169 protein-coding genes and 1 tRNA gene (2 of these 170 cut by a window edge) are annotated in these 230,686 nt (G+C 54.1%); 91 read left to right on the top strand and 79 right to left on the bottom strand.

Features of this window, described 5'->3' with window-relative positions; translation table 11 throughout:
• From HG66A1_RS02495 to HG66A1_RS02575, 17 genes are all read left to right on the top strand, one after another.
• A protein-coding gene (locus HG66A1_RS02495) for a CBS domain-containing protein (protein WP_145036263.1) crosses the window boundary here: on the top strand, positions 1–453 show its 3' portion. The gene continues 27 nt to the left of window position 1, outside the view; 453 of the gene's 480 nt are visible here — the last part of the coding sequence; its start codon lies off the left edge, out of view; the stop codon is at positions 451–453.
• Between the two features lie 236 nt (positions 454–689).
• Positions 690–1,250, top strand: a complete 561-nt coding sequence (gene frr / locus HG66A1_RS02500) for a ribosome recycling factor (protein ID WP_145036265.1) — start codon at positions 690–692, stop codon at positions 1,248–1,250.
• Between the two features lie 142 nt (positions 1,251–1,392).
• Positions 1,393–2,580: a phosphoglycerate kinase gene (locus HG66A1_RS02505; RefSeq protein WP_145180533.1), complete on the top strand. Its 1,188-nt coding sequence runs from the start codon at positions 1,393–1,395 to the stop codon at positions 2,578–2,580.
• Between the two features lie 204 nt (positions 2,581–2,784).
• Entirely contained in the window at positions 2,785–3,582 is a 798-nt protein-coding gene (locus HG66A1_RS02510; protein WP_145180535.1) for a phytanoyl-CoA dioxygenase family protein, read from the top strand.
• Between the two features lie 27 nt (positions 3,583–3,609).
• Positions 3,610–4,770, top strand: coding sequence for a tRNA epoxyqueuosine(34) reductase QueG (gene queG, locus HG66A1_RS02515; protein ID WP_145180537.1), 1,161 nt, complete (start codon positions 3,610–3,612; stop codon positions 4,768–4,770).
• Positions 4,771–4,916: 146 nt separating this feature from the next.
• A complete protein-coding gene (dapB, locus tag HG66A1_RS02520) occupies positions 4,917–5,720 on the top strand; it encodes a 4-hydroxy-tetrahydrodipicolinate reductase (RefSeq protein WP_145180539.1) in 804 nt (267 codons plus the stop codon).
• Positions 5,721–6,022: 302 nt separating this feature from the next.
• On the top strand, positions 6,023–6,625 hold the full coding sequence (locus tag HG66A1_RS02525; protein WP_145180540.1) for a hypothetical protein: 603 nt from the start codon (positions 6,023–6,025) through the stop codon (positions 6,623–6,625).
• A gap of 56 nt (positions 6,626–6,681) precedes the next feature.
• On the top strand, positions 6,682–7,509 hold the full coding sequence (locus HG66A1_RS02530) for an ExeA family protein (protein ID WP_145180542.1): 828 nt from the start codon (positions 6,682–6,684) through the stop codon (positions 7,507–7,509).
• A 471-nt stretch (positions 7,510–7,980) separates the two neighbouring features.
• Entirely contained in the window at positions 7,981–9,162 is a 1,182-nt protein-coding gene (gene tuf / locus HG66A1_RS02535) for an elongation factor Tu (RefSeq protein ID WP_145180544.1), read from the top strand.
• A gap of 256 nt (positions 9,163–9,418) precedes the next feature.
• Positions 9,419–11,197, top strand: a complete 1,779-nt coding sequence (gene pnpS / locus HG66A1_RS02540; protein ID WP_145180546.1) for a two-component system histidine kinase PnpS — start codon at positions 9,419–9,421, stop codon at positions 11,195–11,197.
• Positions 11,198–11,446: 249 nt separating this feature from the next.
• On the top strand, positions 11,447–12,451 hold the full coding sequence (locus tag HG66A1_RS02545) for a PstS family phosphate ABC transporter substrate-binding protein (RefSeq protein WP_145180548.1): 1,005 nt from the start codon (positions 11,447–11,449) through the stop codon (positions 12,449–12,451).
• Positions 12,452–12,552: 101 nt separating this feature from the next.
• Positions 12,553–13,443, top strand: coding sequence for a phosphate ABC transporter permease subunit PstC (gene pstC / locus HG66A1_RS02550; RefSeq protein WP_409999436.1), 891 nt, complete (start codon positions 12,553–12,555; stop codon positions 13,441–13,443).
• Positions 13,440–14,318, top strand: coding sequence for a phosphate ABC transporter permease PstA (gene pstA / locus HG66A1_RS02555; RefSeq protein WP_145180550.1), 879 nt, complete (start codon positions 13,440–13,442; stop codon positions 14,316–14,318). The genes pstC and pstA overlap by 4 nt, the downstream gene beginning before the upstream one ends.
• Positions 14,319–14,412: 94 nt before the next feature.
• Positions 14,413–15,303 carry a phosphate ABC transporter ATP-binding protein PstB gene (gene pstB / locus HG66A1_RS02560; protein ID WP_315851626.1) on the top strand — a complete coding sequence of 297 codons (891 nt, stop codon included), beginning with the start codon at positions 14,413–14,415 and terminating at the stop codon, positions 15,301–15,303.
• 4 nt (positions 15,304–15,307) lie between these two features.
• On the top strand, positions 15,308–15,979 hold the full coding sequence (phoU, locus tag HG66A1_RS02565; RefSeq protein ID WP_145180552.1) for a phosphate signaling complex protein PhoU: 672 nt from the start codon (positions 15,308–15,310) through the stop codon (positions 15,977–15,979).
• 33 nt (positions 15,980–16,012) lie between these two features.
• Complete coding sequence (locus HG66A1_RS02570; RefSeq protein ID WP_145036290.1) at positions 16,013–16,726, top strand: response regulator; 714 nt, start codon at positions 16,013–16,015, stop codon at positions 16,724–16,726.
• Between the two features lie 396 nt (positions 16,727–17,122).
• Positions 17,123–17,410, top strand: coding sequence for a (2Fe-2S)-binding protein (locus HG66A1_RS02575; RefSeq protein ID WP_187781996.1), 288 nt, complete (start codon positions 17,123–17,125; stop codon positions 17,408–17,410).
• Positions 17,411–17,415: 5 nt separating this feature from the next.
• Here the strand turns inward: HG66A1_RS02575 and bfr are convergent, their stop codons facing one another.
• The 3 genes from bfr to HG66A1_RS02590 form a co-directional block, all read right to left on the bottom strand.
• Positions 17,416–17,886 (bottom strand): bacterioferritin, encoded by a 471-nt coding sequence (bfr, locus tag HG66A1_RS02580; RefSeq protein WP_145180556.1) that lies wholly within the window; start codon positions 17,884–17,886, stop codon positions 17,416–17,418.
• Positions 17,887–18,093: 207 nt separating this feature from the next.
• The gene (locus HG66A1_RS02585; protein WP_145180558.1) at positions 18,094–18,909 is read right to left on the bottom strand and encodes a DUF1080 domain-containing protein; all 816 of its coding nucleotides are present in this window, start codon (positions 18,907–18,909) and stop codon (positions 18,094–18,096) included.
• Between the two features lie 257 nt (positions 18,910–19,166).
• A complete protein-coding gene (locus tag HG66A1_RS02590; protein ID WP_145180560.1) occupies positions 19,167–19,409 on the bottom strand; it encodes a hypothetical protein in 243 nt (80 codons plus the stop codon).
• 637 nt (positions 19,410–20,046) lie between these two features.
• On the opposite strand from HG66A1_RS02590, the gene HG66A1_RS02595 reads away from it, so the two are divergent.
• Positions 20,047–20,244, top strand: coding sequence for a cold-shock protein (locus HG66A1_RS02595; protein ID WP_145036301.1), 198 nt, complete (start codon positions 20,047–20,049; stop codon positions 20,242–20,244).
• Positions 20,245–20,252: 8 nt separating this feature from the next.
• Here the strand turns inward: HG66A1_RS02595 and HG66A1_RS02600 are convergent, their stop codons facing one another.
• The gene (locus HG66A1_RS02600; protein WP_145180562.1) at positions 20,253–21,125 is read right to left on the bottom strand and encodes a fumarylacetoacetate hydrolase family protein; all 873 of its coding nucleotides are present in this window, start codon (positions 21,123–21,125) and stop codon (positions 20,253–20,255) included.
• 298 nt (positions 21,126–21,423) lie between these two features.
• Here HG66A1_RS02600 and purM point away from each other — a divergent pair, with 298 nt between their 5' ends.
• The 3 genes from purM (at position 21,424) to HG66A1_RS02615 (ending at position 24,727) form a co-directional block, all read left to right on the top strand.
• A complete protein-coding gene (gene purM, locus HG66A1_RS02605; RefSeq protein ID WP_145180564.1) occupies positions 21,424–22,500 on the top strand; it encodes a phosphoribosylformylglycinamidine cyclo-ligase in 1,077 nt (358 codons plus the stop codon).
• Positions 22,501–22,926: 426 nt separating this feature from the next.
• A complete protein-coding gene (locus HG66A1_RS02610; protein WP_145180566.1) occupies positions 22,927–23,445 on the top strand; it encodes a PAS domain-containing protein in 519 nt (172 codons plus the stop codon).
• A gap of 37 nt (positions 23,446–23,482) precedes the next feature.
• A complete protein-coding gene (locus HG66A1_RS02615; protein WP_145180568.1) occupies positions 23,483–24,727 on the top strand; it encodes a methyl-accepting chemotaxis protein in 1,245 nt (414 codons plus the stop codon).
• 7 nt (positions 24,728–24,734) lie between these two features.
• Here the strand turns inward: HG66A1_RS02615 and HG66A1_RS02620 are convergent, their stop codons facing one another.
• The 3 genes from HG66A1_RS02620 to HG66A1_RS02630 all read right to left on the bottom strand — a co-directional run bounded on the left by HG66A1_RS02620 (position 24,735) and on the right by HG66A1_RS02630 (position 27,722).
• On the bottom strand, positions 24,735–25,964 hold the full coding sequence (locus HG66A1_RS02620; RefSeq protein WP_145180570.1) for an acyltransferase family protein: 1,230 nt from the start codon (positions 25,962–25,964) through the stop codon (positions 24,735–24,737).
• A 117-nt stretch (positions 25,965–26,081) separates the two neighbouring features.
• On the bottom strand, positions 26,082–26,432 hold the full coding sequence (locus HG66A1_RS02625; protein WP_145180572.1) for a hypothetical protein: 351 nt from the start codon (positions 26,430–26,432) through the stop codon (positions 26,082–26,084).
• Positions 26,433–26,561: 129 nt separating this feature from the next.
• Positions 26,562–27,722 carry a XylR family transcriptional regulator gene (locus HG66A1_RS02630; RefSeq protein ID WP_145180574.1) on the bottom strand — a complete coding sequence of 387 codons (1,161 nt, stop codon included), beginning with the start codon at positions 27,720–27,722 and terminating at the stop codon, positions 26,562–26,564.
• A gap of 267 nt (positions 27,723–27,989) precedes the next feature.
• Here HG66A1_RS02630 and HG66A1_RS02635 point away from each other — a divergent pair, with 267 nt between their 5' ends.
• Both HG66A1_RS02635 and HG66A1_RS02640 read left to right on the top strand, forming a co-directional pair.
• On the top strand, positions 27,990–29,105 hold the full coding sequence (locus tag HG66A1_RS02635) for a Gfo/Idh/MocA family protein (protein WP_145180576.1): 1,116 nt from the start codon (positions 27,990–27,992) through the stop codon (positions 29,103–29,105).
• Positions 29,106–29,173: 68 nt separating this feature from the next.
• Positions 29,174–34,399: a PVC-type heme-binding CxxCH protein gene (locus HG66A1_RS02640; RefSeq protein ID WP_145180578.1), complete on the top strand. Its 5,226-nt coding sequence runs from the start codon at positions 29,174–29,176 to the stop codon at positions 34,397–34,399.
• A gap of 50 nt (positions 34,400–34,449) precedes the next feature.
• On the opposite strand, the gene HG66A1_RS02645 is transcribed toward HG66A1_RS02640, so the two are convergent.
• Positions 34,450–35,286 (bottom strand): sugar phosphate isomerase/epimerase family protein, encoded by an 837-nt coding sequence (locus tag HG66A1_RS02645; protein WP_145180579.1) that lies wholly within the window; start codon positions 35,284–35,286, stop codon positions 34,450–34,452.
• A 148-nt stretch (positions 35,287–35,434) separates the two neighbouring features.
• Here HG66A1_RS02645 and HG66A1_RS02650 point away from each other — a divergent pair, with 148 nt between their 5' ends.
• Entirely contained in the window at positions 35,435–37,213 is a 1,779-nt protein-coding gene (locus tag HG66A1_RS02650; protein ID WP_145180581.1) for a tetratricopeptide repeat protein, read from the top strand.
• A 362-nt stretch (positions 37,214–37,575) separates the two neighbouring features.
• The gene (locus HG66A1_RS02655) at positions 37,576–38,094 is read left to right on the top strand and encodes a hypothetical protein (protein WP_145180583.1); all 519 of its coding nucleotides are present in this window, start codon (positions 37,576–37,578) and stop codon (positions 38,092–38,094) included.
• A 3-nt stretch (positions 38,095–38,097) separates the two neighbouring features.
• Here HG66A1_RS02655 and HG66A1_RS02660 read toward each other — a convergent pair whose 3' ends face one another.
• A complete protein-coding gene (locus HG66A1_RS02660) occupies positions 38,098–38,943 on the bottom strand; it encodes a SirB1 family protein (RefSeq protein ID WP_145180585.1) in 846 nt (281 codons plus the stop codon).
• Between the two features lie 316 nt (positions 38,944–39,259).
• Here HG66A1_RS02660 and tyrS point away from each other — a divergent pair, with 316 nt between their 5' ends.
• The 3 genes from tyrS to HG66A1_RS02675 all read left to right on the top strand — a co-directional run bounded on the left by tyrS (position 39,260) and on the right by HG66A1_RS02675 (position 43,097).
• Positions 39,260–40,483, top strand: coding sequence for a tyrosine--tRNA ligase (tyrS, locus tag HG66A1_RS02665; protein WP_145180587.1), 1,224 nt, complete (start codon positions 39,260–39,262; stop codon positions 40,481–40,483).
• Positions 40,484–40,665: 182 nt separating this feature from the next.
• Entirely contained in the window at positions 40,666–41,742 is a 1,077-nt protein-coding gene (locus HG66A1_RS02670) for a Gfo/Idh/MocA family protein (RefSeq protein WP_145036334.1), read from the top strand.
• Positions 41,743–41,924: 182 nt separating this feature from the next.
• Positions 41,925–43,097, top strand: a complete 1,173-nt coding sequence (locus HG66A1_RS02675) for a TlpA family protein disulfide reductase (RefSeq protein ID WP_145180589.1) — start codon at positions 41,925–41,927, stop codon at positions 43,095–43,097.
• Positions 43,098–43,166: 69 nt separating this feature from the next.
• Here HG66A1_RS02675 and HG66A1_RS02680 read toward each other — a convergent pair whose 3' ends face one another.
• The gene (locus HG66A1_RS02680) at positions 43,167–43,799 is read right to left on the bottom strand and encodes a CPBP family intramembrane glutamic endopeptidase (RefSeq protein WP_145180592.1); all 633 of its coding nucleotides are present in this window, start codon (positions 43,797–43,799) and stop codon (positions 43,167–43,169) included.
• Positions 43,800–44,084: 285 nt separating this feature from the next.
• On the opposite strand from HG66A1_RS02680, the gene HG66A1_RS02685 reads away from it, so the two are divergent.
• The 4 genes from HG66A1_RS02685 to HG66A1_RS02700 are packed head-to-tail and all read left to right on the top strand — an operon-like array spanning position 44,085 to position 48,965.
• Positions 44,085–45,134 (top strand): rod shape-determining protein, encoded by a 1,050-nt coding sequence (locus tag HG66A1_RS02685; protein WP_145180594.1) that lies wholly within the window; start codon positions 44,085–44,087, stop codon positions 45,132–45,134.
• 18 nt (positions 45,135–45,152) lie between these two features.
• Positions 45,153–46,118 carry a rod shape-determining protein MreC gene (locus HG66A1_RS02690; protein WP_145180596.1) on the top strand — a complete coding sequence of 322 codons (966 nt, stop codon included), beginning with the start codon at positions 45,153–45,155 and terminating at the stop codon, positions 46,116–46,118.
• Between the two features lie 14 nt (positions 46,119–46,132).
• Complete coding sequence (locus HG66A1_RS02695; protein WP_145180598.1) at positions 46,133–46,672, top strand: hypothetical protein; 540 nt, start codon at positions 46,133–46,135, stop codon at positions 46,670–46,672.
• Between the two features lie 40 nt (positions 46,673–46,712).
• Positions 46,713–48,965, top strand: coding sequence for a peptidoglycan D,D-transpeptidase FtsI family protein (locus tag HG66A1_RS02700; protein ID WP_145180600.1), 2,253 nt, complete (start codon positions 46,713–46,715; stop codon positions 48,963–48,965).
• A gap of 12 nt (positions 48,966–48,977) precedes the next feature.
• On the opposite strand, the gene HG66A1_RS02705 is transcribed toward HG66A1_RS02700, so the two are convergent.
• The 5 genes from HG66A1_RS02705 to HG66A1_RS02725 form a co-directional block, all read right to left on the bottom strand.
• Positions 48,978–50,654 carry an alkaline phosphatase gene (locus HG66A1_RS02705; protein WP_145180602.1) on the bottom strand — a complete coding sequence of 559 codons (1,677 nt, stop codon included), beginning with the start codon at positions 50,652–50,654 and terminating at the stop codon, positions 48,978–48,980.
• Between the two features lie 180 nt (positions 50,655–50,834).
• Positions 50,835–51,710 carry an STM4011 family radical SAM protein gene (locus HG66A1_RS02710; protein WP_197996952.1) on the bottom strand — a complete coding sequence of 292 codons (876 nt, stop codon included), beginning with the start codon at positions 51,708–51,710 and terminating at the stop codon, positions 50,835–50,837.
• Complete coding sequence (locus tag HG66A1_RS02715) at positions 51,701–53,020, bottom strand: STM4012 family radical SAM protein (RefSeq protein WP_145180604.1); 1,320 nt, start codon at positions 53,018–53,020, stop codon at positions 51,701–51,703. Before HG66A1_RS02715 ends, HG66A1_RS02710 begins: the two co-directional genes overlap by 10 nt.
• The gene (locus HG66A1_RS02720) at positions 53,017–53,832 is read right to left on the bottom strand and encodes an STM4013/SEN3800 family hydrolase (protein ID WP_145193665.1); all 816 of its coding nucleotides are present in this window, start codon (positions 53,830–53,832) and stop codon (positions 53,017–53,019) included. The genes HG66A1_RS02715 and HG66A1_RS02720 overlap by 4 nt, the downstream gene beginning before the upstream one ends.
• The gene (locus HG66A1_RS02725; RefSeq protein ID WP_145180606.1) at positions 53,829–54,500 is read right to left on the bottom strand and encodes an HAD family hydrolase; all 672 of its coding nucleotides are present in this window, start codon (positions 54,498–54,500) and stop codon (positions 53,829–53,831) included. The genes HG66A1_RS02720 and HG66A1_RS02725 overlap by 4 nt, the downstream gene beginning before the upstream one ends.
• Positions 54,501–54,678: 178 nt before the next feature.
• On the opposite strand from HG66A1_RS02725, the gene HG66A1_RS02730 reads away from it, so the two are divergent.
• From HG66A1_RS02730 to glnA, 3 genes are all read left to right on the top strand, one after another.
• A complete protein-coding gene (locus HG66A1_RS02730) occupies positions 54,679–55,617 on the top strand; it encodes an STM4015 family protein (RefSeq protein WP_145180608.1) in 939 nt (312 codons plus the stop codon).
• 19 nt (positions 55,618–55,636) lie between these two features.
• Positions 55,637–56,797, top strand: coding sequence for an STM4014 family protein (locus HG66A1_RS02735; RefSeq protein ID WP_145180610.1), 1,161 nt, complete (start codon positions 55,637–55,639; stop codon positions 56,795–56,797).
• A gap of 154 nt (positions 56,798–56,951) precedes the next feature.
• Complete coding sequence (gene glnA / locus HG66A1_RS02740; RefSeq protein ID WP_145180613.1) at positions 56,952–58,364, top strand: type I glutamate--ammonia ligase; 1,413 nt, start codon at positions 56,952–56,954, stop codon at positions 58,362–58,364.
• A gap of 26 nt (positions 58,365–58,390) precedes the next feature.
• Here glnA and HG66A1_RS02745 read toward each other — a convergent pair whose 3' ends face one another.
• The 5 genes from HG66A1_RS02745 to HG66A1_RS02765 form a co-directional block, all read right to left on the bottom strand.
• The gene (locus tag HG66A1_RS02745) at positions 58,391–60,778 is read right to left on the bottom strand and encodes a right-handed parallel beta-helix repeat-containing protein (RefSeq protein WP_145180616.1); all 2,388 of its coding nucleotides are present in this window, start codon (positions 60,776–60,778) and stop codon (positions 58,391–58,393) included.
• Positions 60,779–61,028: 250 nt separating this feature from the next.
• Positions 61,029–63,935, bottom strand: coding sequence for a beta strand repeat-containing protein (locus HG66A1_RS02750; RefSeq protein ID WP_197996953.1), 2,907 nt, complete (start codon positions 63,933–63,935; stop codon positions 61,029–61,031).
• Positions 63,936–64,149: 214 nt separating this feature from the next.
• Positions 64,150–67,512 carry a right-handed parallel beta-helix repeat-containing protein gene (locus HG66A1_RS02755; protein WP_145180621.1) on the bottom strand — a complete coding sequence of 1,121 codons (3,363 nt, stop codon included), beginning with the start codon at positions 67,510–67,512 and terminating at the stop codon, positions 64,150–64,152.
• 377 nt (positions 67,513–67,889) lie between these two features.
• The gene (ccsA, locus tag HG66A1_RS32715; protein ID WP_145180623.1) at positions 67,890–71,504 is read right to left on the bottom strand and encodes a cytochrome c biogenesis protein; all 3,615 of its coding nucleotides are present in this window, start codon (positions 71,502–71,504) and stop codon (positions 67,890–67,892) included.
• A gap of 63 nt (positions 71,505–71,567) precedes the next feature.
• Positions 71,568–72,695 carry a hypothetical protein gene (locus HG66A1_RS02765; protein WP_145180625.1) on the bottom strand — a complete coding sequence of 376 codons (1,128 nt, stop codon included), beginning with the start codon at positions 72,693–72,695 and terminating at the stop codon, positions 71,568–71,570.
• A gap of 1,022 nt (positions 72,696–73,717) precedes the next feature.
• Between HG66A1_RS02765 and HG66A1_RS02770 the strand changes: the two genes are divergently transcribed.
• On the top strand, positions 73,718–75,499 hold the full coding sequence (locus HG66A1_RS02770; protein WP_145180627.1) for a thioredoxin domain-containing protein: 1,782 nt from the start codon (positions 73,718–73,720) through the stop codon (positions 75,497–75,499).
• 190 nt (positions 75,500–75,689) lie between these two features.
• Entirely contained in the window at positions 75,690–77,750 is a 2,061-nt protein-coding gene (locus tag HG66A1_RS02775) for an isochorismatase family protein (protein WP_145180629.1), read from the top strand.
• Between the two features lie 268 nt (positions 77,751–78,018).
• On the opposite strand, the gene HG66A1_RS02780 is transcribed toward HG66A1_RS02775, so the two are convergent.
• The gene (locus HG66A1_RS02780) at positions 78,019–78,933 is read right to left on the bottom strand and encodes a radical SAM/SPASM domain-containing protein (protein ID WP_145180631.1); all 915 of its coding nucleotides are present in this window, start codon (positions 78,931–78,933) and stop codon (positions 78,019–78,021) included.
• A gap of 275 nt (positions 78,934–79,208) precedes the next feature.
• On the opposite strand from HG66A1_RS02780, the gene pyrF reads away from it, so the two are divergent.
• The 3 genes from pyrF to HG66A1_RS02795 are packed head-to-tail and all read left to right on the top strand — an operon-like array spanning position 79,209 to position 81,818.
• Positions 79,209–80,150: an orotidine-5'-phosphate decarboxylase gene (pyrF, locus tag HG66A1_RS02785; RefSeq protein ID WP_145180633.1), complete on the top strand. Its 942-nt coding sequence runs from the start codon at positions 79,209–79,211 to the stop codon at positions 80,148–80,150.
• The gene (locus HG66A1_RS02790; protein WP_145036378.1) at positions 80,147–80,782 is read left to right on the top strand and encodes a DNA-3-methyladenine glycosylase family protein; all 636 of its coding nucleotides are present in this window, start codon (positions 80,147–80,149) and stop codon (positions 80,780–80,782) included. The genes pyrF and HG66A1_RS02790 overlap by 4 nt, the downstream gene beginning before the upstream one ends.
• Before the next feature lie 34 nt (positions 80,783–80,816).
• Positions 80,817–81,818 carry a YhdH/YhfP family quinone oxidoreductase gene (locus HG66A1_RS02795; protein WP_145180635.1) on the top strand — a complete coding sequence of 334 codons (1,002 nt, stop codon included), beginning with the start codon at positions 80,817–80,819 and terminating at the stop codon, positions 81,816–81,818.
• Positions 81,819–81,901: 83 nt separating this feature from the next.
• Here the strand turns inward: HG66A1_RS02795 and HG66A1_RS02800 are convergent, their stop codons facing one another.
• Positions 81,902–82,699 carry an HpcH/HpaI aldolase family protein gene (locus tag HG66A1_RS02800; RefSeq protein ID WP_145180637.1) on the bottom strand — a complete coding sequence of 266 codons (798 nt, stop codon included), beginning with the start codon at positions 82,697–82,699 and terminating at the stop codon, positions 81,902–81,904.
• A gap of 62 nt (positions 82,700–82,761) precedes the next feature.
• Positions 82,762–83,106 (bottom strand): cupin, encoded by a 345-nt coding sequence (locus HG66A1_RS02805; RefSeq protein WP_145180639.1) that lies wholly within the window; start codon positions 83,104–83,106, stop codon positions 82,762–82,764.
• Positions 83,107–83,718: 612 nt separating this feature from the next.
• Between HG66A1_RS02805 and HG66A1_RS02810 the strand changes: the two genes are divergently transcribed.
• Together HG66A1_RS02810 and HG66A1_RS02815 are read left to right on the top strand one after the other, a co-directional pair.
• Complete coding sequence (locus HG66A1_RS02810; RefSeq protein WP_145180641.1) at positions 83,719–84,825, top strand: mandelate racemase/muconate lactonizing enzyme family protein; 1,107 nt, start codon at positions 83,719–83,721, stop codon at positions 84,823–84,825.
• 582 nt (positions 84,826–85,407) lie between these two features.
• Positions 85,408–86,250 (top strand): hypothetical protein, encoded by an 843-nt coding sequence (locus tag HG66A1_RS02815; protein ID WP_145180643.1) that lies wholly within the window; start codon positions 85,408–85,410, stop codon positions 86,248–86,250.
• A 191-nt stretch (positions 86,251–86,441) separates the two neighbouring features.
• Here the strand turns inward: HG66A1_RS02815 and HG66A1_RS02820 are convergent, their stop codons facing one another.
• Both HG66A1_RS02820 and HG66A1_RS02825 read right to left on the bottom strand, forming a co-directional pair.
• Positions 86,442–87,035, bottom strand: coding sequence for a hypothetical protein (locus HG66A1_RS02820; protein ID WP_145180645.1), 594 nt, complete (start codon positions 87,033–87,035; stop codon positions 86,442–86,444).
• A gap of 274 nt (positions 87,036–87,309) precedes the next feature.
• Positions 87,310–87,957 carry an RNA ligase family protein gene (locus HG66A1_RS02825; RefSeq protein WP_145180647.1) on the bottom strand — a complete coding sequence of 216 codons (648 nt, stop codon included), beginning with the start codon at positions 87,955–87,957 and terminating at the stop codon, positions 87,310–87,312.
• Between the two features lie 1,247 nt (positions 87,958–89,204).
• Here HG66A1_RS02825 and HG66A1_RS02830 point away from each other — a divergent pair.
• Entirely contained in the window at positions 89,205–91,106 is a 1,902-nt protein-coding gene (locus HG66A1_RS02830) for a CocE/NonD family hydrolase (protein ID WP_145180649.1), read from the top strand.
• Between the two features lie 92 nt (positions 91,107–91,198).
• Here the strand turns inward: HG66A1_RS02830 and HG66A1_RS02835 are convergent, their stop codons facing one another.
• The 12 genes from HG66A1_RS02835 to HG66A1_RS02890 all read right to left on the bottom strand — a co-directional run bounded on the left by HG66A1_RS02835 (position 91,199) and on the right by HG66A1_RS02890 (position 101,135).
• Complete coding sequence (locus HG66A1_RS02835) at positions 91,199–92,131, bottom strand: DUF1559 domain-containing protein (RefSeq protein ID WP_145180651.1); 933 nt, start codon at positions 92,129–92,131, stop codon at positions 91,199–91,201.
• A gap of 76 nt (positions 92,132–92,207) precedes the next feature.
• Positions 92,208–92,654: a hypothetical protein gene (locus HG66A1_RS02840; protein ID WP_145180653.1), complete on the bottom strand. Its 447-nt coding sequence runs from the start codon at positions 92,652–92,654 to the stop codon at positions 92,208–92,210.
• Positions 92,655–92,899: 245 nt separating this feature from the next.
• Positions 92,900–93,601, bottom strand: a complete 702-nt coding sequence (locus HG66A1_RS02845; RefSeq protein WP_145180655.1) for an ion transporter — start codon at positions 93,599–93,601, stop codon at positions 92,900–92,902.
• An 82-nt stretch (positions 93,602–93,683) separates the two neighbouring features.
• Complete coding sequence (locus HG66A1_RS02850) at positions 93,684–94,040, bottom strand: hypothetical protein (RefSeq protein WP_145180658.1); 357 nt, start codon at positions 94,038–94,040, stop codon at positions 93,684–93,686.
• Positions 94,041–94,236: 196 nt separating this feature from the next.
• Positions 94,237–94,653 (bottom strand): carboxypeptidase-like regulatory domain-containing protein, encoded by a 417-nt coding sequence (locus HG66A1_RS02855; RefSeq protein ID WP_145180660.1) that lies wholly within the window; start codon positions 94,651–94,653, stop codon positions 94,237–94,239.
• Positions 94,654–94,767: 114 nt separating this feature from the next.
• The gene (locus tag HG66A1_RS02860) at positions 94,768–95,751 is read right to left on the bottom strand and encodes a DUF1559 domain-containing protein (RefSeq protein ID WP_145180663.1); all 984 of its coding nucleotides are present in this window, start codon (positions 95,749–95,751) and stop codon (positions 94,768–94,770) included.
• 435 nt (positions 95,752–96,186) lie between these two features.
• Entirely contained in the window at positions 96,187–96,672 is a 486-nt protein-coding gene (locus HG66A1_RS02865) for a hypothetical protein (RefSeq protein WP_145180665.1), read from the bottom strand.
• Between the two features lie 100 nt (positions 96,673–96,772).
• Positions 96,773–97,696 (bottom strand): TIGR01777 family oxidoreductase, encoded by a 924-nt coding sequence (locus tag HG66A1_RS02870; RefSeq protein ID WP_145180667.1) that lies wholly within the window; start codon positions 97,694–97,696, stop codon positions 96,773–96,775.
• A gap of 53 nt (positions 97,697–97,749) precedes the next feature.
• Complete coding sequence (locus HG66A1_RS02875; RefSeq protein WP_145180669.1) at positions 97,750–98,775, bottom strand: DUF2332 domain-containing protein; 1,026 nt, start codon at positions 98,773–98,775, stop codon at positions 97,750–97,752.
• 27 nt (positions 98,776–98,802) lie between these two features.
• Positions 98,803–99,483: a DUF4190 domain-containing protein gene (locus tag HG66A1_RS02880; RefSeq protein WP_145180671.1), complete on the bottom strand. Its 681-nt coding sequence runs from the start codon at positions 99,481–99,483 to the stop codon at positions 98,803–98,805.
• Positions 99,484–99,504: 21 nt separating this feature from the next.
• Complete coding sequence (locus HG66A1_RS02885; protein WP_197996954.1) at positions 99,505–100,485, bottom strand: alpha/beta hydrolase; 981 nt, start codon at positions 100,483–100,485, stop codon at positions 99,505–99,507.
• 80 nt (positions 100,486–100,565) lie between these two features.
• A complete protein-coding gene (locus tag HG66A1_RS02890) occupies positions 100,566–101,135 on the bottom strand; it encodes a hypothetical protein (protein ID WP_145180675.1) in 570 nt (189 codons plus the stop codon).
• A 122-nt stretch (positions 101,136–101,257) separates the two neighbouring features.
• Between HG66A1_RS02890 and HG66A1_RS02895 the strand changes: the two genes are divergently transcribed.
• Positions 101,258–102,919, top strand: a complete 1,662-nt coding sequence (locus HG66A1_RS02895) for a hypothetical protein (protein WP_145180677.1) — start codon at positions 101,258–101,260, stop codon at positions 102,917–102,919.
• Positions 102,920–103,093: 174 nt separating this feature from the next.
• The gene (locus HG66A1_RS02900; RefSeq protein ID WP_145180678.1) at positions 103,094–106,960 is read left to right on the top strand and encodes a PVC-type heme-binding CxxCH protein; all 3,867 of its coding nucleotides are present in this window, start codon (positions 103,094–103,096) and stop codon (positions 106,958–106,960) included.
• Between the two features lie 63 nt (positions 106,961–107,023).
• Here the strand turns inward: HG66A1_RS02900 and HG66A1_RS02905 are convergent, their stop codons facing one another.
• From HG66A1_RS02905 to HG66A1_RS02925, 5 genes are all read right to left on the bottom strand, one after another.
• Positions 107,024–107,920 (bottom strand): STN domain-containing protein, encoded by an 897-nt coding sequence (locus HG66A1_RS02905; RefSeq protein WP_145180680.1) that lies wholly within the window; start codon positions 107,918–107,920, stop codon positions 107,024–107,026.
• Between the two features lie 82 nt (positions 107,921–108,002).
• Positions 108,003–108,890 (bottom strand): hypothetical protein, encoded by an 888-nt coding sequence (locus tag HG66A1_RS02910; RefSeq protein ID WP_145180682.1) that lies wholly within the window; start codon positions 108,888–108,890, stop codon positions 108,003–108,005.
• A gap of 44 nt (positions 108,891–108,934) precedes the next feature.
• Complete coding sequence (locus HG66A1_RS02915) at positions 108,935–109,762, bottom strand: hypothetical protein (protein WP_145180683.1); 828 nt, start codon at positions 109,760–109,762, stop codon at positions 108,935–108,937.
• A gap of 302 nt (positions 109,763–110,064) precedes the next feature.
• A complete protein-coding gene (locus HG66A1_RS02920) occupies positions 110,065–111,489 on the bottom strand; it encodes a hypothetical protein (protein ID WP_145180684.1) in 1,425 nt (474 codons plus the stop codon).
• 37 nt (positions 111,490–111,526) lie between these two features.
• The gene (locus HG66A1_RS02925; protein ID WP_145180685.1) at positions 111,527–112,738 is read right to left on the bottom strand and encodes a hypothetical protein; all 1,212 of its coding nucleotides are present in this window, start codon (positions 112,736–112,738) and stop codon (positions 111,527–111,529) included.
• 145 nt (positions 112,739–112,883) lie between these two features.
• On the opposite strand from HG66A1_RS02925, the gene HG66A1_RS02930 reads away from it, so the two are divergent.
• Positions 112,884–114,293 carry a hypothetical protein gene (locus HG66A1_RS02930; RefSeq protein ID WP_145180686.1) on the top strand — a complete coding sequence of 470 codons (1,410 nt, stop codon included), beginning with the start codon at positions 112,884–112,886 and terminating at the stop codon, positions 114,291–114,293.
• A 21-nt stretch (positions 114,294–114,314) separates the two neighbouring features.
• On the opposite strand, the gene HG66A1_RS02935 is transcribed toward HG66A1_RS02930, so the two are convergent.
• Positions 114,315–115,526: a sialidase family protein gene (locus HG66A1_RS02935; RefSeq protein ID WP_145180688.1), complete on the bottom strand. Its 1,212-nt coding sequence runs from the start codon at positions 115,524–115,526 to the stop codon at positions 114,315–114,317.
• 176 nt (positions 115,527–115,702) lie between these two features.
• On the opposite strand from HG66A1_RS02935, the gene HG66A1_RS02940 reads away from it, so the two are divergent.
• On the top strand, positions 115,703–116,800 hold the full coding sequence (locus tag HG66A1_RS02940; protein WP_145180690.1) for a cellulase family glycosylhydrolase: 1,098 nt from the start codon (positions 115,703–115,705) through the stop codon (positions 116,798–116,800).
• A gap of 33 nt (positions 116,801–116,833) precedes the next feature.
• Here HG66A1_RS02940 and HG66A1_RS02945 read toward each other — a convergent pair whose 3' ends face one another.
• Positions 116,834–117,574, bottom strand: a complete 741-nt coding sequence (locus HG66A1_RS02945) for a rhamnogalacturonan acetylesterase (RefSeq protein ID WP_145180692.1) — start codon at positions 117,572–117,574, stop codon at positions 116,834–116,836.
• Positions 117,575–117,809: 235 nt separating this feature from the next.
• Between HG66A1_RS02945 and HG66A1_RS02950 the strand changes: the two genes are divergently transcribed.
• The 3 genes from HG66A1_RS02950 to HG66A1_RS02960 all read left to right on the top strand — a co-directional run bounded on the left by HG66A1_RS02950 (position 117,810) and on the right by HG66A1_RS02960 (position 123,644).
• Positions 117,810–119,156 (top strand): hypothetical protein, encoded by a 1,347-nt coding sequence (locus HG66A1_RS02950; protein WP_197996955.1) that lies wholly within the window; start codon positions 117,810–117,812, stop codon positions 119,154–119,156.
• Positions 119,157–119,411: 255 nt separating this feature from the next.
• Positions 119,412–120,212, top strand: coding sequence for an MBL fold metallo-hydrolase (locus HG66A1_RS02955; protein ID WP_145180694.1), 801 nt, complete (start codon positions 119,412–119,414; stop codon positions 120,210–120,212).
• 525 nt (positions 120,213–120,737) lie between these two features.
• Entirely contained in the window at positions 120,738–123,644 is a 2,907-nt protein-coding gene (locus tag HG66A1_RS02960; protein ID WP_145180696.1) for an efflux RND transporter permease subunit, read from the top strand.
• An 80-nt stretch (positions 123,645–123,724) separates the two neighbouring features.
• On the opposite strand, the gene rsmD is transcribed toward HG66A1_RS02960, so the two are convergent.
• The 3 genes from rsmD to HG66A1_RS02975 all read right to left on the bottom strand — a co-directional run bounded on the left by rsmD (position 123,725) and on the right by HG66A1_RS02975 (position 125,727).
• The gene (gene rsmD / locus HG66A1_RS02965; protein WP_145180698.1) at positions 123,725–124,312 is read right to left on the bottom strand and encodes a 16S rRNA (guanine(966)-N(2))-methyltransferase RsmD; all 588 of its coding nucleotides are present in this window, start codon (positions 124,310–124,312) and stop codon (positions 123,725–123,727) included.
• Between the two features lie 104 nt (positions 124,313–124,416).
• Positions 124,417–124,980, bottom strand: coding sequence for an FHA domain-containing protein (locus HG66A1_RS02970; protein WP_145180700.1), 564 nt, complete (start codon positions 124,978–124,980; stop codon positions 124,417–124,419).
• 183 nt (positions 124,981–125,163) lie between these two features.
• A complete protein-coding gene (locus tag HG66A1_RS02975) occupies positions 125,164–125,727 on the bottom strand; it encodes a response regulator transcription factor (protein WP_145180702.1) in 564 nt (187 codons plus the stop codon).
• A gap of 424 nt (positions 125,728–126,151) precedes the next feature.
• Between HG66A1_RS02975 and HG66A1_RS02980 the strand changes: the two genes are divergently transcribed.
• The 3 genes from HG66A1_RS02980 (at position 126,152) to HG66A1_RS02990 (ending at position 127,470) form a co-directional block, all read left to right on the top strand.
• Positions 126,152–126,478: an HU family DNA-binding protein gene (locus HG66A1_RS02980; protein WP_145036452.1), complete on the top strand. Its 327-nt coding sequence runs from the start codon at positions 126,152–126,154 to the stop codon at positions 126,476–126,478.
• Between the two features lie 528 nt (positions 126,479–127,006).
• Complete coding sequence (gene csrA, locus HG66A1_RS02985) at positions 127,007–127,219, top strand: carbon storage regulator CsrA (protein WP_145180704.1); 213 nt, start codon at positions 127,007–127,009, stop codon at positions 127,217–127,219.
• A 176-nt stretch (positions 127,220–127,395) separates the two neighbouring features.
• A tRNA-Glu gene (locus HG66A1_RS02990) sits at positions 127,396–127,470 on the top strand.
• A 17-nt stretch (positions 127,471–127,487) separates the two neighbouring features.
• On the opposite strand, the gene HG66A1_RS02995 is transcribed toward HG66A1_RS02990, so the two are convergent.
• Positions 127,488–128,723 carry a DegT/DnrJ/EryC1/StrS family aminotransferase gene (locus HG66A1_RS02995; protein ID WP_145180706.1) on the bottom strand — a complete coding sequence of 412 codons (1,236 nt, stop codon included), beginning with the start codon at positions 128,721–128,723 and terminating at the stop codon, positions 127,488–127,490.
• A 181-nt stretch (positions 128,724–128,904) separates the two neighbouring features.
• Between HG66A1_RS02995 and HG66A1_RS03000 the strand changes: the two genes are divergently transcribed.
• The gene (locus HG66A1_RS03000; RefSeq protein WP_145180708.1) at positions 128,905–130,011 is read left to right on the top strand and encodes a GTP-binding protein; all 1,107 of its coding nucleotides are present in this window, start codon (positions 128,905–128,907) and stop codon (positions 130,009–130,011) included.
• Positions 130,012–130,065: 54 nt separating this feature from the next.
• The gene (gene mutY, locus HG66A1_RS03005) at positions 130,066–131,277 is read left to right on the top strand and encodes an A/G-specific adenine glycosylase (protein ID WP_145180710.1); all 1,212 of its coding nucleotides are present in this window, start codon (positions 130,066–130,068) and stop codon (positions 131,275–131,277) included.
• Between the two features lie 232 nt (positions 131,278–131,509).
• Here the strand turns inward: mutY and HG66A1_RS03010 are convergent, their stop codons facing one another.
• From HG66A1_RS03010 to HG66A1_RS03020, 3 genes are all read right to left on the bottom strand, one after another.
• Positions 131,510–131,992, bottom strand: a complete 483-nt coding sequence (locus HG66A1_RS03010; RefSeq protein WP_145036462.1) for a division/cell wall cluster transcriptional repressor MraZ — start codon at positions 131,990–131,992, stop codon at positions 131,510–131,512.
• Positions 131,993–132,442: 450 nt separating this feature from the next.
• Complete coding sequence (locus HG66A1_RS03015) at positions 132,443–133,819, bottom strand: Gfo/Idh/MocA family protein (RefSeq protein WP_145036464.1); 1,377 nt, start codon at positions 133,817–133,819, stop codon at positions 132,443–132,445.
• 322 nt (positions 133,820–134,141) lie between these two features.
• Positions 134,142–134,972 carry a DUF1571 domain-containing protein gene (locus HG66A1_RS03020; RefSeq protein ID WP_145180712.1) on the bottom strand — a complete coding sequence of 277 codons (831 nt, stop codon included), beginning with the start codon at positions 134,970–134,972 and terminating at the stop codon, positions 134,142–134,144.
• 707 nt (positions 134,973–135,679) lie between these two features.
• Here HG66A1_RS03020 and HG66A1_RS03025 point away from each other — a divergent pair.
• A complete protein-coding gene (locus tag HG66A1_RS03025; protein WP_145180713.1) occupies positions 135,680–136,585 on the top strand; it encodes a hypothetical protein in 906 nt (301 codons plus the stop codon).
• A 101-nt stretch (positions 136,586–136,686) separates the two neighbouring features.
• Here the strand turns inward: HG66A1_RS03025 and HG66A1_RS03030 are convergent, their stop codons facing one another.
• Positions 136,687–137,094, bottom strand: a complete 408-nt coding sequence (locus HG66A1_RS03030; RefSeq protein ID WP_145180716.1) for a hypothetical protein — start codon at positions 137,092–137,094, stop codon at positions 136,687–136,689.
• Positions 137,095–137,600: 506 nt separating this feature from the next.
• Between HG66A1_RS03030 and HG66A1_RS03035 the strand changes: the two genes are divergently transcribed.
• Complete coding sequence (locus HG66A1_RS03035; protein ID WP_145180718.1) at positions 137,601–138,884, top strand: nucleoside permease; 1,284 nt, start codon at positions 137,601–137,603, stop codon at positions 138,882–138,884.
• A gap of 96 nt (positions 138,885–138,980) precedes the next feature.
• Here HG66A1_RS03035 and HG66A1_RS03040 read toward each other — a convergent pair whose 3' ends face one another.
• On the bottom strand, positions 138,981–140,432 hold the full coding sequence (locus tag HG66A1_RS03040) for a hypothetical protein (RefSeq protein ID WP_145180720.1): 1,452 nt from the start codon (positions 140,430–140,432) through the stop codon (positions 138,981–138,983).
• A 511-nt stretch (positions 140,433–140,943) separates the two neighbouring features.
• Between HG66A1_RS03040 and HG66A1_RS03045 the strand changes: the two genes are divergently transcribed.
• From HG66A1_RS03045 to HG66A1_RS03060, 4 genes are all read left to right on the top strand, one after another.
• Positions 140,944–141,606, top strand: a complete 663-nt coding sequence (locus HG66A1_RS03045; RefSeq protein WP_232102119.1) for an OmpH family outer membrane protein — start codon at positions 140,944–140,946, stop codon at positions 141,604–141,606.
• A gap of 118 nt (positions 141,607–141,724) precedes the next feature.
• Entirely contained in the window at positions 141,725–142,606 is an 882-nt protein-coding gene (locus HG66A1_RS03050) for a UDP-3-O-acyl-N-acetylglucosamine deacetylase (RefSeq protein ID WP_145180724.1), read from the top strand.
• Positions 142,607–142,690: 84 nt separating this feature from the next.
• The gene (lpxA, locus tag HG66A1_RS03055) at positions 142,691–143,557 is read left to right on the top strand and encodes an acyl-ACP--UDP-N-acetylglucosamine O-acyltransferase (protein WP_145180726.1); all 867 of its coding nucleotides are present in this window, start codon (positions 142,691–142,693) and stop codon (positions 143,555–143,557) included.
• A complete protein-coding gene (locus HG66A1_RS03060; protein WP_145180728.1) occupies positions 143,554–144,630 on the top strand; it encodes a Gfo/Idh/MocA family protein in 1,077 nt (358 codons plus the stop codon). Before lpxA ends, HG66A1_RS03060 begins: the two co-directional genes overlap by 4 nt.
• A gap of 78 nt (positions 144,631–144,708) precedes the next feature.
• On the opposite strand, the gene bcp is transcribed toward HG66A1_RS03060, so the two are convergent.
• Positions 144,709–145,194, bottom strand: coding sequence for a thioredoxin-dependent thiol peroxidase (gene bcp, locus HG66A1_RS03065; protein WP_145036482.1), 486 nt, complete (start codon positions 145,192–145,194; stop codon positions 144,709–144,711).
• 181 nt (positions 145,195–145,375) lie between these two features.
• Positions 145,376–146,881: an endo-1,4-beta-xylanase gene (locus HG66A1_RS03070; RefSeq protein WP_145180730.1), complete on the bottom strand. Its 1,506-nt coding sequence runs from the start codon at positions 146,879–146,881 to the stop codon at positions 145,376–145,378.
• A gap of 274 nt (positions 146,882–147,155) precedes the next feature.
• Between HG66A1_RS03070 and HG66A1_RS03075 the strand changes: the two genes are divergently transcribed.
• Together HG66A1_RS03075 and HG66A1_RS03080 are read left to right on the top strand one after the other, a co-directional pair.
• Positions 147,156–148,046 (top strand): phosphoribosylaminoimidazolesuccinocarboxamide synthase, encoded by an 891-nt coding sequence (locus tag HG66A1_RS03075; RefSeq protein ID WP_145180732.1) that lies wholly within the window; start codon positions 147,156–147,158, stop codon positions 148,044–148,046.
• A 341-nt stretch (positions 148,047–148,387) separates the two neighbouring features.
• A complete protein-coding gene (locus HG66A1_RS03080; RefSeq protein WP_145180734.1) occupies positions 148,388–150,796 on the top strand; it encodes a hypothetical protein in 2,409 nt (802 codons plus the stop codon).
• 32 nt (positions 150,797–150,828) lie between these two features.
• Here the strand turns inward: HG66A1_RS03080 and HG66A1_RS03085 are convergent, their stop codons facing one another.
• Positions 150,829–152,043 carry an SGNH/GDSL hydrolase family protein gene (locus tag HG66A1_RS03085; protein ID WP_145180736.1) on the bottom strand — a complete coding sequence of 405 codons (1,215 nt, stop codon included), beginning with the start codon at positions 152,041–152,043 and terminating at the stop codon, positions 150,829–150,831.
• A 223-nt stretch (positions 152,044–152,266) separates the two neighbouring features.
• On the opposite strand from HG66A1_RS03085, the gene HG66A1_RS03090 reads away from it, so the two are divergent.
• Positions 152,267–153,247 (top strand): ThuA domain-containing protein, encoded by a 981-nt coding sequence (locus HG66A1_RS03090; protein WP_145180738.1) that lies wholly within the window; start codon positions 152,267–152,269, stop codon positions 153,245–153,247.
• Positions 153,248–153,311: 64 nt separating this feature from the next.
• Here HG66A1_RS03090 and HG66A1_RS03095 read toward each other — a convergent pair whose 3' ends face one another.
• Positions 153,312–154,871, bottom strand: a complete 1,560-nt coding sequence (locus HG66A1_RS03095; protein WP_145180740.1) for a TrkH family potassium uptake protein — start codon at positions 154,869–154,871, stop codon at positions 153,312–153,314.
• Between the two features lie 153 nt (positions 154,872–155,024).
• Between HG66A1_RS03095 and HG66A1_RS03100 the strand changes: the two genes are divergently transcribed.
• Both HG66A1_RS03100 and HG66A1_RS03105 read left to right on the top strand, forming a co-directional pair.
• On the top strand, positions 155,025–156,974 hold the full coding sequence (locus HG66A1_RS03100; RefSeq protein WP_145180742.1) for an FG-GAP repeat domain-containing protein: 1,950 nt from the start codon (positions 155,025–155,027) through the stop codon (positions 156,972–156,974).
• Between the two features lie 30 nt (positions 156,975–157,004).
• Positions 157,005–157,571 carry a DUF1802 family protein gene (locus HG66A1_RS03105; protein ID WP_145180744.1) on the top strand — a complete coding sequence of 189 codons (567 nt, stop codon included), beginning with the start codon at positions 157,005–157,007 and terminating at the stop codon, positions 157,569–157,571.
• Positions 157,572–157,644: 73 nt separating this feature from the next.
• Here the strand turns inward: HG66A1_RS03105 and HG66A1_RS03110 are convergent, their stop codons facing one another.
• Positions 157,645–158,964, bottom strand: coding sequence for a nucleotide sugar dehydrogenase (locus HG66A1_RS03110; protein WP_145180746.1), 1,320 nt, complete (start codon positions 158,962–158,964; stop codon positions 157,645–157,647).
• A 249-nt stretch (positions 158,965–159,213) separates the two neighbouring features.
• Positions 159,214–161,304, bottom strand: coding sequence for a M3 family metallopeptidase (locus HG66A1_RS03115; RefSeq protein WP_145180748.1), 2,091 nt, complete (start codon positions 161,302–161,304; stop codon positions 159,214–159,216).
• Between the two features lie 219 nt (positions 161,305–161,523).
• Between HG66A1_RS03115 and HG66A1_RS03120 the strand changes: the two genes are divergently transcribed.
• From HG66A1_RS03120 to HG66A1_RS03145, 6 genes are all read left to right on the top strand, one after another.
• A complete protein-coding gene (locus tag HG66A1_RS03120) occupies positions 161,524–162,543 on the top strand; it encodes an alpha/beta fold hydrolase (protein ID WP_145180750.1) in 1,020 nt (339 codons plus the stop codon).
• 79 nt (positions 162,544–162,622) lie between these two features.
• Positions 162,623–163,042 carry a hypothetical protein gene (locus HG66A1_RS03125; protein ID WP_145180752.1) on the top strand — a complete coding sequence of 140 codons (420 nt, stop codon included), beginning with the start codon at positions 162,623–162,625 and terminating at the stop codon, positions 163,040–163,042.
• A 32-nt stretch (positions 163,043–163,074) separates the two neighbouring features.
• On the top strand, positions 163,075–164,142 hold the full coding sequence (locus HG66A1_RS03130; protein ID WP_145180754.1) for a YbhN family protein: 1,068 nt from the start codon (positions 163,075–163,077) through the stop codon (positions 164,140–164,142).
• Between the two features lie 42 nt (positions 164,143–164,184).
• Complete coding sequence (locus HG66A1_RS03135) at positions 164,185–165,150, top strand: glycosyltransferase family 2 protein (RefSeq protein ID WP_187782111.1); 966 nt, start codon at positions 164,185–164,187, stop codon at positions 165,148–165,150.
• Between the two features lie 86 nt (positions 165,151–165,236).
• On the top strand, positions 165,237–166,631 hold the full coding sequence (locus tag HG66A1_RS03140) for an MBL fold metallo-hydrolase RNA specificity domain-containing protein (RefSeq protein ID WP_145180756.1): 1,395 nt from the start codon (positions 165,237–165,239) through the stop codon (positions 166,629–166,631).
• 7 nt (positions 166,632–166,638) lie between these two features.
• Entirely contained in the window at positions 166,639–167,082 is a 444-nt protein-coding gene (locus HG66A1_RS03145; RefSeq protein ID WP_197993791.1) for an ASCH domain-containing protein, read from the top strand.
• A gap of 21 nt (positions 167,083–167,103) precedes the next feature.
• Here the strand turns inward: HG66A1_RS03145 and trpA are convergent, their stop codons facing one another.
• Positions 167,104–167,925: a tryptophan synthase subunit alpha gene (gene trpA, locus HG66A1_RS03150; protein WP_145180760.1), complete on the bottom strand. Its 822-nt coding sequence runs from the start codon at positions 167,923–167,925 to the stop codon at positions 167,104–167,106.
• Between the two features lie 71 nt (positions 167,926–167,996).
• On the bottom strand, positions 167,997–169,202 hold the full coding sequence (gene trpB, locus HG66A1_RS03155) for a tryptophan synthase subunit beta (protein ID WP_145180762.1): 1,206 nt from the start codon (positions 169,200–169,202) through the stop codon (positions 167,997–167,999).
• A gap of 310 nt (positions 169,203–169,512) precedes the next feature.
• Here trpB and HG66A1_RS03160 point away from each other — a divergent pair, with 310 nt between their 5' ends.
• Positions 169,513–169,716, top strand: coding sequence for a hypothetical protein (locus tag HG66A1_RS03160; RefSeq protein ID WP_145036523.1), 204 nt, complete (start codon positions 169,513–169,515; stop codon positions 169,714–169,716).
• 21 nt (positions 169,717–169,737) lie between these two features.
• Here the strand turns inward: HG66A1_RS03160 and HG66A1_RS03165 are convergent, their stop codons facing one another.
• Both HG66A1_RS03165 and nadC read right to left on the bottom strand, forming a co-directional pair.
• Positions 169,738–172,080 carry a hypothetical protein gene (locus HG66A1_RS03165; RefSeq protein ID WP_145180764.1) on the bottom strand — a complete coding sequence of 781 codons (2,343 nt, stop codon included), beginning with the start codon at positions 172,078–172,080 and terminating at the stop codon, positions 169,738–169,740.
• A 50-nt stretch (positions 172,081–172,130) separates the two neighbouring features.
• Positions 172,131–173,021, bottom strand: coding sequence for a carboxylating nicotinate-nucleotide diphosphorylase (nadC, locus tag HG66A1_RS03170; protein WP_197996956.1), 891 nt, complete (start codon positions 173,019–173,021; stop codon positions 172,131–172,133).
• A 165-nt stretch (positions 173,022–173,186) separates the two neighbouring features.
• On the opposite strand from nadC, the gene ald reads away from it, so the two are divergent.
• From ald to HG66A1_RS03185, 3 genes are all read left to right on the top strand, one after another.
• Positions 173,187–174,293 (top strand): alanine dehydrogenase, encoded by a 1,107-nt coding sequence (ald, locus tag HG66A1_RS03175; RefSeq protein WP_145180767.1) that lies wholly within the window; start codon positions 173,187–173,189, stop codon positions 174,291–174,293.
• Between the two features lie 1,138 nt (positions 174,294–175,431).
• On the top strand, positions 175,432–175,641 hold the full coding sequence (locus tag HG66A1_RS03180; RefSeq protein WP_145180769.1) for a hypothetical protein: 210 nt from the start codon (positions 175,432–175,434) through the stop codon (positions 175,639–175,641).
• Between the two features lie 314 nt (positions 175,642–175,955).
• Positions 175,956–176,264 (top strand): elongation factor Tu, encoded by a 309-nt coding sequence (locus tag HG66A1_RS03185; protein ID WP_145180771.1) that lies wholly within the window; start codon positions 175,956–175,958, stop codon positions 176,262–176,264.
• Between the two features lie 49 nt (positions 176,265–176,313).
• On the opposite strand, the gene HG66A1_RS03190 is transcribed toward HG66A1_RS03185, so the two are convergent.
• Both HG66A1_RS03190 and HG66A1_RS03195 read right to left on the bottom strand, forming a co-directional pair.
• A complete protein-coding gene (locus tag HG66A1_RS03190) occupies positions 176,314–177,015 on the bottom strand; it encodes an alpha/beta fold hydrolase (protein ID WP_145180773.1) in 702 nt (233 codons plus the stop codon).
• 155 nt (positions 177,016–177,170) lie between these two features.
• Positions 177,171–193,412 (bottom strand): Calx-beta domain-containing protein, encoded by a 16,242-nt coding sequence (locus HG66A1_RS03195; protein ID WP_197996957.1) that lies wholly within the window; start codon positions 193,410–193,412, stop codon positions 177,171–177,173.
• 648 nt (positions 193,413–194,060) lie between these two features.
• Here HG66A1_RS03195 and HG66A1_RS03200 point away from each other — a divergent pair.
• The 3 genes from HG66A1_RS03200 to waaF all read left to right on the top strand — a co-directional run bounded on the left by HG66A1_RS03200 (position 194,061) and on the right by waaF (position 198,275).
• On the top strand, positions 194,061–195,449 hold the full coding sequence (locus HG66A1_RS03200) for an alkaline phosphatase family protein (RefSeq protein ID WP_145180777.1): 1,389 nt from the start codon (positions 194,061–194,063) through the stop codon (positions 195,447–195,449).
• A 220-nt stretch (positions 195,450–195,669) separates the two neighbouring features.
• Complete coding sequence (locus HG66A1_RS03205; protein WP_145180779.1) at positions 195,670–197,214, top strand: PfkB family carbohydrate kinase; 1,545 nt, start codon at positions 195,670–195,672, stop codon at positions 197,212–197,214.
• Complete coding sequence (waaF, locus tag HG66A1_RS03210) at positions 197,211–198,275, top strand: lipopolysaccharide heptosyltransferase II (protein ID WP_145180782.1); 1,065 nt, start codon at positions 197,211–197,213, stop codon at positions 198,273–198,275. The genes HG66A1_RS03205 and waaF overlap by 4 nt, the downstream gene beginning before the upstream one ends.
• A 7-nt stretch (positions 198,276–198,282) precedes the next feature.
• Here waaF and HG66A1_RS03215 read toward each other — a convergent pair whose 3' ends face one another.
• The gene (locus tag HG66A1_RS03215) at positions 198,283–199,545 is read right to left on the bottom strand and encodes a glycosyltransferase family 87 protein (RefSeq protein ID WP_145180784.1); all 1,263 of its coding nucleotides are present in this window, start codon (positions 199,543–199,545) and stop codon (positions 198,283–198,285) included.
• A gap of 116 nt (positions 199,546–199,661) precedes the next feature.
• Positions 199,662–200,408 carry a hypothetical protein gene (locus HG66A1_RS03220; RefSeq protein ID WP_145180785.1) on the bottom strand — a complete coding sequence of 249 codons (747 nt, stop codon included), beginning with the start codon at positions 200,406–200,408 and terminating at the stop codon, positions 199,662–199,664.
• 225 nt (positions 200,409–200,633) lie between these two features.
• Between HG66A1_RS03220 and HG66A1_RS03225 the strand changes: the two genes are divergently transcribed.
• Positions 200,634–201,392: a glycosyltransferase family 2 protein gene (locus HG66A1_RS03225; protein WP_145180788.1), complete on the top strand. Its 759-nt coding sequence runs from the start codon at positions 200,634–200,636 to the stop codon at positions 201,390–201,392.
• Between the two features lie 6 nt (positions 201,393–201,398).
• Complete coding sequence (locus HG66A1_RS03230; protein WP_145180789.1) at positions 201,399–202,220, top strand: glycosyltransferase family 2 protein; 822 nt, start codon at positions 201,399–201,401, stop codon at positions 202,218–202,220.
• A 21-nt stretch (positions 202,221–202,241) separates the two neighbouring features.
• On the opposite strand, the gene HG66A1_RS03235 is transcribed toward HG66A1_RS03230, so the two are convergent.
• A complete protein-coding gene (locus HG66A1_RS03235; protein WP_145180791.1) occupies positions 202,242–204,041 on the bottom strand; it encodes an arylsulfatase in 1,800 nt (599 codons plus the stop codon).
• Positions 204,042–204,376: 335 nt separating this feature from the next.
• Here HG66A1_RS03235 and ychF point away from each other — a divergent pair, with 335 nt between their 5' ends.
• From ychF to hisB, 3 genes are all read left to right on the top strand, one after another.
• A complete protein-coding gene (ychF, locus tag HG66A1_RS03240) occupies positions 204,377–205,468 on the top strand; it encodes a redox-regulated ATPase YchF (protein WP_145180793.1) in 1,092 nt (363 codons plus the stop codon).
• 179 nt (positions 205,469–205,647) lie between these two features.
• Positions 205,648–206,709, top strand: coding sequence for a histidinol-phosphate transaminase (gene hisC, locus HG66A1_RS03245; protein WP_145180795.1), 1,062 nt, complete (start codon positions 205,648–205,650; stop codon positions 206,707–206,709).
• Between the two features lie 194 nt (positions 206,710–206,903).
• Positions 206,904–207,491 (top strand): imidazoleglycerol-phosphate dehydratase HisB, encoded by a 588-nt coding sequence (gene hisB / locus HG66A1_RS03250; RefSeq protein ID WP_145036554.1) that lies wholly within the window; start codon positions 206,904–206,906, stop codon positions 207,489–207,491.
• Positions 207,492–208,230: 739 nt separating this feature from the next.
• On the opposite strand, the gene HG66A1_RS03255 is transcribed toward hisB, so the two are convergent.
• From HG66A1_RS03255 to HG66A1_RS03265, 3 genes are all read right to left on the bottom strand, one after another.
• Positions 208,231–208,908: a hypothetical protein gene (locus HG66A1_RS03255; RefSeq protein ID WP_145036556.1), complete on the bottom strand. Its 678-nt coding sequence runs from the start codon at positions 208,906–208,908 to the stop codon at positions 208,231–208,233.
• 173 nt (positions 208,909–209,081) lie between these two features.
• Positions 209,082–210,425 carry a DUF1552 domain-containing protein gene (locus HG66A1_RS03260; protein ID WP_145180797.1) on the bottom strand — a complete coding sequence of 448 codons (1,344 nt, stop codon included), beginning with the start codon at positions 210,423–210,425 and terminating at the stop codon, positions 209,082–209,084.
• Positions 210,422–212,803 carry a DUF1592 domain-containing protein gene (locus HG66A1_RS03265; RefSeq protein ID WP_145180799.1) on the bottom strand — a complete coding sequence of 794 codons (2,382 nt, stop codon included), beginning with the start codon at positions 212,801–212,803 and terminating at the stop codon, positions 210,422–210,424. Before HG66A1_RS03265 ends, HG66A1_RS03260 begins: the two co-directional genes overlap by 4 nt.
• 430 nt (positions 212,804–213,233) lie before the next feature.
• Here HG66A1_RS03265 and HG66A1_RS03270 point away from each other — a divergent pair, with 430 nt between their 5' ends.
• On the top strand, positions 213,234–214,613 hold the full coding sequence (locus HG66A1_RS03270; RefSeq protein ID WP_197996958.1) for a tripartite tricarboxylate transporter substrate-binding protein: 1,380 nt from the start codon (positions 213,234–213,236) through the stop codon (positions 214,611–214,613).
• A gap of 57 nt (positions 214,614–214,670) precedes the next feature.
• Complete coding sequence (locus HG66A1_RS03275; protein WP_145180803.1) at positions 214,671–216,209, top strand: tripartite tricarboxylate transporter permease; 1,539 nt, start codon at positions 214,671–214,673, stop codon at positions 216,207–216,209.
• A gap of 4 nt (positions 216,210–216,213) precedes the next feature.
• Here the strand turns inward: HG66A1_RS03275 and HG66A1_RS03280 are convergent, their stop codons facing one another.
• The gene (locus HG66A1_RS03280) at positions 216,214–217,707 is read right to left on the bottom strand and encodes a hypothetical protein (RefSeq protein ID WP_145180805.1); all 1,494 of its coding nucleotides are present in this window, start codon (positions 217,705–217,707) and stop codon (positions 216,214–216,216) included.
• Between the two features lie 192 nt (positions 217,708–217,899).
• On the opposite strand from HG66A1_RS03280, the gene lgt reads away from it, so the two are divergent.
• Together lgt and HG66A1_RS03290 are read left to right on the top strand one after the other, a co-directional pair.
• Positions 217,900–218,775, top strand: a complete 876-nt coding sequence (gene lgt / locus HG66A1_RS03285) for a prolipoprotein diacylglyceryl transferase (protein ID WP_145180808.1) — start codon at positions 217,900–217,902, stop codon at positions 218,773–218,775.
• A gap of 309 nt (positions 218,776–219,084) precedes the next feature.
• A complete protein-coding gene (locus HG66A1_RS03290) occupies positions 219,085–219,672 on the top strand; it encodes an RNA polymerase sigma factor (RefSeq protein WP_228030657.1) in 588 nt (195 codons plus the stop codon).
• A 73-nt stretch (positions 219,673–219,745) separates the two neighbouring features.
• Here HG66A1_RS03290 and HG66A1_RS03295 read toward each other — a convergent pair whose 3' ends face one another.
• Entirely contained in the window at positions 219,746–220,714 is a 969-nt protein-coding gene (locus tag HG66A1_RS03295) for a YHYH protein (protein ID WP_145180810.1), read from the bottom strand.
• 326 nt (positions 220,715–221,040) lie between these two features.
• On the opposite strand from HG66A1_RS03295, the gene HG66A1_RS03300 reads away from it, so the two are divergent.
• The gene (locus HG66A1_RS03300; protein ID WP_145180812.1) at positions 221,041–223,665 is read left to right on the top strand and encodes an alpha/beta hydrolase-fold protein; all 2,625 of its coding nucleotides are present in this window, start codon (positions 221,041–221,043) and stop codon (positions 223,663–223,665) included.
• Here the strand turns inward: HG66A1_RS03300 and HG66A1_RS03305 are convergent, their stop codons facing one another.
• The 6 genes from HG66A1_RS03305 to HG66A1_RS03330 all read right to left on the bottom strand — a co-directional run bounded on the left by HG66A1_RS03305 (position 223,666) and on the right by HG66A1_RS03330 (position 229,821).
• Positions 223,666–225,276 carry a hypothetical protein gene (locus tag HG66A1_RS03305; RefSeq protein WP_145180814.1) on the bottom strand — a complete coding sequence of 537 codons (1,611 nt, stop codon included), beginning with the start codon at positions 225,274–225,276 and terminating at the stop codon, positions 223,666–223,668. It lies immediately after the preceding gene.
• A 65-nt stretch (positions 225,277–225,341) separates the two neighbouring features.
• On the bottom strand, positions 225,342–227,222 hold the full coding sequence (locus HG66A1_RS03310; RefSeq protein ID WP_145180816.1) for a hypothetical protein: 1,881 nt from the start codon (positions 227,220–227,222) through the stop codon (positions 225,342–225,344).
• Positions 227,215–227,553, bottom strand: coding sequence for an NADH-quinone oxidoreductase subunit K (locus HG66A1_RS03315; RefSeq protein WP_145180818.1), 339 nt, complete (start codon positions 227,551–227,553; stop codon positions 227,215–227,217). Before HG66A1_RS03315 ends, HG66A1_RS03310 begins: the two co-directional genes overlap by 8 nt.
• Entirely contained in the window at positions 227,550–228,356 is an 807-nt protein-coding gene (locus tag HG66A1_RS03320; protein WP_145180820.1) for a hypothetical protein, read from the bottom strand. Before HG66A1_RS03320 ends, HG66A1_RS03315 begins: the two co-directional genes overlap by 4 nt.
• A complete protein-coding gene (locus HG66A1_RS03325; protein WP_145180822.1) occupies positions 228,353–229,393 on the bottom strand; it encodes a hypothetical protein in 1,041 nt (346 codons plus the stop codon). The genes HG66A1_RS03320 and HG66A1_RS03325 overlap by 4 nt, the downstream gene beginning before the upstream one ends.
• Complete coding sequence (locus tag HG66A1_RS03330) at positions 229,393–229,821, bottom strand: hypothetical protein (RefSeq protein ID WP_145180824.1); 429 nt, start codon at positions 229,819–229,821, stop codon at positions 229,393–229,395. The genes HG66A1_RS03325 and HG66A1_RS03330 overlap by 1 nt, the downstream gene beginning before the upstream one ends.
• A 138-nt stretch (positions 229,822–229,959) precedes the next feature.
• On the opposite strand from HG66A1_RS03330, the gene HG66A1_RS03335 reads away from it, so the two are divergent.
• Both HG66A1_RS03335 and HG66A1_RS03340 read left to right on the top strand, forming a co-directional pair.
• A complete protein-coding gene (locus tag HG66A1_RS03335) occupies positions 229,960–230,454 on the top strand; it encodes a gamma-glutamylcyclotransferase (protein WP_197996959.1) in 495 nt (164 codons plus the stop codon).
• Positions 230,455–230,537: 83 nt separating this feature from the next.
• Positions 230,538–230,686, top strand: partial view of a DUF1569 domain-containing protein gene (locus HG66A1_RS03340; protein ID WP_197996960.1) — the 5' end (the start) only. Its footprint extends 325 nt past the window's final position; 149 of the gene's 474 nt are visible here — the first part of the coding sequence; it begins with the start codon at positions 230,538–230,540; its stop codon lies off the right edge, out of view.

Here is a 230,686-nt window from a genome sequence, read left to right on the forward strand (position 1 = left end):
ATCATGGTCACGAAGTTAATCACCTTAACTCCGGACATGGATGTACATGAAGCAATCGGGAAGCTGTTAAATCATCGGATTTCCGGTGCACCCGTATTGGATTCAGAACGCAGATTACTGGGTGTCTTTTCAGAACGGTGCTGCATGGATGTGCTGATTAAAGCCAGCTATGAGCAGTTGCCTTCAACTCAGATCTTTCCGTTTATCGATACGGAACCGCGGTGTATCACGGAAGACACGGATCTGTTGACCATCGCGCAGATTTTTCAGAGCACGCCGACACGTCGTCTGCCGGTCGTCCGCGATGGAAACTGCCTGGTTGGCCAGATCAGTCGCCGTGATCTCTTGAAAGCGGAATTGAAACATCTGCAGTTCAAGACCAATCTGCCTCAGGAGAAAAACCTGTTGTATCTGAGTGGTATTATGAACCGGGAAGAGTCGCCGATTGCCTGATCGGTCTCCTGTTGCAGAGTAAAATAGAAGAGTGAGTCTTGCCTGAGAAAAACCAGCTGAACCTGTTTCAGCTGGTTTTTCTCGTTCCTGACGGTTTGATTTTCAGAGCTGGTCAACTAAAATCGGGCCAGTTCGCGTTGCTGACAGACTGAACATTTCCGGTCAGTGGGGCGAGCGGTATCCAGTCAGACATCGATTCTATTCAGATAAAGCTAACTATTCGAAGGACTTGCAGCATGGACCAGGCAGAAATTTTACTCGACGCGGAAGAGAGAATGGACAAAGCGGTTCACGTATTTCAAGGTCAGCTGCAGGGGATTCGTACGGGGCGGGCCACCCCCGGTCTGGTGGATTCGATCCGCGTGGATTACTACGGTTCACCGACTCCGTTGAAGCAGATGGCGAACGTGAGCGTTCCCGAGCCGCAGCAGATTCTGATTCGCCCCTTCGATGCCCAGATGGTGGGAGAGATTGCCAAAGCGATCCAGGCCAGCGATATGGGACTGGCACCGAATACCGATGGCCGCGTGGTGCGGTTAAACATTCCCCCGCTTTCGACGGAGCGTCGTCGACAGTTGGTCTCCCGCGTGAAAGAGCTGGCTGAAGAAGCCCGGATTTCGATCCGCAACATCCGCCGGGATGCAAACAAGCATGCTGACCAGTCCGAAAAAGACAAAGTGATGGGGGAAGACGAACGGGACGATACCAAGGATCAGATCCAGGAACTGACCAAGAAGTTCGAAGGTAAAGTCAACAGCATGGCGGATGCGAAAGAAAAAGACGTGATGGACGAGTAGTCCGTCGGTCTTTCAGTAGCCCGCGCTCGCAACTTAAAGTGCTCCCGCCAGTATAATCAGGAATTCGTCGTTTTTCGGACGGGTTCAATACAGTCACATTCTATCTTAACCTCTGTAATCAAAGAGACAGGTTCAAGTTTCCATGGCAAAGAAAACAATTGAAAACGTAGACGTAGCGGGTAAGACCGTATTGATGCGTGTGGATTTTAACGTTCCGCTGGATGACGATCTGAATATTACCGATGATCGCCGGGTGCGGATGGCTCTGCCTTCGATCAAGTCGGTTATCGATCGTGGCGGTCGCCTGATTCTGATGAGTCACCTGGGACGTCCCAAGGGGGATGCCGGTGATGCGAAATTCAGCCTCAAGCCAACCGCTGCCTGCCTGGGTAAGCTGCTGGATCAGGACGTCGCCTTTGCGACGGATACGGTTGGCGACGATGCGAAGGCGAAAGTCGCTGCCCTGGAAGATGGCCAGGTACTGATCCTGGAGAACCTGCGGTTCAACGATGGTGAGAAAAAAGGGGATGCCGCTTTCGCAGGTGCGCTGGCAGCGTTCGCTGATATCTACTGCAACGACGCTTTTGGTACCTGCCACCGGACCGATGCTTCGATGGTCGCAGTTCCGGAAGCCATGGACGGTAAGCCGAAAGTCGTTGGTTTCCTGGTATCGAAGGAAATTCAATACCTGTCCGATGCGATTGCGAATCCACAGCGTCCGTTCGTGGCGATTCTGGGGGGAGCGAAAGTCTCTGACAAGATCAACGTGATCAACAACCTGCTGGGCATTTGTGATAAGGTGCTGATCGGCGGGGCAATGGCTTACACCTTTGCTTTGGCGCAGGGGGGCCAGGTTGGTGACAGCCTGGTAGAGAAGGACAAGGTCGAACTGGCCAAAGAGCTGATCGCCAAAGGGGGCGACAAACTAATGCTGCCGGTCGACACACACTGTGGCGACGACTTTAGCAGCAACTGCAACAAGCAGGTTGTGAAAGCCGGTGAAATCCCCGATGGTTTTGAGGGACTGGACATCGGCCCGGAATCGGCGAAACTATTTGCTGAGACAGTCAAGTCCGCTAAAACAGTGGTCTGGAACGGACCGATGGGTGTGTTCGAAATGCCGCCGTTCGATGAAGGAACCAAAGCGGTTGCCCAGGCGATCGCAGACAGCGATGCGACCAGCATCATTGGTGGTGGCGACAGTGCCGCCGCGATCCAGCAGCTCGGTTTTGCCGATCAGGTCTCGCATGTGAGTACCGGCGGTGGTGCCAGCCTGGCGATGCTGGAAGGTCAGGAATTTGCAGCTGTGAATCTGCTGGATGAAGCCTGATTGAATCCCGCTGAATAATCGAGTTTCTCAGACACAGTCCTTCACGTGAGGGACTGTGTCTTTTTGTTTGGCAATGATCTACTCGCAACCCGGGTAGCGAGGCGGTAGAATAAAGGATGTGGCGGGTTCTGTTTGTGCCACCCGTAAAACTCTGGTGTTATTTCAATAGCTCTCATTAGCAGTAGTGAATGGGGAGTGAGGCAAATGGTGACGTCGTTATTCTCAAGTGAAGAAATCGAGCGGTTTCAGCGAGACGGTTTTGTGGTCGTGGAATCGTTATTCAGTGAGGAAGAAGTAGCGCTACTGGGGCAGATTGGTCGGGCAGACCTGGCGATGCAGCAGGCGACTTTCAGCCGGGCTGACGGAGAAGGGGGCGCGGTCAAACTGAGCGTGGAGAACGAAGTCGGCGAAGACATCTATGGTGCGATTGCCGCCGGTCACCGGGTTGTGGATCGGATGGAAGAACTGCTCGGTGATGAAGTCTACCATTACCACCATAAGATGATCCAGAAAGAAGCGAAAGTGGGTGGTGCCTGGGCATGGCATCAGGATTATGGATACTGGTACAACAATGGTTGCCTGTTTCCGGATATGGCCAGCTGTATGATTGCTGTCGACCGGGCGACCCAGGAGAACGGTTGCCTGCAGGTGCTCAAAGGGAGCCATCTGATGGGGCGGATGAATCATGGCAAGGTGGGTGACCAGACTGGCGCAGATCCGGAGCGTGTGGCGGCGGCCTGCGAGCGGTTTGAACTCGTGTACTGCACGCTGGAACCGGGATCGGCGATCTTCTTTCACTCCAATCTGCTGCACCGTTCAGATCAGAATAAAAGCGACCATCCGCGGTGGGGGTTCATCTGCTGCTACAACACGAAGCACAACGATCCATATAAGGAGTCGCGACACCCTCAGTACACACCGCTGACGAAGAGGGATGATGCGGACGTGTTGAAAATCGGTCATGCCCAGTGGGAACAGATACAGGCAGATTCATCGCTGTGATGAGTGACGTCGAATTGTGGGAGCAGAATGGGTAAGGGTGCCGAAACCACAGGAAATTCGCTGAGTCAGCAGAGTGAGCTGATCAAGCGACTGGCGCGCGAGGTCGGCTTTGATCTGGCTGGAATTGCGCCAGCGGTCACGCCCACTGGTTATCACAGCTTTCTGGACTGGCTGAACCAGGGATACGCGGGAGAGATGAGCTATCTCGAACGTCGTAAAGAGGCTTATGAACATCCACGCTATGTGATGAGTTCCGTGCGGAGTGTGCTGATGCTGACGTTGAATTATCAGACGGAAACGCCGCCCGAGGTGACGGGAACTGAGGCGCGGGTTTCGCGTTATGCCTGGGGGACGACCGACTATCACAAGGTGATTCGCAAGAAACTAAAGCAGCTGTCGCGCTTGATTCGCGAGCAGTATCCCGATTGTGAAACACGAGGCGTTGTCGATACTGCGCCGCTGCTGGAGCGGGACTTCGCTCAGTTGGCAGGACTGGGCTGGATTGGAAAGAACACGCTGCTGCTCAACAAACGGGAGGGAAGCTGGTTTTTTCTAGCGGGGTTGCTGCTGAGTGATGAGCTGGAATATGACGAACCGCAACAAACAAGCCATTGTGGCACCTGTACACGGTGCCTGGAGGCCTGTCCGACCGATGCGTTCGTAGAAGCAGGGACGCTGGATGCGCGGAAGTGTATTTCGTATCTGACGATCGAGCTGCGAGATCAGCCGATCCCTGCAGAATTACGAACGGGAATGCAGGACTGGATGTTTGGCTGCGATGTGTGCCAGGAAGTCTGTCCCTGGAATCGGAAGGCACCGATCAGCGGAGAGCCAGCATTTCAGCCGGTCGAAACGTTTACTCCCGTCGATGCCTGCGAACTGCTGACACTGGACGAAGCTGCATTTCAGGAGCGGTTCCAGAGTACGCCGATGTCGCGGGCCCGTCGGGCGGGGTTGCTCCGGAATGCAGCCATCGTACTGGGGAACCGGGGAGATCAGAGTGCAGTGCCGGCATTGTTGGGAGTACTCAATGATGATGAGCCGCTGATTCGAGGGGCCGCGGCCTGGGCGCTGGGGCGACTGGGAGCTCCGACCACTGTGGAGACGCTGCAGGCCCGCCTGGAAATTGAGATTGAAACAGATGTGATTGAGGAACTCAAGCAGACACTCAGCAGGCTGGTGAGTTGAGGCGAATAAACTGGAAAATGCGGGGAGAAAGTGGCGGGCTCTGATGGAAAAGTGACAGTGCGTGTATTACGATCTGCAACAGAGTTAAGCCAACAAAAAATCTTTGGTTCGAATATCAGAACGTTATTGTGAATGGGAGCAGTGAGATGGGCGATCAACCTCTTGTCGGAGTCAATGGTGCCAGCGGTCGGATGGGACAGCGGGTGGCTGTGCTCGTATATCAGGATCCGGATCTGAAACTGGGGGCTGCCCTGGAATCGGAGTCTTCTCCTGCCCTGGGGAAAGACGTGGGTGAAGTTGCCGGCATCGGTCCTGTTGGCCTGAACATTACGTCTGAGTTGACCGACCGCGTGGATGTGATCATCGACTTCTCCCTGCCAGCCGGACTGGTGAAAATCGCCGGAGTCTGTGCTGAACGGCAGATTCCGCTGGTTGCTGCTACCACGGGATTGACGCCGGAACAGCGAAACGAAGTGCTGACGGCTTCACAGACCACTCCCCTGATTCTGGCCCCCAATATGAGTGTGGCTGTGAATCTGATGATGAAGCTGGTGCGGGAAGCCGCCCATTCGCTGAAGAATACTCCCAGTGGCGTGGACGTAGAAATCATTGAGCGGCATCACCGGTTTAAGGAAGATGCACCCAGTGGGACCGCATTGCACTTTGGTGAAATCATTGCCGACGAGATGGGGCAGACCGAACACGTTCACGGACGCGAAGGACGTCCGGGACCACGTCCGGTTTGTGAAATCGGCTATCACGCGTTGCGGACCGGCGACAATGTGGGTGAGCATACAATTGTCTTCGGCATGATGGGTGAGACGATTGACCTCACAGTCCGCGGCCATACCCGTGACAGTTATGTTTATGGCGCCCTGATGGCGGCCAAATATCTGACAACCCAGAAGGCGGGTCTGTATACAATGGCGGACGTGCTGGGCCTGAACTAAATCTCGGCCTGTCAGTAAGTTATGTTGCAAATCTAAAACTGCCGGTACTATGCGATGGTGCCGGCAGTTTTTGTTCTCAGCGACAGGTATCACCGGTTTATTTTGGTAAGTCTGCCCCTTTTACCAAGTCTGTGAAATGATCAAGAGTGATACACCCGGTAACCGATACAAAAAGAGCGCTGACTGCCTCTCGACAGAACAGATTGAGGGGGAGAACGGACACCGTGTCCTGTCTAACCGGAATTCAGGGATTGAATTCTGATCTGCTGTCAAAACAGAGTCCCGTCTCGAAGGATCGAGTCATGAGCTGGCTGAAGTCTCTCAAATTCAAAAGCGTTCTGAGTCTCATTTCACGAGATTCCTCTCAAACCGAACGCCAATCTCGCTTTGGTGTTCGCTGGAACCAGACGGCTAAAGTCTTCGTCGGTTTGATCGCCAGTGTCTGTTCAATGATGGCACTGATCTCCTTCTTCGGTTCACTGGAAGAGCCTTCTGTGGAAGATAAGCTGCTTTCCGATGCCGAGTCGCTGGCACCGGATCTGGGAAGCGGGGATGAACTGTCGATGGAATTTGGTCTGGATGCGGAGCTGCCGCTGCAGGAAGCGGTTGCCGATGTGGAAGGAGCCATGGGGGAAGTACAGACGGTTTCTGTGGAGCAGGCAGCAGGCAGCGGAGAGACCGGTTCGGGAGTCTATCATGCGTTGGGGCGCGATTATGGAGATCAGCAGACGAGTGGACGCGTCGAGCAGGTTTCTGGAGCGCATCCCATTTATGTGTCGAGTAACAGGCAGTCCGGGGGTACGCAGAATGCAAGCAGCTCCGGGGCTGCCTGGCTGACTGGAGAAATTGAAGAGCTCGAGCTGCCGACAGTGCGCAGCGCAGCTGTTCCTTCCAGAAATTATTAAGAGAACAATTAAACGGAAGTCTCAGACCTTTCAACCATTCGCGGGAATCAGAGTCGATGTATCAGAGTTACTGGAATCTGCAGAGCGGCCCTTTCGAAGAAAAGATGGACGCTGGGTATTTTTATGAGAGCCACCCGCATCAGGCCGGACTGCTGAAGTTGCAATACCTGGTGGAGAACCGCAAGGGAGCCGGCCTGCTGGTCGGAAACCCGGGCAGCGGGAAATCCTACCTGTGCCACGTGCTGAAAAGTCAGCTTGCAGAGCGGCATCAGCCGTTCGTACAACTGGTCTTTCCCCAGCTTTCACCTGTCGAGTTGATTTCATATCTCGCGGTTGAGTTAGGGGCGGAAGAGGCGGGCATCGAGCCGGGAGTGACCGGTAAGGATCGCATCATCCGCGCCCTGCATCGGCAGTTACAGTTGCTTTGTGATCAGGGGGCACAGCCTGTGATCGTGATTGATGAAGCACATCTGATTGCAGATCAGCGAATTTTCGAGACGCTGCATCAGTTGCTCAATTTTCAGCAGACCTCCGATGTCGACTTCACGCTGTTGCTGGTAGGAGACCGGTTGTTGCTGAGTCACCTGCAACGTTCCGCTCAGCTGGATGACCGCATTTCGGTCCGTTGTCTGCTCAGACCGTTTTCTGCGGAAGAGACACAACGGTACGTTGAGCATCGACTGCAGGTCGCCGGTCGGACCGAACCGGTGTTCGAAGCATCTGCATTCCAGACGTTGTTCGAACTGACGCAGGGGAATCCGCGGAAGATCAATCGTTTGTGTGATCTGGGGCTGCTGGTCGGTTATGCCGACGAACTGCCGCTGATTACGTCAGACGTTCTGGAAGCGGTTTCAGAAGAACTCGTAACCTCCATTCCAGACTGATACTCATTCAGCGGAATAATTCTATTTAACGTAGTATCATCTACAGTTGAGTATATCGATTAAGTTACGCGCTGACCTGTTTCTGAGGGCAGCGCGTTTTTTTGTGAACCTGCTCCCGTGCTTTGGTGTCTGCTTCCCAACGGGTAATGCTACCCCATTAATTCGTACAGGGAAAAACCATGTTTCACTTCTTCTCCAGCGAGAGTTCATCGAGCAGCTCGTCAGAATCTGACGGGACGGGGTCGGTGTGTGAAGTGTGAACGTCGACATTGAATGAATTCAAGCCCGTCCGATTCTTTGATCGGACGGGCTTTTTTTATTGGTATGCCCCAGTTGGGGCGAGGCTCGCATTTTTTCGTTGCATCAGCCGATCTGGCGCTGCACGGGCACAAAAAGGCTGCTGAGGCTGCTCACCTCTTCAGCTGGCCGGCAGATGTGACACACTCCTCTTGAGAAAGGAGGCTATGAGCAATGGTTCATAAAGTTCATGTGAATGTGGGAACGATCGGTCATATCGATCATGGAAAGACAACGCTGACGGCTGCGATTTTGAAGGTGCAGGCACAGCGTGGTCTGGCGCGCGTCAAGTCGTACCAGGAGATCGCCCGCGGCGGTATCGAACGCGATAAAAACAAGACTGTGACGATCCTGGCGTCGCATGTGAAGTACGAAACGGACAAGCGGACGTACGCGCACATCGACTGTCCGGGACACGCGGATTACATCAAGAACATGATTTCCGGTGCAGCTCAGATGGATGGTGCGGTGCTGCTGGTCTCTGCCGCCGACGGTCCGATGCCCCAGACACGCGAGCACATTCTGCTGGCGCGGCAGGTGGGTGTTCCGTACCTGGTCGTGTTTCTTAACAAGTGTGATCTGGTGGATGATCCGGAGCTGATCGAACTGGTAGAGCTGGAGCTGCGGGAAATGCTGACGCATTATGGCTTTACTGGAGATGAAGTTCCCTTTATCTACGGTTCCGCGAAACTGGCCGATGCACGTCCGGATGATCCGGACGCCTCCCGGTGTATCCACGAACTGCTGGAGACGCTCGACACCTACGTGCCGGATCCGCAGAGGCTGACTGACAGGCCGTTTCTGATGTCGGTCGAAAACGTGTTCAGCATCATGGGCCGCGGGTCTGTGGTGACGGGTAAGATTGAACAGGGACAAATCCGTCCCGGCGATGCGGTCGAGATTGTCGGTCTGTGTGAAGATACGCGCACTGATGTTGTGACTTCGGTGGAGTCGTTCAACGCACTGGTCGACACGGGCTATGCCGGCGACAACGTGGGTTGCCTGTTGAGAAAGACGAACTACTCAGAAGTTTCGCGGGGTCAGGTGCTGGCAGCAGTTGGCACCGTGACGCCGTATCGAAACTTCGAGGCGGAAGTTTATGTTTTGAAAAAGGAAGAAGGGGGACGGCATACGCCTTTTTTTGATGGCTATACGCCCCAGTTTTTCTTTCGTACGACGAACGTCACGGGAACCGCACGGGTGGAAGGCCAGGCAGATCTGGCCATGCCCGGTGATGGTGTGACACTGAACGTGATGCTCAACCAGCCGATCGCGCTGGCTGAGGGGGACCGGTTTGCGATACGCGAAGGCAGCAAAACGGTCGGTTCGGGAGTGGTCACACGCGTGATTGCCTGATGTGGGTGCCCCTGGTCTGCCTTGGTGGATCAGGGGCATTTTACTGGAGCAGCAGTGCTGTTCGTGGCCGTGTTCTGTTTTAGTCTGCGTGAAAATGGGGGACAGCCCTTGCGAAATACAGGGGGTCGGGTTCACAATAGGCCAATTCATTTCAACCCGATAGGGAAATCTCGTTGCGTGTGGGAGTAATACAGGCCAGCTTAAAAGCGGTCTGAATCGATTCCCTGCACGGACCGTCAACAAGGTAAATGTCTGAATGTGGTCTTCGCGTCTGTTCTGGAAACTGTTCCTGGTTTATGCCGGTCTGAATATTGCTTCCGCGATTGTATTCGTGTTGATTGTTTCGGGACGCCAGAAAACCCAGGTGGAAGACCAGGTGCAGCAGCGTCTGCATGACTCAGCGGTGATCATGCGGAGCAGCATGGAGGGGGTCTTCGACAGAGGATTCTCTGAGCAGCTGCAGATCAAAGTTGAGAAGCTGGGGGCAGAAACCGGCACGCGGATTACGCTGATCGACATGGACGGGGTCGTGATTGCCGATTCGGATCAGAGTTCACTGCAGCTGGTCCGCGACATGGAAAACCACAAAAACCGGGTGGAAGTCATCAAAGCGCTGGCCACGGGTTCGGGGACTTCCGAACGGAGAAGTCCGACACTGAGTGAGCCCATGAAGTATTATGCGCTCTTGTACCGGCATGATGGCGAGCCTAAGGGGGTGGTGCGTGTTTCGATCACGATGTCCAAAATTCAGCTGGAGATCGCGTCGATTGAGAAGCTGATCTGGAGTATTGCGCTACTGGTCAGCTTTACCGTGATGTTGATTACCTATTGGGTGGTCGCTCGCATGATCCGTCCCCTGACGATTCTGACCAATGCAGCCGAGTCGATTGCCAATGGGGATTACGATCAGAAACTGTATTTCCCCCAGCATGATGAGCTGGGAATCCTGGCCCAGTCCTTTAATCATATGAGCAAGGAAATGGCCGAACGCGTGCGTCAGCTGCAGGCGAGCGGTGATCGTCTGAGTACCGTGCTGGAGGGTATGGTCGAGGGCGTAATCGCGACCAATGAACGACAGCATGTGCTGTTTGCCAACGAGTCGGCGGGGCGGTTGTTGTTTTTCTCGCCGGAAGAGGCACAGGGTAAGCCGCTGTTTGAATCGGTACGAAATCATCAGCTGCAAAAGGCGGTGACAGAGGTGTTAAAAACCCTGGAACCCCAGCGGATGGAAGTCGAACTCGAGAGTACCAGCGATCGGATTCTGGGGGTGACCACGACTCCGCTGCCCGGCACTCCCTGTCCGGGTCTGGTGATCGTGTTGTTTGATATGACCGAGTTACGGCGGTTGGAATCATTGCGTCAGGAGTTTGTTGCGAATGTCTCACATGAATTGAAGACGCCTTTGAGTTCCATCAAGGCGTATACGGAGACCCTGATCCGTGGCGCGATGGATGATCCGGAGATCAGCAAAACCTTTCTGATGCGGATCGAAGAACAGGCAGACCGTCTGCACCAGCTGATTCTCGACTTGATCAGCCTGGCGAGTATCGAATCAGGAAATCAGGTCTTCGATATTATCAGTATCGAGCTGCGTCCGTTTGTTGAGTCCTGCCTGGTAGATCAACAGACTGTGGCGGAGTCAAAGCAGATTGAACTGATTATCGAAGAGCAGGAGCCCGGTTTGCGGGTCAAAGCTGACGAAGAAGGCTTGCACCAGATCCTGGGGAACCTGATCAACAACGCGATCAAGTACACGCCGGAGCAGGGAACGATTACGATTCGCTGGCAGCGTGATGAAGGTAACATGGTGTTACTGCAGGTGCAGGATACCGGGATCGGGATTGAGGAGAAGCATCTGGCCCGTCTATTCGAGCGGTTCTTCCGGGTCGACAAAGCGCGTTCGCGTGAGCTGGGTGGAACCGGGCTGGGGCTCTCCATTGTGAAGCATCTTGTACAATCGTTTAATGGTACGATTGGTGTGACCAGTAAGGTCGGGACAGGAACGACGTTTTCTGTCCGTCTCCCCCGTGGCTGAGATCGGGGTTGAGTGTGGTAAGTGCTGTGTAATTCCTGTGTTAGGATGCGCATTTCCGGTGGTTGAGTTGTTCCGGAAAGATTAAGTACTTCACGGTTTCTTAATATAGTCTTAACAAATTGCGGGTATGGTTACACGCGTCTGAGAGAGGCTACAGGTGCCCGTTCGCTCTGAACGGCGGTGTGGTCTCTGAATCAAAGCGAAGAACCATCTTATTTAACCATATCGCATTTGGGAGAAACACACACGATGATCACGACAAACAAGGGGAAAGTATGGGGGCTGCTGTGTCTGGCCATTGGCGTTTCCCTGATTGGCGTTGGATGCAACGGGAACAGCGACGGCCCGGCAGCCAAGCAGGCTGGATCTGAGCCGGGAGCCGAAGCACCTGCTGAGGGTGGCGAGAAGCTGGAAGGCAGTGTGAAAATTGATGGCTCCAGCACCGTGTATCCCGTGAGTGAAGCGGTTGCCGAAGAGTTTCGTGCAGTGCAGCCTAAGATTCGTGTGACAGTTGGTGTCTCCGGTACCGGTGGTGGAATGAAGAAATTCATCGCTGGCGAAGTTGATATCTGCGATGCATCTCGGGCGATGAAAGAAAAAGAAGCCAACGCCTGTAAAGAACAGGGAATCGAGTTCATCGAACTGTCAGTTGCGTTTGACGGTCTGGCTGTGATCGTGAACCCTAAGAACGACTGGTGCGACTGCCTGACCGTCGGTCAGCTCAAAGAACTGTGGCGTCCGGAAAGTGGCGTTAAGCAGTGGAAAGACCTGGATCCCAAGTGGCCTGCCAAAGACATCAAGCTGTACGGTCCGGGAACTGACTCGGGTACTTTCGATTACTTCACCGAAGCAATCGTTGGTGAATCCAAGGCCAGCCGGGCTGACTACACTGCCAGTGAAGACGATAACGTGCTGGTGACCGGTGTCTCCGAAGACGCAGATGCCCTGGGTTACTTCGGCTATGCATACTACGACGAAAACAAAGACAAACTGAAGCTGCTGGCTGTTGATGGCGGCAAAGGTTGTGTCAAACCTTCTCTGGAAACCGTGCGGAACAACACTTATGAGCCACTGTCCCGCCCGCTGTTCATCTATGTGCGGAAGTCTGCTCTGGAGCGACCTGAAGTAGTTGCCTTCGTCAAATTCTACATGGAAAACGCTGCAGCTCTGTCGAAAGACGTGGGATATGTGCCCGTCTCCGAAGAAGTTCAGAAGAAGAACATGGAAACCTTTAATGGAGCTTTGTCGAAGTGACAAACGAACGTTCTGACGCAGAACAACCAGTTGAAGTAAACGGGGGTGAGGCAGCGGTCGTTGGGCTGCCTCGCCCTGCGTCTCTTGAAAGTGCGAGTGGTCTGTGGAACCGTCTGCGTCCTGTGTATGAGGGCCTGGTACACTTCTCGCTGTTTATCTGCGCCAGCATTTCAGTGCTGGTGACCGTAGGCATTGTGATCATTCTGCTGTACGAATCGGTTAAGTTCTTCTACGATGTGCCTGTGCTGGAGTTTCTGACGGGGACTGAATGGACGCCGTTGCTTAAGCCACAGCACTTCGGGATTCTGCCTCTGCTCTGTGGGACGATGCTGGTCGCCGGCGGTTCCGCGCTTGTGGCGGTTCCGATTGGTCTGGGGACGGCAATTTACCTGAGTGAGTATGCGTCTCCCCGCTTCCGCGACATCGTGAAACCAATCCTGGAAATCCTGGCCGGTATCCCATCGGTCGTTTATGGATTTATGGCAATTGTGTTTGTGTCTCCGATCATCCGCCAGATTTTTCCCAGTGCCGGCGTATTCAATGCTGCCAGTGCCTGTGTCGTGGTGGGGATCATGATCCTGCCGATGATCATTTCTCTGAGTGAAGATATTCTGCAGTCGGTCCCGATTTCATTGCGGGCAGCAGCTTCTGCACTGGGAGCAAACAAATTTGAAGTGACCGTACGGGTGGTCCTGCCGGCTGCGATGTCGGGGATTATTGCCAGTTTCCTGCTGGCCATCTCCCGTGCAATCGGTGAAACAATGGCGGTGACTCTGGCAGCAGGGGCGACACCCAAGCTGACCCTGAATCCCCTGGAAAGTATTCAGACCATGACCGCTTACATTGTGCAAGTGAGTCTGGGAGATACACCTGCAGGCACGATTGAGTACCGTACAATTTTTGCAGTCGGCCTTGCCTTGTTTGTCACAACAATGACGATGAACGTGATTGCTCAATATATTCTCTCCCGAGTAGGAGAACGCTACGAATGAGCACGAAACTCGATATTTATACAAAGAGACGCCGTGGGCGTATCATTAACGGGATGTTCACTGTGGCCTGTTTTCTGGCCACGATTTCCTGTGTGCTGGTGCTGTTGGTTTTGATCTGGAATATCATTCTGCAGGGCAAAAGCTGGTTGAGCTGGGACTTTATCGAGTCCCTGCCTTCACGGTTCCCTGAAAAAGCCGGTATCAAGACAGCGCTGTGGGGCAGCATCTGGCTGATCTGTCTGACGGCTCTGTTTTCAGTACCGCTGGGAGTAGGGGCTGCCGTTTATCTGGAAGAGTATGCTCCACGCAGTCGCTGGCGGAAATTGATTCAGTTGAATATTGCGAATCTGGCCGGTGTGCCTTCCATTGTTTACGGAATTCTGGGGTTGGGACTGTTCGTCCGGGCGTTGGCTTTTGAACGGAGCGTGCTGTCCGGCGCATTGACACTGACTCTGGTTGTATTACCGATTATTATTCTGGCATCCCAGGAAGCGCTGCGGGCGGTACCGGATTCGATCCGACGTTCGGCTTATGCTCTGGGGGCGACCCGCTGGCAGACGGTGTGGTACCAGGTGCTGCCGGCTTCCCTGCCGGGGATTATGACAGGAGTGATTCTGTCCCTCTCACGGGCACTCGGAGAAGCGGCACCCCTGCTGGTTGTCGGGGCAATGGCTTATGTTCCCTTTGTACCGGAAAAATTATCGGATGAGTTTACGGCTCTGCCGATTCAGATTTTCAACTGGACCTCGCGGCCGCAGGAAGAGTTTCATCATCTGGCGGCAGCCGGGATTTTAGTACTGCTGGTCGTACTGGTCAGCATGAATGCAGTAGCGGTGTTCGTGCGGCATAAATACGGAAAAAAGATTCGCTGGTAAGAGAGGGATCCTGGCGATCGGGAAAATACGAAATTCTCCCGCACATATTTGATTTCGATTATCTATAATAGTATTCAGCGGGGATAACCAATTTATGGCTTCAACACCCTCGGTTAAAAATAATATGCAATCACCTGATAAAGCAGCCTCCACTCATTCACAGGGTCCTGTCGTGCGGCCTTCGATTCCTGAAGGTAAAAGCATGCGGACTGCCGATGAGTTGGCGCAGGCTACCGAAAAGATCAGCGTGCGTGACCTGTCGTTTTATTATTCGGATAACCGCGCTTTAACTGATATTTCACTTTCGATTCCTGAGCGGTGCGTGACTGCATTCATTGGCCCCTCAGGCTGTGGAAAGTCGACGTTTCTCCGGTGTCTGAACCGGATGAATGATATGATCGAAGGCACCCGGGTCGAAGGCGAGATCCTGCTGGAAGGTCAGGATATTTATTCCAGCCGCACAGACATCGTGACCTTGCGGAAGCGGATCGGGATGGTATTCCAGAAGTCGACTCCGTTTCCGAAATCGATTTTCGATAACGTGTCGTTCGGTCCCAAGATCGCAGGTATTCGTAAAAAGAAAGATCTGTACGAGATCGTCGAGCGTTCTCTGCAGCGGTCGGCCTTGTGGGAAGAAGTCAAAGATCGCCTGAGCGATTCTGCATTGAACCTGTCGGGTGGTCAGCAGCAGCGGTTATGTATTGCCCGTGCTCTGGCCAACGATCCAGATATTCTGTTGATGGATGAACCGGCGTCGGCACTCGATCCGGCTTCAACGGCACGTATCGAAGACCTGATCTTCGAACTCAAAGAACAGTACACGATTGTGATCGTTACGCATAACATGCAGCAGGCGGCTCGTGTGTCCGACCAGGCTGCCTTTTTCTATCAGGGGCTGCTGATCGAATCCGGAGCGACGGAAGAGCTCTTCACGAATCCCAAGAAACAGCAGACCGAAGACTACATTACCGGCAGATTTGGATAAGCCAATGACAAAACATTTACAGCGTGATATGGAATCACTGGAGCGGGAAATCATCACCCAGTCATCACTGGTGGAAGAGATGATTTCCAAAGCCAGTCGCGCGCTTTACGAAGTTCAGGTTGATCTGGCCAATGAAGTGATTGAGCAGGAACGGGCGATCAACGAGAGTGAAGTGAAGATTGAGGAAGACTGCCTGAAGATTCTGGCGCTGCACCAGCCGGTGGCCGTCGATTTGCGCGAGACGGCAACGGTGCTGAAGATTAACAATGATCTGGAGCGTATTGCCGACCTGGCGGTGAATATCGCTGAGCGGACCATCGGATTGTCGCATTATCCGAATTTCCATATTCCTGCTGCTCTGGAACCCATGACGAAAGTTACGGTTTCGATGTTACGCGACGCGATTGACGCGTTCATCGATTTCGATACCGATAAGGCCCGTGAGGTCTGTAAACGTGATGATATTGTCGACGGTTACAACCGCGAGATCATCAATGAAATCTACGGATTGATGCAGACCGATCCGAGCCTGATTAAGCCGGCATTACATTTTTTCTCTTCAGCGCGCCACATTGAACGTATTGCCGACCATACTACAAATATTGCGGAAGATGTGATTTACCTGACCGAGGGCGAAATTGTCCGTCATCGTCACAAAGAAACATTTTCCACCTGACCCGCTTTTACAGAGGTGTTATAAGAAAAAGACATGTCAAAGAAACGCATTCTTGTGATTGAAGATGATCGTTCTCTCTCTGAAGTTCTCGCATACAATCTGCGACAGGAGAAGTACGATGCCGTGGTGGCCCTGGATGGGATGGACGGGTTACGGCAGGCCCAGTTGAAAACGCCTGACCTGATTATATTAGACCTGATGTTGCCTCAGATGGACGGACTGGAAGTCTGTCGCAGACTGCGATCAGACCCGGTAACCAGTAATGTGCTGATTCTGATGCTGACCGCGAAATCTGAAGAGACCGATCAGGTCGTCGGATTCACGCTGGGGGCTGATGATTACGTGACCAAGCCGTTCAGCGTCAAGATTCTGCTGGAGCGGATCAAGGCTCTGCTTCGTCGACGTGAAAGCAATGGCGAAGCCTCTGATACCATCGTGAGCCAGGGAGTTATGATCGACCGCCGGCGTCACCGGGTGATGATTGACGATGTGCCCATCTCACTGACCCGCAGTGAATTCGAACTGCTGGAAGCGCTGGTTCGTCAGCCGGGTCGGGTGTTCTCCCGCTCTGAGTTGATTGATGCGGCTCTGGGAGACGATGCCCTGGTGCTGGAGCGGACGATTGACGTTCATATCCGGGCTCTGCGTCAGAAACTGGATAAGCACGCGGAGTTGATTGAAACGGTGCGTGGAGTTGGTTACCGATTCCGTGATCCAGACACCGCATTTAAGAAACAGACGACATAAATCGTTTGGCAGAAGGCTGAAACGACACTAAACAGGTCTGCGAGAGCAGGCCTGTTTTTGTTTTGCAATTGGATGTCAGAACTTAAGTGCCTGTTGTGGCTGGGTTAGGGGAGAAAATGGCCCGATTGAGTGTACTGAATGGCACATGAATCGGGATTTCTTTCTATCTGAACTGTCAAAAACTTGCGGAAACGGTAGTTGACAGTCTCAAGAAGGTCGATATACTTATCTTAGTTGAGACTGAGTCTCATGATCGACATTCCACCAGGTCCAAGCCTGAGATCGGGGTTCCAACCGTTTCCTACCTGAGGAACTCCGGGTTTTTCAAGATCACTATCCACGTAAAAAAAGCGTCTGCCACCATGGATGCGACAGACGCCTGGGTATAAGTGTAAGATGTCTACAGTAACCGGAAGCCAGATCGAGCGTGTGGGAGCCACCCCGGCCCCTGAAGTTGCACCACGCCGCCGTTTTCTCTGCCACTGTCTGAAAGTGACTCCAGATCAGGTCCAGCAGTGTATTACTGAGACCCAGGCAGAGACCGTCCACGAAGTAACCCGCGGTTGCGGAGCTGGAAAAGGCTGCACAGCCTGCCATTGCCGCATTAAGGACTTACTGGCAGGGCTGTGTGATGACTGTGGACAGTCCAAGCGACGTTGTCTGTGTGCCGCTCAGCCGGTTTAAACCTGCTATTCGCGAATCTGCTCGGCCAGGTAGTTCTGAATGCCGACCTGTTTGATCAGTTCCAGCTGTGATTCGCACCAGTCGATGCTTTCCTCTGACTCGACGACCATCTGATCCATCAATTCCCGGCTGCCGGCGTCTTTTTCCTGTCGGCAGAGTTCGATGGCTTCGTTGTAGGTTGAGACCCCTTTGGTTTCCAGTTCCAGGCTGTTCTGGATCTGTTCTTCAACAGTCTTACCCACGCGAATGACGTCGTAGCGGGCGATTTCCGGAACGCCATCCAGATAGAGGATGCGATCGATGACCTGCTCGGCGTGTTTCATTTCTTCGATGGATTCGTCGTAGAAGTGCTTGGCCAGTTTGTCAAAGCCCCAGTCTTTGCACATCTTGGAAGAGATGAAGTACAGGTTGATGGCGGTGAGTTCGATTGTCAGGCCATCGTTTAACGCGTCGATTACTTTCTGGCTACCCTTCATTGGTTCTGCTTTCTCAATCTTGTCTTTCCTGCCCCTGCCGAATTCCGGGCGGGAGCAAATGTTGTTGATAATATTTGACTACCGGTAGTATTCGTTAATGGCTCCAATTGTACCAGAGTGAATCTGGCGAAAAATGTCTATTTATATAGATTGAAACGAGATCTCTGACTTCGTGGAGTTCGCAGCGGAGATTTCTGAAACCGGTTCTCAATTACTGCTGTTTTCGGGGGCAAGATTGAGCAGTTCCACTTTCCGGAACTGAACCGGGTGACTTTCCGACTGCAGGGAAATGGTTCCTTTATCCAGCATGATTGGGGCGCCCTGTTCGATCAGCTTCTGGGCATCGGCGTCTTTGGGGTCGAGCTGAGGCTTGGTGTACGACAGCACGGTTTCCCCATCAATGACGTGTTTGATGATCTTGTTGCCTTTGACTTCGACGTCAACGGTCACCCACTGATCGCCCCGATAGGTTTTGGAAGAGGAGTCGATGCAGTGGGGCATGAAGAGTTTGTTGTCCATGACGACATTCGTACCCGGGGTGCAGAGGTTGGCCGTGCTGCGTTTGCCCGTCGGTTTCCCACCCAGCAGCTGGACTTCAATGGAAACCGGAAAACGCTGGTCGAGGGACATGCTTTCGGGGCTCTGGCCGTGGACCATGATACCGCTGTTACGAAATGCCCAGCCCGGTCCGCCTTTGACCTGATCGCCGATGAAACGATATTCCACGCGGATGATGTAGTGGGAAAAGGAGTCTTTGTAGAAGATGTGACCGAATTTTTCATCGAAGGCATCGTAGTGCTCATAGTCGACGGTGAGTAACCCGTCCTTCACCCGAAATGTATCTGCATAATTGACGCCTGGTTCATAACCCCGAATTTTGACCGTCCAGCCATCCAGGTTCTTCCCGTTGAACAGGGGGATCCATTTTTCCTGAGTTGCTTTCTCTTCAGCAGAGAGAGTAGCAGGCAGGCAGAGTGTCAGGCAGAGAGACAGACCGGCAATGAGAGCAGATGCGGTTTTCACGGTTTCATTCCTTCAGGCAGTCGTGCGATGGAGTCGGATTCAAAAGTCAGCAGGTCTCCCCTGGGGGAAGAAGCATTTATTATAAGTGATGCTGAGCTAAATAGCACGTTTTGGCATCAAAGAATCCGTGATTTGGATTCGCGGGTTGCATCGTGTTCAGACAATGAAAAAACGCCCGTTGAATTAACGGGCGTTTCTTTAATTTACATCAGGCCGGAGGCCTGTGGCTGACCTGGTGGTCGGCCGACTGATGAGAATCAGCCTTCTTTCTTGGACTCTTCGCCACCTTCTGGTACTTCTGCACCAGCGCCACCGGTGGTGGAACCAGCTTCAGGAGCAGGAGCTTCGCCAGCAGGTGCTTCGCCTGCAGGAGCTTCAGCAGCGGGCTCTTCAGCAGGTGCAGGAGCTTCGGTAGCAGGCTTGCCGCAACCAACGGCCCAGATTGACATGCTGATGGTGGCGGGCACGACGAACAGTCGGCTCAGTTTTGTGAAAGACATTGAGTTGTCCCTTCCGATTTCGTTGTTCAAAAAAAGTGAGTCACTTGCATTCTGTCAATGAAGACATTCTGTCTAGAAACATTAAAAAATGAGCACCCCCAGATTTCAAGCGCCATCGAGAAACTTTAGATCAGTTTTCAATTTGAATAGGGAGAAACTGAGGTTTTTCTGGCTCTGAGAAACTGGCTTTACTGCAACCGGTTTACTGGTTATAGCGAAATCGCGGGGCGTTGGCAGGGTTCAGGAGTGCGCTGAGAAGCGTCTGGCGGATTGCCAAATTAATACAAAAAGGTCAAGATTAATTTCATTTAATCCATAAAAAACTGGCAAAAATTAGGGGGAAACTGTTTTTCGAATTATCAAAATTTTTATAAGAAACTTTGATATAACAGTTTGCTAATTTGTTCCGGGTTTGTCACACTAATCTCAGTTCTGAGAATTTGATTCTTATTCAAGTAAGTGTCCAGTTTACTCAGGGCTGATATCTGTTCTTATTTTTGCGTCATAATACGCTGAGCGTATTTTTTTCAGTGCGTCACTATTTTACGAACGTGTTTTCTTGAAGTGGTGATCAATTACGAGTGACAATAAACTCCGTTTTATTGTCGAGAGACTTTTAAGTTAGAGGATGGGCTACATGGCCACTGGAACAATCAAAAAAATTACTGAAAAAGGTTTTGGCTTCATCAACGATGGTCAACAGGATATCTTTTTTCATCTCTCATCACTGGACGGAATCACGTTCGATCAACTGGTAGAAGGCCAGACTGTTGAATTCGAAAGCGAAAAAAGCGATCGCGGTCTGCGAGCTGTTCGCGTAACAACATCTGAGTAATTCTACTATCAGTTCCACGCTTCCACAGAATTGCGTAGTACTCCCAGTCCCTGAATCTCTACATCAACCTGGTCTCCAGGTTTTAGGTAGACGGGGGGCTTGCGTGCCATGCCAACTCCTGGTGGCGTCCCGGTAAAGATAATATCGCCTGGTTCCAGTGTCATAAACTGAGACAGGAACTGCACAATCTCTTCGATTGTGAAGATAAACTTATCGGTACAGGAATTCTGCATCACCTCTCCATTCAACGTCAGTTTAATGGAGAGGTTGTTTGCATCCTCGATTTCATCCGAGGTGACCAGATAGGGACCGATCGGTGCAAAGGTGTCTGGTGTTTTACCTAAAAGCCATTGTCCGCCCGGACGTCCGATCTGCCAGTCGCGTGCGGAGACATCGTGTCCGTTCATGTAACCGGCAACGTATTCAAGTGCGTTGTCCAGGTTCGCATTGCGACATGTCTTTCCGATGACGACGACCAGTTCGGCTTCGTAGTCTACCTCTTTGGCCACTTCCGGAATACGAATCGGCTGATCGGGACCTGTGACGGAAGTCGTGAATTTACTGAAGCAAACCGGTTCATCGGGAAAGGCCATGCCTGTTTCCTCGGCGTGATCGCGATAGTTCAGGCCGATGCAGATGACTTTCCCCGGTTGCGGAATCGGAGCGCAGAGCGTACCGGTAATCTGTCGGTCGGCCTCCACGGCCTGTTTCGCAGCTTTACAGGCACGTTCGAGTCCGTCTTCCAGGCTGAGCACGCCCTTTAATGAGGGGGGCAGTGTGTCGTCGAACGCACGCACATCGTAGAAGGTCAACTGACCCTCATGGTCGGTAACTGAAACAACGGTCGGACCCTGTTCTGTGTGTAAAGTGGCTAACTTCATACCCGAGTACTCCCTTCGACGACTGGTTGTGAAACATCAAAAGCTCTTGTTCAGCAGTCGGAAATCTTATGCTCTTGCGCTGATGAGATGTAGTGAACGTCAGCATCATCTCAAGCAGAAATGTGAAAGAATCCCCATCGGGTCCGGGTTTTCCAGTTATGGGGTTTAAATATCCGATACGCATGATTTCCATATCCAGCGGGGATTGCTATGCTGTGAGCAGTGGGTCTGTTCTGCAGAACGGATCAGATCTGACACGCGATTTTGAACTCTTCCTTATCTACAGCGACTGAATATTATGGCCAAAGCGACCTATAAAGATGCCGGCGTTGACCTGGATCTCTATCAGAAAGCCATGTCCTCGATTACTCCCCTTCTGGCAAAAACTCATGTCGCACAGAAATCCAGGGTGATGGAACTCCCCGGCGGTTTCGCAGGACTCTTTCGTCTGAATAATCCTCAACCTGGTCCCGCTGGTCGGCAGTACGAAGATCCTGTCCTGGTCTCCGGGACCGATGGGGTAGGGACTAAGATCAAAGTCGCGATCCAGGCGGGAATCTACAATACGATCGGCATCGACCTGGTGGCGATGTGTGTTAATGACTGTCTCTGCCTGGGTGCCGAACCACTGTTCTTTCTCGATTACATCGCACTCGGAAAAGACGATCCCGAACGGCTGGTTGAATTGATGGAAGGCGTCACTAAAGGTTGTGTGCTCTCAAAAGCGGCTCTGCTGGGTGGAGAAACCGCGATCATGCCCGACCTGTACGGTGACGGGGATTTCGATATGGCCGGATTCTGTGTAGGCGTTGTCGAACGCAACCAGGTGCTGGACGGTCAGGCGATTCAATCAGGTGATGTTGTTCTGGGCCTCGAATCGAGCGGCTTCCATTCCAACGGCTACAGCCTGATCCGTAAAGTCGTATTCGAAATGGCGGGCCTGGATGTCAACGATCAGATTGAGGAGTTGAATCAACGGACGGTCGCCAGTATCCTGCTCGAGCCAACCCGGATCTACGCGGACGCCATTAACACCATCTTCCAGAGTTTTCCTGATAAGATTGTGATCAGCGGCCTGGCCCACATTACCGGGGGCGGACTGGTGGAAAACGTGGAACGAATTCTGCCTCAGAATCGCCGGATCGATCTCAAGCGATCTGCCTGGGAAGTGCCTGCTGTCTTTGACTGGCTGCAGTCGCTGGGGGATATTGACGAAGCCGAAATGTTCCGCGTCTTCAATATGGGAATCGGCCTGGTTGCCATCGTCCGGGCACAACATGCAGAGGCCGTGCAGGAAAAACTGCAGTCACTCCAGATCCCTTCGCACGTTCTGGGGAAAGTTACTCAGGGCGACAAAGAAGTAACACTGAGCTGATTTTCAAGCTTCAAATTTCCCACCAGACCGCGATCGCCATGCGCGCGTTTCAGGGTACATCTGAGCGGTTACGATCGAGAGTCCCTGTCAGCAGGAGGGCTATGCCGCTTTTTTGGGTGGTCGCATGTTTAATGGGGGAATCAGGACCCCGACCTTGCGCGTGTGACTCAAATTTTTTTAATGGCTCGCGCAATAGTTTGGTTTCTTTTGTAATTTCCGGAACGCCAGAGGTTCGAAAAGGAATATATGACCAGAGTGTCCAGAAATGGCACTGTGTTCTATATCAGGGAACCTCCGATTGGATGATCCGGTCAGTGCCGGTCTCTCGTCTGTTCGCGCTCCCGTCTCCAGGCGGTGTACTCCGCCGTCAGTTGATTGTCTATTGGGGACAATCTCTACTGAGTTTGCTGCACAGGGAAGGCACACATGGAACGCCCGATTCCAACCGGTCAGGAACGCACATTTGCAGATCATGAGATTATCGTCAGCAAGACGGATCTCAAGGGACACATTACTTACGCGAATCAGACCTTTATCGAGATCTCCGGTTACACCGAGGAAGAACTGTTGGGGCAGCCTCACAATCTGATCCGTCATCCGGATATGCCGCGCTGTGTGTTCAAGCTGTTGTGGGATACGATCCAGGCGGGTGAAGAGATCTTCGCTTACGTCGTCAATCTTTGTAAGAACGGCGACCATTACTGGGTACTGGCCCATGTTACTCCTACGTGGAATCTGTCCGGCCAGATCAGTGGCTATCACTCCAGTCGCCGGGTGCCCGAACGCAAGGCACTGGATAAAGTGATTCCTCTTTACCGGTCGTTGAAGCGGATTGAAGGAGCCAACTCTGACTGGCGAACCGGGATGCAGAATGCAACCGTGGAACTGCTGTCTCAACTGGATGCAGTCGGGATGGAATACGATGAGTATGTCTTTGCCCTGTAACTCTTAAGCCAGAAGATTGAGACCCCGGAGGGACCCCATGCTGAAACTGGAAGCAGCCATACAGTCGACTGGAGAAGAACGTTCCACGTCTCCCCTCACAAACGAGGAACGCGCGGAACTGGAACACTATCGCCGCTGGGTCAAACAGCTGGCGGATGTTTGCGAGTCTGCAGCGGCAGGGAACCTGGAAGTTCGCCTGCTCCATATCGATGCGGACGGTGATCTGGGACGCGCGCTGGTTTCGGTTAACGGGCTGCTGGATTACACGGATGCGTTTGTACGCGAATCCAAGGCTTCATTGAACGCCGCTGCTCACGGGAAATTCTTCCGCAAAGTATTGCTCAAAGGAATGCGGGGTACTTTCCGTCATGCTTCTGAAGTGATTAACGAGGCGGGCGAAAAGATGAAGTACCAGGCAGAGGAACTGCAACAGTCTGAAACCAGACGTCTGGAGATGGCGGATGAATTCGAGCAGGAAGTGCAGGGGATATCAACGATTGTTTCCGCAGCCGCTACACAGCTGCATGCCACAGTTCAGTCATTGAAATCTGTGACGGAACGTGCGATTCTCGAAACGAATATGGCCGTCGAATCGATCGACCAGACCGCACAGAATGTCGATGTGGTGGCGGATTCGACGGTGCAGTTGAATCAGTCGATCCAGCAGATCGACGACCGGGTCAAACAGTCTACGGAGGTGGTGCAGCAGGCGGTCAATGAGAGCGAGCATGCCCGTGAATTCATGTCTGGGCTGGTGGAAGCGACGAATGACATCGGTTCCTTCGCCAAGATGATCGCTGATATCGCGAAGCAGACGAATCTGCTGGCATTGAATGCGACGATCGAAGCGGCGCGTGCCGGCGAGGCGGGAGCGGGGTTTGCGGTGGTGGCTTCTGAAGTGAAAAACCTGGCACAGGATACCGCCCGGGCCACCAATCATATTACCGAGCACATTCGCCAGATCCAGGACGTGGTGCATGACGCGGTGACGAATATTGCGACCGTGAGCAGTACGATCCGTAAAGTAGACGAGATCAGCGAATCAATTTCGACGTCGATTTCCGAACAAAGCCAGGCGATTGCGACGATTCATCAAAACGTCAAAGACGCCGCTGGCAAAACGGTTTCGACATCGGAGACCGTCAAACGTGTTTCCTCCACGGCTTCGGAGACCTTCCTCTCCACGAGTGACCTGGTCAGTGCTGCCAACGATATTGCCCGACAGTCTGAGAGTCTGAATGCGGCCGTCAATCAGTTCCTGATGACGATCCGATCGAAATGAAAACGGCTCAGAGTTTGAGGTGGATCTGGTTCTTCTCCAGATGCCGGACAATCAGCCATGTGATCCAGAAGAAGAGCAGGAAACTGCCCCAGGCGTACCACCAGGGAGCGTCTTTCGTGGCGAAGGGCTTGATGGATTCCATGACGAGGTCGTGCAGAATGTAGGCGGCCAGAGCGTTGGTTCCCAGCGTGCGAAACAGGGGGATATTCAGGTTGCCTCGATCGCAGGCGAGGTGAAACAACAGGTAGACGAACAGTGACAGTCCCGCTGAGAAGACGAGGTACGAGAGTGTTCCCGCCCGTTGGCTCATCATCCAGTAGTTCCATTTTCGCTGATCCTGCTCCGGCGGTTTGACAAACGGAGGTTCCGCCAGATAAGCGGAGAACGGCTCTCCCTCTTTGGCTTTGAATTGTGCTTCTGTAGGAATGACCGGATGGATGGCCAGTTTCAGATCCTGGTTGCCTGCCATGGATTGATCTATTGCGGGCACATCATAGAGACGGGTCCCACAGGAGATGATCCAGCCTGAAAGCATCAACGCACACGACCAGAACAGGATGGGCTTGATGCGGGGCAGTCCTTCTGCTTCCACGACCCAGTCGCAGGCGAGCGTGCCGATGATGGCGGGGATGGTCCAGGTCAGAAAGCCCAGCGGTCCGCCGTCGATGCCGTTGGGGGGCGAGTTGACCCAGGTGAAATAAAAGTAGTACGAGAGCACCACATGCGCGGCGGCGGAAAAGAGCATATAGACGATCCGCACGGAGGCCCGGGCGCGGATCACGGGCGTGATCCAGAGCGAGGTGACGGCGATGTGCATCAGCGTCTGGAACCAGTTACGTTTGAGTGGATCGGCAATGGCGCCCCAGACGCCGATCGACTGCAGTTCGCTCCAGCTTTTCGCGACCGGTGAGACGCGGTAGATGATCAGCGAGACCATTACCAGTCCCAGCAGGCGTCTGACTACCCGCAGGTAAGCCGAGACGGCCCCCTGGGTCTGTATCCGTCTGCCGAAGGTCAATCGATAAGCAAAGCCGACCGCGAACAGGAAGTGGGGCATGATCGTGTCAGCATAACTGCAGTATGTATTGTGATGTTTGAGCACGATCGGGCAGAGGATGAAGAAGCCCATGTAGTTCACAAGGAACATGCCCGCTACGGTGTAGCCCCGGAACTGGTCGAGGGAGACGATGCGTTTCCGGTTTTTGTCAGCGGTCGCAGCCGGGGCGGTGTCTGTCATGCTGTTTTATCAATTCGTCGAGATTAAGGAAAAAGCAAATGTGCTAAGTATTAATCTCTACTAATATACGGTTTGCTGGACGAATTGAAACAGGATAGTTCTGAATTTGCTGAACCCTCAACAGATATTAATACCCAGCACTTCGGTGAGAAAGATGAACCAGATGACGAACCAGGCTACAAAATTCGCTCCCGCCTGAATGATGGCACTGACCAGGCCCAGAATCAGATCGGTAACTCGGTTCCCGATGAGATGCAGATGAAAGTTTCCGATCAATAACAGGACCGCCCCCACAAACATGAGGACCCACGCCGGTCCGATCATCAGGAGGTCCATTCCATGTGGGGTGATGTTGAAAACCTGTTTTACGAGGTACGCCAGGAACATGATCAGGAATTCTCCGCCCCAGAAGATGGTGTAAGCCAGGAGATGAAATCGTTTAAAGGGGGATACCTGAGGTTGTTGCATCGGAGTGACCTCTCGTCTGAATGCGGAAATTTGAGGGACGGTGCGGCGGTTGTGCGACCGGCTCTCTGATTCAGGCGGGAGAAGCGGGGAAAGATCACGCGTGGATTTGATATTTTTTGAGAATGCAGTTCAGCGCGTCTGTTTTTGTTCGCGGCGGAACTGGCCGGGGGTGGTGCCGGTCTGTTTTTTGAAGGCGACGTTCAGATATTCGGAGTGGCGAAAGCCGGTGCGGCTGGCGATTTCGATCAGAGGGAGTTCGGTTTCTTCGAGCAACTGTTTTACACGATCGAGGCGGATGCGCATGATCTCTTCGTGTGGTGAGCGGCCGATGATTTTCTGGAAGCGGCTTTCGAGGACCCGCCGGGAGAGGGGGACCGACTTTAAAACGTCCTGCACGTTAATGCCTTCGCAGGCCTGCTGGCGGATGAAGCGGACGGCGTCGGAAATCAGTTTGTCGTCGATGGCCTGGATATCGGTGGACTGGCGCGTGGCAATACCCAGAGGTTTGATGAGATGAGCGTCTGAAGAGACCGGTTCGCCGGCGATCATGCGATCGAGCAGGGCGGCTGCTTCGTAGCCGGTGAGACGCGTGTTGGGGATCACGCTGGAGAGGGGAGGCTCGGAGAGGTTACAGAGAATTTCATCATTGTCCACGCCGATGATGGCGACCTCTTCGGGAACAGAGACGTTGATCGTACGGCAGACATCGAGCAGTTGCTGCGCTTTAATGTCGTAACAGGCCATGATGCCGACCGGTTTGGGGAGTTGCTGAATCCAGTCGGCCAGGCGTTGCTGTTCGGCTTCCCAGGGGGGCGCCTGTTTGCGACCGGCGGTCTGCGGATAGGCGTGACAGGTGAAGCCGGCGTCCTGGATGACGTTCTGGAAATGGTCTTCCCGCCAGCGGGACCAGTTGAAGCGATGATCGCCGCAGAAGGCGTAGTGCTCGAAGCCGCGTTCGATGAGGTGCTGCGCGGCCAGGGAGGCGATGGCGCGGTCATCGGTTTCGACCCAGGGGAGGGAGGGGGCCAGACGGGCGGCACTGACATCGACGGCCGGGACGCCGGAGTTCACGACGGCTTCGGCGGTCTTCGTGTTTTCAATTCGCGCGATGATGCCGTCGCCGTGCCAGCTGTTGAGCCAGTTGACGGGGACGTTGCCTCGGCCATGTTCGGGGAGGTAGATCGACCAGGAGTGGTGCTCGTGGATGTAAGCCATGATGCCACGTAAGAGTCCGCGGGCATAGGAGTTGGATGATTCGATGAGCAGGGCGATTGAGGGGCGTGATTTCATAGAGCCGGTTTCGGGCGGAATTGAGGGCGACGTAAATGTAATATTCTTAAAGGGATTCCGTGACAGCTCGTCTGGCAAACGGTCTCAGACCCCTGATAGCATGGATGAGGGCAGTTTTGTTGTGCGGTGAAATATCTCAATTTATTATGCGCAAGTTTACATGGTACTCGATCAGGGGGCATTTACAATAAAGAAAATGGGCCGGGTTCCCCTGATGAGGGAACCGGATCAAACAGAGAGTCTCTCCTGCAGCGTAGAAGGAATGCCATGAGTGAGAAACAGATGAATGTCGCGATTGTCGGTCTGGGATTTGGTGCCGAGTTCATTCCCATTTACCAGGCGCATCCGAATGCCAACATGTATGCGATCTGTCAGCGTTCGGAAGATCATCTGAACGAGATCGGCGATACGTTCGGGATTGAGAAACGTTATACCTCTTACGACGAGCTGCTGGCGGATCCTGATGTGGATGCCGTCCATATTAATACGCCGATTCCCGATCATGCTCCGCAGTCGATTAAAGCGTTGAAGGCAGGGAAGCACGTGGCGTGTACGGTGCCGATGGCGACGACGGTGGCGGAGTGCGAAGAAATCGTCAAGACGGTCAAAGAGACCGGACTGAAATACATGATGATGGAGACGGTGGTTTACAGCCGCGAGTTTCTCTTCATCAAGGAGATGTATGACAAAGGGGAGCTGGGCAAGATTCAGTACATGCAGGCCAGTCACCCGCAGGACATGGAAGGCTGGCCCGAGTACTGGGAGCGGATGATCCCGATGCATTATGCAACGCACGTGGTGAGTCCGGTGCTGGGGATGGTCAACGGTCGGGCCGAGTATGTGAGCTGCTTTGGTTCCGGGACCGTGAACGACGACATTGCGGAAAAGTCGGGCAACAAATTCGCTGTGGAGACGTGTCACATCAAGATCAAGGATTCCGATATCGCGGCTCACATCTGGCGGTTCCTGTTTGATACCGCGCGGCAGTACCGGGAATCGGTCGACGTGTATGGCACGAAAAAATCGTTTGAGTGGCCTCTAATCGAAGGGGAGAACCCGGTGCTGCATACGGCGAAGAAACCGGAACCGGAAATTCCCGAGCGTGTGGAAGTGCCCGATTACGCACATCTGCTGCCGCCTGAAATTCAGAATTTCACCCGGGCGATTCATGACGCCGACCATCTCTCGTTTCTGCAGGGGGCCGGGCACGGTGGTTCGCATCCGCACCTGGTGCATGCGTTCCTGAAGTCGCTGGTGGAAGACACTGATCCCTGGCCAAATGCCCCGCTGTCTGCGAACTGGACCAGTGTAGGAATTCTGGCACATGAGTCTGCTGTGGCAGGGGGCGACATTCGCAAGCTGCCCGAGTTCACACTGGAATAACTGGCGTACGTCACATTTCGCTTTTAATTCGATTGACATCATTCACATAGATATTCGAGGGGACCGTTATGGCTCGTTACTCCCTGTTCCTGTTATCGCTGATTCTGGCGGCACCGCTGGCTGCTGCAGAGGAGTTCACGCTCCACCAGTTTGACCGTCTGCAACTGGGGGATAAGTTCTATGCGGAAGGGGCGACCTTCGGCGATCTGAACCGGGACGGTCACCAAGATCTGATTTCCGGACCGTATTGGTATGCGGGGCCGGATTTCAAAACGAAGCACGAGTACTATCCGGTCAAGGAATGGAGCATTAACGGCTATTCCGACAACTTCTTTGCATTTGTGAATGATGTCAACAAGGATGAGTGGCCCGATATTGTGATCATCGGGTTCCCCGGTAAGGAAGCTTACTGGTATGCGAATCCGCAGAAACAGTCGGGGCACTGGAAGCGGTACCTGGCGCATCCGGTGGTCGATAACGAGTCGCCGACGTATACCGACCTGACTGGGGATGGAGAGCCGGAACTGGTGTTCCACACGGGGGGACAGCTCGGCTATGCGGGGCCGGGGAAAGATCCGACGAAGCCTTGGAGCTTTCATGCGGTCTCGCCCAATCTGAAGTATGGTCGCTTTACGCACGGGCTGGGTGTGGGTGATGTGAATGGCGACGGAAAGCAGGACATCCTCGAGAAGAACGGCTGGTGGGAACAACCGGCTGATCTGCAGAAAGCCGGTTTCTGGACTCGGCACCCATTTAAGTTTACTGGTGCGGGCGGTTCGCAGATGTACGCTTACGACGTGGATGGCGACGGGGACCAGGATGTGATCACCAGCAAGGCGGCCCACGCGTATGGTCTCTCCTGGTTTGAGAACGTCAAGAAAGATGGCGAGATTACGTTCGTCGAGCATCCGATCATGGGGAGCAAGCCTGAAGAGAACAAGTATGGAGTGGTCTTCTCACAGTTGCACGCCGTCGATCTGGTGGACATGGACGGCGACGGGATTAAGGACATTGTAACCGGGAAACGGTTCTGGGCGCACCAGGGGCATGATCCGGGAGCGAAAGAACCGCCGGTCAACTACTGGTTTAAAATTGTGCGGACGCCGAAGGGTGTGGATTTTCTGCCTTACCAGATTAATGACAAGTCGGGAGTGGGGACCCAGGTGGTCGCCGGCGATGTGACGGGGAACAAGCTCCCGGATCTGGTAGTGGGGAATAAGTCGGGCACATATCTGCTGAAGCATAAACAGGTGAAAGTAGATGAAGCGACCTGGAAAAAGGCACAGCCGAAAAAGTATGTGCCCAAGAAAGTCTCGGTGAAGAATGAACTCAAGCCGGGCGAGCATTTCGCTACAAACGCAGACGGACGACGGTTGAATCTCGATTTCGAGACCGGTGATCTGAAAGACTGGGTTTCGGAGGGAGAGGCATTCCGTTCGCAGCCGGTCAAAGGGGATACGGTCAAGGCGCGTCGTCGTGATATGGTGAGCAATCACCAGGGACAGTACTGGGTGGGTACCTATGAGGTGCTGGAAGATGTGCCCGTGGGGACACTGTCTTCGGCTTCGATCAAAGTGACACATCCTTATGCCACGTTTTATGTCGGTGGCGGAAGTCACGATTCGACGCGTGTCGAAATTGTGGACCGGGCGACAAACAAGGTGATCGCGAAAGCCAGTGGTCGCAACAATGAGCGGATGCACCAGGAGCTGGTGGATCTGACGAAATACCAGGGCAAAGAGATCTTCATTCGACTGGTGGATCAGCATAAGGGAGGCTGGGGACACATTAACTTCGATCATTTCCGCTTCCACGATAAAAAGCCCGCACAACTGGAAGTAGCGGACAGTGGAGCCCCCGCGCAGGAGCATACACAAAAGTATGACGGTCTGCCCGGAAAGAAGGCGGCGGAAGTGATGTCGGTACCGGACGGGTTTTCGGTCTCACTGGTTGCTGCCGAACCTGATGTGCAGCAGCCGATCGCGATGACGATTGACGATCGCGGGCGTTTGTGGGTGGCGGAATCGTATGCCTATCCCAGCAAGCAGCCGGAGGGAAAAGGGAAAGACCGGATTCTGATTTTCGAAGACAAAGATGCCGACGGCAAATTTGAGACGCGGAAAGTCTTTCAGGAGAAGCTGAACCTGGTGAGCGGTCTGGAAGTCGGTTTTGGCGGCGTGTGGGTGGGGCAGGCGCCGTACCTGCTGTTCATTCCCGATAAGAACGGCGACGATAAGCCAGACGGAGAACCCGAGATTCTACTGGACGGCTGGCATTACGAAGATACGCACGAAACGTTGAACTCGTTCATCTGGGGGCCGGATGGCTGGCTCTACGGCTGCCACGGTGTGTTTACGCATTCCCGGGTCGGGAAGCCGGGTACCCCCGATGATCAGCGACAGCCGATCAATGCCGGGATCTGGCGGTATCATCCGACGCGGCACGAATTCGAAGTCTTTGCGCACGGGACGAGTAACCCGTGGGGTGTGGACTTCAACGATCAGGGGCAGTGCTTTCTGACCTGCTGTGTGATTCCGCACCTGTTTCATATTGTTCAGAACGCACGCTATCGCAGACAGGCAGGGCAGCATTTCAATCCTTACACTTACGACGACATTAAAACGATTGCCAAACACCGGCACTGGACCGGTGGGCAATGGAACCAGTCGGACCGGGTCGCTTCAGACCGGGTGGGCGGGGGACACGCGCATGCCGGGGCGATGATCTACCTGGGAGGCAGCTGGCCGAAGAAGTATCACAATCAGTTGTTCATGAATAACATTCATGGTGCCCGTTTGAATCAGGATCAGCTGGCCCGCGAAGGGTCGGGATATATTGGCGACTTCGCTCCCGATTTCCTGTATGCGAACGATCGTTCCTCACAGATTCTGTATCTGCGGTACGGTCCGGACGGGCAGGTCTATTTCATTGACTGGTATGACACGAACCAGTGCCATCATCGTGAATTTCAAAAGCACGACCGTTCGAACGGGCGGATTTTTCGCGTGGCATATAACGATGCGAAGCCGGTCAAAGTCGATCTGCAAAAACTGACGAGTGCTGAGCTGGTCAAGCTGCAACTGCACGAGAACGACTGGTACGTGCGGCAGTCCCGACGCATTCTGCAGGAGCGTGGTGCCGACCCGGAAGTGCACGCACAACTGGCGGAGATTGCCTTCGGTAATGACGACGTGACGCGTCGCCTGCGAGGATTGTGGGCCCTGCATGTGACGGGGGGACTTTCGGAAGCGAAAGTGATGCAGGCTTTAAAAGACCCGAGCGAATTCATGCGGGGCTGGGCGATACAGTTGGCGCTGGAGACGGGAGAGCCGTCAAAGCAGTTGTTGGAAACAATGGAAGCACTGGCGAAGCAGGATCCTTCACCGGTGGTGCGTCTCTACCTGGGATCAGCGGCCAACCGGCTGCCACTGGATCAGCGGGCGGGAATTCTCAAAGGTCTGGTGAGTCACGCGGAAGATCAGCACGATCATAATCTGCCGCTGCTCTATTGGTATGCCCTGGAGCCGCTGGCACCGCATGATATGCAGCAAGCCTATGCCCTGGCGAAAGATGCGAAGATTCCGCTGATCGAGTCGTACACATTGCGGCGGATCGCGGATATCGGAACGGAAGAGGCGGTCGCGTTTCTGGTGGAACAGCTGGGAGATGCACAGGCTGCGGATGAGCAAAAAGTCTTTCTGGATTCGATTAACAGCGCACTGCGGGGACGACGCCAGTTTCCGATGCCGGTACCCTGGAAGAGTGTGGGTAAACGACTGATGGCGAGCCAGGATCCGGTGGTGAAGTCACGTTCTTTGTCGCTGGCGGTGACCTTTGGTGACCCGGCGGCAATGCAGCGCTTGCGGGAAATCGTCGCGGACCAGAAGAACGATCTGGCGGGACGGAAGTCGGCCTTGGATAGTCTGCTGGGAGTCCGGGATCCGCAACTGGTGCCAATTCTGATTCCGTTGCTGGATCAGAAGGGAATCCGCCGCGAAGCACTGCGGGGGCTGGCCGGTTACCCGGATGCAGCGATCGCGACTGCGATCCTGGAGCGGTATCCTCAGTACGATTTGAATGAGAAGCGGGATGCGTTAAATACGCTGGCAAGTCGTTTGAATTTCGCGGAGCAGCTGGTGGCTGCGGTCGAAGCGGGTGAAGTCCCTTCCAAGGATCTGTCTGCGGAAATTATCCGTCAGCTGGGGAATCTCAAAGATAAAGAGCTGAATGCCAAGATCGGTAAGGTATGGGGCGTTGTCCGCGAGTCGGCAGCGGATAAGAAAAAACTGATCGCCAGCTATAAGAATATGATCGAGCGACCGCATCCGACGCCTGATATCAACCTGGGACGGGCGATTTTTGCGAAGACCTGCCAACAGTGCCATAAGCTGTTTGGAACAGGAGCCAGCATTGGTCCGGAACTGACCGGTTCGAACCGGGCCAACCTCGATTATCTGCTGTCGAACGTGGTCGATCCGAGTGCGGTGATGGCGAAGGATTATCAGCCGGCCGTGATTGTCACGGAATCAGGGCGGATTATTACCGGGATCATCAAGAAGGAAGATAAGAACGCGGTGACGGTCGCGACGGCGAACGAGACGGTGATTATTCCTCGTGACGAAATCGACGAGATGAGCCTGAGTGACAAGTCGATGATGCCTGATAACCTGTGGAAACAGCTGAGCCGGATCGAGGTACGTTCGCTGGTCAAATATCTGGCGAGCCCCGGCCAGGTGCCGATGAAGGCGACGCCGGAGAATCTGAAGCAGTTCTTTAACGGTCAAGATCTGACCGGCTGGACGGGGGACAGTCAGCTCTGGTTCGTGGAGAACGGTGAGATTGTAGGCCGTTCGCCGGGGATCAAGCGGAATGAGTTCCTGGTGAGTGACATGCTGGTCGGTGATTTCGAACTGAAGGTCAAAGTAAAGCTCACCCCGAATGCAGGGAACAGCGGGATTCAGTTCCGCAGCAGTCTGCAGCCAGGAGGCCATGTCAAAGGGTACCAGGCCGACATCGGTGCCGGCTGGTGGGGCAAGCTGTATGAAGAACATGGCCGGGGTCTGTTATTCAAGGAATCCGGAGAGCAGCATGTCCGTGAAGGGGACTGGAATGAATACCGGGTGGTTGCTGTCGGCCCGCGGATTCGGACTTACATCAACGGTAAATTGTGCACGGATCTGAATGACCCCCAGGGAGCCAAGTCCGGCATTCTGGCGTTTCAGATTCATTCTGGCGGGCCGATGGAGGTCCGCTTTAAGGATCTGGAATTGCGCCTGGATCCTCCCCGGGATTAAAGCTGTTGCAAGGCAGGCTGGTCTTTCAGCAAGAGGGCCAGCCTGTGTATTCACTCAAAAAAGCCGCACTCCCGCAGGTAGACTACACTCTGCTTGACGCGGTTGTGATGTTCTTCCAGCGTCAGCTCCGGTTCCCCTTCGATGCCTTCGATTTCGAGACTGTAGGGACCATTGAAGTTATTGTCTTCCAGGATGTAGCGGATCTTCAAGAAGTCAACGCCTCCCGCTTCGCCCAGGGCGGCGAAATTCCAGTCCTTGAATTTGCAGTAGGAATCCTTGAGGTGCACGTGTTTGACCCAGGTGACGACCTCGTGCAGGGACTCCAGAACATTCGCGTGCTCGTTGTAGTAATTGATGTTGCCGGTGTCGAAGTTGAGCCGCAGGTTCGGGTGATCCAGGTCCTGCATGGTGCGGAGCATGCCGGCTGCGTTGACGCAGATGCCGGGATGTGTTTCGAAGCAGTAGGTGATGCCCTGTGCTCCTGCGTAATCGCCGATTTCACGGAGGTGCTGGTAGAGGGTGTCACGATCCGATTCCTGTTCGATTTCTCCTGCGCCGCCTACAACGAGTTTGACACCCAGCTGATGAGCGAGGTCGAGCTTTCGTTTCGTCTTGATGACGACTTCCGGATCGAGGGGATTGCCGGTGGTAATGTTGCAGCTCGAGAGTTTCACATGGTGTTGTTTCAACAGATCTTTGACGTGCGCGATATCCTCAGCGGTGGAGGCTTCCGTGAGCAGCGGAGTCTCTTTGAAGAACGAGGGGACGCCGTGGTTTTTGATGTTGAGTTCGAGGTGATCGATTCCGGCATCGCGGATGTTTTCGATCGCGGCGACGGGACCAAAGCGACCGTAGGAGTTGGTCAGGCAGGAAACGAGGGCGGCCATGCATTCGACTTTCTATATCAGTGATCAGCGAACCGTTGTTGCAGTACTGCTTTCAGCATGTTACTTTGACTTCAGATGAAATTCAAAGCTACTAGCCTAAAGTCCTGGAGCGGAGCTCACATGGCACAGGCACGGATGGAGTTCTCGGATGTCTGAGGTTCAGGAATTACTCAATACCGCGTTGACGCATCACCATGCAGGGCAACTGGATCAGGCAGAAGCTGTCTACCAGCAATTGCTGGAACAGGACCCCCGCCACTGGGAGCCCCGCTACTACCTGGGAACACTGCAACTGCAGCGGGGGCATCTGGATCTGAGTATTCAGAGCTTCCTGAAGGTGATTCAGCTCAATCCGGAACTGCCAGACGCCCATAATAATCTGGGTGTGGCCTATCATGCGATCGGGAAATGGCAGGAAGCCGGTCAGTCTTTCGAGCACGCGCTGCGTCTGAATCCCCATTATGAGCGGGCCTATTTTAACCTGGGGAGCCTGTTTGAGAGCCGAGGACTACTGGCTGATGCGGTTAAATGCTTCCGGAAATCATACGAACAGAGCGGGAGCCCCGAGACGTATGAGAAACTGGCAGACGTGTTGAAAGTGGCGCGTCGCTTCGCGGAAGCGGAAGAGATCTACCGGGAACTGTTGCAGCAGGCGTCCGGGGATTTCAATCTTTCCATGAAGCTGGCCTATGTGCTGGTGCTGCAGCGTCAATACCCCGAAGCGGTGGAACTCTATGAGGCGATGCTGGAGACCCACCCCGGTCATTACCAGATTCTGGTGAGCCTGAGTTACGTGCTGGAATGCATGGGTAATATCCCGGCGGCGATTCAGACAGCAGAGCGTTCCATCGAAGCAGCCCCCGATCAGCCCGAGGGATATAACAACCTGGGGAACGCGTTGCGGCTGTCGCATCGCTTTGATGAATCCTGTGTGAACTTCGAAAAAGCATTAGAACTGCGGCCTCATTTTCCGATTGCGGAATTCAATCTGGCGACCACACGCATGCTGACAGGTGACTTACAGGCTGGCTGGGAGGGGTATGAGCGTCGGTCCGACATCGATACATCAACGCGCATGAGTTACCCCGGCCCCGCCTGGCAGGGAGAACCACTGGAAGGGAAGTCGATCTGCCTGTGGTGCGAACAGGGCTTCGGAGACACTTTGATGTTTATTCGTTTTGCCAGCGAATTGAAACGCCGCGGGGCAGGACGAGTACTGGTACTCATTCAGCCGGAACTGGCCGGTCTGTTAAAGAGCATTGAGGAGATTGATGAACTGCTGGTTCCCGGAGATCCGGTTGTCGAATGTGACTATCAGTGCTCCCTGTTGAGTGTACCCCGTTTTCTGGAAACCAGCCTGAAGACGATTCCCGGCGAGGTGCCCCTCTTTCAACCTGCCGCGGAGCGGACGGCGCACTGGAGCGACGTGCTCTCAGCGTTGGAAGGCAAAAAAGTGGGTTTGAACTGGAGCGGGAATCTGCAGTTTCCCCGGGATGAATTCCGCTCGATTCCGCTGGAGCAGCTATCTCCTCTGCTGGAAGTGGCTGGCGTACTATTTGTGAGCGTGCAGCAGGTGAATGGCTTAGACCAGCTGGCGTCATTTGAAGCGGCCGGAAAACTCTGGCAACCGGGGCCGGAGTACCAGGCAGAAGTTGGTGATTTTACTGAAGCCGCTGCTTTGATGCAAAATCTGGATCTGATGATTACAACCGACACGGCCTGTGCCCATCTGGCAGGAGGTCTGGGAGTACCGGTCTGGATTCTGGTATCGCGTCTTCCTGAATGGCGCTGGTTGCTGGATCGGAGTGACAGTCCCTGGTATCCGACAGCGCGTCTCTTTCGGCAGGCGGAACTGGGCGACTGGGGGCCCGTGGTCGAGGACGTGAAAGCGGCTCTGGAGCAGAAGTTCAGTCAGGACGCCCCCTGATTTCCAGTGAAAATGCAAAATGAGTGATCCGCCTCATCTCATGCGGGATGAACGTTTTCTCACGTCGTAAACTCATACGCGACTGGCGTCTTTGCCGATTAGAGAAGCAGGCGTCTCAAGTCCGGTTATGCGGTCTGGGCCCGGTTGCAGGGAAAACAGAGGCTTTCGGGCTGTGTTGTTCTGCTGGAACAATTTGACCAGAAATTCTTTGCAGGCTAGATTTCTGGTATCTCTCTCCCTGAAACCCCGTCAGGCATGTTTCAACGAATGCACTTCTCCCGACATGACTGAAATCAATTCAAGATATTCCGGGCCGTACAGCTCTGGAGTCCTTTCTGATACGTTTAGCGATGAGTGAATCAATGCGAGATATGATCAAGGTGCCTGCGAGAGAATCTGTCTCATCCCCTCAGATCGAGGATGCAATCCATAAACTCAGCCCGGACAAACGAACGGCGTTTCTGCAGGAGACTCAGAAGTTTCCCTGTCTGCGACGGATTCCCGAGTTGAACAAGCTGGCGGATTCGATTGTCGCCAGCTGGAACCTGGAACCGTTTTCATTGAGCAGTCGCCGGTGGCATCGGATTCCCTGCGAGCGTCAGATCGGTCTGGCCTTCTTTGACCCGAAGACAAAATCACTGAGTTCGGAACTGACTATCGTTGAGTGCCGGAATCTTTCGATCGAAGGCATCTCCTTCTTTCACGATATGCCGATCCTGTCGCGCGAGGTCGCGATCACATTCGACCTGGAACAGGCCGAACGTGAGTTTATCGTGGTCAGTCTGGCCTGGAGTCGATTTTCCCAAGCGCACCTGTTCCAGAGTGGTGGGCGGTTTCTGTACCAGATCGGCATGGATGCGAGTCTGTCTGAGACAGGCTGAGCTTCAATTCCACTGAGCCAGTTCGGTGTGCACTTTCTGCAGCATGAGCTGGAGGTCATCCTGTTCGGATTCGGGACAGCTTTTGAGGCAGTTTTCCAGCAGTTCGACGGAGAGTCCGAGTTTCTGCGTTTTGAAACTGAGCGCAGCCAGATCCTTCTTATGTGTACTGGAGAGCGGGTGCAGGGCACACAGTCGTCGCTGCACATTCCAGGCACGTGCAAAATCCTGACGCTCTTCATGAATGCGTTTCAGGTTCATCAGCATACGAATGATGATTTCCCGATGGGTGGCCGGTTGCAACAGGCGTTTTAATACACTCCGGGGAAATTCTCCGAGTTCGCCCAGCCGGTTAAGACATTCCTCCTCGCTGTAGATCGTCCCTTTCGAGTAGGGATCGATAAACAGCGGGCCATCCTGGGCATCGTAGCGAACCAGGAACTGCAGGGGGGCGGCGACACCGTGAATGTCGATGCCCAGTTCTTTGCCGACTGCCATGTAAATCAGGGAGAGCGAAATCGGGAGTCCCTGGCGGCTTTCGATGACATGATTCAGGTAGCTGCCTTCCGCCTGGTGGTAGCAGATGGTATCTCCCCCCAGTCCGTGCTGACCGGCCAGGCACTGGACAAGGCATTGCACCAGTGCGCGGTCATCTTCCGCGAGGGCGACGCGGCCCGAAAGTTCGCAGGCCCGCTGGCGGACCCAGATCAGAACGTGTTCAAAGACGAGGTCTGGTTGATCATCACGGGCCAGCTCGAGTGCGGCTTTTGTGAGATCAATCTGCTTGTCGTGGTGCAGGAGCCGGGAAAATTCGGGATCCTGTTTGAACTGAAATATTTGCTTAAGGTCCATCAGAGACGAACTTTGTCAGGAGGAACGGGCAGGATTCAGGAAAGAGTCAGTTGCAGACGGGGAGGACATCTGCCGTGGAACTTATTTTTAACCGATGATCGCGGCTTCGATCAATGCCACTTTTTTGCTTCAGCGAAAAACGGGGATGGTTTGTAAAAAAGACAAGCAGACGGGGTCGGAGTCGGTCTTCCGGGCAGATCAGCCAAAATAACAGACATACAGCGTCCTGCTTTGATTGACGCTCGCGGGGCGAGTCGACACAATGAGCAGGACCGTGTAACTGATTCCCTGATTTGTGAGAAAAGTCTGAGATACAATGCAATTTTTGCCTGTGGAAGAGCAACTGGCTATTATCGGCCGTGGTGTCGAGAAGATCGTTCCCGAACAGGAACTGGCAGAAAAACTGAAATGGAGCCGCGAGACCGGCACGCCTTTGCGGATTAAATATGGTATCGATCCTACAGGGATTGACCTCCATTTAGGGCACACGGTGCCGATGCGGAAAATGCGTCAGTTTCAGGAGTTGGGACACCAGGCGGTAATCATTATCGGAAATTACACGGCGCTGGTGGGCGATCCCTCCGGACGTGACGAAACCCGGGCCCGTCTGACAGCAGAGCAGGTCGAAGCGAATGCCACCGATTACCTGAACCAGGTGGGGAAAGTGATCGACCTGAACAATGCTGAAGTCGTCCGGAACGGGGACTGGTTCAGCAAGATGAACTTCGCGGACATCCTGGAACTGTGCAGCAAAGTGACCGTCGCCCAGTTGCTGACACGCGACGACTTTTCGAAGCGTTATAAGGAAGAGGCGGCGATTTACCTGCACGAGTGCCTGTATCCGATTATGCAGGCCTGGGATTCAGTTGAGATCAAAGCAGACGTGGAGCTGGGAGGAACGGAGCAACTGTATTCGTTCATGCTGGCGCGGGACCTGCAGAAAGACCAGGGAATCCGACAGCAGGTCAGTGTGATGTCGCCGATTCTGGTGGGTACTGATGGCGTGCGGCGAATGGGGAAAAGCCTGGGGAACTATATCGGGATCAGCGAAGCCCCGTATGAGATGATGAAAAAATTCATGCAGCTTTCAGACGACAGCATGCAGATGTTCTTTGAGCTGCTGACAGATTTCCCGCTGGATGAAGTGAAGACGATCCTGGGGGGACATCCCAAGGAGGCCAAGGTCAAGCTGGCGAAAACCATTATCACCGAATACCACGACGCGGCTGCAGCAGATGATGCCGCCGAACGCTGGCAGAGGGAGATTGGCTCTGGTGGGATGCCTTCCGATATTCCGGTCGTGCAGATTTCGAAATCCGATCTGAATGAGGACGGAACTCTGGCGGCAGCGAACCTGTTGAAAGTGACCGGCCTGTGTGGTTCAACCAGCGATGCTCGACGTTCGATCCAGCAGGGAGGTGCCAAAATGGGGGCCGATAAGGACCGGATTGAATCACATGATCAGGCGATTCCCGTGGCGTCGGGTCTGCTGTTATGGGTGGGCAAGAAACGATTCTGTCAGGTGGATCTGGTCGATTAAGTCAAAGCACTTTGTATTCTCTGTGCGTTTCTATTTGCAATCAGGGGAAATGATTCCGCGCGGATTGCATTCATGAGGAATACTTCGTAAAACGTGGTATTAACGATCGCGCAGTAGAATCGTGCTTCACCGTAGCGGGTGAAGTATTACATATTTCAAAAGAAACACAGAAAGCAACAGTTATGGCAACAGGATTTGGAATTGTCGGCTGTGGCATGATTTCGAATTTTCATGCAAAGGCGCTCGAAGAGATTCGTGGTGCCAAGCTGGTCGCCTGTTATGATCAGTTTCCAGCATCAGCTGATAAGTTTGCAGAAGCGAATGGTTGCACAGCCTATCATGAGCTGGATGAGATGCTGGCCGATCCGGAAGTGGACGTCGTCACCATCTGCACCCCCAGTGGCGCCCACATGGATCCGGCGGTTGCTGCCGCAAATGCCGGCAAGCACGTCGTTGTGGAAAAGCCGCTGGAAATTACTCTGAAGCGGTGTGATGCGATCATCGACGCCTGTAAGAAAAATAAAGTTCAGCTGGCGACAATCATGCCGTCCCGCTTTGGCGCTGCCAATGTGGAATTGAAGAAGGCCATCGAAAAAGGCCGCTTCGGCAAGCTGACCCTGGGCGATACCTACGTCAAATGGTGGCGGACACAGGAATATTACGACAGCGGCGGATGGCGTGGTACCTGGAAACTGGACGGCGGCGGCGCTTACATGAATCAGGCGATTCATAACGTCGACCTGTTGTTCTGGTTCATGGGTGAAGTGGCCGATGTGAACGGCATGACCGGCACTCTGGCTCACGAGCGGATCGAAGTCGAAGATACCGGTGTGGCTACCATTCGTTTCAAGAATGGTGCCCTGGGTGTGATCGAAGCGACCACCAGTGTTTATCCCGGTCTGCTCAAGAAGACGGAAATCTCGGGTACCGAGGGAACCGTGATCATCGAGCAGGACGACGTACTGCACTGGGAGTTCTCCAAAGAACAGGCCCGTGATGCGAAGATCCGTGAGGAGCTGGGTAAGTCGACCGGTAACACCGGCGGTGCCAGCGATCCTTCGGCGATTTCTTACGCCGGGCATATGGAACAGTTGAAAGACTTCATCAAGTCAATCAAGACCGGCAAAAAGCCGCTGGTAGACGGTAACGATGGTCGTAAGAGTGTCGAAATCATTCTGGCGATCTATCAGTCTTCCTGGACCGGCAAACAGGTTTCACTGCCTCTGAAACGGGATCCCCGGATTCCGAAGAACAAGTAAATCTGGAACGGATGCCAATTAAAGCAGGACGGGTTAAGGAGAGCCCGTCCTGCTTTTTTTACGGACTGTGCCAGAGCGGGCAGGAACCTCCAGCTGAGAATAATCAAATTTAATAGACAAAAGTGAAGTGGCGGTTTATCTTCGAAGGGGGACAGGTAGCAGTAAATTCTGAGGAGCGAAACATGCGACGGTGTCTGATATTGCTCATGCTGATGTGCCTGCTGAATGTGACACAGCTGGCACTTGCGGATGAAATCCAGAAAGAAGTAGTCGCCGAGTCCCAGCCATTTCTGACAGTCCAGCTTGTAGATGAGACAGGAAAGCCAGTCGCCGGAGCGCAGACCGGGATGGTGGTGATGGTCAATGGATATGATCGGCAGCAGGGAGCAAAATGGACTTTCGGGCATTTTGAAGAAAAGTCTGATGCAGAGGGGATCATCCGGTTACACAACAAAGACAAGTATCGAGGTATGTTTTACGCACGGCATGCAGAACGGGGGCTGGTCGCTGTGAAGCGGACTGATCTCCTAGACGAGAGTCAGTCGCCACTCGTGCTGACCATGCTCCCGGAGTGTCATGTAAGCTGGACGATTCGGAGCAGTCAGCTGGAGCAAATCGGAAAAGGGACTGGTGCCATCCGTGGTTTCTGTGGGGCGGAGAATATGACCTGTCTGTGGTGCAGCCAGACAGGATCAACGCTGCATTTCTACCTACCGCCGGGGAAATACACTCTGGTTGCTGCTGGAGAAACGATCTGCCCGATCGAAAAAACGATCGAGATCGAAGTGGGGCGAACAAGCCATGATGTAGAAGCCGCCGATGCTCCGGCTCTGAACTGGGTCTTGCTGGAAGGTAAGCCTGCTCCTGAAATCGTTGACATTCAGGAGTGGAAAAATGAGCCAGTCAAGCTCTCACAACTTAAGGGTAAAGTCGTTCTGCTGGAATTCTGGGGCTGGTGGTGTGGACCTTGTGTAGTGCATGGCATTCCAGAACTGTTTCGGTTACGGGAAGAGTTTTCGCAAGACGATCTGGCAATTATAGGAGTTCACGTATCGCATGGTGTGGATGACGAAGTGGATTCGATCAGGGAGATGGATGAAAAACTGTCCCAGGTCCGTGAAAAGGTCTGGAAGGGACAGCAGATTGATTTCCCTGTCGCGCTGACACGGAATCGAAAGCTGGCATTCACGCCTGGAGGTGACTCATTTGCCTTTTCACGAATGAGTGTTGCATACGGGATCAATCAATTTCCGACTTTGATTGTGATCGATCGGCAGGGAAACGTATTTGGTAATCTGACGCTTTCGAAAAAAGAGGATCGTGAAAAGCTGAAGCAGCTCATCGAGTCGAAGTGATGTATTTACAATGTTGGATGTCACCTGTGACAACCCTTCAGGTGGATTGCAGGTGAGGAATTCACTCGTTTATTCAGCAGCGGTCTCGGCTGTCTGTTGGCGGTAGATGCGGATGAGCATCATGAAGCAGAGGAAGTCGTAGACCGTGTGTGTGGTGATCGGGATCAGCAGGTTCTGTGGTGTGAAGAGGATCAGCAGCAGGCTGAGGTAGACGCCCATCAGCGACGCGACGATGACGTAGACGCGGGTGACCGAGTGTAGAATGCCAAAGAGCAGATTGGTGAAGATGATGGCATAGACCACCCCAAACTGGTTGGACCAGGATTGCAGAACCCCGCGAAAGAGCAGTTCTTCTCCCAGGCCGATGAAGATACAGAGGATGAACACTTCCAGCACAGACGCCTTGACGATACGGGGGCCGATTTCGTCGAGCAAAAACTGATTGATCTTGTGAAATGCCTGGAAGGGGAGTTTCATCGTGAGCAGGAAGAATCCGAACATGGGCAGCGCAGCCAGCGTGCCAATGATGAGTGCCGACCAACTCCAGTTCAGATTCGCCAGCGGGTTGATATCCAGAGCCCAGCCAAATCCGAACGCAGCGAGGATGATGCCGATGGAGAACAGGGAGCCGCCCAGAATTAAAAGTTGCTGATCCTGGGGTGGATTGTCATCCAGTTCTTGTTCGTCGTCCGGGTTCGACATCGGGCAGGGGTTCACTCTCTAAGTTCAAGGATAATGGGATTATAGCAGTGCCGGGGGGGAATCCAACTCCCGAAATGCTATCCAGGATTGCCAGGTTTTCCTGTTTTAAAGGCGATGGATTAGTTTCAAAACTGCATCTTGCAGAAACTCACCATCTCGAATACATTTTCCCAATCTTAACAGGATGTTATGTGAATCACAGGCGTCTCGTCGGTTGATCGATGAGATTGTCGACTGTTTCTTATCCACTCAGTTCTTCTTTTTCCATGAAGCGGTAGTGCAAGGATGCTGCACCGTTTACGTCAATGGCTCTGTCCTGATTTGGCGATCGATCTGGGAACGGCGAATACACTCGTCGCGATCCAGGGCGAGGGGATTGCGCTGGACGAACCCTCGGTCGTGGCGTTGCATAAAGGCAGCCGCAAGATTCTGGGAAAAGGAACCGCAGTCGGAAAGCTGGCCAAGCAGATGCTGGGGCGCACGCCGGATAGCATCATCGCGGTACGACCTCTGAAAGATGGTGTGATCACCGACTTCGAACTCTGCGAGTCGATGTTGCGGTATTTCATACTCAAGGCCCGTCATCATTCGCGTGGTTTGCGACCGCGGGTTGTGATTGCAGTGCCGGGCAGTATCACGCCGGTCGAAAGGCGCGCCGTGTTCAACAGTGCCGAACGAGCAGGCGCCGGCCGGGTCTATCTGATTGAAGAATCCAAGGCGGCGGGCATTGGTGCCGGGCTGCCGATCTCTGAACCGATGGCGAGCATGGTTTGTGACATCGGTGGCGGGACGAGTGAAGTGGCCATCATGAGTCTGGGCGATACGGTGGTCAGTAACTCGGTGCGGATTGGCGGCGACAAGTGCGATGAAGCGATCGTGGAATACATGAAGCAGCATTTCTCGTTGCGGATCGGCGTGCAGACCGCAGAGGATCTGAAGCTGGAACTGGGCAGTGCTTATCCGCTGGAGCAGGAATTGACCGGTGAGGTCAAGGGACTGGATACGATCAGCAGTATTCCGCGGAAAGCGATTGTGACCAGCGAAGAATTACGCGATGCCTTGCATGGTCCGCTGGAATCGATTCTGAACTGCTGTAAACAGACTATCGAACAGTGCAAGCCGGAACTCGTGGCGGATCTCGCGGATAACGGCATGGTCCTCACGGGCGGTGGTGCTCTACTGCGGGGACTGGAATATTACATGAGCGAACAGCTGGGGATTCCGGTGCGAGTGGATGAGGATCCACTGCGGACCGTGGCCCGCGGAACGGCGATCTGCCTGGAACATCTGAGCCAGTGGCGGCATGCCTTTGATAATGGCGAAGGTGACTTTTAAAAGGACGGGCCCGGATCGATGAAACGCGAATCCCGATCAGCAGAGATCAAGCTGGTACTCCTGGCGGTGACCATCGGGGTCGGTCTGTACTTTGTTCCGCAGGAGTACTCCAGACGACTGTCGAACCTGGTGCGGGATGCGGTGCGTCCCGGATTATCGCTGGTACAGACTTTGAAGAAACGGGATGTCCCGGAAGTCAAAACGAATGTACCTGATGGTCGAGTGGAACAACTGGAACGCGAACTCGCGGCAGTGGAAGAAGAGAACCGTCGGCTTGCACTGGAACGGCTGCGGCTGGCTGAGGAACTGGCTCAACTCAGGCGTACGGGGGCTCCCGATTACGACACCCACAAGAGTGACCGTTTGCTGGTTCCCGATCTGATTGAAGCCAACGTTCTGGGAGAAGCATCGATTGCGCTCCTGAAAGAAGGGCGGTTGTTGAACCAGGGCGGTGCGCAGGGCGTATTTGAATCTTCGTTTGTGCTGCAGTCCGATCTGCCTGTGATCGATCAGGGAACGGCGCAGGGTGTGAAAGCAGGCTACTCGCTTTATGCGGGACAGGCGGTGATTGGCAAGATCAGCGAAGTCGGCAAGTGGACGAGTACGCTGATTCCGATTACGTCGGTCAACTATCGTGGCTCGGCCCGGATTGCCCGCAAAACCGAGCAGGGGCTGCAACTGGGGACAGATGGGATCCTGGTGGGACGCGGTGAAGGAAAATGCGAACTGTTACAGATCCCGCCGACCGAATCGATCCAGGTCGGGCAGGAAGTCTACACGGGGGAAGTCGATCGTGAACTTCCCCTGAGCATGCAGTCGACGCTGGGGCAGCCGATGTATTACGGTCGGGTGATCGAAGCCGAGCTCCCCCGTGGGGCACCATACTGGAAGATCGTTGTGGAACCGGCGGTGCGGCTGTCTGAAGTACGCCAGGTGAGTGTGCTGCGACAGATTATCAATCCGCGACGGCTGCTGGCAAACTGAGAAAGGAATCGACGTTGAAATTCTTCAGCTTACTGCTGCTCTGTTATCTGGCAGTGATTGCCCAGGTCGGGCTGGCGTCCGAAATGATTGTGGCGGGCAGCCGTCCTAATCTGCCGCTGGTCGTGCTCTGCCTGGCACTGTTCTGGTTACGGGATGCGCAGGTGTTTTTGTGGGCGATTCTGGTCGGCATCATCTGTGAAACCTTTGATGATGCCCATCCGGGAACGGGTGTGCTGGTGGTGACCGCGCTCTGCTGGTTTGTCTATCGTATTCAGTTGCACTTCGAGCTGCGATCACTTGTGAGTCGTGCGTCAGTCTTCACCACGATGGCGCTGGCCTTTGATGTGCTGTTTCAGATTGTGAACCAAGGGAGCTTGCCTGCTGTGGAGACGTTGAAGGGTCTGCTGCCTGTCTCTGCAGGGAATGCGCTCTATTCGTCCGCGGTGGGGCTGTCTGTTTTGCTGCTGTGCAAGATCGGGAAGGTACTGCTGCCTGTCTCCGGTGGTTCCTCGCTTGCGGGAACACGTGCTTACACTTCTCGCTATTCTCATTGATGAGTGTCCCTGGCAGGGGGGTTGAGGAACTGACTTTCTAATGCGAAACCGTCTCGGCAATGATCATATGACGCTGGAAAACGAGGCCGCGGGCCAGTCGTTTCAGGTGGATCGTCTGCCCGGCGTCCGCGTATTTCTGCTGGGGTTGATTCTGGTGGTCCCCCTGCTGGCGGTGAGTGGGCGATTACTCTTCATTCAGATGATGAATGCGGAACACTTTTATTCGCAGTTCGGAAAAACGACCGAATCATTCGAAAGCATACCGAGTCGTGACGGGCGGATCGTTTCCATTGATGGTCGCGTGCTGGCACTGGATGTCGAACGCTTTGATCTGCAGGCGCATTACCGCTGGCTGGAAGAACCGCCGAATCCGAGGTGGCTCAAACAACAGGCGTTGACGCTGCTCGAACCTGTGGAACGCCGCAACCGAGAGAAGGTTGAGGCGGCGCAGGAGAAAGTGCTGGCGCGACGACAGCAGTTATGGGACGAACTGGCACAGGTGATGAAGACCAGTTCGGAAGAACTGCAGACCTCATGCAGGGACGTACAACAACGCGTTGAGACTATTATTGAAAGTGTGAATGAGCGTGCGGCTCAAAAGGAAGGGGCGAGTTCGTCCGACGATTCTGATGTGGAAACGCAGGCCTCAGCAGAGCAGGATCAGCTGCAAAAATTCTGGACGTTGTTTAAAGATGCCTTAACGCGGCCCCCGCGTCGACCACGGCGTGAGCGGATTGTGGTGCGGGAAGAGCTGGATTATCACACCCTGGCTTCCGGGATTCCTCGCGAGATCGCGCTGGCCATCTCGGCACATCCGGAGCGGTTTCCGGGCATTCATATCCAGGTGGCGACATTGCGAGAATATCCACAGAAAACGCTGGCACCCCACGAGATTGGGATTCGGCATCGAATCGATGAGAAGACTTTGAAGTCTCGGCAGCAGCGGTTCCCTGAGGGAGATCCACTGGATTACAAGGAAGGCGACCGGATCGGCAAGATGGGGGTCGAGCGAACCTACGACAGATACCTGCGCGGCCTGCGAGGCTTGAAAAAAGTGGTTCGGAACCGTCAGGGGGAGATTATCCGTACCGAAATTATCCGCGAGCCGAAATCAGGCGATGACGTGGTGCTGACTTTGAACACGGGGCTGCAGGACCAGGTGCAGGACTTGCTGGATGAATCACTGCAGGAACTGCGCGAGGGAACCGAGGAACAACCTGCGGAACAGACCGACCCTGCATCCGGTGGTTGTATTGTCGTACTTGATGTTCGCACCGGGGCGATCGTGGCGACGGCTTCCGCGCCGCGGTACGATTTGAATCTGCTACTGCATCCGACCCCGGAAGAGTGGCAGGCCGTATTGAATGATCCGCGACGACCATTGTTTCCCCGGGCGACACAGATGATGTTGCCCCCCGGTTCGACATTCAAGGCGCTGACTTCGATTGCCCTCATGGAAAGTGGTAAGGTAGACCCCGATGAACCTTTTATCTGTCGCGGGTATCTGGATCGTCCCGATCGGCACCGTGACTATATCTACCGACATTATGGCGTGGGTCATAATGAACTGACTTTGACGCGGGCGTTGCGGGAATCGTGTAACGTCTATTTCTTCCAGGCGGCCCGGACGATGGGACCGGAGACGATTCATCATTGGGCCGATCAACTCGGATTCGGTAAGCCGACGGGGATCGATATCCCGGGAGAGCGGGGCGGTCATCTGCCTGATCCCTCACCGCCTAAGTCTGAGAAGAAATCGCCCTGGTATCCCGGAGATACGCTGGGCATGGCCATCGGTCAGTCGCGGCTGACGGTGACGCCCCTGCAGATTGCGCGGCTGATGGCGGTGGTGGCCAATGACGGGGAAATGGTCGTGCCTCATTTAGCACATAGCGTGGTGCCTTCCGCGGAATCATCCACGACAACGCGACAGATGATTTCGTATCCGCGACGTTACGTGAGTGGTATTCATCCCGGCACGCTGGAACGGGTGCGGGAAGGTCTGATTGAGGTGGTCGCGCATCCACGGGGGACCGGTTATAAAACGGTGCGTCTCAAGGAAGTTACGATTGCTGGTAAAACGGGGACCGCGGAAAACGGAGGCGGCAAAAACGACCATGCGTGGTTTGCGGGGTTTGTACCCGCACAGCGACCGAAGTACGCATTTGCCGTGGTGATCGAGCATGGCGGTTCGGGGAGTCGTGTGGCGGGGCCGGTGGCGCAGAAGCTGGTGCGAGCGATGCTCGATACCAGCGTGCTGCAGCCAACACAACCGAAGTTGCAGGCGAACTGAAGCCGGCCTGCGTTACTTCTGTTTTTTTTCACTGGGAGGAATCAGGGCCTCGGGCTGATCGATATGCAGGTAGTGCCCATGATCGGCGGTGAGGATCACGATGGTGTCCTTCCAGTTGCTGTTCTTTTCGACCCAGTCGGTGATGACTTTGAAGGCGGCTTCCCCGCTTTTGACAGCACCGATGGAGTTGTCGAGATTATTGTCGTGGTTGGCCCAGTCGACATCGCCGGCTTCGACCATCAGCCAGAATCCTTTTTTGTTCTGGCTGAGCACATCGAGGGCTGACTCGGTCATATCGGCCAGGGTGGGGTTTTCTTTGATGTCGGCAGCTGAGTATTTTTCGGCGCTTGTCTTGCCGGGCGCGGGCTGGTAATCGCCATCTGCCGTCTGGAAGGGGAGGTGAGCTGCATGAGCCCCGACGCCGTAAACACCCAGCAGGCGGGTCTTGTTCTTGATGGCGGACTGAGTCGCTTTCTGGAGACCGGATTTTCCTTCCACGCCATCTGTTCTGAGGGCGACGGTATATTTTCCACCGTTTTTGACATCGGCCTGTTTGATGGTTTCTTCAGCGATGTACTTCCAGCCGGGAATAAAGTTTTTGCCGTCTGACTTGCTGCCTGAGGGTTTGGCTTTGGTACCATATCCGCCGCCAAGAACGACATCGAGCCCGGGCAGCGATTCTTCAGGATGTGAGATGGATGTCTGTCCTACGAGGTCGCGGGCCAGGTCCTGGTAATCGTTGCGGCTGACGTTGTGTGCGTAGGCGGCAGCGGGAGTGGCGTGCGTAATCGGGACACTGGTGACGACGCCGACGGAATAGCCGTCCAACTGTGCCTGGTGAGCGATGGTCATCACCGGGGCTCCGGTGGGATCCACGTTGATGGCATTGTTGTAGGACTTGATTCCCGCGGTCATCGAAGTGGCGGTGTTTGCCGAGTCCGGATAGGCGTGCTCTCCGTAATTGTTGCTGGGACTGCTGATCAGATATTTGATATCGTTGCCAGGAGTCCAGGGGTTAGGGCCTCCCTTTTCGGCATTATAGCCACCTCGAATTGTACCGCCCGGATTGAGTACGGTCTGCTTATCAACATCCACATTGGTGGCGGCATTATGAGGAGCAGTCACCATGTAGCCGAACTGCGAGGTGCCTGCAGCAGGGTAGTCCTGGAAGTAAAGACCGGTGCCGCGTCCACTTTTGTATTTATCAGCCTTGGAGTAATACAGGGCAGCGGCCTTGGTGGTCTGCCAGTCCATGCCGTCAAAGACGAAGAGAATGATGTTCTTTTTACCTGCTTTCAGGGCTGCTTCCTGGATGTTGTAGAGATTGGTCTGGTCCAGGTAGTCTGCCTTGGGATTTACAGTGTTGGTAGGCGAGTAACCATAAATGGATTCCAGCTTTTTCGAATCGCGATAGGGGCTGTTCACACCGGTGTAAGAATTGAGATCAATGCCCTGGCCGGCGTCTTTGGTACCAAAGGTGTAGACGGGAATCAGCCGCAGCGAATGGTTGGACCATTGGATATATTTTTCGGGTTCGATTCCCCAGTGTGCGACGGGGCTTTTCTTGTTACGAATGGCTTCGGTCTGGAGCTTGCGTATATGATCTGCCTCCGGTTTTTTGGCGGAGACGGGTAAGCAGATTGCAAGTAAAGTCAGCGCGAACAGGCTGGATACAGCAGCGCGTTTCATAGTTTCCTCAAGTCGTGTTGTAGCGGTTGAAATCGGACTAAGAAGTATGGGCGGGTAGTACAATATTATAGGGGCAGGCGGTCCGGGTTTGTAAAGCGTGGGACTGTGAAGCGTGTGTGAAGTTTTTAAGATTCACGGCGTCCTGTGCTTTGTTTAACGACTTACGCACTGCACGGAAAGTTATTTTGCCGGACGCAGCTCAAATTCCGCGGGGATGCGTTCCAGAACACCGCTCCCAAAGACCGGGTAAAGTTGCAGTTCGTCCATGTGTACATAGCCGATGTGACAGCCACAGGTCTGGTTTGAACAGGGGCGATCAACGAGTGTGTCTGCAAAGCCGGGTTCATAAATGTTTCCCAGTGGCTGTTTGATGAAGTGGCAGCGATAGATGTCGCCGGCCCCGTCGACCGAAATCACACTGGAGCCGCATCGGCAGCTGCGTCCGAGGCTCGCATGATATTGGGTGTTGAGCTGAAACAGCGGGTCGATGGCCGTGAAGCGGTCCAGTAGCTCGCCGCAATAATCCACGCCGGAACTTTTGGCAGCGTTGACCCAGAGATAGATATTGTCGGGAAGTTCTGCTCGTAGCCGTTCGATCTCGGGCAGATCATCGGGGAGCCCGACTGCACCGACGCTGTGTGCGACACCGAGCTCGGTCAGTCTGCGTGACTGTGAGAGAAAGCGGGACCGCGTTGTCTGCGAGGGGTGAAAGGTACACCAGAGTGCGAGCCGTGAGACGTTGGCATTTTCAATCCATTGTAGATCGTATGAGAGATTGGTCTGGGCGGCGACTTTCTCAATCTGGGGGAGGTGGGTCAGTTCACAGATGGCTGATTGATACCAGCGACGGGTGAGCGCTTCTCCCCAGGGGGTGAAGAACAGGGAGAGCGAATCTTCGTGGCGGCCTTTGACCCAGTCCACCAGGCGTTCGAGGGCGAGTCGGTCGGTTTTCAGTTCCGCGGCGGTTTCGTGGCGCTTGGCGAAAGGGCAGTAATGACAGTCATAGTTACAACTGGAGAGAGGGCCGCGATAGAGGATGCTGAGTTTCAGTGACATTGAAACGTCTCCATACGCTGCAGGACCTGTTCCGAGTAGAGCCAGGGGCCGATGGTGTCTGATCGTTCGAGACCGGCGGGGGTGAGAATGATCGTATCCGCGGTGATTCGTGCGAGCCCATATTCTTCCAGTTCCCGCAGATCGGGGAAATGGTTGAGGACATCTCCGCCGAAGGTCCGGGAGTAGAAGTCGCGGGAGAGGCCAGTCGTCTGCAGAAGCGACATGATCAGAAACCGGCGCTGCTGTTCCTCCCGATCCAGTTCCACTCCATAGTGGGCCGAGGCGAAGGACTCCGGTTCCTGTTCGAGATAATGTGCGATGATGGCCGCCACACCACTGCGGCCGACCGCGTATTCGCTGGAGTAGTGAATGCGGCTGGTATAGGAGCGGGCGCCGCAGCCCAGGCCGATCATGCCATCGGTCTGACAGCAGTACTGCGTGTCGTGAGGCTGGATCGCGTCTGTCCGACGGAACATGCGGAGAGAGTGTTGCGTGTAGCCCCGTTCGAACAGGAAGTCCCGACCGGCGCGATAGAGTGTCAGGCGATGGTCGTCCCACTGTTGTGGTTTGCGTCCCAGGCCGGTGAGCGGGCGGACATACAGGGGATAGAGATAGAGTTCTTCCGGCTGGAAGGCGAGTGCCTGCTGAAGCGAGTCTCGAAAACTGTCGACCGTCTGTCCGTCGGCACCGTAGATCAGGTCGAGGTTCAGTGTGGGAATGCCGACATTGCGAACCAGTTCCAGCGCCTCAACAATTTCACGTCGTTTCTGCGGACGACCGATGCTGAGGGCCTCCTGTTCGTCAAACGACTGGATGCCGAGAGAGAGGCGGTCGATTCCCTGATCGTGGATCAATGCTACTTTCTCTGCTGTTAATGTCGCGGGGGAAGCTTCGAGGCTGCAGGGGAACTGTGCCGGGCTGGTATTCAGTTCTCTCTGGAGAATGTCAAACAGCTGTGCGAGTTCATCTGGTTCAAGGTAAGTGGGAGTGCCGCCCCCGATCGCGAGCTGAGAAAAATGGAAGTCGGGCAGTTGATCGCGAACCTGCCGGGCCTCGATGCGGAGTTGCTGCAGATATTGAGCTGCGAGATCGTCCTCGGGATTCGAGAGGGTAAACAGGTTGCAGAAACCGCAGCGGTATTCGCAGAAAGGAAGATGTAGATACAGTGATAAATCTGTGCGGTCTTCCGGTTCCCAGATCTGCCGGAGGGGCAGCGGTCGCGCGAACGGGCGATAAGCGGACTTGTGCGGATAGGCGTAGCTGTAGGCGAGGTAGGGCGTTTCCGCGAGCAGTGTTTGCAGATGGCTCATGCCGGACCTCCGGTCTGGGTGAGCAGGCATTCGAGATAGGGGACATCCCAGACCAGTGGATGTGCGAGTCGGTGTCCCTGGTAGCCGTCTTCGCCGAAGGTGGTGCCATGGTCGGAACAGATGATACAGAGTAGTGGGGCCCGCTGTTGCAGGGCTGTGATCAGGGGGCTGAGTTGAGCGTCGGCATAGGCGAGGGCTGCGATCTGGGTGTCAACGGAATCCGCAAGTGCACCTTCTTTAAAAATACAACTGGGCTGATGCGTGGCTGAAACGTTGAGAAACAGAAAGAGACGTTGTTCAGCCGGAAGCTGCTGGAGTCGTTCGAGAGTGAAATCGACCTGGTGCCGGGTGGAGTGCCGGTCGGTCACCCCGAAGGACGGATACCAGTGGCTTTCCTGGAACAGTCCGGGCAGGGCATTGCCCAGCGGACTCTGTTTATTGAAGAAGCCGACGCCGCCGATACAGAGCGTGTGGTAACCCTGTGCTGCGAGTCCGGTAACGATGTTGTCTGAAGAAAAGACACAGGTCTCTGGGGCGATGGTTTCACTGCCGGGAAATTCGAGGGCGAACAGTCGTGGATGTTTGCCCGGTGTCACGGGATTCGGGAGGAACCCGGCGAAAAAGGCCTGGTGAGCGGCATAGGTGAAGTTACCAGGTGAATGTCTGCGTTCCCAGCCGGTCTCGGGGAGCAGACGGGCCAGGTTGGGGGTCAGTCCCTGCTGCAGCGCACGGGTTGCGACATCGAAGCGGAGCGAATCGAGGGTCAGCAACAGGATGTCGTGTGTGCCCAGGCAGGCGCGTGCATCAATCATGGTACCAGGCATTGTAGCGAATCGAGTGAAGAAATCTGGCAGTGCGGCTCGGGGAATTCCCCGGGGAATGTGCGGTCCAGTTGTATCCAGCAGGTGTGCATACCGATCTGCCGGGCGCCGTAGATGTCCTGATGTGGATGATCGCCGACGAACAGGGCCTGCTGGGGAGTGACTCCCAGTGTCGACAACGCCTGTGCAAAGATGGCTCGATCCGGTTTGGCTGCGCCCGTTTCTTCAGAGATCCAGATGTGATCAATCAGTTGATCGATGCCGGCGGCTTCGATTTTCGCGCGCTGGAGTTCTGCGGAACCGTTGGTGATGACGGCCAGCGCGTAGTGCGGTTGCAGTCGTTGCAGGAGTTCCAGGCAGAGCGGATCGGGTTCGATCATCCGGGGCAGTTTCTCCCGGAAATCTGACCAGAGTTCAGCTGGAGTCCAGTCAGGAAAACAGGTCGTGGCGGCCCAGTCAAAGAATGCGGCGCGGTCTTCATAGCCCAGTCGGTCGCGGGCCAGGATGGTTAACAGCGTGAGTTCGAATTCATCTTCGGGCAGGGGCGGGGACGCATCCTGCAGGAGCTGTGTGAAATAGCGACGCACCGCTGTACTGCGATCGAGGAGCGTATTATCGAGGTCAAACAGGATGGCTTTGATATCTGCATTGGGGAGCATGGGATTCCGCGAAGGCCGCCTTTGTGTGATTGAGAATGATGATCCCTGGGCCCCGTCATGCCGAGGTGAAGACCCTGTGAATTTCCAGTTGCAGAGGATTGCATTATTGAACTGTTCTATTGTATAAGTGTTTGAGAAGATGTCAATTCGTCACCAGCCGTACTATGAGGAGCTTTCAATGACCATCGATTCTCATGTGGATGAATTCGGGGGCTTGCCTGTCAGGGAATTCGATCCGGAAACGGGTATTCAGGATGCATCGGGCGTGGCCTATCGACTCACGCTGGGATACGAGCGGGAACAGCAGGGGATGAAATTTTCCGATCTGCTGGAGAAGTATCTGAGTCATCCTCAGATCGGCAATGTCACTGCACTGGTGATCGGCTGCTGGGATGGTGCCTACGAAGGATCCGGGGCAGAGACCGTCGTCGATCAGCTGCTGGATTCCAGTGATCTGCTGACCGGATTGCGGCATCTGTTTTTTGGTGACATCACATTTGAAGAAAGCGAAATCTCCTGGATCGGCCAGGCCGATCTGTCACCGCTGCTCAGATCGTTTCCCCAGCTGGAGGAGTTACGCATTCGGGGAGCGAACGACCTCAGCCTGGGCCGGGTGAATCACGAGCATTTGAAAACACTGATTATCGAAGCGGGGGGACTGGGAGCGGATGTCGTTCAGGAAGTGACTGCAGCCGTTCTCCCGGAACTGGAACATCTGGAGCTGTGGCTGGGGACGGACGAGTATGGTGGAGATGCCAGCATTGCCGACGTGGAGCCGTTGTTGACCGGCGCCCTGTTTCCCAAATTGAAGTATCTGGGACTGCGGAACAGCATTTTCTCGGATGAGATTGCCAAGGCGATCGCAGCGGCACCGATTCTAAACCAGGTGGAGGTGGTCGATCTGTCACTGGGGACCCTGAGCGATGAGGGAGCCCAGGCCCTGCTGGACTGCAATCGGTTGAATCAGTTGAAAAAGCTGGATCTGCATTTTCATTATCTGAGCGATGAGATGTGCAAAAAGCTGAGTGAGTTGGAGATTGAAGTCGATGTTGACGATCAGCAGGAGCCGGATGAGTACGATGGCGAAATGGAACGTTACTGTGCGGTCTCTGAATAAGGGATTGTGAACCAGTTCGATGTCTTCTCAGTTCGTCATTATTGGTAACCCGGAGAATCGAAGGGTCCACCTGTTTCAACAGGCCCTGGAATCACAGGGGCAACCCGCGGCCCGTGTCGTTTCGTATGAACGACTGCTGCAAGACGTAGATTGTCTCCGGGATATCATTCGACCGGGCGACATTGTGCGGATCGAGTCTCCCGGAGAAAACTTCGCCGTCGAAAAAGGACTGCTGGCCCGAGGTGTGGCTGCCGCCGAAGTGGAAGGACACCCCTTTTTGTCTTTGCATCAGATCGAGAGGCTGGAGTACGACCACGGTTTGATTCTGCATCCGCGACAGTGGTACATGGGCTATTGCAGCCTGCTGATTCAAATCGGTAAGTGTCTGTCGGGGATAGCATCCATCAGACTGTTGAATCCGCCGGCTGATATTCGGGAGCTGTTTGATAAACGGGCCTGTCATGCCCGGTGCAGGGAGGCGGGGTGCGCGGTTCCCGAGGCGTTTCCGGAAATTCATTCGTTCGATGAACTGCTAACCATCATGCAACAGCGGAATGAGCGTCGTGTTTTTCTCAAGCTGGCGCATGCTTCTTCCGCATCGGGTGTGGTGGCGTTGCATCAAAATTCCCGCCGGATCGAAGCGATCACCTCTACGGAGCTGGTGAATCAGGACGGGCAGACGCGACTCTATAATTCCCTGAAGGTCAGACGGTACACCGATCTGAACGTAATTCGCACACTGATCGATGAACTGTGCCGGGAAGGAGTGCATGTGGAGCGGTGGATGCCCAAAGCGGCGCTCAGTCATGGCAGGACGTTTGATCTCCGTGTGGTGGTGATCACTGGTCAGGCTCGGCACACTGTGGTGCGGGAGAGTCGGAGCCCGCTGACGAATCTGCACCTGGGGAACCGGCGAGGCGATGGTGAGCGGCTGCAGGAGCTTCTCGGTCCCGAGCGGTGGCGTGCGTTGATGGAAGTCTGTGAGCAGGCAGCGGGTGTTTATCCGGAGAGTTTCCAGGTGGGCGTTGATCTGCTGCTGACCCCCGGATTTCGCCAGGCACTGATTTTGGAGCTGAATGCGTTCGGGGATCTGCTGCCCGGGATCCTGTGGGAAGGGGAGGAGACGTATCAGAGTGAGATCAATTCTCTGGTGACGGACTATGCGGGTCGTAAGGGTTAACCCTCGCCACGAGGGATGCGGGTGAGTGTACATGATTTCCCATGTGCCTGATTATTGTGCAAATTTCGGGAATGGTATATGTTTTGCATTATTAAGTTATTCAGTAATCACATAGAATCTTCGATGAATGACTTACTTGAATCAGGATACAACGATGACTCCTCGGGAAGTGCTCGCCCTCTGTCGTGAACGGGAAATTCAGGCCATTGACCTGCGGTTTATGGATTTCCCCGGGACACAAAAACATTTTACGATTCCTGCTAAGATCTTAGTAGAAAAGAGCTTCGAAGACGGTTTCGGCTTTGATGGCTCTTCGATGCGGGGCTGGAAAGCGATTAACGAAAGCGACATGCTGGTTGTTCCGCAGCCGGATACCGCCTTTGTCGATCCCTTCATGCCTAATACGCTGGTGATGACCTGTAACATCCAGGACCCGATCACGCGCGAGGATTATGCCAAAGATCCGCGCAATGTTGCCCGAAAAGCAGAAAGCTACATGCGGTCCACAAAAATCGCGGATGTAGCCAATTTTGGCCCCGAAGCGGAGTTCTTCATCTTCGATGATGTCCGTTTTGACCAGAATGAGCACGAATGCTATTACCATGTGGACAGTATCGAAGGGCAGTGGAACCGGGGTAAGGCGGGCAGTGGTCCCAACGCCGGTTATAAGATTCGACACAAAGAGGGTTACTTTCCGGTACCTCCGGCTGACACATTGCAGGAAGCCCGTACCGAAATGATGCTGGCGCTGATGGATTGCGGCGTCGATGTGGAGGCCCAGCACCACGAAGTGGCGACCGGCGGTCAGTGCGAAATTGACATGAAATACGCACCGCTGTTGAAGACGGCGGACAACCTGCTGCGGTACAAATATATTGTGAAGAACGTGGCGGCCAAGTATGGCAAATCCGCGACGTTCATGCCGAAACCGTTGTGGAACGACAACGGCTCGGGTCTGCATCTGCATATGTCACTCTGGAAAGAGGGCAAGCCTTTGTTTGCGGGGTCCCGTTACGGGGGGCTCAGCGAACTGGGGATGTATGCGATGGGCGGAATTCTCAAACATGCTCCTGCGTTGTTTGCGTTCTGCTGCCCTACAACGAACAGCTACAAACGTCTGATTTCCGGGTTTGAAGCACCGATCAATCTGACTTACAGTTACCGTAACCGATCGGCGGCAATCCGGATTCCGGTCCACAGTCCGCATCCGGAAAACAAGCGGTTTGAATTCCGCTGCCCCGATTCGTCTTCGAATCCGTACCTGGCGATGTCGGCAGTACTGATGGCGATGCTGGACGGGATTCAGAACAAGATCGATCCAGGGCATCCGCTGGAAAAAGACATCTATGATCTGAAACCCGATGAACTGGCCGAACTGCCGGGAGTTCCGGTTTCGCTGGAAGAGTCGTTGCAGGCTTTACGCGACGACCACAAGTTCCTGCTGGTGGGTGATGTCTTCACTGAAGACGTGATCGATACCTGGATCTGGTATAAGACCAGCCACGAAGTGGCCGCTCTGCGTGAGCGTCCTCATCCCTTTGAATTCGCGATGTATTACGACATTTGATCGCGGGCCTGTCGGAAGCGATAATTCTACGGGAAGCAGTCCGCGATATTGATGACATTTCCAGTAGTGATTACAGGGACGTTGTTGTTGTTCGTCGAGAGGTTCGGCAGATCTTCGATTTTGATAACCCCCCCGAAGTTGGTGCTGAATTCAAACAGATGATACGCGGTGTTGTTTAAGATCTCCATACAGAGTTCGGAGCCGGAATCTTCAGAGTAGATCAGCAGGTCTTCGGCGGTATTCGCACTGTTGGTGAAGTTGTTCTGATTGATGCGCATCCGGGCTGCTGCTCCAGATTTTACGTCGGCGCGCAGATTGTACTGGTTGGGGCCGAAGGTGTTGTCCGTGAGGAAAATGTCGTGGCTGGTGCCCAGACCGATGTCGGCGATGAAGCCATAGGCGAAGACTTCTGAATCACCGGGATCCGAGATCAGGTTCTGGCTGACGTTGGTAGTAGTGGCTCCTGCGGTCTGCAGTTCGAGCCAGATCGCCCTGCCGAGTGTCGCGTGGTCGTTGGTGACGATTTTATTGTCGATGATGTCCGTCGTCGCAGAACCGTTCAGATGACTGACCTGGATGCCATTAAAGATGCCAGAGCCCGTGAGGGGACCGTCGTCATTAAAGATGGTATTGCCTGAGATGGTGGTGTGCGCGGTACCGGACGAGTTGCCCTGATACTTGATGCCTCCTGCGAGAGAGAAGTCGAAGCCGGTAATAAGATTGTCGCGGATGCGGGTGGTAATATCGCCGGCGTTGGCGGTGATATTGATGCCGTAGTCGGAGCCCTGGACTTCGCTGGTGATCGTGTTGCGATCGATGTCGATCTGGGCGTCGTCATTGACGGAGATGGAAATGGCGTCGCCGAAGACGGCCGGTCCTGCATCGCTGGCCAGGCTTCTGAGGGTGTTATCCGCGATGACGATCTGGCCGGAACTGGTGACGATTTCAATCATGTCGTCATCGATAGCTTGCAGCGTGTTGTTGCGGATGAAGATGTCGCGTGCGTTTTTCAGGAAGATGCCGTTATTGGCATCGTTGGTGATTGTGTTGTGGGTAATTGTGATCTGCTGCGCACCGTCGGCCCTGATGGAGGGGCTTTCGTCAATTGTGACAATCCGGAAGCCGGAGAGCAGGGTGCGATCATTCATGGTAAAGCTGCCGTTGATCTGCGGGAAGAGTCCGGTGTTGGAACCGGGCAGCAACTGCTGACCAAACTGGGTGTTGATGAACTGGGCGGGGCCTGAAGACATCACCTGTGTACCGGGGGCGAGAGTGAAGTCGCCGGTTTCGGAAGTGCCGCGATGATCGAAGACGATCAGATCACCTGCCTGGGTGCGTGTGTCGTTAAACGCTTTGGTGAGTGTTTCGTAGGGATCTTCAAAAGAGCCATTGCTGTTACCTCCCGCGGCGACGTGCATGAAGTAGTAGGGATTGCCGGTTGCGGGATTACGAATGAGTGTATTGCTGGCGCTGGCGTGTTCCTGATTGTCGACGACGATGGCGCGAAGTCGTTCGGGGCTTTCGCCGAGACGATCCCGGGCGGTGAGGTCCATACGGGGACCGTTTTTGAGTCCGGTGATGCTGGGCCACTGGAAGGAGACGGAGAAGTTGACGGTGGTATCAAAGACGCGGTCGTTCTGGACGCTGAGGTTGAGGGCGACCTGGTCGTTGATGCGGCTTTCGAGGCGGGATTTCCAGCCCCAGGCCTGTTGACTGCCTTGCGCCTGAAAGTGGTACCAGCCGGCGAAGGCACGGACGTCGGTATTGAAACCGGTGAGAACTCTGCGACCGGCTTCCATGTCGACGCCGGTCATCGCGGCCTGGTAAAAGCGGGTGAGCGTTCCCCCGTAGAGGTAGTGGCCGGAGAAATAGTAGTTGCCTGTACCAGAGAGACTGGAGCCCCACTGCTTCCGCCGAGTGCCTGTGGGGACATACCAGTTGAGGCGGCCTTCCCAGAAATCGCCGATGAGTTCGGCACCACCTGAGACCTGGCTGAAGTTCGCGTAGCCGGCGTTCCGTGTATCGTAGTAGAGGTACGCACCGATGGTGTGTTCCCATTCGGGAAGATAGCGGCGGGCACCAAAGCCCACATTGGAGCCGAGGTTCGTGCTGTCGGAGTCGATCAGAAGTCGGGCGTCGAGGAAGAACAGGGAGTTGCTGTCTTCACCTTCGAAAAGGGGGAGGAAGCCGTCGAAGGAAGAGAGGCCGCCGATGCGGCCGATGGTATCACCGGCCTGATAGCGATAGCCGAAATGAGGATGGTAGCGTCCAAACCAGCCGGCATCCCCAAAGAGTTCCGCGACGTCCGCCTGGACGTTTTCTGACTGCGGCGCAGGAGCGGTCTCCTGTGTGCTTGCCAGTAAGGTTAGTGGTAAGCAGAAGAATGTGAATAATCCCAGCCAGGCCCGCGTCATGGAATCTATCCCGTAGATGCTCTCGTCTAAATCAAAACCGTTGAAGTTTTTTTCGACGAGAGACTACAGGGGCTTCAATCAGGATACGTTAAATGTATACGGTTCATGACAGTTGTTCTGGTTGGTTAAGCTGGGGGCAATGGGCGGCGGCTGAGCGTTGTGACATATCAGTGCTGGTACAATTGTGAATGCCTTTCAGCAGGGAATCAGTCTTGCATGCAGCCGAAGTTTCAGCAGGAATTGCCGGTTGTTATGGGGCATTCTGCACATTTCCGATGGTCGTGATTGAGGCGCCGTTATTATTGATCTGCAGGTTCGGCAGATCCTCAACAAGTATCTCTCCCCCCAGTACGGCTTCGAAGTACAGAGATGTATCGGTGTTGTTCCCCGTTACATCCAACAGAAGCGAATTCGATCCAAACGAGGTGAAGACATCAAGTCCTCGTCCGCCAATCCCGGCGCTGCCGTTGAGGATGTTGTCGTGGATCTGGACGTTGGCAGAAGCGCCAGATATTGTGTCCGCCACGATCTCGATGCCGTCATCAAAGACTCCCCCGTATTGAGCAATCTTGTTTTTATTTATGAAGAGAGTGTTGTTTGTACCCCGATCAATGTCCACGGCAATCCCGTCGGTAAACAAGGCCAAATTATTGTCATCAGAGATAATGTTCTCTGTGATATAAGAAGTCGTGGTCCCTGTTGTATTCAGGTTGAGATAGATGCTGGTTCCAAACAGATTTCCGACATCGTCTGAGTCGATCGTGTTCTGCGAGATCGTCGTCGTGGCAGAACCATCATCGTAAATCACGTTGATCGCATTTCCAAAGGCCCCCGCGGTATTGTTGATTGTGTTGTTGGAAATGTTGGTGGTCATCACCCCATTCGCAGTACCGTGGAATGTGATGGCATCGCCGAAGGCGCCAATTGTGTTGGTGATGGTGTTACCGGTAATCGTGGTGTCTACGACGCCGGTTGAGTTACTGGTAAAATCAATCCCATTTCCGAAGGCGTCCACGAAACTGGTAATCTGGTTGTCTCTGATGCGTGTCGTCACATCCCCGGAACTGGCTGTGACTTCAATTCCCGAACCGGCAAGCGCAATCACACTGGTAATGGTATTGTTGTCGATGTCAACGTTCGCATTTCCATTGAGGGTGACGTCTATACCGGTACTAAAGGCAGTTACAATACTTCTGATTGTGTTGCCGCTGATGGTACCGTTTCCACTACCACTCACCGAGATGCCATCAGAGTCGGCATTGTTGATCGTATTGGAAGAGAAATTGAAGTTGTTGACATTCACCCCGTTGATACCGTATGTACTGGGTGAATTGATCGTGGTGTTTTTGATGGTGATATTATTCGAGTTGACGATTTGGACGCCTGAGAACCCACTGTTATTGAATGTCCCGCCGTTGAGTGTGACGCTCCCGCTTACATTATTGATATCCAGCGGTGCCAGAGTGGTGTTGCTGGTGTTCAACTCGGCGATTGTGATATTCGCTGAGCTGTCGTCGATATCCACGGCTGTCGATCCATTGGTGGTTGTGATTTGACCGAACTCAATTGTTCCGCCAGAATTCGCAATTACGACCGCATTACCGTTGGTATTCGTAATGGAGCTGTTGGTAAAGGTCACATCAGCCGCGTTTTGGCTGCCCGTAATTGATACGCCCAGCCCATCCGTTTTTGTGAGGGGGGTTTGGTCGAATGTGGCGGGGCCTGTTAAATTTGTCAGACTGATAGCCGTACCAGCTCCGTTATGATTGATCGTATTGTTCGAGACCATCAGGTTCCCCACGCCATTGGCAATAATCGAAGAACCAGCACCAGTGGTGGTGATATCAAACCCGGACAGCACGCTGCGGTTATTCAGAGTGAAGCTACCCGTGATGTCCGGGTTAATACCGGTACCGGAGTCGGGCAACTGGAGCGATCCGAACTGGGAGTTGATGAACTGTGCGGGTCCTTCGGAGAGGACCTGTGTATTGTCAGCCAGGACGAAGTTACCGGTTTCCGAACCGTCGCGGTGGTCGTAGACGATCAGGTCGCCAGCTTGAGTCCGTGGATCAGCGAAGGCAGCGGCGAGGGTGGCGTAGGGATCTTCGTAGGAACCGTCGCTGTTACCACCGGTGGCGACGTGCATAAAGTAGTACGGGTTGCCGGTGGATGGATTGATAATCAGGCCGCCGTTAGGATCCTGGACTTCCTGGTTGTCGACGACGATGGCACGAAGCCGTTCGGGGCTTTCACCGAGACGATCCCAGGCTTTGAGATCGGAGCGGGGGCCGTTACGGAGTCCGGTGATGCTGGGCCACTGAATGCCGACGGAAAAGTTGACCGTGGTATCGAAGACGCGGTCATTCTGCACGCTGAGGTTCAGCGAAACCTTATCCGAAATGCGGCTTTCCACGCGTGATTTCCAGCCCCAGGCCTGGGGGCTTCCGGAAGCCTGGAAATGGTACCAGCCCGCGTAGGCGCGGAGGTCCATGTAGTCATTCGTGTAGAATTTGGCACCCGCTTCCATGTCGAGGCCTTTCATCGCGGCCTGGTAGTAACGGGTGAATGTGCCACCATACAGATAGTGGCCGATGAACTGGTAGCTCCCACCGTTGTTGACGTGCGTGGTTGCGTACTGCTTGCGGGTGGTGCCGGTGGGGACGTACCAGTTGAGGCGGGCGTCCCAGATATCACCCAGGGTTTCAATACCGCCGGAAACCTGATCGAAGTTGGCGTAGCCGGCGTCGCGGGTGTCATGGTAGATATAGCCCCCGATGGTTCGCTGATATTCGGGCAGATACTGACGGGCACCCAGACCCACGTTGGAGCCGAGGTTGTGATTGTCGTCACCCAGGAGCAGGCGGGCGTCGATGAACATCAGCCAGTCACTGTCATCGCCTTCCAGTACGGGGAAGAAGGCATCGAAGGAGGAAAGTCCACCGATGCGACCGATGGTGTCTCCAGCCTGGTAACGGTAGCCGACATGCGGGCGATAGCGGCCGAACCAGGCAGAGTCGCCAAACAGTTCGCTGACATCGCCACCGACCTGGCCTCCTTCGAAGCCGGGGTCTGCTGGTTCGGGATCGAAGGTATCTGCAGAGAGTGGGCTGGCGGTGGCACACAGGGCTAACAGCAGGGCGAAGCACAGTCGTTTCATGGATTCCATTCCAGAGAGAGTACGGTGGTTATCTGGAATATTCGTCTCTCAGTACTTTCGATCTGAACGGTAAAATCCTGCAGACTATCAGAAGTGGATACTGTGTGTTGTACAGATCGGCTCAGTCAACGCTGGTAAAAGATGACGGTTGGCGAGATGGTATGCCGGCTATTAAATCAGTGGGAGACTGTGTAGTATGCAAAGAGAGCCTGGATTATGGCAGGAGCCAGTCGGTTGTGTTCTGGTAGGATCCGAGTCCCAGCAGGAGCACGATTGCGTTGCTGTTATTGGATGAGAGATTGCTGATGTCTTCAATCTTCGTGGTAGCTCCCAGGCCGCTGAGGAAGTTGAGCGTGGTCAGCAGGCTGGTGTCATTCCCGTCGACCTGCAGGCTGATGGTGTTCGCATTCGCGACGCTGACATTGAGCCCGAAGTTGAGCAGGCCGTAAATCTGGTTGTCGTTGACCTGCACATGGGCCACATTGCTGACGCCGCTGTTGCCCATGCGGATCTGAATTCCGTCATCCAGAATGTCGGTGGAACCGCCGAGCTCATTATTTGTGACATGCACGATGGTATCGTTGGTGCCCCGGTCGATGTCGACAAAGATCCCGTCATTGAGCAGGCCTGCAAGGGCGTCATCGGAGACGATGTTCTGATTGATGAAGGTTTCGGTGGCTCCGGTGGTATTCAGATTCAGATAGATGCCGCCATTCATCAGGTTGAGCAGGTCGTCGGAATCGATGGTGTTGGAGACGATACTGGTCGTGGCGGAGCCGGCGTTATAGCGGACGTCGATGGCGTCCCCAAAGATTCCCAGCGTATTTTCGACCGTGTTACCGCTGATAGTCAGGTTTGTGGTACCAGTGGAATTTCCGGTGAAATGAATCGCATCGCCGAAGCCGTTGGCAACGCTGGTGATCTGGTTGCCGCGAATGTTAATCGTGGAATTGCCTGCGCCTGTGGTGACATCAATCCCGTTGCTGCCGATCGTGAGTATGCTGGAGATAATGTTGTTGTCGATGTCGAGGCTCGCATCACCGGAAGTTGAAACTTCAATCGCGTTGTCGAAGGCACTGAGCAGGCTGCGAATGGTGTTACCGCTGATGCTGCTGGTGCCGGTGAGATTCTGCACATAGATCCCGTCCAGACTGACGTCGATAATTGTATTGCCGTTGAGATTCAGGCCGTTCACGTTCTGGGCATAGATCCCGTAAGTGGTCGGGGTCTGCATTGTCACACCCTGGATGGTGACATTGGAAGAGTCGGTGATCTGTGCGCCTGCAGTTCCGATGCTGGTGAAAGTTCCTCCGTTGAGTGTGAAGCTGCCGGTCTGATTGTTGATGACCAGTGGGCTGGTGGAGGCGTTATCGCTGTTGAGTTCTGCAATGGTGATGTCTGCATCACCGCCGTTGATATTTGCTGAAACAGCTCCGTTCGTGGTCGTGATTGTTCCCAGTTGAATGGAACCGCCGGCATTCTGGATATCGATTCCTTCTCCGTCGGTGTTGGTGATGTCACTGCCGGTGAATGTGATATCCGCATTACCGCCGGAAATCGAAACAGCGAGACCGTCGTCCTTGATGATGGGGGTTTGATCGAAGGTGACGGTGCCGCTGGAATTGGTCAGACTGACGGAGGTGCCTGCACCTGCATGATTGATGGAACTGCTGGCCACCAGCAGATTGCTGGTTCCCGTTGCAGTAATTGAAGTACCCGTCGGATTGGACGCAGGCGTGTTGATGGTCAGGTTGCGGAGCGTGATCTCGGTGGAATCGGTGAGCTGCACCCCGGCAACGCCACTGTTGGCGATCGTACTCTGTTTGACTTCCAGGCTGCCGGTCAGCTGATTGACGGCCAGGGCGCTGTTCGAGGCATTGGTACTGTTGAGTTCGTCAATGGTGATGTGCGCCGTGCTGTTGTCGATATTCACCGCAGTCGTTCCGCCGGTTGCGGTGATCGAACCGAGCTGAATGGTGCCGCTGGAGTTCAGAATATCAACGGCATTTGCGCCGGTGCCTGTGATGGTACTGTCCGTGAAGGTGACATCGGCGCTGGTGTTGTGGATGGAGATCGCTGTCCCGCTGGTTGCGGTGATGGGGCTTTGATTGAAGGTGACAGGTCCCGTCAGTCCGTTCAGATAAACGGCACTGCCTGCGTAGGAACTGTTGATTGTGTTCTGAGAGATCAGCACATTGCCCACGCCATTGGCGGTGATAGCAGGGCCACTGCCGTTGATCAGATTAAAGCCGGTGACTTCGGTATTGTGATGCATGGTGAAGCTGCCGTTGATCTGGGGAATCAGCCCCGAACCCGAATCGGGAATCTGCAGCTGTCCGAACTGGGAGTTGATGTACTGTGCAGGTCCGGTCGAAAGGACGCGTGTATTCTGAGCGAGCACAAAGTCGCCAGCCTCGGAGGCATCGCGATGGTCATAGACGATCAGATCGCCCTGTTGTGTCCGTGGATCGGCGAAGGCCTTGGCGAGTGTTGCGTAAGGATCTTCGTAGGAGCCATCACTGTTGCCGCCGGTCGCGACGTGCGTGAAGTAGTAGGGATTCCCGGTAGCAGGATTGATGACCGGAGTTCCGTTGGGATCTTCCACACTCCGGTTCTGTACGACAATGCTGCGGAGACGTTCGGGGGTTTCCCCGAGTCGATCGCGGGCGACCAGACCGGCGGCGGGTCCGTCTCTCAGACCACTCAGGCTGGGCCACTGGACGGAGACAGCGAAGTTGACCGTGGTCTGGAAAATGTCATCGTGCTGTACACTGAGGTTGAGAGCCACGAGGTCCGAGATGCGGGTTTCGACGCGTGATTTCCAGCCCCAGGCCGCATCGCTGTTCTGTGCCTGAAAGAAGTAGCAGCCTCCAAAGGCACGCAGGTCCGTCTTGTAGCCTGTGAAGACGCGAACGCCGGTCTCCAGGTCGGCCCCCAGTAATGCATTCTGATAGTACCGGGTGATCGCTCCGGTGTAGAGTTGATGATTGACGAACCGGAAGGTACTTCCGGGAACCAGTTCTTCGCCCCACTGAGACTGCGTCTGTCCGGTGGGGACATACCAGTTGACCCGCGTTTCAAACAGGTCGTCCAGGATTTCAAAACCGCCGGAAATCTGCTGGAACGAAGCCAGGCCGGTGTCGCGGGTGTCGTGATAAACGTAAGCACCGAGGGTCTGATTCCAGCCGGGCAGGTAGCGACGGGCACCGACGCCGAGATTCGAGCCGAGGTTATTGTTCTGATCGTCGAGCAGCAGTTGCGCGTCGACGAAAATCAGCCAGTCACTGTTGCAGTCTTCCAGTACGGGAAAGAACAGGTCGAACGAGGAGAGTCCCCCGGTACGGCCGATGGTATCACCCAGCTCATGCCGGTAGCCGAAGTGGGGATGAAAGCGACCGAACCAGGCGTGCTTGCCGAACAGTTCTGCGACGTCGGCGTTGTAGCTTTCGTCAGTGGCATCATAGCTGACGCGGCCCGGACTCTCCTCGTAACCGAGGTGATACGGATCGAAGGCAGCGGATGCCGGGGGGGGACTGGCAATCAGCAGAACGGTGATGGCAAGGTAGTGGCGGAGCATGTCGACTTTTCTGAAACGGAATCCCTTCACAGCTTCGAGTCTTCATGCCTGATTGTCGTCGCGCGTTTGTAGTGCGCTGCAAAGTTATGATATTAAGGAGGGATCTACCACAGCATCGGATGGGCGAAATTCGCGTCAGTCAAGATAGGGATAAGAGACAAAGGGATACTGTGCGAGTGTTATCCCTCATTCAAAAAGGAATGAGGGATAGGCCTGTGTGCGTGAGGAGGTTTTTCCGTGAAAACCAGTGGGAAAGGTCTGTTTTAGAGGGGGAAATCACTGCAGCGGGTCTACGGGGATTGGCCTCAGGTTCTGTTGAAGTGGGCCGCAAGACGGGCGGATTTCCGTCGCGTACATAGACGGAAATCCGCTGTGACTTATGCCTGGCGTTGTTTGAAACTCCACCACTTTCGCTGTGGAATCAGGCCGATACCGATGACGGCCAGCTGCGAGAGCATGAACAGGCCGAGTGCCAGCAGTACGCCTTCGGTGAATCCGTAGGAGTGCAGACCGACGCCCAGCTCATTAACGCCGAACCAGGACCAGCTGGTAACGATGTTCCCGCCGATCGAGAGGATGGCCATACCCCGATCTTTGACCATGCCACCCCAGCGGGCGTGCAGGACGAGGGCATTCCAGAGCACGATAATCAGTGCGCCGTTTTCCTTCGGATCCCAGCCCCAGAAACGGCCCCAGGAATCGTCGGCCCAGAGACCGCCGAGTACGGTACCGAAGAAGCTGAGGATGATGGCAAAGCAGAGTACGCCATACAGCATGCGAATGATTTCTTTACCTGCATCGGCTGTCATGCGGGGCGTTAAGGTTCCCCAGAGGATATAGAACAGTCCCAGGAGACCAGCCACAAAAGTCGCAGCGTAACCGAGGGTGATGCAGACCACGTGAGTGGCGAGCCAGAACTGGGTATCCAGCACGGCCTGCAGGACGGCCATGGTATCGCCATCACCAGCGAGCATGTGTGCGATCAGCAGTGTTGAGAAGCCGGCGACTGAGGCCAGCAGGTTTCCAATGCCCATGTGATTGATGCGTTCAATCACGATCCCCGCCAGCACCGCACCCCAGCCGATAAAGACGGCAGAGGAGTAGAGGTTGGTCACCGGGGGACGGCCCGAAATATAGATGCGGGCGATCAGCGCGAACGTGTGTACGACGAATGTGAGCACGATCAGCCAGAAGGCGGCACTGCCCAGTGGTCGCTGCAGGAACAGGAAGGAGAGACAGACCAGCACAAACGCGAACAGATACAGCACGGCGGCATAGTAACAGGGTTCGAAGTGATTGTAGAATGCTTCGAAGTCGATCTTATTCAGGCTGGTATGTGGCAGATCGGCACGGTTCCGATTCAGCCAGCTCTGGTAGTCCTGGACCTGTTTGTTGAAATCGGCGACATTATCGCGTGAATAAGCGACAAGAATTCCCGTCCAGGCCTGGGTGGCTTCGTTTTCTTTTTCGTTATTGACGCTGAGGCCCAGCAGATCACGCAGCCAGGAAGCGGAATAGGTCTGCCACTGATCATCGGTAGCGGTTTCCGGTTTCTGGTCATCCTTGTCTTCCAGGAGCTTGGGAGGAATCGCCAGCGGTGGATTCCGTTGTGCCAGCATTTCGTGTCGCCGGAAGGCTTCCATCACATCCTGACGTGCATTCTCCGGGCGAATCTGTGGCGGATTAAAGGACTGCATGAGCAGATCGACAATGCCGATTTTCTTTTCCAGTTCCAGGACGCGTGACTGGAAGAGACTTGCCTGGCCTTTCCCCGCCTTGCGGGCGAGTTCAGCCTGCCGGGTCAACTCGGGAAGTTTTTCGATGAAGTCCTCAAACGAATAACGAAACCCTTCACGGCGTTTGAGACCCAGCACGGTGAGCAGTTCCGGGTTTTCAATACGGAAGACTCGGTGCTTATATGCAGCTTCCGGGTTGGCGATGGTATCGAGGAACCATTTGATGGCGGGCTGCGTTTTCCCGTCTGAGTCTTTGAAGGTCTGCTTGCCTGAGACAATCCGCAGACTGTTACGAGCCAGTGTGTCGATGGGTTTGGCGCGTCCCTGGTAGAGGACGGGCAGTTCGCCGAACTTGTAGAGATTCATCTGATTGGCGTCGGGTTTCCGCACAACGGCTTTGCCCATCAGGTAGCCGCCAAAGATGATGAAGATGGTAATCGGAATCAGATATTTCTGGAGTTGTTCGCTGCGCAGTTTGCGCTGGAGTGCGGGAGTCATTTCTCCCGACTTGTCCACGGCGAACTCTTCAATCGCTTTAGGTTCGGTGCGCTGTTTTTCGCGGCGGCCGAGATAGCGGAGCAGGGTGATCATGAAGTGATAGAACATGCCAACCACAACGATCATGCAGGAGACATACGGAATCATCCAGCCCATGTTAGTGACGACGGAGAGGGTAGTCGTCTCTTCGCCCGTACGGGGATCCTGGTGATAACCACTCTGGTAGAATGTTTCACCACTGTACCGCAGCGGGTTATTCATCCAGATATGCACATCGCGGTCGACGTTGCGTTCGTTGTCGACGAGGCGGATATCGGAAGAATAGTTCTGCACCGTGCTGGTGCCGGCGTAATCATCCTTGCGGACATCGATCAGTTTGACGGTGTAGTCTTTGTAGTAGCGTTTGAACCGCAGGAAGAGCTCGTAGGGAGTGCCATCAACGACAACCTGTTCGCCGAAGTCCCGCAACGAGAGATCTAGGCTGACCAGGAAGACCCCCAGAGACTCTTTGCTCTTTTTGTCGATGATTTTGATGTAAGCTGCCGGGATGTCGACTCCGCCTCCCATGTCGGTACCGGCGGTATTCCGTGCTGGCAGGGCGATCCATTCTTTTCCGACGCCGGTCGTAGCGGGGTTTTCGGCCGCTTTTTTCTCTTCAGCGGTCAGCGATGAAATCTTGCGGAGCGACGAGTTCTGGTAGTAGTGGATCAGTTCGTAATCGAAGGGGAGTGCGGGATCTGAGACGACGCCTTCGCGATTTTTGAGCAGGATTGACTTGGGGATGACGGTGACGCGATCTTTCTGGGGATCGGTTTTGTCGATGATGGCCAGTTCGATCTCGCGGATATCCTGGACGAAGTTGGTTGTCTGACCTTCGGAGACGGTCATCTGTGTTTCCACAGCCATGGTGCCCACGATGAGCTCGCTGAGCATCATCAGGCCCACACCGGCGTGCAGGAGCACGACCCCGGCCCGTTTCTTAAAGAGTGGAATACAACCGGCGAGCAGTACGACACCGACGAAGGTTGCTTTAATCAACTGCCAGAGAATCCGCATGGAGGAATCGCTGAAGCGGGCGGCATCCCCTTTGGAGATAAACCAGGCGGTCAGGAATCCCAGCATGATCGCGCCGCCGATGGCGAGACCACGTTCGACTTTGCGATGTTTGGGGAGCAGGAAGAACAAAGCCAGACCGCCGATAGCAGACAAAGCGAGGCCTGCTTCGAAGAGCCACCAGAGGACCTGCCAGCTCATGACCGAATATTCCTGGAACCCGTCTTTATTCGAACCGCCGGCGATGACCAGCCAGGTAAGGAGCAGGCCGATGCCGATAATGCTCCAGCCAATTGTGCGTTCTTTACCCTTGCCCTGCACCTTGAAACGAATCAGGTGGGCCGCCAACAGGTTGACGCCCATCATGAAACCGATCAGCCAGCCTCCCGGAAAGTAGAAGAAACCAGGAACGCTGTCCGGTTTGATGCCGGGGAAGAAGGAAGGGGGGAAGAAGATTTTGAAATCGATGCGGGCGATGGCGGTGCGGAAGTATTCGTCGATCACAACCCAGATATCTTTTTCGACCTGGGCCAGGGTTCCGGCCAGGATGATAAAGATGGCCATCGCGAACAGGGCCACTGTGATTTTCAGTGAGGCCAGAGGCGTCAGGAAGTTCAGAAAATGCTTATTGAAATTCGCGGAACCAGAGCCGGACTCGGGCGAGGCAGTTTCGTAAGATGTTTCCGGGAGGGTATTCGTTGACATACGGATTTCCTGAGGGTCAGACTCAAAAACTAAAATGGATTGTGTGATCAGGCCGGGGCCGGACTATTCAAAACGGATCGACTTCACAAACTCTTTGAAGTTCGCTTCCTCTTTTTCTGCCAGCTTAGCGGGGCCGGTAAATTTAACGAACCAGGCCAGATTGTCCCGGTAGATGATGGCACCCAGAATGGCCGGTCGTGGTGTTTCGCCTTCGGGACCGATCAGTTTGACATAGGTTGCTTCGAGATCCCCGGCTTTGAGTTGCTCCGAGTTCCCCGACAGATCGGCGTCGGTAATGGCTTTGAGTTTCACCTGGTCACGCCAGCGGTTGATATTCGGGAGCAGGGGAGAACTGTCTTTGGCGAGATCGATCACGGTGACTTCGCCGGTTTCTCCGTCGGCAGAGACATTAAAGGCGGCTTTCCGCATGCCTCCGCTGCGACCGGGTTTCCAGCCTGAGGGAGTTTCGTATTTAATCTGTGCGGCGGCAGCCGGCGGCGTGGAAGCAGCTGGGCCTCCTGGTGCGGGCATACCACCACCCATCATGCCGGAAGCGAAGGGGGCCCGGCTCATGGGGTTGTCAGCCATCTTGCCATCCAGGCTGACGACCGTGATCGTTTTGTCGCCGGCTTTCAGGGTGAACTGTTCCTGGTCCAGGCTGGGAGAAACGCCTTCGGCTGCTGTGAGGTCTTTTTCAGTAATGGGAGCCAGACCAACCTGATCACGCCAGCGATTGACGTTTTCCAGTGTGCCACTGGGCGGCAGGGGGATTACCGACATTTCGAGTGGGGGATCTGTGTCTTTGACTTTGAGGGTGGCAAATCGCATGGAACTGCCCGGTGTCTGGGTCCAGTCTGCAGGGAGCTTCCATTCGGGCTGACCTGCTTTGAGGGTCACCGATTTGAGGAATTCGATGAAGGTCTCAAACTGAGCAGCGACCTGTTCGGGAGCCCCGGTCATTTTGAAGAACCAGTTCTGTCCATCGCCGGGCAGGATGGCCGCCAGCATGCGGGTCGGTTTTGCTTCTGCAGAGGTGGCCTGTGCCGGACCGAGGTCGGCTCCTTCTTTGGGGACTTCATAGGTGTGAATCTCATCCTGTTTTCCACAGCCGATCGGCAGGAGCAGCAGGGGCATCAGGAGCAGGAGCGGTAACGATTTCATGAGCAGGGTTTGTCTTTCGGGTCGATACATGGCGGCTTGGTCCAGGTTTTCTACGGCCTGAGAGTCGAAAATGACTGGCAAATCAACTGATCGGGCTAAATCCGGGTGGTTTTGAGTTCGATGTCAGCAGACTGACAGAGGTACTGTCGTTGTGTACAAGGCAGGTGTTTGAGGAGTGGTTCACGCCTCAAGGGGCATAAGTTGTTTCAATAATGGTGGTTATGTTAAAACAACACGGCCCCGGATACCAGAGTCACTCTGCTGGGGACCACTGACTATTATAGTTGTCGTGAGACCAAAAAGTACACAACCAGTTTTCGAGTCCTGGCAAATTCCCCGGTATTGGAAGGGCCTGGCCTTTAAAATCGGCCCCTCGGGCCAGAGCTTAAAAAACTCGAAAAATCGCGTAAAAATTACAATGCCTTGCAAAAAAGTCACCAAATCGGCGATTCTGAGCGGTGATTGTAAAAGCTTCCAGAAGAAATCCTATTTACAAGGAATAATCTTTAATGTATTTACGCGTTCTCGCTGATTTTTCGCAAAATAAATTGCGATTCTGGTATGCGAGGTGCGTGATTCAAAGTGACCCGTCACAAATGGGATTCTGAATTCCATTTCTATTAAATAGTACACGAACGTACGGAACCGACAATTCAATCGAATCAATGTCAGCGGTTATGGAAGACCGGACACGATTCACCCCAAACTGACCCAAATTCCCAGTTGTTCATGGGAACCAAAACCCCAGGCATGGAAGCCGCACCGTGAAGCTGATTTCACACAGACTGCCGGTTGACGCTCTCAACCCGGCCGTGAAAGTTCGAACTGTCGAATCTCTTCTTATCGAGAGGGGGCTCAAGCAGTTTTTCGCTCACACAGAGATTGTGCTGCAATCTCTGCGCACTGCTTCTCTGCTCACGACGACCTCCATGGTTGTCTGCTCTGTCCTCAGCATGTGTTCCACATTTTGCGGCGAGCATCGAACAGATACCCCTTTCTCAAATTTTAAAACGCGTTGCGCGTTGAAACCAACGATTGTGAGGAGTTGGTAGATGAGATTATTAGCGACATTCGTATTCACTTTTCTGATGATGACCGGTTCTGCACTGGCAGCTGCTCCCAAGGGGGTTCTGCTGGATTTCACTGCGACCTGGTGTGGCCCGTGTCAGAAAATGAGTCCGCTGGTTTCACGTTTGAAACGTGAAGGCTATCCAATCAAGAAAGTCGACGTCGATCAGGAACCTGAGCTGGCCCGACGTTTTAATGTTTCCAGCATTCCCGCTTTTGTGCTGGTAGTCGATGGTAAAGAAGTGGCTCGTTCTGTCGGTGCCACAACGGAAAGTAATCTGCGTCGGATGCTGGCCCGGATTCCTGCTGCAGAACCTGCTCAGCCCGAGCGGTCACAGCCCCGTAACCCGGTCGTCTTCGCATCCAATGATCGTCGCAGCAATCAGGCTGAAGAAGCCCCGATTCAGCTGGCACAGGATCAGAAGCAGCCCGAAAAGAAATCGCGCGGATTCAATCTCCCGTTCTTTGGTAAAAACAAATCGGAAGATGATTCGGTTCCTGTCGAAGAGCCCGTGATTCGTGCCCAGTTTGGCGATGCTGCCAACGATCAGTTCGCGGAAGCCGCTCCCCAGGAAGAAATCATCAACTGGCGAGCCAGCACGGTTCGCATTCGTGTGAAAGACAAAAAGGGAATGGACCTCGGTTCGGGTACGGTAATTCACAGTGCCGTCGGTCGAACCCTGATCATGACCTGCAGTCATATCTTCAGTGACATCAGGGCTGATTCCGTGATTGAAGTCGATGTCTTCCAGGGCGAAAAGTACGACACTTATGTGGGTACCCTGGTCCGTTATAACCTGGAAGCCGATGTAGGACTGATTTCGATTCCCACTTCGGGCGTCGTGGCTGCTGCGAAAGTGGCTCCGCTGGAAGATGAAGTAAAAGCGGGTGACGTCGTAGCATCTCTGGGTTGCAGCAGTGGAGAACTGCCGACCCTGGAGAAAATCAAGGTAACCGAACTCAACCGTTTCCTGGGACCGGACAACATCGAATGTACGGGCATGCCTGTGCAGGGACGTTCGGGCGGGGGACTGTTTAACCGCTCCGGCCAACTGGTGGGTGTCTGCTTTGCCGTCGATAAGGAAGACCGCCGTGGTCTGTATGCCGGTCTGCCCGTGGTGCATAAACTGCTCGATGAAAGCAACCTGACGGCCCTTTACAAACAGCCTGCCGTTCAGGAGTCCGCTCCGGAAACCAAGTTCGCCATGTCGGAAGCTGCTCCTGCAGCCCAGGCGGCTCCCAACCAGCAACTGCTGGATGAGTTCCTGAACCGGGCGATGCCTACTGACAGCCAGCCGCGTCAACAGGTGACCTCGGCAACCACCGGTAATCCGGACCTGTCACAGCTGCAGGCGGCATTGGATCAGGCAGGGGAAGCAGAAGTGGTCTGCATTATCCGTCCGCTCAACAAGCCCAAGTCAGCCAGCCGGGTTGTGATCATCAACAAGGCCAGTTCCAAGTTTGTCTCTTACCTGTCGGGCGAAGTCAGTAATCAACCTCAGCCGACCTCGGCCCGCTTCCAGCCTAAGGCCAACCTGTCGGGAACTCCCCGTAATGCAGAACGTCGTCAGCGGGATGAACGCATCAGCCGCAGCCTGCCCCGGGCCAGTAAGACACACCTGGTAGCCAGCCCCGCTCAGTCGGAAGATGCCATGTTCCGGCCTCCTTCTTCTTTCACACAGACGGCTAAAAAATCGACGCCGGACAGCCTGCAGAACAGTGCTCCGGTCCAGCGGTACCGTCGTTCCGCTGAGTCGCGTCGCTAAACGCTCACTCGTCTACTGAGAACATCTGATCCAGTCTGAATCCCTGTGTGGTTCAGGCTGGATTTTTTTGTTTCTGGCTTTCAGACTTTTGTTCTGCTACGGTGGCTTTTTAGAATAGAGATTCTGCGGAATACCACTGGGGAGGGTTCAACCTGTTCCCCTCAATGCGCCTGCCACCAGGAGACATCACGTGAAGCTGTTCTGTAAACTGTCCGTCTGTCTGAGCCTGTTGTTGACTTATACCGGTCTGCTATCTGCCGAGGATCTGCAGTTGAACCTGCGATCTCAGTCCGAGACCAGCAAAGGCTCCGGACGTTATCATCGACTGGAACACAAGGAGAGCTGGGATCCCGAGCAGACCGCGATTATCGTCTGCGATGTCTGGGACTACCATCATTGTCTGAATGCGGTCCGGCGACTGGAACAGTTTGCACCGCGGCTGGATCAGCTGCTCAAGACGGCCCGCGCACAGGGGGTGACCATCATTCACGCCCCGAGTGATTGTATGCCGACTTACAAGGGACACCCGGCGCGTCAGCGGGCGCAGCAGGTTACGTTCAATGGACCGATACCGGAGGGCATCGAAAACTGGTGCTCGAAGATTCCCAGTGAAGAGCAGGCCGTGTATCCCCTCGATCAGTCCGATGGGGGCGAGGATGATGACCCGGAAGAACACAAAGCGTGGGCCGCGAAGCTGAAGTCGCTGGGCCGCAATCCGTCACTCCCCTGGCAGAAGCAGTCGCCGTTGATCACCATCGATAGTGAGAACGATTTCATTTCCGATAAGGGGGATGAAGTCTGGCGGATTCTGGGAAGCCGTGGCATTAAGAATGTGATTCTGACCGGCGTACATACCAACATGTGTGTCCTCGGTCGTCCGTTCGGATTACGGCAGATGGCACAGAATGGGAAGAACGTGGTACTGGTGCGGGACCTGACCGATACGATGTACAACCCGCAGCGCTGGCCTTACGTGAGTCACTTTACCGGTAACGATCTGATTATCTCGCACATCGAAAAATTCATCTGTCCCACAATTACCAGCGATCAGATTCTGGGAGGCGATGAATTTGTATTCAAGAAAGATGATCGACCTCACCTCGTGATCATCATGGCGGAGCAGGAGTACGAGACAGAGAAAAGTTTACCCAAGTTCGCGGCGGAGAACCTGGGCAAAGCGTTTCGTGTGAGCCTGGTCTTTGCTGATGACAAGGAGCGGAATAAGATCCCGGGGATCGAAGAGATCGAGGATGCGGATCTCGTATTATTCAGCGTTCGCAGACGTGTACTTCCGAAAAAACAGATGGCGCTGATCAAGAAGTATGTTGCCGCGGGTAAGCCGGTGGTGGGAATCCGCACCGCGAGCCATGCGTTTTCACTGCGCGGGAAAGAGCCGCCGAAAGGATACGCGGACTGGCCTGAATTTGACGCGACGGTTTTTGGCGGCAGTTATCACGGCCATCACGCAAATGATCTGAGGTCGATTGTGACGATCAATCCGAAGCAAAAGCAGAACCCGATTCTGACAGGCATTCCCGACAAACCGTTCCCGCAGGCGTATTCGCTGTATGAGGTGACACCGCTGGCGAAAGGGACGACGGTATTGATGACGGCGGAAATCAAAGGGAAGCCGGTCGAACCGGTGGCCTGGACGTTTCAGCGGAAGGATGGCGGTCGTTCGTTTTATACTTCAATGGGACACACTGGCGATTTCCAGCAACCCGAGTTCGTACGGCTGCTGGCCAACGGGATCTACTGGGCCGCAGGTCTGAATCCCGCAAAAGTGAAACTCTCCGAAAAGGTGAGCCTGCGTGGTGCACCGCACTGGACCGTGGTTTCTTTGCCCGAGTTCAAGAAGCCGGCAGGGACCGTAGAGAGTCGCTGGTATCGTTGCGTGGCCCGGATACCGAAAGCGTGGCTGGCTGGTGAGCCTGTGCAGTTAAAGGTACCCACGTCTGCCGGGAACACGGTTCAAGCCTGGTTGAACGGAACGGCTCTTAAGAAACGGGGCGACGGATTCGTGATCGCTCCCGGGATGGTCACTGTGAACGATGCGAATCTGATTGTCGTCTCTGTTTCCGGTCGCGATGCGGGAGTCGATTTTGTGTCGGTGCCTCAACTGGTTTCTGCCAGTGGTGCACTTCCCCTGGCGGGACGCTGGCAGTATCGGTCGGGCGATGATCGTGCGTTTGCGAACATGCCTTTACCGGCCAAGTTCGGTACGGTGACGGATATTGTGTTTAAACCGTGAGGGTGTGGGAAGCATTAGTACCAACTGGTTTCAGATGGCAGGAGCGTTCTGCAGGAGCAACCGGAAGATTTCCTGTCAGTTTCCAGTTCGCTGCGCTCACCCCGAATTGCATTCGGGGCTACCCTTTGAATTGGGAACGCGTGATCTGGAATTCACTGTCGGGCAAGTATTTAGGCCGGACACATGGCACCCGGCGTTTGCTACCATTGAATGAAATCTTTGCTGGAGATTTTACCGGCGGCTAGCGCCTTGCCGCTCAGTTTTTCTTTTATATGAACGTACAACGGTTGCAGGGTTCGACGCTTAAGCGCGAGACTGTAGACTCCCGGAGCTTGCGGTACTCAGGAGAGTTGTAGATCTCCAGGACATTCTGATCGTTGGCGTTGCCGATGGGGTATTCGGCCTGACCGTCGGCACAGCAGTGGGCGACTTCTCCGGTCGCGGTGATCGAGAGTTCGAACCAGCGTTCGCAGCCCATGTTGGGAACTTCATAGACGTTGAGCCCCTGCACCTGTCCCATCCATTCCATGCGGGGAAAGACGCTCGATTTGAACAGCGGATAATTGATGCTGACCCACTGCACGAATTCATGGTCTGCCGCGGTGCCATCCCCTACGCGCGAAAGAACCACCGGGAAGGGAATGTCACCTTCCATGAATGCATCGTGAATCATTTCCAGCTTTTGACGCGTACGCTGATAGGGGAGGCTCATCACCCGTTCGTATTCGGCCTCGCGATGATCGTTGAATGAGATCCAGAGGTACTGGAGATTTTTGACATCCTGCAGCTTTTCCAGCTTGTCTTCTGTGATGGGAGTGGAGTTGGAGGTCAGCGCGATTTTGGCCTGGGGGAGCAGGGTGTTGATTTTTTCCAGAACGTCAAACAGACGGACATCCAGAAACGGTTCGCTGACTTTGAACGGCGAAATCTGCAGGTTCATCTCCTGGGGGATCGCCGTCAGTTCGTTCAGGATTTTGTCGATGAGCTCGTCGCTCATTTTGGTGTGCTTGCGGTTCAGATCCGGGTAAGGACAGAAGTTGCAACTCGCATTACAGCGTGCCTGGGTCTCAAGGTGCACGTGACGCGGGTAGTCCATGTAGTGCGAATGCCGCATGCGGGCCACGCCGGCGTCGTATTCTGCTCTCTGTTCACTAAACTGATACGGGCTGATGACTTCCAGCATTTTGTCGACTCTTCCATGAATCAGGGACAAGCGGAATATGGTGTGTTTTGCAGATCGGGGAGTGGCTGTTTTCGGTCAATGAGAGCTTCCGGTCCGAATCCTGTAGAACAGTTCCCTCTGTCCGTTACGGCTGGTGAAAACTCTGCCGTGGATCGGGAATTCAAAAACCCTCATTATTCCATTGTCGGCTTAATTTAGTATGATTCATGAAGGAAAACCTCGAACCTTCTGATATTGAAAATGCCCTAACCTGTATCTCTGAAAGCAGTTAACTGATGCACCACTTTTCTGATCGTCTGAATGCCGCCATCCGCAGTAAAAAAACACCCGCTCTGGTCGGTCTGGACCCCCGCTTTGACTGGCTTCCCGAGGAGATCGTCTCTGCTGCGGAAGCGAAACATTCCAGCAAAGCGGAGATCGTCGCGGCTGCTTTTGAGGAGTTCTGTTTTCGGATGATCGATGTGGTCGCTCCCCTGGTGCCGGCTGTGAAGCCGCAGGCCGCGTTCTTTGAAGAATGGGGGCCCGCCGGTTGTCTCGCGCTGCAGCGTGTGATTAAGCGGGCGCGTGAGGCGGGGCTGGTTGTGATCTGTGATGCGAAGCGGGGAGACATCGGCTCGACGGCTGAAGCGTATGCCCGTGCATACCTGGCAGGCGCAGATCCCGAGAGTGCCATCTGGGCGGCGGACTGTCTGACGGTGAACCCTTACCTGGGCAGCGATACCCTGCAACCGTTTGTGAAAGTGGCCGTCGAACGGGGGGCGGGGATTTACGTGCTGGTCCGAACGAGTAATCCGGGAGCGGGGACCTTTCAGGATCGGAAAACAGACGGTCATACTTTGTATGAATGTGTGGCGGCGGTCGTGAATGACCTCGCATTGAATACAACGGGTAACGGACACTACGGCGCCATCGGTGCGGTGGTGGGGGCGACCTATCCGGAAGAGCTGACACAACTGCGGGAACTGATGCCGCATACTCCGCTGCTGGTGCCCGGTTATGGCAGCCAGGGTGCGGGAGCCGGCGATGTCGCGGGAGCCTTCGATGCGGAAGGGCTGGGCGCGATCATCAACAGTTCGCGGGGAATCAACTTCGCGATTCGCAAGGAACCGTATTTCGAGAAATTCGCTCCGGAAGAATGGGAGCAGGCAGTGGAAGCGGCCACGCATGATATGATCGCCGACCTGGCCGAACATACGCCCGCCGGGAAGCTGCAATGAGTGACCACGCGAAGTCGTTTGCAGAAGCTTCACTGCATCTGCGAAAAGTCGATCCCAGGCTTAAGCCGGTGATCGACAATATCGGTGTCTGTTCGTTGAAGCCGTATCGTTATCGGTTTGCACTGCTGCTGCGTTCGATCGTCTCGCAACAGATCTCTACATCTGCGGCCCGGACGATTTACAAACGTCTGCATGCGTTGACCGGAAAAGGGCAGCCGAGTGCGGAAAAGATCATGCAGCTCTCTCACGAAGAACTGCGTTCGGTTGGGTTGTCTGCACAGAAAGCGAATTACGTGCATCACCTGGCGGAGATGGTACTTGAAAAACAGGTACGGCTGCATAAGATGCACACAATGACCGATGATGAGGTGACCGCGGAACTGGTGCAGGTCAAGGGTATCGGTCAGTGGACGGCGCAGATGTTTCTGATGTTCGGCCTCTGTCGTCCTGATGTGTTCCCGCATGACGACCTGGGAATTCAGAACGGCATCCAGACGATTTACGAACTGGAGACCCGTCCCGACAAGCAGACGTGTATCGAAATCGCCGAACTCTGGGCGCCGTATCGGACGGTGGCCAGCTGGTACTGCTGGCGGGTGCTGGAAATGGAAACGCCCGACGGTCCGTGGTAAGTATATTTATAACTCTGACAAAACCGGATCTATCATGACAAATTCCTTTCGCTGTTTTCAGGTTAGTCAACAGGAACCCAAAGAAATAACAGCTGATGTTGTCTCAGTACCGTATAACAACCTGCCTGACGGTGAAGTGACGATACGTGTCGTTTATTCGTCGGTGAATTATAAAGACGCTCTGGCGGCGACCGGGAATCCCGGCGTGGTCCGTCATTTCCCGCATGTGCCCGGCATCGATGCGGCAGGCATCGTGGAGTCTTCCGACTCCGATCAGTTTCAGGTGGGAGACAAAGTGGTAGTGACCAGCTATGAGCTGGGAGTCGAACGCTGGGGAGGCTGGTCCGAACTGATTCGCGTCAAACCGGAATGGATTGTGCCGCTGCCTGACGGGCTGACGCTCAAAGAGTCGATGATTCTCGGAACCGCAGGACTGACGGCGGCGATGTGCGTCGACAGTCTGCTGCACCATCATATCAAACCCGAGTCGGGCAAGGTGCTGGTGACGGGGGCCTCGGGAGGTGTCGGGTCGTTTGCCCTGTCGCTGCTGAAACGTTGCGGGTTCGAAGTGACCGCGGTTTCCGGTAAAGCGGAGTACCATCAGCGACTGCTCGATTTGGGAGCTGAGGAAGTCGTCGATCGGCTGGCGATTGATATCAACTCGGACCGTCCGTTACTGAAAGGGCACTGGGCGGCTGCCATCGATACGGTGGGCGGCTCTCTGTTGAGTCATGTAATCCGCTCGATTCAGCCTCAGGGTTGTGTGGCTGCCTGTGGTAACGCGGGGGGCGCGCAGCTGGATTTGACCGTGTTCCCATTCATTCTGCGGGGAGTGACACTCGACGGGATCGATTCGGCCTGGTACCCGATTGAAAAGCGGGCCGCACTCTGGCAGAAGCTGGCGACTGACTGGAAGCTGGACGACCTCGATTCGCGGGCAAAGGTCATCACGCTCGACCAGGCACAGCAGACGGTTGAGAGCCTGCTGGAGGGGACGCACCAGGAACGGACGATCATCCAGGTGGGAGCCGAATAACGGCGGTAGTCGGCGCAAAGCAAGAGGCCACAACCACAAGGGGTATGGCCTCTGTTGCTGATTTGATTTTTATGGCCGCTGGTTTAGTAGCGGGCCAGGTCGGCGGTGTCGGACTTGAGATTCAGGCCGGTGACGATCCGCTGGGCTTCGTTGACCATGAACTTGACTTCACTGCCACAGGCGATGAACCGCCAGCCTTCGGCGATGCGCTGTTCGACGGCTTCGACAGTCTGCACGTGCAGACCGACGGGGGTGCCGGTCTTCTTGCCGGTTTCCAGAATCCGCTGCAGCATGGCTTCGAGTTCATCCGGTGATGGATGCACGCCGGTTTCTTTGCTCATCTGGAAGGTCAGGTCGTTGGGACCGACGAAGATGGCGTCGACGCCTTCCAGGCTGTAGATCTCTTCGGCATTCTCGACCCCTTCGGGGGATTCGGTTTGCAGGACGACGAGGATTTCATCGTTCGCGTATTTGTAGTAGTCGCCTGCGGTGGCATCGAAGTTCATGGCGTGCAGTACACCGCCTACCGAACGGTTGCCGATCGGCGGATATTTCACGGCGTCGATGACTTCTTTGGCCTGTTCGACGGTGTTGATCATCGGGGCGACAATCCCGTGAGCACCGGCGTCGAGGGCCCGTTTGATGAGTTCATATTTTCCGAGAGGAACCCGGCAGAGGGGGACGCAGCCGGCATCTGCGATGGCACCGAAGAGGAGTGCGGCCTGCGACCAGTCGATGGGTGAGTGTTCCATGTCGACGGTCAGCCAGGGGAATCCGACGCGGGCCATCAGGCGGGTCATCATTACATCCCCGGATGAGAGCCATGTTCCAACCTGAGGTTTCCCCTCACTCAATGCTGCTTTGACCGGATTCTTTTTCATCAGTCTGAATGTCTTTCCTGTAATCTATTTGAAATTGAAGTGATCTGATACCAGATGTTGATTCACCCATTCTCGACAGGCTCATAGTGGATTGCAAGCCAAACGCTTTCCCCGTCGGCGGCGGTCGCCTCGACCCGATGCAGACAATGCGCGGGAATGTTCACTGCATCGCCGGGAATGAGCGTCCGCCCCTCGGTTTCCCCCTCAAAACGGAGTACAGCTGACCCCGAGAGCAGAACCACCCATTCGGCGTGTTCCTGATCGTACCACTGTCCTTCCCGCGTAGACTGCCCGGTCGAAACGATGCGTTCCACCCGGCAGGACTGCCCCCGGAAGAGGTGTTCGAAGAGCTCCTCGGTCGGGGGTGTGGCTTGCGGGGTGAGCAGGTTGGTGATTTCAGGAATCATGGCGGTACCTTGCAGGGGGCGAAACGGGACGGAGTTGAATCTTCGTTCTGTTTTACTTTACGGGAGGCGGGGCGCGGTCACAACCGTGGGAATTTTTCTACCGTGAAAAACGCGAAAGGCACGAAAAGTTAAGGGTGGATATTGGAAAGTGGGGCTCTCCAAATAAGAGTAGCAAACCAGGGTGGTATCGGATGTAATCCGATATTGCCGGAGGCAACAGGAGGTCTCAGGGTGATTATGATGTGGTCAATGGATGTACCTCATTTTAAGGGTAATAAAGTTGGTAGCTCTGTTATGAATTGGGCTCGTGAGCTGCGACCTCCTGCTCGCTGCGCTCGGCACGGATTGCATCCGTGCCCACCCTTTTTTTGAGCGGAATGACGCCAGCCACCGGTAAGTGGGTTCCTCGCTGAAGATTTTACCGGCGGCAAGCGCCTTGCCGCTCAGTTGTTGATGGGAGCGTTTCGCGGTCACTGTTGGGCGAGCCGATAGTGCCACCCGGCGTGGTTGATTTGAAGTGATATCGTATTGGTCTGCTTGTGGGCCTGATTCGTAACTGGTAGCATGAGATTCTCGCCCGACAACTGATTTCCCCTGCCTCTGGAGCCTCCGATGAAGATCACTGGCGTTGAAACGTTTCTGGTTGATGTCCCGCTGCAAGTTCCGGTTTCGCCTTACCAGTCGCGGTATATTTCTTCAATGACGACAGGCGCTCTGCTGATTCGCCTCGAGACCGATGCGGGCATTACCGGCTGGGGCGAGACGCCACAACGGTTGTCGTTTCAGAATGCGGTCAGTTTTACAGGGGAGGAAGCTGAGTACTTTCGGCCGATTCTCATGGGGAAAGATCCGACTGACATTGCTGCCCTGTATGCAGACTGGGGGATGGGGGACGAGCCTTATCGTCAGTCGCTGGCGGAAATGGCCTGCTGGGATATCCTGGGGAAACAGGCGGGGCTGCCGCTGCATCGTTTGTTGGGCGGACTGTACCGGGATCGCGTGGAAGTGACCTGCTGCATGGGGATCCGCGGTCCCGAGGAGGCGGCTGCGATTGCGAAGCATTACGTCGATCGTGGTTTTTCCACCATGAAGACTAAGGCGGGGCGATCGCCGGAAGAGGATCTGGCGATGGTGCGGGGGATTCGTGAGTCGGTGGGGGACAAGCTCAATCTGCGGATCGACCCCAACATGGGATACACGCCGGAGGTGGCGCTGCAGCTGGCCCGCGATCTGGAACCTTACGAGCTGCAGTATTTCGAACAGCCGATGCATAAAGACCTGCTGCAGGAATCAGCGGACATCCGCAGGCAGACGACAACGCCGCTGGCGTTGAATGAATCGGTGACGACGATGGAGAATGTCCGCAAGATTCTGGAACTGGATGCGGCGGAATACCTGCTGCCAGACACGTACCAGTGCGGCGGGATCTGGGCGGTGAAACTGGTAGGTGAGGTCGCAGCCTCGGCAGGTGTGCCCTGTATATTTCACTGTGCCCACGACCTGGGACTCCGCACGGCGACGATGCTGCACATGGCAGCTTCGTCTCCCAATTTTCCGCTGGCGAATGACTGCACCTATTACAGTCTGGAAAACGATATCATTACCGAACGGTTTGAGATCAAAGAAGGCACAATGGCGGTGCCGACCAAACCGGGGCTGGGTGTGGAGATCGATGAGGGGATGCTGCAGAAGTATCTGGTGGCGAGTTCGCTGGGGTGAGTTACGGTCGCTGTGGGGCCAACTGACAGGTAGTACGCGTAGTTATTTTTCTACCACGAAAGGCACGAAAAACACGAAACGGTTCAGGTGGGATTACTGGAACGTGGGGGTTCTCAAATGAAGGACACCCAACCGGGGGTGGTATCGGATGTAATCCGATATTGCCGGAGGCAACAGGAGGTCTCAGGGTGATCATAAGGTGGTCAGTAGATGTACCTCTTTGTGAGGATAGTGTGGGTAGCACTGTTATGAATTGTTCTGGTGAGCTGCAACCTCCTGCTCGCTGCGCTCGGCACGGATTGCATCCGTGCCCACCCTTTTTTTGAGCGGAATGGCGCTATCCATCGGTAAGTGGGTTCCGCGCTGAAGAGATTACCGGCTAGCGCCGTGCCGCTCAGTTGCTGATAGGTGCGATTCTCGAATCCTGTCTGGGGGGGATAGTGACGCCCAACTGCTTGGTTTCTGAGTGAGTTTCTGATTAATTGTTTGATCGGTTGCATGGATGCAGATAGATTGGATCTTGAGAGAGGCACGAGTCCCCGGAATGTTTTCGCCCATTTTCCCTTCCCCGAGGAGACGACGATGCTGAAAGTAGTTTTGTCCCTGATTTCTCTATCGCTGATTTTCAGTCTTACCGGTTGCCAGGATGTTCAACCGCCGCCGGATCAACAGGGGGCAGCGAATCCGTCTCCTGCAGAAGAGGCGCCGATGGCCCAGGCGGTTACCCGTGTTGGTGAAGCCGGGGCACAGTCACAGCCGGAAGCGACTCCCGCTGCACAGGCAGAGATGACGCCTGCTCCTGAAGGGCAGCCTGCACAAAAACAGCCCCAGGCCAAACCGCGGAAGATGAATGCAGGGTTGCGGATGGCACGCGATAAAGAGGCTGCGAAAGCATTGCGACCGAAACTGGGAATGGAAGGGGCCGGATTTGGACCGTTCGCGTTGCAGGTCAATGTGGATGACGATGGAAATTACACGGGGGTGACACTCTATAACACAAAAGTGAATGATAAGATGGTGGACTTCGTCGCTGGTCTCGACGATCACACCGAATACGTGATGGTGCAGAATACCGACATCACCGATGAGCAGGTTGCCCGGTTTGCCAAGCTCAAGTTTCTGAAACGACTGGAGATCTCTGGTGCTCCGATTAGCGGTGCCTGCCTGGTGATCCTGAAAGATTTCGACAAGCTGGAAAAACTGAATCTGAGCAGTAATCCCTACATGTCGCTCAATCATCTACCCGAACTTCCCGCGCTCACCGAATTGAATTTGCTGAGCTCCAAGGGGATTACGGATGCCAGTATCCCCAAGCTGGCCACGCTGAAAGGGCTCAAAAGTTTGAGCCTGTACGATTCGGGGATTACCGAAGCCGGGGCTGCCAAACTGCAGGAGTTGCTACCCGATTGTGAAGTCAGCCATTGATAATGAATCGGGTTGTACAATGGTTGTGGGCCGGCTTCGGGTTATCGGTTCAATGTGGGCGGGATAGCGCTGGCTACCTGATTATGGCAGCAGTCAACTCTGATTACTGGCGGCTTGCGCCGTGCCGCTCAGTTTCTGTTGGGAGCGTTTCAATCAGTGTGAGGCGAACTGGTGTATTTGGGGTGCTCCCATTACTTGATTGAGTTCGGTTGCGTTTCGGATTCGAGTTGGCGGGCAATGGCGGTTGTCGTTTCGACGATGGGGATCGCGGGGTAATGTGTGTTGAACCAGAGATCGTATCGCTTTCCGTTCCAGACTCTGAGCAGTCTGGCCTGGCCCTGATGCGGTGATGTATATTGCTGCCAGCACCATTCGTCCCAGGGGTGTGGCAGGTCCTGCTCAATCAGATCGAGTAGCTGATCCTGGTATTCTTCCGATGCGAAATCGGGAATGGGGCCGGGGGCCTCCTCGAGAATGTTCTCGGGAGTCCACCAGGCGTTGGTTCTGCCCCAGGCCAGCAGGGGATGTTCGATGATCAGCGTTCCCGTTTCACCAGCCGCAAGCTGCTGACGGAGGCGGTGCCCGCTGAGTGTGCGGCCAGCGTTCCACATGCTGAGATAGAAGAGCAGTTCGCCGGTGAGGCTCTGCAGGAAAAAAAAGAGCGCTACAGGGGGAACGAAGATCAGGAATAATACCGCCATGAGGGGAAGTATCAGGAGCCAGAGCGGAATCAGGGCGAGTATTTTGTACCAAGGGAGTTTCCCGACTGATTCCTTGAGTGCCATGTTTGTTTCCTGATGGTTGTGTGTGAAGTCCGGTGGCCATTCGATTTATGGATGTTTCAACCGGGACACTCGTTTTCAAATGATTCCGCTGTCAAATTTCTGCTCGCTGTTTCGGAGTGGGATAGCGCTGGCTACCTGATCGTGGCAGCAGTCAACACTGATTACCGGCGGCTAGCGCCGTGCCGCTCAGATTCTGTTGGGAGCGTTTTCTGTTTGCTATGCCCGGCTGCTACGATTGGTTCTTATCGTTTGCATTATAGTGCATACGCGCCGGTTATTCCCAATATTGTTCCCAGTTGTCGGCGAAGGCGGTTTGGAGGCGGGACAGGTAGGCGTCGGTTTTAATCTTGGCCATCCAGAGGTTGGGACCTGTGCCGCCTTTGCAGATGACTCCTTCTGCAACTGCGTATTTTCCGGCGCGGACGTCGCTGGTGAACTGGCCGGTGAAGCGACCGCGGTAGACGACGCGGGCGACTGGCAGGTGGCCGAAGTCTTCCAGGAACTGTGCGGGGCCGAGCAGCTGATTTTCAATGGCGACATCGAAGAGGATCAGCTGTTTGTCATCGTCGGCATTGTGTCGACCGGCGAAAGAACGGGGGCCCAGGAATTCGGTGAAGACGGTCACTTCGCGGGTGGCGAAGTCAGGTCTGGATAAAAGGGTGGACTGGAGTGGTGCCGCGAACTCATCCAGGAACAAAGCGGGAGCCTGGGCGAGTTCCGGGTGGTCCTCTGTGAAGGCGGCGATGCCCCGGTCGTCCAGATCAAAACGGTTGCGGCGGGTGCCAAAGGCGTACCAGCCCAGTTCCGGTTCCCAGACCCAGTGCAGATTGGTGCCGTCGTATTTCTCGAAGGCGATGCATTTTTCCAGCGGGGCAGCGCGGCTGTCGGGGATTTTGGGATAAGCGAGTTTGATACGCGGCATGGGACAGGTTCCCGGTTCTGATTTTTGAAAACATGGTTTTCTCAACTAGACCGGATTTCTGGGGAGAGGTTCGTGCAGCTGGTGTGGTGTCTGATTTTCACTGGTTGATGTGGACTGGTTCTGCTGGTGCCGATGTGTAGGATGCGTGGTGCGTTACGCAAAGATACGGATCGATTTGCAGCCGGGCTATTCCAGTTGAATGAGTGGCAAGGTGCCAGCCGCCGGTAAAAGATTCAGCGTTGATCCTGATTACCGGTGGCTGGCGCCATTCCGCTCACAGGGGAGTGTTAGATGAATTTCCATCAGAGGTTGGACTGTAGAGAGTTTCGAGAGGCGGGCGGCCACACAGGGCCGCACCCTACGGTGGGAGTGGGTGTGCTGGTTCGAGATTGTCGGTCTGCGCTGTGTCCTCCTGTTGCGTATGTAATCCCGGATGATTTTCTAGAGTACCCGATGATGCCTGATTCAAAGTGGCAGACCCTGATGATGATCGACACTGTCGGACAAGCCGACAGATGGCACCCGTTGATCGATTTCTTATTTCGAAAGTTCTTGGTGATGAAACTGAATTTTGCGGAAAGGGACGTGGGCGTCAAGACAGAATTTTGTCCCGATGTGTCCGGATTTTGTCCTGGTGTGTCTGGGATTTTGTCCTCGTCTGGCCGGGGTGTGTCCTGGTTTGCCCTGAACATTGGGGGGAGAACATTTCGCATTGGTTCAGAATGTTCCGGTGGAAACAGGGTGAAAAGCGGCGGAGGTTCAGGTGGATGTGGGGCACTGGTGGTGACTGTACCGGTGGGCGTCGACCCGCCTCGCGCGCGAGCCAGAGGGGAAGTAGCTTACGATTCGGGAGGCGTGGATCAAGGGGAGTCTGTTCAGCGGGGAGTGCGGGAGGTTCAGTGGAGAGGTTTTCAGGTGGGGTGGGATATCGAATTATTTCGAAAAGGAGAGGTTCTGAGGAGCGTTCGTGATTTTGTGCTGACAGTTTCCTGCTCGCTGCGCTCGGCCCGAATTGCATTCGGGCTTACCCGTTGTGTTCGGAGTGGGATGGCTCTGGCTACCTGATGATGGCAGGAGTCAACACTAATTACCGGCGGCTGGCACCGTGCCGCTCAGTTTGGTGGGTGTGTTTATTGTCATTGATTGACAACGTTAGTGCGGGCAAGTAGCCTGCTGGTAAGGATTTCTTAATCATGTTTTGCATTGCGCTGTTGATGCTGCCTGCCTCCTCAAGAAGGAATAAAACCATGCCTGCCTCTCGTCTTCTCCGCCGTTCCCTGGCTGGAATGACTCTGTTTGTTTTCGCGTTACTGATTTCCACACTACCTGCACTGGCGGCAGAGCGAGGGCCGTATGCGGTTGAAGTGCGGAAGAATGTGATGGTGCCGATGCGGGACGGAGTGAAGCTGGCGACGGACGTCTATCTGCCTGTGGAAGATGGAGATGTGCTGGACGGGAAACTGCCGACGATTCTGGAGCGGCGGCCTTATAACAAGAATGGCTGTAAGTCGTCGGGCATGTATTACGCTTCGCACGGGTATGCGTTTGTGGCCCAGGATACGCGGGGCCGGTATGCGTCGGAGGGTGTGTGGCACATGTTGACCGATGATGGTCGCGATGGAGTCGATACGGCGGCGTGGATTGGTGAGCAGCCCTGGTCGAATGCGGAGATCGGGATGATCGGCACTTCGTATGTCGGCGGGACACAACACGCGCTGGCGATGGAGAAGGCTCCCGAGCTGAAGACCGTGATTCCGGTGGATGCGATGTCGAACCTGGGCTATGCCAGCATGCGGAACGGAGGGGCGTTTGAGCTGCGGTTCTGGAACTGGATCTATCTGAATGCGGGTAAAGGAAGCCGTCAGTCACATGATGCGGGAACCGCGGCTGTGCTGAAAGAGATGGCTGAGAACCGGATGGAATATCTGCATCGGCTGCCTTTACGGAAAGGGATGACGCCGCTGAAGCTGGCTTCGGAATACGAAGACTGGCTGGTCGCGGGGATGCAGCATGGGGCCAACGATGACTTCTGGATTCAGAACAACATCATCGATTACCCGGAGAAGTACAAAGACATTCCGGTGTACCTGGTGAGTGGCTGGTACGACTCGTGGAGCAGCAATAACACCGCGAATTTTCAGGTGCTGTCGAAAACGATCAAAGGTCCCGTGTATATGATCATGGGGCCCTGGATTCACGGGCAGCAGGGAGCGTACTCACATGGCCAGGTGACGTTTGGAAAAGCCGCTGCAATCGCGGATCCACTGGGCTGGCGGAAAGAGTGGTACGATCACTGGCTGAAGGGGAAGGAGAATAGTGTCGGGAAAGCAGCTCCGTTTGAAACTCCGGTGCGGATTTTCGTGATGGGAACCGGTGACGGTTCGAAGACCGTGGACGGGAAGTTGAATCATGGCGGTTACTGGAGGAACGAGCAGGAGTGGCCACTGGAACGGACCGTATACACCAAATTTCATCTGCAACCTGCAGGCGGGCTCGCGACTGATGCTCCTGAAGTACAGGCTGCGAAGACCAGCCTGCTGTTCGATCCGGAGAATCCGGTGCCGACGATCGGGGGAAACATTTCCAGTGGAAATGACATCCTGGTGCAGGGGGGCTGGGATCAGAAGGGGAGTGAGAAGATCTGGAATTTCACGCATCCGACGCCGCTGTCAGCCCGGGATGACGTGCTGGTCTTTCAGACGGAACCTCTGAAAGAGGATCTGGAAGTCACAGGGGAACTGGCAGTGAAGCTCTGGATTTCGTCTTCTGCAGTCGATACCGACTTTACGGCGAAGCTGATTGACGTGTATCCGCCGAGCAGTGACTTCCCGGGCGGGTTTGATCTGAACATCGGCGACGGGATTATCCGAACGCGGTTCCGCGATTCACTGAAGGAAGAAAAGCTGATGGAGCCGGGGGAGATTTATCCGGTGACGATCAAGCTGTATCCGACATCGAACGTGTTCAAGAAGGGGCATCGGATTCGCGTGGATATTTCGAGCAGTAACTTTCCACGGTTTGACGTGAACCCGAATACGGGGGAGCCATTGAATGACAATCGGTTGAAGCAGACCGCGGTCAATACGGTGTATCACGACGCGGCGCATCCCTCGCATATTCTGCTGCCCGTGATTCCCAAGGGAGACTGAGGGGGAGATTAAAGATCAGGACATGAAAAAACGGCCAGGGAAAAAGGGCTTTCCCTGGCCGTGTCTTTTCTTAAGATGGTCGTTGCTCGGGCTTAGTATTCGCCGATGATGTTACCATCTGATTTGTGACCCAGGTTCTGCCAGGTACCGAGGTTGATATTTTCGGAGATGAACTGCACGCGTCCGTCACAGAACAGAGTGTGCACACCGCCGACGTGTTTGCTGCGGGCTCCCAGCAGTGCGGAACCGCCGGTGCTCTGAGCACATTCAAGAAGATCTGTGTTCGGTCCCACCAGGGTGGTAAAGCTCCAGGCGGGCATCGACTGGGCGTAGAACCAGGAGAAACCCCGGGTCTTGGTTGTGGCTGATCCGGTGCAGACAGTACCAGAGGTGGCGTTGACGTTGGCAAACGCGCTACCGACTTCGCATTCAGAGACCATCATGGTGTTGGATGTACCGTCTTCGATGTCCCGGATTTGAGTTTTACTGTTCAGGAACATGACTGAGCGACCATTGTTCTGGTAGGTCGATCCGCCGGCTGCGTAGCCACCGGAGTCTGCAGTACAGGTGACGTAGTTGGTTGGTCCATAGCCAGACTGGCCTGTGGTGCCACGGTTACCGGGGTCGCTGGGGCAGCGGTATGCAGGAAGTTCATTGTTCATGGCTGTGGCGTTGGTGCCTGTTCTACCGGGCTCAATGCTCCAGTCGATCTGATTGTAGAGAGGAGCCTGGTCCATGGAAGCCAGAATACGGGCCTGCCAGCTGATCATGCTGGTTTCCCATTCTGTGGTGGCACCCTGGCGACGGATCGTTGCGGGAGGGAAAGTGCCGAAGGTGTCGTGGTAGTTGTGCAGGGCCAGACCGATCTGCTTCAGATTGTTCTTACAGGTAGAGCGGCGAGCCGCTTCGCGTGCCTGTTGAACGGCGGGAAGGAGCAGAGCGATGAGGATGGCGATAATGGCGATGACCACCAGCAGTTCGATGAGTGTGAAGCCCCGACGGCGGTTAGACAAAAGCGCTTTCATAGTTTGATTGATCCATCTACTAGAAGGGTATTGAAAAAAATCTGAAAGAGTTTCAGTGAACGATCGAAAGAAGAAGTTATTTGGCTTCCAGGGTGAAGTCAGCGGTGTTTTCGCCGGCCGCGATGTCCTGTTTCAGGGTCGTGCTGGCGTTATATTTGGCCGGGAGATACTGTTTTTCGATCTCGATTTTCTGGCCGTCCGACTCCTGGAATTTCCCGGTCTTGCGGGTCGCGGTGATCTGGACTTTATTGTTTCCGACGGCGGGACCCTGTTCGGCGGGAATCTTATAGGCTCCGTCGGTGATGGTCGCCTGAACGGCTTTCCCACGCAGGGGGTTGCCGGAGGCATCGACATCGGGGACGAAGAGAATATTGCCTGCAGGCAGCGGTTTGCCGTCTAAGGTGACGGTACCGGAAACAGAGGCGCGTTCGATGTGTTCTGCTGAGCCACCGAAGCAGCCTGAGAGGAGAGAGCAACCGATTAAGGTTAGCGCAAATGGAGCGCGAGCGCTAATTTGAAACATGGTGTACCTGCATTCAAAATAGAGGGAGGTAAAACGTGCTGTGCAGAAAGAAAGCGATCGCTAGATCACAGCTGTAGAGGTACCACTCAACTGGTTTCAGGAATGGGTCACAGTCTTGAATCAGGCAGGAATCTGGGGCGAGCTTCACTTCATCAAACACTCATTATAGCGATGAGGTATCGGTTGTGTGTAGAAAAAATGAAAAATAAAAGAAAGAGGATTTGAAAATAATGGGCAAGTTGCAGTTAGTCTTCCATCTCTCTGGCTTTAGCGAGTGCGGAGGCGACCAGACCAGCGGGGATCGAAACGATACCCAGCCCTGCAGCGAGGATAAAGAATGTAAAGATTTTTCCCCCAGCTGTGACCGGATAGATATCCCCGTAACCGACGGTGGTCAAAGTTGACACTGCCCACCACAGGCTATGAAAAACCGAGCTGAAAGCTTCCGGCTGGGCAGGATTCTCAAAGTGATAGATTCCGACTGCGGCCAGGTAAATGATAATCAGCGTGGCGAAGAGGAATAAAGCCAGTTCCTCTTTGGCAATGAGAAAGGCTCTGTGGAAACGTCTGGCAGCGGCACTATAGCGGGCCAGTTTAAAAATTCGGACGAGTCGCAGGAGTCGGAAGGCTCTGAGTGATCTCAAATCCAACCCCATACCCAGATAGAAAGGGAGAATCGCCAGTAGGTCAATAATACCAAAGAATGAGAAGATGAAAGCAGGCCTGTTGCTGGCAACCAGGACCCGGGCGAGATATTCCACCGTGAAGATGATCACGCTGACAATCTCAATGCCCCTGAGAAAGGTTCTGGTAGTCGGAGACAGGTCGGGTAAGGTTTCTATCGTAAAACTAACCAGGGAGATCACAATTACAGCCTGGATGAACAGATCGAAAGTCTTACCTGCTTTCGTATCTGAATCTTCAACGACCTGTTTCAACGTTGGCATCGCACCCTCCACCTGACCTGTTAGTTGATTAACTGTACAACAGATCTGAGGATACTCTACCCGCGTTAAAAATCAAATCCGCTCAGTGGCAGTGTTCCGCACCGCCGGTCACTCCGGCGAGAGAGGAGGCGAGCTGGTCGGTGATCGACTGACAGAGATCGATGGATTCCATCAGGCCTTCCACGGTAATGACCTCGGGAACATCATCGGGGGCGAGTCCGAGCAGACTGAGCTCGGTCTGGCACTGGTCGAGCAGCTCGGTGATGGGCTGGACCTTGATGGTGATGATCAACTGATGCTTGATCAGTTCCCAGTAACGTTCATCAGAGGAGCCATGCAGTTCACCCCCCTGTTCCTGGAGCACCTGTTTGAGCGCTGTCGCGTTGGCGACTTCATAGGGCCGTTTCAGGAAGATGTGGCCCGTCGTAATGATCGACATGTCTGTTTTCTCCACCAGAAACATGAATCAATTGGTTTCAGGAGTGAGGGTTGTCAGCGGGCAGCTGTTTCCTTTCACTGCTTTAAGAGACAACCAGCTCTCAATCCTGATTAACAGTATACACTCGTGAAATACACGAAATCAAAAAAACTCCCGGAAAAAATCAGTGTTGTTAAGAAATTTGAGAATCTATGAATCAGGGCTTGAGATCGATATCGAAGGTATTCTCGCCTTCCTTGATCACAGTCTGCAGCTCGGTGGTCTGATCGCTCTGATATTTCTGCGGGACCTCTTTGAGGGCGTCCTTAAATTCCTGGTTGCCCGTTTCATCCGGGGGCGCATCTCCCAGTCCGGGGGAAGAAAGATAGACTTTGTAGTCACCGGCGGCGATCGGTTCGGTAATGCTGTAGGTGCCATCCTGCTGAAGATCGGCGTAGGCGCCTGCTCCTGCGGTTCCGGAAATGAAATTGACGCGCGCGCCGGAAAGCGGTTTACCCCCGAGGGTCACGGTCCCACTGACGGTGCCAGTGGGGACTTCCTCGACACTGGATCCACAGGCAGTCAGCAGCGCGGTCAGCATAAGGCAGAGCGCCATTCGAGAGTGTGTGAGCATGGTGTTGTTTCTCCGGTTATCACTTTATGTCAACAGCCGATGTCGTTTGGCACGTGCATCGGCTGTTGCGGATTTTCAGAAGTTCAGGTTATCGTGCATCGTCAGAGATTCAATTTAGAATTCGCCGAGTACGAAGTTATCGTTTCGCATACCCAGTCTGCGGAGGGTTTCGATGTCGATGTTATTCGAGAGGAACCGGACGGCGCCATCGCCGAGCAGTGCGTGCACGCCGCCTACGTGTTCGGAGGTCAGCGGGTTGTTGGGTGTGTAGGTCTGGTCTCCCCCGGTGGGTGCAGTGGACGGGTTAGGGCTGTAGCGGATGGTATTCACGCCGGTTCCCCAACTGGTCAGTCCAATGTGTCCTGCCCAGCCACCGTAATAGTTGCTGCGATAATCTCTGTTGTTAACCAGGCCGGAATCTTCAGCGATGACCATGGTGTTCGAGGTTCCGTCTTTACAGTCACGCATGCGGGAGACTTTGCCGATCAACATCATCCCGTTGTTACACCAGTAGCCGCCGTAAGCAGCGCCACAACCGGAGCTGTAGGGGGCGGCATTCAGGTAAGAACCGCTGATGCCCACGTAGTCCATGGTCATACCGGTTTCTTTTCCGAGAGCCGAGTTCGGGGAGGTCGTACCGTTGTTGGAAACAGGACTGGTACCAGTGTAGAAGGCATCCGCGGTGCTGGACGGGCATTTGTAGATGGGGATGTAGAGGTTATTCAGCACGGCGTTTTCGGTGTTATAGCCGGAGGCAGAGTTTCCGCTGCCGGCCGCAAAGCCGTGTTGAGAGTAGGCCGCCGGAATGAGTTTGTTGTAGGCAGGTGCCTGATCGATGAAAGGCAGAATCGAAGATCGCCAGTTAGCGCGATAGTAGGAAACCTGCGAGCCAATCGGAAACGTCTGATAGGAGTCATGGTAATTGTGCAGTGCCAGACCGATCTGCTTCAAGTTGTTTTTGCAGGTCGAGCGGCGGGCTGCTTCACGTGCCTGCTGGACAGCGGGCAAGAGGAGGGCGATCAGAATCGCGATGATAGCGATGACCACCAGCAGTTCGATGAGGGTAAATCCCCGTGGTGTTTTGGATGACTTCAGCATCGATAGATAACTCCAGTTCCGGTGAAAGAAAAAAACGCGAGGCAGTTCAGAATCGATCGGAAAACTGTCGAATCTGTAGGTTAGTTTCTTAAAGAGATTTTTATATTCTTAATATATTAACCGGAGTCAGAATCGAAGAGCCAGCATAATTACCGTTATTTATTAAAATACCTAAACGAAAGGGCGTACAGTGATAGCGGGAGGGATTCAGCTGCAGTTTATGAGAGTAGTGCGAGACTGCTTGTCTGTATCTTATTGAATCACAGTTGGTTGTGATTGTGAACACTTTTGGGACTGCTCAGGAATAGTGATTCAACTGCAGTAAAACCGGATGACGCAGCATTTCAAAGAATGTGGATGTTTTGATTTGTTTCGGTGGCTGTGAGCAGGACGTGGGGTTCTGGTTTTGTAAAACTGAATTGTTAACGAGCCCGGCTATTCTTTTTTCTCGGGGGCAGGGCAGATGTTGATTCGCTGATACTGGTCTTCAAAGACAATCTGATTCTCTCCAGTATAGATGATCTCTTTGGTTAGTTTCTTTTGACCAGGATTGTTTTCGAGAAATTCTTTTTCGAACTGATAGTGATCGCCTTTTGGGTCGGTACCTGTATAACTCCAGGAGACTTTGGCAGGTCCACGGGGGTCGCCACTGGTTGAGGTGGCTGCATGTGTAACGGAAGTGCCGGGTGAGTGTGACCGGGGGCTGAATTTTGTTGTGGTGCCTGACCCTTTTTCGTTCTGCATGATGACCAGCACGGGGGCATACATTGGCTCTAAAAAATCAGAGGTCTTCTGTGGGACTTCAGTGGCCGTGTTCCCCTCCAACTGATCAGGAATAGTAGCTTGTTGTGTGGGGGGAGTTGATGAATCGCAACCCAGGGGCAGTAGCAAAAAGATCAGCAAAGGCGCAGTACACTTCATGATTTCTTTCCTTCAGGCAAACCAGACCGGTTTCCTGCTTGAGACTTAAGTGCCTGCTCGATGTCAAAATTAACTTTTTATCATTAGTGAATCGGTCCTACTATCGATGATAGATGTTCTGCAGCGCAGAATCCAGATCGGGAAACTGGAATTCGAAATTCTCTTCTTTCAGGCGTCGCGAAATACAATAACGTCCGTAGAGAGCCAGTTCGGGATCGGTACGCATCAACAGCGGCGCCCCCAGCCGTACCATCCAACTTAGAGCAGGGAGACCGATGGGCATCTTCAAAGCATTTCGCAGAGCACGCATGAATTCGGCATTCGAAACCGGTTCGGGAGCGGTGGCCAGGTAGGCTCCCTGCATGGTTTGATTGGTGATAGCTCTATGAAAGAGGCGATTCATATCCTGCTCGTGAATCCAGCTCATACCCTGTCGTCCGTGTCCGACGGTGCCTCCCAGTCCCCAGCGGACCAGTTTCGAAAGCCGCTGGAGCGCTCCCCCGTCACGGCCGATGACAAAGCTGGTGCGAAGAATGACCTGTCGCATTTGGGGGAGAACAGCGCGCTGGAAGGCGGCTTCCCATTCCTGTGCGACGAAAGGCGCGAGTCCGTAGCCGAAGGCGGAGTCTTCATCGCAGATACATTCCGGCGGATCACCGTAGCGATGAGCTGTCGACATCTGCACCCAGACCGGCGGCGGGGAATCAAGCTGTCGAACCGCTTTTCCCAGCACGTCTGTCGCTTCGACCCGCGAACGGAGAATTTCATCACAGTGGTCGGGCGTCTTGATGCAGTCAACCGTTCGGCCGGCAAGGTTCACCAGAGCGGCCGCCTGTTTCAGTTCGCTGACCCACGATCCGAGAGAGCGGGCATCCCAATTCACATAACGCCAGTCGCCCTTTGTCTGTGGCTGATGTCGGCTGAGGATGGTGACCTCATAATTCTGTCCGGTCAGATAGCGGGCCAGATTCCGTCCGAGGAAGCCGGTGCCTCCGGCGATGACAATGCGGCCTTGTGTCTCCATGACGAGGTTTCTTTCTGTAATTGTTGAATACAGTCAAATCACTGAGGGGCCGGTTACGCCAGCCATTCCAGCCAGCGTCCGTGTCCGTCGGTGTTGGCGAGTGTCTGTCGGGTGAGAATTCCTTTATGGAAAACCTGTAATCTTAAATGAGCGTCGGGCAGATTGTTATACAGGTGCAGGAGATCGCGTTGCCGGGCCAGTTCGCGGATCGTTTCCAGAAACGCATTTCCTTGCTCCAGTGAGATCTGATTGGCGACATGCGTATGGAAGATACAGAGCAGGGAGTCCGTGGGAATCTCTGCAGCGAATGAGCAGATGTCTGCAAAACCGTCGCCGGTTCGCAGGTCGAGATTGATCGCCTGTTGTTGCCGGATTGCGGTTTCCAGCAGTTGACGGCGTTCGTGCTGTTCAGGCCAGATCAGTGCCCGCAGCCAGTCGACTTCGGAGGGAATGGAAACATCAATCGGATGCAGGTCGACGCCGATGCGGTGTGTGACGTAAGGCAGGGAATCTTCGAGCCCTGCAGATGGCTTTCCCAGAAATTCAGACGTGATCAGCGTCGGTGATTCGCGATCTCCATAGATTTTACCGCTGTCATCGTAGGTGTAACGATAGCGGTCCCAGAGCAGGTTCAGTCCAGCGCTGCAGCCGATTTCCAGCAGGGCCAGCGGTTGAGGGGCAAAGTGCCGCAGTGCGTACATGAACGCGGGATACAGACAGGCACAGCGGCGGACCTCGTTGGTCTGCACGAGTCGCGTTCGCAGCAGTTCGATGATTTCATTTTGATGAGCGAGTACGAAATCTTTAAACAGCGGGAAGGCGTCTGAGGGATCTTTGGGTTCTGCAGTGCAGGTCGCATAGTACTCTACCAGCGGATGAACCGGGTTGGCAACCAGCAGATATTGGACGGTAGCGAAGAGGAGATTAGGAACCGGCTGTCCGTCCCGCGACTGACTGGCGATCTCCAGCACTTCCGCATCTGTGGCAATCTCTTCCGTCAGACAACAATACAGGGGAGAAGTTTCCCGGCACTCCGGCACAGCAAAGGCACGAAAGGCATCAGACAGACGTGAGTTCATACTCTGTCCTTTTAAGACGCAGGGTTCTCAACAGCCTCCCCCTCCTGAAAACGGTGCCTGAAAATGATCGGAAGTCAGAGCCGGTAAGACGGTACTCTGTTTCAACAGGAAGCGAGGCGCATCGGGGTCATCTTCGGCATCCGGGTTACGAACCAGCGTGCCGGAGACTGCGATCGGTTCGTAGCACCACTCCCAACTGGTTTCTTCCGGAAGCTGCACTATAATCATTTCCCACGGATCAGACTGATTTCCAAATGAAAAGGGTTGCCTCTGACTGGTCATGCGGAAGGACTGGAGCAGACCTCCCCGCCGCGGCTCTGCAAAGCCTTTCAGGCAGATCGGCTGTCCGAGCAGTGATTCCCACATTTTCTCAGAGTGTGTTCTGTTCTTCGAAACAGCAGCGAAGTCGATCCGCGTGTAACCGGGGAGAGCCTCTGAGTGAAAGCGGATTTCGTACCAGGTGAGCTGCCAGACGGGAGCGAGTACTCCAAATAAAAGTGAGAGCTGGATGCCCCTGCGTGCGAGTTGATGGCCACTGAGTTCATAACGGCGTATCGATTTCAATGCAAGCAGACCCAGAACGAGACCCGGAATTGCGAGTAGCGCCAGCCAGGGAATGAAGAGCCCCAAAGTGCAGAACACTCCCAGCATCAGGGAGAGGACGGCCTGAGGGGCCACCGGGGTATAGTTCAAATCTGCCTGAGCCATCTCAAAGTTTCCTGGGTATGTTTAGCTCATCCGTTCGTGCATGAATTGAAAGGCCTGCTGGTAGGCGGCTTCGATCAGTTTCGGATCACCGCCGACCAGGCCGTGCTCGCCTCCCGGAATCGTGACGAGCTGGTGTTCCACTCCATGCTGTTTGAGCTGCTCGGCCATTAGAGTCGACTGCTCATAAGGTACATCGGTGTCTTTGGTCCCGTGAACCATCAACGTGGGGGGATAGTCTTTTGTAACATTTTTCAGCGTCATGTAGGGATAGAACTTTTCGGGATTACGGTGATGATCCCAGCCGGAGATTGCCTGCGGCCAGGTTCCGTGCTGGCGACAATACTTATAGAACTCGCCTCGATTTTTCTGACTCTCGCGCGAGTCGGCAATCGCTCCGTCGCCCACCTGTCGCAGCGCTTCTGCTTTCGTAATGTCCGTCTGATGTCTGTCATGCGGGCTGGGCTTGCCGATCCAGTCGCCGATCAGATCTCCATAGCCCCAGAATGGAACGAGAACTGTCGGCCGGGGCCGGGTACGATAGCCGGCGATCATCGTCAGACAGCCACCCGCGGAACCGCCGGAGACCGCGACTTTGCTGGTGTCGACATTGAAGAGGTCGGGGCCTTTCTCATGCAGCCACGTAAATCCGTCTTCGAGGTCAGCTATGATTTCGGGCAGCTTCGTCTCGGGGGCCAGGCGGTAGTCAAAGGAGACCACGGTATAGCCGGTATTCAGCATGTCTTTCAGCACACGGCCACTCACGCCCCCCCGATGTCCGACGATCAGGGCACCGCCATGAAACCAGACCATGACGGGCCGCGTCTGGTTATCATCGGCCCGGTGCACGTCGGCTTTGATTTCCAGGTTCCCCACCTTTTTGAAGGTGAAGGTTTTCATTTTGGTTTTGGCCTGCTTCGCCCGGGTGAGTGAGGGCAGACACAAAGTTGAGGCGCCGGCAGCACAGACTCCCAGCATTTGACGACGATTCAGCAGCGTAGACATAGCGGATGCTCCCTGGGAAATCATGACGGTGATTGTTCCAAGATATCAGAAAGCAGAGACGATGAGCAAACCGGAAACGGCTATTGCGCAGAAAAACAGACCATCAGCACCACGAGTGTCATAACGGTCAGCAGCATGGTCCAGGCACTCTGCTCCGAGGTCCGTTCCGGATGTTGCCACCAGTCGCGGATTGAACCGAGACGATGCCAGAGCACAAAGCCTGCGGGAACGGTCATGAGTCCGAAGCCCCACATCAGCCAGAGGGGCGATCCGGTCTGCCGCATTACGCCGCAATCACCGATGCCATCCAGGGCACCACCGGCGATGTATGCGCCGTTGGCGATCAGACAGAAGCCGGCAAAGAACTGGACGTGTCCCGCTTGCGACCAGTTCGCCAGTTGGGCCGCGATTAAGAGCCCCAACGGCAGGAGGACGCCGATCAGGGGGCCGGCCCAGACGACAATTGCAGGATGAGGATTCACGGCCAGATCTGTTCGGGAAATTGCCAGGGGATGCAGCACGACCCGCGCCATTTTGCCTCCGGTCAGCAGGCCTCCCAGCACGTGTCCCAGTTCATGCAGGCCCATCATGGCCAGCCAGCAGCCGAACAGCCAGCAAATGCTGAACAGAAGCTGGTAAATTCGCGACATTCCAGGTGAGTTCCATAAAAAAATCTGGTGAATGGTCTTCCTGCCTGCTTAGGATGGCACACACGATTATTACCGATCGCCATGCACTTGCAAAGCCTGTTGTTTTTAAATCGATTCTCAAGATGATGAACACTACCGCTACAGAAATGACCACAGCAGAGAATTCCCATCGAGGTGCGTTCTGGAATACGTCCACATTCTCCCTGGGGGCCTTGATTCTGCTGATCATCGTTGCGACACCGCAATTGATCTGTATGCCGGTGACGAACGATGTTTCCTACTATGATTTGCAGGCCCGCACTGTCATGCGCGGGGGCATGCTCTATCGTGATATGGTCGAACCGAATTTTCCCGGCGTGGTCTGGGTGCACATCACAGTCCGATCGTTGTTCGGCTGGAGCACCGAAGCCTTGCGGGCCTTTGATCTGTTTGTCTTCAGTCTGACGGTATTTCTGCTGACCCGGTTCGCTTCAGGTGTCCGCTTTCAGCTCGCCTTCCTGCTGTTCCTGGCTTACTACTCGGTTTCCGAATGGTGTCACGTGCAGCGTGATCTCTGGCTGCTCCTGCCCACTGCAGCGGCGTTGAATCTGCGGTGGGCCCAGATACAGCGCAGCGCTCAGGCGGCGGTAGCTGGCAAGACACTATTTCTGTACGGGCTTCTGGAAGGACTGGTCTGGGGAGCCGGCGTCTGGCTCAAGCCACACGTCGTAATTCCTGCGCTGGCTGTCTGGCTCTGTTCGCTTACGAGTCCTGATTTAAGAACGAAAGTCTGGAAGGATCTCGGCGGACTGTTGACCGGGGGCTTGATCGCAGGCGCACTGGGCCTCAGTTGGTTGTACTTCACACAGACCTTACCCTGGTTTCTCGAAATACAACTGGACTGGAACCGGGAGTACCTGGCGGAAGGGAATTTTGGCAATCTCCGTTATATTGTCCTCAATATGGTGGCCCGCTTCTTCCCTTATATTCTGATTCACCTGGCAGCGGTGCCTGCAGCGATCCTTCTGCTGATCAGACAGGATTCTCAACGATCAGCCCAGACAGCGCTCCGTCTGCGTTTACTGTCAGCACTCTATCTGGCCTGGTTGTTGCAGGTGGTACTACTTCAGCATCCCTTTGATTATGTTCATTTTCCACCTTTGTTGCTGGGTTTGTCTCTGCTGGTCTACGCGTTCCATTGTACCCGGCGTGCCCGTCTGACCCGCTGGCTGCTGACCGCTAGTTTTCTCGTCATGGCGTTGATTTATTCGCCCGTGACAAAACCTGCTTATCTGCGCCTGTGGAGTGCCTGCCTGGAGCAGGGGAGTACTGGCGCGATCCGAAATCAACTGGCGCGGATTCCTTATCCGGACTGGGAAGACATGGAACACGTGGCTGAGTTTCTCAAGTCGCAACAGACCCAGGATCGAGAGGTGACCTGCTTCAGCAATGACATGGTTCATCTCTATCTGTCTCTGGACCTGGAACCGTCCACGCGGTTTGTCTACACGCAAAGTTACATTGAGTTTTATCCTTCCCGGCGACCGCTGATTTTTAAAGCCCTGCGCGAGAGTCCGCAGCGGTTTGTGCTGTCGAATCTGATGGCGGGAGGACTGCTGGTCAGTCAGGCTAAAGAAATCGGGCCGGAGGGGCCCAATGCTTACCCACCGGCTTTTCCGGAACATCTGAAAGCGAAGTTTCCCTTCAGCCTGCCGATTGCCTTTCGTTCCGGAAGTCTGGTCGTACATCACTATCAGGAACAACCTTCCAAAGAATCATCAACGAAACCTTCTGATAAACAGTAATCATATCAGAACTTACGGCAGCCGGGCGTGGTTTGTGTATGATACAGATTGCATGCCAGCGCTTCTTTCCAAAAAATCACTATTGTCGGGTGACAGAGCCTTAAAGGGGCTGTTATGATGAAAAACTCAATTAGTTAATTTCCTTTAGTTTTGTCCCGCATAAAGAAATTCCCCATGCTGAATCGAGCCTCTCTGAAGTCTGTCTGTACCTTGAGTGCCTTCGTGCTGTTTTGTGGACTGACCTTTTTCTCCCTCTCAGGCGAAGAGAAAGATCCGAAAAAACAGCAGGCTGCCAGTCCTGAAGATCATCCGCTGATTCTGTTTATGATCGGGGAAGAGGGTTACAAGACAGCCGAGAGTCTGCCCGCATTCGCTAAAGCGCACCTGCAGCCACTCGGATTTCGCACGCAGTTCATCTTTCCGGACAAGGACGATCCGAACTCCTTTTCCGACCTGAAAGCGATTAAAGCGGCGGACCTGCTGTTTTTGAGTGTCCGCCGCAAGACTCTGCCAGCCGCGCAGATGAAACTCATTCAGGATTACCTGAATGCCGGCAAGCCACTGGTCGCTGTCCGTACTTCAAGCCATGGGTTTGCGTTGAGTAAAGGAAATCCAGCCGAGGGATATGTGGAATGGAAAGATTTTGACAAGGAAGTTTTGGGAGGCGAATACGCGGGCGACTTCGGCAATAAAACTCCGACCGATGTCACCACCCAGTTGCGGGCCGAGCAGGACCCGATTATGGCGACCGTCCGCAATAAATACTTCCGCAGCGAAGGCTCCATGTATAAGAGCATCAACCTGAAAAGCTCAACCAAGACTCTGTTGCGGGGACTTTCAAACGTGGAAGGACAGCCGGTGCAGATGCCGGTTGCCTGGACGAACAACTATAAGAAGTCACGCGTTTTCTATACCTCTCTGGGACACCCCGGCGATTTTGAAATCAATACATTTACACACACGCTGGTTAATGCAATCTACTGGTGTTTGAAAAAAGAACCGCCACAGGTTGACGTGGCAGGCAAGATCAGCCGTGACCGGTTCAAGCAGGATCTGGCCGGAAACGAGCAGGTCGACAAGGTCATGAAATCGTTCAAAGGGCGTGGGGAAGTCGGTGATGAATCGGATCCCACCCCACCCGCTGAAGCGGTGAAACTGTTTCAGGTTCAGCAGGACTTTGAAATGGAAACCATCGCCGCGGAGCCCGAAGTGATGCAGCCGCTGTACATGAGCTTTGACCATCGGGGGCGGATGTGGGTTGTGCAATACCTGCAATATCCGTTCCCTGCAGGTTTGAAAGTCGTCAAGTATGATCAGTATCTGCGAGCGGTCTTCGATAAAGTTCCCCAGGCACCGCCAAACCATGTGAAGGGGGCTGATAAAATTTCGGTGCTGGAAGATACGGATGGAGATGGCACCTTCGATAAAATCAAAGATGTGATTACCGGACTGAATATTGTTTCCGCTGTCACGGTGGGCAAAGGGGGCATCTGGGTTTTGAATCCTCCCTATCTGCTCTTCTATCCCGATGCGAATGGCGATGACATTCCGGACGGCGATCCCGAAGTGCATCTCTCGGGTTTTGGTCTGGAAGATACCCACTCGGTAGCGAACAGCATCAAGTGGGGACCCGATGGCTGGTTGTACGGCGCCAACGGAAGTACTTCTACGGGAACAGTGAGTTCAGAAGTCACGAAGCGACTGCACTTCAAAGGCCAGATGATCTGGCGTTATCACCCCGAAACGAAAATCTTCGAGATCTTTGCAGAAGGGGGCGGCAATACCTTCAGCCTGGAAATCGATTCCAAGGGACGTGTCTTCTCGGGTACCAATAACGGGGGAACCCGCGGCATGCATTACGCTCAGGGAGGCTATGCCAAGAAGAACTGGGGCAAGCATGGTCCGCTGACGAACCCGTACGCCTTCGGCTATTACGAACATATGCGGCACAAAGGTTACCAGGAGCGTTTCAGCCAGACTTTTTCGATCTATGAAGGGGGGATCTTCCCGCCCAAATATAATGGGGCGGTCTTTGCAGCCAATTCACTGCATAACCGCGTGATGGCCAGCAACCTGATTCCGGATACATCTACGTATCGAACCGAAGACATGCCGCCGATTGTGCTCACACAGGATCGCTGGTTCCGACCAGTGGACATCAAGGTCGGCCCCGATGGCTGCATCTACCTGGCGGACTGGTATGACAGCCGCCTGACACACGTGGATCCCCGCGACAACTGGCACAAAACCAGCGGCCGGATCTATCGTCTCAAACCGAAAAACTTTGAACCAGTGAAACCTTTCGACCTGTCAAAGCAGACCAATGCCGAACTGATCGAAACCATGGGACACTCGAACAAGTGGTTCCGGCAGAAAGCCGTGCAGGTGATCGGCGAACGGGGTGACCAGTCGATGGTGCCAGCCCTGTTGAAGATTGCCAAAAGCGACAACGACGACCGGGCTCTGGAAGCATTATGGGCCTTGAACCAACTCGGCGCGTTCGATGAAGAACTCGCCCTGGAACTGCTGGGACACCGTGATCAGCACATACGTCGCTGGACAATTCGTCTGCTCGGCGATCGGCATCAGGCGTCGAAACAGCTGACGAAATCCCTGGTGGAACTGGCGCAGACTGAGCCCTATGCGGAGGTGCGGTCGCAGCTGGCATCATCAGCCAAACGCTTCCCCGCGGAATCAGGACTGGCGATTACCGAAGTCCTGCTGCAACGCGAAGAAGATCAGGAAGACCTGCATATTCCACTGTTGCTCTGGTGGTCACTGGAGAGTAAAGCGACTACGGATCGGGAAGCCGTCCTGAAGCTGTTTTCAAAGCCCGAGTTCTGGCAGGTCAAGATGGTCCAGGATGTGATTCTGGAACGGATCATGCAGCGGTACGCGATGGCAGGCGGCGATGAGAATTATGCGATGTGTGCCGAATTACTCAAGCTGGCACCCTCCGATCAGCATAAGGAAAAACTGATGGTGGGGATGCTGGAAGCCTTCCGCGGTCAGAAGATTACAAACCTGCCTGAAGACCTGAGTAAAGGTCTGGCAGAATATCAAAAGAGCCTGGGTGAAACCGATCTCGCGTTGGCGCTGCGTCTGGGCGATAAGGAGGCGACCAGTCGCGCCTTGAAAATCATCGCAGACAAAAATGCAGACCGACCGACACGGTTAACCTACATCGAGATTCTGGGACAGCTGAAAACGAAAGCGGCCATCGGCCCGCTGACATCGATTCTGTCACTGACCGGATCCGATACCCATTCACTCAAGCGGGTGGCGTTGCAGGCGCTGATGAACTTTGAGAATCCTAGTATCGGCAAGAGCATTCTGGCCCGCTATCACAGTACGCTGCTGGACGAGCATGATGTACGGGGTACCGCGCAACGTGTGCTGGCCAGTCGTAAAGCGTGGAGCAAACAGTTCCTGAATGAAGTGGATGCCTGGCGCATCAAGGCGAACACGATTCCGCTGGATGTGGTACAGCAGATGGCATTGCACGACGATTCCGACATCAAAGCCAGCATTAAGAAACACTGGGGTAAGGTTCGTGGCAACACGCCTGCAGAAAAACAGGAGGAAATGCAGCGCGTGGCACGTCTGGTGAAAGCCGGTGGCGGGCAGTTCTCTTCAGGCAAAGTTCTATTCAACAAGACTTGTGCGGTCTGCCATACCTTGTATGGTGAAGGGGGCAAGGCCGGTCCCAAACTGACCGGCTACGAACGGGATAACCTGGACTTCATGCTGCTGGCGGTTGTCGATCCGAGTGCCGCGATCCGCGAGGAGTTTACGAACTTCCTGATTGTGACCGACGACGGACGCACCGTGACCGGTCTGATTGACGAGCAGACGACGAAGACAATTACCCTGCGTGACGTCAAAGGGCAGACAGTACTGATTAACAAGGACGAGATCGAGATCCTGAAGGCCCTCGATCTCTCCCTGATGCCGGACGGTCTGACCAAGAACCTGAGCGATCAGGAAGTCAAAGACCTGTTTTCCTATATTATGAGCCGCACTCCCAACGGAGGAAAATAGGTCTCCCCGGGAAGCGGGCTGCTCCCCTCGGTCCGCTTCCTGTTTTCTTACGCTGCTCTTTAACTAGTTGCATCTTTGATCAGCCCGGGATTTCCGGAGTTGGCTTAACAGCTCTACGATTGCCTTGTGGGTATGGTAGGTCTGACTGATGACCAGAGATTTCGAATGAGGCACCGCCGAAATCGTACCCGTATAGTTCGGATGCGTACTGCCGGGATTGTGTTTTTCCCCTGAAGTACTACTCGGCAGCGGGCTGGCGACTTCTACGATGACGCTTCCCTGGATGTTGAAAAATCCGTTATCTTTCTCAGAGTTGGGAGTTCCCTTTTTGTTCTGAGCCGAATTGATTGCCTGAGATGATTTCCCAGTGCGTTCCCAGATGCCAAGGTTTGCTTTCTGAATGGCTGCTATCAGAGCCTGATAATCATCATCGGTCTGACAGAGATCACCCACGGGATAAACGCGTGTTTTGAAGGTTGCACCAGCTTTGGCTTGCGAAGTAATCAGGATCAAATCCCGATCGACGACGTAGGTCAGATTGAGGGGATCCAGAATCTGTTCCAATGCATTTTCAAAGGTGATGTTTTTGAGCCGAGTGTCAATGGGCTCTTCAGGCGTCAAACCAATTGCTCCCAAATCCTGGGCCTGGATGACAACAGGAACATTGTGGAGTTCACTGAAGTAAGTCATGACTTCATCCAGGGGAATCTCCGGGAAATTGGCTTCGGTCTCTGCCTGCAGTGCCGCCTCCAGGTTTTCCTCGCGTGCCGTCAACGCGGGGTAAAACGATTGTTTCAGAGTCGTTTTTTTAGCGATGTTTTTATCGGCTGAACTGGTTACCTGCCTGCATGGTTTTTTATCTCCCAGAGCCAGACTGATGGACCAGCCGGAAACGACCATGCTGGTTGCGATCATTGCCAGTGCGGCGCATCGGATGTTGCGACGCTTATAAACTGTCATCTTAATCTCCTGTCTTGAATGAGTGTGGTTTCGTTCCTTACTATGTTTAAACGAATTCCATGAGCAATTCAAATTGACTTGATCAATTCACATCACGGGCTTCCCGGAGTTGGGTCAACAGTTCAACGATTGCATTGTGAGCGTGGTAAGTCTGGCAGATAACCAGGGCTTTGCTTTGCGGCACGATCGAGATGGTTCCGCCTTCGTCATCATGGTACAGACTGGCTCCCAGCACTGCGTTCATGCCATTTTGATCGGAAACCTGGAAGAAACCGCCTCCAGCACCACCTGCGCCGCCACCCATACCACCACCGCCACCGAATCCACCTCCTGCCTGCTGACTGGGGGTGACTTCACTTTTCAGCGTCCGCCATCTGCCCACACTGGTGTTTTTGATGACCGATTCCAGCATCAGATAGTCGATGGGGGTCTGACATAAATCGCCTACCGGATAGACGCGTGTTTTTAACATCTCTTCAGCTTTAGCCCGAGTTGTAATTTTGACCACATCCCGATCGAGGACGTACGTGAGACCGATCGGCTCCAAAACTAGATCGAGGGCTGTTTTGAGCGAAATATTCTCGACAGAGATGTTGACCGGCTCATCGGTCGTCAGTCCATCCTGTCCCAGATCGTTCGCAAAAATCACAAAGTTGATGCCCGTAGAATCCTGGTAAAACGTGATGACATCGCTCAAAGCGGCATCGACGAATTCTGCGGTGACCGTTTCGTTAAGCTTTTCCTGAAATTCCTTTTCGAACTTTGTGAGAGGGGGGAAAAAGATCTGTTTTGTCGGGGCCGTTAGTGCTGTTGCTGTCGCTAAATCGGAGGCAACCGCTGGCGGAGCCGGTTTTTTAGCCTGCCTGGCTTTAGTCTGCTGTTTGTCTTCAGCCTGGGCTGTAACTAATAATCCGCCTGCAAGGAGTCCCAGCAGCGTCCAGGTCATTCTGCGTTTTCCAGTTTGTAACATGCTTTACTCCTATTGATTTTCAGGGGTGATTGTCTGTCTGAACTTCAATTCGTTTCCGGGACTGCTCTCATCTGAATCTGACGAACCTGCCGCAATTGTGTGAGCAACTCCACGATTTTCTCATGGATTTCCTCTGTCTCATTGACTACCAGAGCCTGGCACTGGGGGACGGCCGTGATGGAAGAACTGAGCATTCCAGTTGGTGCAGCGAAAGGCGATGGTGCAGGAGTGCTCATGACCTGGGATTGGGCCGAGAGTCGTTGACGTCGGGCCCAGATGTTCGGCCGACAGGCAGTGCCGATCGCTTTTTCGATGGCCTCGTATTCTTCAGCAGAATGGCACAGAATGCCGACCGGGTAAATCCGCGTTATCAGATGGCGGTCGACTTCTGCCTGTGTGGTGATCTTGAGGACTTCCTGGTCAATTTCATAGGCCAGTCCCAGCGGCTCCAGAATGATTTTTAACGCCGATTTGAGAGATACCCCATGCAGGGAAACATTAACAGGCTCATCGGCAGTGATTCCGAGTTCTTTCAATGCTGATCCCGAGACATACATATTAATGCCATGCTGCTTCTGGATTTCATTAAGTGCCTGAGTGAGGGGGACATTGGGAAAGTTGGCTCTCGTGTTGGTATTGAGAGCATCCTGAATTTGCTGTACGCGGGGATTTAGTTCCGGATAGAACGGCTGTTTGATCTTAACGACCTGTTGTGGAACCGCTGCCTGCTTTTGCTTAACTGTGAATTTAACAGGCCAGTTCACCGTTTTTAAGGTTGGCTTGGACGGCTTGTCTTCTGCCTGGGCAGTGTTCGATGGCGTCGTGCCAATGCACATCAGACAAATAGAAGTGGCAATGAATAACGTTCGCATAACAGACTCCTTCAATGCGCAGGTGAAAACAGTTGGCACTGACTGTGAGTGAGAAAGTACGTTGTCAGTTCAAGTGGTGAAATACCGTCGAGAACGTCTCCGTCTCAAAGCCTGATGTACTGGCCCGACAGAAACCGGTTTGCAATTAATGGGCTCAATCAAATGCAGAAATGAAAAGGTATAAACTTGAGACCATAAGAGATGACATAAATGAATCCATGTATATTGCCTGATGGTAAACGGCTGAATTCTATCTGTCAACAAATTTCTGGAGTAAAGCAGCGAATGGACAACGCACCGGATCACAACTGTTTTTGAGTAAACCGTTTCAGGATGAATAAAAATCCGGGAATGGTCAGCAGCAGGCCGGTCAGTAGAAAACCCCAGCCTGCGCCCACTGGTCCGTAAGTTTTTCCCAGGTACCAGACCAGGCCTCCGGTGACGAGTTGCGAACCGGTATTGAGGAACAGGAAGGGTTCCTGCTTAAAGGGGCGGATATACGCCATCACACACTGGGCGATATGAATCGGAATCAGGGCGAGTGCCAGCAGGACCGTCGGAAACAGGGGAAGAATCCGCCGCTGTAATTTATGAACCAGATCCCAGAGGGGCTGCAGAACACTCCAGGACTCCGGAAGTTCCGTTCCCTGAAGCAGCTGCAGGATCCAGACGATCAGACAGAATAGTGTCCCTCCCGCAATCAGGACCTGCGTGGAGACCTGGAACAGACGCCAGAACACCCGTTTGAATTCCTGGAGATTGTTTTGGGCTACCAGCGAACCAAACAGGGGCGCCCGACTCAGCATCCAGGAATAGGCGGCCATTTGCAGGGTCATCAGGGCGGTCCAGGTCAGACCGAGCTGGCCGGCGACCTCCGGGCCCTGGTATTCAAACATCAGGGGAATCACAAATGAACTGGTGAAGTAGGTTGCCATCGCCTGGATTGCCAGCTTCCAGTGTAGAGGCCAGACCTCTTCCGACCAGCTGACGCCGGGGCCGGAGCGTGCCGGCAGCAGGGAAGCAAAAAAACGACGATAGCGCACGCCAATCAACCAGAGTTCCCAGAACAGACGGACGGCACAGATGGCGACACTGGTCCAGAGTCCCGCGCCGCTGGAGATCGCGATCCAGACAACCAGGGTGGCCGTGACACTCTGAAAGGCGCGATAGCGATTGGTTACCGAAACCTGATCACAGCCATCCAGCAGCGTCAGGCAGGGAGTGGCGACGAGTGTCAGCGCGGTGAGTCCGACAATGCAGTACCAGGGGCTCTGCCAGTCAACGCCATCTGCAGGTTGCGACTGAAAGAACCAGTAACCTGCGATGCCGATACCTCCGACAAAGGTCAGTCCGGCGATGCTGTACCATTTAAGAACCAGGGCCGCCAGACTGCGCATCCGGGAGAGAGCTTCCTCTTCGCCGATGAGATATCCTTGCTCGTCAATTTCCAGTTTCGACCATTCGTGGCTTGTCAGATAGAGAGTTACGACCTGCATCCCCATTTCGACAAACGTCTGCAATGCGACCAGCGCACCAAACGTATAATAATAGCCCTGCAATTCACTGGAGAAAAAAGCGACGATCAACAACATCGTCACCGGGCCTGATACGAACTGCCAGCCCCGACTGACCAGCGCATAAAAGACGGCTCGGTTGACTTCCATGCGGTTCAGGAGACGCCGAGGCCAGCTGCGCTGTTGTGGTTGAGGTTCCCGCTGTTCGCTCATGAAGTCTGGTCAATTCTGTTTGGTCAATCGTGAGGTCTCAACCGGTCGTTTGATTCAGGTTATTATGCGCGTCATGCAACGCTGCTTCAGATGTGAGCAGGTCTGTCGCATTTTCCGCGATCAAAAAGAGACTGGCCAGACGTGGAGGCTGCCCCTCAATTCGATCGGGAGAAGTTGGTCGCACACTGACATCGCTCGGCAACTGTTGTGTCACACATCTTAACCAGTTTGAAAAGTCGATACCATACGACTCTTTCCAGGGGAAGTGCAGCCAGCTGGCAACCTGGTCTGCAGTCAGGAATCGTTGAAAACCCAGCGCGAGTCGTCCCATGGTATACCGTGCATTGAGATCTTGCAGCGGTCGTAATCGCATGGTTCCCTCAGCATCCCGGTACTGCATCGCATCGATGCCCACTGGTCCTGTATAGCCAGTCTGCTGAACGGCGCGGGCGACCCGTTGTGCGACGTCAATCGCGGGTTGCCATTGTTGAAGTGTCGAATCATCGACGTTGATACGACTGCCACGATACTGACCGCGCGTATCATTCAGCAGTACCGTCAGTCCGAAGAGCGTTGGTTCTCCTGCAGCAGGGATTTCCAGTTGAATTCCAGCTTCACTGATCCGCTCGACCCACGGTTCCAGAAACAGGGGTTGTCCCTGTGTCAGTCGTTTTGCGGCCCAGCCTCGGATTGGTTCGCTGAGCTTCGACCCGCGACCACACATGCGTTCCCGGGCCGACATGCTGAAGTTTGCTTTCAATACCCAGCTGGAGTCATCGGAATCAGAGAAGGCTCGCAGTACCTGTTCCAGAGATTCCAGGCTTACGACGCGACAGCTGCCGGGCAGCGCCAGTCCCCAGTCCATTTCCAACTGGAATGAGAAAGAACGCGCGTTGACCGTGTACGCTGCAGACAGGACGCCCGTCTCAATGGCGAAGCCTTTCGCTTCGGCGAGCTTTGCCACTTCATTAGACCACCCCCAGGGGACGAAGGTCAGGGAGCGGGCTGCCTTGGCGGTGGGCCACTCAGATGTGAACTCGACAGGGGGGAATCCGGATGTCACCAGTTGTTCTGTAAATTCTCGGGGAAGAGCCGCCGGTAGATAGATCTGATCTCCCGCCTCGGTCAGGCCCAGCCAGCAACAGGCCAGGCTCGATGTGAGCGAGGCTGCTGCGCTGGTCGAAGTGCCATAAGTCTCCCCGGCGAGCTGATGTTCGAAATCAAAGTTACCGTAAAAAAAACGAGGCATGTGGCAGTCAATATGACGGGAGCGGAACGGGATATTCTCAACAGAAGTTGATCATCGGGATTGGGCAGACGAATCAAAAATCTGTTATACTGTCTGCTTCCATCCGAAACTATCCTCACACCCAATTTCTCAGGAAAGTCAACCGATGTCCGCAAAGTCCCTGCCCCGTATGATCGTCCTCAGTCTCTGTACTCTGTTATTGTTGGTAGTCCCTGTCTTCGCAGAAGATTCCCCAAAACAGTCAAAGGAAAAGACACTCAAAGTCGCGACGTTTGCGATCGACATCACACCCCCCATCGGGCATCCGCTCTGTTACGGGCACATTGCGCCGGCTAAGAAAGTCGTGGATCCGTTGAGTGCTCGCGGCATGATTCTGCTGGGCGGAGATCAACCGATCGTCCTGCTGGCCCTGGACTGGGTGGGAGCGAACAACGGTGCCCAGGATGAATGGAAGAAAGCACTGGCGGCAGCAGTCGGAACATCGCCCGATCATTGTGCGGTTCACTGCCTGCATCAGCACGACGCCCCCGGCGTCGATATCACGGCGAATCAACGGCTCAAAGAGAACGGCCTGGATGGGGTGATGTACCAGGAAGCGTATTTGAAAGATGTGATGCAGCGTACTATCGAAGCGGCACAGCAGAGTCTGAAACAGGCCCGCCCCGTGACCCACGTCGGAACCGGGAAAGGGAAGGTGAAGCAGTTTGCTTCCAATCGTCGCATCCTGGGACCGGATGGCAAAGTGAAAATCGTGCGATTCAGTTCGTCCCGAAACCTGGCTGCCATCAAGTCACCGGAAGGTGTGATCGATCCTTATGTCCGTCTGCTCAGCCTGTGGGACGGGGATCAGCCTCTGGTCGTACTCAGTTATTACGCGACGCATCCACAAAGTTATTACGGACGTGGCGGCATCAGTTGTGACACGGTGGGCCTGGCGCGGGGACTGCATGAAAAACAGTTGCCCGGCGCCCTGCAGATTCATTTCGATGGTGCAGGTGGCAACATCGGTGCCGGGAAGTATAACAACGGTGATCCGGAGAACCGCCCTCTGCTCGCACAACGACTGGCAGACGGGATGCAAGCCGCCTGGAAGTCGACCGAAAAAACACCGGTAACAGCACAGGATGTCAGTTGGAGTGTGAAACCGGTGCTGCTTCCGCTGCGGGATACGCTGGACGAAGAAAAGCTCACTACGATTTTAAAAAATCCTAAGGGACGGATCACCGATCGTATCCGGGCCGCCCGTGATCTGGATTATCTGAAACGGACACAGGCTGGAGAGACGATCGACATCACCCGCCTGAAAATCGGACCGGCCCAGGTGGTCCATATGCCGGGCGAACTGTTCGTGGAATATCAGCTCGCAGCGCAGAAAATGGCCCCCGAGGATTTCGTCTGCATGGCCGCTTATGGCGATCAGGGCCCCGGTTATATCGGCACGACGATCGCGTATGCCCAGGGAGGCTACGAAACCGGCCGCGTTTCACGTACGGCACCGGAAGTCGAGGATGTGCTGATGCAGACGTTACGGGAACTGGTTGCGGGCAAGCAATAGTAGCAGCGCTTTTGGAATCGCCTATTCCGTTTTAGATGGTCGAGACCATTTGATCCGGGATGTGTAGACCCGGTTGTTGCTACCATATTTTTCGATGCCGATCGGCTGCATCCACTCGGCAACAACGACCCAGGTTTCAGAGGGACTGATGTTGACGACGGCGAAGTTGCCCATGCGGGCCCCTTTTTCGGGGACGATAATCCGTTCGGTATCCCGTTTGACACGGAGAGTAGCAGGGTCGACTTCTGCCATGAACAGCGGCGCCCGGTGCCGGAAGACGTGATCATTGTTCGCACCACGACGTGTGTAAACCAGAAAGAGACCGTCACTGTGTGTGACCCAGTGCTGCTGCGTGTTGTAGTTACCCAGTTCTTCGCCATCGCCGAATTTCCAGACGACCGGCTTTGAATAGTTCAGGCCGTCATCGCTGACGGAGACGTAGCCTTTATCATCATTCCGCATTGTCAGGTAATACTTCTGCTGGAATTTTGTGATAGACGGTTCGTACAGGCCCCGCTTCACCGGCACCGTATGTGTGCTGCCATGCTTTTTGTAAGTCAGTTTCTCACCGTCAAAGTCACAAAGGACCACAGTGGTGCTGTACTGCTTTTCTTTTTTGGGCTTGAAGTAAACGGGAAGCAGGATCGTGCCATCCTGTAGATCCCAGCGCTGTGCGGAGCCGGCGCCGCAGTCTTCGAAGCGGGATTCGTCAGGCATGCTCATCGTCGTCCAGTCGGACCAGGTGTGGTCCTGCTGATTGTAAACCGAGTACGCAACGCTACGCTTGCGAACATGCATGACTTTGTTGTTTTCGTAGCGGACCGAGTGTCCGGTCCCTAACAGTTTTTTGGTCTTCGCGTGCCAGCCGGGGGTGAAATCACAAATGGCAATCTCACGCGTGTCAGAGAGCCGACGACGGGCCAGGGTCTCGTGTTTGATGGGGCCAATCCAGTTTTTGCCATCATTGGTCCGCATTTCATTCAGGGCATAGAACACATCCGAACCGGTCAGGAGCAGCTTCTGCATCGTGAGGACCACGGTTGCCGGAAAATCGTCCGACTGGGGAATCGCACCCGCACGGGCCTGTACCCAGCAGGTCTTGCCGTCAAAGCCTTCCCGCACGGTTCTCAGGTCGATTTCATAGGTGAGTGGTGCTGAGTCGTCTGCGGAAAGTGACGCCGGACCGATAGTCAACAGGCTTAATACGAGACAGAGCAGGCTGCGAATTTTCATGGAGAACCTCTGGTTGAATGAGATCTGGTAAGTCCTTTAACGATACGCTGAATGCAAGGCTTCCTCAATAGCAGAGCAGGGAACCTGTTGAATGAGTTGTTGAATTCTTCCAGCGGCAGAATTTACAATGTTTCTCTATAGTCCTTTTCCCTTACTCCTGTTTCTGGAGTCGAATTATGTGTGCGCGCTCGCTGGCTGTCATTGTCTGTCTCTGGTTTGCTAGTTATCTGCAGGCTGCTGAACTGGAATGGATTCAGGTCAGCGCGGATGGAAAATCGTTCGTGACCGCGGAGTCTCAGCAACGCTTTGTTCCCTGGGGCTTCAATTACGATCACGATCGGAAAAGCCGCCTGCTGGAAGATTACTGGGATAAAGAGTGGCAGGAGATCGAAGCCGACTTTGCCGAGATGAAAGCCCTCGGGGCGAATGTAGTGCGGATTCACATTCAGTTCGGCAAGTTCATGTCGGCCCCCGATCAGCCACGCAAAGAGGCCCTCAAGAAACTGGGCGATCTTCTGGAACTTGCGGAGCAGACCGGGCTCTATCTCGATCTGACCGGCCTGGGCTGTTATCACAAACAGGACGTGCCCGCCTGGTACGATGCTCTGAGCGATCAAGGCCGCTGGGAAGCTCAGACGCATTTCTGGTCAGCAGTCGCGAAGCGGTGTGCGGGGAGTCCGGCCATTTTCTGCTACGATCTGATGAATGAACCGGTGGTGCACGGCGGAAAGAAAAAAGGGACCGACTGGCTGGGTCCCGGGTTTGCAGGCAAGCATTTCGTGCAGCGGATTACGCTCAGCCCGGATGAGCGGACGCGTCCTGAGATTGCGGCAGCCTGGATCAAAACGCTCGCTCAAGCGATTCGCGAACAGGATTCAAATCACCTGATCACGGTCGGCATGGTTCCGTGGAGTCTGGAACGAAAAGGGCTGCAGTCTGGTTTTGTGCCTGAGAAGGTGAGCGCACATCTGGATTTCATCTGTGTGCACCTCTATCCCGAGAAAGGTAAAGTGGACGAGGCGATAGAGACGCTCAAAGGTTTCGATATCGGAAAACCACTGGTGATTGAAGAAACGTTTCCGCTGAAGAGTTCCCCCGAGGAATTTGAACAGTTTATGCTCGAATCGCGGAAATATGCGGAGGGCTGGATCGGCTTTTATTGGGGTCAGAGCCTGCAGGAATATCAGCAGGGGACCACGATAAGTGATGCCATCATGGCCCGCTGGCTGGAGTTCTTCAAACAGAATGGTCCCCGGTTTAAAGAGACGCAGTGATACCATAAAGTGGCTGAAGCTGCCTCACAGCGATCAGGGAACTGGCTGCTTGAGGTAGGGTTTCAGGCCGGGGACTTTGGCTGGAACCTCTTCCACAACGAGCCGGGCGATCTCGCGGGCGCCTTTCCCTGAGAAATGAGTGCGGTCATCTTTGCTGGGGCTGAAGTACGCACTGCCCGCATCTCCCAACTGGTTGAACAGGGCGACGCTTTTCTGGTGCAGGTCGATGACGGGTACATTTTTTTCCTGGCCGACTTTGAGCATGGCTTCGGCGTATGGACGTAGAATGGTTCTGATCTTTCCGTTTTCAAATACGCGACGTGTCATGGGAGTAACCAGAACCGGCTGCATGCCTGCGGCGCGGGCTTCATCGATATATTTTTTGAGATAGTCCTGATAGGTCGTTGCAGGATCAGTTTCCCGATCACCTTTGCCGGGACAGTCGTTGTGGCCGAACTGGATGAAGAGGTAATCTGCTTTTTCTTCGATCGCATCTTTCCAGCGTCCTTCGCGGATGAAGCTGCTGGAACTGCGACCGGAGAGGGCCCGGTTCAGAATGGTCACATCGTCGTTGAAATATTCGCCGAAAACCTGTCCCCAGCCGGTCAGGTCTGGTTTGTCTTTGGGACGTTTATGGTAATCCGAGACTGTTGAGTCGCCGATCAGCATGATGCGGAGGGCTGGCTCAGCGGCTTCAAGGCTGCTTCTCATGAAGACCGGAATGTGGATGAGAAAACTCAGGAGCAGTACGACAGGGAGTCTGGTGATTTTCATGATGTTGGTTTTCTATTTGTGTCGCTGTTTTCAGGTAAGAAGGTGCTGTTTTTACTGTTGAATCAGTTTAAAATGAGAAGACCAGTCTGAAAAGTATGTTGACAGGGGATAATTAGTAAATAAAATGGATATTAATATCCGATATTAAAGCTGGATACCTGCCTCAAGCCTCAAATCAGAGCTTGGATCATCTGACTCTGATAACGTCCCGCCCGTTGAAAGAAGTGCTCCACCGATGAACGTGTTCCCGAAGTCGAAAATTCTGTCGCCTTTCAAACTCAGTTTGTGCTGGGTGATTGTCTGCCTGGCTGCCTTTGGTGTGGTGGGGACCGGATCTGCATCGGCCCAGGTCAATTTCGAAGAGGCACCGATCAACTATAATCAGGCCACTCCCGCTAATGCGATCTCCCGCTTTCAGAAAAAACTGGATGCAGGTGAAGCCAAACTGACATTTGATCGGAAAGAGGGCCGTGGCTACCTGCCTGCGGTACTGGATGCGTTGAAGATTCCAGTTTCTTCGCAGGTGCTGGTCTTTTCCAAGACGAGTCTGCAGGTCAAACGCATCGATCCGTTATCGCCACGTGCGTTGTATTACAATGACGATCTGTACCTCGGCTTCGTGCAGGGGGGCTCCGTGCTGGAAGTTTCGGCCAGCGATCCAGAACTGGGAACCGTTTTTTACACGCTCTCACAGTTTGAAGCATCACGTCCCCAATTTGTCCGGAAGACGTTTGAATGCACGCAGTGCCATGCCGGTTCCATGACACAGGGAGTGCCGGGGCATGTCATGCGGTCGGTTTATCCGGGGCCGGATGGAATGCCTGTGTTCCGTGAGGGAACTTATCGTAGCGACCACAGCAGTCCCTTCGAAGAACGCTGGGGGGGCTGGTACGTCTCAGGAACGCATGGAAAAATGCGTCACATGGGAAACCTGATCTTCCGACAGGGAGACAGTGCACGGAATCTGAATCGAGATCGTGGAGCAAACGCCGACGACCTTGAACGCTGGTTCGACACTGACCCTTATCTGACGCCTTACAGTGATATTGTGTCGTTGATGGTTCTGGAACATCAGGCCAAGATGCATAACTTGATCACCCGGGCGCAGTTTGAAGGGCGAATTACCGATCGGGACTCCCTGGTGATGAACCGCATGCTGGAACGGGAAGCAGCGTTTCAGAGTGACAGCACAAAGCGACGCTACGAGAGCTCCGCAAAACGGCTCGTGGACTACATGCTGTTTGCAGACGAACTGCAGCTGGAAGATCAGATTCAGGGGATCTCCGGTTTCCAGGCTGAGTTTTCCAAAGCAGGCCCGCGAGACAGCCAGGGTCGTTCGTTACGCGACTTTGATCTGAAGCGGCGATTGTTCAAGTATCCTTGCAGCTACCTGATCTACAGCGAGTCGTTCGAAAGCCTGCCTGAGCCGGTTCTGGAAGTGGTATATCGTCAGTTGTGGGAAGTGCTGACTGGTAAGAACCAGAGTAAGGAGTACGCGCATCTCAGTGTCGAGGACCGTCGGGCGATTCTGGAGATCCTGATCGAAACCCGGAAGGGGCTTCCCAAGTACTGGAAGCTGTAAATCGGTTCTGCGGCTGTCGATGTGAATCGAAGACGTAGCGGTTTTGTCTATGAAATCAGACATATACCCCTACATCTGCTTTGATATTGGTTGTTTCGGTGAATTCCCCCGCTTAGAATGACGGCAGTGCAAAGACTGATTTACAGGGCTTTCTGTCTGCTGGATATTCAATTTCTGTAACCAGTGCCTGACCGGTCTTTCCGTTCCGAATCTCAAAACAACCGCCGCGCTTAAAACTACGAGGAGCTTACGGGTATGTTACCCCGACGCGAAGTATTTCCCCACGTGATCGAAATCAATTATCAGGCCAGACAGCGTTTGGGGTGTTGTGTCTATCTGGTATTTAACGACCAGAATGAGTGGTTACTGATCGATATCGGTTACGAAGATACCGTTTCCGAAATCATCGAGATGATCCGGCAGATGGATTTTCCGCTGGCAAACTGCAAATATCTGATTGCCACCCACGCTGATGTCGACCACATTCAGGGGTTGAGTAAAGCGAAAGAACTCCTGCCCAATGCCCAGGTCGTCGCGCATCCCAGTGCAGCCAAACCACTGGAGGAAGGGGATCGGATCAGCACTTACGCCGAGATCAGCGCCCAGGGTATTTCTATCGATATGCCTGCTTGCAAGGTTGATCGGGAAGTCAATGAAGGCGATGTGATTGACTTGGGGGGCGACGTCAAACTGGAAGTCTGGCACACCCCCGGACACACCGACGGACAGCTGGCCTTCCGTTTTGGCGATCTGCTGTTTTCCGGGGATAACATCTACCGGGATGGCTGCGTTGGTCACATTGATGCCCACCACGGTTCGGATATTCCTGATTTCATCGCGTCCCTGGAGCGGATCCGCGACTGTGACGCGAAATGGCTGCTCCCCAGCCACGGTCCTATTTTCCGCAATAAACGGGAACTGCTGCAATCAACCATTGACCGCTTGAACACATATCTGCATATGGCGGACTTCGGTACCTGTGCGGTTGACTGGCCCTTACAGGACGAGTGGGACGAAGAGTTGCTCAAAGGCTTTGACCCGGAAACAGCCGAATAACGTCTGATTTTCAGTGCTTTTGTATGACCTTGTGTTCACGTGATACGCCCTGCGCGCTATGAATACAGGTGTCTGAAACGCGCTCTCGTGGTTGTATTTTCCACTTTTTAAGGGAGAAGCAGCTCCCAGAGGGCAAATTCCTGCTGCTATAATCGTCAAAACTGCTATCATGCGCAGGATCTTTACGATAATCACAGATGTTGCCTGTGCTGCGACAAGTTTAACCAGACGCGGCGACGAAAAATACCGATATGCGTTGACCGGAACAACGCAATTCAAATCGAGCAGCGGAAGCGGGCATTTCTATTTTTTATGCATTCGAGATTGATTCATTTAGCGAAACCGTGACAATTCATGAGATCTGGTTTGAGCATTTTCCTGTTTTTCAGTGAAGAAAGCTCAAGTCGGGCTCAGTTGTTGAGAAATTTTGGATCAAACCGTTTTCAATATGAATCTCGCAGTTCCCTGATTTTCGAACGCGAATTCATGTTATTGATAAAGCCTACTCGGCTAATGGATTAAGTAATGGCTTCGTTTTTTGAAAAACGCGATCCATGGGGACACAGTCTATCTTTGTGGGTTGTGGTTCTGATGATCTTCGTCACTCCGGTGCTGTTTGGAGTGTTGCGGGAGATCCGCCAGGAGAACAACGTTGAGAACTGGCTCCCCCCTGATGATCCACAGTCAAAAGTTCTGCAGTGGCATCGTGACAGCTTCGGTATTGAAGATCGCGTGCTGGTCTCCTGGGATGGCAGTTCGCTGACGGACTTGCGCGCTGACCGACTGAAGCAGTCCTTGCTGGGGCAGAAAGATGCTAAAGGCGTTCGTCGGGGTGGTTCACCTTACATTCTGGACGTCGCAACTCCCCAGGATGCGATTCAGAAGATGGTGGATTACCACATCGACCCTGATGAAGCAGAGCGTCGCCTGAAGGGGGTTCTGATCGGGACGGGGATGCTTAAGGTACGTTTGAGCCCCGCTGGTAAAAAACGACGAGAACAGACGATTCAGGAACTGATAGCAACCACCAAGCGCGAGCTGGGCATCGATCTGACTGTCAAACCCGCTTTCACTCCCTGGGTGGAAATGGTTGATGAGACGGAAGAAGGCACCGTTACTGATGCACCAGTGGAAGAGCCGGACGAAGATCAGGTCGACTTCAAGGCGCTGGTCGAGGCGATCCCCGAACACGATTTTCAGTTAATCTGGCCGCGGATGCAGGCTCATTCAAAACAGGCCGACCAGATCAAAGAAATCGCCCTGTCTTTAAGGCGTCCCGAGATCCTGGTTGGGGCTTCGACTGCTGCGGACCAGGAAGCGAAAAGCGATCAGCTGGGTGAAGAACCCAAGCTCATTGAAGACTGTTTTTTCGCCATTGGTACTCCCATCGCAGTCGCGATTTCACTCTCCGATACAGGCGATGCCGACCATGCCTCGGCAGTTGCAGCCATTAAAACAGCTGCCGTTGATGCAGGTATTCCGGCAGAAAACCTCCACATGGGGGGACGCCCGGTTGCGGGGGCTGCTCTGAACCGGATGGTAAAAGAGTCCTCCTGGAACACGGCGTATCCTCTGTGGCAGTTCCATAAACGCTCGGTGACGCTGTTCTCCGGACTGATCGGAATTGCCCTGGCATTCCTGATGCTGCGGAGTGTGCGCCTGGCCTGCCTGGTGCTGCTGGTCTCCTATTACACGACGTTTGTCGCGGTTTCCATCATTCCCATGACGGGCGGCACGATGAATATGGTGTTGGTCGTTATGCCGACACTATTGACCGTACTAACGCTGTCCGGGTCGATTCACGTTGCGAATTACTGGAAGCACGCAGCCCATGTAGATATGAAAACCGCTGTCGTCAAAGCGGTGGAGATGGCACGGGCTCCCTGTATGATGGCAAGTCTGACAACAGCCATTGGTCTGGCTTCACTGCTGACCAGCCCGTTATCACCAGTTCGCGATTTTGGGCTCTATGCTTCGATCGGCTGTGTGGTTTCCCTGCTGATGGTGCTTTACGGTCTGCCTTCGTTACTCCAGTTATGGCCGGCTAAGCCGCCGAAAGCTTCGGAGATCGATACCCGACACTGGCAGGCGTTCGGGCGGGGACTGTCACGGCACCAGTGGCTGGTTTCGTTCTCCTGCCTGGCGATTTTTGTTGCCGCCTGTTACGGGTTCAAATGGTTCCGGACCGAGACCAAAGTGATCCGGTATTTTCCCGACTCTTCCCGCGTGATTCAGGACTACCTGTTCCTGGAAGAGAACCTGTCGGGGATTACCCCCGTCGATACCGTGATCTGTTTCGATGAAAAAGCACAGGAAGATCTGAACTTTGAAGAACGTGTCGAACTGGTGCGAAACATCGAGCGGAAAATCGCCGAACATCCTGAGATCAGCGGTACGATCTCGCTGGCTGATTTTCGTCCCGTCTCTGAACCACTGCCCAAAGATGCGAGTACCTTCCAGAAACTGCGTCACGCCAAACGGGTGAACGAGACCGAACGCCGCGTTCGCGAGAGCCTGAAAAAGGAAAAATCAGGCGAAGTAAACCTGGAAGGGGATACCGTAAAATCATTTCTGAATATTGCCGACCACACTGCGGATCTGGAGCAGGAAACCGCGAACGGCGCACGAATGGTCGACATTCAGAAGGGTGACGAAATGTGGCGGATCACCGCACAGGTCGCCATTATGACCGATCTCAACTACGCGGATCTAACGAATGAATTGAACCAGGTAACGCAGTCTGTCTTACGTGATCATGCCGGGACGACGCATCTGGTGACCGGAACGATTCCCCTGTTTCTGCGAACCCAGCAGGCTGTATTGGAGAGCTTGATCAAAAGCTTTGGGCTGGCCTTTGCTGTCATCGCTGTGGTAATGATGGTGCTGCTGCGGAGTCCGACAGCAGGTCTGATTACGATGTTGCCGAACCTGATGCCCATTGGTGTGATCTTCGGGCTGTTGTCCTGGATGCACGTGGCCGTCGATATTGGAACGATGATTACCGCATCCGTCGCACTGGGGATCGCTGTGGACGGCACTCTGCATCTGCTGACCTGGTTCAAAATCGGAATCGAAGAAGGCAAATCCAAGAGTGAAGCGGTGGCTGCAGCGCTGGGGCATTGTGGCCCTGCGATGTGGCAGACCAGTGCCGTGGTGGCGATCAGTCTGGCAATGCTCTATCCGGCAGAATTACTGCTGGTAAGTCGCTTCGGCATTCTCATGTGTGCGTTGATTACTGCAGCACTGCTGGCCGACATCATCTTTCTGCCCGCACTGCTGGCTGGCCCCTTGGGAACGCTGATTGTGAACTCGCAGAAACGAGAGCAGAAAGCGACTGAGAAACATCCGCTGTTGCAGGAAGGGAAAGAGTCAAAGCCCCATCTGTCACATGTGGTCAAGCGGGCTCAGTCTGAGCAGTCTTTTGAGACGTAAGTCGCTATCTAAATTGACCTTGTGTTGAGATTGCCGCGTCGTCAAGTCTAGGTTTTACCAGGCTCTTCAGGGAGCAGGGATCACGCCGATGGTTCCTGCTTTTTCAGGAAGTAGATATCCATGCTCGACTTCTGCAGCAGGTCGTATTGCTCCCATTCCGGAGGTGCCTCGAACTCAGCGTCGCGGGGCGTGCGGAGTAGCAGGCGACAGTCGGGGCTGGAAACGTTGTCACGGGCCAGTCGCTGCATTGATTCATATAGCCGGGAGCCGGGCTTGAGATCATCGATCATTTTGTAAGGGGGATCGAAGAAGATCAGGTCGAAGGGGACGAAGTCTGGCACATTTTTGGGACGGAACGACGAGAGCAGGGCGTTGGTCTTCCAGCAGAGGGAATCTGCTTCAACGCCGACGTGCGCCACATTCTGTTTCAGCAACTCGTGAGCCTTCCGGTCCTGTTCGATGAACACGGCGCTGGTCGCGCCGCGACTGAGTGCTTCCAGTCCCAGCGATCCGGTTCCAGCGTAAATGTCCGCCACTCGCTTGTCTTTGACTGAATCTCCGAGCCATTCGAAAAGGACTTCCTTGACGAAGTCGGTAATGGGACGGGTGGTCTGACCGGGGTTAGCCTGTAATTTACGTCGACGATATTTGCCAGCAATAATACGCACGGTAATGACATTTCAATAAATCGAGCGTGAATCTCGGGATTCACACGAAACACAACAAAATACGATGTCGCGATTGTATAACGGAGACGCGGCAAAGAGAAGGATCACTGCTTTTCCTGCTTCTGCCGGGCCACTTTTGCCCAGTGCTGCCGAATGATTTCGGCCGCTTCTTCGGCAATTGAGTGAAACTCCTTCTTTGATTTCGGAACAGGTGCTTCCGGCTGAGGTAACTGTGATGCAGAGATAATGGTGGTATCGCCAATCGATTCGCCCGGTTCCCCTTCCGGCGTTTCTTCAGAAAGCCAGGTGGAAATGTCATCATCGGACAGGGGAGCCGCCTGGTCGGGGTTGAGATTTGCAGGCTTCGGGATGGCTTTCCGGACGCCGGCCAACTCAAGCAGCATTGGTCCGACGCGCAATTGATCTCCCGGTTGCAGCGGGGTCTCTGTCTGAATTACCCGGTCGTTGACATAGGTGCCATTACGACTCTTCAGATCAACGACGTAGAGTGTGCCCTCCCGTATCGAAAACTGACAATGCTTTCGGCTGACATCTGGATCGGGGATGCGAATTTCACATTCGGGGTCGCGTCCAAGTGTGACCTCTCTTGGAGGGAGTTTGAGCGTTTTTCCCTGGTATTTACCTGTTTTTATAATGAATTTGGGCATGTCTGGCGGGCCTTACATCAGGAAGATGTGATTCGTGCTGTGAACAATGATGGTCAATTTCAACAGACTTAAAAGTGGCAGGCTGGTTTGAATAACTTCGTATCGTACTGGTTCGTACGGCACAGAAATGAAGGGACTGGATCAGGTCATGTTTTCCTCGCTGCTTTGTTTTTCAGAAGTGGATCAATCATGTAGTGGGACAATTAATGCGTCGTTACAGGCGGGGCAGGTCATCGTGCGGCCCCGGTGTTTACTGCGGACTTTCAGTTTCTTGCCGCAGCCGCAGGAAAACTGTATGCGTTCTTCCTGCTGTTCTCGATGATCGGTGAGGTGTCCTTCTTCCCAGGCATCGTCTGCGATCTCCCGGATCAGTTCCAGGAGTTCGTCGGGATCAAAGGGTTTGAGCAGGTACCCGTTCGCACCCACGCGTGCAGCCAGTTCACGGGACTCTGGTAAATCGATGGCTGTCAGAATCAGAATCGGGACGTCGCCTTCCCGTTGCTTCATATGCTCGCAGATTTCAAACCCGCTCTCCTGGGGCATGATCAGATCCAGGATGACAAAATCAGGTTTGTGCATTGAGAAAGATGAATGAGCCTGGCCGCCATCTTTAGCCAGGGTGACATGATAGTGATGTTCTTCCAACAGAGTTTTGATGAAGAACGCCGTATCCGGATCGTCTTCAACGACCAGGATATGATTGACAATCGAAGAGGTCATGTCCAAGCGCGGTTCGTGTGTTGCCATAGTAGTGGAGACTCCTTAATTCAGTGTCCCCGATTCCGTCGGGCCTGCTTTGTGAATGGAACTATACGGCGGTAATTTTTTCGCGATAACGATCCTGTTAAAAAGTGGTGTGTGAATTCACTCTCATTCGTCAATAGTAGTGTGGGTTGAATCTGGATCTTCTGGTGAGAAATACCAAGAATTTATTATCTCACAGCGTCTGAAAAATGACACAGGAAAAGTTTTTTTTTCGGCGTAAATAACAAAAACTCCTGAAAAACAGGGGCAAACACATTGACTTTTGGATTTACAAATACTTTACTTACGCTTGGTTCTAGGGGAAAACAACGTTTTTTGCCTGACCACAACACGGATATGACAACACACTATGACGAGGTGGTAGTCCACTTCTTTCATTTTCATTTACCAGTATCAGGAGTTCACAATGGCAGCAAAGGCTACGAAAGATAAGCCACTTACCAAAACAGAGATCCTCAATGCACTAGCTGAAGGTTCTGGACTCACTAAGAAAGAAGTTACCGCTGTTCTTGATGAATTAAGCACACTGATTGCCAAGAACCTTGGCAAGCGTGGTCCTGGTGTCTTCAACGTACCTGGTCTGCTGAAGATTCAGGTTCAGCGTAAGCCGGCTACCAAAGCCACCACCCGTCCCAATCCATTCAAGCCTGGCGAAATGATGCAGGTTGCTGCAAAGCCTGCTCGCAACGTCGTCAAGGTTCGACCTCTCAAAGCACTCAAAGAGATGGTCTAGTCTCCTGCGTTTGATTGCAGGATGAACGAATTCATTCCGATGCAGCTTCTCTTCGTAGAAGCTGCATCAAATTTGAATTCGGGTAGTAGTTTCCTCTACTCGCTTTGAACGGAACCGCCGGTCGTTGCTCTGGAATACCTCATCAGGTTTTCTCGAGAAAAAGCCCGATTCAGGTCAAAAACTCAAAAAAAGCAAAATTTCTTCGAAATTAAAGCGTTTTTTGTAAAGTCTTTCCGATTACCGTCGGAAGGGGAAACTCTTGCTGTAAGTGTATTTTATAGTACATGTTGCGCCTGCAGTGTAACGCCTCATTTTCTCTACTGCCTCTTCTGAAGGGCTCACATTGGACGGCCTGTGCGCTCATCCCGCGCGCCAGCCTCTTGACGGTATAAATGTGGGCATGTAAAATCTCAACGTTAATTGATCTCAGTGCGACTACTGATGGATCGTTGTAGTGTCCCTTTAATTCGCGGCACACTACGTCAGGATTTACGTAGGATGATCAGTCATCCTGAGAGAGAAGATGGCATGTTAGTTTTATCTCGCAAGAAAAATGAAAAGATCGTAATCGATGAAAACATCGTAATTACGATTGTTGAAATTCGCGGCGACAAAGTGCGTCTGGGGATTGAAGCGCCCCGCGAAGTACCCATTCATCGTAGCGAAGTTTACGAAGCAATTCAGAACGAACAGAATTCGGTTTCAGGATCTGAGAATGATGCTTCCGAGTTGCTGCAATAATTCTGCTGTGCATCTATGAATACTAGAAAGCCGCTTCACAGCGGCTTTTTTTAGCGACTGATTTCAGCCCGATTCCATTCAGTTGGCGTATTCCCGTTTTTTTTCAGAGAACCTGAATTCTATTAACGCCGTCCGCTTGACTTATCCGATGGAAAGCTTAGATTACTAATCTCGTCGGCCCCATCGTCTAGTTAGGCCCAGGACATCGGGTTTTCATCCCGAAAACAGGGGTTCAAATCCCCTTGGGGTCAGATTTGAAAAACAGCGATCATTCGAAAGAATGATCGCTGTTTTTTTTGCGCACTGCCTCTTGAATCTCCGGGGTGGTCTGCTGTCTGATTTCGGCTGCATGGATCTGAATGCGCCGTACCGCTTCTGCGATTTGTGTCATGCTCTCTGCCTCAGAAAGCAGGATTGGGTGGTGTAGAACTACCAGTTGCTGATCACATTCAGAGGCGACAGAGAGTTCGTCGGCCTGCAGGTAGCGTCGACGGCTGTGGATCGCGTGTAGAGCCCTGAAGCCTGGGAACAGGGCAATTCCCTCGGCCTGCATTGCGAGGCAGAACAGCTCGCGTGGGAGGCCCTCAAATCGCTCTGAGTCATACCAGAGCCCCAGCTTGTAATATCCTGGCTGCGAAGCATGCGCAGAATTGAGCCGGTGGTTCTCAAGGCTGGTCAGTCCTGAGTCGCTGCCCAGCTTTCTGATGAGGTGTGTCACGTTATCCTGGCGTAACTGGTTTTGTGTGGGCAGCTGGTCCAACTGAGGAATTAAAAGGCCGGCCTGCAGTTCAGAGAGCGGATAAGCGTCATTGCCCCGAAAGGAATAGAGTCGGATCCGCTGGGCAATCTGTGGTGAGGATGTCATTACAGCCCCCCCTCGTCCTGCGGTCAATAATTTACTGCCTCCGAAGCTGAGGGTCCCGATCTCGCCCCAACTGCCCGCTGTGCGGCCTTCAATCATCGCTCCCGGTACCTGGCAGGCATCTTCAATCACGGGGATGCCTCGGGCTGCCGCGATCGCTGTCAGAGCCCGCATGGGGACCAACCCGCCATGCAGGTGCGAAACCAGGATGCAGCGTGTGGCAGGTGTGATCGCCTGTTCTACCAGTTCGATGTCGAGATTGCCGTTGCGCCTATCCACGTCGACCAGCATTGGTGTCGCGTCTACCGTCAGGATATTTTTGAAATTCCCTTCAAAGTCATAAGCGGCGAGAATGACTTCATCGCCCGGCCCGACATTCAGCCCTCGTAGTGCAAGTTCGATCGCGACAGTACCACTGGAGCAGAGCAGGGCTTCCTCTTTTTGATGAAGCTCACACAGGCGCTGCTGCAGTTCTTTCGTCCAGGGGCCATGGTATTTCCCCCAGAGGCCTGTCTTCTGAGCCTCCTGTAATACCTGGGTGGTGGCTGCGCTCGGGAAAGGCCAGGCTGGTGGACCTGCAGGCAGGCAGGGAATGCCGCCGAGGATCGCTGGTTTTTCGCTGAAGGGGCTGTTCACGAGCATGGTTCTAGACTCTAATATTTAAACAGGAAAACGCAAAACGCAAATAACATACTGTTATACTTAAGAACGTTAGAGTATGATGGTGTCAATCTTCGGTGCTCTGATTCATAAATCAGGTTACCAGGTTGAATCAGAAATTCGTCTGAAATCCAGCATACTCGTATTGGCAGGTGAAACCAAGATGTCACATCAAATCAAATTTATCATGGTGGGTGGGTTTTTAGGAGCAGGAAAAACCACCACGCTCGGACGGCTGGCAAAGCATTACACGGATCAGGGATTGAACGTCGGTGTGGTTACCAACGATCAGGCGGCGGATCTGGTTGATACGAACTCACTGCGTTCCCAGGGGCTGAATGTCGGAGAAGTCGCAGGTGCCTGTTTCTGCTGCCATTTTAATTCGCTGATGGACACCATTGGCGAACTTGGTTCACAACAGAGGCCGGACGTAATTCTGGCCGAACCGGTCGGCAGTTGCACCGACCTGGTAGCCACTGTGATTCAGCCCATCAAGCAGTTGTACGATGCCGATTTCAAAATCCAACCTTATGCCGTGCTGATGAAACCCAGCCATGGTCTGAAAATTCTGAAAAACGAGCAGGGTTCCGGATTCTCACCGAAGGCAGCGTATATTCTGAAGAAGCAGCTGGAAGAGGCAGATCTGATTCTCATCAATCGGATCGATGAATTATCTGAAGAAGCCGTGGAAGAACTGACAACGCTGGTCAATGAACAGTTTCCCGGAACACCTGTCCTGCGGACATCCGCTCTGACGGGGGCAGGCTTTGAAGGATTGATCGAATTTCTGGAACAGGAAGGTGATTTCGGCGGTAAAATTCTGGACATTGATTATGATATCTATGCGGAAGGTGAAGCAGAGCTGGGCTGGTTGAACAGCAGCGTGCATGTTTCAGCTGAGAACGAGTTCTCCCTGGATCAGCTGTTGCTGGCTGTGATCAGTCATTTGCAGACTTCGTTCCGCGAACAGGGGGTAGAAACCGCTCACCTGAAAGTGATCGGTTTGTGGGAAGGATTTTTTGGTGTCTCGAACCTGGTCAGTAACGACAGTGAACCGAAGCTGTCACTGGCATCCGACTGCACGGTCAAGGAAGTTGATCTGATTGTGAACGCCCGCGTGGCCTGCGATCCAGACGCGTTGACCGAGCAGGTCATGAAGGTCCTGGAGCAGTGTGCCGGGGCTTTGAATGCGAAGCTGGAGTTCAATCAGACTCAGAGTTTTCGCCCGGGTCGACCAGTGCCCACTCATCGGTATGCGACACCCAAGTAATACCTGCAGGTCTCGGATAGGGGCCGGCAGGGTCGGCTTCTGTGCGGGGATGTGATGTCTGAGTTAAATGATCTGTTTGACGCTGGTCGACGGCAGCGGTTTCGACGTGGACTGCAGGCCTGGTATGCCGTACATCAGCGGGATCTTCCCTGGCGGAATATTGACGATCCCTACAAAGTCTGGATCAGCGAGATCATGTTGCAGCAGACCGTGGTTGCTGCGGTGATCCCCTATTTCGAAAAGTTTATGGATCGCTTTCCCGATGTGCAGACTCTGGCTGCTGCTGAAGAGGGTGAAGTGCTGCAGTACTGGGAGGGGCTGGGTTACTACAGTCGCGCTCGGAACATTCATAAAGCGGCCCGGGTGATTACCGAGGAACGCGACGGCGCCTTTCCGAGGGACGTCGATGGTCTGCAGGCGCTGCCCGGAATCGGCAGATATACCGCTGGAGCCATCTGTTCGTTCGCCTATGATCAGCGGGCACCGATTGTAGAGGCGAATACACTCCGCCTGTATTCGCGATTAATCGGGCTGGAGTTGGATCCCCGCTCAAAATCCGGACAGGAGCAGTTGTGGGAATTCGCAGAGTTGATTCTGCCTCGCAAGGCACCAGGAGCATTTAACCAGGCGTTGATGGATTTGGGGAGTCTGGTCTGTACGCCTCAGAATCCACAGTGTGCCGAGTGTCCGGTAAGTGCCTGTTGTGAAGCGTTTCTCACGCAGCGACAGCAGCAGATTCCGGTTCCTAAAGCGCGGCCGGTGATTACTCCTCTGACGGATGCTTCGGTCGCAGTTTTCGACGGGCAGAATGTACTGATTCGGCAGCGGACAGCAGGCGAACGCTGGGCGGGGCTCTGGGATTTTCCCAGATTCACTCTGGAAGAGCTCAATGGTACTCCGCATCCGGCTGCCCCCCGTAAGAAATCCTCCCGGGAGCAGTTGCTGTTCGATGAGGAAATGGAAACGGGTAACAACATCGCGGAAATTCCGGAGGGGTTGAACGCGTCTGTGATTCCTCAGTTGGAGGCGTATGTGCGCGAGCACTCAGGCGTGGCAGCTTCGATTCGTCAATTCGCTCAGGAGATCCGTCACAGTGTGACGCGATACAAGATTCGGCTGTTGTGTTTTATCGCCGAGGTCGAAGCGGACGAAGCTCTGGAGTCATCCGAATATCGGTGGGTGCCTGTGAGTGAATTGGGCGAATATCCCCTGTCAGTCACGGGGCGAAAGTTTGCGCAACTGCTGGCCGGGCAGGTGGGGGGCTGACCGCATCGGTTTGGGTCGGCGCGTAAAAAATCCCCATTCTCAAAATTGCCTGAGATTGAGAATGGGGAAAACGCATTTGACTCAAGAGAAGAAAGCGGCATCCGTGCCAAAAAAGCCTTCCATGGAAATAGACTTTAGGTTTACCGGATGTGATGGGGGTACTGAATGAGTCGCTCCCTCTCCCGTAGTCAAAGACGCTGAAGGTCTATATGTATCGTAGATCGATTGTGGATTAACCAGAGAGCTCTTTGAAGAGTGTGCCGAATTCAGGCATGTCCTGTTCGAGCAGATTCTGCCAGGCCGAGAGATTCCAGATTTCGACGCAGATCACTGCGCCAACAATCATGACCTCCTGGTTGGGTTGGACTCCCAGGAACTCGCGAAATCCTTCCGGAATTGTGCAGCGAGAACGATTGGCCAACTGAATCGTGCGGTTCCGGGTCGACAGCAGTCGCCCCAGGCGTTGCACCTCATCCCAGCGATTCTCCAGGCGATGAGCCTGAATCTTCTGTTTGATCAGGTCAACTCCCTGATCATGTCTGGATTGCCAGTCGGAGGCTTTCCAGAGGCTGAGGCAGCCAGCACGCTCTTTGGTGAGCATCGTTTCCCCAGATTCGTCAGTCACGGCTTGAGCCATATCAGCAGGGAGCGAAATCCGGAAACGGTCGTCGACCGTCCGTTTGATCTCTCCTGTGATAAAAGTTTCACCGCTCATAGTCAGCCTGACGAAACAGGGGTGATTAAACCCGATTTGCAGCAATCTTGAATGATTTCAACATTGTACTGGGCGGATAACCCACAATCAACTAGTTATCAAAGATCAATTGGGCAGGAAACCCACTAAGAACCGAATTTACCGTTCGCAATTCAAAAAGGCAATCACTGATTGTCTGATTCTCCTGATTTTGTCAATTTTTCTGTCTGACGCTGATATGAGTGTTTTTCCCGCTCTGAGAATTATTGGGTGAAGTATGACGCATGAAAGCGAGGTGAGCCTGTGCAGGCTGAATGAGAAGGGAAGTCAATACGATTGTGGATGGAAGCGTGTTGAGTGTGTATTGCAAAACTTCAGAATGACTTGAAATAAAAAAGCGACCTCCGAAATCAGTTCGGAGGTCGCCTGTTGATCATTCACTTGAGAGACGACCGAAGCCGTCGGTGAATCTTAATACTCACGGTGCTTCAGGATACCCGGCAGTGGGACGGGGTACGATCCGTCGGCACGGGCGATCACCGGAGCGGGCGAGTCCATGGTCAGTTTATCTACATCGGGAGCGAACTCCTGTTTGCAGTTCAGCATTTCATCGTAGGTAACGATCTGCCCTGTGTGGGCGGCCATACGACCCATGGCGGTAACCAGGCTGGCTTCCGCACCGCGCTGAACTTCGTTGTAAGGTTGATCCTCACGAATGGCGGTAATCAGATCGTCCCATTCGATCTGATACGGGTTTGGCTCAGGCTGTGGGAATTCCCAGAGAAGATTGTCCTTATCCTCATTATAGCCTTTGTAGATCCGGGGTTTCGCCGGGTGGTGAGCCGAGGTTGAAATCACTGCCAGTCCCTTGGTGCCGTGCGCAAAACTGGCAAACTTCTGGCGACAGCCGGGAATCGTACGACCACGCAGGAAGAGTTTGGTTCCATCGGCGAACGTGTATTCGACGCTGTAATTGTCGAAGTTCTGGTCGACGTTATCGCCCCGGTAATGGCGTCCACCCGATCCATCGGCTTGAACCGGCCAGGCATCTTTCATCCAGCAGCTTTCGTCGATGTTGTGGATCAGGAAGTCACTGTATCCACCACCGCTGGCCCAGAGGAAACCATGGAAGCGGGAGATCTGATACAGGAGTTCGCTTTTCATGTCAGGCGGCTGGGGGCCGGTGGCAGCAGAACCGGTGAGACCGGCCATACGATAGGCCCGCAGTTCGAGGACATCGCCAATCTGACCATCTTTGATACGATCGTAAAGTTCCTGGCGTGCTTTACAGTGCCGGCACATCAGACCGACGCCAACCTTGAGGTTCTTCTCAACAGACTTTTTGCCAAGCTCAAGCATCTTGCGGGTACTGGGACCGTCGACTGTGATCGGTTTTTCCATGAAGACGTTGATGCCTTTTTCGATGGCGTAACCGAAGTGAACCCAGCGGAAAGCGGGAGGGGTGACGAGCAGTACCACATCTCCCGGACCGAGACAGCTGATTGCTTTCTCGTAGCCATCAAAACCGATGAATTTCTGGCTGTCGGGAACATCGACTTTGTCGCCGTGGATTTTCTTCAGGCTGTTGTAGCTGGTATTGAGGCGATGGTCGAAGACGTCTGCCATCGCGACGAGTTTAATGGGGCCGCTGGTGGTGGAGAGCGCGTTGGAAGCAGCTCCGGTACCACGTCCGCCACAGCCAACCAGGGCGATTTTAATTGTGTTATCTTCGGCAGCATGTACGTGCGGAATTGACGTGCCTGCCAGCACAGAAGCCCCTGCAGCAAGTCGACTGGAATTCTTTAAAAATTCGCGACGTGATGAGATGTCCTTGGGCGCTTCACTCATGTTGGGCTCCTTAGTTGTAGCTAATGAAGTTGAAATCAGATGGAAGGTTTATCTGACCGGCCGATTGAAAAAGGAAAGCAGAGAATCAATCGAATGACCGTTTAGTGGAAAGCGGAATTCAATCAGATAAAAATACGTATAATGATATCTGATTATATCAATGCGAAAGAGGCAGTTGCAACTTGTTCGTTAAGAATGTGAAGAGTTACGAAGCAGGGTTTTGTGGAGATGAGGAGATAAAAAAAGCCGAAGACTCGAGACGAGTCTTCGGCGGGTGATTACTAAGTGATCTTAATTTAAGTGGAGTCGAATCACAGGCAGATTAGAAGTTGTAATTCGGGTTCTGCGGATCGAAGTCAGCATCGGTCAGACCAACGTTAGTGCGGATGTTGGAGTAGGTGTATTCTTCCACCAGTTCTGGTTTCGCATTGCGACGTGTCGGCCAGTCATACTGTTCGACGCGTACGGGCAGGTTGGTTGCTTTGTCGATGTAGAGCCGGGTCATCTGGAAGCGGATTCCCTGACGCTGTTGCGGGTAGCTGGTCTGCAGAACTTTGCACTGCATGTTGCCCAGTTTGGCATCCGGGAAGTATTTGACAGCAACGCCAGCATCCTGTTTCCGTTCTTCATTCCATTGTTTCAGAATCTGGTACAGCATTTTGCGAATGCCGATGGTTGTGATCGGGTAGCGGCTTTCATCCATGGCCTGCGGGCTGTTAGGCTGCAGAGAGACGGTACCGACCAGACCTTTGATGCCGGTCTCGTGTGCGAGGATCTGGTTTCCATTGCGACCATGGAAGTAGATCACTTCACGTCCTTCATGAGGATTAAGGAAGTTCAGATAGACGCTGAGTGGTTTTTCACGAAACTTGATCTGCATCGTGTGAGTAGGCTGCATTCTGCGTCCTACTTTTTCACGTTTGATGAAGGTCCCCTGAAAGTCTTTGATGTCAGCCGTTGTTTCGTAGCTCTGCATTGCCAGGCGGATGGCCGGATCCAGAGCATGGCCTGAACTGGGGGTTTCAGCGTGCAGGTTATTGACCTGAGTGAGGCTGGCGGTCAGGGCGAGAGCAAGAACTCCAGTGAACGCTGCCACTTTCCCCATCTGGCGACCCAGAACGATGCGCGTTTGGTAAGCGAATTGTTTTACCATTGAATTTCGTGACTCCCTTTGTCGAAATCCACTTGTTTTGGACTGATTCCGAATGAGCACATTGGCGGAGGAACGGTCTCAAAACCAGTAAGAAATATATAGATCACTCTGCAGTACGGAAACGTCTGACTGAGTTTCCCTCTTATGAAATGATACGGTGTTTCGATTCGATGTCGAGCAGAGATTTGAGCATTCAAAACTCTTACGGCACTGTATAAATAATCGAACCAATGCACAGACCGTAATAAATCAGATCACGTGTTCTCTTGGTTTTTTGATAAATTGTCAAGACAGATTCTTTAGATTGACTCGTCGCCATCTAAGTTTGTGAGCTTTTTATTCTTCCTGGAGTTGACGGGCCTCCTATTTTAACATGGGGCGAGGTGTGTTAAGATAGATGATTCTTTGAAGATTTGCCGAATTCAACAGATTTTCAGAAACTTCAATTGTTGGAATTAAGGCAATTCTGTATGATTCGCGACCTTGAAGCTGACCGGAAACATTTCAAAAAATGCTGATCTGCCTCAGAAATTCAGAAGCCAGTCTTACAACCGGGCCCCACAGCGAAGGCGAATTTCTGACCAGATCGATTGTGGTTAACCAGGAAGGTTTCTGTTAACCAGACACATTGAGAACAAGGAGTGTTCCCATTGTTCCGATCGGATCTGATCCGATAGCGTGATTGCGAACATGGAGGAGAAACGCAAATGCGCTCCAAAACGAATGACTTTTTTTCGACGATTCTAGTGTTAATCCCATTGGTGGCTGTACCGATGCTGGCCATCTTCGGGATTCCGGAAATCGCTCCTGTGAAAAAGTCTGCTCTCAATGAAAATGACCTCTTTAACCAGGAAGATTCTACGCAGTCTCCCTTTGAGGAAATCTCTTTCGACTCTTCTTCCCATGAAATCGATCTGGGTGGCGAAGGTAGTTTGAATGGTGCCGCTGGCAATGGTCAGTCCGCACAGAATCCGTTTGGTAACACAGCCTCCCAGTCTCCCCGGCGAAGTCGACGCGATGACGAGTGGCTGCCACCTGCGGGAGCGCTGGATGGCTGGGAACTGGAACCATCTGCACAAAAACGCGAGCCCGGTCAGGAAATGGCAGGGTTGAACCCTCCGGCTGAGTTTCCTGGTGAAGCACAGATGCAGGACAACCGGGAACCGAATCCAATACAACAGGCCGGCTTTGATGGTCAGTCTGAGTTCGCACCAGGTGTTGAAAATGCACTGGGACAGGAACTTCAGCAGTTTGAAAGCCAGGCGAATACTGTCGATCCTTTTGACACACCGCAGCAGCCATCCGCCATTCAGCAGGCTGCAGCCCAGGAACCAGTTCGCGAAGTGGATCCCCAGTTCCGGCAGCGAGCCGAACTGATGCTCAGACGGGATCCGGCGACCTGGAGTGCCGCGGTTCAGAAGTTGAATGAACTGGGCATTCGCGATTATCGCCTAGAACCCGGTGTCAGACCCGACGAATTTCTCTTCAGCTGTTCCTATTCACCACCACAGAATCCGCGGATTTCCAGAAGGTTCGAAGCAGAAGCACTCGATCCTTTGAAAGCCGTGATCAAAGTATTGCAGCAGGTGGATGAGTGGAATCGTCAGCAGTAAGCTGCCAGCGAAACTGAAATCAAAAACAGGCCCGCTCTGAAATCGAATCAGAGCGGGCCTGTTGCATTATGGGGTTAGCAGGTACTTATGAAGCTGACAGATCAGGCTTCGTTTTTCTTCTGCTGTTGTTTCCGCTTTTTAGCTTCCATTTTTTTGCGAAGCTCTTTGGATGTGGGTGGCGCTTTGCGTTTCAACTCACGTTTTTTCTCGACAGCGCGATTGCTTTTTTCAACCTGGCCACACAGATCAGCCAGTGACTTCTCGACGTCCTGCTGCCGATAGGACGATCCAGCAGTCCAGGCACGGCAACTGGTGTGCCCCTGGACTTCATAGCTCTGGTCCAGGCTGCGAATCGCGTGGCTGAATTCAACCATTTCATCATTAATGGCGGTGGAAGCAGCGCTCAGGCCGACAGTGGCACCGATGACTCCGACCGTTCCCAGCATGACCAGCTCGGCTGACATGACCAGACCGGCTTCATCGCGCCAGAAGTTCGTTAACAGTTTCATGATAGACCTCTCAGAAAGTGGTGACAGTTTCTTGAGAGTGAGGTGAGAGTGAGTTCCGCCTGTTCCGATTGTAGTGATTATTCGGATTAAAGGGATTGTATCGATTTTTCCGCTATTGTAAATATAGGTAATATAAAAAGTGTAAATAAGTGTATTTCTTTTGTGTGTAAATGTTGTAAGTCCTTATTTAGCAGTCTGATATGGAAAATGCCCTGCTGATTTGTAAAGGATGACGTCGCCGAGGGCGCTGATCAGACAGCAAATTTGATTGCTTCGTGTCAGGAGCAGTTCAGCGAGAGCAAAGCCTGACTTGGCTGGCATGCAGCGACTGATTGAACCCCGGGGCGCGTTTCATTCAGAGCACAGCAGAGATGCATTCAGGAGAAATTCCCGGGACTGAATCCCTTTATACTTGCCTGTTAAGGTCATTCGGGACATGATCGTACCGATCAAAGATCCGACAAATACGGTATTTAGCAACAGAGCAGGAGAAGGGTTTAACGAGTATGTCCTCACAACAATCGCCACTCAGCATTGGTATTCGTCTCTCAATTATGATGTTCCTGGAGTTCTTCGTCTGGGGAGCCTGGTATGTGACCGTTGGTAACTACATGGGAGCCAACGGAATGGGGGATGCGATTTACTGGGCTTACACTGTAGGGCCGATCGCGGCGATCGTCTCACCTTTTATCCTGGGTATGGTTGCAGACCGCTTTTTCTCTTCTGAACGCGTCCTGGCCGTGCTGATGGTCATCGGTGGTGCGGCACTCTATTACGCTCCGCACGTTGTAGGACCTGATGGGGAAGGGAGTAAAACATTCATCCTGTTACTGCTGTTACACATGCTGTGTTACATGCCAACCCTGGGGCTGACCAATACGATTGCTTTTTCGCATCTCAAGAATCAGGAAGTCTGGTTCCCGCTGGTCCGTGTGTTCGGGACCCTGGGCTGGATTGTCGCTAACATCGTGGTCAGTAAATTCATGCAAGCCGACATGACTCCCAAACCGCTGTTCGTGGCTGGTGCAGCTGCAGTGCTGATGGGGATTTACAGTCTGACCCTGCCACACACTCCGCCACCGTCTAAAGGCAAAGAAATTTCAATTCGGGATATTCTCGGACTGGATTCGCTGGCACTGCTGAAAGATCGATCTTTTCTGGTCTTCATGGTCAGCTCACTGCTGATCTGTATTCCCCTGGCAGCTTATTACGCTTACGCACCGGTGTTTGTCGCTGATGCCGGAATTGCGAACCCTGCATTTAAGATGTCCTTCGGTCAGATGTCCGAAGTGTTGTTCATGGTGCTGATGCCCTTCTTCTTCAAATCCCTGGGAGTCAAACGCATGCTGCTGTTCGGCATGTTCGCCTGGGTTGTCCGTTATGGCCTGTTTGCCGCTGGAGCAACTGATGGCGTTGTCTGGATGATTGTCATCGGGATTCTGCTGCACGGTATCTGTTACGACTTCTTCTTCGTGACAGGTCAGATCTATGTCGATCAGAAAGCGGGTCCCTCAATTCGTGCTCAGGCCCAGGGTTTTCTGGTATTCGCGACCCAGGGGGTTGGGATGTTGCTGGGGGCACTGATCAGCGGAAACCTGATCAATACGATTGTGACCGGCGAAGGGGCAGCCAAACTGCAGAACTGGAAAGAGTTCTGGATCATTCCGACCGTAGCAGCGCTGGTGATTATGGTCCTGTTCTTCCTGTTGTTTAAGGATTCTCCACAGGCACCTCAAGAAGTCAGCGAAGAAGATGTCGCGAAGGCCGCTGGTGCCGAAGAGATGGTCTAAACTGCTGATTGGATCTCAATCTGAAATGGAAAACGCCCGCTGGCTCAGAGCTCCAGCGGGCGTTTTTGTTTGTCAGTAAGCTAACTTTACGGGACTTTACCGCCCGGGAACCGGTGCTGCCTGCAGGCGAACAGGAGTCATGGATTCGACGAGGATGTATTCCCCGCGTAAATCATTTCGGAACCAGCGTTTGCCAGTCACGCCGATTGCGCGACCCTGTACGGCGTCCAGATTGATCTGAGGAGAGACCGGCTGCAGATAGGCCAGAAAGCGTCCGTCCGGGGCAACCAGAGCATGTGTCGGCATGCCACGGCGGACATTAGAAAGACGTCGTACGATCCCCGCTCCTGAGAACTGAGGTTGAGCAGGCTGAGAAGGCTGCTGCATCTGAGGCTGGGGAACAGTTGGTGTTGGTGCACTCGGTTGTGGCAGTGGTGGAGCCGGCTGGCTCGGGATGACTGGTTGAGTGGGAGCAGCAGGCTGCCCGGGAATCATGGAATCAGCAGGTTCGGGAGTGGGGGGGAGCAGTCCGTTGTCTCCCACGGGAACTTCCGGTGAGGGATAGCGATTCGTTTTGTTCTGGTCCGGAGCCATCGAGACCAGTTCTGCATCCCGTTTGCTGGTTTCTTCTGCCAGCTTCAGGAAGTCCTTGTACTCTTCTTTGACTTTGCGATAACGATTGACGGCATCAATGCGGAGATCGATCTTACTGGCGATAGCCGGAAGTTTGATTTCCTGCTGCAGAGTTTTATAGTCCTGCTCCAGGCCATCCAGATCCCAGCTCGTCGGTTCGGCTTCAATCATCGCCCGGAACTGAGTGTCGATGGTTTTGATCGCGTCCTTGGCGGCAGCGATTTCATCAACTTGAGGAACACTCCGTCGTGCAGAGCCATCGGTGGGAGTTTGAATCTGTTCCCGATTTGGAGCAGCTGGCGTCTTAATCTCGGGCATACCCTGGCTGAAGGGGTCAGCTTCATTCTGAGCGATCGGCGAATCAATGATTGCCGGGGCACTCTTACCGGGCTGATACTCGTCTGTGGGGAGCAACAGGTGTCCTTCAACCCAGCGCCATTCGCCAACGGGAGGTTTGATGCGATACATCAGCACATTACCAAATTCCGTCTGAACATTTTTGCTGTCCAGAATGGTGATTTCATCATTTTTTGAGAGTCGGATCTGCTCGACTTCCCGCGATTCATCAAAGGCACTTCCTACCCGGACGACGACACCGTTTTCAGTCACGCGTCCCCGATTGCCGTTGAGTTTCTGTACATGTTCTGCACGAACCCAGCTGAAACTTCCCTGGGGAGGGGCGATCATAAACCACCCACCCGGATCGTGGCGGTGTACGGTGACGCGGTTGCCCCGTTTGAGTTTGAGCGTCGGATAATAGCGACGTCCATTGCCGCTGCGAACCAGGGCTTCGTCTGCATTGACGACCGCTTCGTAGGGAAAGGTCCGTTTTTTCGCAAAAACATCGTCAGCCAGGCTGAGGAACAGCCCTGTCATTAATATAGGTGTCAGGATCCAGCGGTCTAACGGACACATGGAATAAGCCTCCGTGCTGACTTTTTTACAGCCCATTTGAAAGGTATAAGGTGAGTTGTCGCGAGTATTTGAGGACAACCAGAATTGTTTGGGAAATACGAATCGGGGGCGATTCATATCGGGGAAAGGTTAAATTTGAGAATTGAAAGAGGTGCGTGTGATAATTCAAACGCCATTTCAAGGCAAGACCAAAAACCGAGTGACTGGAACAACGCAGGGACCTGCGACGAAAAACCCGAAATCGGTTTGTAAATTGAGCGTGAAAGCGGATTTTTTCGTATTGACCTGATTTTAAAACTATGCAAAATTACCGTTCTCTCGATGCGGGCAGTCGGAAAAATATGAGATGTTTTCCACTGAACGCGATAGTTAAACTTACATTTCCATGATGTACGGGTTCCGTGAAGGTCTCCTGAAAACGTGAGACGGAATCGGGCCTGATTCAGAAAATCTATTTTCGTTTGATTGCCACTACGGACAGTGGTCCATTCTGCAAAGGAGTGCTTCGGTCGTGAAAAAATTAATGACATCTGCTACAGTTCTTGCCATTGTTGGTTGCTTTGCCTGTTTCACCGAAACAGCATCAGCACAAAACAATGCTCCCAGCAAGACCTCTTCTGTGGTACACAAAGTGGGCCTGATTGATATGGCTCATGTGTTCAAGAACTACGAGAAATTCACCGCCCTGCGTGAAGAGCTCAAAACTGAAATTCAGCAGAGCGATGCCAAAGCGAAAGCCATGGCAGAGCAGATTCAGGCTGTTCAGAAAGAGATGCAGGATTTCAAACAGGGCAGCCCTGAGTACCTGGCTCGCGAAAAACAGCTGGCCCAGGCCGCTTCCGACTTCGAAGCATTCCGTAAAGTTGCACAGCGTGATTTTCTGCGGAAAGAATCCCGGATCTATCACACCATTTACATGGAAGTGACTGAAACGGTTCAGAAGTACGCAAAGATCTACAACTATACTCTGATCATGCGGTTTAATCGCGAAAGCCTCGACACCGATGATCCCAAGAAACTGATCCAGGGTATGAATCGCCAGGTGGTATTTCACCGTGCTGACGATGACATCACTCTGTCCGTTCTGGACTACCTGAACCGCAACTACAAGAGCCAGGCAGGTGCTGCCGGTGGTTCTGCTACTCGTCCGACTCCCGGCAAAACCCGGCAGTAGTAGAGACGGGTTCTCATGCACTCCTCAAACGGATGCAGCGCAGGTCTGAATCTGCCTGCATCCTTTTTGTGGTTGTTTCAGAGCACCAGGATCATCTTTCTCAATGAAGGAGCAGCCCATGCGAACTCGCCAACAGAGAACGCTGGCCAGATCAGTACAGTGTCGCGGAGTTGGGATCTTCACAAACTCTGATGTGAAAATTCGCTTTTTCCCCGCACCGGAAAATCATGGAATCCAGTTTGTCCGGACGGATCTGAGTGGATCCAAACCAATCCCGGCTTTGATTGAAAATGCCGTCTTTCGGCAGCGGCGGACTGCGATTGAATTCGAAGACGCTTCCGTCGAAATGATCGAGCATGTCATGGCCGCTCTGGCAGGATTGCAGATCGATAATTGTCGTGTCGAGATCAATGCTCCCGAGGCTCCCTGTTTTGATGGTTCCGCCCTGGAACTGTCAGAGGAGTTTCTGGAAGCGGGAATCGTAGAACAGCCATTCCCCCGGAAAGTGATTTCGATTCAGCAGCCAGTGACCGTAGAGAATGAGGCGGGCAGCTTCATTCAGGCTCGGCCTTTAAACCGGTCCGTCATGGCGATCGGCTACTATCTGAACTATGGCGCAGAGTCGCCGGTTGAACCTCAGTGCCTGACACTGGAAATCAATCCGGAGGTCTGGATGAACCAGTTGGCTTTTTCCCGCACGTTTGTGCTGGAAGAAGAAGTCGCAGCCATGCGTGAGCTGGGCTACGGTCAGCGGTTGAGTGCCGCCGATCTTCTGGTTCTGGGGCCGGATGGTCCCGTTGATAACGAATTAAGGACACTCGACGAATGTGTCCGCCACAAAATGCTGGATTGCCTGGGAGATTTTGCTCTGCTGGGCTGTGACCTGCACGGTTATTTCAGCGCAAATCAGTCGGGGCACGCTCTGAATCGAGAGCTGATTCGGCAGATCAGGTTAACGCATCAATCCACGGAATCCGAAACAGCCTGGAAGGTTGCTTAATAAGTATTGATTCAGCTGCTGAGCAGCTATTCCATCTCACTCTGGTATGTCACTGACTGCAGACTTTTTAGGACGTCAACACACATGGCGACAAGTATCTCAAATCTCTCCTACGTCGATCCCCAGGCAGAAATTGGAGAGGATGTGACAATCGGTCCGTTCTGTTTTGTGGGACCGGATGTCAAAATTGGGAATGGGACTGTACTGGACAGTCATGTTTCCATCACGGGACATACTACAATTGGCGAACGAAATCGTTTTTTCCCGACATCAGTCATTGGCAGCGAGCCACAGGATGCCGGCTATCATGGTGCTCCCACCCGATTGATCATCGGTGACGACAATCTGTTTCGAGAAGGATGCACGATTCATCGGGGCGCCGAAAAAGAAGACCACTGCACACGCATTGGCAATCGAAATACATTCCTGTGTAATTCTCATGTCGCTCACAACTGCCGGATCTTTGATGATGTGACACTCGTCAACGGCGTGCTGCTGGGCGGACATGTGCATGTGCACGACCGGGCGATTGTTTCCGGAAACACGGTCGTCCATCAGTTCTGTACCGTAGGAACGCTGGCCTTCGTCAGCGGCGGTGCCCGGGCCACGATCGACGTGCCTCCCTTTATGATCTGCACGGGTTCAGATGATTTTCGCGTGCGGTTTGTCAACCTGGTTGGCATGCAGCGTGCGGGTATTTCGGAGAGCTCAATTGCAGTCATCCGCAAAGCGTACCGTCTGTTCTATCGCAAGAATAAAAAACTGGACGAAGTCCGCGAAATTTTCAGTCAGGAACTGGAGGGTGTAATGCCTATGGCATTGCAGACTCTGTTTAATCATTTTGAAGGAATTCAGGGGAGTAAAGCGGGACGAGGACGAGAAGCAGCCGCCCGCAGCGCCAAATACGTTCCTGAAGAAAACAGTCAAGATTCAACACGGAGAGCAGCATGAGTTCATTGAGCGTGGCCGTCGTCGGGGTCGGAGCATTAGGGCGGCATCACGCCCGGATTTTAGCTGGCATGGAAGGGGTCAATCTGTGTGCAGTCGCCGATACCAATCCTGATCAGGGACAGGCCATTGCCGAACAGCATGGCACCCGCTGGGTGGCGAATTACCGTGAGCTGTTTGATTCCGTGGACGCGGTTTCTCTGGCCGTACCAACCCATGCCCATCTGGCGATCGCTGGTGAATTTCTTTCCCAGCAGATTCCCGTACTGGTCGAAAAACCAATCGCCTGTAACCTGGCAGAAGCAGAAGAACTGGTGCAGATTGCAGAAGCGAATCAGACCCTGCTGCAGATTGGTCATGTCGAGCGTTTCAATCCGGCAACCCAGGCTGCTTTCCAGCGCTGTCCGCAGCCACGCTTCATTCGCAGCGAACGGGTCAGCCCTTACACGTTCCGTTCAACTGATATCGGTGTGATTCACGACCTGTTAATTCATGACATTGACCTGGTACTGTCCGTCGTCCAGTCTCCGCTGCAAAGCGTGGAAGCGTTTGGCATCTCGGTGATGGGCGAACATGAAGACGCCGTTCAGGCGCGGCTGCGATTCCAGAATGGATGTATTGCCGACCTGACTGCCAGCCGGATCTGTCCGGTAGCGAAACGGACCATGCAGCTCTGGGGCGTTTCCGGATGCGTGACCGTTGACTTCACCAGCCGGGAAGTGAATTCCTTTCGGCCTTCCGAAACTCTGCTGTACGGCACTCCTCCGCTGGAGCGAGCCCGGAAAGCAGGCGTAAACCTGGAAGCATTGAAACAGGAAGTCTTCGGAACGTTTCTGAAAGTGGAGAATCCCGAAGTTTCTTCGGCAGATGCTCTGACTGCAGAGCTGAGCAGCTTTGTGGAATCGATCCGCAATAATACAGCGCCCCTGGTAGGGGGAACCCAGGCTCTGGAAGCCATGCAGGTTGCAGAGCGAGTACTGGAAGCGGTCAATGCTCATCAGTGGGATGGCAGCCAGCAGGGACCTGTTGGCCCCTTCATCCAGTTTCCGAGCGAACAACGCCGCATGGCCGGCTAGCAGGCCCCTGAAGAGGGAACTGCGTCAGCCAGCCTGCGATGTTCGAGGCTTTTGAGTCGAGGTCCTCAGGCAGCTTGATCAGTCAAGCTCTTTTAATGCCTGGGCGACCTCTTCGGCGTGTCCGTTGACTTTCACTTTGGGCCAGGCTGCGGCAATCTTGCCTTCCTTGTTGATCAGGAAGGTCGCACGCTGGATCCCCATGTACTTCTTACCGTACATACTCTTTTCTACCCACACACCATACTTCTCAGCGATGGCATGGTCTTCGTCTGCGAGCAGGGTGAAAGGTAGTTCGAACTTGGTCGCGAATTTTTCGTGAGACTTAACCGAGTCGGGGCTGATACCCAGAATGACGGTGTCATTTTTCTTGAAGGTAGTAACCCGATCCCGGAAGTCACAGGATTCAGTGGTGCAGCCGGGGGTATTGTCTTTGGGGTAGAAGTACAGCAGTACGTTCTTTTCCCCTTTGAATTCGCTCAGGCGGACTTTGCCTTCCGGATAAGCGGGGAGAGTAAAAGCAGGAGCACGCTTGCCAACTTCAGGTACTTTGCTATCGGTAGCCATGTTGATTCCTTGATGAAGTCTGAGGGGCGAACCGGGGCCGGTTCGTGATGGCGCAATGAAGCCAGTCGGAATACGAATCAGACTGGAATGCAAAACTTCAGTCACGCGCCTGCATGATAACAGTCTGACAGGGAATTTTCGACTGAGAGCCGCTATGCAATGCGGTAGAACCTGTTTGAAATCAGGCGCGCCAGTATTGGCGATGGTACTTCGTGACCGTGTCCAGGGCCGGCTTGGCTTTGCCGTCCTGGTTAACCAGACCCGAGTGGGGAAAACGGCAGGCATCCTGATCGCGGAATTGCGACCAGTAAACGCCGGTTACAGCCGGCTTGGCCAGCAGCAGGGGGAGATAAAGCTCAAGCCACTCGGCCTGGGCTGCTTCACTCCAGCCGGTTTTCCACTGGCTGGCCTGGACCCGCGAGATGCTTTTGTCCCGTTCGTTGACGACCGTATCGTCACTGGGGAAAGCCAGCGTCAGGTGCAGCGGCAGGTTCAGCATGCTCCATTTGTCGATCAGTTTCGACATATCCAGCATGTCATGATGATGCGAACCGTTCGGGAAATAACCGATACTGAGCTCCAGATCGATTCCGGAAAGCCCGACTCCCAGTCGGTCGATGGCATCGACGAACTGCATGGGAGAGAGCTGGTGCTGCCCCTTGGAAAGGTAATCTCCCCAAGGCTGTTCCACTCTGATGAAACACTGGATGGAGTCATCCGTCTGTTTAGCAACTTCGATGGCGCGGGCGGTGAGAGTGAGCCGGGTCTCTTCATTGAGTCCGAAGACGCCGCCGGTGTTCATGGCAGAAACCAGCGTCCAGTTTCGAATACTGCCCGTATACCGGGTGATCGCGGTCTCAATGAAATGGGAAACGATGCTCTGGAAGTTGACCATATCCAGCTTCCAGGACTCGAGCCAGTCGGGGAGTCCTTCCGGAGCGAAATCAAGCAGGCAGCCTCCACGAATCAGCAGATTGTTTTTTTCGCACCAGTCAACCTGCTGATCGCACTGGTCCCAGTTTTGCTCGCCTTCGTAGAGTTCGATGTTTTTCCAGTTCACCAGATCCACGTTGACGGCATCAAAGGCCTGGCAGATCTGAGCCCGTTCGGAACTGTCAGGAATCAGGGTTCCCAGGTTACAGCCCAGGGAAACGGGCAGTTTCAACGACTGTGCCCGCTGATGCAGAATCGTCAGACGCTGACGTGCATAAAGCTGGACCAGCATTTCAGCTGCGGCATGCGCTTTCTGCAGGGCGAGGTCGGCGAGTTCCGAGCAGCGTTCCAGTTGATCCTGGATGACGGCCGCCTGGGAAAATGCATGGAAGGCTTCGTCGTGTAGTTTAATGAGCGCCTGGGGAATGACCAGACCGGCAATCTGCCAGTTGCTCAACTGGTCTTTGAGCGTCGAGATTTTTCCACGTGCCAGTTCCAGTGAGAGAACGTAAGGTTCTTCGCGTTCTGCAAGGGAGGCAGTCCGCACGATCGGGCGGCCAAAGTCAGTGACGTGCCAGACGATATTCAGTTTGCAGCTTTGTGATGTCTGGCGGCGGAAAGTGAGAACATTTCCATCCACCTCAATCCGCGTCGGAAACACACGTCCGTCGACAGCATTCAGATAAGCGCGGTGAAGATCAGACCAGTCTTCAGGTACTTGAGTAGGTGCAATTAAAAAGCGCAAGTTGCCCATAAGAACGGGTCACAATCATTCTCTGATTTTCAAATTAAGAAGTTAACTTCAAGCTACTTCTCCCATTATCGCGTTTGCAGCACTGGTGGCAAGTGTAGACTCGTATGTATGTACATCAGGCTGGTTGGGGCCGGCGGCTGGCAGGAAACTGACGATCGCTCGAATTAGCAGGGATTTAGCGGTTATGAACAGCACTCAATTGTTTAGCCTGCTGGTTCTCGCTAAACTTCCAGTGTCTCGATTCATCCGTTTTTCATGAATGTGGTCACGAAGCATGACATCCTCCGCGTTTACCGAAAGTTCACTCACCGGCATTCCCGTCAAACGGGGGAAAGTCCGCGATGTATATGATTTTGGCGATCGGCTGCTGTTTGTGGCCACCGATCGAATCAGTGCCTTCGACTGGATTCTCGCACCGGGAATTCCCGACAAGGGGCGGGTGTTGACCCAGATCAGTCGGTTCTGGTTTGAACGATTCACCACGATTTCGAACCATCTGCTGAGCATGGATCCAGCCGATCTGCCGCTCCCTGCTGATACCGATCTCGAAGCGCTGCGTGGCCGTTGTATGGTGGTTCGGAAGACCGAAGTGGTTCCCTTTGAATGTGTCGTCCGCGGCTATCTGTCCGGATCTGGGTGGAAAGACTATCAGGCGACTGGGGCCGTATGTGGTATCGATTTGCCAGCGGGTCTCAAACAGAGTGATCAACTGCCCGAGCCCCTGTTCACACCAGCTACCAAAGCGGAGTCCGGCCATGATGAAAACGTCTCATTCGAAGTGATGAGTCAGGCCATCGGTCAGGAACTCGCTGACAGCCTGCGTGAAAAGAGTGTTCAGATTTATCAGCAGGGTTCTGAATATGCCCGGGAACGTGGCATCATCCTGGCTGATACCAAATTTGAGTTCGGCCTGCTGGACGGAACACCGATTCTGATTGATGAAGTTCTGACTCCCGACAGCTCCCGTTTCTGGCCTGCGGAGACCTACCAGCCGGGTGGCGCACAGCCTTCGCTCGATAAGCAGTTCGTTCGCGACTGGCTGGAGACGACCGACTGGGATAAGAACAGCACTCCCCCTGTGCTGCCGGATCAGATTGTCGAAAAGACGCGCGAGAAGTATTTTGAAGCGTACAAAATGCTGACCGGCGAGGAATGTACCTGGTAGGCCCTGCGTATCAGGTGCCAGTTCTGCGGGTCGCGTCGATTATGCTGCTTGTGTCGACATGATGCTTCGTCTTCGACCTAAACAGCGACAGATACTTAGTTTTTGTGCATATGCAGACCCGGTGCGTAGCGTCTGTTCTACTGAAATTCGATGAGAGTGTGGGATCGCCTCTGAAAAGATGGTATTCTGAAGGCTGATCCGTGGGAAATCTGGCTCTCGAATCCGTGAAAAACTCCATGCAGACGGACTTTTTAGCCAATAAACGGTTTCTGGTAACGTAGGAAAGGAACAGGCTTTTTAAATTCTCAAATTCCGGCGGTCAGAGTGTCGATGAAATCAGTATGACTGTACGATTATTTCCTCAATCCGGACTGTTGTCGTCTCAAAATAATGTGACGGCACGTTGGTTACCTCGCATTCTTGCAGCAGGCTGCCTGTGCCTGATTTTCGCCCTGCTTTACGCACTCCCGACGCGAGCCGGGGAAGTGGAAGTGAAGCACGGGACGATTCTCCGCGGTGACATTGTGCCCATCCTGGGGCTGACCGACGCCCTGGCATCCCGTCTGGAATATGGCGATACCGAAGTTGCGATCCCCAAGCGAAAACTGGAGGGTTATCCGATCATCATGGTCGATGACGGAGTCGTCCGTTATTTTGTGTCCCGACGTGAGATTCAGCGGCTTAACAACGATCAGGATCTTTCGCGGTATGAAACATTCGAATTGCCTCAACGGGTGACCGGACGGGGACAGATGCTGAAGGTCGTCGGCAATTATGAGGATGTGACCGACTTCGATGAGTTCGGGCGTCGGAAAGTCACTCTCCGAACCAGCAAAGGGTTGATGCCCCTGTTGCAGGGAGTGACGGAGATCACGCCACACTACCTTAAGATTACCGGGCTCAAGCAACAATGGAACCTGGGGATGCGGACGACTTCTGTTAAGGAAGAGATCCTGGATGCCATGCTGAAAAAGAACATCGATCCGCTGGAGCCCAATGATCGGATCGCAGTCGCCCGCTTCTACATTCAGGCTGGCCTGTATCTGCCGGCCGGTAAAGAGTTTGATTACATCGAGGCAAACTTCCCGGAGTACAAGGAGAAGATTGCAGGTTTCGTCACCGAATTGCGGACACTACACAGTCAGCAGTTGTTGAATGAGCTGGAACAACGCCGCCAGGCAGGGCAGCATCAGTTAGCGCAGACTGCGATTGCCAAGTTCCCCACAAATAATGTCGACCAGTCAATTCTCCGCCAGATCCGCGAAGTGGAAACGGACTACGCCAAACGCAGCGAACGGATTGAGAAAGCATTGTTCCGCCTGGGGGAACTCGAAGCAGAAATTGAAGAGGTCAAGAATAAATCACGACTGCAGGCCTGCCGCCGTGAAGTGATAAGCCAGTTGAATTTTGAATCTATCGATCGACTGGGGTCGTTCCTGAACCTGGAGAGTGATGATTCCCTCTCACCGCGTGAGAAGCTGGCTCTGGCCTATTCCGGCTGGATTGTGGGAGCAGCCAACGTGGTGACCGATCTGGACACGGCTCTCAACCTCTGGACGGCTCGGGCGCATGTGCTGGAATACCTGCGCAATGAAGATGAACAGCTGGACGGGAACATGATCGAAACACTTTCGAAGCTGGAAGGTGTTTCGACGGCAGTGGTCAAGCAGATGATTCCTCTGCTGCCTCCGATCCTCGATGCCCCCATCAGAAATACCGAGACTGCGTTTCCGATTCAGGTGACAGATCCCGGGGCGGAACTCCCCGTGTCTTATACGGTATTACTGCCTCTCGAATACAATCCGCATCATACGTACCCGATGATAGTGGCGTTGCCGACGGCAGGTGCCAAACCGGAGATGGAGCTGCACTGGTGGGGGAAGTATAAGGATGGACCAGGGCAGTCACAGCGCCGTGGATATATCGTGATTGCCCCCGATTACCTGCAGGAGGGACGAGACCGATACACTGATAATGCGACAGCGCATTATGCTGTGATTCAGTCCATCCGCGATGCCCGTAAACGCTTCAATGTGGATTCGGACCGTGTCTTTCTGGCCGGGCATGGGACGGGCGCTGATGCTGCCTTTGATATCGGCATGTCGCATCCGGGACTGTTTGCGGGAGTGATTCCGATCGCAGGGAAAAGCAGCGCGTTCAACCTGCATTACTGGCAGAACGCCAGTAATCTGGCCTGGTATATTGTGGGAGGCGAACTAGACCGCGATACGCTGGAGCATAATTCACTGCTGGTCAACCGGATGATGCGCAACGGTCACGATGTGATCTATGCAGAGTATAAGGGCCGTGGGTATGAACATTATTATGAAGAAATCCACCGGCTTTTTGACTGGATGGAACTTCATCAGCGCGTGAAATATCCCAAAGAGATCGAAGCCAAAATTCTCCGTCCACTGGACAACCGGTATTACTGGGTCCGCACCGACGATTTCCCCCGCCATATCATGCAGGGGCCCGAGTACGTCGGCAACGGCCGGATTCGCGCCCGTCCGGTCACGCTGGGAGTCAGCATTAAGCTGGGCAATGTGATCTATGTGAAATCGGGGGGCAAGTCCTATTCACTCTGGCTCAATCCGGAACTGGTCGATTTCGACAAACGACTGGAAGTCCACGTCGATAATAAGACCCGGTTCAATGACTTCCTGCGTCCCGATATGAAAGCAATGCTCGACGATTTCCGTGATCGGGGTGATCGACAGAAGCTGTTCGACGCCCGGCTCGATTTTTAGGAGAGCCAGACGCATCAACCAAGCTGACAGTTTCAGTTGCCAGTGAAGTACATGATGCGGGCAGCATGTCCCGGGCTGGACGATTCCGGACTCACCCGGATTTTCGCCTGATGCTTGCCTGGTTTGAGTTCGCTGCTAAAGACGACCGTACGGGGATAGTGCAGGCCTTTGCTGTAATGATGGTACAGATCGTGTGTCTTGAACGGTCCCCCATCAATGCTGACTTCCAACTGACCTGCATCGGGGCCGGCGACAATGAACGCGCCCAATGCGGTTCCTTCAAAGTCCAACTCCAGTTCGGCACCCGGTTGCTCTGCACACAACATGGGGATGCTGGTAAATCGACTGCGTTTACTACCCGAGATGGATTCCCAGTCAGGAACCTTGATCTCCCAGCCCGATGCCAGTTTCGCATGCTTAACGTCGATCAAGCGGCCATTGCGAAAACTGAAGACATCCAGTGGCTGATCCGGCGTGGAATGTTTTTCTTTTGGTCCCGATTCCTGCCAGGCACGAGTCAGCAGCTTATCAATCATCGCGGCACAAATAGCATTACCGAAAGGAGCCGGGTGTGTTCCGCCATATTGTTTCCAGGTCAATTGGTCAGCGTCGATCAGACGGGCGACTTCACTGGCCAGATCGATGGTAGAAATCTGGTAGTGTTTCGCAACCTGCTCATGACTGGAACTGGAGAGCGGTTTTTTCTTCTGTTGAATGGTTTCCAACATCGAAGGGTTCACGAAATGCACCATCACGATGTCGGCGTATGGGTTGTGCCGCCGGATCTGGGCGATCACTCCTTCCATCCCGCGAATCGCGGCTTCCTTAGAGTGTCCGGCATCCTGATCGTCATTTACAGCGAACTCGACGAAGAAAAGATCGACCGGCCCCTGGCTGAGAACATCGCGATTCGTACGAAACGCACCCGTATTCGAGCAGGTGGAGGAGATGCCGGCGTTGGTAAATGTGAATTTGGTCTCGGGGAACGTCTTTTCCAGGAATTCACAGACCATCGGTCGATAGCCGTTCATTTCGGTGATCGAGCCCCCCAGGAAAGCGACGTGGCCCGTTTTAGTGGATTCGAATTTCTGTTTGCTGTTCTGATAGCTGCCGCGCAGATGAATGTTTTTGTCTGAGACTTCGGGCAGGTTCTCCGGAGGGGCTGCGCTCAATTCAGTCGAGGCATGACATAAAATCAGGCAGAGGAGGGCAGGCAGCAGACGAAACGGGGATCGGGCATAGTTCATAGTCAGGCGAGCTCATAATGGAAAGAACAAAACTGGAAAGTACCGCGGTGAAAGGCAATGATCTGCCTCTTCCAGCATGCAGAATCCAGAGGGCCAGGTCAAGAGTTCTGCCGGGCAACAATTGATTTCAGGTTCAGGGATTCGATACGATAGATGCCTGTTTCAATTTACCGTGTTTCCCTGTGACATATACAAAAAGCCCGCAGCGCTGGCAGGAGTTGTAATGAAATTGTTGTCTTTTCTGATCGCGTGTTGTCTATCCACCTTGTTACTGGGGACCGTCTTTGTGAGTGAAGCCCGGGCAGAGAAGAAGCCGCATGTGGTGTTCGTTACCGGCGATGATGAGTACCGGTCGGAAGAATCGATGCCGATGCTGGCCAAGATTCTGAAACGGGATTATGGCTTCGATGTCACCGTCTGTTATTCTCTGGATGATGAGGGCAATATCTCACCCGGGAATCAGAAATCGATCAGTGGCCTGGAAGCCCTCGACGATGCAGACCTGATGGTGCTCTTCACGCGGTTTCGCGATCTGCCTCCCGAACAGTTCCAGCACTTCCTGAACTATGTGAAGTCGGGGAAACCAATTGTCGGTTTCCGGACAGCCACACATGCTTTCATGTTCCGAGATCCGAAGAGCCCCTTCAAGGCGTGGAACGATCAGAAAATCGCCGAACTGGTTGGGCAGAAGTGGATCACCCACCATGGACATTTCGGTGACGGGCATGAATACCTGACGGAGGTCATGGTGAATGAGGAGGCTGCAGATCATCCGATTTTGCGGGGCGTTAAACCGTACAAGGCGTATTCCTGGTTGTATCATGTGGATGGTGGCAGCGAAGGGCATCAACTGGCGGGGGACAGCAAGCCTCTGTTGACGGGACGCTCGCTCAAATCCGGTCATGAGCAGAAAGGGAACCTCGATAAGTATCCGCTGACCAATCCAGTCGCCTGGACCAAGACTTACAAGGGAGCAGACGGAACCCGGGGCCGTGTCTTCTTTACCACGACGGCGCACCCTTTTGACTTCAAAGATCCCAACGTGCGGAAGCTGGCACTCAATGGAATTCTATGGGCACTGGGCAGGGAAGCAGAGATTCCTTCCCAGGGAGCAAACACGGATACCGTCGATGACTATGATCCGAACAACTCCGGCACCGGGCCGAAAAAATATAAAACGGGGCTGAAACCGGAAAAACTCTGATAGGAATGACTGTAGAGATCCCGAAGCCCGCGGCGACAAAGCTGCGGGCTTTTTTGATGCACCGTCAGTAATTCTTCCAGAAGGAGGGAACGAACAGGACCAGAATGGCAAACAGTTCCAGTCGGCCCAGCAGCATGAGGATCGTCAGGATGACTTTCCCCGTGAGCGTGAAGTCGGCATAGTTTTCGGTCGGACCGAGTTCGCCGACCCCCGGGCCGATATTATTCAAGGTGGCGACCACGGCACTGGTGCAGTCGATCAGCTTTTCCGGTTTGTTTGTCTGCCACTCCGTATTGGGTTCGATGGCGGTCAGCAACAGACTGCTGAAGATGAAGATGACCAGCACCAGGCTGAAGTACACGGTGACGTCATTACGAATCCCCTGTTCGATGTTCGTGGTGCCGATTCGCAGGGGACGGACCACGTTCGGGCGAAATGATTTTTCGATTTCCAGCCAGATGATCTTGGCGAATAGCACAACGCGAATCACCTTGATGCCCCCCGCCGTCGAACCGGCACAGCCTCCCACAAACATCAGTAACAGCAGCAGCATTTTGGACGATTCATTCCACGTGTCGAAGTCGCCGGTCCCGTAGCCGGTGGTGGTCATGATGGAGACCGCCTGAAAGCCGGCATAACGCAGGGCGTCGGGCAGGGTGTCGTAAATATGGTTGTTGATCAGGTTATAGGTCAGAAAGATGATCGCGCCACTCAGGATCAACAGGTAAGTGCGGAACTCAATATCATTGCGTAGCGGGGCGATCATACTCTTCCAGGAGAAATCGTGGGAACGCATGTTTTTTAAGGAGAGGAAGTAGAGTGAGAAGTTGGTGCCCGCTGCTACCATGAATACCGCGATTGTGAATTCGATCAGCGAACTGTTGAAATACCCGACACTGGCGTTGTGCGTGCTGAAGCCGCCAGTCGCCATCGATCCGAAACTGTGGCAGAACGCATCGAAGACGCTCATACCTTCCAGCCAGAGGATCAGCGCCAGCACGAGGGTGAAGGCGACATAGATGGTCCACATGACGATTGCTGACTCGCGCACCCGCGGACGGACCGCTTCGCTGGTCGGGCCGGGCACTTCGCGCCGCATGAGCGCTTTGCCCCCCGCACCCAGATGACTCAGGATTGCGACGAACAGCACAATGATTCCCATGCCACCCAGGCAGTGGGTGAAGCTTCGCCAGAACAGGACACAGCGCGGTATCAGCTTCGGATCTTCCAGCTCTCTGAGTACCGAGGCGCCTGTTGTTGTGAAACCAGAGATCGATTCGAATAACGCATCCGGAACCGTCATTGGAACGTCTGGGGAGACCATCGAACCGGAAAACAGAAAGGGGAGGCAGCCCAGGACACCGGAATAGATCCAGCTCAAGCCGACAACGGCGAGCGCCTCTTTGCGCAGGATCGTGCCATGCTCTTTTCGCCCGGCCAGGTAGAGCAGGGAACCGGAGACCAGACTGCAGGCAATCGCACCACAGATGCCCCAGAAACCCGCGGATTCAAATTCGACAGCCTCTCCAAAAAAGGGAAATGCCCAGGGGAGACTGAATACCATTGACGCACCGACCAGCATGCCTACCAGGCCCAGCAGTCGGCAGAGAAGCAACCAATTCATTCGATTTCAACTTATTGATTTAGTGCAGTCAGGAACGACTGGAATCTTCCAGTCTGTTCGAGTTAAATATAGAGAGATCTATAAAAGCGAAGATTATAGCACGTCTGTTCTTCGGGAACGATACCACTCATTCCGATTTAGGAAATTCCATTTATGCTCGCTCGACACCTGCTCCGTACGCCTTTTTACCTTTGTCTGTTCTGTCTGGCTCTCTCTGCCTCTGCTTTTACCCAGGCTGAGGAACTTGAGCAATTGACGTATCAGAATCCACAACTGGAAGTGGATCTGGGCGTCGGTTTATGGGCCTGGCCTCTGCCGATGGATTATGATGGCGACGGGGATCTGGATCTGCTCGTTTCCTGTCCTGACAAACCCTCGAACGGCACTTATTTCTTTGAAAACAAGTCGGATGGTAAAGATTCAATGCCGGTGTTTGAGCCGGGGGTCAGACTGGGTAAAGGCTATCATAATACGTGCCTTTCCTTTGTGAACGGTAAGCCACGTGTACTGGTCGCCGGTCGGGAAGTGGTCGATTTTAAACAGCATGGGTTTGATAAACTCACCGATCTGCCCGTTGGACGGAATGTGCACGGCGGCAAGGTGCGGGCCAATCAATGGTATTACGTGGACTACGACGGCGACGGCGATCAGGATCTGGTGGTCGGTGTTGGCGACTGGAGCGACTACGGTTGGGACGATGCCTACAATCAGCTGGGGCAATGGACCAACGGCCCCCTCCGCGGATATGTGTATGTGCTCAACAATGAGGGGACTGATGCCAAACCAGAGTATGCTAAACCAGCTCGCATCAAAGTGGGCGATAAGGACCTCGAAGTCTTTGGCTGGCCGTCTCCCAACTTTGCCGACTTCGATGAGGACGGTGACCTGGACCTGATTTGTGGAGAATTTCTGGATCAGCTGACCTACTTCGAAAATACCGGTTCCAGGACTGAGCCGCAGTATGCACTCGGGCGGCGTCTGGCGAGCAATGGGGATCCGATTCAGATGGATCTGCAAATGATCGTTCCCAAGGCGATTGACTGGGACAAGGATGGCGATATCGATCTGATTGTCGGTGATGAAGATGGTCGCGTTGCATTCATCGAGAATACTGGAGAACTGATTGGTGGCGTCCCTCAATTTTTACCGCCCCGCTATTTTCGTCAGAAAGCGGCAGGTGTCAAATTTGGTGCCCTGGCAACTCCTTATGCCTTCGACTGGGATGGCGATGGTGACGAAGATCTGATCTGTGGAAATACCGCCGGTTACATTGGCTTCTTCGAAAACCTGGATGGTCATTCTCGGTCGCCACGACTGGCAGCTCCCCGCTATCTACAGGCTGGAGGACGACCGATTCGCATTCAGGCGGGCCCCAACGGTTCGATCCAGGGCCCCTGTGAAGCGAAGTGGGGTTATACGACACAGACTGTGGCAGACTGGGATCAGGATGGTCTGCCGGATCTGCTGGTGAATTCGATCTGGGGAGAGATTCTACTGTTTAAAAACATCGGCACCCGAACGGAGCCCAAACTGGCGCCGGCACAGACGATTGACGTCGAGTGGAAAGCAGCAGCTCCCAAACCAGCTTGGAACTGGTGGGATCCTCGGGGAAAACAACTGGTCACTCAGTGGCGGACAACTCCCGTTGCCGTCGACTGGAACCAGGACGGACTGATGGACCTGGTGATGCTGGATCACGAAGGGTATCTCGCGTTCTTCAAGCGAGTCAAAGAGGGAGATCAGCTTAAGCTCCTGCCCGGTGAGCGGATCTTTGTCGATGAATCGCTCAAGCCGATTCAAATGAACAAAAAGCGGGCCGGAGGCAGTGGACGCTACAAACTGCACGTAGTCGACTGGGACGGCGATGGTCGCCTGGACCTGCTGGTCAATAGCACGAACGCCGACTTCTACCGCAACCTGAAGACCGTGGATGGAAAAGTGGTCCTGAAGAATGAGGGGCCGCTCAGTCAGCGCAAACTGGCCGGTCATACCAGCAGTCCCTGCACGGTCGACTGGGATCAGGATGGCGTTCGTGATCTGATTGTCGGGGCGGAAGACGGCTATCTCTACTGGATGAAAAATCCGAACTCACCTGAAAAGTAACTTCGACCAAAAGAGAAAACTGGTAGCAGAATGCAGGCAGAAAATCAGATCGCCTTTAAAGAGTGGGGAGCCATCTGTGCTGCCCTGGCAGAGGGGCGACAGTCGCTGATTGTACGGAAGGGGGGCATTCACGAAGGCCGCGATGGCTTTCGTGTTGAACATCGTGAGTTCTGGCTCTTCCCGACCCGCTTCCATCAGGGCGCGGATCAATTGCAGGCAGGGCAGGAGAACCTCTTGTCGCAACCTTATGCCCAGGAACCTGCAGCCGGTCAGATCAGGCTTGGGCTGTACGCCGTGGTGGAGCAGGTGCTCGAACTGCAAGAGGAGTCACAGCTGGCCGGTCTGGAAGAACTGCAGGTCCTCAACCAGGAGACGCTCGCACAACGTTTTGTATATAAGCGCCCCGGGTTATACGTTCTGCTGGTTCGGGCGTATCAGATGCCGCAGCCTTTCGAGATCAAAGACGAAGCCCGTTACGGCGGCTGTCGTTCCTGGGTAGAACTCACTCAGGCTTATTCAACAGAGGGGGCGACGCCTGTCTTGACCGAGGAACAGTTTCAGCAGCAAAAACAGGCCCTCGAAACCTGGTTGAGCTGAATTCAATCAGTAGTCTATAAACGAAAACAGCCCGGGCAAAATCGCACCGGGCTGTTGTTTTTTCTGGTCGGCATCAGGCTTTAAAGATTTTCTCGCGGCCTTCAGTCACATTCTTGGTTGCATTGCGTGTGTCGAGGACCATCTGACTGTGTTTGACGATAAAGTCATAGTCATAAGCACTGTGGTCTGTCGCGATCAGTACGCAGTCCTGAGCTGCCAGATACTCGGGGGTGAGCTCCTGGCTTTCCATGGCTGGTACATCGTGATGCCGCATCTTGGGCAGTTTTGGAATGTGCGGATCGTTGTAGGTGAAGTCTACGCCCCGCTCCATCAGCAGATCCAGCAGGTGGAACGAAGGACTTTCACGCGGATCGTCGACATCTTTTTTATAAGCCACACCCAGCATGCAGATCTTACTGCCTTTGAGCGGTTTTGCTTTTTCGTTCATGAACTCAGCGAGACGGTCAATCACGTAGCGTGGCATGCGGGTGTTAACTTCACCAGCCAGTTCGATGAAGCGGGTCGTCTGACCTTCTTTACGTGCCAGCCAGCTGAGGTAGAACGGGTCGATAGGAATACAGTGTCCACCCAGTCCGGGACCGGGATAAAAGGCCTGGAACCCGAAAGGCTTGGTCTTGGCAGCGTCAATGACTTCCCAGACATCGATGCCCATGCGATCGAAGAGAGTCTTGAGCTCGTTGACCATCGCGATGTTCACGGCCCGGTAGGTGTTCTCCAGAATCTTGCAGGCTTCAGCGACTTCCGGAGACGAGACCTGGATCACATTCACAACAGCGTGTGAGTACAGGGCCGAAGCAATCCGCAGGCTGTTTTCATCTATACCGCCGACCACTTTAGGGATGCCGGCTGCTGAGAAGTCGGGGTTGCCGGGATCTTCGCGTTCGGGGCTGTAGGCGAGGTAATAATCTTCGCCCACTTTCAGACCAGCGTTATCCAGAATGGGCAGCATGACGTCCCGGGTCGTCGTGGGATAAGTGGTACTTTCCAGTACGACCAGTTGACCGGGCCGCAGGGTTTCCGCGATGACTTTCGCGGTGTTTTCCACATAGGTCAGGTCGGGGTCCCGGCTGGTGGTCAGGGGAGTTGGAACACAGATCAGCAGGGCGTCTGCTTCTTTCATCCGGGAGAAGTCGGCGGTCGCTTCGAACTGCTCTTTCGCAATCCACTTGGCAACGGTTTCGGATGGGATGTGCTTAATATAACTTTTGCCGGCCTGCAGTTGATCGACTTTGTTCTGATCAACGTCAAACCCCATCGTTTTGAAACCAGTGTTGACGAACGCGTCAATCAGCGGGAGCCCGACGTAGCCCAGGCCGATGATGCCAATAATTGCTGATTTGTCCTTGATCGCCTGCTCAAGCTGATTTGCCATCTGAATACCGTCCTTGCTTAATTCTGAAATGCAGGTAAATGTGCAGCTGAATGGGGCGGATCATATCAGTCGAACTTATTTCGTGCAAGCATTTTAGCGGACCGGCAGAAGTCGCCGGATCACAGCGGAATCTCATCATTTTGGAGCAGATGTCCAGACAAGAAGCAGGGCTGGCAGCTGTGAAATACGACGACAGGCCAGCTGAAACGGATCCAGCTGGCCTGACGGCATGACTTGGTTCCGTCCCGCTTACAGCAGTCCGGTATGACGTAACAATGGTTCAGGACTCGGCTCGCGTCCGCGGAATTCCTTGAAGAGATCCATCGGATGCCGACTGCCTCCCATCGCCAGGATGGTATCCCGGAAGCGACGGCCGGTTTCGGCAACGGCCTGCTCGTTATCCAGACCCGCTTCTTCAAAGGCGCTGAAGGCATCTGCACTGAGAACCTCGGCCCATTTGTAACTGAAGTAACCGGCTGCGTATCCGCCTGCAAAAATGTGCTGGAACGAACAGAGGAAACGGTCTTCAGGGAGCATCGGCAGTACAGACGTTGTCTGGCTGATTTCCCGCTGGACATCGAAGACCGATTTTTCTCCCGCAGGATCAAATTCGCTGTGCAGTTTCAGATCGACCACGCCGAACTGAATCTGACGCAGCATCTGAGTTCCTGCCTGGAAGTTGCGGGCTGCCTTGATTTTTTCAAACAATTCATCAGGCAGGGTTTCACCCGTTTCGTAATGCTTGGCCATCCCCAGCAGGGTCGGTTTGTGATAGCACCAGTTTTCCATGAACTGGCTGGCCAGCTCGACGGCGTCCCACTCGACGCCATTAATACCGGCGGCATCGGCTTCATCAATGGTGGTCAGCATGTGCTGCAGACCATGTCCGAATTCATGGAACAGGGTTTCCACTTCCCGGAAGGTCATCAGCGAAGGCTTATCTCCCACGGGCGGAGTCGAGTTACAGACCAGATGTGCGACCGGAAGCTGAACTTCCCCATTGACCAGCTTGCGACCCAGGCAGTCATCCATCCAGGCACCACCCCGCTTGTCTGCAGGACGGGCATAGGGGTCAAGGTAGAAACCGGCGATTGTTTTGCCTGCTTCATCTGCGATGTGGAAGAAGCGCACATCTTTATTCCAGAGCGGAACGGTCTCTGTAGCGGGCGTTACCGTAATGCCGAAGATGCGGTTTACCAGGCTGAACAGACCGTCCAGAACTTTCTCCAGGGAGAAATAAGGCCGCAACTGTTCGTCAGTGTAACTGAAGCGTTTTTCACGGAGCCGCTCTGACCAGAATGCGAAATCCCATTGAATGATGGGTTCGGTTTCTCCCTGCTCTTTCGCGTACTCCTGCAGATCCGCCAGGTCCTGCTGTCCGTTATCCCAGGAAGAACTTCGCAGCTGTTCTTCCATTTCCAGAACGGCATCGATACCGGGCGCCATTTTTTCAGCCAGGCTGACTTCCGCAAAATTCGCGTAGCCCAGAAGCTTTGCTTTTTCCTGACGTAACTGCAGGATCTGGGGAATCAGCGATGTATTATCGTATTCCCCTTCTGATGCACGGGTAATGAATGCACGGTAAACCTGCTCTCTCAATATGCGGTTGCGACAATGTTGCATGAAAGGACCGAAGCAGGGGAAGTCGAGTGTGATTCGCCAGGGGCCCGCATCAGCGGTGGCTTCGGTATCTGCGTCTTTATCATCCCAGGTGTTGTAGGATTGAGCCGCGAGCTGTTTCAGACTGTCGGGGAATCCCGCTACATCTTTGCTGTCTGTAATCAGGAGTGTGTAGGCTTTGGTTGCATCCAGCACGTTGTTGGCGAAACGGGTGGAGAGCTGGGACAGCTCGGTGGCAATTTCATTAAATCGCTTTAATTCATCTCCCGAGAGACCGATGCCGGCCAGCTCTGCAGAAAGGATTCGCTTTTCGATAATTCGTTTCTGGGCATCATTCAACTGATCCCAGGAGCCGTTGTCCCGGATGGCCTTCATGGCTTCGTAGATCGGCTTGCTTTGTCTGACGCTCAGCGAAAAAGCGACGATTTCGGGCAGCACACTTTCATAGGCTTCCCGTAATTCGGGTGTGTTTCTCACTCCCAGCAGATGTCCTACGGAGCCCCAGGAGCGTTCCCAGGGGTAATCGAGCTCTTCGAGTGGTTGCATCAAGCCTTCCCAGCTCGGCTGTGCTTCGCTTTCGATTTTACGCAGGCTTGCTTCCGACTGTTCCAGCAGAGATTTCACTGCGGGTCTAATATGCTCAGGCTCAATTTCATCGAAGCGGGGAAGGCCCTCCAGTACCAGAAGCGGGTTGTCTGACAGAGGCTGTTGCTGATCCATAACGTTTTAATGTCCTTCCTTAAGTTTGCTTCAGTAAATCTGGTTCGAGGCAGACTGTGTGCTTCGTCGGAAATCAATTCCATGCGTTCATCATAAAATATCTCAGGTTCGATTGAAAAGGCATTCTATCTATTCGTCAAATCGATACAATGCTATGTGTACAGTTTGTCGCAGTGGAACACCCGCTGCAGGGACTCTCGGATCTGTGGAAATCGAATCATGTTACAGCGATCTGCAGCCTGGGCAGTCGTGGTATGGCTGTCGGCTTATGCGACTGTCTGTCAGGCACAAGACCTGCCCGACAGTCAGAATCTGAACGAACTCTGGAAGCACCTCTCTGAGAAGGTACCGGCAATGAAAACAATGGGTGGACGTCAATTCTGGGGCGATGTGCAGTTTTTTCAAGGCTGGAAAATTCAACAGAATGTGATCAGCCAGCACTACCGCCTGCTTGATCCCAGTGATCAGCGGCATGCCAGTGGAACTCTCGCGGAATGCCGGCAGAAGCTCGCAGAAATCAGGGAGGCCCGCAAGCTTCCTCCGATGCAGGGCCGGGCGGTGATTCTGATTCACGGGATCATCCGCTCTTCTAAATCCTTTGAAAAAATGAGACTGGCCTGCCTCAAGGAGGGCTGGATTACGATTCCCTTCGATTATCCCAGTACCCAGAAGACGATCCCGGAGAATGCCCGGTTCCTCGAACAGGTAATTAAGTCGCTGGAAGGTGTTGATGAAATCGATCTGGTTGTCCACAGCATGGGCGGGCTCGTGGTACGCTCCTGGGTGGATCAGCAGGAGGAAGTCGATCCCCGAGTCAGGCGCATGGTCATGCTGGGAGTCCCCAATCGGGGGGCAGACATGGCGGATCGCTTCCGTTCGAATCTGCTGTTCAAGGTTGTGTACGGGCCAGCGGGGCAACAGTTGGTGACCGAATTAAACGGGGACTTTATTTCCAGTCTGCCGACACCTCCCTTTCCATTTGGAGTGGTCGCCGGCGGCCGGGATACGCTGAAAGGCTTTAATCCTCTGATCCGAGGTGACGATGACGGTACGGTCAGCGTCAGCAGCACGCGACTGCCGGGAGCCGCGGATTTTGTTCTGTTGCCCGTGCTGCACTCTTTTATGATGAATGATCCCCAGTCAATTTCACATACCCTGCGGTTCCTCAAGACCGGGAAATTCCGCGAATCTGGTGAATCACAGCCGATTCCTGAGGTCGAAGCTGCGGCGGCCCCTTAAAATCCGTCGATAACAACAGGTACAAGGGTCATTGAGTGACCAGCTAATCCCCGCTTTTTTCAGACGACAGGTAGAACGGATGGAACGAGACGAACGGCAATTGAAACTGCTATCCAAGATTCAGGTCATTTATGGGATCGTCAATGTTTTTGTGACTTACCTGTTTTATGAGACCATTTATTTTGGTTTCGATGCCTATCGTAAAACGATGGAACAGACCAAGCCGGATCATCAGGTGGAACTGGAACTGGGATTCGGGCTGGTGATCTTTCTGGTCGGCGTCGCGATCCTGTTCTGTATCATTCTGGCTGGTCAGTCACTGTCCCGCCACGAAAGCTATGAATTCTGTATGATGGTTGCGATTTTTGAATGTCTCCTGATCCCCCTGGGAACCATCATCGGTATCTGGACGATTCTGGTTTTGCGACGCCCCTCGGTCAGAGCTTTGTTTAAATCTCCTCCACCACCCGAAAGTCCTGCCGACCAGGCCACCGCCTGATTTTTACCACCAGCTCACGAAACCCACGATTGATGTCTGACCCTCCCACCACAGCTGAATCCCCTTCCGTTTCGCGGAAAATCTGGAGGGGAGTCAAATGGCTGTTGCTCGCGCTGGTCCTGTACTTCGTCTGGCAGCAGGGAGCGGAACTGTACGCAGAGCAGGGGGACACGCTTACTGGTATCAGCATTGATCCGCTCTGGCTGGTTTTATCTGCAGCCTGTTATTTCATTGCCTGGTTACCTTCTGTCTGGTTCTGGCGACAGCTGATTCTCAGTTCCGGAGAACAGGTTCGCTTCGGACCTGTCGCACGCGCCTACTACTGCGGGCACTTGGGGAAATACATTCCCGGTAAGGTCTCGGTCCTCTTGATCCGGGCGACCCTGCTGAAAGATTTCGGCGTTCGCGTTTCGGTTGCCGCCTTGACGGCTGCTTACGAGACGCTGGCTGTCATGGGAGTCGGGCTGGTTGTGTTCCTTTCATTGATTCCCGTTGTGTTGAATACAGAGCAGGTTCAGCAGTGGCCTGAGTGGATGCAGTCCGTACAGGCCCGTCCCTGGCTGGTTCCCGGTCTGTTTCTACTGGCGCTGTTTGTCTCTCTGCCACTGTTGTCTCGTCTGTTGAATCTGTTCACGAAGAAATTTACGAAGTCCGATGTCGAAGCGACCGAGCCAGCTCCTCCCGCTGCTTTCTCTTTACGTTTGCTCTATGCGGGCGTGTTGTTGTTTCTTGTGAGCTGGACGCTACATGGACTCAGCCTGGGTCTGGCACTCGCCTCCATCAATGGAGTGGGACTCGAATGGCAGGAATGGCCGCGCTGGACCGCTGCGGTCTCCGCCGCGTATGCCCTGGGCTTTCTGGCGATTTTCGCTCCTGCCGGCCTGGGAGTACGGGAAGGTCTGATCACCACGATTCTCGCCGGTTCCGCCCTGATTGGTCCTGCAAATGCGTTTGTCGCTGCCTTACTGATCCGGATCGTCTCATTTGCTAGTGAAATTCTGGCTGCTTTTGTTCTATACTATAGTTTTGGAAAATCGGCTTCAGACGAGGATGATTCCGTACAGTCTGCCGCCGATTCCCAGTCCATTGATTCCCTGTGATTTCTGTTTGTTGAGTGAAAGGTCTGCGTCGTGCTCTCGATTATGATTCCGGTATTGAATGAATCGGAAAGTCTGCCACAACTGTATCAGGAGATCTGCGAAACCAGCCAGCAGCATCAGATTGACCTGGAAATTATCTTTATTGACGACGGTTCGACCGACAAGTCCTGGGAACTGATTTCGCAACTGGCCAAGCAGGATGAACGCGTTTCGGGAATCCGTTTCCGTCGGAACTTCGCCAAGGCAGCCGCGTTGACCGCAGGTATGCGGGCCGCCCGCGGTTCGGTGATCATGATGATGGACGCCGACCTGCAGGATAACCCGAAAGAAATTCCCCGCTTTCTGGATAAACTCAACGAAGGCTACGATGTCGTCAATGGCTGGAAAGAGCGTCGCCTCGACCCCTGGCATAAAGTGTATCCCAGTAAAGTCTTCAACTGGATGATCTGGAAACTGACCGGACTGAAACTGCACGATCACAACTGTGGCTTCAAACTGTTTCGCAAAGAAGTCGCTGCGGAAATTCGTATCTACGGCGAACTGCACCGTTTCATCGCCGTGTTGGCAGATGCCCGTGGATTTAAAGTGACCGAGATTCCCGTCCATCACCGCGAACGACAGCACGGTTATTCCAAGTATGGCGTGAGACGTTTCCTCCGCGGGTTCCTCGATCTGCTGACGGTTCGCTTCCTTACCGGCTATGGACAACGACCACAGCACATGCTGGGCGCCATCGGCTTGAGCTGTCTGATGCTTGGATTCCTTGGACTGGGCTACCTGGGCGTGGTCTGGTTGTTGACCAATCTGTTTGGTCTGGGACTCGGACCGATTGGAAACCGTCCGCTGCTGGCCTATTCTGTCGCTGCAACCATTCTGGGGGCGCAAGCGATCAGCCTGGGTCTCTTGGCAGAACTGATTGTCGCCTATACCGGTCGTCACCAGGACACCTACAGCATTTCCGAACGAACGGAAACCGCCTCTCAAAACGAGCAGGAGATTATAATCTGATCGGCATAAGTTCAACTGTCTCTACCCCTGTAATCCTGTCCGGGCTGGAACGGCCTCCAGTCCACTGTCTGGGAATGAAATCATAGATGAAAATTACGTTCCTCGGTGCTGCCGGTGAAGTGACCGGCAGCCAGCATTTGATCGAGACAGACGGGCGACGGATTCTGCTCGATTGTGGTCTGTTTCAGGGCCACCGGGCAGAGTCATTCAAAAAGAACTGCCGCTTCGCTTATCCCGCTGAGTCCCTGGATGCCGTCATCCTCTCGCACGGGCACATGGATCATTGTGGCAATATTCCCCGGCTGTACAATAAGGGTTTTCGGGGACCGATCTTCTGCACCTCCGCGACGGCGGACATCGCGGAGATCATGCTTAAGGACAGCGCCCGTATTCAGGATGAAGACGCCCGTTACCTGTCTCGCAAACTGAATGAAAAACATCCACCCATCGAACCGCTTTACGATGAAGAGGATGTGCGACAGGTCATGAAGCAGTTCGAGCGTCTGGACTATCACGAGTGGCACGACCTGGGGGACGACCTCCGGGTACGACTGCTGGATGCCGGCCATATTCTGGGATCCGCGATCATTGAGATGAAGATCAAGGACCGGGGAGAATGGAGACATCTGGTCTTCACCGGCGATCTGGGGCGCCGCGATCTGCCCCTGCTGCGAGATCCGGATACGATCGAGGGTTGCGAGATTCTGATTTCAGAAAGCACCTACGGCAACCGGATTCATGAAAAAGCCTCGGACCTGAAAGAGGAACTCTACCACATTCTCGATGAAGCCTATCGTGTTGAAGGACGCGTGATCATTCCCGCGTTCAGTCTCGGACGCACCCAACAGATCATTTACTATTTGAACGATCTATATAACGAAAACCGTCTGCCGCACATTCCGATCTTTGTCGACAGTCCCCTCTCCACACGTCTGGTTTCAGTCTACCGCCATCATCTGCAGGATATGGACCAGGATGTCAGCGACGTTTTGAAAGAAGACAAGGATCCCTTCGGCTTCTCACTGCTGGATTACGTTTCGACCCGTCAGCAGAGTATCGAACTCAATAAACGAGAAGGGGCGTTCGTCGTCATCGCCGGCAGTGGGATGTGCGAGAACGGTCGTATCCGCCATCACCTCAAGAACGGCCTGGAACATCCGGAGAATACCGTCGTACTGATGGGCTACCAGGCCGAGCATACGCTGGGCCGTCGCCTGCAGCAGCGCGATCCTAAAGTGAAAATCTTTGATCGCTATTACCAGGTCAAAGCCAAGGTCGTGCAGCTCAGCGGTCTGTCAGGCCATGCCGACGTTGAAGACTTTAAATGGTGGTACGAAACCTCCGCGAAACGGGGAAACATCGGCCAGGTCTTCCTCGTCCATGGGGAACCGGAATCGGCGACGGCGCTGGCAGCCTTGATCCGCGATGAAGTCGATGAGGAACCGATCATCCCTCACTATCAGCAATCGTTCGAGGTTTAATTCGACAATGGCGAAAACGATTCAACATCCCGACAAGAGTCTGCCGGCTCTCGGAATCAGACAGCCGTGGGCAGAACTAATCATGCGGGGCGTGAAAACAATTGAGCTCCGTTCAAGTCAGACCAGGATCCGTGGGACGATCTATGTCTATGCTTCAAAGACTCTCGCGAAGACACCACACGCCATCGAAGCAGCAGCGCAAGCGGAAATCGCGACCGAGACCCTCCCGACGGGCACCTTGATCGGGACCGTTGAAATCGTCGATTCCTTCCCCGCGACCGCTGAACATGCGGAAGCATCAGGCGTCCCCGCATCTCTGCTCAAGGGCAAATACGGCTGGAAGCTCGCGAATCCCAAACGCATCAAATCGCCTATCGTGCCGCAGTTCCTGCCTTACGGAGTCTGGTTCTATCCCTTCGTCCGCAAGCAGACTGGGACTCGCCAGAAATAGGAACTGTTCGGGAACCGTTCCTCAACCCTTAGTCGCGGCTGCCATCTCACCTGCGTATTTTCCGATCGACGCAATCACGGCTTCCCGTGTCTGGTCTGGATCAGAAAAAGCTGCGAACTGTTTGACGATCGCTGAACCGATAATGAATCCGTCGGCTTTACCACGGAGCGTGTCGACATGCGCGGGCTTACTGATGCCGAAGCCCACCGCTAAAGGCAGATCTGTCAGCGAACGTAACGACTCCAGATGTGCTGTCAGTTCCGCAGGCAGTTCATCGCGAACACCTGTCGTGCCGGCGACAGCGATACAGTAAATGAACCCGGAGGCAGACTGTACGATTCGCTTGGTACGATCTTCAGGCGTAAGCGGGGAGACCAGTTGAACCAGGTCCAACTCAGACGCTCTGGTGAGCTCCACAAACTCCGACGCTTCGTCTCCGGGAAGATCGGGAACAATCAGGCCCGAGAATCCGGCGTCAGCGGCTTCTTTCAGGAAACGCTCTGCACCATAACGAAAGATAATCGCATACGAAACCATGCCGACCAGGGCCGGCAGATTGACGGACTCATCTGCAGAGAGTGCCTTCAAAGCCTCAAACAGGTCGTGTACGTGAAACCCGTTGTTGAGGGCCCGTGTGTACGATTCCTGAATCACAGGACCATCTGCAATTGGATCACTATACGGGAAGCCCACCTCGATCAGGTCGACTCCCTGTCGTGACAGTTCTTTCAATACATCAACAGTGGTTGCCAGATCCGGATCGCCGGCGGTGATGAAAGGCATGAACGCCATGCGGTTTTCAGATTTTAACTTCGCAAAAGTTTCAGAGATCAAAGTTGTCACGATGGGGGGTACTGCTTTTAACTGAATTTCAGAAGGATGATTTTTATTGTCACGACAAAACCGGCCGAGGATTAAATTTCCCGTTCCAGCAGGCGGGCCACTTCATTCACGTCTTTGTCTCCACGACCGGACAGACAGACAACGATCGTCTCGTCGGGGCTGGCCTGGCGGGCTGCTTTGACAGCGTAAGCAATCGCATGCGACGATTCAATCGCCGGGATGATCCCTTCCAGACGGGCCATCGTCTGAAAGCCTTCGAGGGCTTCATCGTCGGTGATCGCGGTGTAATTCACGCGGCCGGAGTCTTTCCAGTAACTGTGTTCGGGACCCACGCCGGGATAGTCGAGGCCCGCAGAGATCGAATGCACGTCCATCGTCTGGCCGTCATCGTCCTGCAGCACATATCCGAAACTGCCATGCAGCACACCTTTGGCTCCATAGCTCAGCGTACTCGCATGCTCTCCCGGTTCAGGACCGCGGCCACCCGCTTCCACGCCGGTCAGCTTCACACCCTCATCGTCGATAAAGGGATAGAACATGCCGGCCGAATTGGAACCGCCGCCGACACAGGCAATCACATGATCGGGGAGTTTACCAGTCTGTGCCAGGCACTGTTCGCGGGCCTCTTTTCCAATGACCGACTGGAAGTCGCGAACCATCATCGGGAAGGGGTGCGGGCCAATCACGGAACCGATAATGTAGTGGGTCGTCTCCACGCTCGACATCCAGTCCCGCATCGCTTCATTGACGGCATCGCGTAGCGTCTTGGAACCACTGGAAACGCCGCGGACTTCAGCGCCCATCATTTTCATATTGAACACATTGAGCTTCTGGCGGCGGATGTCTTCTTCGCCCATGTAGACGATGCACTCCAGACCGAAGCGGGCACACGCCACAGCAGAAGCCACGCCATGCTGGCCGGCTCCAGTTTCGGCGATCACGCGTTTTTTACCCATCCGCATGGTCAGCAATGCCTGGCCCATGGTGTTGTTGATCTTATGAGCACCGGTGTGATTCAGATCTTCGCGCTTGAAGTAGATCTTGCCTCCGCCACAATGCTCAGTCAGGCGCTCCGCGAAATAGAGCGGATTCGGGCGTCCCACATAATTCTTAAGCAGGTCATCCAGCTCCGCCTGAAATGACGGATCCTGTTTGGCCTTCTCGTATTCCTGGGTCAGTTCCTCCAGGGCATGCATCAGTGTTTCGGGGACGAAGCGGCGGCCGAATTCTCCAAAGCGACCGGAGGCATCAGGCACATTCGATAAGCTGGTTGTCATATCTGGCTCAAATTCACTAGTAAAATATCATTAAAACAGCGGTAGTGACCATTATTGAATTCCGCGTGGCAATGGTCAATGCCCGCCCACAGGACCCTTTAGAATCGAAAAAGGTTCGATCCGGTTTTTCCATTTTTTCGGTCGGTCGTTTTGCTGTATGTGCTTTTGTATCTTGCTCTTCTGTCGTTTTAGACCCGGAAAATGCGGTGTCCAGTCGTAATTTAGTAGGATTTTCCTCAAAAGATCGATAAAATACAGGACGCGTTCTGTGGAACGATCTGTTTCACAACTTAAGAGGGGGAGAATTAACATGAACACTTCTAATCAAAAACTCGACGAAGCCATCAATTCCAATTCGATTCACATCGACGAACAGGAACGTTTCTGTCTATTGGATGACAAAACCCATGGCTACCAGAATCTGGATGACAGCGATATCATCATCCCGGATTTCGCTCACATTCTCCGTTCTGCCCATCGCGAGCTCAATGACTTCACACCTCCTGTAGGTTAATTGCTCCGTGAGTGCCTCCTGCTATTTCGCTACGGGGAAAATCTGCGCCGAGACAAAGTAACGCACACCGTCGCGTTCCACTATCAGTTCCGGCGCCCACTGTTCGATTTCTTTTTTCTTGTTATCAGATAATGATTCAAACTTCTGATAACCGTAACGGTTTTCCAGAGGCGGACGCAGTACGCCTTCGGTTACCAGTTTCTGAAAACGCAGCGGCGTCACGTAGTCTGTGTACCCGTAAGATCCCGGTAGACGATAACGTAACACCTCTGACCAGTTCACATACACAAACGCGATACGCTCATCCTGGAATTTCTTTTTGATTGCTTCAGCCGGTTTCATCTTGAGCTGTTTTTCAGGTAACTCAGGATCAGCTTCCGCCGTCCACTGCTGGAAAATATCTTCATCGAAGACCGTGTTGTAGATCACCGGGAACTCGGCGTTGAAGACCTTCGCTTCTCCCACAAACAACACGACCTGGTCAGGTTTGAGATCCATCTGGTTCAGTAACTCAATTTCAGGAGCCGTCAGATTGCCTGTGAACTTTCGCGCGTAAGCGAAATCGTCGAGATACGCGTTATTGCCGCCCAGCCCACTGGTGACGATACAGAGATTGAACATCACAGCAAACAGCACCGCGACAGTCACACCGGAACGCCACAGCAGTTTCGAACTCCAGGTCGCACCAATGCCCGCCAGTATCGCAACCACCGGCAGCATCGGCACCCAGAAGCGGTCGATCCGATGTGTCAGGAACCACCAGGAAAAGAATAGAAATCCGATATATATCCAGAGCCAGTACATCAGCCGCCGGTGTTGTCGGTTCAGAAAGGCCAGCGGTGCCAGACAGAACAGCAGCGGACTGATCCAATCACTGGTCATCGTGACATCCAGCAGGCTGTCTTTGAACTCATGCAGGCCAATCGGTCGCATGCCGTGCCCGTTTTTCCACTTGGCATTCAATGCCTCGGTCAGATCGCGTCCGCCAAATACCGAATACAACAACGGATAAACCGGATTGCCTGTCTCCACCAGGTTCTTCAACAGCCACGGGCCAATGGTAATCAGGGTCCCGACTGCGAACACCACGCCCAGCTTCAAGGTCGTAGACCAGCAGAGTGCTTTATTCTCCCGGAGCAGGAACCAACTGAAACCGAGCAACGTCAGTCCCAAAGGAATCACAACCGAAAGCACACCCGGATATTTGCTTGCCATCGCCGAACCGGAGAGCAGACCCGTGAGTAGCGTAAAGCTCCAGAGTTCGCCCGGCAACCGGGATGTGTCGGCAGCGGATGCGTCCGTTGAGTCGTTCGCATTCGTTTTGCATTTCTGTAGAACCGCAATCGTCAGGATCAGACTCAGCAGACTCGCCAGCAGATAAAAGGAGAGTGCTCCTTCGGTATACGCGATGATCGACATCCGGTAAGTCCAGGGATTCGTCAGGAACACCGTGGCTGCAATCCAGCCTGCTGTCGAACCAAACCAGTGCCGCGCCGTGGTGAAGATTCCCAGCGCGGTAAATAGCGCGAAACTCATCAGCACCAGTTTGCCCGCCTGGGCTCCCGTGAACCAGTCCCCTTTGAGCGTCATCGACAGCAGCGTCACCATCTCGGTCAGAAATGGAAAGCTGGTATACACGTTATGGGGCAGGAAGCTGATATAGCCCTGCAGATAATATTCTTTCGGGCCCCCAAAATGATATTCGAGCACATCATAGTCAGTCGAAGGCAGCATCGAACCCAGAAACATGCTCAGCACAAACGGACTCATCAGCAGGCAACAACCCACGCGGAACAGTGTATCGACCGTAATCGCTTCCGGTAACGCCAGCTTCAAAGAACCCAGCGAGCCCGTTTTCTGTTTCGTTTCCTGCAGCGCCGATCCTGTGCCTGCGATCGCGGTGAATATCAGCACGCCGTAACAGAGTCCCTGGGAGAGCATGCCCATCAGGCCGCCTCCCAGTGTCAGCAGCGTGACGAATGAAATTCCCAGGCCCGCGGCAAACACGGTGCGTTCGGCAGTGAAGGGGGCCAGCGGTATGCGGATCAACCGTGTTACGAGTTGTCCCAGTCCCCAGGCGCCCAGCAGAATGATCGACGCGACTCCGATCAACGGAATCCGCTGCGGAAAATAAGCCCAGCCGGCGGGATGCGGATTCTCTTCCGGCAGCGGATCAACCAGATCAAGCAGCAGGAACGGCATTTCGGGCACAATGTACCAGCGGTCGATCTCCCTGTTGTTCGTCAGTGGAACAGACAGGTAGATCAGAAAAAACAACAGCAGCCAGACCAGGGCTCCGTTCAGGAACAGCGGGGAATCTTTCTCCAGTGACTCCAGCGGTCTGTCTACAGATGGCTTATTCATTGGCAGTAATCAGTGTCTTCAACGAAATTAAAAATCAGGTCTTTTCAAATTCAGGTGCGGCGTTTCCAGTCGAAACCGATATCCAGCGAGATGACAGAGTGAGTCAACGCACCCACGCTGATCCGTTCCACTCCCGTCTCCGCAGCGGCCCGTACCGTTTCCAGGTTAATGCCCCCCGATGCTTCCAGCAGCGTCGCGGGTGACTGGGCATCACGCATCTGAATCGCCTCACGCATGGTCTCGGGCGACATGTTATCCAGCAGCACGATCTCGGGCTTCCCTTCAAGTGCGTCGGCCAGCTGTTCGAGCGTGTCGACTTCGACTTCCACTCCTTTTTCCCCATTCACCGATTCCCGCGCCTGTTGCACCGCAGCTGCGATGGTGGGATGCGAATTGCGGCTGGCCCAGGCAGCCAGGTGATTATCTTTGATCAGGATCCCGTCATACAGGCCCATCCGGTGATTCGTTCCCCCGCCGGCTGCGACCGCATATTTTTCCAGTACCCGCCAGCCGGGCAGCGTTTTTCGCGTGTCCAGAATGCAGGCCCGGGTTCCCTCAATGGCTTTGACGTACTCCGCCGTCTGTGAAGCTACGCCGCACAGATGCGTCAGAAAGTTCAAGACGGTGCGTTCCCCGGTCAACAAAGATGCCAGAGGCCCGGCACACGTTGAAATAACGGATCCCGGTTCCAACGAAGCACCGTCAGCCAGATGATGCTCGCAGGTCACTCGCGGATCGAGTTCTGCAAAAATCAGTGAGGTAATCGGAGAACCAGCCAGAATTCCGCTCTGGCGGGCGACTATCTGAATTTCAGCCTGGTCGGTATCTTCAATCAGGGCCTGACAGGTCAGGTCGCCGGTCTCCTGGAGATCTTCTGCCAGGCTCAGTTTGATGAGGGTACGGGCTGCTGCCTCATGGGGCTGTGTAAAGGGAACTGTCACGTGCGCATCTCTGTATTCGGGGGTCTGGGAACGCGCCGATTCAGGGGCATTCCGATTCTGAATCCAGCATCTGACTAACATCAGACGTAGAATTAAACGATAATAACTATAAGTACTTATCGTATCATAGCAGTCTGCAGTTTGACATGTAATCGGGAGAAGCACATGATTATCGGAGTCCCTCGTGAAATCAAGCAGGACGAGTACCGCGTCGCCCTGATTCCGGTCGGAGCCGAGGAATTGACGGCCGCCGGGCATACCGTCCTGGTCGAACGGGGAGCCGGGCAGGGTAGTGGGATTCCCGATGAACTCTATGAAGAAAACGGGGCTGAAATCGTCGAAACGGCTCAAGAAATCTTCTCCCGCGCCGACATGATCATCAAGGTCAAAGAGCCCCAGCCCTCCGAATGGCCCCTGCTCAGGCCGGGCCAGATCCTGTTTACCTACTTCCACTTCGCCGCCGACGAAAAGCTCACCCGCGGCTTTCTGGAAACGGGCGCCACCGCCGTCGCTTACGAAACGCTTGAGGGGAAAAACGGCCAGCTTCCGTTGTTGACACCCATGAGTGAAGTCGCCGGACGCATGAGCATTCAGGAAGGCGCCAAGTATCTGGAACGACCTCAGTTGGGGCGCGGCATTCTCCTGGGAGGCGTGCCCGGCGTGCCCCCCGCGCATATCGTGATTCTGGGGGGAGGTGTGGTCGGCAAGAACGCGGCCCAGATTGCAGCCGGTTTTCAGGCGGACGTCGTCATTCTGGATATCAGCGTGGACCGTCTGCGCTACCTTGAAGACATCATGCCTGCCAACGTGAATACGCTCTACAGTGACAAACACAACATCCGCGAGCAACTTGAGTTGGCGGACCTGGTGATCGGGGCTGTCCTGATTCCAGGTGCCCGGGCTCCGATGCTCGTTCCGGAGTCTGCATTGAAGATGATGAAGCCGGGCGCGGTGTTGATCGATGTCGCCGTCGATCAGGGAGGCTGTATCGAAACATCCCGGCCGACGACGCACTCGGATCCCACTTTCGTCGTGGATGGCGTCGTGCATTACTGTGTCGCTAACATGCCCGGCGCCGTGGGCCGCACCAGCACTTATGCCCTGTGTAACGTCACGCTCCCGTACGCTCTCAAGCTGGCGAACCAGGGACTGGAAGCCGCCTGTGGGCAGGACAGCGGATTGTTGTCCGCGGTCAACGTGCACAACGGACAGGTAACCAACCGTGCGGTCGCCGCCACCTTTGGGCTGGACTACCAGGAGTTTTGTGTCTGACGATAACGCAGATCCGTGATTTCGTTGATCCCGTCGAGCAACATTCCGCACTGAAAATCTGCGCCGCTCCTCTGAACAGACTGAACTTGAACCGCGCGTCCCGAAGCGTATGCTGGTTCCCTTCTGGCTCGCGCGCGAGACGGGTGCAGCGTGCACTGCATGCAGGCGCACCACTGACGAAACAGCACCTGAATCTGAGTGGCTTTTCACCTGATGCTTACTGGAGTATTTCGAACCGGTTCGCGATGTTCGGTCTCCGCTGTTCAGGGCAGACTGAGACACAAACCGGTCAGACCAGGACAAAATCTGGGACAGACGTGGACAAAATCCGGTCACAACGGGACAAAATTCTGTCTTGACCCTCCCGCGCCGTTCAACACAATCAGTTTCACTCTTCAAGCAATAAGTAGAGACAGTAGTCGTGAGACGGTCTGCCTCACCACATTCCACATGCTTTGATTCATAATGGGAGTTCATATAACACATCCTCATGAGCGGCAAGGCGTCAGCCGCCGGTTCCAGAGTTCGCGTCAACCTTTTCTACCGGCGGCCAGGTAGCGTTTATTTAATATCTTTCAGAGTGTTCATGAGGTCGATAGAGTTAGCTATTTAAGTAATAACCGTGGCCGAGGGTATGCGGTTGCTCTTGTTTTCAGGACTTCAACAACAGAAAAGAAAATTAGCCGCAGGGCATTAGCCCCGGTTGAAACGACTTGGATATATACTATCCAAAATAAGAAACGCTGTCTGGCGCCTTGCCGCTTACAGAATAAACAATCGTTCCTGCTCGAAATCCGAAAAATCAATCCCGTATTTTACTGGAAAGCAACCTGTCCCCGTAGCTGAAAATTGTTAAGCTGAACAGGGAGACGGAACGAATATCGAATGGAAACTCCCGGATCCCGACAACCATTCATTAATGCACGACGAATACATGACTGCGATTAAAATTTACGAATTCAGGGAAGAACATTAAGAGCTGAGTCCGGTTTGGACGTGGGAGAGCGATCCATTCAAGCCCGAAGACTCGCTGATCCCAGTGCCGTTAACCGCTGAAGCGATTGCACAGGCCGATTCATTACTCATCCATTCCGAGTTCAAAACTCCCTCTGGAAAAACATTGCAGAGGTTGATTATCATGAGTCCGTTGACTGAGGACGTGTTTGCGATCACGGTCCTGTCCGGAGAGCAGGCATTTACATTTAACAGACAACTGCGCGATCTCTCGGAAGACGATCTGAGTCGATTAGCACGCTTTCTTTCTGAAGACCCGGGCAACATCTTCCCTTTGCGCTACTCTGTCGTTGCTGAAAAACTTCTGATTCCAGACGGCGAGTTCACGATCTGATGTAAGTTCAGCGCAATTAAAGTAGAAAACTGACAGTGTAAAGGAAACAGCAATAACCCGAATTCGATTTCCAACCATGTAGGGGAGGACCCGTGTGTCCTCCCGTCTGTTGACTTTCAACATCAGCGCGACTTCGGAGGGAAACAGGCCCTGTGACCAGGAGCCCAGAATACCAATCGGGCATTTTACTGTAATGCAACCTGTCCCCTTAGCTGAAGATCGGGAAGCTACACGGAGGACCATAATTAGTTGAACTATCTGTCTCCTGGTCTTCGTGGACCAATGTAATACAACATTGAAAAAGATAACCTCGCATGAAATACCATGAAATTGAAGCCGAAGTCTACTATTTAACCACAGAGGAAGGCGGTCGCAAAAACGGCGTACTTAACGGATATCGCGGCCAGTTCCACTATGATGGTGGTGATCATGATGGGGGGCAGTTCTTTCCAGATTTCCTGGAAAACGAAATGATCGAACTGGGAAGCATAGTGTCAGTGCTCATTCGTTTTCCACAGCGACAGTGGGATGAAATTCATTCCGGCCGAATCAAAATCGGAATGAGTTTTTTTGTTAGAGAAGGAGCTAAAGTGGTAGGACGAGGGAGAGTGAAGCGAGTTTGATTGTGGCAGACAGAGTAGGGCGAGACTACGCTTAGAAAACTCTACATTCTTATGCCCCAGCGGAACGCCCCGCTTCCACACGCCGCACAAAATCAGCAAGCACCTGATTGAATTCGTCCGGTCGTTCCAGATTCATGAAATGCCCACAACCATGCATGACATGCAGCTCCGTCTGCAGTGCCAGGTGCGACAGGGCCATCGCCTTCTCCTCGGTGATCACCGGATCCTGATCACCACACATGACCAGCAGGGGTTTCTCCCACTGCGCAACGATCGGGGTGTGATCAGTGCGGCTGTGAAAGACCCGGACAGCGTTGATCAGGTCTGTGGTTTTCTGTGACAGCGCCAGCGACTCAATTCTCTCGACGACCTCCGGCTGCGCAGCGGTGCCAAACCAGCCGCTGATTTCCGGCCACATCCCGCGAATACCCTGATGATGCAGTGTGTCGAGATAAGCATCGCGTGCAGCAGGCTCCGGGCGGTGGCCTGCTTTGGTGCCAACCAGCACCAGCGCCGCGATCCGATCGGGGGCCTGACGCGCCATTTCCAGCGCGCAGGAACCTCCCATCGAGGAGCCGATGGCAATCAGGGAATGCGTGTCGATGGAATCCAACACACGGCTGGCCCAGTCTTCGAGGGAGTCTCCCAGTTGATACAGACAGGGAGTCGTGCAACGTCCAGGGACAATCGCGCGTTGTTCGTCCCACATCGAATGATCGAGCGGGAAGGCATGCAGAAACGCGAGATGCATTCAACTGGTCCTAATGATTAACCTGTGGCTTAGCTGTGCACAGTCCACTTTATGTTAACCACACGCCAGGCATTTGCCTATGAAATAAAAAAAGAGAGGTGGAGCTTTCGCTCACACCTCTCCGTCTCTCATTATTCCAGTTGACAGGCGACTGCTTAGATCAGCGGACCTGACCAGTCTGCGAAGAGGTCATCCACTTCTTCGCCTGCGGTTTCCAGTTCGAAGCCGGCGTTCAGATCCTGGTTATCTTCGAATTCGAAGCCAAGGTCATATCCGTCTGATTCGAGACTCTCGAAGTCGTTGGTCAGCAGCTGATCTGTCTCGTAAGAGTTATCGAGCAGCGAACCAACCAGTTGATCCAGTCCGCTGGACTGATCCAGGTTCAGTACCGAATCCTGTACGGTCAGCGAAGTGTAACCCCAGTCCGAAGCTGTTTCGACGGTTGTTGGCTCGGAGGCCGGCTCCAGTGCAGGTGCGGGAGCAACCCCGACAGACTGCTTGGTGCGAGTGGTTGCAGCCGGAGCATCAACCACAGGTGCTGAGGTCATCAGCGGAGTCGGATCGAGTCCAGCACCAGTCAACGGAGCTGACAGTGGACTGATTACGGCTCCTGCGGCGTCTGCATAGGCAGCCTGCAGGATGCGAACATCAAGGGTTGAGATCGACTTCCGAACCGAGGGGTCGAGGAATTCGCCCATGAGGTCATCCGGATAGAAGTTCTCATCGATGTGCAGGCCGTCGTCGGTCAGCGGTGCAATCAGATCCCAGCTGACAAACTGAACCTGGCCGGAACCGCTGGTTTCAACATGGTCAGCATAGGCAGAGTAGCCCGTCGTGAAGCCGGCTGCGTGACCGATTTCATGCAGCAGGACGGTATACAGGTCGTAGTGTCCGTCGGCGGCAGAACCGGAGATCGCTTCTCCATTGCTGTCGAAGGAGAGCCCTTCGATGGACGAGTACCAGCCGAGGCCGGCAGCATCGTCGTCGATGTAAACGCGTCCCTTGACGGGAATCCCGTTTTCGTCGAGTTCCAGGATATGCCCTTCACCCAGTTGCTGACCACCCAGGTCGGTAACCACGACCTGAACTGACAGGTTCTGGTTTCCGGTAGCGGTCTTCCATTCGTCAACAGCGGCGTTGATCAGGTCATTCAGTGAGTCATCCCCGTCTGTGGTGATGGAGGAACCATACCATTCCTGCGGGAAGTTTGGCGGGAAGATGACCGACTGACCGCTGGCTTTGGAACGGTTGTAGTTCGTTGCCAGGAAGGTCAGGTCCTTGAAGTTGATCTGGCCGCTCTTGTCGAAGTCGAGTGACCAGGCCAGCCCGGAGGAGGCGTTGACCACGGACGTTCCATAGAAGGATGAGAACTTGAGCAGGTCCTTGAAGTCGATGACACCACTGTCATCCAGGTCAAACGGGACAGCCCACAGATCGGTGGTCGGTGCAGTCGCCACTGATGCGGTCACAGCACCGGTACCTGCCACATCCAGTTGAGCGTTGATCACGCGGATGCCCAGGTTGTGAGGTCCGAGGAAGCCGGCGACGGTATCGATGGCAACGCCATCATCGGCCAGCGATTCAAACTTCACGCGGGCCAGCAGGACCTGCTTGCTGGACCCCAGTGTGCCCACGCCGTTCTGACCGCTGATGCCCGATACGATGCCGGTCTGGTCATCGATGCTGGACGAAGTGCTGTTCCCGAATGCAGAACCGAATTCGATGGCGGTCGCAGTAAAGAAGTCGGTGTTGTATTCCAGGTCAAACGAACCGCCGGTGATACCGGAGCCGTCTGTGGTGGTACCCCAGACTTCAACCCAGAAACTGTCCCATTCATCAACCCAATCTTCGCTTTCCGGTACGGAACCGGTTTCGCCGTTCGCATCAGTCGTTGTCTGTGATTTCACGATCGAAGTACTGATGGTGGTATTGGGAGAAGCAGTTCCCGTCAATGGCGGGCCGGAGGGATCCAGGATCGTTCCCGTCGCGGTAGTCGAGGGGAAGAATTCCAGAATCTGCAGACCGCTGAAGGTGTCAGCAACGAATGCCAGGGTGCCGTTCACAAACAGGCTGCGGGCACTGCTGGGCGTATCAAATGTGTTGATCAGGATCGGGCTGGTCGGATTCGTAATATCAACCACTTGCAGGCCGGTAGCTCCATCTGCCACATAGGCAAAGTTGCCATCAACCTGGACACCCGTGGCGACGCCAGGAGTATTCAGTGTACCCACGATTGAGGCGGTGGCGGGGGTTGAGATGTCAATCACCTGCAGACCGCCTTCACGGTTCGCTACAAAGGCGTAGTTTCCGACAACATCCAGTCCAATCGCGGCTCCGCCCGGAGTCAGAACATTTTTGATCAGGGTGGGGTTGGATGAGTCTGTGACGTTGACAATCTGCAGCCCGTTATTTCCATCGGTGAGGTAGGCGACGTTGCCAATGACTTCCACACCACCTGCCAGACCGCCGGGAGTGGAAACTCCAAAGCTTCCCAGAATAGAGGGAGCGGCCGGGTTGGTGACATCAACGATCTGCAGACCGCCACCGTTTCCACTGTCGTCTGCGACATAGGCCAGGTTACCGATGACCTGGACGCCGCGGGCACGGGCGGGTGTGGCGATACTGCCGACGAAGACCGGAGCAGCCGGGTTCGCAATGTTGATGATCTGCAGTCCTGCTTCACCAACCGCCAGGTAAGCCAGGTTGCCGACTACATCGATCGCCTGGGCGATGCCCTGGTTGTTGAAGTCAAACTCACCAACATGGAAAGGAGCAGCCGGGTTGGCAATGTTATAGATCTGCAGGCCGCCATCGCGGTCTGCCACATAAGCGTAGTTACCGACAACATCCACGGCGACTGCAGCGTCAGAAGTGGCGACACTGCTGAGCGACTCGACACTGGTCAGGAAGACGGCACGTCCATTTGGAACCAGATTGTCCAGGATCACCTCGAACGTTTCCGGGCTTTCGGTGAAGATATCGTTGAACACAGTGATGTTCAGCGGAACCTGCGTCACGCCGGGGCCGAAGGTCAGAGTCTGGCCAGAGATTCCCTGGTAGTCATTCGGGGAAGTGGCTGTTCCGTCGATGGTTGAAGCATCCACGGTAATCGCAACGTCGACCGGGTTAGACAGCTGGACGAGGAACTGGAACGGACTGTGGTTTTCGGTGTCGATGACTGGAGTGATCGACAGTTTCGCGGAGTCGTTATCCCGGATGTGTCCCTGGTCGGTTCCGTTAATGATCGAAACATTGCGAAGGGCAGCGTCCAGGTTGGCCAGAATGGTGGAGAAGAACTCATCGCCTTCCACGAGATTGTCATCATTGACGGTGATCGTGAAGTTCTGAGTCAGGGCACCATTCGGGGTGAAGTTCAGGATGATGGGAGCGAGAGGATCGACGGCGTTGTAGTCGCTGTCGGTGACCAGTCCCGTACCATGCTGGGTGTAGACTTCAACGGAAACATTCGAATCGACCGGATTCGAGAGAGTCGCGGTGAAGACAAAGTTCCCTTCGGATTCCAGCTTGGAGACGTTGTTGATTGTGACGGTCGCTGAGTCATCATTGATGATCGTACCCGCTGCAGGCAGTCCCAGTGTGACGTTGCGTCCTGACGCATTCAGATTGGTTGCGATGACATTGAAGAGTTCGTCCAGTTCGACTTTTTTGTCCTGGGCAATCTGCACGGTAAATGTCTGCTGTCCGGGGACAACGTCGGAGTTGGGAGAACCCAGGAATGTATACAGCTGGTTCAGCACAGGAATGTAGTCGTTGTCTGCCACCGTAGCTGTATTGTCCAGGGTGGAGAGGAAGAAGCTGACATTCGTGTCGATCGCTTTGGAAATATTCACATTGAAAGTGATATCGGTAGTGCCGGTACCACTGCCTTCATTAACACCGCCGGAGATGACAGGATCAACCGTGATGATTGCCGAGTCATTGTTGCGAATGATACCGGTGGCGTCTGCCCCCAGAGTAATTCGGGAGTCGAGCCCGTTGGCATTCAGGTTGTCGATGAACACATTGAAGAGTTCATCCAGTTCCACTTTCTCGTCAGGAGTAATGGTAACGGTGAAGGCCTGAGCACTGGGGACATTGTCGGTGTCCGGAGTACCCGTGAAGGTGAAGCTCTGGGTTTTGAATTTGTAGTCATCATCCAGCGACTCATCGGTGGCAATTCCGGAACCGGCGGGTAACGGAGGAGTACCGTCTTTCGTCGTCAGATCGAAACCAACATCGACTGCAATCGCATTCGAGATGTAGACGTTAAATGTGACCGAGCCCGCTTCTTCGTCGACAAAGACATCGTTGTTGACAAAGGAGATGAACGCGGTGTCCAGATCCTTAATTGTAACATCAGCTGGACCGTCCAGGTTGATTCTGCTGTCCAGGCCGTTGGCAGACAGACTGTCCATCAGAACGTTGAAGATTTCATCCAACTCCAGTTTGTCGTCATTGGTAATGTTAACGACAAAGGTCTTGACTCCAGGAACCACATCGGTGTCAGGTGTTCCCAGGAAGGTGAAGGTCTGACGATCGGATGAGTAGTCGTCATCGATTAGCTCGTCAGTGGCAGTTCCATCCTGTGTGAACAGATCAAAGCTCACATTTTCTGCAATCGCTTTGTCAATCTGAACGGTCAACAGTGCAATCGCCCCTGCCTGCTCATTGACGGTGATACTGCTGTTGAGGAAGGTGATGTTGGCGGTGTCCAGTTCATCCGTAATTGTTGCCTGTGCCCAGTTATTGGAATCAGGCTCAGTGATGGGATGGGACAGCGTGATCTTGGAATCGAGGCCATTGGCTGCCAGTTGACTCATGAAGACATTGAAGACTTCATCCAGTTCCAGCTTGTCGTCGTTGTTGATTGTGATGACAAAATTCTGAATCCCGGTAACCAGGTCTGCGTCTGCAGATCCCGCAAAGGTGAACTGTTCCGTTTTCGCTGTGTAGTCGTTGTCGGCAACTGTCGCATTGCGATCCACGCTGGAGGTGCCGTCAGCGGTCGAAACATAGAAACTGACATCTTTCGCGAGAGTAATCGCTCCGCCGGAACCATCGTCGATCTGAATATTAAACGTGACAGTGGCACCATCGTCTTCCGTTACATTCAGGTCATCGGAAACAAAACTGATGACGGCAGTGTCTTCATCGGTGATGGTCACCTGTGCCGGATTACTTACGGGGGAACCCAGAGTGATCTTGGATTCCAGTCCGCCAGCGGTCAGGCTGTTCATGTAAAGATTGAAGATTTCATCCAGTTCCAGCTTGTTATCGTCGGTGATGAAGACCTGGAAAGTCTGGTCAGCAGCCGGCGTGATGGAGTTGGTGAAAGTGACCAGTTCATTGACACTGGTGTAATCGTCGTCAGTGTTTTCGTCACTGGCGTTGTCGACTACGAGAGATGTTCCATCAGCTGAAGTGACAAAGAACTGGACATCATTCTCAACCGCGTTGGAGATATGCACCGTATATTCGACATAGCCGGTGGCAACATCTTCCGCGACGGTCAGATCGGTCTCAACGAAGGTGATTGTAGCAGTGTCATTATCCACAATCGTGATCGTTGTCTGATCGTAAACCGTCAGTGTTCCACCCAGCCCGTCATCGATGAGGCCGTCGGTCTTGGTACCATTGTCGACAGTGTCAATCGTCAGAGTGAATTGTTCATCCAGCTCAACGATATCATCATTGAAAATGGTAAACACAACTTCTGCCGTCAGCTCATTGGCAGCGAATGTGACCTGTGCCGGTGGTGGGGTGGTGAAGTCAATTCCTTCGGTATCTCCGGCTCCGAACAGAAGGTCGACGGTGGTTTCCAGACCAATCTTATCCCGCTCCAGCTCAACGGTAACGGTAGTCGTACCATCTTCATTCAAGCTGTAGGTAGGGGTGTTGAAGAAGACTTCAGGCAATGCTGTTACCACGATGTCGATCACATCGGTGTCTGTCTGAGAGGGATCGCCAAAGAAGTTGCCGTTATCATCAGTGGTCATCGTCAGTGAAGCGGTCGCTCCCGCGAAGGTTGAACCATCTGTCGGTGTCGACAGCGGTGTCCACGATACTCCATCCAAGGCCGTGTTGACATCTTCGATCAGACCGGTGATTTCCAGGAAATAGCTGGTGCCATCATCGGTAAGATTGATGGTGACGTTGCTGGTGTTGGGGCCTGCAGCCAGTTTACCTTCGGTCATCAGCGTCGACAGAGTGACCGTGACCATCCCGTCTGTGGCAGGAGAAGTCGGGATTCCCTGGGTGCCGAGGAAGGAGTCCTGGTCGGTAACCGTCAGGGCATTTCCGTTGGCAGCCGAGAACACGACCGAGAACCCGGGATCTGTCGTCACTGTGACATTCGGTGAATCCGGAATCGGCGTAGCGTCGAAGTGGTTGATCGGCGGTGCATTCACGCCATCGCTGACCAGAATCGTGAAGGATGTCGAACCATCCGTCTGGTTCGGCTGCAACACATTTCCTGCAAGGTCTTTGACCGCGTTCGTAGTCGAATTATCAACATCAATCGTATAGAGCGTGTCCATTCCAAAGACACCGGCGATGGATGTGAAGATGACTTCGTCAGTGTTGCGGTTGTAGCTGAAGATGTAATCCAGACCTTCTTCCAGCGTGCGTGTAGAAGTGCTTGTCCGGGCAGTCAGAGTGAACTGCAGCGAATTCACCAGGCTATCGTCAATGCCGATGCCCGAATCTTTCAGTTTCACAATCATCGTTGTGAACAGCTCGGGGTTGGTGATGTAAACTGCGTTGGGGTCGCTGTTCTGATCTACGCCGTCGACATCATTATCTTCGGGTAACGAGATAATCGCAGTCGGGCCGACAAAGTCAGCTCGTTCAATCGCTCCGCGGTCCTTGAAGATGTTGGAACCTAAGCCAGGAGGCGGAGTTTGGGTCGGGTCGTCAACGCGTAACTGCCCGAACGCATCATAAGTCGGAGCAAAGATATCCGAGTTGGGCATCCCGATAGAGTCTTTGACGTTTACGAAATCAGGTCGATCGGCCAGACTGTTTAAAGAACTGTCGATGGCCTGGCTGTTGTCTGCGAGGTAGTAATTTCCTTTGGATGGATTCACAAACAGAGGATCATTGGCTCCCAGCTGGATCGAATTCGTTCCAGCGGTTCCAATCGCGGTGTTACCTTTGAAGACGTTAGCACCGACAACGTTCGGAATGCCCCCGGATGACTGCAGGTCGATCGCTGTAGAAGTGTTTGCAACAATATTGTTCAGAATGGTTGTCGTCGCATAATTTTCGACGAGGATCCCTTGGCCGGCTGCCCCCACTGCGATCTGACCAATCAGATCGGCTGTCATCGTGTTGAAGAAATTGGTGGGGTCGAGCAGGAAGTTGTTGATGTCAAAGAGCTGACCGCCGGTCGAGGTGGCGAAAGTACCATACGTGCTGGCCGTGTTAAAGAATAACGGATCTGCAATCGCATAGAATAATGAGTTCGTTGATAGCAGAGCAGCCTGGGCATCAATTGCGGCTTGCGTGGTGCTGTCGTCATCTTCGTTAGTGAGAAGAATTGGGACGATGCGGGAACCTGGTCGGTAGTTGAACGTTGTAGGGCCAGCATCAGGATCAAAGAGATTCAGGGCTTCCAGGATGGCATCACTGCCGCGTTCGGTAGCTCCCGTAATGGGAATTGTCAGGAACGGGCTTCCGGGAGCAGTAAACGTGGCGAAGTCCACAATATCCTGTACCTGCGTCGGATCATCACTGAAACCGACAGGGCTAGGCATCAAAACGAGTCCGTACTGGGCATCAATGCCTGCTGCCTGCATCTGTGAGTTAAAGTTGAGCAATTGCGCCTGTACGTTCGCAATCGCCGGTCCCATACTGCCCGAAATATCGATTATGAACACCACGTCAATTTGAGCCGAAGACTGTGTGACGGTGACGTTGGCCCCGGACAGGGTGTTATTAACGACCTTCGTGTAGGAAACTGCTGCCGGGTTGTTTTGAGTGCTGCTGTTCGCATCGCCACTCACACGGATACCACCGAGTCCGTTAGTGAACTCAGTGACCACGTTGTTCTGAATGGTCACACCCGGAGCGAAGCCGAGGCCCCCATTGAAGAAGTCATTCAGTTCCGGAACGTTAATCACGCCCCCAGCCTGAGAACGGGCACTCACACCGCCGTTGGGCCCAGCTGCAACAGATTCACGCTGGCCGGCATCAATGTTGATGCCATATTCGGAAGCACTGGAGATCGAGTTGGATTCAATCGAAATATGACCCTGTTGACGAGCCAGATTCCGATCGCCCTGCTGACCATTCAGAAAGTCCGAAGGCACTGTAGCTTCCACTTCCCGAATGAGCCGGTCATTGGTGTCGAACTGGGTAGAGATTGTCAGGTCAGGTAATTGACCATTGGGCGGTGCTGCGTATTCCGTTCCACGTCGGATTTCCAACTGATACCCACCCGAGAGAAGCTGAGTAGGCGCACCAAACGTCGGATTTTGAGGCAGGTTGAAGAAGGCCGTCTGATCAGCCTGCGCTCCCGTGACCATTTCCCCACGCTCTGCGAAACCGATGATGATGTCATCGATATAGAACCCTTCAAAATTATTATTCTGTGCCTGGCGGTTGCCGTCCGGATCTCCGAACAGGTCTCCCGGCAATAAGCTTGACAGTGAAGAATCATTGGCACTGGCTAAAATCGAGCTTTCATCCAACACCAGGAATGTGGGGGCTTCCAGCATTTCACCTAGGGAGACCAGTCCCTCTGTTTGTGAGTCTGGTGCCTGTAGCGGATATGTATCTGCAGCTCCCAGATCGACATCATAGCCCAGGTCTGCCAGGCTGCCGATGGTGATCGTGCTGATGGGCATATTTACCCCCGCAGGTTCGGCGTATCCGGTCATCAGTTCTGTGTCCAGATCTGACTCACGCCAGTGAGAACCAAAGGTGCCTGAACCACCTGTATTTGCTACAGGAATGTCTGGCAGGCTGGTACCCAGTAGAGCATTGTATTGAGTGACCCCTTCCGTACCAGTATAGCGCGGATCTGATGTACCAAGGTCTGTAACCAGTCCCAGATCATCCCAGATCGTCCCAATGCCGAGCACGTGACCCATTTCGTGCAGGATTACATCGAAGAGTCGACCACTGGCTTCCATATCCGCAATGTCAGCACTGTCGAACTGCATGATCCCGGAGGAAGGAATGAAGGTTCCTGGCCGAACCGATGTCGGTCCCGCCTGTCCCAGAATTCCACCGACACCATCAATGGAAGGAGCGGTTGCTTCGATGACAAGATCGTCAACAATGCCATAACCCATACTGCTCAGATCAACATCGGGAACATCGCCCTGGATAATCTGGCTCCAGCGATAAGCTGCCTGCTGGAAAACAGCCTGTTGGCTGGCAGTCAGACTTGAGTCCGTAAAGAGTACATCGATCTGATAATCAGAGACTGGAGGCGTAATGGGTGACGAGGTTGTTACATTCTCACCCTCTACTGTGCCGGACGTGCTGAAATCAAATCTGAGCTGCAGAGTGGCATCCCCGGCATAATTACTCAGGTCAATGCGGGCCTGCCGCCAGACACCGGAGTTATCAAACATTTCCTGAACTTGTTGATTCGCGTTTCCAACCCCTTCTCTCTCAGAAACGGTGAGGTAGGAAGACAACTCTCCCGAATTCGGATTTGTGGCAGGCGCTAAGGTTGAGTTATTGGTCGCCAGTTCTTCCCAGGTGGTACCGCCATCATTGGTGATATAAACGCGAGCTGCATCTCGCATGTTGCCGGTAATGGAGTTGGCATTCTCTGTTTCCAGGAAGTAGTTAAAGTAGAGGGTCGGCAGGTCGGTACCGTTGTAGCCTGCCAGACTGAATTCCCCGGAAACCAGAGAGCCATGCGCACCGCCAGCGATATTGTAGTTATCGCCGATGTTCGGGTTGGTCGAGAGGTCGCGCTGGAAGTCAGAATCCAGGACGCCGTACTGCGCATTCGGCTCATAATCGATGTAATCGTTGGTGGATGAGTTATTAACGAGCCATTGCTCAAAGCCAAAGTAGAAACTGGCTCCCCCTTGCTGTTCGCTCTGTTCCAGACCATTCGGGAAGGTGTCGCGGTCATTGCCTCCGACATCAGTTCGAGTTTGATCAAATGTGTTATTGATCCCGTGTCCGGAATCGGTGTTCCGCCGAAATGTGGGATGCCAGAGATTAAAGTCCAGCGGTGAGAAGGCTAGGCCAGTTATTCCGGACGCCCCGACGTTAATGAAGTTTCCCCCACCATTAAAGATATTGATGGTCCCTAATGCCGGATCATCAATTGTAGACAGAAGGCTGCCTGTCGCGGGATCGATGCAGTAGAGGTTTCCTGTATTCGTAATGCCAAACAGATAATTTTGGAAGGCACCATTGTTCAGATTCTGGGGCGCTGCAGTAAGACCCTGCAAGGTACCACTGATTTGTCCGGATAAGTCAACAGCAGTAACATTGTTTACGTCACGTCTCCCCCAGCTTCTGTCGGTAAATGTAATTGTTAGCAGATAGTTATCGTCAGTGACAGCGTAGAGGATACTCTGACTTGCTGATGCATTGATGCCACGGAAAGACATTCCCGTTATGTTACCGTAACCGGTGATATCGCCGATAACAGTGAAAGTATTACGCGGATCGGTCGTGTCAGTTGAACTGGTCCAACGGTTGTCACCTGCATCACCATTCGCCGGATTCGCCTGATAGAGTGTGGTATTCGCCCCATCATTAACGGCATAGAAGAGATTATAGGTGGCAACGCCAATTCTCTGGAATGCCAGGGCGCCCACACTGTCAGAGTTTATCTGGACGGGATCAGTTGCACCTGTATTGGGAATACTGGGGATGCCGTCATTATTGGATGAAATTGTGCCGGCGTTACCGGGGTCAATTTCCCGATAACGACCAACGGTATTACCGACACCACTCAAACTTTCGTAGCTGAAGAGACGACCGTCTGAACGAATCGTAATATCAGCGGTGTTATCGTTACCCCCCGTAGAGAGTGCGCCGACATCAATAGTCGCATTGGCCCCTGGATATAATTCAGCGACGCGACCATCGTAAGGGTCCACGATCCGGAGGCGATCATTCTGCGAAACGTAGAGATTTACGTCTTCCAACGTGAAAGCAGTGACATTAGTCGACAGCGTGGTTTCATTCGAAATATCAAAGATGCTGCTGGTGGTGGGGGGGACGACATAAGTCGAGCCGGCAAGCGAATTGCCGGACGTATATCCACTGAAACCGATATGATCTTCAACAATGCGTTGGACGGAACTGACCGGCTCCAGACGGATTTGAGAGTTTAATGCGCCAGAGACAAAGGTTGCATTCATAGCTTGTGGCAGACGGGCATTGGATGAAATCGCAACGTGATAGCGGAATGTGCTGCCGGGAGTTGCAGAAGGCAGTTGCACGGTGCCAATGTACGGATCCAGTTTCCCGAAGCTCCCCGCAGCCAGATTTTCGGTATCACCGTCGGCCTGGTCATCTTGAATGTCCGAATCGCGGCTGACCAGAATCAGGCGCCCCTGATCGTCGAAGACGGAGAGCGTAGTATCGCCACGGGATAATCCATCGGCGTAATCGATGTCAAAGATGGCGGCAAAGGTTTTACCACCGTCGCTACGACCTCCGATGACTTGAACCAGGTCGTAACCCATTTCGAAAGTGTACCAGTCGACATCAGACCCGTTGGACAGGGAACCGGATACCGAAAGCGTATTGCGATCGCTGGTCAGCAGGTTCCCCAGGCCCTGGGCGTTGTCGATTGATTCGTTATTCGCAGTTTTTTCAGAGGATTCACCCAGCAGAGGCGAATGGGCTGGTTGACCAAGTACCTCGACCCCATTAGTGGGATAGCGGATATCTGCATAACGGACGGTAGAACCAGGTTTCTCATCAACCTGTCTCAAGCGAACCTGTAGCTGGTATTGTCCCGATGTCTGGCCGCCTTCCAGGTTGGCTTCATCGCCGGCGACCGGTTGACTGCGTACCCGGATAAAGAAGGTACCGGTAGCACCCGCAGGACCAGGTAGGACGACGCTGAAACCGGCGTCGTTGATGTTCTGAGAATAAAAGTCTCCCAGGAGATATTCATCCTGCAGGAGAGACTGTGCATCCCCACTGAGCGTCAAATCGTCAAACGAATTGAGTGAGCGGGCCAATACATTCCCGTAGAGATCCACCAGTTCGACCATGGTATCCAGCGCGGAAGAGGTCCGATCGATGTCGATCCAGATACGGGTTCCTGCGGTTCCTGTGAAGCTGTAAACATCAACATCGTCCGGTGCGTCGGCACTGATATTACCATGAACGTTAAAGCCCAGGGCGCGATTCTCGTCTCCACTGATTTCATCCGGGGCCAGGATTCCCAGATTTTGAGCGAAGCCGGGGTTGCTGTTGGTGTCGACCCCACCTGTATTATTGCCTTCAGTTTCAAAACGTTCTACGACGTTCCGATCATTGCTGTAGCGGTCCAGCCGGATACTGCGCCAGTCACCTGCGGAAGGGGTGGAGGCATCTCCGTCATTGTTGGTGTCAGTCTGGGGGAGACCGGCGGGAGTGAAACTGGCTCCGGCTGTATCATCTGCCAGCGATGTCAGAATTACAGGGAAGCCAGGCTGTCCAATGATCTGGACGGTGCCGCCGATTCGATCTTCGATGTCAAGTGGTACACCATCAGCGGTGAAGCCGGCATCCGCGCCGTCCAGTTTGACTACCAGGCCTTCATCGAGGTTGCTCTGCAGACGAATGCCACTGAAGGTATGGTGCTGGAGAACCTGAATCTCTCCCCGCAGGATATGCACGATATCAGTGTCATCCCAGACGGTTTCCGTATCGAGCAGAGCCTCGCGGACTTCCATACCGTTCAGACCGTTGTTTTCCATCCGGTTCAGACGAACCAGGGCACCATGGTTATCCGTGTATTGTGTATACGCTTCGGTGAAGCCCGTTGATCGTCCGTAGTCACCCTTGAACTTGTAATTGAGCGAGTTCGCATCAATGCTGACAACAGTTCCCTCATTGTCGCGGAAAATGTTGTCGACAATAATTGGTTGGGCGCCACGCACAAAAATTGTAGCATCATCATTCGATCCACGACCATTGCGGCTGGATCCAGTCTGACCGCTGGCGTTATTTTCCAGAATGCTGTTGGAGATACGAAATTCAGCCTGATGAACTTCGATGGCGTTAAAGTTGGCAAAGCCCCCTTCAATCGGAATCAGACCACCGGCGTTAGTGATCAATGCGTGATCGATGCTTCCGGAAGAAGCTGCATTAAAGATGATGCCGCCCCAGTTGCCGGGGCCATAAGGCAGGTTCGCCGGATCTGATGTATCAAAACCGTCATTCGATGTATCAAACGTCGTGCCTGCGCCGTAACGGTCATCGCTGAGTGAGGTAAAGATGATCGGGTTGGCTTCGGTACCTTCTGCAATTAACTGAGCACTGCCACGCTCCGCTTCAATACGTGCACCAGACAGTTTGATCACAGTACCCGGATCGATTTTCAGACGTCCATTGATTGTCGGATTGCCACTCTCATCCATCTGTCCCCCGGGGGCCCCGTAAATCTGCAGATTTTCAGTGATGACGTGAGTGATCTTGTCATTGAAAATGGCAGGCACATCCAGTTTGTTAATCGTGCTGCCATAAGGGGTGTTGATGCGAACAAACAGTCCGTTCACCGAGTTGTTTGCAATATGGTTATCGAAGATCTCCAGTCCATGCCGGTCCATGACGAACGAGCCGTTGGTAAATTGACTGTCTTCGAAACTACGTGGATCAGCGGAGATGGCGGAGTCGGCACTGAAAGCGATTGTATTCTGCCAGATAGTGGGACGGGCAGATTCAGCATGGATAGCAGAAAAGACCTGCTGAACCGAGTTTACAAACACACTGCCCCCACCATAGCTGATGTTGGCATTGTTGACCGAGTTCAGAAAGATCCCCTGATCTTCGAGGCCGGAGTCATCGCGGAAAACAATGCCCCCCCAGTCGCCCGGATTGGCACCATCACTCAAGCCATCGTCATCGCCGCCGATCGCATCATTGCCAAAGGCTGTCAGGTAGACCTGATTTTCAGTCGTCCCCAGAATCTGGAGCGCACCCTGGCTGCGATCATCCTGCAGGTTATTCGATCCCACATCGATATTAGCCCTTTGCAGTTTGATGATCACGCCTTCATCGACCATGACCGTAACATCTTTGGGAATATTAAATGTCGCCCCATCTTCAAGTGGCTGGAAGCTGTCAGTCAGACCGACGAGATAGGCATCATTGTCAGCGAGCGTACTGATGTCACCGTCAACTCCGCCATTGCCGACAATGCGGACAATCTTTGCTGTCGCGCTATTCCCCGCGGCAAGCAGGGCATCGTCGATATTGGCGTAGGGGTTCGACAGGCTACCATCTGCGGGGCCTGCTGACTGAGTCGCTTTGTCGACGAAGATGGTCTCACCTGACTGGAACCAGAAGTCAAATACACCACCGGGTGTCCCATCGGCGTCTCCATCCAGAGCTACGCCTGTGGAATCCACCATGAACGTGTTCGCCATGGGATCTGGGGTGAAGTTGATGTCCAGCGAGTACAGGCCATCGGTCCGCCCGCCGTAGCCGGAATCAGCTACATTCGGATCGAAATCAATGTTCCCGACGCTGGTGACCGCCAGATAGTAATTACCGGCTTCCAGTTCCAGATCCAGAAACGCATCTTCACCGAAGAAATCGTCATTCCGGGCGATGATTTCGCGGACTCCGGGTGAAGTTTCCCGGTATAGAGTCAGCACGCTGTCCAGAAAACTCTTGGTAGGCAGACGATCGGCAGTGATTTCTGCAGTGAATCGACCTGCGGTTGCTAACTCAAACTTGTGAAGGTCAATATCATTGGCGAGAGCAGGATGAATGCGGTTGATGTGAGTAATGTCAAAATTTGAGGGGAAGATCGGCTCGCCTGTTATGGTACCGCCGACATCTCCACCGGAGGACCCCATGACCGAGGGGAGGTCGTATGAGTGACCTAAGCCCAGTGTGTGTCCAATTTCATGAAACGCGGTACCGAACCAGCTCCCCCCATAGGGACTGTCACCCCAGTCGAGCGCGCCATTCATAATGGCCATGCCTCCACCGGCGATCCCCCCCACGGCTAATGGTGGAGTGCCTGGGTCGAGAACACGGATGTCACCAGTTACGATGGCAGTACCACTATTTGCGGTTTCCTGAACTTCGATCCCAGTGAGGAAACTGTAGAGTTCGTAAATTTCGCGAGTACGCTGCTTTTGATTTTCCGTAATTTCGTTATACAGTGGATTACCATACAAATCATTCCCATAGAAGTCTGGGAAATAAAATTGAATTGTAGGAATTGCTGACGGAGCCGAGGGTGTTGTACCAGTCGCGTTTGATTCAATGTGTTGCTCAATCGTAATTTCGCGGTGACCGGGTTCGTCATTCCCGCCAGGTAATTGTGGCTGCAAAACAGACTGCGGTTGAATCTCTCCATTTACCTGGATGGTCTGCGTTCCCAGAACACCGAGGTCTGCATTTGCATCAGCTTCATCAAAGCTGGAATTCACATCGCCAACAGCTACCACGCTGGCGGTAGTGAAATCAGGCGTATTGGATTCGCCGATTCGTAAATGGTAGGTACCATCTGCGATATCGGCGGCGAAGGTCAGCGTGGCTTTATTCGTAGCAGAATCATAAATCACACTGTCAGGATTGATGAGTGTATTCGACGATGTATCAATCAACTGATAGAACTGGACGTTTTCTGCAGACGCCTGATCCAGGGTATCTGCATTAAAGTAGACGTCGATCTGATCCTTGGCCTGGGTCAGGCTGCCTGTTCCACCACCAGAGACAGGCTGGGGGACAACTGCAACTACTTTCGCGCCAAGGTCCAGTTCGAAATCGATGACCTGATCCACGCCGTCCTGAAATGCTTCATCATTCTGATTCAGTAACGGATTTGCGCCGGTTCCCAGAATCGTGATCTGGTAATGATCATCGGGCAATGATTCTGCAAAGCGGAGAATCACTTCATTCGGATTTTCGCCAATGCCGATGTAGCCGGGAGTAATGGGAACTTCGTTGCCGTCTGTGAAAGTTCCGTCCAGGCCGCTGCGGACAATCTGAATGGCGCCCAGAGTATCAGGGTTAATCTGTTGGCCGGGTGTGAATTTGAAAGTGAGCTCTGAGGGGGCCTGGTTATAAACCTCTCCATCAGTCAGCGAGAGATCGATGTTCGGCTCGATATTGACGAGCGAAGCACCAGCCAGCAGCGTACGATCTTCTAACTGTTCCGCTGTGGAGTAAGTACTGACATAACTGCGAAGTTTCTCACGACTTTGTCGTTTTTTTTGACCTCTGCGAAGACAGTTCAGCAAAGAAATTGGTCGGCGAAGATATGACACGAAGGATGGACGGCCCACAACCATAGTTTCAGTCTCTCTAACAAATTGTTACGTGAATCGCAGAAGCGGATTCAAGTCGTTATAGAATGGTCAAATTATTATCAGTACTCACTCAAATATTTACAAATTTAGAAGCTAACCTTTTTGATAATGTGGAATTTTCCAATTATCACACAAATGACAAATAAGCTAAAATAGATAATATGAGTAGTCAATATAAATCTACTCAGTTAAACGCTTATCTCTGTAAAAACAGTTTTTCTGGCTTGGGGAATATTCGAACCGGGAACAATAAGGATCTCCGGAATATAAAGTTATAAGTTTATATATAGTAGTTACATAGAGAGACTGAGCCGTTTGGATTTCAGTTCAGTTTTACTGTATATCACTTATCTGAAACGATGAACACTCATTTCCTTAAGATTAATTATTCAGACAATTGGCTTTGGGAGGGACGTTTCGAGTTTTGGAATCTAACTGTCTATAACAATTATTCTGGCAGAAAATATCTCTTTTTTACTCAGACAGTAACACCTTTCAATCTCCGTTTTGATTGACTATGCTGGCTGATCAATGTGGTAAGTTAAAACTATTTAAAGCTTTCTGTAGAGTGTCTGATTCATGCGTAAACCTCTGGTCGTGCTGAATGTTGTTGGGTTGACCCATGAAATGCTGGGAGAACGAACGCCCAACTTGTCTCGCCTCGCCAGGCAAGGGTTTTCGCGTCCCATGGGCACCGTATTACCTGCGGTAACCTGTTCTGCACAATCGACACTGTTGACCGGCCTGATGCCGCGCGATCATGGCATCGTGGCGAATGGCTGGTATTTCCGCGATCTGGCAGAGGTCATGTTCTGGAAACAGTCGAATAAACTCGTTCAGGGGGAACGGGTCTACGAAGCAGCTAAAAAACGAGCCCCCGATTACACCACAGCAAAAATGTTCTGGTGGTATAACATGTATGCCCCGGTAGAGTGGTCGGTTACGCCTCGTCCCAGTTATCCCGCAGATGGCAGGAAAGTCTTCGATTCCTACAGCCAGCCCGCTTCACTCAAGGATGAACTGCAGTCTGACCTGGGCGTTTTTCCCTTGCTCCGCTTCTGGGGACCCGGTGCGGATATCTCCAGTTCCCGCTGGATTGTAGATGCCTCTATCAAAGTGTTTCGGGAGAAGCAACCAGACCTGAACCTGGTTTATCTGCCTCACCTGGACTACAACCTGCAGCGTCTGGGTGTATCAGATCCCGCCATCGATCAGGATATTCGCGACATTGATCACGAAGCGGGACGTCTGATCGACGTCGCTCAAAACGCAGGCGCTGAAGTGGTGGTGCTTTCCGAGTATGCCATTACGGATGTTGCTCAGCCGGTGCACATCAACCGGATTCTAAGGGAACACGGTTGGCTTCAAGTCAGACAGGAAGCCCTGGGGTGGGAATCCATGGACTGCGGTGCCTCACCTGCGTTTGCCGTCGCCGATCATCAACTGGCCCACGTTTACGTGCAAAAGCCTGAGGATGTAGCACAGGTCAAAGCACTACTCGAAAAAATCGACGGCATAGAGATGATCCTCGATCGAGGACAACAGGCCGAATTTGGAATCGACCATGAACGTTCGGGCGAACTGGTCGTCGTGGCGGCTCCCGGTAGTTGGTTCACTTATTACTTCTGGCTGGATGACCGGCTCGCCCCCGATTACGCACGGACCGTCGATATTCATCGCAAACCGGGCTACGATCCTGTGGAACTGTTTATCGATCCGGAAATTAAATTCCCCAAACTGCGTCTGGCCCGTCGTCTCGCCAGGAAGAAACTGGGATTTCGCTACTACATGGATCTGACCAGTCTGGATGCAACGCTGGTCAAAGGGAGTCACGGTCGTCTGCCGACACCGGGGCGGGAAGACGCGGAAGCGCCTGTCTTTATCAGCTCTTCCAAGGCGATTGAGCAGGACGAAATCCCCATGACCGCAGTCAAAGATCTGCTGCTCAAACTTCAGTTTGGTGAGTAACTCAGCAACAAAAGGCGACTTGCTTCCTGTTTTCACAGGGGCAAGACGGCTCTGCATCAGTCACCTGCGAAAACTTCGCTGCTATCCTTTCTAAAGTCGCCAGGTTGACAAAAAAGGCATTGACTCAAAATCGCGTTCTGATGATGATTCCGCGGCTGAAGTTCTCTTCAGATCACGTTGACTGAACTGGATTTATCACTTCGTCTGAAACGCGCGATCAATGTCATATCATTTAATCAATACAATTCAAAAATTGGGTCATCCGAAAATCCTCGTCTTGGGAGACCTGATTCTGGACCGCTATACCTGGGGAGATGCCGAACGGATCAGCCAGGAAGCACCGGTGATTCTATTGCGGGAAGATACCCAGGAGGTCCGCCTGGGCGGAGCCGCCAACGTCGCCAACATGTTGATCGGTCTGGAAGCGGAAGTGACCATGGCCGGGGTGACAGGCACCGATCTGGATGGCGTTGTGATCCGGGAAGCCCTCGAGAAGCGGGGCGTTGACTGCTCGGCCATCATCGCCGATGCGAGTCGACCGACCACGGTCAAGCAGCGCTTCATCGGACGGGCGCAGCAGCGTCATCCGCACCAGATTCTGCGTGTCGATCGGGAAGTGAATACACCCCTCGATGCGACCGCTTCCGAACAGTTACTCAACGTAATTCTGCCTTTAATCCCCGAACAACAGGCGATCCTGGTCAGCGATTATGCCAAAGGTGTTTGTACTCCAGATGTTCTGGCTTGTGTGATTCAGGCAGCCCGCGAGGCAAATGTGCCCGTGATTGCAGACCCCTGTCCAGGCCGCGATTATCAGATCTACTCGGGTGCTACCGCGATCACACCGAACCGACTCGAAACATCCCGGGCGGTCGAATTTGAAATTGAAAACGAATCCGATGCCTTTCGTGCAGGTAAACTGCTGTGCGAACAGCTGAATCTGGACTTTGTCTTTGTCACGCTCGACAGTGATGGCATCGCTTTAACACAGGCCGATGGTGTAACAGAACTGCTACCGACCCGGAAACGGGAAGTTTATGACATCACCGGTGCCGGAGATATGGTGCTGGCGACAATCGGTGTCGGCAGTGCCGCTGGAATTGCTCCCGCAGACCTTGCCCGACTGGCGAATGTGGCCGGCGGTCTGGAGGTCGAACAGATTGGCGTCGTCACAATCAGCCGCGAAGAAATGCTGGCCGACCTGCTTATGGGGGCCCGCGCGACAAGTGAAAAAGTACTCTCGCTGGAAGAGCTCAAACGGCATGTTTCGGCCCGGCAGAAACTGGGACAGAAAGTCGTCCTGACCAACGGCTGTTTCGATGTCATGCACGTGGGGCACGTTTCCTACCTGGAACAGGCGGCCGCAGAAGGGGACTGCCTGATCGTTGCACTCAACAGTGATGCGAGCGTGCGATCTCTGAACAAGGCACCGGACCGACCGATCTTCGGACAGGAACATCGTGCATTGATGCTGGCGGCTCTGGAAGGAATCGACTATGTCGTCATCTTCGATGAGTCGACGCCCTGCGAACTGATCAATGAACTCAAACCCGATTTACTCGTCAAAGGTGGCACTTACTCGAAAGAGGAAATTGTCGGCTGGGAACTGGTCGAAGCCTACGGCGGGGAAGTCAAAGCACTGGGAATTACCCCGGGCATTTCCACCACACAGATTCTGGGCATTATCCGCGGTGAAGCAGCCGGACAGCCCGATATCCTGCCTCTCCATCAACCTATCGAGCCTCCGAAACGAAAAGCCGGATGAAAATTGCAGTCTTTCTACCCAACTGGATCGGAGACGCCGTCATGGCGACCTCCGCCTTACGGGCATTGCGTGATGAGTTTCACAACGCGGAAATTACAGCGATTCAGAAGCCATACGTGGCTGAAGTCCTCATTGGGCTCGATCTGGTCGATCACTCCCTCGCCAGCGGCAATGAGAAAAGTCTCAAATCACAGTTCCAGTTGCTGAGTCAACTCAGACGGGAACGCTTCGATCTGGCAGTCTTGTTTCCCAATTCCTTTCGCAGTGCCTGTCTCAGTTTTCTGGCGGGGATCCCCAGGCGTGTGGGAATCCAGCGGGATGGGCGGGGCTGGCTCTTAACCGATGCGCTTCCGGCCGGGAATCGTCAGGTTCCTCATCCGGCGATCGATGAATACCTGCGGATCGTCGCGCATATCATTGGTGTTGAGCAGGCTGATTCAAAACCAGGTTCCGGACTGTCGCGGAAAATGGAACTGGCTGTGACCGATGCCGATCAACAGCGCTGGTCAAGCTTCTGGAATAAACAGTCAGCAGAGTTTCAACGTCATCCACTGATCTGTCTGAATCCGGGTGGCGCGTTCGGCGCTGCCAAACACTGGCCGGTCGTGAATTTCGCGGAACTCGCACACCGCCTGGCCACGGAATTACAGCGTTCGGTGCTGGTGGTCTGTGGACCCGCTGAAAAAGAGGAAGCCCTGCAGATCGTCGCGCAGGCAAAGCATCCCCTGGTGACTTCGCTGGCGGATGAACCGTTGCATCTCGGGCTCACGAAGGCCGCGATTCAACAGGCCGAGTTACTGGTGACCACCGATTCTGGTCCCCGTCACTTCGCAGCTCCGTTTGATGTGCCTGTGGTAACGCTGTTCGGTCCCACACATATCATGTGGAGTGAAACGTTTTACGAGCGCGGACAACACCTCCAGCTTGCGATGGACTGCGGTCCCTGTCAGCAGCGGGTCTGTCCGCTGGGGCATCATCGCTGTATGAAAGACTTATCCGCCAATCAGGTCTTTGATGCAGTCGTTTCTCTGCTGGAACAACAGCAGACTAAAGCCGCTTAGATACTTCTTAAGCGGCCAGAGAAGCGTTCTGAGCAGCCTCTGATGTGTCTGCTCCCTCTGACTGGCTTATCCGGTTTTCGCGAGCCCGGCTTTCAAAATAGGCCATCTGCCACGCCATCAACGGGAGAATTCCCAGCGGTAAAATCGCCGGTGACCAGGCAGCGACCGGCAGCAGGACGCGTTCCACTGCACCCATACCCAGGGGGACGAGTAACAGCCAGGCGGTCAGAGCCAGTCCACGGTAGCAACGTTCCTGCATACTCACGATCAACGCCCAGCTGGCGATGGGGGCGGCCAGCAGAAACGTTAAACGCTCGGTACCAGGGCCAACGAGTAGCTGCCAGCAGACCCAAGTGGTCAAGACGCCGGTGAAATAGGCTTCTTTCGAGGTGGCGATGCGGGCCAGACGCAGACACCACAACAGCGCCAGTCCGGCCATTCCCAACTGCAGAAGTGTGTAGACCCGATCGTCAATGTAGGTTCCGAAGTTCTCGGCAATTGTGTAAGCATCCCGTAATCCCGCCTGTCTGAGTGTACGATACGGGCCGGTCAACAGGTCATACCAGTTCTGGTACTGCTGAACGACGACCGGCAAGGGGCGTGTCAAAAACGGTGGCAGCACCAGCACCGCACAGGCGGTCGCAAAGCGGGGACCCAGCTGAAACGGAAAGCGAGCCATCAGCAGTAACGCCAGTGCAGCCGGCCAGAGCTTGATATGCACGGCGGCAGCCAGAATAAATGCGGCTCCCCACCAGCGCTCTTTTTTGAGACAGACGACCGCCAGCGCCGCCAGGGCAAAGACGAGGGCATTACTCTGGGCTGACCAGATCGCGCGCGTACAGCCGACCAGACAGAGGATCAGAAACCCGGCTTCCTGCATTCGTGTCCATGAGCCGGGGAAGATTTCCTTAACCAGCAGCCGCAGCGCACAGACCAGCAGTCCGATATTCAAAGCGGACCAGAGAATCCCCCCGACGGTCGGAGGAAAAACTGCGAAAGCTGAGAACGCTATCGCAAATGTGGGGCTATAGCGAAACCCGGTGCTGTAGGCTTCATTATCATACAGGTTCCGGTCGGCCCACCAGTTGATCGAAGAGTCTGCAAAGCAGGGATAAACCGATTTCCGTTCGGGTTGAACGATGAATTTCACACTCACCACGACCCACAAAACGGCCCATAAGATCAGCGCCCGCTTCAGCCAGATGGCTCCGGAAGTGGCTTCGACCTGGGGAGATTTAAAATAGAGTGGGTTATCGGGCAATTGATTCATGTCAGGCCTGAGGAATCGGTGCCTTACATGCGAAGACAGGCATGCTAAGACGGGGGGAGATCATGCAGGAAAAACGACGCCCCCGCTTGTATTGCTTTTCGCCAGACAGGGCAAGATCAATCAGCGGTTTCCGCCTGTTCTGTAGAGTGTTTCAGCTGATTTTTGAGCTTTGAAAAGAAATGCCTGCGGTGTTCCCGGGGCAGATTTTCAATCGCCGCACGTATACAGATGACTTGCAGCGAACGGGGCAGGGGGAGCCCCTCATTGAGTGGCTGAATCGCCAGTCGGTCCAGCATGCAGATCAGCGATTTTTCCTGCGAAGCACAGCGACGGATTCCCACCGGATCGATCAGCCACAGCGCAGGCACACTCTGCCCCGATTCACCCGGCTTGAGAACGATGTTTTCCAGCTTGAGGTCCCGGTGCCGCAGTTGAGCATCTGCCAGGCGACGTACGATCGCCCCCAGTTCCCGCGCGATGGGATACAGTTCTGACTTGGATTCCGGAGCAACTGATTTGAAGACCTCGTAAACCGTCGTCCCCTCAATATAAGGCATTTCCAGCTGATAATACGGACCGGAACGATACAGGGGTGTCGCCGGCTGAGGTGTGTTAACGCCTGCCTGCAGCAGTCGCCAGGCACCCGTCACCTGGCGTTGTGGCTGTGACTGACCAAAGAGTGACTTCCAGCGGAGCTTCCAGTCAACGGGCCAGCGTTTGACTGTAGTCAGTCCGCGTCCCTGAATATCGAGCAGCCACACGGAACGTAAGTCTTCTTCTTTGAGGCAGCGAATGGTTGTATAAGGAACGCTGTCATCAAATAAGGAAAAGTGGTGTGGTGCTGCGGGAGGGGATTCAGACAATTTTACCCTGGCATCTCATGATTTCGATGATTGCCCTTTTCCAGATTACAGTTTCCTGCCAAACTCATGGCAAGCTTTCAGGAAAAGGCATAATTGATCATAATAGTATTCACATCGATCAGGATTCCTCTTTTAACAGGATCGCGCGCGGTTGACAATCTTGATGTTTGTTCGACCTTCCTGTGAAACATAGACCATTCTTACTGAAGTTTAAAAGCCAGCTTTATGTCGTTATCGGTTATCGTCATTGTTAAAAACGAAGAATCTACGATTCGCGAGTGCCTGGCGTCGGTTGCCTGGGCAGATGAAATCATCGTTCTGGATTCCGGCAGTACCGACCAGACGGTCGCCATCTGCAAGGAATACACAGAGCACGTTTACGAAACCGACTGGCCCGGCTTTGGACCTCAGAAAAACCGCGCACTCGAATACGCCTCGAATGAGTGGGTCCTGTCGATCGATGCTGACGAACGAATCTCTTACGACCTGCAGACCGAAATCAAACGCGTCATCCAGATGCCCAAACGCTACGATGCCTATTCCATGCCCCGCCGATCCAACTACTGCGGGCGATACATGAAGCATAGTGGCTGGTGGCCCGATCATGTGGTGCGCCTCTTTCGCCGGGGCAAAGCCGAATTCAGCGACGACCTGGTCCATGAGCGGATTGTCGTGCAGGGCAGGGTGGGCAAACTCAAGGAACCCATCATTCACGAATCTCTGCTCACGCTGGAACAGATTCTGAATACGATGAATTCCTATTCTACCGCGGGTGCGAAAATGATGGCAGAAGAACAGCAGCAGGCCAGCCTGTGCAAGGCCATCTGTCACGGCACGTGGACCTTTATCCGCACCTACTTTCTGCGGGCCGGTTTTCTGGACGGGAAAGAAGGTTTCATGCTGGCGATATCCAACGCGGAAGGCACCTACTATCGGTACCTGAAGCTGATGGTTCTCAACCGGGAAAAACAGGAAGAGCTCTGAAATTCCATGGCCGGACTTGCTGTCGTCATTACCACCTACAACTGGCCCACTGCCCTGGAGGCAGTGCTGGCAGGTTATCTGAGTCAGCAGCGTGCGCCGGATGAACTGCTCATCGCCGACGACGGTTCCCGGGACGAAACCCGAACGGTCATCGAAGCATTCCAGGCGACAGCACCGTTCACCGTCAAACACATCTGGCACCCCGATGAAGGCTTCCGCGCAGGAGCAATCCGGAATCGGGCCATCGAAGCTGCCGAGGCCGACTACATCGTCTTCACCGACGGGGACTGCATTCCCGCTCCCTGGTTCCTGGCCCAACACGAACAGCTCGCGGAAGCTGGCTGGTTTCTGTCGGGGAACCGGGTACTGCTGTCAGAATCATTTTCAAAACGGGTACTGGAAGAGAATCTGCCCGTGGAAGTCTGGACCTGGGCACAATGGTTCGCCGCCCGACGCGAGGGGAGTATCAACCGTCTGCTGCCTTTGTGCCGTCTGCCCCTGGGACGACATTACCGTCACCGGACTGCCCGGCAGTGGGAAGGCGCCAAGACCTGTAATCTCTCCGCCTGGAAGGCAGACCTGCTCGCCGTGAATGGCTTCGACGAAGACTACACCGGCTGGGGCATGGAAGATTCCGACCTCGTCCTGCGTCTGATCCGTAACGGAGTGTTTCACAAAGACGCCCGTTTTGCAGCCCCCGTGTTTCACCTCTGGCACCCGGAGAATTCGCGGGATCAACTGGAAGAAAATCAGCGGCGACTCAAACAGTTGATCGAGACCGATCGCATTCAGGCTCGCATTGGCATCGCTCAGGCACGAACTGCCTGAACCCGAATCTCGTCTGCGCCGTTACGGCGTTTCTTTGCGGAAAATCTCGACGAAGAAGGCACCCCGTGAGACGCCATTCCCTTCATCCAGCCAGGTCTGCAGCTTCTTCTGTCCCTTCGTCAGGTCCAGGGTGAAGGTCGTGGAAAGATCGCCTTCATCGATGTCCTGCTGCAGTTTCTGATCACCAATCTGGATCCGGGCGACACCCTTTTTCAGTGGATGATGGGCCGATTCCGGTCGGCATCGCAGGGTGATTTCATACGTGCCGGGCGCTTCTACGTTGACAATCCAGAAGCCGTTGGCAATCGGGTTCTTCGCGATCTGCTGATGATTCCAGGGGACCTGTTGAATCGGAGCGTGCCAGTCGTGACAAGTCAGGTGGGCTGGGTTCTCAAACCGGGAACCGACGCCGATCGCCACGTATTCAGTGAAGCGGGGCTTCAGGCTCTCCCACCACTTTTCGTATTCCGCAGACAGATACTTCACCACGCCGGGAAATTCGGACGCAATGTTCTTGGTCTGACCGGGATCGTGTTGGATGTCATACAACTCCGTCTGGTTTACCAGTCGCCAGCGCTCGGTCATCACCGAAGATTTCCGCCACTTCTCCGGCGTCTCAATCCGTTGAGAGTGGACGATCAGAGTCCGATTACGCAACGCGTCTTTCTTCCCCTTGAGGATAGGCACCAGGCTCGTGCCGTCCAGCTTGAGTTCGCTGGAGATCGTCAGGTGACAGAGTTCGGCCAGTGTGGGGAGGATGTCAATATGAGCCGAGAGCTGGGTGATATCCCGCCCCCCGTCCAGTTTGCCGGCCGGCCAGCGAATAAAACAGGGAACGCGATGTCCGCCGTCGTATTCTGAACCCTTCGTACCCCGCATGCCCGCGTTAAAACCGGGCCACGATTCCAGCACGATCGGTTTGCCTTTGGAAAGCCGTCGCTGCTGTTTCTTGGAAAGGTCTTCCGGCTGGGGACGTTTAAAACCGGCTGCGGTGCCGTTATCGGTCATGAAGATTAGGATCGTGTTCTCATCGAGTCCCCAATCTTTGAGACGTCGTTCCAGCAGTCCCATGTTTTCATCGATGTTGGTGATCATGCCGTAAAAGGCGGCCATCTGCTTTGACACACCTTTCCGCTCGTAAGGAGCGCTGTATTTGGGATCAACCAGGTACGGACTGTGAGGGGCATTGGTCGAGATGTAAGCAAAGAACGGTTCCGACTTGTTCGTCTCGATGAAGTTCAGCGCTTCCTGGAACCAGACGTCCGTGCAATAGCCTTTGAATTTTTCCGGCTTGCCGTTCCGCAGGTAAGTGTCGTCGAAGTAATCGTTCTGCCAGTAGTCCGGCGTCTGTGTGACTCCCCCGCCGCCATGCTGCACGACGGTTTCAAATCCCTGGTCCTGGGGACGCAGCGGATAATTGTCACCGAGGTGCCATTTCCCGAACATGCCGGTCTTGTAGCCGTTACTCTGCATCACTTCAGCCAGGGTGACCTCATTGGTATTCATCAGCGAGCGACCCATGATCGTATGCCAGACGCCGGTCCGCGTGGAGTAATGTCCGGTCATCAAAGCAGAGCGGGTCGGCGCACAGGTCGGGTCGACATGGAAGTTGGTCAGATGCAGACTCTGGCGATACAGTTGATCCAGGTTTGGCGTCTGGATCATCTTGTTCCCATGCGCGGCGATATCCCCGTATCCCTGATCATCTGTGATGACCAGAACAACGTTCGGCTTTCTGGTGTCGGTACTGTCAGCGCGACAGTCGGTGAAGGTGACCAGTAGCAGCAGGGTGCAGGTCACAAGCTGAAAAATCGCTCGCATAGGGTGCTCGTTGAGGTCTCTCTGTTCGGAATGTCATTCAGATATAAATCGATTTAGTGCGAATAGCCCGGTCCTATTTTAACTGGCACCGTGAGAGATGGGTAGCAATAATTTAACATGTCTTAGATTTCAACTCCCGTTAGAGGGTTTATGTTGGTTGTACTGTCCCGATTCCCGCCGGGAAGGCCAAAAAGGACGCCGGGCGATCATTTCCTTTTGATTCCCCAGTTCGCTATGATGGGCCGGAATTAAATCAAAGAACCTGAAAGGTCTACGACCGGGAGCGTCCGCCGGGTCGGTTTGATATCAATATTCTCTGATGACTGAAAAGAGCTATGGAAGCTGGTATTGTTGGCCTGCCGAATGTAGGTAAATCAACGTTATTCAACGCCTTAACGGCGGCGGGGATCGCAAGCGAGAACTATCCCTTCTGTACGATTGAACCCAACGTGGGGATCGTCAATGTCCCCGATCCCCGGCTGGATATCATTCATAAATACATTACCACCGACAAAGTCATCCCCGCCATTCTCAGGCTGGTCGACATTGCCGGTATCGTGCGGGGGGCCTCCGAGGGCGAAGGGCTGGGAAATAAGTTCCTCTCTCACATTCGCAACGTAGATGCCATTCTGCACGTGGTCCGCTGTTTCGAGAACAGCGACGTGATCCACGTCGAAGGCAAGGTCGACCCGATCAGCGACATCGAAACCATCGATATGGAACTGATGCTGGCTGATATGCAGACGGTCGATTCTGCGAAAGATAAGGCCGCCAAAACCGCCCGCTCCGGGAATGCCGAAGCCAAAATGCGGCTGGCCGTCCTGGAAACCTGCGCAGAACGACTGGCGGAAGAAAAACCGCTCCGCGGGCTGACCTTTGATGATCCGGAAAAACGGAAAATTTTCAAAGGCTATCAGTTCCTCACCGCCAAGCCGGTGCTGTATCTGGCGAACGTGGATGAGGACGACCTCCAAGGAGAAAGTGAACTCGTACAGCGGGTACGGGCACGAGCCGAAGAAGAGGGGGGCGAAGTCGTCGTGGTCTGTGGTCGCCTCGAAGCCGAAATCGCGGAACTCGACGAAGCCGACCGCAACGAAATGCTCGAGAGTGTCGGCCTGGAAGAACCGGCACTGGCCGCAGTCGCACGTGCCGCCTACCATACACTGGGACTGCAGAGCTATTTCACTGCCGGGAAAATTGAAATCCGAGCCTGGACAATTCCCATCGGCGCGACCGGACCCCAGGCAGCCGGCGTCATCCACTCGGACTTCGAACGCGGATTCATTCGGGCGGAAATCTTCTCGGTGACTGACCTCGAACAGTACCAGTCGGAAAAAGCGATCCGCGAAGCCGGTAAGCTTCGTGTGGAAGGCAAAGAATATGTGATGCAGGATGGCGATATCTGTCACTTCCTGTTTAACGTCTAAATTTCCCGGGATTCGTCTCGTCCGGACGGAGACATCTCTGTGCTGAGGTGACGAAATCCTGTGAAATCAGAGAACTCCCGTTGCGGTCGACTTGTCCTGTTACAGGTTCCAGTCAGGATGACCGCGGGTGAAGGCAGGGACGTACACAATTGAAACGCTAACATTCGAGAAGAAGTATCATGAGTCTCTTTAGACCACAGGTTCAGCAGATGGAAGGTTACACTCCCGGGGAACAGCCCCAGGAGTCCGGCTGGGTCAAACTGAACACCAACGAAAACGCTTATCCTCCCTCGCCACGCGTCCTCGAAGCAGTGCAGCAGACACTGTCAGGTCGGTTGAATATCTATCCCGATCCGCTGGCAACCGAGTTTCGCAAAGCCGCTGCAGAACTGTTCGATGTCGATCCCGACTGGATCCTGCCCGGCAACGGGAGCGATGAAGTTCTGACGATCCTGATGCGAACCTTTGTCGATGCCGGAGAACTGGTATCGGCTCCCTATCCCAGCTACACCCTGTATGAAACGCTGGCTGAGATCCAGGGCGCCCGCTTTCAGAAGATTCAACTCAATCCTGACTGGAGCTGGCCCGACGCCGCACAGAGTCAAATCGGCGAGAGTAAGATTCTATTCGTTCCCAACCCGAATGCCCCGTCGGGCAATCGCTGGTCCGACGAGCAACTGCTCTCACTGATTCCTGCCCGGGGAGTACTCGTCCTCGACGAAGCCTACGGCGATTTCTGTGATCAGCCGCACCGGGGCGAACTGCTCAAATCAGAGCAGGGTGAGAAGCTGATCGTGACCCGCACCCTGAGTAAGTCCTATAGCCTGGCAGGCATCCGTTTTGGCTTCGCCGTCGCGCACCCCGATCTGATCAGCGGCATGCGGAAAGTCAAAGACAGTTACAACTGTAACACCCTCTCCCTCGCTGCAGCGACCGCAGCCCTCAAGGATCAGGAGTGGATGCAGGAGAACACCGAGAAGATCCGCACTACCCGCCGCTACCTCGTCGAACAACTCCGCAAGCTGGGCTTTGAAGCGGTCGACAGCCAGACGAATTTTGTCTGGTGCACACACGCCGACAAACAGCACGAACGGCGTTACCAGGAACTCAAGCAGCGGAAGATTCTCGTGCGTTACATGAAGTTTTCTCTGACAGAGGGAACCCTGGATGGCTTGCGGATCACCGTTGGCACCGATGCTGAGATTCAACATGTGCTGGATGCACTACAGGAGATCGGCTGAGCGACTGTTAAAACAGGCACAGCTTTACTTTCACTGAGGTGCGGTTAAAACGGTTATGCATTTCCCGCCGTTCCCCCACCGGGGAATTCGCGGCAGGCAGGCCTGTCTCTCTGAAGCATTTTGGTGAATCGTCTGCCACACGGTAAACTTTGATAAACGACCCACTTAATCCCTTTAGACATGAACTGACAGAGATGAGCCGCAAAGCATCGATCAAACGTGAAACAGCCGAAACCCAGATTGAACTCACCCTGGAACTGGATGGTACCGGTCAGTCCGATATCCAGACCGGCGTCGGTTTCTTCGACCACATGCTGACCCTGCTGGCCCGCCACGCTTTGTTCGATCTGACAATCAAAGCGAACGGCGATCTGGAAGTCGACTACCATCACACAGTCGAAGACGTCGGGATCTGTCTGGGCAAAGCACTCTGTCAGGCACTCGGCGACAAGCAGGGCATCACCCGTTATGGCTCACTGACGATTCCCATGGAAGAGACCCTGGTCACCGCGGCCCTCGACTTGAGTGGGCGTCCCTGGTTTGTCTTTCAGGTTGAATTCCCCACCGAAAAAATCGGGCAGTTCGATACCGAACTCGTCCGCGAATTCTGGCAGGCATTCTCTTCCAACGGTCTGCTCAACCTGCATCACGTTCTGCATCATGGTGCGAACAGCCATCACATTTCGGAAGGCATTTTCAAAGGCACCGCGCGAGCTCTGCGGCAAGCAGTCAGCATTGATCCGCGTCAACAGGGAGTGCCTTCTTCCAAAGGTGTACTCTAAAAGTATCGATGTTTTTCATTCCGACTCACCTGCTTTACGGGAACGCTTTCATAAGTCGTTCCCGTTTCGTTTGGGAGTGTGAATGTCAATCTTCGGTAAGATGGTGTAGCGGAAAAAAGCGAATTTTTTTTTCACATGGTTTTTCTTCTCATCTTTGTTGACTCTCTGTGAAGAAAAGTTAATCTGAGAATTAGCACCCGACAACTGATGTAATTCATTCTGATTTCTGTTGAAATCAAAACACAATTACTGATTGGGGATGCTTTAGAAAAACGATAAACAATAAGCCATTCCGAATGAGACTTTCTTCAGTCGATACCTTTTTTTGATACTTGAACCCACTAAGATTTTTCTACTTTAAGAATTACTCTTAACCAGGTTGAGGTGTTACTTCACTCATCGTACTTCTGTTTCGCTTTCGTGTGTTTCAGGTCTACGGACCTTCATAACTGCGGTCGCGTTCTAGACATTGATGGGTGTTTGCAAAGGTCAGACAGACAGGTTTGACTTCGGGGAGGCCAATGTGATTCAACAGGGAAACTCCCGAAAAAGAGACCGCTTGTGCCAATACGGATGGCGACTTGGGTTATTTTGACTGCCGAAAAATATGGCCAGATGTGTCAGCGGCAGCCTAGGACTTAATGGCTCTGTACGGATTTTGAGTAAGTTGGTTGGTAGTCAAATCGATTGTGATTGAAGCTCACAATTTTTCATTTCGGGAGTTTCCTTTTTCTTTTGCTCAGGCTGCGGCCTGATCTCCCGACGCCACTTCGTAAAGCAGGGCGTTCTTCTCTTTACCGACCAGGTTGATCGCACCCGTATTCCGCAGGCAGTATGCCATCTTCTGCGCCAGCCACCGCTGAATGCCCGCGGCTTTCGCCAGATCCTTCGTATGGAAGGGGCTGGGCAGTTTGCCGGGAATCAGATTCAACAGGTCACCGGCCGTATTCAATTCGATCTGTTCTTCAACCGAACGCAACACACGATCTTCGATCCGGTAATCTTTGCCCCGGAAGCGACGTGGCTTTTTCGCGATGCGATGTTCTTCCTGAATCGTGAGCGCGACTTCCAGTGTCAGCCGTGGATGCGGAAACACATTCGTGAAATGCACCAGGTCTTCAAACAGGTCAAACACCGAACCCCGCCGCGGGCTGAACCGGGCCGAGATGGTCTCGCCGTTCTTTTTTTTGCGCTTGACCAGGTACTTGCGGACGGCAATTGGTTTGACCACATGCACGTCGTAATCTTCCAGCAGACAGCGTACCTTATCCCGAATCGCACCCAGTGAACCGTGCTGAATTTCAATCAGCCGATCGCCGTCGATGGCATCAATGCGGTAATCGCCCAGCGTGACTTCTTCGCACTCCGCATTGGGAGCGTAATACGATTTCAATTGACGATGCAGGGAGGTTTCCATACCAGTTGCATGTTCTGGAGAGTTGGGATTGTCTGAACAGGAAGTGTATTCGGGGTCGTAATGTTATGGCAGATATCAAATTGTGTCTATAGGAATCATATCCCATAAAAAAGGCCGCTGATCGGCAGTGATCAGCGGCCTGAAGTTTTATCTATGTCAAAATCGACCGGATATCAGGAATCGATAATGCTCAGACGCCCGGTGCTGTCACCAAAGGCGGTCACGTCGGTGCCCATCCGATCCAGCATCGAGAGATACAGGTTCGCCAGCGGCGTTTCGGTTTTGACCTGATGATGGAAGCCGGTCTTAATCGTCCCGCCCCCTTTACCTGCCAGGATGATAGGCAGATCGTGGTGCGTGTGACGGTTTCCGTCGCCGATGGCACTGCCGTAGCAGATCATCGAGTTGTCCAGCAGATTGCTGTTCCCTTCCGGAGTCGCTTTCAGACGCTTCAGGAAGTAACCAAACTGGGAAATCAGATATTCATCGATCTTCTGAATATCGGCGATCTTCTTATCATCGTTGCGATGATGCGACAGCGCATGGTGACCGGAATTGACACCCACCATCGGATACGTCCGGTTACTACCAGCATTCCCGACCATGAAAGTGGCGATGCGGGTGGAATCGGTCTGGAACGCCAGCAACAGGATGTCGTACATCAGGCGGGCATGTTCCTGCAGTTCAGTGGGGATTCCGTCCGGCAGCCGCATTTCGGGCGGTTTGATCTTTTCATGCTGCGTGCTGCGTTCAATCCGCTGTTCGATTTCACGCACGCTGGTGAAGTACTCGTCAATCTTCCGCTTGTCGTTTTTGCCCAGCTGTTTCTTCAGCTGATCAGCGTCGTGCTTGACGAGGTCCAGAATACTCTGGCGATCCTTCAGGTGGCGGGCACGTTCTTTTTCCCGCTCGGCACCACCGCCGAACAGACGTTCGAATGCCAGCTTGGGCACGATCTCTTTCGAGGTCGGCGTGGAAGGCGAACGCCAGGAGACGTTGGACGAGTAAGCACAGCTGTAACCCGAGTCGCACTGGCCGGCGTTACGACCGCGCGTCAGTCCCAGTTCCAGCGAAGGCAGGCGTGTCTTGTGACCTACCTGCTGTGCGGCGACCTGGTCGACCGAGATACCGGCTTTAATGTCGGCGCCACTGGTCTTGGTCGGGTGCACGCTGGTCAGGTAAACCGAGGCGCAACGGGCATGGTCACCCGGGCCATCACCCAGGGAACGGGCATTAATCTGGGCCAGCCCGGAAATCACATTGATGTCCGATTTCAGATCGGCCAGCGGTTTCAATGACTGGGGCATTTCATAATCGGCACCAGCTGACGTCGGGAACCAGGATGGTCCGATCACACCATTCGGGAAGAAGATGAACGCGGTTCTCACCGGTGGTTTTCCCGCTGCGGTGGCGGCTGACAGAATGCCGGGCTGAGGCTGCATGATATCCAGCAGCGGCAGCGACAGGGTCGTTCCGAGACCTTTCAGGAATGTACGGCGTTTTAGAAGATTTGTCATTTTCGAGAACCTTTCTCACGTTTCAGGAAGGGATCGCTGAGAACAATTTCGGTGACGAGCTCCGAAAAACGATACCCTTTGGCGGTAAAATTCGCGGTGATCGCATCGATGGCACATTTATCGTAATACTCGGTGCCTCGACCGATGGCGTACGTCAACATCTTCTCTGTTAAAGATCGGCAGAATCCGTCTTTCTGCTGTTCCAGAATCCCGATTAATTCTACGGGGCTCTCAAATGTCTGACCATCGGGTAATTTACCCGAGGCATCGATTTTATGCTTACCTTCTTTAGTGCGCCAGCGGCCGACTGCATCGAAGTTTTCAAAGCCCAGGCCTAATGGATCCATCTGATCGTGACAGGACGCACAGCCGGGAATCTTGCGGTGCAACGCCAGTTGTTCACGCAGACTCATGTTCTTTTTGCCCTCGGTCGCTTCTTCCAGTTCAGGCACATTCGGCGGAGGTGTTGGAGGCGGGGTGCCTAGAATATTTTCCATAATCCATTTACCCCGTTTAACCGGAGAAGTTCGCCCCGGGTTTGAAGTCAGCGTCAGAATACTGGCCTGGGTTATCAGACCGGCGCGTCGGGATTTGTCCAGGCTGACCTTCTGAAACTTTTCCCCTTTCACTTTGTCATTACCGTAAAACTTCGCCAGGTTTTCATTCATGAAGGTGTAGTCAGCGTTGATGAATTCCACCACGCTGCGGTCTTCCCGCATGATGTAAGCGAAGAACTCTTCGGTCTCTTGACGCATGTCTGCCTTGAGTTGCGAGTTGAAGCCCCGGAACTTCCGGGGATCGGGATTCAGTTCATCCAGGTTTCGCAGGTTCAACCACTGACCAGCGAAGTTTTCCACGAACGCTTTCGATTTGGGATCGGCCAGCATGCGCTTGATTTCCATTCGCAGCGTGCGGGGATCGTCCAATCGTCCCTGTCCGGCCAGGCTGAACAGTCGCTCGTCGGGCATGGTGCTCCACAGGAAGTAAGACAGCCGCGAAGCCAGCTCGTATTGAGCCACATTCTCGATGCTGTACGATTCATCTGCTGAATCCTGCAGACCCTCAATGCGGAACAGGAAGTGAGGGGAAACCAGAACCGCCTGGATGCCGACCTGCACACCCTGCTCAAACGTCCGACCTGATTCCACGGTGGCGTTGACCAGTTCCACGATCGGCTTCATCTCGTTTCGAGAGACAGGGCGACGGAAGGCTTTCTCCATGAATGGTTTGAAAATCCGCTCGGCACAGTAACGTTCCGAACGACCATTCTCCGGCGTGCAGGTGATGATCTGATGATGCGAAGCAGGCACGTTGTCGGGCAGTTTACCCATCGGTCCCCGCACCGCGACTTCATTCACATACAGGTTCCGGTCCCTTTTGTTGGCTGGGCCATCGGGATCGTAAAAATCATTGAGGAACGAGATTTCCAGTTCATGTTTCCCCTTGGGCAGCTTGATTGCCTTGGGCGGCATGTACTTCTCGGGAGAATTCCGGTCCGCGGCCACCTCAAACGTTTTCAGCGGCTTGCCATCCAGTTTGACTTCCATCTTCGCCTCTTCATCTCCGGCAGGAGTCGAACCGGCAATGATGCGGATTTCGTATTCGCCATCCTGTTTCAGGTTCAAGGACGCTTTCAGCGTGCCCCGCGAATGGAACCCGGCGCCACTCTTACGAACCGTGACGGCGCCTTCCTTTTTAAACTGTTTGTCCGAGATCTTATTCCAGGGATAGCTGTCTGGCGTATTCGCGAAGATTGCTTTCTCGGCGATCTGCTCAGCGGCATCGAGATACTTTTCCATCAACAGCGGCGGCAGTGAGAGGACGTCGCCGATGTTATCAAAGCCATAGCCAACATCGTCTGAAGGAAAGTTTTCGGCAGGCGAGAAGTCCACGCCGACCAGATCGCGGATTGTATTGTTGTATTCATTGCGGTTCAGACGTCGAATCGTCACACGTCCGGGATTGATATCTCCCGAACAGTCAACGCCGTACAAGGCGTCGTCAAACCAGGCGAGAACATCTTCGCGTTCCTGGTCAGTCGGCAGCTCGCCGGCATCCTTGGGAGGCATCGATTGAATCTGAATTCGCTGGACGATCTTTTCCCACTCTTCACGCTTCTCCAGAATACTGGTCCGCGTGGTGAACTTCTCCAGCGCCAGCCCGGCTTCTGATCCCTGACCCGTGTGACAATCCAGGCAGTACTTGCTGATGAACTGTTTGACTTTCGTGTTAAACAGCTTTTCTGACTTCTCGACACTCGACACTTCGGCCTGCACCGTGTTGACAGCGAAAACGCACAACAGACCACAGACAGCGAAACAGATTTCTCGCGGAGAGCAGGGGAGGGGAATTCGAGTTAACGTGGGCAACAATCGCATTCAATTAAAACCTTCAGGCGGGAAAACTCAGACGATGATCAATCAGATTGCTCCAGATCGAAGGCAAGGAGCACTGCGTCAGCACACGATCAGTCTGAGGGAGGATATAAGTTGGCAGGAATCTCTACGTATAGCGTAACCTGCCGAGAGACCATTTTGCAAGATCAGTCCTCGTCAGATCTCCTGCTGACAGGCGATTTTATCATCTTCAAATCACCTGTTATATATTGTACTCATCGACACCCTGATGCGTTTCAATATTTTTGGTTCTTAAGTTATTCATGGTAACTTAACGAAACCGGTGATCATGGTCCTGCTGGTCGTTGACAGGCGGTTCTGCTCCCTGCATTCTAGGTTATTCCAGTCCACTGCATCGGCAGTCACTTTTCCTGAAAAAAATAGCCTGAGAAAGCATTCTGGTACTGAACTGATGAATCTGCGCGCGATCATTACAGTAAGTGTCCTGTCCAGGTCGATCCTCTGCTGCCTGCTCCTGTTAATGAGTGGGTGTGCTGCGGAATCCATTGAAGATTATCCCGATCGACCCATCACCGTCATCTGTCCCTGGTCAGTCGGAGGTGCCACCGATCGCACTTCGCGACAACTGGCGGTCTTCCTCGAACAGGAACTCAAAGTTCCCGTCAACGTCATCAACGCCACCGGCGGACGCGGCGTAACCGGACACAGTCGCGGCCTGAATGCCCGTCCCGACGGTTACACGCTGGCCATCATTACCGGCGAACTCAACATGCTGCATTGGCAGGATCTGACCTCGCTGACCTGGCACGATGCAGAACCCATCATGTCGCTCGTCGATGGAGCAGGGGCCGTGTTCGTCAAACAGGATTCTCAATTCAAAACTATCAAGGAACTCCGCGACTACGTGGAACAGAATCCCGGCAAGCTGACGGCGACCGGAACCGCAGCCGGGGGGATCTGGCATCTGGCACTGGCCGGCTGGCTCGACTTCTGTGGACTCAACGCCAGCGATATCAAATGGATTCCCATGAACGGTGCCGGCCCGTCATTGCAGGAACTCGCTAGCGGCGGTGTGGATCTTGTCTGCTGCAGCCTGCCCGAAGCCAAGACTCTGTTTGAGTCCGGTCAGGTCCGCTGCCTGGGAGTCATGGCCGAAGAGCCACTGGCAGAATTTCCGGATGTTCCCACCTTCGCTTCCCAGGGCATGGACTGGAACATCTCCGGCTGGAACGGACTGGCGGTTCCCCAGGGGACGCCCGCACCCATTGTCGAGAAGATCTCCACCGCAGTCAAAAAAATCACCGACGGCGAAATTACCGTGCAGGGCAAAACCTTTCCCGAATCAATGCGGGACGCTGGTCTGAGCACCCGCTATCGCGCCAATGACGAATTCGCTGTCTTCCTGGAAGAAAACGACGAAACGCTGGGCAAGCTGCTGACCAGCGATGCCTTCAAGAAGATGTCTTCCCGGGGGACGGGACCGCTGGTCTTCCCCGGACTTTTGGCGATTGCCATGTGCGTCATTCTCGGTTGCCTGGCCGTTCAGAAGAAAGTTCACGCACTGGCCCCTGATGTCTCCAAAGATACCGTCACGTCACAGGGCATCGTCAATACCGCGCTGGTGCTGCTGGGGATCGTGGCTTATCAATTGTTCGCCGAACAACTGGGGTTCCTGCTGACAGCGGGGGCCATTATGTTCCTGCTGCTCTGGAAACTGGGAACGCGCTGGTGGATCAGTGCCCTGATCACAGTCTGCCTGATTCCCGGCATCTATACCCTGTTTGCCAACCTGCTGCGCGTTCCGCTGCCACGCGGCGTCCTGGGCTGGTAACGCTGCTACATATCGTATTGAATTCTGTCACTTTCTCTGGCGCTCTGAAGAAACATCATGGAATCGACATTCATTACCGCGATACAGAATATAGCAACTCCCGAAGTCCTGCTGGTGATCTTCCTCTCGGCCGTCTATGGTCTGTTTGTGGGATCCATCCCGGGACTGACGGCGACCATGGCCGTCGCGCTGCTGATCCCGCTGACGTTCTATCTGGATAATCTCAGCGCCATCGCCGCGATTGTGACGCTCGAAGCCTGCAGCATCTTTGCCGGAGACATACCCACGACGCTGGTCCGCATACCGGGGACCCCCTCTTCAGCCGCCTATACCGACGACGCCTATGCGCTCACCCGTCGCGGACTGCATGAGACTTCACTCGGCGTCTCACTGGTCTTCAGCGTGTTCGGCGGCCTGTTCGGGGCACTGGTGCTGATCTTCGCGGCCCCGCAGTTGGCGAAAATCGCGTTTCAGTTTACCACCTACGAATACTTCTGGCTCTATGTACTCGGCCTGAGCTGTGCCGCCATCGTCTCGACCGGCTCCCGCCTCAAAGGCGCTCTGGCGCTGATGATCGGCCTGATGTTCGCGACCGTCGGCTTGAGCGAAGTTCACAGCGTGCCTCGCTTCACCTTCGGCTTCGATGAACTCTTTACCGGCATCAACTTCATCCCCGCGATGATCGGTCTGTTCGGACTCTCGGAAGTCTTCCGCAATACGCTGACCTCGAAGACCGACGAAGCTGCAGAAAAACTGCAGTCCGCAGTCAAAGAAGAAGACGACCATTCACTGCTCAGACATTTGAAGCCGGTCTTCGGCGGCGTGCTGCCCCAGTTCTGGAAGCGAAAATTCAGCTGGCTCCGTTCGAGCTGCATTGGCTCTACCATCGGCATGATTCCCGGCGCGGGAGCCGACATCGCGGCCTGGATTTCGTACGCGGTCTCCAAAAAGTTCTCGAACACACCCGAGGAGTACGGTAAAGGTTCCCTCGATGCCGTCGGCGATGCCACCAGTGCGAACAACTCGGCACTCGCCGGTGCCTGGATTCCCGCCCTGGTGCTGGGGATCCCCGGCGACTCGGTCACTGCGATTGTGATCGGCGTCCTTTTGATGAAGAACATCACCCCTGGTCCGGAGATCTTTCAGAACACCGAACAGCTGGTGCTCGTGCATGGCATCTATCTCACGTTTATCATCGCCAACCTGTTGCTGATTCCGCTCGGCTTCCTGGCGATTCGCAGCGGTTCACAACTGGTCCGCATCCCCCGCCGCATTCTGATGCCCATGATTCTGATGTTCTGCGTGGTCGGTGCCTACTCGATCAACGGTAGTTACTTCGACGTCTGGGTCATGCTCGGCATGGGCATGCTCGGGTTTGTGCTCGAAGTCTTCGATGTTCCCCTGGGGCCGGTCGTGCTTGGAATTATCCTCGGGGGACAACTGGAACAGTCGTTCGTGCAGAACCTGACTAAGGACGACAGCCTGCTCTCGTTCTTCAATCGTCCCATCTCCGCAGGGCTGGGACTGTTCTGCATCGCGCTCTGGCTGGTGCCGGTGATCATGCCTCTGATCCGCAAGAAGTCCGCCACAACCTGAGGTCTCATTCACCCGATTCAGCAGGCAGGGGTTTCAGCAGTTGACCTGCCCGCGCAAGTCCCAGGCCGATAAATGCGAACGTCGGCAGCAGCAGCGGCATCAGGAAGCGTTCCCCGGCAGCGATCGGCAGATACCAGGCGAACGCCAGCCAGAACAACACGATCCAGATCAGATATAATCGCCGTGCCGGTCCGGATTCGGTCAGCAGACCTGTCAGTAGAAACGGAAGCAGCAGCACGCCAAAGAAGAGTCGTCCCTCATGGAAAGGGAAGGGACCCAGGCTGCGGAGAAAAATAAAAACCTGCCACGCCAATCCTTTGACCTCCCGCTTGATCATCTGCGCGAGGGAATGCGTCTGCCAGTAGCGACGGACCGCATTCCCCAGCGATCCCCGTTCTTCAATCAACGCATGCGGTTCCGTGAACTCATCTTCAAAGAGCAGGTACGAGTTGGCATTGAATGTCGGGCTGCCATACACCCGCGCATTGCGAATCAGCAGGGGGGCCGCGATCACCATAAAGCTTCCCACTACGAGTGCCAGGCTGAGTAGCGCCTGTTTCCAGGAGAGCCGACCCGCACGCGGTTCCGTTTCCGATTCAGTCGGCTCCGCTTTGAAGCGGGCAGGGAGACACCGTCGCCAGTCGACTGCATACGAAAGCCGCCAGCACAGCACTCCCAACAGCAGCAGCAGTGCCGTCCCCTTGGTCAACCAGGCCAGACCCAGTAGCAGACCGATGCCGATCCAGAGAAACCGTGGACGCGTTTGAGAGGTGCCTTCAGCGGGGACGCGCAACAGAACCAGCCACAAGCCCGCGACGATCAACAGCAGCAGGGCTTCACAGACCACCTGGCCTGTCAGTCGACACCAGGCGGCATTGACGGCCAGCAGAAGTCCCGTCAATCCTCCCACCAGGTTTCCGTAGCGTCGTGCAATTCCAAAAGCGAACAGTAATAAAGCCGCCAGCCCCAGCATCGCCGAGAGACGTTTTCCCGCTTCGTAGTCGGGCAGGTACGAGAGGATCGCAACATAGAGCGGGTGCTGGTTCGCCTCGGTATACTCACCCGCAAAGAGTTGCTGCAGTAATACAGACGGACCGCCCGCTTCCTGCACTTCCCGGGCCTGGGTCAGAAACGCCGCCTGATCATTGCCTTCCGGCAGCGGTTGGTCAGGCAGCAGATTCAGCATGATGACAAAATAGACAATCAGCGAAAACGAAAGCAGCAGGCTGCCGCTCCAGTGATCCAGCGGTTGCCAGGGCGCAGACAGTCGTTTCAGGAATCTCCCGAGGACGGGCAGAACTGCTTCCCAGAAATAATTCGTAGCCAGGCAGCCGGCGATACCCATCACGACCGCCAGCATGCAACAGGCAGCGGCAATTGTGGAAAGCGAGAAACTGGCCACCAGCATCGTTCCCTTGATTTCCACAATCTCCCAGAGTGCCAGGCCGGCGGCACAGGCAACGACACCCGAGATGATGCGTGGCAGAACCGTGTTCATTGTCTGATTCAGCTTTCAGCAGGAGAGGTCAGAATGGGGTGATCAGGCGTCATCACCGCAGGAAACATCAATTCGGACTAGGCTTAACTGGCAGAATGGTCTATCTTTCGGTCTGATTATGATAGCAGATTAACCGTGTTCTGAAATCACAGAATTGAATCGCAGATCCCCCCATTTTGGAATTTGGGAAATATGAGTCACGTATATCCAACGCTTGCCTATCTCCAGTGGGACATTAACCGTGTGCTGTTTGAAGTCGGTCCGATCAAGATCCGTTATTACGGGCTCTTCTTCACCGCCGGGTTTATCTGTGGTTACCTGCTGCTTCGCTGGATCTTTCGTACCGAAAAACGCAACCTGGACGATGTTGAATCGCTGCTGATTTACATGGTGCTGGGAACGATTATCGGTGCCCGACTTGGTCACTGTCTGTTCTATCATCCCATGGAGTATCTCAGCGACCCGATCCGCTTACTTCAGATCTGGAATGGAGGGCTGGCCAGTCACGGTGCCGCCGTCGGGATTACCCTCTCGGCCTGGCTTTACTCACGCAAACACCGCGATCAACCGCTGCTCTGGTTACTGGATCGACTCGCCATCCCCGTTGCGCTGGCCGGCTTTTTTATCCGCATCGGCAATTTCTTTAACTCGGAAATTCTCGGGCGGGCCAGCGATGTTCCCTGGGCTGTGGTCTTCAAAGATGGCCTGGGGCTCAGTCCGGAACAGAAGCTGGTTCCCCGTCATCCGGTGATGCTTTACGAATCCCTCTGTTACGGCTTCATCTTTGTTCTGCTGCTGCTCGTTTACCGGAAGTACAAGGAACGCACGCCCCGCGGACTGTTGATCGGACTCTTCTTCATCACCGTCTTCACCGCCCGTTTTGTGCTGGAGTTCTTCAAGCTCCGTCAGGCAGCATTCGCGGAAAATCTCCCCCTCAGTGTGGGGCAGATGCTCAGTATTCCACTCGTGATTGCCGGCATCGTATTCCTGCTTTATCGCAGGCCTGCGCCCCCTCTGGAAGAAGAAGTCGCCCTGCAGACGCCACGAGAACCAGCCGCGAAGGCATAAAAACAGCGAATGTGGATGTATGTGTCCTGTTAGAAAAGTGTACACAGAACGTCTATAAATACACTCGCAGGCTGAAAATATGTGGCCTTTTGTCTATTTTACGGGATCGTATTGCCTTAAATCAGAGATCCTTGTAAAGTCCGCGTGCCAAATACTCAGATTTTACTACTGATGACCAGAGCGGAATTCACATTTTGAATTCAGCCGTTTTTTTTCAACACGAATGTGGGACATCGGTGTATAATGAGTTGCAGGCTTTAACTCGCTTGCTGCCAGTACGGCAGTGTTCAAAATGAATCGAGGCGATTTGTGGCTCTCACGGATATTGATAAAAATTTGCTCAAACGCTGCTTAGCAGAAGAGCCGGGTGCCTGGAAAGACTTCGTAGACCGGTTTATCGGCCTGTTTACACACGTCATCCACCACACCGCTCACGCCCGCAGTATTCGTGTGACCGACAACGACATTGACGACCTCTTGTCCGAAGTCTTTCTGGTTCTGCTGGCCAACGACTACCGTGTGCTGCGCAACTTCCGTGGACAGAGTTCTCTGGCCACTTATCTGACCGTGGTTTCCCGTCGCGTGATTGTAAAAAAAATGGTCGAGCGACGGATGGCTGAAGCTCTGGGACATGTCTCTACCTCTTCGCGCATCGAACGTGTCTCCGACGAACAGACCCGTCAACAGCAGGCGCTTGAGGATCAGGAAGAGATCCAGAACATGATTCGCCAGCTGCCTCCGGCGGACGCTCAGATTGTGGAGCAATATCACCTGCAGGGAAAGTCTTACCAGCAGATCAGCAGTGATCTGGACATCCCGGAAAATTCGATCGGCCCCACACTCACTCGGGCACGCAATCGCATGCGGGAAAATAAATCCCGGACACGCACGCTCTAATTCATAATAGAGTTCACCTCCTTCTTACTCAGTCTGACGCTCACGTTACGCGCCGACAGTTTCTATTGCTGGTTCAATTACTGAAGCTCCGTCCCGATCCCTGGCCCTGTCCGAATCCCGGAGGAGGACCACCAAAGGGGGGCGGACCAAAGCCACGTCGTCCACTGGGACCGCGTTGTCCCGGTCCGGGGCCGCGTCGCATAAAACTCGGATCCGGCGTCCCGCGCCACAGACGGGGGATATAGGGGAAATCTTCGGTGATGTAGTAGTGATAGATCCCTTCCGGGTATTCGGGGGTCACACCCATGCGTCCGTTGCATTCATCCAGGTCACCCGCGTCCGCGACATATTCATAGTCAGCCACAAACGTCCCGTCATACCTGCCGCGCGGGCCACTCGGTCGATTCCCTTTCTTGATTCGGTAGCTCGATTTCATTTTGCGAACCGCGCTCTCAGCATCGTTTGCATCGCTAAAACCAAACTGGGCATAAATCGGAAAACCATCTGCGGCCACACCGATCAGCGTGACTTCACCTGTTTTCCCCTGCTTTTGAATCAGTCCCGTCGGCAGACCATGATAGTGATAGCTGCCGGTTGGCTGGACATGGGCATTGCTCTGATCCAATCCGAGATTGATCTTTCCCGACTTGGCTTCATAGTTCCAGCCTGAACTGCGATTCCGGTTCCAGAACTCCGCAGTCGCCGCATCAAAGACCACACCATTGCTGGCGACTCCAAACGGAGAATGCGATACAGGCGTAGGGTTGCGGGTCGCCCTCGGTTCCATGGTCACACGGAATTCATACTGCTGCGGTCGAATCGTATTTGGATTGTTCCGATTCGGAAACCGGCCCGGCTGGTGATCGGGGATGCCGTTGGAATAGATGTACCGGTAGTTATCCTTAATGACCACCTTGACCTGGTTCGTCGCACTGGTATTCGTGGATCCGAAACCCGGAGGCCCGAACCCGGGAGGTGGATATCCAAACAGGGGAGCGGCACATCCGAGCGTCGCGAAACAGCAGAGCGTAAGCAGTCGCATATTCAAGGGGTTACCTCATTTTCACCAGACCCGGTTCGTCGCCAGAAAAATTCACGGATTCTTCTCACCTGTTTGAATAACGGGCTGACCACCGTGGAATCCACTGGCTTTGATCTGTTTTTTGTCAAAATGAAACCAGGTGTCGCCTCTCCGAAAATACGTTCACAAGGCTCTCGGACAGGCGTTCTGTTGACAGTCCACCCTGCGCTCACAAGAATCAACGTAGTAGTCAGCAGTCGCCGTCATAAACGACTGGCGCTGATTTCGCTTCAATCAAGGAATGATATGTCCCATTGATTCTCCGGAATCTGGAAATGGATTGACCGATGCAAACTCTCCGAACTCGCTTCCTGTTTGCGTTCCGCACCGCTTTTCTGGTCTGCTGCGTCAGCCTCCTGACGACGGGCCCCGCTTTACAGGCTCAAACAAAATCCAAAACACCCGAGTCCACACAAACGGCTCCGGTGAAAACCGGTTTTGTGAATGCCGTCTATAAAGATGACGCCGGCGAACATCGCTACGTTGTCTTCGTACCCCTCGATTACAACCCCGCGAAGAAATATCCGGTGATCCTCTTCCTGCATGGCGCCGGAGAACGGGGTAGCGACGGACTCAAACAGACCCAGGTCGGCTTGGGACCGATCATCAAACAGCAGGAAAAAACATTTCCATTCATCGCTGTCTTCCCGCAGGCGGAGAATATGAAAGAACGTCTGCTCGAGGGCTGGCTGGCTGACTCCTCAGATGGCAAACGGGCTCTACAGATCCTCAACCAGGTACTGCAGAAATACTCAACCAATTCAAACCAGCAGATCCTGACCGGCTGGTCCATGGGGGGCTACGGCGCGTGGAGCATGGCGGCCGCTTTTCCCAACCGCTGGTCGGCCGTGGTACCTCTCTCCGGCGGCGGTAAAACCGAATGGGCGGCGCAACTCAAAGACGTTCCCCTCTGGGCATTTCATGGTGCCAAAGATCGGGTAGTCCTGCCGGAAGAATCACAGCGGATGATCGATGCAGTCAAGAAAGCAGGCGGCGAACCGCGCTTCACCCTCGTTCCCGATGCCGGACACGATGTCTGGAAAGTCGCCTACTCTCAACCTTTGTTCGACTGGATGCAGAATCCCACTCAACAGATTGATCCCGCCGCACCCTTGCTGGTCAAGCCGGATCGTAAACAACCGGCTGCCGTCGACAGCGAAACTCCCTTCGTACCGGCACTGATGATCAATGATGCTGTCTCGGTGCGACTGGGCAATCGTTTTCTGCAGTCCCTCGCCGATGCAGTTCCCAGCATGGTTCCCGCGGATATGCTCGAAGGACGCATTGCCGACATTCAGGACTGGACCACCGCCCAGGGACGCAGCTTCAGTGTGCAGTTTTCCGGGATTTCCTATAAGGGAGCACTGGAACGCGCCGCCGTAGAAGCCTACGCTGCCGGCACCTTGAACATTCAGCTGGGTATCAAGGATGTGAACCTCTATATCAGCAACACCTACGTCACCGGCAATCGACATTCTGCGGTCGCCGGCCCGATCTCGGTCAGCATCGGTCATCAAAGACCGGTCTGGCTCAGCTTCGATGTGCGGCCCTTTATCCAGGGAGACCAGCTCAAGCTCAAACTGATCCGCACGCGGTTCACCATTCCCCAGGACAACTGGTACGTCTCCGGGCCGGCGGGTGTTTCGACCCGCGGGATCGGCATGACTTCTGAAAAGGTCTCCAGCGGACTGATTGACGGTATTTACGGGAGCAAGGGCCGTATTGAAGATGAAGTCAAAGCGATCGTCCCCGGTCTGGTGGATGAGCTCGAAAAGCAGCTCAGCTTCAGCGAAGCCAGCCAGGTCGTCGATGCCGTCTGGCCGCTTCCCGTCTATCAACCGCGAATTAAACTCTGGCCCCGTGAGGTCGTCACCGATAAACAGGGGGTCTCAATCAATTTTGGTCTGACCGTCGCAGCCCTGGATCCGACCAATCCACCGGCCACCGTTCAACAGGTCAACGCCTTTGGAACCCCCGTGGATGAAATTCCCAAGGTCACCGATCTGCAGGTCGGCGTCGCGCCCGGGATTCTCAAACCGCTGACCGAGATGCTCGTCAAAGACGATGTCGCGCGAATTCCCGTTCTGGATATTCCCGGTCACTCGTTCGATCCATTGGCGGATCGTAAAACATTACAGCAGGTCTTTCCCGATCTGAAGCAGTACGGCGACGGACTGCAGATCTGGTCTGAACTGGTACTCACGCGACCGATCCAGGTAGAAGACAGCAACAAGCCCAAGTCTGCCAGCGACGATCCGTTTCGCTTCGTCGTTCCCCGGGCGGCGATTTCAATGGCGATCAAAAAATCGGCCTCCGATAAACAGTGGACGCCTTACGCTGAGTTCTCACTTTCACTGAGTCAGGACGTCGATCCCGAGATCATCAATCAGAGTTTCTCGAAACGGGCCATTCGCCTGGACTGGGAAGGTGATTCACGCATTGGGGGTCTCGCCCGCTTCGCGCCGGAATACAAGCCGCAGGATAAAAACATCGATCAGGAAAAACTGCGTTCCCTGGTCCAGGCGGCCTGGGATGGCTGGACGAAGCAGGGCCCCGCTTCGGTCGCAGAGATCCCCGACATCGAACTCGGCTTCGGCCGTTATCGTATCCAGCAGATCCAGTGGTCTGCACCTCAGCTGCTGGCGACCTTCTCCGTACCCGAATTGAAGATCACCAACGGTACGAAACAGGACATCGAATACGAACTGAAAAGTCCCTACAGTGACTGGGGCGGACCGTACAAGCTGAAGTCCGGCGAGTCGCATGCCTTCGATGCGGCGATGCCACTCACCTATCGACGCAAAGTCGATGGGCAACTACAAGTCTTCACGCTCGCCTCCGGTTCGCATTTTGAGTTCCTGCCCGAAGCCGGTCACCCGGAAGGCGTGCTCTACGAAGCCGCCGATAACTGATCACTCTTCAACGGCCGCCTCGGTAGACGGGGCGGCCTCATAGCTGATCAGGGGGAACAGCGTCCGCTCCAACAGATAGGCCGGTGTGATCCCCAGGCTGACAATCAGTAACACGGCTGGTGCCAGCGCCAGCCAGACCAGCGCCCGTTTCTCAGCGGGCGCTGTTTCTTTGTCGGCTTTGTCGGGAGCGGATTGCGAAACGGTCAACAGCTGCCAGCCTCCGCGAATCAGTGCGAGGTTGAACAGCAGCGTTCCCAGCAGATAGCCCAGGGCCAGCAGCATCTGCTGGCTGGTCAGGCTCCACAGGAACGCAAAGCAGGCGGTGAAACCACCCAGGCCCGGAGCACCGATCAGAGTCAGCAGCGACAGCCAGCCCAGCCAGTATAATACTCGTTCTGAGGGATGCCCCTGTGTCAGTGACAGGCAGGGAATCACCAGCAGCAACACTCCCGCAGCCAGCCCCTGCACGACATTCAACACAGCCAAATAAGCGACGACTTCTTGAGAGGCAGAGAGAATCGTCAGCGTTAAGGCCGCCTGTCCCACCAGAAACCAGACGACAGTCTGCAACAGTTCCCGACGGGCACACGCCAGTAACGCCGTGATCAGGAAGCCGACAATTCCCCACAATGCCAGCAGGGAATACAGGCTCTCACTCACGCTCTGCTGCAACGGTACCAGGCAACGCAGCATGCCGTAGACGCTCAACTTGGTAAGGATCAATAATAGAATCAGTGACCAGCCCGTCATCACCGAGGGGGATGCGGTCTGTGCTGTCTGCTGTTTCAGCCACTGAGTCATGCCGTAATAAGCGGGGAACAGAAAACCTTTGCAGGCAAAGCCGGCCAGTAACAACAACAGGATCCACGGGGCACTGGTGCTCCAGTAAGCTTCAGCTAAAGGATAGAGTCGGACGTCGCTCCTGCTCTCCCGGAACAAGGCGTCAAACTGAAAGGTGAGTGCCTGCGGCGCCTCGAGCAGCACACCCTGCATCCAGGAAAACGATGTCGCAGCCAGCAGCAGTCCCGCCAGAATCAAAGTATCCCCCAGGAGCTGCAGGTACAAGGTACTTTCCAGCACCGATCGGGCCCGCGAACCGTTCCAGACCTGGAGCAGACCGATGGTGCAGACCGTCGACAGAAACAGGAACGTCACAAAACTGATCACATCATGCGAGATCAACAGTCCCGCCAGCAGAGACTGCAGAATCAGTAACAGAAAGTAATGCCGATGCGAGACCCTCGTCAGGCGATTGGAAAAGAAGACTAACAGCGGCCAGAGGCAGGTAATCAACAGCAGAAACCAGGCGGACAGCGCATCGAGGCCCCATTGAAAATTCCGGGGTGTGGCGGCGTCGGGTCCGGCCGTACTCAGTACCGGCAGCTTGAGCGTAATCGAAATGATGCGGGTCGCTCCGGTTCCCTGCAGTTCGGGGGCGAAGAGGACCAGTGCCAGAATCAGACAGGAGACGAGCGTATTCGAGAACGCGGTCCAGCGATGGAATTCCAGACCCAGTTTCACGCTGCCCAGGCCAAAGCAGGCCCCGGCGACTGGCATCACTACCAGCAGTACAGGCGAAAACGAAATCAGGGAATTCAGAAACAGGTCCATGAACGGGGCTCAATCAAAAAATTAAATCAATCTTGGCATAATCGTAACCGGGGAACCGCATCCCGCTAAATCTGTAACACCATCAACACCAGAATTAACACAGACAGAGTCATCACCAGAATCAATGTCGGAAAGGTGACCTGGCCGTTCTGCATGTGCAGCAGCAGATCGCCCCAGGCCCGAGGCAGTCGCTCCAGCGAGAACCGACTCAGGCGGGAAACGATCCACTCCTCAGCCAGGGATACTGTGCGAGCCAGCAACTCCAGTGGTTGAATCAACGCACGGTCCAGCAGCGACATCAGGTAATAATGCGAACGTCCCAACTGCAGCAGGGCCGGCGGTTCCGTAGTCGCGCTAGAACGGGAACGTCCCACGGTCATCCAGGTAAGGATCATCGCGACCAGCAGAGCCAGACCGAACAGGCTGCACATCAGCCAGTCATGTTCGAACAGGGGAGGCAGCATTTCCAGCAGAGGTCCCGGCCAGAGAGTCGGCATAAAAGGGAAGGGGATCAGTAACAGGCTTGCCAGCAGACTCACCCCCAGTGTCGCACTCCACAGGGCGAGCACCGGGAAGGATGCACCAGTCTTCGAGGATGAGTTTGAATCCGCCAGCGAGAAATAAAATCGCATCAGGCCTGCAACATATCCCGCCGCAACAGGTACGGTGAGCCAGATAAAGAAGCTGACGCGTAAATCGTCGGTTGAGCCCCACGCCAGAATCAGCGCCGGCAGCAGCCCCACCAGTCCACAGACCGCCAGCAGGATCAACAACATCATACAGAGTTTAATCGATGCCAGCGCTGCCCTCGGGATTCCATTCTGCTCTTGCCAGGCTGCCAGTAAAATCAGGATCACCAGGACCAGCAGTTCGAGAACCACCAGTGCCAGCGTGCTGGACAGCGTTCCCACCTGACCCAGTCCCACCGACGCGACCGCCAGTCCCGCGAGCGTCGCCGTCAACCAGCTCAGGCTGCGATCCGGATGCACATCGCGTGGCAGGCTCAAGGCGGAAAAGAGAGTCAGCAGAGCAGACAGCGTTCCCAGTTGCACCATCAGTGTGCGGGTTGCTGGGACCGCCTGAATCAGAGGCGCGCAGCGGAGCAACAGGAACAGTCCCGCGGTCATCGCCAGCAGATTGATCCCCGCCAGCGAACGTGCCGCCCAGTGCTCCTCCCGACTCACCAGCAGGGCCGAAGCAGGAAACAGGCTCAGGCGAGGCAGGGCGGCAAAGAAGAGCAACACGCTGATGCCGGGCAGGGCAGTGCGATTGGTTTCCGCAACCTGGGTCAACGCCGCCGGCTGCAGCATCGTAAGAAAATCCAGGCTGGTGAAATTGGTCTGAACGAGAAATAGTCCCAACAGCAGCATCCCATCCCCCAGCGCATTCCAGCCCCACCAGTGTCGGCGTGCCGTTACCGGAGCGAGTATCGTCCGCTGGTGCACTTCATGCAGCAGGTTCAGACTCATCGAGAGCAGGCACCAGCAGAAAAAGAGTTGCAGAAAGTTCGTCGCCAGGATGATGCCAGTTGTGGCACAGAAGCCCATCAGTAACAGCAAACCCCCAAAGCGCGGCGCAACGGTGTCTGCAGACTCAGCTGAATCGCGCGGACTCAACAACAGCACGCAGAGCATGCCTGCCGAGACCAGCGTATAGAATGTCAGGCTCAGTGAATCGTAGAGTACACCGATTTCCAGAGGCAGAGATGTTTCCCCGGGAAGCGTCAGCCAGCGGACCAGGGGGAACGAGTAAGACTGTTCTCCCAGCAGGGGACTGAAGTAACCAGCCGAGGCCACCGCGACCAGTGTCGTGACTGAGACTCCCAGCAGTTCGGGCCACCGCGGATTCCCTTTGAGAATGCGACAGGCAACCAGGGCCGACATCACCACCGTGACGAAGGGCACGACCAGTCCGAGTTGCAGTAACAGCGTGATTGTTTTATCCACCAGACCCGGCCCCCCTTTCCACGGGGGACTTCGTTTCCGCAGGGGTATCAGTATCAGGTGATTTACGGCGCAGGCTGAGTACCGCCAGCGCAGCGGCAGGCAGCATCACCAGAAACAGGACGAACAGAAAAAACACCGTCTGTGCCCGCGAACCCTGATACTCTGCAAACGCCGCCAGCATGAGGCCCGCTCCCTGCAGCCAGATCAGCAGCGAAAAGACGGTCGCCAGGCGATGCCGTTGCAGTAGCATTCCCAGGTAGCCGACTGCGATCAGGATGATCCCGATCATCAGATTCTGGTGGAGGACGGCGGTGGCCTGCAGCAGGATCATGCGTTCCCTCCCGGTTCCTCTGTCTGTGAAACGCGGGACGCCCGCGGGGAAAAGACCAGCCAGGTCATGCCCTCAAAGACCAGCAGCACGAAGCAGAGCAGAAGCAGCAACGTCGGCCAGTGTTGACTGAATAACCGGGGCAGCAGTTCCGGTAAGGAGAGCCCGGTCCATTCTGATTTCGGTACGGGTGTCACTTCGGCTCCCGGCCCCCAGTCCCGCTGGACCACCCACAGACAGACGCATAACAGAAATCCACATGCCAGGCAGGCCAGCAGCGGTTCGCGGAATGCGCCCTCTTCGTCCTGCTCTGCCGAGACTGTTTCGGATGATTCCTCATCGATGCAGTTGTGATAACAGAGCAACAGGATCAGACCTCCCAGAGTCAGCCAGCTGAGAATCATCAGCGGAGGCATGTGAGCCTGGAGAAATAATAATCCACTGGAGAGCAGAGAAACCGACGCAGCGCCCAGGGCCCATCTCATTCGCGAAGCGAGTACTGCGGCCGCACCACTGACGATGACCAGCGTACCTACGGGAATCGGACTGAATAACGCCAGCAACGACTCCGCATTGCCTTCGGTCTTGAAAGAGAAGGGGGCTCCGAACCAATAGAGCAGGATCAGCAGTGCCCCGATTGAGAGCAACGGCCAGCCCCAGCGGCGAGCCGTCTCCGGTGCCTGATGTGTCGTTAAATTCAGATAACCATACACGCCCGTCAGCATCAGTAGAATCAGGACCGCCAGTGTTAAAAACAGCAGGTTATCCGCGGTGCCGGGCAGGTAGAATAACAGCTCGTCGATCATGGCTGAACCTCCCCTGCAGGCTGTACTTCCGCGTGTGCGTTCGTGGAAGCGGGGAACGGAAACCGAGGCAGCACAAAGCCCCACCAGATCGCCAGCAGGCTGAAGTTGAGCAGCAGATGCATGTAATGGTCTGACATGCCCAATACATGAAACGCCAGAAACGAAGCGGAAACCGCAACCAGCGACAGCCAGAGCAACAGCTTCCACAGCGCTTCCGGATCATAGCCGGGACGTCGTTTCAGAAAACGGATCAGTCGATAATGGACTCCCACCAGCACCAGGGGCAGGGCGGGAAACAAACCAAATCGCATGACAATCTGCAGCACGCTCATCTCCTCGCGCGGGCTGAAGCAGGTCAGGCTGAGGATGATGATAGACATCACGAAGACGGTGTTAAAAAGATGCAATTCGCGAATCCAGTGCTGTACCGGCCGGACAGGTTTGGGTGCCTGGGCATTGACGAGAATCACAGGGCCGGTCAGCGACAGGAACAGCGCCAGCATTCCCACTGGTTGTATCAGCAGCAACCAGACAGTGGAGGTCGCGCCGCTCGTAGCCTGTTCCGCATGCACGGGGAGATAGGCTGCCACCGAGGCGAAAGACAGCAGCAGCGGGAGCCAGAAATATCCATTGAGTAGCAATCCCGACAGCGGGTGCCTCTGTCGCTCGGTTACCGCCAGACTGATATGCCCCGCTGCCTGTAGCAGTACGAACAATCCCAGATACATCATCGGTGCATAGCGGCACGTCACGAGCCCGGTCGCTTCGACCGGTTCACTCCGTATGGACCACATGTTGGTGATATAACCGGGGAGAAAAGCAATGGTCAGCAGACCGCAGGTCAGTGAGAACAGCAGCAGACAGCGTTCGCTCCGTTGAGTGATCTCTGCCTGGGAACGGGCAACCCGCTTCACTGCGAGTTGCAGTCGCGTTTTGGCGGAGGCGTTCAGGGGAGACCAGGCCGTCTCTGCCAATAGCAGCGAGATAAACAGAAACACGAGCGTGCTCATCAGGAACAGGGGAATCTGCCACAGCATCAGGTGGCCTCCGTCGGATTCGAATCATCGGCGGACGCTGGTTCCTGTTTCGCATAGATCGTCAATTCAGGAGCAGAGGGCACCGGTGCGGTCTGCGGCTTTTTCGGTGCGGTCAGCATGCCCGACCAGAGTGCCATACCCCAGGTCAGGAGCAGGGCCGCTCCCAGAGTCCAGGTGATCGGGTTCCGCAGTGAGGTTGTCTGCACGCTGATTCCCAGTACCAGCAGCAGAATACAGACGGCTATCAATACGGTCGTAAAGTTCCAGTACAGCGCGTGCTGTGGTGCTTCATAAGGGCCGGCACACGACACGGAGTCTTCGACGATTGATTCGGACTCGTCGCGAAACCATTTCTGAATGGTCCACCAGACAGCCAGCGCCGTCAGCGAAGCAGTCAGCAGTAATATCAGAAAGGTGAACCAATCCATGGTGGGCTTTCGACGAAATGCGGAATAGCAGCCGGGAACGCAGGTGACCGAACTCTTGATAGGTACCAATTTTAAGTGAAATCGAGGACGAAGCGAAGCGACTCGCCTCCTGCAAATCTTCCAATTCAGGAAATGAATGTGCGGCGCCACTTTACAGTAGACGCCCACCTGCCAACAATGCTACCGGTCGAGCATGCGGATCTGTCGGCACCGGTTGAACGAGATCCCGCTGCGTCCGGGGAAGGCACTCTCATGAATGATGAATCACAGACTCTGATCTTTGTCTACGGCACTCTCAAGCGGGGGTTCTGTCGGGCTCCGTTTCTGTCTGATCAGCAGTTTCTGGACGAAGCATGTACCGCGCCCCGTTACGCACTCTATGATTGTGGCGCGTACCCCGCACTGGTTAAAGACAACATCACAGGCATCCGCATTCAGGGCGAACTGTGGCGCGTGGATGCACGGGGGCTGGAAGTCCTTGATGAAGTCGAAGGGGTTGCCGAACAACTCTATGCCCGGGAAAGCATTGAACTCGAGTCGCCGCTGATTTCCACGGGAGTGCAGGCTTACTTCTATCTGCCCGATGTCTCGCAGCTGCCCCGTCTGGGAGATTGCTGGACCCGACAGACCTGAATTTCCATGGGAGACGCTTGTGATTTTTCGTTCAGCGCCTCACAATGGCGCTGCTGACTCAAATCGCTTTTGGAGAACCCGTCATGTCTGCGCCCACCAAAGCCCGCAGAACCGTATCCTACGCATCGTTACAGGAAATTGCTGACGACGCACAACGTCTCCATGCTGCTGGTGCCCCCACCACGGGAAACTGGTCGCAGGGGCAGATCTATGATCATCTGGCACGATTGAT

Source organism: Gimesia chilikensis (assembly GCF_007744075.1).
Lineage (GTDB): Bacteria > Planctomycetota > Planctomycetia > Planctomycetales > Planctomycetaceae > Gimesia > Gimesia chilikensis_A.

Excerpts from the sequence above, each read along its gene's own strand:
- frr (WP_145036265.1), top strand. The coding sequence starts at position 690 with ATGGACCAGGCAGAAATTTTACTCGACGCGGAAGAGAGAATGGACAAA.
- HG66A1_RS02505 (WP_145180533.1), top strand. The coding sequence starts at position 1,393 with ATGGCAAAGAAAACAATTGAAAACGTAGACGTAGCGGGTAAGACCGTA.
- HG66A1_RS02510 (WP_145180535.1), top strand. The coding sequence starts at position 2,785 with ATGGTGACGTCGTTATTCTCAAGTGAAGAAATCGAGCGGTTTCAGCGA.
- queG (WP_145180537.1), top strand. The coding sequence starts at position 3,610 with ATGGGTAAGGGTGCCGAAACCACAGGAAATTCGCTGAGTCAGCAGAGT.
- dapB (WP_145180539.1), top strand. The coding sequence starts at position 4,917 with ATGGGCGATCAACCTCTTGTCGGAGTCAATGGTGCCAGCGGTCGGATG.
- HG66A1_RS02525 (WP_145180540.1), top strand. The coding sequence starts at position 6,023 with ATGAGCTGGCTGAAGTCTCTCAAATTCAAAAGCGTTCTGAGTCTCATT.
- HG66A1_RS02530 (WP_145180542.1), top strand. The coding sequence starts at position 6,682 with ATGTATCAGAGTTACTGGAATCTGCAGAGCGGCCCTTTCGAAGAAAAG.
- tuf (WP_145180544.1), top strand. The coding sequence starts at position 7,981 with ATGGTTCATAAAGTTCATGTGAATGTGGGAACGATCGGTCATATCGAT.
- pnpS (WP_145180546.1), top strand. The coding sequence starts at position 9,419 with ATGTGGTCTTCGCGTCTGTTCTGGAAACTGTTCCTGGTTTATGCCGGT.
- HG66A1_RS02545 (WP_145180548.1), top strand. The coding sequence starts at position 11,447 with ATGATCACGACAAACAAGGGGAAAGTATGGGGGCTGCTGTGTCTGGCC.
- pstA (WP_145180550.1), top strand. The coding sequence starts at position 13,440 with ATGAGCACGAAACTCGATATTTATACAAAGAGACGCCGTGGGCGTATC.
- pstB (WP_315851626.1), top strand. The coding sequence starts at position 14,413 with ATGGCTTCAACACCCTCGGTTAAAAATAATATGCAATCACCTGATAAA.
- phoU (WP_145180552.1), top strand. The coding sequence starts at position 15,308 with ATGACAAAACATTTACAGCGTGATATGGAATCACTGGAGCGGGAAATC.
- HG66A1_RS02570 (WP_145036290.1), top strand. The coding sequence starts at position 16,013 with ATGTCAAAGAAACGCATTCTTGTGATTGAAGATGATCGTTCTCTCTCT.
- HG66A1_RS02575 (WP_187781996.1), top strand. The coding sequence starts at position 17,123 with ATGTCTACAGTAACCGGAAGCCAGATCGAGCGTGTGGGAGCCACCCCG.
- bfr (WP_145180556.1), bottom strand. The coding sequence starts at position 17,886 with ATGAAGGGTAGCCAGAAAGTAATCGACGCGTTAAACGATGGCCTGACA.
- HG66A1_RS02590 (WP_145180560.1), bottom strand. The coding sequence starts at position 19,409 with ATGTCTTTCACAAAACTGAGCCGACTGTTCGTCGTGCCCGCCACCATC.
- HG66A1_RS02595 (WP_145036301.1), top strand. The coding sequence starts at position 20,047 with ATGGCCACTGGAACAATCAAAAAAATTACTGAAAAAGGTTTTGGCTTC.
- HG66A1_RS02600 (WP_145180562.1), bottom strand. The coding sequence starts at position 21,125 with ATGAAGTTAGCCACTTTACACACAGAACAGGGTCCGACCGTTGTTTCA.
- purM (WP_145180564.1), top strand. The coding sequence starts at position 21,424 with ATGGCCAAAGCGACCTATAAAGATGCCGGCGTTGACCTGGATCTCTAT.
- HG66A1_RS02610 (WP_145180566.1), top strand. The coding sequence starts at position 22,927 with ATGGAACGCCCGATTCCAACCGGTCAGGAACGCACATTTGCAGATCAT.
- HG66A1_RS02615 (WP_145180568.1), top strand. The coding sequence starts at position 23,483 with ATGCTGAAACTGGAAGCAGCCATACAGTCGACTGGAGAAGAACGTTCC.
- HG66A1_RS02620 (WP_145180570.1), bottom strand. The coding sequence starts at position 25,964 with ATGACAGACACCGCCCCGGCTGCGACCGCTGACAAAAACCGGAAACGC.
- HG66A1_RS02625 (WP_145180572.1), bottom strand. The coding sequence starts at position 26,432 with ATGCAACAACCTCAGGTATCCCCCTTTAAACGATTTCATCTCCTGGCT.
- HG66A1_RS02630 (WP_145180574.1), bottom strand. The coding sequence starts at position 27,722 with ATGAAATCACGCCCCTCAATCGCCCTGCTCATCGAATCATCCAACTCC.
- HG66A1_RS02635 (WP_145180576.1), top strand. The coding sequence starts at position 27,990 with ATGAGTGAGAAACAGATGAATGTCGCGATTGTCGGTCTGGGATTTGGT.
- HG66A1_RS02640 (WP_145180578.1), top strand. The coding sequence starts at position 29,174 with ATGGCTCGTTACTCCCTGTTCCTGTTATCGCTGATTCTGGCGGCACCG.
- HG66A1_RS02645 (WP_145180579.1), bottom strand. The coding sequence starts at position 35,286 with ATGGCCGCCCTCGTTTCCTGCCTGACCAACTCCTACGGTCGCTTTGGT.
- HG66A1_RS02650 (WP_145180581.1), top strand. The coding sequence starts at position 35,435 with ATGTCTGAGGTTCAGGAATTACTCAATACCGCGTTGACGCATCACCAT.
- HG66A1_RS02655 (WP_145180583.1), top strand. The coding sequence starts at position 37,576 with ATGCGAGATATGATCAAGGTGCCTGCGAGAGAATCTGTCTCATCCCCT.
- HG66A1_RS02660 (WP_145180585.1), bottom strand. The coding sequence starts at position 38,943 with ATGGACCTTAAGCAAATATTTCAGTTCAAACAGGATCCCGAATTTTCC.
- tyrS (WP_145180587.1), top strand. The coding sequence starts at position 39,260 with ATGCAATTTTTGCCTGTGGAAGAGCAACTGGCTATTATCGGCCGTGGT.
- HG66A1_RS02670 (WP_145036334.1), top strand. The coding sequence starts at position 40,666 with ATGGCAACAGGATTTGGAATTGTCGGCTGTGGCATGATTTCGAATTTT.
- HG66A1_RS02675 (WP_145180589.1), top strand. The coding sequence starts at position 41,925 with ATGCGACGGTGTCTGATATTGCTCATGCTGATGTGCCTGCTGAATGTG.
- HG66A1_RS02680 (WP_145180592.1), bottom strand. The coding sequence starts at position 43,799 with ATGTCGAACCCGGACGACGAACAAGAACTGGATGACAATCCACCCCAG.
- HG66A1_RS02685 (WP_145180594.1), top strand. The coding sequence starts at position 44,085 with ATGCTGCACCGTTTACGTCAATGGCTCTGTCCTGATTTGGCGATCGAT.
- HG66A1_RS02690 (WP_145180596.1), top strand. The coding sequence starts at position 45,153 with ATGAAACGCGAATCCCGATCAGCAGAGATCAAGCTGGTACTCCTGGCG.
- HG66A1_RS02700 (WP_145180600.1), top strand. The coding sequence starts at position 46,713 with ATGCGAAACCGTCTCGGCAATGATCATATGACGCTGGAAAACGAGGCC.
- HG66A1_RS02705 (WP_145180602.1), bottom strand. The coding sequence starts at position 50,654 with ATGAAACGCGCTGCTGTATCCAGCCTGTTCGCGCTGACTTTACTTGCA.
- HG66A1_RS02710 (WP_197996952.1), bottom strand. The coding sequence starts at position 51,710 with ATGTCACTGAAACTCAGCATCCTCTATCGCGGCCCTCTCTCCAGTTGT.
- HG66A1_RS02715 (WP_145180604.1), bottom strand. The coding sequence starts at position 53,020 with ATGAGCCATCTGCAAACACTGCTCGCGGAAACGCCCTACCTCGCCTAC.
- HG66A1_RS02720 (WP_145193665.1), bottom strand. The coding sequence starts at position 53,832 with ATGATTGATGCACGCGCCTGCCTGGGCACACACGACATCCTGTTGCTG.
- HG66A1_RS02725 (WP_145180606.1), bottom strand. The coding sequence starts at position 54,500 with ATGCTCCCCAATGCAGATATCAAAGCCATCCTGTTTGACCTCGATAAT.
- HG66A1_RS02730 (WP_145180608.1), top strand. The coding sequence starts at position 54,679 with ATGACCATCGATTCTCATGTGGATGAATTCGGGGGCTTGCCTGTCAGG.
- HG66A1_RS02735 (WP_145180610.1), top strand. The coding sequence starts at position 55,637 with ATGTCTTCTCAGTTCGTCATTATTGGTAACCCGGAGAATCGAAGGGTC.
- glnA (WP_145180613.1), top strand. The coding sequence starts at position 56,952 with ATGACTCCTCGGGAAGTGCTCGCCCTCTGTCGTGAACGGGAAATTCAG.
- HG66A1_RS02745 (WP_145180616.1), bottom strand. The coding sequence starts at position 60,778 with ATGACGCGGGCCTGGCTGGGATTATTCACATTCTTCTGCTTACCACTA.
- HG66A1_RS02750 (WP_197996953.1), bottom strand. The coding sequence starts at position 63,935 with ATGAAACGACTGTGCTTCGCCCTGCTGTTAGCCCTGTGTGCCACCGCC.
- HG66A1_RS02755 (WP_145180621.1), bottom strand. The coding sequence starts at position 67,512 with ATGCTCCGCCACTACCTTGCCATCACCGTTCTGCTGATTGCCAGTCCC.
- ccsA (WP_145180623.1), bottom strand. The coding sequence starts at position 71,504 with ATGTCAACGAATACCCTCCCGGAAACATCTTACGAAACTGCCTCGCCC.
- HG66A1_RS02765 (WP_145180625.1), bottom strand. The coding sequence starts at position 72,695 with ATGTATCGACCCGAAAGACAAACCCTGCTCATGAAATCGTTACCGCTC.
- HG66A1_RS02770 (WP_145180627.1), top strand. The coding sequence starts at position 73,718 with ATGAGATTATTAGCGACATTCGTATTCACTTTTCTGATGATGACCGGT.
- HG66A1_RS02780 (WP_145180631.1), bottom strand. The coding sequence starts at position 78,933 with ATGCTGGAAGTCATCAGCCCGTATCAGTTTAGTGAACAGAGAGCAGAA.
- pyrF (WP_145180633.1), top strand. The coding sequence starts at position 79,209 with ATGCACCACTTTTCTGATCGTCTGAATGCCGCCATCCGCAGTAAAAAA.
- HG66A1_RS02790 (WP_145036378.1), top strand. The coding sequence starts at position 80,147 with ATGAGTGACCACGCGAAGTCGTTTGCAGAAGCTTCACTGCATCTGCGA.
- HG66A1_RS02795 (WP_145180635.1), top strand. The coding sequence starts at position 80,817 with ATGACAAATTCCTTTCGCTGTTTTCAGGTTAGTCAACAGGAACCCAAA.
- HG66A1_RS02800 (WP_145180637.1), bottom strand. The coding sequence starts at position 82,699 with ATGAAAAAGAATCCGGTCAAAGCAGCATTGAGTGAGGGGAAACCTCAG.
- HG66A1_RS02805 (WP_145180639.1), bottom strand. The coding sequence starts at position 83,106 with ATGATTCCTGAAATCACCAACCTGCTCACCCCGCAAGCCACACCCCCG.
- HG66A1_RS02810 (WP_145180641.1), top strand. The coding sequence starts at position 83,719 with ATGAAGATCACTGGCGTTGAAACGTTTCTGGTTGATGTCCCGCTGCAA.
- HG66A1_RS02815 (WP_145180643.1), top strand. The coding sequence starts at position 85,408 with ATGCTGAAAGTAGTTTTGTCCCTGATTTCTCTATCGCTGATTTTCAGT.
- HG66A1_RS02820 (WP_145180645.1), bottom strand. The coding sequence starts at position 87,035 with ATGGCACTCAAGGAATCAGTCGGGAAACTCCCTTGGTACAAAATACTC.
- HG66A1_RS02825 (WP_145180647.1), bottom strand. The coding sequence starts at position 87,957 with ATGCCGCGTATCAAACTCGCTTATCCCAAAATCCCCGACAGCCGCGCT.
- HG66A1_RS02830 (WP_145180649.1), top strand. The coding sequence starts at position 89,205 with ATGCCTGCCTCTCGTCTTCTCCGCCGTTCCCTGGCTGGAATGACTCTG.
- HG66A1_RS02835 (WP_145180651.1), bottom strand. The coding sequence starts at position 92,131 with ATGAAAGCGCTTTTGTCTAACCGCCGTCGGGGCTTCACACTCATCGAA.
- HG66A1_RS02840 (WP_145180653.1), bottom strand. The coding sequence starts at position 92,654 with ATGTTTCAAATTAGCGCTCGCGCTCCATTTGCGCTAACCTTAATCGGT.
- HG66A1_RS02845 (WP_145180655.1), bottom strand. The coding sequence starts at position 93,601 with ATGCCAACGTTGAAACAGGTCGTTGAAGATTCAGATACGAAAGCAGGT.
- HG66A1_RS02850 (WP_145180658.1), bottom strand. The coding sequence starts at position 94,040 with ATGTCGATCATTACGACGGGCCACATCTTCCTGAAACGGCCCTATGAA.
- HG66A1_RS02855 (WP_145180660.1), bottom strand. The coding sequence starts at position 94,653 with ATGCTCACACACTCTCGAATGGCGCTCTGCCTTATGCTGACCGCGCTG.
- HG66A1_RS02860 (WP_145180663.1), bottom strand. The coding sequence starts at position 95,751 with ATGCTGAAGTCATCCAAAACACCACGGGGATTTACCCTCATCGAACTG.
- HG66A1_RS02865 (WP_145180665.1), bottom strand. The coding sequence starts at position 96,672 with ATGAAGTGTACTGCGCCTTTGCTGATCTTTTTGCTACTGCCCCTGGGT.
- HG66A1_RS02870 (WP_145180667.1), bottom strand. The coding sequence starts at position 97,696 with ATGGAGACACAAGGCCGCATTGTCATCGCCGGAGGCACCGGCTTCCTC.
- HG66A1_RS02875 (WP_145180669.1), bottom strand. The coding sequence starts at position 98,775 with ATGAACTCACGTCTGTCTGATGCCTTTCGTGCCTTTGCTGTGCCGGAG.
- HG66A1_RS02880 (WP_145180671.1), bottom strand. The coding sequence starts at position 99,483 with ATGGCTCAGGCAGATTTGAACTATACCCCGGTGGCCCCTCAGGCCGTC.
- HG66A1_RS02885 (WP_197996954.1), bottom strand. The coding sequence starts at position 100,485 with ATGTCTACGCTGCTGAATCGTCGTCAAATGCTGGGAGTCTGTGCTGCC.
- HG66A1_RS02890 (WP_145180675.1), bottom strand. The coding sequence starts at position 101,135 with ATGTCGCGAATTTACCAGCTTCTGTTCAGCATTTGCTGGCTGTTCGGC.
- HG66A1_RS02895 (WP_145180677.1), top strand. The coding sequence starts at position 101,258 with ATGATGAACACTACCGCTACAGAAATGACCACAGCAGAGAATTCCCAT.
- HG66A1_RS02900 (WP_145180678.1), top strand. The coding sequence starts at position 103,094 with ATGCTGAATCGAGCCTCTCTGAAGTCTGTCTGTACCTTGAGTGCCTTC.
- HG66A1_RS02905 (WP_145180680.1), bottom strand. The coding sequence starts at position 107,920 with ATGACAGTTTATAAGCGTCGCAACATCCGATGCGCCGCACTGGCAATG.
- HG66A1_RS02910 (WP_145180682.1), bottom strand. The coding sequence starts at position 108,890 with ATGTTACAAACTGGAAAACGCAGAATGACCTGGACGCTGCTGGGACTC.
- HG66A1_RS02915 (WP_145180683.1), bottom strand. The coding sequence starts at position 109,762 with ATGCGAACGTTATTCATTGCCACTTCTATTTGTCTGATGTGCATTGGC.
- HG66A1_RS02920 (WP_145180684.1), bottom strand. The coding sequence starts at position 111,489 with ATGAGCGAACAGCGGGAACCTCAACCACAACAGCGCAGCTGGCCTCGG.
- HG66A1_RS02925 (WP_145180685.1), bottom strand. The coding sequence starts at position 112,738 with ATGCCTCGTTTTTTTTACGGTAACTTTGATTTCGAACATCAGCTCGCC.
- HG66A1_RS02930 (WP_145180686.1), top strand. The coding sequence starts at position 112,884 with ATGTCCGCAAAGTCCCTGCCCCGTATGATCGTCCTCAGTCTCTGTACT.
- HG66A1_RS02935 (WP_145180688.1), bottom strand. The coding sequence starts at position 115,526 with ATGAAAATTCGCAGCCTGCTCTGTCTCGTATTAAGCCTGTTGACTATC.
- HG66A1_RS02940 (WP_145180690.1), top strand. The coding sequence starts at position 115,703 with ATGTGTGCGCGCTCGCTGGCTGTCATTGTCTGTCTCTGGTTTGCTAGT.
- HG66A1_RS02945 (WP_145180692.1), bottom strand. The coding sequence starts at position 117,574 with ATGAAAATCACCAGACTCCCTGTCGTACTGCTCCTGAGTTTTCTCATC.
- HG66A1_RS02950 (WP_197996955.1), top strand. The coding sequence starts at position 117,810 with ATGAACGTGTTCCCGAAGTCGAAAATTCTGTCGCCTTTCAAACTCAGT.
- HG66A1_RS02955 (WP_145180694.1), top strand. The coding sequence starts at position 119,412 with ATGTTACCCCGACGCGAAGTATTTCCCCACGTGATCGAAATCAATTAT.
- HG66A1_RS02960 (WP_145180696.1), top strand. The coding sequence starts at position 120,738 with ATGGCTTCGTTTTTTGAAAAACGCGATCCATGGGGACACAGTCTATCT.
- HG66A1_RS02970 (WP_145180700.1), bottom strand. The coding sequence starts at position 124,980 with ATGCCCAAATTCATTATAAAAACAGGTAAATACCAGGGAAAAACGCTC.
- HG66A1_RS02975 (WP_145180702.1), bottom strand. The coding sequence starts at position 125,727 with ATGGCAACACACGAACCGCGCTTGGACATGACCTCTTCGATTGTCAAT.
- HG66A1_RS02980 (WP_145036452.1), top strand. The coding sequence starts at position 126,152 with ATGGCAGCAAAGGCTACGAAAGATAAGCCACTTACCAAAACAGAGATC.
- csrA (WP_145180704.1), top strand. The coding sequence starts at position 127,007 with ATGTTAGTTTTATCTCGCAAGAAAAATGAAAAGATCGTAATCGATGAA.
- HG66A1_RS02995 (WP_145180706.1), bottom strand. The coding sequence starts at position 128,723 with ATGCTCGTGAACAGCCCCTTCAGCGAAAAACCAGCGATCCTCGGCGGC.
- HG66A1_RS03000 (WP_145180708.1), top strand. The coding sequence starts at position 128,905 with ATGTCACATCAAATCAAATTTATCATGGTGGGTGGGTTTTTAGGAGCA.
- mutY (WP_145180710.1), top strand. The coding sequence starts at position 130,066 with ATGTCTGAGTTAAATGATCTGTTTGACGCTGGTCGACGGCAGCGGTTT.
- HG66A1_RS03010 (WP_145036462.1), bottom strand. The coding sequence starts at position 131,992 with ATGAGCGGTGAAACTTTTATCACAGGAGAGATCAAACGGACGGTCGAC.
- HG66A1_RS03015 (WP_145036464.1), bottom strand. The coding sequence starts at position 133,819 with ATGAGTGAAGCGCCCAAGGACATCTCATCACGTCGCGAATTTTTAAAG.
- HG66A1_RS03020 (WP_145180712.1), bottom strand. The coding sequence starts at position 134,972 with ATGGTAAAACAATTCGCTTACCAAACGCGCATCGTTCTGGGTCGCCAG.
- HG66A1_RS03025 (WP_145180713.1), top strand. The coding sequence starts at position 135,680 with ATGCGCTCCAAAACGAATGACTTTTTTTCGACGATTCTAGTGTTAATC.
- HG66A1_RS03030 (WP_145180716.1), bottom strand. The coding sequence starts at position 137,094 with ATGAAACTGTTAACGAACTTCTGGCGCGATGAAGCCGGTCTGGTCATG.
- HG66A1_RS03035 (WP_145180718.1), top strand. The coding sequence starts at position 137,601 with ATGTCCTCACAACAATCGCCACTCAGCATTGGTATTCGTCTCTCAATT.
- HG66A1_RS03040 (WP_145180720.1), bottom strand. The coding sequence starts at position 140,432 with ATGTGTCCGTTAGACCGCTGGATCCTGACACCTATATTAATGACAGGG.
- HG66A1_RS03050 (WP_145180724.1), top strand. The coding sequence starts at position 141,725 with ATGCGAACTCGCCAACAGAGAACGCTGGCCAGATCAGTACAGTGTCGC.
- lpxA (WP_145180726.1), top strand. The coding sequence starts at position 142,691 with ATGGCGACAAGTATCTCAAATCTCTCCTACGTCGATCCCCAGGCAGAA.
- HG66A1_RS03060 (WP_145180728.1), top strand. The coding sequence starts at position 143,554 with ATGAGTTCATTGAGCGTGGCCGTCGTCGGGGTCGGAGCATTAGGGCGG.
- bcp (WP_145036482.1), bottom strand. The coding sequence starts at position 145,194 with ATGGCTACCGATAGCAAAGTACCTGAAGTTGGCAAGCGTGCTCCTGCT.
- HG66A1_RS03070 (WP_145180730.1), bottom strand. The coding sequence starts at position 146,881 with ATGGGCAACTTGCGCTTTTTAATTGCACCTACTCAAGTACCTGAAGAC.
- HG66A1_RS03075 (WP_145180732.1), top strand. The coding sequence starts at position 147,156 with ATGACATCCTCCGCGTTTACCGAAAGTTCACTCACCGGCATTCCCGTC.
- HG66A1_RS03080 (WP_145180734.1), top strand. The coding sequence starts at position 148,388 with ATGACTGTACGATTATTTCCTCAATCCGGACTGTTGTCGTCTCAAAAT.
- HG66A1_RS03085 (WP_145180736.1), bottom strand. The coding sequence starts at position 152,043 with ATGAACTATGCCCGATCCCCGTTTCGTCTGCTGCCTGCCCTCCTCTGC.
- HG66A1_RS03090 (WP_145180738.1), top strand. The coding sequence starts at position 152,267 with ATGAAATTGTTGTCTTTTCTGATCGCGTGTTGTCTATCCACCTTGTTA.
- HG66A1_RS03095 (WP_145180740.1), bottom strand. The coding sequence starts at position 154,871 with ATGAATTGGTTGCTTCTCTGCCGACTGCTGGGCCTGGTAGGCATGCTG.
- HG66A1_RS03100 (WP_145180742.1), top strand. The coding sequence starts at position 155,025 with ATGCTCGCTCGACACCTGCTCCGTACGCCTTTTTACCTTTGTCTGTTC.
- HG66A1_RS03105 (WP_145180744.1), top strand. The coding sequence starts at position 157,005 with ATGCAGGCAGAAAATCAGATCGCCTTTAAAGAGTGGGGAGCCATCTGT.
- HG66A1_RS03110 (WP_145180746.1), bottom strand. The coding sequence starts at position 158,964 with ATGGCAAATCAGCTTGAGCAGGCGATCAAGGACAAATCAGCAATTATT.
- HG66A1_RS03115 (WP_145180748.1), bottom strand. The coding sequence starts at position 161,304 with ATGGATCAGCAACAGCCTCTGTCAGACAACCCGCTTCTGGTACTGGAG.
- HG66A1_RS03120 (WP_145180750.1), top strand. The coding sequence starts at position 161,524 with ATGTTACAGCGATCTGCAGCCTGGGCAGTCGTGGTATGGCTGTCGGCT.
- HG66A1_RS03125 (WP_145180752.1), top strand. The coding sequence starts at position 162,623 with ATGGAACGAGACGAACGGCAATTGAAACTGCTATCCAAGATTCAGGTC.
- HG66A1_RS03130 (WP_145180754.1), top strand. The coding sequence starts at position 163,075 with ATGTCTGACCCTCCCACCACAGCTGAATCCCCTTCCGTTTCGCGGAAA.
- HG66A1_RS03135 (WP_187782111.1), top strand. The coding sequence starts at position 164,185 with ATGATTCCGGTATTGAATGAATCGGAAAGTCTGCCACAACTGTATCAG.
- HG66A1_RS03140 (WP_145180756.1), top strand. The coding sequence starts at position 165,237 with ATGAAAATTACGTTCCTCGGTGCTGCCGGTGAAGTGACCGGCAGCCAG.
- HG66A1_RS03145 (WP_197993791.1), top strand. The coding sequence starts at position 166,639 with ATGGCGAAAACGATTCAACATCCCGACAAGAGTCTGCCGGCTCTCGGA.
- trpB (WP_145180762.1), bottom strand. The coding sequence starts at position 169,202 with ATGACAACCAGCTTATCGAATGTGCCTGATGCCTCCGGTCGCTTTGGA.
- HG66A1_RS03160 (WP_145036523.1), top strand. The coding sequence starts at position 169,513 with ATGAACACTTCTAATCAAAAACTCGACGAAGCCATCAATTCCAATTCG.
- HG66A1_RS03165 (WP_145180764.1), bottom strand. The coding sequence starts at position 172,080 with ATGAATAAGCCATCTGTAGACAGACCGCTGGAGTCACTGGAGAAAGAT.
- ald (WP_145180767.1), top strand. The coding sequence starts at position 173,187 with ATGATTATCGGAGTCCCTCGTGAAATCAAGCAGGACGAGTACCGCGTC.
- HG66A1_RS03180 (WP_145180769.1), top strand. The coding sequence starts at position 175,432 with ATGAGTCCGTTGACTGAGGACGTGTTTGCGATCACGGTCCTGTCCGGA.
- HG66A1_RS03185 (WP_145180771.1), top strand. The coding sequence starts at position 175,956 with ATGAAATACCATGAAATTGAAGCCGAAGTCTACTATTTAACCACAGAG.
- HG66A1_RS03190 (WP_145180773.1), bottom strand. The coding sequence starts at position 177,015 with ATGCATCTCGCGTTTCTGCATGCCTTCCCGCTCGATCATTCGATGTGG.
- HG66A1_RS03200 (WP_145180777.1), top strand. The coding sequence starts at position 194,061 with ATGCGTAAACCTCTGGTCGTGCTGAATGTTGTTGGGTTGACCCATGAA.
- HG66A1_RS03205 (WP_145180779.1), top strand. The coding sequence starts at position 195,670 with ATGTCATATCATTTAATCAATACAATTCAAAAATTGGGTCATCCGAAA.
- waaF (WP_145180782.1), top strand. The coding sequence starts at position 197,211 with ATGAAAATTGCAGTCTTTCTACCCAACTGGATCGGAGACGCCGTCATG.
- HG66A1_RS03215 (WP_145180784.1), bottom strand. The coding sequence starts at position 199,545 with ATGAATCAATTGCCCGATAACCCACTCTATTTTAAATCTCCCCAGGTC.
- HG66A1_RS03225 (WP_145180788.1), top strand. The coding sequence starts at position 200,634 with ATGTCGTTATCGGTTATCGTCATTGTTAAAAACGAAGAATCTACGATT.
- HG66A1_RS03230 (WP_145180789.1), top strand. The coding sequence starts at position 201,399 with ATGGCCGGACTTGCTGTCGTCATTACCACCTACAACTGGCCCACTGCC.
- HG66A1_RS03235 (WP_145180791.1), bottom strand. The coding sequence starts at position 204,041 with ATGCGAGCGATTTTTCAGCTTGTGACCTGCACCCTGCTGCTACTGGTC.
- ychF (WP_145180793.1), top strand. The coding sequence starts at position 204,377 with ATGGAAGCTGGTATTGTTGGCCTGCCGAATGTAGGTAAATCAACGTTA.
- hisC (WP_145180795.1), top strand. The coding sequence starts at position 205,648 with ATGAGTCTCTTTAGACCACAGGTTCAGCAGATGGAAGGTTACACTCCC.
- hisB (WP_145036554.1), top strand. The coding sequence starts at position 206,904 with ATGAGCCGCAAAGCATCGATCAAACGTGAAACAGCCGAAACCCAGATT.
- HG66A1_RS03255 (WP_145036556.1), bottom strand. The coding sequence starts at position 208,908 with ATGGAAACCTCCCTGCATCGTCAATTGAAATCGTATTACGCTCCCAAT.
- HG66A1_RS03260 (WP_145180797.1), bottom strand. The coding sequence starts at position 210,425 with ATGACAAATCTTCTAAAACGCCGTACATTCCTGAAAGGTCTCGGAACG.
- HG66A1_RS03265 (WP_145180799.1), bottom strand. The coding sequence starts at position 212,803 with ATGCGATTGTTGCCCACGTTAACTCGAATTCCCCTCCCCTGCTCTCCG.
- HG66A1_RS03270 (WP_197996958.1), top strand. The coding sequence starts at position 213,234 with ATGAATCTGCGCGCGATCATTACAGTAAGTGTCCTGTCCAGGTCGATC.
- HG66A1_RS03275 (WP_145180803.1), top strand. The coding sequence starts at position 214,671 with ATGGAATCGACATTCATTACCGCGATACAGAATATAGCAACTCCCGAA.
- HG66A1_RS03280 (WP_145180805.1), bottom strand. The coding sequence starts at position 217,707 with ATGAACACGGTTCTGCCACGCATCATCTCGGGTGTCGTTGCCTGTGCC.
- lgt (WP_145180808.1), top strand. The coding sequence starts at position 217,900 with ATGAGTCACGTATATCCAACGCTTGCCTATCTCCAGTGGGACATTAAC.
- HG66A1_RS03295 (WP_145180810.1), bottom strand. The coding sequence starts at position 220,714 with ATGCGACTGCTTACGCTCTGCTGTTTCGCGACGCTCGGATGTGCCGCT.
- HG66A1_RS03300 (WP_145180812.1), top strand. The coding sequence starts at position 221,041 with ATGCAAACTCTCCGAACTCGCTTCCTGTTTGCGTTCCGCACCGCTTTT.
- HG66A1_RS03305 (WP_145180814.1), bottom strand. The coding sequence starts at position 225,276 with ATGGACCTGTTTCTGAATTCCCTGATTTCGTTTTCGCCTGTACTGCTG.
- HG66A1_RS03315 (WP_145180818.1), bottom strand. The coding sequence starts at position 227,553 with ATGATCCTGCTGCAGGCCACCGCCGTCCTCCACCAGAATCTGATGATC.
- HG66A1_RS03320 (WP_145180820.1), bottom strand. The coding sequence starts at position 228,356 with ATGATCGACGAGCTGTTATTCTACCTGCCCGGCACCGCGGATAACCTG.
- HG66A1_RS03325 (WP_145180822.1), bottom strand. The coding sequence starts at position 229,393 with ATGCTGTGGCAGATTCCCCTGTTCCTGATGAGCACGCTCGTGTTTCTG.
- HG66A1_RS03330 (WP_145180824.1), bottom strand. The coding sequence starts at position 229,821 with ATGGATTGGTTCACCTTTCTGATATTACTGCTGACTGCTTCGCTGACG.